At 58.4% G+C, this 230686-nt stretch carries 232 protein-coding genes, 2 tRNA genes, 1 pseudogene and 1 riboswitch (2 of these 236 only partly in view); of the genes and pseudogenes, 113 read left to right on the top strand and 122 right to left on the bottom strand.

What is annotated here, in order from left to right:
• The 5 genes in view from gap to AC061P_RS06990 are tightly spaced (at most 46 nt apart) and all read left to right on the top strand, a layout consistent with a single transcriptional unit that may run on beyond the window.
• On the top strand, positions 1-299 hold the 3' end of the coding sequence (gene gap / locus AC061P_RS07010; RefSeq protein ID WP_449646687.1) for a type I glyceraldehyde-3-phosphate dehydrogenase. The gene continues 709 nt to the left of window position 1, outside the view; only the last 299 of its 1008 coding nucleotides appear in the window; its start codon lies beyond the left edge, outside the window; it ends in the stop codon at positions 297-299.
• 12 nt (positions 300-311) lie between these two features.
• Complete coding sequence (locus tag AC061P_RS07005) at positions 312-1529, top strand: phosphoglycerate kinase (protein ID WP_480390774.1); 1218 nt, start codon at positions 312-314, stop codon at positions 1527-1529.
• Positions 1517-2314 carry a triose-phosphate isomerase gene (gene tpiA, locus AC061P_RS07000; protein WP_480390773.1) on the top strand — a complete coding sequence of 266 codons (798 nt, stop codon included), beginning with the start codon at positions 1517-1519 and terminating at the stop codon, positions 2312-2314. The genes AC061P_RS07005 and tpiA overlap by 13 nt, the downstream gene beginning before the upstream one ends.
• A gap of 46 nt (positions 2315-2360) precedes the next feature.
• Positions 2361-2609 carry a preprotein translocase subunit SecG gene (gene secG / locus AC061P_RS06995; protein WP_010202547.1) on the top strand — a complete coding sequence of 83 codons (249 nt, stop codon included), beginning with the start codon at positions 2361-2363 and terminating at the stop codon, positions 2607-2609.
• A 33-nt stretch (positions 2610-2642) separates the two neighbouring features.
• Entirely contained in the window at positions 2643-3005 is a 363-nt protein-coding gene (locus tag AC061P_RS06990) for an RNA polymerase-binding protein RbpA (protein ID WP_449646684.1), read from the top strand.
• A 117-nt stretch (positions 3006-3122) separates the two neighbouring features.
• Here the strand turns inward: AC061P_RS06990 and pgl are convergent, their stop codons facing one another.
• The 6 genes from pgl to tkt are packed head-to-tail and all read right to left on the bottom strand — an operon-like array spanning position 3123 to position 11295.
• Positions 3123-3926, bottom strand: coding sequence for a 6-phosphogluconolactonase (gene pgl / locus AC061P_RS06985; RefSeq protein ID WP_449646683.1), 804 nt, complete (start codon positions 3924-3926; stop codon positions 3123-3125).
• The gene (locus AC061P_RS06980; protein ID WP_449646682.1) at positions 3926-4897 is read right to left on the bottom strand and encodes a glucose-6-phosphate dehydrogenase assembly protein OpcA; all 972 of its coding nucleotides are present in this window, start codon (positions 4895-4897) and stop codon (positions 3926-3928) included. Before AC061P_RS06980 ends, pgl begins: the two co-directional genes overlap by 1 nt.
• Positions 4894-6435 (bottom strand): glucose-6-phosphate dehydrogenase, encoded by a 1542-nt coding sequence (gene zwf, locus AC061P_RS06975; protein WP_480390772.1) that lies wholly within the window; start codon positions 6433-6435, stop codon positions 4894-4896. Before zwf ends, AC061P_RS06980 begins: the two co-directional genes overlap by 4 nt.
• 35 nt (positions 6436-6470) lie before the next feature.
• Positions 6471-8069, bottom strand: coding sequence for a glucose-6-phosphate isomerase (locus tag AC061P_RS06970; RefSeq protein ID WP_480390771.1), 1599 nt, complete (start codon positions 8067-8069; stop codon positions 6471-6473).
• Positions 8066-9178: a transaldolase gene (gene tal, locus AC061P_RS06965; RefSeq protein ID WP_449646679.1), complete on the bottom strand. Its 1113-nt coding sequence runs from the start codon at positions 9176-9178 to the stop codon at positions 8066-8068. Before tal ends, AC061P_RS06970 begins: the two co-directional genes overlap by 4 nt.
• A 23-nt stretch (positions 9179-9201) precedes the next feature.
• A complete protein-coding gene (tkt, locus tag AC061P_RS06960; RefSeq protein ID WP_449646678.1) occupies positions 9202-11295 on the bottom strand; it encodes a transketolase in 2094 nt (697 codons plus the stop codon).
• Between the two features lie 236 nt (positions 11296-11531).
• Between tkt and AC061P_RS06955 the strand changes: the two genes are divergently transcribed.
• Positions 11532-12452, top strand: coding sequence for a heme o synthase (locus AC061P_RS06955; RefSeq protein WP_449646677.1), 921 nt, complete (start codon positions 11532-11534; stop codon positions 12450-12452).
• A 35-nt stretch (positions 12453-12487) separates the two neighbouring features.
• Here the strand turns inward: AC061P_RS06955 and AC061P_RS06950 are convergent, their stop codons facing one another.
• Positions 12488-13429, bottom strand: coding sequence for a COX15/CtaA family protein (locus AC061P_RS06950; RefSeq protein WP_480392149.1), 942 nt, complete (start codon positions 13427-13429; stop codon positions 12488-12490).
• A gap of 246 nt (positions 13430-13675) precedes the next feature.
• On the opposite strand from AC061P_RS06950, the gene sufB reads away from it, so the two are divergent.
• Genes sufB through AC061P_RS06925 form a run of 5 tightly spaced genes read left to right on the top strand, consistent with a single transcriptional unit; the run spans position 13676 to position 17749 of the window.
• A complete protein-coding gene (sufB, locus tag AC061P_RS06945; RefSeq protein WP_449646675.1) occupies positions 13676-15094 on the top strand; it encodes a Fe-S cluster assembly protein SufB in 1419 nt (472 codons plus the stop codon).
• Entirely contained in the window at positions 15095-16282 is a 1188-nt protein-coding gene (gene sufD, locus AC061P_RS06940; protein WP_449646674.1) for a Fe-S cluster assembly protein SufD, read from the top strand.
• Positions 16279-16614 carry a non-heme iron oxygenase ferredoxin subunit gene (locus AC061P_RS06935; RefSeq protein ID WP_449646673.1) on the top strand — a complete coding sequence of 112 codons (336 nt, stop codon included), beginning with the start codon at positions 16279-16281 and terminating at the stop codon, positions 16612-16614. Before sufD ends, AC061P_RS06935 begins: the two co-directional genes overlap by 4 nt.
• A gap of 36 nt (positions 16615-16650) precedes the next feature.
• The gene (gene sufC, locus AC061P_RS06930; RefSeq protein ID WP_449646672.1) at positions 16651-17415 is read left to right on the top strand and encodes a Fe-S cluster assembly ATPase SufC; all 765 of its coding nucleotides are present in this window, start codon (positions 16651-16653) and stop codon (positions 17413-17415) included.
• A 4-nt stretch (positions 17416-17419) separates the two neighbouring features.
• Positions 17420-17749, top strand: coding sequence for a metal-sulfur cluster assembly factor (locus AC061P_RS06925; protein ID WP_100388990.1), 330 nt, complete (start codon positions 17420-17422; stop codon positions 17747-17749).
• A 12-nt stretch (positions 17750-17761) separates the two neighbouring features.
• On the opposite strand, the gene AC061P_RS06920 is transcribed toward AC061P_RS06925, so the two are convergent.
• Entirely contained in the window at positions 17762-18382 is a 621-nt protein-coding gene (locus AC061P_RS06920; protein WP_480392148.1) for a biotin transporter BioY, read from the bottom strand.
• Positions 18383-18502: 120 nt separating this feature from the next.
• Here AC061P_RS06920 and AC061P_RS06915 point away from each other — a divergent pair, with 120 nt between their 5' ends.
• Positions 18503-20101 carry an ABC-F family ATP-binding cassette domain-containing protein gene (locus AC061P_RS06915; protein WP_449646670.1) on the top strand — a complete coding sequence of 533 codons (1599 nt, stop codon included), beginning with the start codon at positions 18503-18505 and terminating at the stop codon, positions 20099-20101.
• Between the two features lie 58 nt (positions 20102-20159).
• On the opposite strand, the gene AC061P_RS06910 is transcribed toward AC061P_RS06915, so the two are convergent.
• Entirely contained in the window at positions 20160-20996 is an 837-nt protein-coding gene (locus AC061P_RS06910) for an SURF1 family cytochrome oxidase biogenesis protein (protein WP_480392147.1), read from the bottom strand.
• A gap of 235 nt (positions 20997-21231) precedes the next feature.
• On the bottom strand, positions 21232-21534 hold the full coding sequence (locus AC061P_RS06905) for a DUF3099 domain-containing protein (protein WP_449646667.1): 303 nt from the start codon (positions 21532-21534) through the stop codon (positions 21232-21234).
• Between the two features lie 70 nt (positions 21535-21604).
• On the opposite strand from AC061P_RS06905, the gene AC061P_RS06900 reads away from it, so the two are divergent.
• Entirely contained in the window at positions 21605-22327 is a 723-nt protein-coding gene (locus AC061P_RS06900; protein WP_480392146.1) for a beta-ketoacyl-ACP reductase, read from the top strand.
• Between the two features lie 32 nt (positions 22328-22359).
• On the opposite strand, the gene serB is transcribed toward AC061P_RS06900, so the two are convergent.
• Positions 22360-22998, bottom strand: coding sequence for a phosphoserine phosphatase SerB (gene serB / locus AC061P_RS06895; protein WP_449646665.1), 639 nt, complete (start codon positions 22996-22998; stop codon positions 22360-22362).
• Positions 22999-23126: 128 nt separating this feature from the next.
• On the opposite strand from serB, the gene AC061P_RS06890 reads away from it, so the two are divergent.
• The gene (locus tag AC061P_RS06890; RefSeq protein WP_480392145.1) at positions 23127-23909 is read left to right on the top strand and encodes an ABC transporter ATP-binding protein; all 783 of its coding nucleotides are present in this window, start codon (positions 23127-23129) and stop codon (positions 23907-23909) included.
• 94 nt (positions 23910-24003) lie between these two features.
• The gene (locus tag AC061P_RS06885; RefSeq protein ID WP_010202510.1) at positions 24004-24255 is read left to right on the top strand and encodes a type B 50S ribosomal protein L31; all 252 of its coding nucleotides are present in this window, start codon (positions 24004-24006) and stop codon (positions 24253-24255) included.
• Between the two features lie 156 nt (positions 24256-24411).
• On the opposite strand, the gene AC061P_RS06880 is transcribed toward AC061P_RS06885, so the two are convergent.
• Positions 24412-25110 carry a 3'-5' exonuclease gene (locus AC061P_RS06880; protein ID WP_449646663.1) on the bottom strand — a complete coding sequence of 233 codons (699 nt, stop codon included), beginning with the start codon at positions 25108-25110 and terminating at the stop codon, positions 24412-24414.
• A 129-nt stretch (positions 25111-25239) separates the two neighbouring features.
• Here AC061P_RS06880 and AC061P_RS06875 point away from each other — a divergent pair, with 129 nt between their 5' ends.
• On the top strand, positions 25240-26151 hold the full coding sequence (locus tag AC061P_RS06875) for an alpha/beta fold hydrolase (protein WP_480392144.1): 912 nt from the start codon (positions 25240-25242) through the stop codon (positions 26149-26151).
• On the top strand, positions 26148-27230 hold the full coding sequence (locus tag AC061P_RS06870; protein WP_480392143.1) for a glycosyltransferase family 4 protein: 1083 nt from the start codon (positions 26148-26150) through the stop codon (positions 27228-27230). Before AC061P_RS06875 ends, AC061P_RS06870 begins: the two co-directional genes overlap by 4 nt.
• A 28-nt stretch (positions 27231-27258) precedes the next feature.
• On the opposite strand, the gene AC061P_RS06865 is transcribed toward AC061P_RS06870, so the two are convergent.
• Positions 27259-27915 carry a histidine phosphatase family protein gene (locus AC061P_RS06865; RefSeq protein ID WP_480392142.1) on the bottom strand — a complete coding sequence of 219 codons (657 nt, stop codon included), beginning with the start codon at positions 27913-27915 and terminating at the stop codon, positions 27259-27261.
• Positions 27916-27944: 29 nt separating this feature from the next.
• Positions 27945-28775, bottom strand: a complete 831-nt coding sequence (locus tag AC061P_RS06860; protein WP_449646659.1) for a Sir2 family NAD-dependent protein deacetylase — start codon at positions 28773-28775, stop codon at positions 27945-27947.
• Positions 28776-28857: 82 nt separating this feature from the next.
• On the opposite strand from AC061P_RS06860, the gene AC061P_RS06855 reads away from it, so the two are divergent.
• The 3 genes from AC061P_RS06855 to AC061P_RS06845 all read left to right on the top strand — a co-directional run bounded on the left by AC061P_RS06855 (position 28858) and on the right by AC061P_RS06845 (position 32138).
• Positions 28858-29661, top strand: a complete 804-nt coding sequence (locus AC061P_RS06855) for a TrmH family RNA methyltransferase (RefSeq protein WP_449646658.1) — start codon at positions 28858-28860, stop codon at positions 29659-29661.
• 34 nt (positions 29662-29695) lie between these two features.
• Complete coding sequence (locus tag AC061P_RS06850; protein ID WP_449646657.1) at positions 29696-30922, top strand: D-alanyl-D-alanine carboxypeptidase family protein; 1227 nt, start codon at positions 29696-29698, stop codon at positions 30920-30922.
• A gap of 109 nt (positions 30923-31031) precedes the next feature.
• Positions 31032-32138 carry a fatty acid desaturase family protein gene (locus tag AC061P_RS06845; RefSeq protein WP_449646656.1) on the top strand — a complete coding sequence of 369 codons (1107 nt, stop codon included), beginning with the start codon at positions 31032-31034 and terminating at the stop codon, positions 32136-32138.
• A 70-nt stretch (positions 32139-32208) separates the two neighbouring features.
• Here AC061P_RS06845 and AC061P_RS06840 read toward each other — a convergent pair whose 3' ends face one another.
• Positions 32209-32970, bottom strand: a complete 762-nt coding sequence (locus AC061P_RS06840) for an SGNH/GDSL hydrolase family protein (RefSeq protein ID WP_449646655.1) — start codon at positions 32968-32970, stop codon at positions 32209-32211.
• A 148-nt stretch (positions 32971-33118) separates the two neighbouring features.
• On the opposite strand from AC061P_RS06840, the gene AC061P_RS06835 reads away from it, so the two are divergent.
• From AC061P_RS06835 to AC061P_RS06825, 3 genes are all read left to right on the top strand, one after another.
• On the top strand, positions 33119-33382 hold the full coding sequence (locus AC061P_RS06835) for a GlsB/YeaQ/YmgE family stress response membrane protein (RefSeq protein WP_449646654.1): 264 nt from the start codon (positions 33119-33121) through the stop codon (positions 33380-33382).
• A gap of 185 nt (positions 33383-33567) precedes the next feature.
• On the top strand, positions 33568-34815 hold the full coding sequence (gene dinB / locus AC061P_RS06830) for a DNA polymerase IV (RefSeq protein ID WP_480392141.1): 1248 nt from the start codon (positions 33568-33570) through the stop codon (positions 34813-34815).
• Positions 34816-34884: 69 nt separating this feature from the next.
• A complete protein-coding gene (locus AC061P_RS06825; protein WP_449646652.1) occupies positions 34885-36654 on the top strand; it encodes a DEAD/DEAH box helicase in 1770 nt (589 codons plus the stop codon).
• 186 nt (positions 36655-36840) lie between these two features.
• Here AC061P_RS06825 and AC061P_RS06820 read toward each other — a convergent pair whose 3' ends face one another.
• The 4 genes from AC061P_RS06820 to AC061P_RS06805 all read right to left on the bottom strand — a co-directional run bounded on the left by AC061P_RS06820 (position 36841) and on the right by AC061P_RS06805 (position 43130).
• Positions 36841-37044 (bottom strand): cold-shock protein, encoded by a 204-nt coding sequence (locus AC061P_RS06820; protein ID WP_009772173.1) that lies wholly within the window; start codon positions 37042-37044, stop codon positions 36841-36843.
• 156 nt (positions 37045-37200) lie between these two features.
• A complete protein-coding gene (locus tag AC061P_RS06815; protein WP_449646651.1) occupies positions 37201-40662 on the bottom strand; it encodes an error-prone DNA polymerase in 3462 nt (1153 codons plus the stop codon).
• Between the two features lie 42 nt (positions 40663-40704).
• On the bottom strand, positions 40705-42312 hold the full coding sequence (locus AC061P_RS06810; protein WP_449646650.1) for a DNA polymerase Y family protein: 1608 nt from the start codon (positions 42310-42312) through the stop codon (positions 40705-40707).
• Positions 42309-43130, bottom strand: a complete 822-nt coding sequence (locus AC061P_RS06805) for a hypothetical protein (RefSeq protein ID WP_449646649.1) — start codon at positions 43128-43130, stop codon at positions 42309-42311. The genes AC061P_RS06810 and AC061P_RS06805 overlap by 4 nt, the downstream gene beginning before the upstream one ends.
• Before the next feature lie 78 nt (positions 43131-43208).
• Here AC061P_RS06805 and AC061P_RS06800 point away from each other — a divergent pair, with 78 nt between their 5' ends.
• The 3 genes from AC061P_RS06800 (at position 43209) to AC061P_RS06790 (ending at position 45950) form a co-directional block, all read left to right on the top strand.
• The gene (locus tag AC061P_RS06800) at positions 43209-44240 is read left to right on the top strand and encodes an ATP-binding cassette domain-containing protein (RefSeq protein ID WP_449646648.1); all 1032 of its coding nucleotides are present in this window, start codon (positions 43209-43211) and stop codon (positions 44238-44240) included.
• Positions 44237-45082, top strand: coding sequence for an ABC transporter permease (locus tag AC061P_RS06795; RefSeq protein WP_449646647.1), 846 nt, complete (start codon positions 44237-44239; stop codon positions 45080-45082). The genes AC061P_RS06800 and AC061P_RS06795 overlap by 4 nt, the downstream gene beginning before the upstream one ends.
• A gap of 181 nt (positions 45083-45263) precedes the next feature.
• Positions 45264-45950: a GDSL-type esterase/lipase family protein gene (locus AC061P_RS06790; RefSeq protein WP_480392168.1), complete on the top strand. Its 687-nt coding sequence runs from the start codon at positions 45264-45266 to the stop codon at positions 45948-45950.
• A 51-nt stretch (positions 45951-46001) separates the two neighbouring features.
• Here AC061P_RS06790 and AC061P_RS06785 read toward each other — a convergent pair whose 3' ends face one another.
• A complete protein-coding gene (locus AC061P_RS06785; RefSeq protein ID WP_449646646.1) occupies positions 46002-46715 on the bottom strand; it encodes a LysR substrate-binding domain-containing protein in 714 nt (237 codons plus the stop codon).
• 37 nt (positions 46716-46752) lie between these two features.
• On the opposite strand from AC061P_RS06785, the gene AC061P_RS06780 reads away from it, so the two are divergent.
• The 5 genes from AC061P_RS06780 to AC061P_RS06760 all read left to right on the top strand — a co-directional run bounded on the left by AC061P_RS06780 (position 46753) and on the right by AC061P_RS06760 (position 51898).
• Positions 46753-47115: a DUF5997 family protein gene (locus AC061P_RS06780; protein ID WP_449648173.1), complete on the top strand. Its 363-nt coding sequence runs from the start codon at positions 46753-46755 to the stop codon at positions 47113-47115.
• 184 nt (positions 47116-47299) lie between these two features.
• The gene (locus tag AC061P_RS06775; protein WP_480392140.1) at positions 47300-48397 is read left to right on the top strand and encodes a GAF domain-containing protein; all 1098 of its coding nucleotides are present in this window, start codon (positions 47300-47302) and stop codon (positions 48395-48397) included.
• A gap of 51 nt (positions 48398-48448) precedes the next feature.
• Positions 48449-49198 carry a DarT ssDNA thymidine ADP-ribosyltransferase family protein gene (locus AC061P_RS06770; RefSeq protein ID WP_449646644.1) on the top strand — a complete coding sequence of 250 codons (750 nt, stop codon included), beginning with the start codon at positions 48449-48451 and terminating at the stop codon, positions 49196-49198.
• Between the two features lie 21 nt (positions 49199-49219).
• Positions 49220-50539: a GNAT family N-acetyltransferase gene (locus AC061P_RS06765; protein WP_449646643.1), complete on the top strand. Its 1320-nt coding sequence runs from the start codon at positions 49220-49222 to the stop codon at positions 50537-50539.
• 60 nt (positions 50540-50599) lie between these two features.
• The gene (locus AC061P_RS06760; RefSeq protein ID WP_449646642.1) at positions 50600-51898 is read left to right on the top strand and encodes a M18 family aminopeptidase; all 1299 of its coding nucleotides are present in this window, start codon (positions 50600-50602) and stop codon (positions 51896-51898) included.
• Positions 51899-51910: 12 nt separating this feature from the next.
• On the opposite strand, the gene AC061P_RS06755 is transcribed toward AC061P_RS06760, so the two are convergent.
• Positions 51911-52663 (bottom strand): ZIP family metal transporter, encoded by a 753-nt coding sequence (locus AC061P_RS06755; RefSeq protein ID WP_480392139.1) that lies wholly within the window; start codon positions 52661-52663, stop codon positions 51911-51913.
• 92 nt (positions 52664-52755) lie between these two features.
• Positions 52756-53220 (bottom strand): annotated as a pseudogene (locus AC061P_RS06750) (RNase H family protein); the annotation flags it as partial.
• A 126-nt stretch (positions 53221-53346) separates the two neighbouring features.
• Between AC061P_RS06750 and AC061P_RS06745 the strand changes: the two are divergent.
• From AC061P_RS06745 to AC061P_RS06735, 3 genes are read left to right on the top strand one after another with little or no spacing between them, the layout of a single operon-like run.
• On the top strand, positions 53347-54120 hold the full coding sequence (locus tag AC061P_RS06745) for an ABC transporter ATP-binding protein (RefSeq protein WP_480392138.1): 774 nt from the start codon (positions 53347-53349) through the stop codon (positions 54118-54120).
• On the top strand, positions 54102-55673 hold the full coding sequence (locus AC061P_RS06740) for a transporter (RefSeq protein ID WP_480392137.1): 1572 nt from the start codon (positions 54102-54104) through the stop codon (positions 55671-55673). The genes AC061P_RS06745 and AC061P_RS06740 overlap by 19 nt, the downstream gene beginning before the upstream one ends.
• A 48-nt stretch (positions 55674-55721) precedes the next feature.
• On the top strand, positions 55722-56042 hold the full coding sequence (locus AC061P_RS06735) for a hypothetical protein (protein WP_480392136.1): 321 nt from the start codon (positions 55722-55724) through the stop codon (positions 56040-56042).
• A gap of 40 nt (positions 56043-56082) precedes the next feature.
• Here the strand turns inward: AC061P_RS06735 and AC061P_RS06730 are convergent, their stop codons facing one another.
• Both AC061P_RS06730 and AC061P_RS06725 read right to left on the bottom strand, forming a co-directional pair.
• Positions 56083-56367, bottom strand: coding sequence for a GNAT family N-acetyltransferase (locus tag AC061P_RS06730; protein WP_480392135.1), 285 nt, complete (start codon positions 56365-56367; stop codon positions 56083-56085).
• A gap of 9 nt (positions 56368-56376) precedes the next feature.
• Positions 56377-56862: a glutathione peroxidase gene (locus tag AC061P_RS06725; RefSeq protein WP_480392134.1), complete on the bottom strand. Its 486-nt coding sequence runs from the start codon at positions 56860-56862 to the stop codon at positions 56377-56379.
• Between the two features lie 122 nt (positions 56863-56984).
• Here AC061P_RS06725 and AC061P_RS06720 point away from each other — a divergent pair, with 122 nt between their 5' ends.
• The 3 genes from AC061P_RS06720 to AC061P_RS06710 all read left to right on the top strand — a co-directional run bounded on the left by AC061P_RS06720 (position 56985) and on the right by AC061P_RS06710 (position 60046).
• A complete protein-coding gene (locus AC061P_RS06720; RefSeq protein ID WP_480392133.1) occupies positions 56985-57923 on the top strand; it encodes a J domain-containing protein in 939 nt (312 codons plus the stop codon).
• Positions 57924-58022: 99 nt separating this feature from the next.
• On the top strand, positions 58023-59291 hold the full coding sequence (locus AC061P_RS06715; RefSeq protein ID WP_480392132.1) for an APC family permease: 1269 nt from the start codon (positions 58023-58025) through the stop codon (positions 59289-59291).
• A 38-nt stretch (positions 59292-59329) separates the two neighbouring features.
• Positions 59330-60046 carry an endonuclease/exonuclease/phosphatase family protein gene (locus tag AC061P_RS06710; protein ID WP_480392167.1) on the top strand — a complete coding sequence of 239 codons (717 nt, stop codon included), beginning with the start codon at positions 59330-59332 and terminating at the stop codon, positions 60044-60046.
• 1 nt (position 60047) lies between these two features.
• Here the strand turns inward: AC061P_RS06710 and AC061P_RS06705 are convergent, their stop codons facing one another.
• The 4 genes from AC061P_RS06705 to AC061P_RS06690 form a co-directional block, all read right to left on the bottom strand.
• A complete protein-coding gene (locus AC061P_RS06705; protein ID WP_480392131.1) occupies positions 60048-61511 on the bottom strand; it encodes a SulP family inorganic anion transporter in 1464 nt (487 codons plus the stop codon).
• A 278-nt stretch (positions 61512-61789) separates the two neighbouring features.
• The gene (locus AC061P_RS06700; RefSeq protein ID WP_480392130.1) at positions 61790-63490 is read right to left on the bottom strand and encodes an ABC1 kinase family protein; all 1701 of its coding nucleotides are present in this window, start codon (positions 63488-63490) and stop codon (positions 61790-61792) included.
• A 37-nt stretch (positions 63491-63527) separates the two neighbouring features.
• Positions 63528-64094 carry a PadR family transcriptional regulator gene (locus AC061P_RS06695; protein WP_449646631.1) on the bottom strand — a complete coding sequence of 189 codons (567 nt, stop codon included), beginning with the start codon at positions 64092-64094 and terminating at the stop codon, positions 63528-63530.
• Positions 64095-64322: 228 nt separating this feature from the next.
• Positions 64323-64406 (bottom strand) — tRNA-Leu (locus AC061P_RS06690).
• A 152-nt stretch (positions 64407-64558) separates the two neighbouring features.
• Here AC061P_RS06690 and AC061P_RS06685 point away from each other — a divergent pair.
• Both AC061P_RS06685 and AC061P_RS06680 read left to right on the top strand, forming a co-directional pair.
• Positions 64559-65890: a M20/M25/M40 family metallo-hydrolase gene (locus tag AC061P_RS06685; protein WP_449646630.1), complete on the top strand. Its 1332-nt coding sequence runs from the start codon at positions 64559-64561 to the stop codon at positions 65888-65890.
• Positions 65891-65914: 24 nt separating this feature from the next.
• Positions 65915-66766, top strand: coding sequence for an undecaprenyl-diphosphate phosphatase (locus AC061P_RS06680; RefSeq protein ID WP_480392129.1), 852 nt, complete (start codon positions 65915-65917; stop codon positions 66764-66766).
• Between the two features lie 18 nt (positions 66767-66784).
• Here the strand turns inward: AC061P_RS06680 and AC061P_RS06675 are convergent, their stop codons facing one another.
• On the bottom strand, positions 66785-67720 hold the full coding sequence (locus tag AC061P_RS06675; protein ID WP_480392128.1) for a proteasome assembly chaperone family protein: 936 nt from the start codon (positions 67718-67720) through the stop codon (positions 66785-66787).
• 65 nt (positions 67721-67785) lie between these two features.
• Here AC061P_RS06675 and AC061P_RS06670 point away from each other — a divergent pair, with 65 nt between their 5' ends.
• The 12 genes from AC061P_RS06670 (at position 67786) to AC061P_RS06615 (ending at position 79085) form a co-directional block, all read left to right on the top strand.
• The gene (locus AC061P_RS06670; RefSeq protein ID WP_449646627.1) at positions 67786-68457 is read left to right on the top strand and encodes an HAD family hydrolase; all 672 of its coding nucleotides are present in this window, start codon (positions 67786-67788) and stop codon (positions 68455-68457) included.
• Positions 68454-69440, top strand: a complete 987-nt coding sequence (locus AC061P_RS06665) for a tRNA (adenine-N1)-methyltransferase (RefSeq protein WP_449646626.1) — start codon at positions 68454-68456, stop codon at positions 69438-69440. The genes AC061P_RS06670 and AC061P_RS06665 overlap by 4 nt, the downstream gene beginning before the upstream one ends.
• A gap of 10 nt (positions 69441-69450) precedes the next feature.
• Positions 69451-70452: an FKBP-type peptidyl-prolyl cis-trans isomerase gene (locus tag AC061P_RS06660; RefSeq protein ID WP_480392127.1), complete on the top strand. Its 1002-nt coding sequence runs from the start codon at positions 69451-69453 to the stop codon at positions 70450-70452.
• Between the two features lie 47 nt (positions 70453-70499).
• A complete protein-coding gene (locus tag AC061P_RS06655) occupies positions 70500-71483 on the top strand; it encodes a helix-turn-helix transcriptional regulator (protein ID WP_480392126.1) in 984 nt (327 codons plus the stop codon).
• Complete coding sequence (locus tag AC061P_RS06650) at positions 71476-72459, top strand: helix-turn-helix transcriptional regulator (RefSeq protein WP_480392125.1); 984 nt, start codon at positions 71476-71478, stop codon at positions 72457-72459. Before AC061P_RS06655 ends, AC061P_RS06650 begins: the two co-directional genes overlap by 8 nt.
• 8 nt (positions 72460-72467) lie before the next feature.
• Entirely contained in the window at positions 72468-72815 is a 348-nt protein-coding gene (locus tag AC061P_RS06645) for a hypothetical protein (protein ID WP_480392124.1), read from the top strand.
• Complete coding sequence (locus AC061P_RS06640) at positions 72794-73195, top strand: hypothetical protein (RefSeq protein ID WP_480392123.1); 402 nt, start codon at positions 72794-72796, stop codon at positions 73193-73195. The genes AC061P_RS06645 and AC061P_RS06640 overlap by 22 nt, the downstream gene beginning before the upstream one ends.
• Positions 73196-73276: 81 nt before the next feature.
• Entirely contained in the window at positions 73277-73495 is a 219-nt protein-coding gene (tatA, locus tag AC061P_RS06635) for a Sec-independent protein translocase subunit TatA (RefSeq protein ID WP_449646620.1), read from the top strand.
• Positions 73496-73542: 47 nt separating this feature from the next.
• The gene (gene tatC / locus AC061P_RS06630) at positions 73543-74301 is read left to right on the top strand and encodes a twin-arginine translocase subunit TatC (protein WP_480392166.1); all 759 of its coding nucleotides are present in this window, start codon (positions 73543-73545) and stop codon (positions 74299-74301) included.
• A gap of 55 nt (positions 74302-74356) precedes the next feature.
• Positions 74357-76789 carry a DEAD/DEAH box helicase gene (locus tag AC061P_RS06625; RefSeq protein ID WP_449646619.1) on the top strand — a complete coding sequence of 811 codons (2433 nt, stop codon included), beginning with the start codon at positions 74357-74359 and terminating at the stop codon, positions 76787-76789.
• Positions 76790-76801: 12 nt separating this feature from the next.
• Complete coding sequence (gene lnt, locus AC061P_RS06620) at positions 76802-78367, top strand: apolipoprotein N-acyltransferase (RefSeq protein ID WP_480392165.1); 1566 nt, start codon at positions 76802-76804, stop codon at positions 78365-78367.
• Positions 78360-79085, top strand: a complete 726-nt coding sequence (locus tag AC061P_RS06615) for a polyprenol monophosphomannose synthase (RefSeq protein WP_480392122.1) — start codon at positions 78360-78362, stop codon at positions 79083-79085. Before lnt ends, AC061P_RS06615 begins: the two co-directional genes overlap by 8 nt.
• Here the strand turns inward: AC061P_RS06615 and AC061P_RS06610 are convergent.
• The 4 genes from AC061P_RS06610 to AC061P_RS06595 all read right to left on the bottom strand — a co-directional run bounded on the left by AC061P_RS06610 (position 79082) and on the right by AC061P_RS06595 (position 81855).
• Complete coding sequence (locus tag AC061P_RS06610) at positions 79082-79447, bottom strand: RNA polymerase-binding protein RbpA (protein WP_010202408.1); 366 nt, start codon at positions 79445-79447, stop codon at positions 79082-79084. The genes AC061P_RS06615 and AC061P_RS06610 overlap by 4 nt on opposite strands.
• 143 nt (positions 79448-79590) lie before the next feature.
• The gene (locus AC061P_RS06605) at positions 79591-80373 is read right to left on the bottom strand and encodes a glycerophosphodiester phosphodiesterase family protein (protein ID WP_480392121.1); all 783 of its coding nucleotides are present in this window, start codon (positions 80371-80373) and stop codon (positions 79591-79593) included.
• On the bottom strand, positions 80348-81262 hold the full coding sequence (locus tag AC061P_RS06600; protein WP_449646616.1) for an SPFH domain-containing protein: 915 nt from the start codon (positions 81260-81262) through the stop codon (positions 80348-80350). The genes AC061P_RS06605 and AC061P_RS06600 overlap by 26 nt, the downstream gene beginning before the upstream one ends.
• Complete coding sequence (locus AC061P_RS06595; RefSeq protein WP_449646615.1) at positions 81259-81855, bottom strand: NfeD family protein; 597 nt, start codon at positions 81853-81855, stop codon at positions 81259-81261. The genes AC061P_RS06600 and AC061P_RS06595 overlap by 4 nt, the downstream gene beginning before the upstream one ends.
• 101 nt (positions 81856-81956) lie before the next feature.
• On the opposite strand from AC061P_RS06595, the gene AC061P_RS06590 reads away from it, so the two are divergent.
• The 4 genes from AC061P_RS06590 (at position 81957) to AC061P_RS06575 (ending at position 84323) form a co-directional block, all read left to right on the top strand.
• The gene (locus tag AC061P_RS06590; RefSeq protein WP_480392120.1) at positions 81957-82733 is read left to right on the top strand and encodes an SDR family oxidoreductase; all 777 of its coding nucleotides are present in this window, start codon (positions 81957-81959) and stop codon (positions 82731-82733) included.
• Between the two features lie 10 nt (positions 82734-82743).
• A complete protein-coding gene (locus AC061P_RS06585) occupies positions 82744-83199 on the top strand; it encodes an NUDIX hydrolase (RefSeq protein ID WP_480392119.1) in 456 nt (151 codons plus the stop codon).
• Positions 83196-83681: a heme-binding protein gene (locus AC061P_RS06580; protein ID WP_480392118.1), complete on the top strand. Its 486-nt coding sequence runs from the start codon at positions 83196-83198 to the stop codon at positions 83679-83681. Before AC061P_RS06585 ends, AC061P_RS06580 begins: the two co-directional genes overlap by 4 nt.
• Before the next feature lie 159 nt (positions 83682-83840).
• On the top strand, positions 83841-84323 hold the full coding sequence (locus AC061P_RS06575) for a hypothetical protein (protein ID WP_480392117.1): 483 nt from the start codon (positions 83841-83843) through the stop codon (positions 84321-84323).
• A 540-nt stretch (positions 84324-84863) separates the two neighbouring features.
• Here the strand turns inward: AC061P_RS06575 and AC061P_RS06570 are convergent.
• From AC061P_RS06570 to AC061P_RS06560, 3 genes are all read right to left on the bottom strand, one after another.
• Positions 84864-86624, bottom strand: coding sequence for an ABC transporter permease family protein (locus AC061P_RS06570; protein ID WP_480392116.1), 1761 nt, complete (start codon positions 86622-86624; stop codon positions 84864-84866).
• On the bottom strand, positions 86621-87529 hold the full coding sequence (locus AC061P_RS06565) for an ATP-binding cassette domain-containing protein (protein ID WP_449646609.1): 909 nt from the start codon (positions 87527-87529) through the stop codon (positions 86621-86623). The genes AC061P_RS06570 and AC061P_RS06565 overlap by 4 nt, the downstream gene beginning before the upstream one ends.
• A 73-nt stretch (positions 87530-87602) precedes the next feature.
• Complete coding sequence (locus AC061P_RS06560) at positions 87603-87914, bottom strand: hypothetical protein (RefSeq protein WP_449646608.1); 312 nt, start codon at positions 87912-87914, stop codon at positions 87603-87605.
• A gap of 162 nt (positions 87915-88076) precedes the next feature.
• Between AC061P_RS06560 and AC061P_RS06555 the strand changes: the two genes are divergently transcribed.
• The gene (locus AC061P_RS06555) at positions 88077-90467 is read left to right on the top strand and encodes an ATP-binding cassette domain-containing protein (RefSeq protein WP_449646607.1); all 2391 of its coding nucleotides are present in this window, start codon (positions 88077-88079) and stop codon (positions 90465-90467) included.
• A gap of 26 nt (positions 90468-90493) precedes the next feature.
• On the opposite strand, the gene AC061P_RS06550 is transcribed toward AC061P_RS06555, so the two are convergent.
• Entirely contained in the window at positions 90494-90898 is a 405-nt protein-coding gene (locus AC061P_RS06550; protein WP_449646606.1) for a VOC family protein, read from the bottom strand.
• Between the two features lie 229 nt (positions 90899-91127).
• Here AC061P_RS06550 and AC061P_RS06545 point away from each other — a divergent pair, with 229 nt between their 5' ends.
• From AC061P_RS06545 to glpK, 10 genes are all read left to right on the top strand, one after another.
• The gene (locus AC061P_RS06545) at positions 91128-91490 is read left to right on the top strand and encodes a DUF805 domain-containing protein (RefSeq protein WP_449646605.1); all 363 of its coding nucleotides are present in this window, start codon (positions 91128-91130) and stop codon (positions 91488-91490) included.
• A gap of 227 nt (positions 91491-91717) precedes the next feature.
• The gene (locus AC061P_RS06540; RefSeq protein ID WP_449646604.1) at positions 91718-92482 is read left to right on the top strand and encodes a GAF and ANTAR domain-containing protein; all 765 of its coding nucleotides are present in this window, start codon (positions 91718-91720) and stop codon (positions 92480-92482) included.
• Between the two features lie 81 nt (positions 92483-92563).
• Complete coding sequence (locus AC061P_RS06535) at positions 92564-93760, top strand: Rossmann-fold NAD(P)-binding domain-containing protein (RefSeq protein WP_480392115.1); 1197 nt, start codon at positions 92564-92566, stop codon at positions 93758-93760.
• The gene (locus tag AC061P_RS06530) at positions 93760-94086 is read left to right on the top strand and encodes an NAD(P) transhydrogenase subunit alpha part 2 (RefSeq protein WP_449646602.1); all 327 of its coding nucleotides are present in this window, start codon (positions 93760-93762) and stop codon (positions 94084-94086) included. The genes AC061P_RS06535 and AC061P_RS06530 overlap by 1 nt, the downstream gene beginning before the upstream one ends.
• Positions 94083-95504, top strand: a complete 1422-nt coding sequence (locus AC061P_RS06525; protein ID WP_480392114.1) for an NAD(P)(+) transhydrogenase (Re/Si-specific) subunit beta — start codon at positions 94083-94085, stop codon at positions 95502-95504. The genes AC061P_RS06530 and AC061P_RS06525 overlap by 4 nt, the downstream gene beginning before the upstream one ends.
• A gap of 60 nt (positions 95505-95564) precedes the next feature.
• Positions 95565-96146, top strand: coding sequence for a DoxX family protein (locus AC061P_RS06520; RefSeq protein ID WP_480392113.1), 582 nt, complete (start codon positions 95565-95567; stop codon positions 96144-96146).
• 67 nt (positions 96147-96213) lie between these two features.
• Entirely contained in the window at positions 96214-97287 is a 1074-nt protein-coding gene (locus AC061P_RS06515) for a 2,3-butanediol dehydrogenase (RefSeq protein ID WP_480392112.1), read from the top strand.
• A 1-nt stretch (position 97288) separates the two neighbouring features.
• The gene (locus AC061P_RS06510; protein ID WP_449646598.1) at positions 97289-97723 is read left to right on the top strand and encodes a pyridoxamine 5'-phosphate oxidase family protein; all 435 of its coding nucleotides are present in this window, start codon (positions 97289-97291) and stop codon (positions 97721-97723) included.
• 126 nt (positions 97724-97849) lie between these two features.
• Positions 97850-98221: a YchJ family protein gene (locus AC061P_RS06505; protein WP_480392111.1), complete on the top strand. Its 372-nt coding sequence runs from the start codon at positions 97850-97852 to the stop codon at positions 98219-98221.
• A 35-nt stretch (positions 98222-98256) separates the two neighbouring features.
• Positions 98257-99765: a glycerol kinase GlpK gene (gene glpK, locus AC061P_RS06500; RefSeq protein WP_480392110.1), complete on the top strand. Its 1509-nt coding sequence runs from the start codon at positions 98257-98259 to the stop codon at positions 99763-99765.
• Between the two features lie 6 nt (positions 99766-99771).
• Here glpK and trpD read toward each other — a convergent pair whose 3' ends face one another.
• On the bottom strand, positions 99772-100827 hold the full coding sequence (trpD, locus tag AC061P_RS06495) for an anthranilate phosphoribosyltransferase (RefSeq protein WP_449646595.1): 1056 nt from the start codon (positions 100825-100827) through the stop codon (positions 99772-99774).
• A gap of 77 nt (positions 100828-100904) precedes the next feature.
• Here trpD and ctaE point away from each other — a divergent pair, with 77 nt between their 5' ends.
• The 4 genes from ctaE to qcrB are packed head-to-tail and all read left to right on the top strand — an operon-like array spanning position 100905 to position 105099.
• Complete coding sequence (gene ctaE / locus AC061P_RS06490) at positions 100905-101540, top strand: aa3-type cytochrome oxidase subunit III (RefSeq protein WP_480392109.1); 636 nt, start codon at positions 100905-100907, stop codon at positions 101538-101540.
• A 17-nt stretch (positions 101541-101557) separates the two neighbouring features.
• Positions 101558-102370 (top strand): cytochrome bc1 complex diheme cytochrome c subunit, encoded by an 813-nt coding sequence (gene qcrC / locus AC061P_RS06485; RefSeq protein ID WP_449646593.1) that lies wholly within the window; start codon positions 101558-101560, stop codon positions 102368-102370.
• Positions 102371-102409: 39 nt separating this feature from the next.
• Positions 102410-103486 carry a cytochrome bc1 complex Rieske iron-sulfur subunit gene (gene qcrA / locus AC061P_RS06480; protein WP_449646592.1) on the top strand — a complete coding sequence of 359 codons (1077 nt, stop codon included), beginning with the start codon at positions 102410-102412 and terminating at the stop codon, positions 103484-103486.
• A complete protein-coding gene (qcrB, locus tag AC061P_RS06475; RefSeq protein ID WP_449646591.1) occupies positions 103483-105099 on the top strand; it encodes a cytochrome bc1 complex cytochrome b subunit in 1617 nt (538 codons plus the stop codon). Before qcrA ends, qcrB begins: the two co-directional genes overlap by 4 nt.
• Before the next feature lie 419 nt (positions 105100-105518).
• On the opposite strand, the gene AC061P_RS06470 is transcribed toward qcrB, so the two are convergent.
• From AC061P_RS06470 to AC061P_RS06445, 6 genes are all read right to left on the bottom strand, one after another.
• On the bottom strand, positions 105519-105980 hold the full coding sequence (locus AC061P_RS06470; protein ID WP_449646590.1) for a GNAT family N-acetyltransferase: 462 nt from the start codon (positions 105978-105980) through the stop codon (positions 105519-105521).
• The gene (locus tag AC061P_RS06465; RefSeq protein WP_480392108.1) at positions 105949-106371 is read right to left on the bottom strand and encodes a cytochrome c oxidase subunit 4; all 423 of its coding nucleotides are present in this window, start codon (positions 106369-106371) and stop codon (positions 105949-105951) included. The genes AC061P_RS06470 and AC061P_RS06465 overlap by 32 nt, the downstream gene beginning before the upstream one ends.
• 3 nt (positions 106372-106374) lie before the next feature.
• Entirely contained in the window at positions 106375-108054 is a 1680-nt protein-coding gene (gene ctaD, locus AC061P_RS06460) for an aa3-type cytochrome oxidase subunit I (protein ID WP_449646588.1), read from the bottom strand.
• Positions 108055-108059: 5 nt separating this feature from the next.
• Entirely contained in the window at positions 108060-108917 is an 858-nt protein-coding gene (gene ctaC, locus AC061P_RS06455; RefSeq protein ID WP_480392107.1) for an aa3-type cytochrome oxidase subunit II, read from the bottom strand.
• Positions 108918-109054: 137 nt separating this feature from the next.
• Entirely contained in the window at positions 109055-109411 is a 357-nt protein-coding gene (locus tag AC061P_RS06450; protein ID WP_009772096.1) for a HesB/IscA family protein, read from the bottom strand.
• A gap of 9 nt (positions 109412-109420) precedes the next feature.
• Entirely contained in the window at positions 109421-110839 is a 1419-nt protein-coding gene (locus AC061P_RS06445; protein WP_449646586.1) for a dipeptidase, read from the bottom strand.
• 38 nt (positions 110840-110877) lie between these two features.
• On the opposite strand from AC061P_RS06445, the gene AC061P_RS06440 reads away from it, so the two are divergent.
• Positions 110878-111456 carry a DUF3043 domain-containing protein gene (locus AC061P_RS06440; protein ID WP_449646585.1) on the top strand — a complete coding sequence of 193 codons (579 nt, stop codon included), beginning with the start codon at positions 110878-110880 and terminating at the stop codon, positions 111454-111456.
• 45 nt (positions 111457-111501) lie between these two features.
• On the opposite strand, the gene AC061P_RS06435 is transcribed toward AC061P_RS06440, so the two are convergent.
• From AC061P_RS06435 to hisD, 3 genes are read right to left on the bottom strand one after another with little or no spacing between them, the layout of a single operon-like run.
• Positions 111502-112536, bottom strand: a complete 1035-nt coding sequence (locus AC061P_RS06435; RefSeq protein ID WP_480392106.1) for a quinone-dependent dihydroorotate dehydrogenase — start codon at positions 112534-112536, stop codon at positions 111502-111504.
• Between the two features lie 51 nt (positions 112537-112587).
• On the bottom strand, positions 112588-113046 hold the full coding sequence (gene nrdR, locus AC061P_RS06430; RefSeq protein WP_449646583.1) for a transcriptional regulator NrdR: 459 nt from the start codon (positions 113044-113046) through the stop codon (positions 112588-112590).
• Positions 113047-113066: 20 nt separating this feature from the next.
• Positions 113067-114380 carry a histidinol dehydrogenase gene (gene hisD, locus AC061P_RS06425; RefSeq protein WP_449646582.1) on the bottom strand — a complete coding sequence of 438 codons (1314 nt, stop codon included), beginning with the start codon at positions 114378-114380 and terminating at the stop codon, positions 113067-113069.
• A gap of 67 nt (positions 114381-114447) precedes the next feature.
• Between hisD and AC061P_RS06420 the strand changes: the two genes are divergently transcribed.
• Positions 114448-114951 carry a flavin reductase family protein gene (locus AC061P_RS06420; protein ID WP_449646581.1) on the top strand — a complete coding sequence of 168 codons (504 nt, stop codon included), beginning with the start codon at positions 114448-114450 and terminating at the stop codon, positions 114949-114951.
• A gap of 44 nt (positions 114952-114995) precedes the next feature.
• Here AC061P_RS06420 and dnaE read toward each other — a convergent pair whose 3' ends face one another.
• The 19 genes from dnaE to AC061P_RS06325 form a co-directional block, all read right to left on the bottom strand.
• Positions 114996-118514, bottom strand: coding sequence for a DNA polymerase III subunit alpha (gene dnaE / locus AC061P_RS06415; protein ID WP_480392105.1), 3519 nt, complete (start codon positions 118512-118514; stop codon positions 114996-114998).
• 67 nt (positions 118515-118581) lie between these two features.
• The gene (locus AC061P_RS06410) at positions 118582-119502 is read right to left on the bottom strand and encodes an RluA family pseudouridine synthase (RefSeq protein WP_480392104.1); all 921 of its coding nucleotides are present in this window, start codon (positions 119500-119502) and stop codon (positions 118582-118584) included.
• A gap of 142 nt (positions 119503-119644) precedes the next feature.
• Complete coding sequence (locus AC061P_RS06405) at positions 119645-120436, bottom strand: DivIVA domain-containing protein (RefSeq protein WP_480392103.1); 792 nt, start codon at positions 120434-120436, stop codon at positions 119645-119647.
• Between the two features lie 126 nt (positions 120437-120562).
• On the bottom strand, positions 120563-120856 hold the full coding sequence (locus AC061P_RS06400) for a YggT family protein (protein WP_449646577.1): 294 nt from the start codon (positions 120854-120856) through the stop codon (positions 120563-120565).
• Positions 120857-120900: 44 nt separating this feature from the next.
• Positions 120901-121362, bottom strand: a complete 462-nt coding sequence (locus AC061P_RS06395) for a cell division protein SepF (RefSeq protein ID WP_449646576.1) — start codon at positions 121360-121362, stop codon at positions 120901-120903.
• 36 nt (positions 121363-121398) lie between these two features.
• A complete protein-coding gene (locus tag AC061P_RS06390; protein ID WP_449646575.1) occupies positions 121399-122085 on the bottom strand; it encodes a YggS family pyridoxal phosphate-dependent enzyme in 687 nt (228 codons plus the stop codon).
• Positions 122086-122090: 5 nt separating this feature from the next.
• Positions 122091-123248, bottom strand: a complete 1158-nt coding sequence (gene ftsZ / locus AC061P_RS06385) for a cell division protein FtsZ (protein ID WP_449646574.1) — start codon at positions 123246-123248, stop codon at positions 122091-122093.
• A gap of 254 nt (positions 123249-123502) precedes the next feature.
• Positions 123503-124585: an FtsQ-type POTRA domain-containing protein gene (locus AC061P_RS06380; protein ID WP_449646573.1), complete on the bottom strand. Its 1083-nt coding sequence runs from the start codon at positions 124583-124585 to the stop codon at positions 123503-123505.
• Positions 124572-126020: a UDP-N-acetylmuramate--L-alanine ligase gene (gene murC / locus AC061P_RS06375; RefSeq protein ID WP_449646572.1), complete on the bottom strand. Its 1449-nt coding sequence runs from the start codon at positions 126018-126020 to the stop codon at positions 124572-124574. Before murC ends, AC061P_RS06380 begins: the two co-directional genes overlap by 14 nt.
• Positions 126017-127111, bottom strand: a complete 1095-nt coding sequence (locus AC061P_RS06370; protein WP_449646571.1) for a UDP-N-acetylglucosamine--N-acetylmuramyl-(pentapeptide) pyrophosphoryl-undecaprenol N-acetylglucosamine transferase — start codon at positions 127109-127111, stop codon at positions 126017-126019. Before AC061P_RS06370 ends, murC begins: the two co-directional genes overlap by 4 nt.
• Positions 127108-128553: a putative lipid II flippase FtsW gene (gene ftsW, locus AC061P_RS06365; RefSeq protein WP_449646570.1), complete on the bottom strand. Its 1446-nt coding sequence runs from the start codon at positions 128551-128553 to the stop codon at positions 127108-127110. Before ftsW ends, AC061P_RS06370 begins: the two co-directional genes overlap by 4 nt.
• On the bottom strand, positions 128510-130036 hold the full coding sequence (murD, locus tag AC061P_RS06360) for a UDP-N-acetylmuramoyl-L-alanine--D-glutamate ligase (protein WP_449646569.1): 1527 nt from the start codon (positions 130034-130036) through the stop codon (positions 128510-128512). The genes ftsW and murD overlap by 44 nt, the downstream gene beginning before the upstream one ends.
• Positions 130037-130038: 2 nt before the next feature.
• Positions 130039-131136: a phospho-N-acetylmuramoyl-pentapeptide-transferase gene (mraY, locus tag AC061P_RS06355; protein ID WP_449646568.1), complete on the bottom strand. Its 1098-nt coding sequence runs from the start codon at positions 131134-131136 to the stop codon at positions 130039-130041.
• A complete protein-coding gene (locus tag AC061P_RS06350) occupies positions 131133-132536 on the bottom strand; it encodes a UDP-N-acetylmuramoyl-tripeptide--D-alanyl-D-alanine ligase (protein WP_480392102.1) in 1404 nt (467 codons plus the stop codon). The genes mraY and AC061P_RS06350 overlap by 4 nt, the downstream gene beginning before the upstream one ends.
• Before the next feature lie 36 nt (positions 132537-132572).
• Positions 132573-134234 carry a peptidoglycan D,D-transpeptidase FtsI family protein gene (locus AC061P_RS06345; protein ID WP_449646566.1) on the bottom strand — a complete coding sequence of 554 codons (1662 nt, stop codon included), beginning with the start codon at positions 134232-134234 and terminating at the stop codon, positions 132573-132575.
• A gap of 100 nt (positions 134235-134334) precedes the next feature.
• On the bottom strand, positions 134335-134955 hold the full coding sequence (gene ftsL / locus AC061P_RS06340; RefSeq protein ID WP_449646565.1) for a cell division protein FtsL: 621 nt from the start codon (positions 134953-134955) through the stop codon (positions 134335-134337).
• Positions 134952-135905 carry a 16S rRNA (cytosine(1402)-N(4))-methyltransferase RsmH gene (rsmH, locus tag AC061P_RS06335; protein WP_449646564.1) on the bottom strand — a complete coding sequence of 318 codons (954 nt, stop codon included), beginning with the start codon at positions 135903-135905 and terminating at the stop codon, positions 134952-134954. Before rsmH ends, ftsL begins: the two co-directional genes overlap by 4 nt.
• A gap of 98 nt (positions 135906-136003) precedes the next feature.
• A complete protein-coding gene (mraZ, locus tag AC061P_RS06330) occupies positions 136004-136435 on the bottom strand; it encodes a division/cell wall cluster transcriptional repressor MraZ (RefSeq protein WP_449646563.1) in 432 nt (143 codons plus the stop codon).
• A 243-nt stretch (positions 136436-136678) separates the two neighbouring features.
• Positions 136679-137062 (bottom strand): DUF3040 domain-containing protein, encoded by a 384-nt coding sequence (locus AC061P_RS06325; protein WP_449646562.1) that lies wholly within the window; start codon positions 137060-137062, stop codon positions 136679-136681.
• A gap of 73 nt (positions 137063-137135) precedes the next feature.
• Between AC061P_RS06325 and AC061P_RS06320 the strand changes: the two genes are divergently transcribed.
• On the top strand, positions 137136-138254 hold the full coding sequence (locus tag AC061P_RS06320; RefSeq protein ID WP_480392101.1) for a polyprenyl synthetase family protein: 1119 nt from the start codon (positions 137136-137138) through the stop codon (positions 138252-138254).
• A gap of 55 nt (positions 138255-138309) precedes the next feature.
• Here AC061P_RS06320 and AC061P_RS06315 read toward each other — a convergent pair whose 3' ends face one another.
• Entirely contained in the window at positions 138310-138651 is a 342-nt protein-coding gene (locus AC061P_RS06315) for an Rv2175c family DNA-binding protein (protein ID WP_449646560.1), read from the bottom strand.
• A gap of 203 nt (positions 138652-138854) precedes the next feature.
• Between AC061P_RS06315 and AC061P_RS06310 the strand changes: the two genes are divergently transcribed.
• Together AC061P_RS06310 and pknB are read left to right on the top strand one after the other, a co-directional pair.
• Positions 138855-140351 (top strand): muramidase family protein, encoded by a 1497-nt coding sequence (locus tag AC061P_RS06310; RefSeq protein WP_480392100.1) that lies wholly within the window; start codon positions 138855-138857, stop codon positions 140349-140351.
• Positions 140352-140409: 58 nt separating this feature from the next.
• Positions 140410-142374 (top strand): Stk1 family PASTA domain-containing Ser/Thr kinase, encoded by a 1965-nt coding sequence (gene pknB, locus AC061P_RS06305; RefSeq protein ID WP_480392099.1) that lies wholly within the window; start codon positions 140410-140412, stop codon positions 142372-142374.
• 140 nt (positions 142375-142514) lie between these two features.
• Here pknB and AC061P_RS06300 read toward each other — a convergent pair whose 3' ends face one another.
• Together AC061P_RS06300 and AC061P_RS06295 are read right to left on the bottom strand one after the other, a co-directional pair.
• The gene (locus AC061P_RS06300) at positions 142515-143885 is read right to left on the bottom strand and encodes a class II 3-deoxy-7-phosphoheptulonate synthase (RefSeq protein WP_480392098.1); all 1371 of its coding nucleotides are present in this window, start codon (positions 143883-143885) and stop codon (positions 142515-142517) included.
• 91 nt (positions 143886-143976) lie between these two features.
• The gene (locus AC061P_RS06295) at positions 143977-144666 is read right to left on the bottom strand and encodes a lysophospholipid acyltransferase family protein (protein WP_480392097.1); all 690 of its coding nucleotides are present in this window, start codon (positions 144664-144666) and stop codon (positions 143977-143979) included.
• A 163-nt stretch (positions 144667-144829) separates the two neighbouring features.
• Here AC061P_RS06295 and AC061P_RS06290 point away from each other — a divergent pair, with 163 nt between their 5' ends.
• On the top strand, positions 144830-146653 hold the full coding sequence (locus tag AC061P_RS06290) for an AMP-dependent synthetase/ligase (protein ID WP_480392096.1): 1824 nt from the start codon (positions 144830-144832) through the stop codon (positions 146651-146653).
• A gap of 134 nt (positions 146654-146787) precedes the next feature.
• Here AC061P_RS06290 and def read toward each other — a convergent pair whose 3' ends face one another.
• From def to AC061P_RS06275, 3 genes are all read right to left on the bottom strand, one after another.
• Positions 146788-147279 carry a peptide deformylase gene (def, locus tag AC061P_RS06285; protein ID WP_480392095.1) on the bottom strand — a complete coding sequence of 164 codons (492 nt, stop codon included), beginning with the start codon at positions 147277-147279 and terminating at the stop codon, positions 146788-146790.
• Between the two features lie 4 nt (positions 147280-147283).
• On the bottom strand, positions 147284-148606 hold the full coding sequence (locus tag AC061P_RS06280; protein WP_449646554.1) for a MinD/ParA family ATP-binding protein: 1323 nt from the start codon (positions 148604-148606) through the stop codon (positions 147284-147286).
• Between the two features lie 104 nt (positions 148607-148710).
• Complete coding sequence (locus tag AC061P_RS06275) at positions 148711-152115, bottom strand: pyruvate carboxylase (protein ID WP_449646553.1); 3405 nt, start codon at positions 152113-152115, stop codon at positions 148711-148713.
• 121 nt (positions 152116-152236) lie between these two features.
• On the opposite strand from AC061P_RS06275, the gene AC061P_RS06270 reads away from it, so the two are divergent.
• Entirely contained in the window at positions 152237-153037 is an 801-nt protein-coding gene (locus AC061P_RS06270) for a ParA family protein (protein WP_449648168.1), read from the top strand.
• Between the two features lie 60 nt (positions 153038-153097).
• Here the strand turns inward: AC061P_RS06270 and AC061P_RS06265 are convergent, their stop codons facing one another.
• From AC061P_RS06265 to AC061P_RS06250, 4 genes are all read right to left on the bottom strand, one after another.
• The gene (locus AC061P_RS06265) at positions 153098-153646 is read right to left on the bottom strand and encodes a MerR family transcriptional regulator (protein ID WP_480392094.1); all 549 of its coding nucleotides are present in this window, start codon (positions 153644-153646) and stop codon (positions 153098-153100) included.
• 227 nt (positions 153647-153873) lie between these two features.
• Positions 153874-154572, bottom strand: a complete 699-nt coding sequence (ftsR, locus tag AC061P_RS06260) for a transcriptional regulator FtsR (RefSeq protein WP_480392093.1) — start codon at positions 154570-154572, stop codon at positions 153874-153876.
• Positions 154572-155081, bottom strand: coding sequence for an FHA domain-containing protein (locus AC061P_RS06255; RefSeq protein ID WP_449646550.1), 510 nt, complete (start codon positions 155079-155081; stop codon positions 154572-154574). Before AC061P_RS06255 ends, ftsR begins: the two co-directional genes overlap by 1 nt.
• A gap of 44 nt (positions 155082-155125) precedes the next feature.
• Positions 155126-155710 (bottom strand): CDP-alcohol phosphatidyltransferase family protein, encoded by a 585-nt coding sequence (locus AC061P_RS06250; RefSeq protein ID WP_480392092.1) that lies wholly within the window; start codon positions 155708-155710, stop codon positions 155126-155128.
• An 83-nt stretch (positions 155711-155793) separates the two neighbouring features.
• Between AC061P_RS06250 and AC061P_RS06245 the strand changes: the two genes are divergently transcribed.
• Together AC061P_RS06245 and AC061P_RS06240 are read left to right on the top strand one after the other, a co-directional pair.
• Positions 155794-156237, top strand: coding sequence for a hypothetical protein (locus tag AC061P_RS06245; protein ID WP_480392091.1), 444 nt, complete (start codon positions 155794-155796; stop codon positions 156235-156237).
• Positions 156237-156635: an RNA-binding S4 domain-containing protein gene (locus tag AC061P_RS06240; RefSeq protein ID WP_449646547.1), complete on the top strand. Its 399-nt coding sequence runs from the start codon at positions 156237-156239 to the stop codon at positions 156633-156635. The genes AC061P_RS06245 and AC061P_RS06240 overlap by 1 nt, the downstream gene beginning before the upstream one ends.
• Here AC061P_RS06240 and AC061P_RS06235 read toward each other — a convergent pair.
• From AC061P_RS06235 to AC061P_RS06210, 6 genes are all read right to left on the bottom strand, one after another.
• Entirely contained in the window at positions 156632-156922 is a 291-nt protein-coding gene (locus AC061P_RS06235; protein WP_480392090.1) for a DUF4287 domain-containing protein, read from the bottom strand. The two genes, AC061P_RS06240 and AC061P_RS06235, sit on opposite strands and share 4 nt — an antisense overlap.
• Before the next feature lie 12 nt (positions 156923-156934).
• Positions 156935-157420 carry an SRPBCC family protein gene (locus AC061P_RS06230; RefSeq protein WP_449646545.1) on the bottom strand — a complete coding sequence of 162 codons (486 nt, stop codon included), beginning with the start codon at positions 157418-157420 and terminating at the stop codon, positions 156935-156937.
• A 4-nt stretch (positions 157421-157424) separates the two neighbouring features.
• Positions 157425-157790 (bottom strand): ArsR/SmtB family transcription factor, encoded by a 366-nt coding sequence (locus AC061P_RS06225; RefSeq protein ID WP_449646544.1) that lies wholly within the window; start codon positions 157788-157790, stop codon positions 157425-157427.
• Positions 157791-157860: 70 nt separating this feature from the next.
• Positions 157861-158646 (bottom strand): thioesterase family protein, encoded by a 786-nt coding sequence (locus AC061P_RS06220; RefSeq protein WP_449646543.1) that lies wholly within the window; start codon positions 158644-158646, stop codon positions 157861-157863.
• A gap of 103 nt (positions 158647-158749) precedes the next feature.
• The gene (locus AC061P_RS06215; RefSeq protein WP_480392089.1) at positions 158750-159016 is read right to left on the bottom strand and encodes a Rho termination factor N-terminal domain-containing protein; all 267 of its coding nucleotides are present in this window, start codon (positions 159014-159016) and stop codon (positions 158750-158752) included.
• A 197-nt stretch (positions 159017-159213) separates the two neighbouring features.
• Positions 159214-160305, bottom strand: a complete 1092-nt coding sequence (locus AC061P_RS06210; RefSeq protein WP_480392088.1) for an Rv2578c family radical SAM protein — start codon at positions 160303-160305, stop codon at positions 159214-159216.
• A 138-nt stretch (positions 160306-160443) separates the two neighbouring features.
• Between AC061P_RS06210 and AC061P_RS06205 the strand changes: the two genes are divergently transcribed.
• Both AC061P_RS06205 and AC061P_RS06200 read left to right on the top strand, forming a co-directional pair.
• Entirely contained in the window at positions 160444-160908 is a 465-nt protein-coding gene (locus AC061P_RS06205; protein ID WP_449646540.1) for a GNAT family N-acetyltransferase, read from the top strand.
• Positions 160905-161402, top strand: coding sequence for a GNAT family N-acetyltransferase (locus AC061P_RS06200; RefSeq protein ID WP_480392087.1), 498 nt, complete (start codon positions 160905-160907; stop codon positions 161400-161402). Before AC061P_RS06205 ends, AC061P_RS06200 begins: the two co-directional genes overlap by 4 nt.
• On the opposite strand, the gene AC061P_RS06195 is transcribed toward AC061P_RS06200, so the two are convergent.
• Positions 161399-162769 (bottom strand): LLM class flavin-dependent oxidoreductase, encoded by a 1371-nt coding sequence (locus tag AC061P_RS06195; protein WP_480392086.1) that lies wholly within the window; start codon positions 162767-162769, stop codon positions 161399-161401. The genes AC061P_RS06200 and AC061P_RS06195 overlap by 4 nt on opposite strands.
• 145 nt (positions 162770-162914) lie before the next feature.
• Between AC061P_RS06195 and AC061P_RS06190 the strand changes: the two genes are divergently transcribed.
• On the top strand, positions 162915-163493 hold the full coding sequence (locus AC061P_RS06190) for a flavin reductase family protein (protein WP_480392085.1): 579 nt from the start codon (positions 162915-162917) through the stop codon (positions 163491-163493).
• Positions 163494-163503: 10 nt separating this feature from the next.
• On the opposite strand, the gene AC061P_RS06185 is transcribed toward AC061P_RS06190, so the two are convergent.
• Positions 163504-164028 (bottom strand): hypothetical protein, encoded by a 525-nt coding sequence (locus AC061P_RS06185; RefSeq protein ID WP_480392084.1) that lies wholly within the window; start codon positions 164026-164028, stop codon positions 163504-163506.
• A gap of 150 nt (positions 164029-164178) precedes the next feature.
• On the opposite strand from AC061P_RS06185, the gene AC061P_RS06180 reads away from it, so the two are divergent.
• Positions 164179-165135, top strand: coding sequence for an NYN domain-containing protein (locus tag AC061P_RS06180; protein ID WP_480392083.1), 957 nt, complete (start codon positions 164179-164181; stop codon positions 165133-165135).
• A gap of 64 nt (positions 165136-165199) precedes the next feature.
• Here AC061P_RS06180 and AC061P_RS06175 read toward each other — a convergent pair whose 3' ends face one another.
• A complete protein-coding gene (locus AC061P_RS06175; RefSeq protein ID WP_480392082.1) occupies positions 165200-166249 on the bottom strand; it encodes an LLM class flavin-dependent oxidoreductase in 1050 nt (349 codons plus the stop codon).
• A 102-nt stretch (positions 166250-166351) separates the two neighbouring features.
• On the opposite strand from AC061P_RS06175, the gene AC061P_RS06170 reads away from it, so the two are divergent.
• The 3 genes from AC061P_RS06170 (at position 166352) to AC061P_RS06160 (ending at position 168960) form a co-directional block, all read left to right on the top strand.
• Positions 166352-166975 (top strand): MerR family transcriptional regulator, encoded by a 624-nt coding sequence (locus AC061P_RS06170; protein ID WP_449646533.1) that lies wholly within the window; start codon positions 166352-166354, stop codon positions 166973-166975.
• Between the two features lie 80 nt (positions 166976-167055).
• On the top strand, positions 167056-168102 hold the full coding sequence (locus AC061P_RS06165; protein ID WP_449646532.1) for a hypothetical protein: 1047 nt from the start codon (positions 167056-167058) through the stop codon (positions 168100-168102).
• A gap of 45 nt (positions 168103-168147) precedes the next feature.
• Positions 168148-168960, top strand: a complete 813-nt coding sequence (locus AC061P_RS06160; protein WP_480392081.1) for an alpha/beta hydrolase — start codon at positions 168148-168150, stop codon at positions 168958-168960.
• On the opposite strand, the gene AC061P_RS06155 is transcribed toward AC061P_RS06160, so the two are convergent.
• Both AC061P_RS06155 and AC061P_RS06150 read right to left on the bottom strand, forming a co-directional pair.
• On the bottom strand, positions 168957-169400 hold the full coding sequence (locus AC061P_RS06155; RefSeq protein WP_449646530.1) for a hypothetical protein: 444 nt from the start codon (positions 169398-169400) through the stop codon (positions 168957-168959). The two genes, AC061P_RS06160 and AC061P_RS06155, sit on opposite strands and share 4 nt — an antisense overlap.
• Positions 169401-169557: 157 nt before the next feature.
• Positions 169558-171927, bottom strand: a complete 2370-nt coding sequence (locus AC061P_RS06150; RefSeq protein ID WP_449648167.1) for a phosphoketolase family protein — start codon at positions 171925-171927, stop codon at positions 169558-169560.
• Positions 171928-172161: 234 nt separating this feature from the next.
• On the opposite strand from AC061P_RS06150, the gene AC061P_RS06145 reads away from it, so the two are divergent.
• Positions 172162-172809, top strand: a complete 648-nt coding sequence (locus AC061P_RS06145) for a DUF1294 domain-containing protein (RefSeq protein WP_480392080.1) — start codon at positions 172162-172164, stop codon at positions 172807-172809.
• Positions 172810-172873: 64 nt separating this feature from the next.
• On the opposite strand, the gene AC061P_RS06140 is transcribed toward AC061P_RS06145, so the two are convergent.
• Entirely contained in the window at positions 172874-173164 is a 291-nt protein-coding gene (locus AC061P_RS06140; protein ID WP_449648166.1) for a metal-sensitive transcriptional regulator, read from the bottom strand.
• 483 nt (positions 173165-173647) lie between these two features.
• On the opposite strand from AC061P_RS06140, the gene AC061P_RS06135 reads away from it, so the two are divergent.
• From AC061P_RS06135 to AC061P_RS06110, 6 genes are all read left to right on the top strand, one after another.
• Entirely contained in the window at positions 173648-174010 is a 363-nt protein-coding gene (locus AC061P_RS06135) for a rhodanese-like domain-containing protein (RefSeq protein WP_480392079.1), read from the top strand.
• 104 nt (positions 174011-174114) lie between these two features.
• Positions 174115-175041, top strand: coding sequence for an alpha/beta fold hydrolase (locus tag AC061P_RS06130; RefSeq protein WP_480392078.1), 927 nt, complete (start codon positions 174115-174117; stop codon positions 175039-175041).
• Positions 175042-175118: 77 nt separating this feature from the next.
• Positions 175119-176414 (top strand): sensor histidine kinase, encoded by a 1296-nt coding sequence (locus AC061P_RS06125; RefSeq protein WP_480392077.1) that lies wholly within the window; start codon positions 175119-175121, stop codon positions 176412-176414.
• On the top strand, positions 176411-177112 hold the full coding sequence (locus tag AC061P_RS06120; RefSeq protein WP_480392076.1) for a response regulator: 702 nt from the start codon (positions 176411-176413) through the stop codon (positions 177110-177112). The genes AC061P_RS06125 and AC061P_RS06120 overlap by 4 nt, the downstream gene beginning before the upstream one ends.
• A gap of 135 nt (positions 177113-177247) precedes the next feature.
• Entirely contained in the window at positions 177248-178129 is an 882-nt protein-coding gene (locus AC061P_RS06115) for an ABC transporter ATP-binding protein (RefSeq protein WP_480392075.1), read from the top strand.
• The gene (locus tag AC061P_RS06110; RefSeq protein WP_480392074.1) at positions 178129-179235 is read left to right on the top strand and encodes an ABC transporter permease; all 1107 of its coding nucleotides are present in this window, start codon (positions 178129-178131) and stop codon (positions 179233-179235) included. The genes AC061P_RS06115 and AC061P_RS06110 overlap by 1 nt, the downstream gene beginning before the upstream one ends.
• A 76-nt stretch (positions 179236-179311) precedes the next feature.
• Here the strand turns inward: AC061P_RS06110 and rimK are convergent, their stop codons facing one another.
• Positions 179312-180502 carry a 30S ribosomal protein S6--L-glutamate ligase gene (rimK, locus tag AC061P_RS06105; protein ID WP_480392073.1) on the bottom strand — a complete coding sequence of 397 codons (1191 nt, stop codon included), beginning with the start codon at positions 180500-180502 and terminating at the stop codon, positions 179312-179314.
• Between the two features lie 3 nt (positions 180503-180505).
• Here rimK and AC061P_RS06100 point away from each other — a divergent pair, with 3 nt between their 5' ends.
• Positions 180506-181009 carry an ATP-dependent zinc protease family protein gene (locus AC061P_RS06100; RefSeq protein WP_449646520.1) on the top strand — a complete coding sequence of 168 codons (504 nt, stop codon included), beginning with the start codon at positions 180506-180508 and terminating at the stop codon, positions 181007-181009.
• Between the two features lie 40 nt (positions 181010-181049).
• On the opposite strand, the gene AC061P_RS06095 is transcribed toward AC061P_RS06100, so the two are convergent.
• From AC061P_RS06095 to AC061P_RS06085, 3 genes are all read right to left on the bottom strand, one after another.
• Positions 181050-181577, bottom strand: a complete 528-nt coding sequence (locus AC061P_RS06095; protein ID WP_480392072.1) for a DUF427 domain-containing protein — start codon at positions 181575-181577, stop codon at positions 181050-181052.
• A 79-nt stretch (positions 181578-181656) separates the two neighbouring features.
• Positions 181657-182400 carry a phosphatase PAP2 family protein gene (locus AC061P_RS06090; protein WP_480392071.1) on the bottom strand — a complete coding sequence of 248 codons (744 nt, stop codon included), beginning with the start codon at positions 182398-182400 and terminating at the stop codon, positions 181657-181659.
• The gene (locus tag AC061P_RS06085; protein WP_449646517.1) at positions 182397-183248 is read right to left on the bottom strand and encodes a PPK2 family polyphosphate kinase; all 852 of its coding nucleotides are present in this window, start codon (positions 183246-183248) and stop codon (positions 182397-182399) included. Before AC061P_RS06085 ends, AC061P_RS06090 begins: the two co-directional genes overlap by 4 nt.
• A 43-nt stretch (positions 183249-183291) precedes the next feature.
• On the opposite strand from AC061P_RS06085, the gene AC061P_RS06080 reads away from it, so the two are divergent.
• On the top strand, positions 183292-184101 hold the full coding sequence (locus AC061P_RS06080) for a DUF1206 domain-containing protein (protein ID WP_449646516.1): 810 nt from the start codon (positions 183292-183294) through the stop codon (positions 184099-184101).
• On the opposite strand, the gene AC061P_RS06075 is transcribed toward AC061P_RS06080, so the two are convergent.
• A complete protein-coding gene (locus AC061P_RS06075) occupies positions 184063-184794 on the bottom strand; it encodes a phosphatase PAP2 family protein (protein ID WP_480392070.1) in 732 nt (243 codons plus the stop codon). The two genes, AC061P_RS06080 and AC061P_RS06075, sit on opposite strands and share 39 nt — an antisense overlap.
• Positions 184795-184954: 160 nt before the next feature.
• On the opposite strand from AC061P_RS06075, the gene AC061P_RS06070 reads away from it, so the two are divergent.
• Positions 184955-185941 carry a diacylglycerol/lipid kinase family protein gene (locus AC061P_RS06070; RefSeq protein ID WP_449646514.1) on the top strand — a complete coding sequence of 329 codons (987 nt, stop codon included), beginning with the start codon at positions 184955-184957 and terminating at the stop codon, positions 185939-185941.
• 52 nt (positions 185942-185993) lie between these two features.
• Here the strand turns inward: AC061P_RS06070 and AC061P_RS06065 are convergent, their stop codons facing one another.
• Both AC061P_RS06065 and AC061P_RS06060 read right to left on the bottom strand, forming a co-directional pair.
• Complete coding sequence (locus tag AC061P_RS06065) at positions 185994-187172, bottom strand: FUSC family protein (protein WP_449646513.1); 1179 nt, start codon at positions 187170-187172, stop codon at positions 185994-185996.
• On the bottom strand, positions 187169-187849 hold the full coding sequence (locus AC061P_RS06060) for a response regulator transcription factor (RefSeq protein WP_449646512.1): 681 nt from the start codon (positions 187847-187849) through the stop codon (positions 187169-187171). Before AC061P_RS06060 ends, AC061P_RS06065 begins: the two co-directional genes overlap by 4 nt.
• Before the next feature lie 164 nt (positions 187850-188013).
• Here AC061P_RS06060 and AC061P_RS06055 point away from each other — a divergent pair, with 164 nt between their 5' ends.
• The 3 genes from AC061P_RS06055 to AC061P_RS06045 all read left to right on the top strand — a co-directional run bounded on the left by AC061P_RS06055 (position 188014) and on the right by AC061P_RS06045 (position 188736).
• Entirely contained in the window at positions 188014-188187 is a 174-nt protein-coding gene (locus AC061P_RS06055; RefSeq protein WP_449646511.1) for a CsbD family protein, read from the top strand.
• 59 nt (positions 188188-188246) lie between these two features.
• Positions 188247-188408, top strand: a complete 162-nt coding sequence (locus tag AC061P_RS06050; RefSeq protein WP_449646510.1) for a hypothetical protein — start codon at positions 188247-188249, stop codon at positions 188406-188408.
• A 139-nt stretch (positions 188409-188547) separates the two neighbouring features.
• A complete protein-coding gene (locus AC061P_RS06045) occupies positions 188548-188736 on the top strand; it encodes a hypothetical protein (protein ID WP_480392069.1) in 189 nt (62 codons plus the stop codon).
• Between the two features lie 12 nt (positions 188737-188748).
• Here AC061P_RS06045 and AC061P_RS06040 read toward each other — a convergent pair whose 3' ends face one another.
• From AC061P_RS06040 to AC061P_RS06030, 3 genes are all read right to left on the bottom strand, one after another.
• Positions 188749-189450: a polyamine aminopropyltransferase gene (locus AC061P_RS06040; protein ID WP_480392068.1), complete on the bottom strand. Its 702-nt coding sequence runs from the start codon at positions 189448-189450 to the stop codon at positions 188749-188751.
• Between the two features lie 91 nt (positions 189451-189541).
• Positions 189542-190528 carry an FHA domain-containing protein gene (locus tag AC061P_RS06035; protein WP_480392067.1) on the bottom strand — a complete coding sequence of 329 codons (987 nt, stop codon included), beginning with the start codon at positions 190526-190528 and terminating at the stop codon, positions 189542-189544.
• A gap of 2 nt (positions 190529-190530) precedes the next feature.
• Positions 190531-190794, bottom strand: a complete 264-nt coding sequence (locus AC061P_RS06030) for a hypothetical protein (RefSeq protein WP_449646506.1) — start codon at positions 190792-190794, stop codon at positions 190531-190533.
• A gap of 212 nt (positions 190795-191006) precedes the next feature.
• Between AC061P_RS06030 and AC061P_RS06025 the strand changes: the two genes are divergently transcribed.
• Positions 191007-191405, top strand: coding sequence for a hypothetical protein (locus AC061P_RS06025; protein WP_449646505.1), 399 nt, complete (start codon positions 191007-191009; stop codon positions 191403-191405).
• A gap of 47 nt (positions 191406-191452) precedes the next feature.
• Here the strand turns inward: AC061P_RS06025 and AC061P_RS06020 are convergent, their stop codons facing one another.
• Entirely contained in the window at positions 191453-192019 is a 567-nt protein-coding gene (locus tag AC061P_RS06020; protein ID WP_480392066.1) for a DUF4395 domain-containing protein, read from the bottom strand.
• Between the two features lie 68 nt (positions 192020-192087).
• A complete protein-coding gene (locus tag AC061P_RS06015) occupies positions 192088-192543 on the bottom strand; it encodes a TlpA family protein disulfide reductase (protein WP_480392065.1) in 456 nt (151 codons plus the stop codon).
• Between the two features lie 201 nt (positions 192544-192744).
• Here AC061P_RS06015 and AC061P_RS06010 point away from each other — a divergent pair, with 201 nt between their 5' ends.
• The 3 genes from AC061P_RS06010 (at position 192745) to AC061P_RS06000 (ending at position 196819) form a co-directional block, all read left to right on the top strand.
• The gene (locus AC061P_RS06010) at positions 192745-195657 is read left to right on the top strand and encodes an aminotransferase (protein WP_480392064.1); all 2913 of its coding nucleotides are present in this window, start codon (positions 192745-192747) and stop codon (positions 195655-195657) included.
• 64 nt (positions 195658-195721) lie between these two features.
• The gene (locus AC061P_RS06005; RefSeq protein WP_449646501.1) at positions 195722-195937 is read left to right on the top strand and encodes a hypothetical protein; all 216 of its coding nucleotides are present in this window, start codon (positions 195722-195724) and stop codon (positions 195935-195937) included.
• A gap of 27 nt (positions 195938-195964) precedes the next feature.
• Positions 195965-196819: a carbohydrate kinase family protein gene (locus AC061P_RS06000; RefSeq protein WP_449646500.1), complete on the top strand. Its 855-nt coding sequence runs from the start codon at positions 195965-195967 to the stop codon at positions 196817-196819.
• Here the strand turns inward: AC061P_RS06000 and AC061P_RS05995 are convergent.
• From AC061P_RS05995 to AC061P_RS05980, 4 genes are all read right to left on the bottom strand, one after another.
• Positions 196812-198080 carry an MFS transporter gene (locus tag AC061P_RS05995; protein ID WP_449646499.1) on the bottom strand — a complete coding sequence of 423 codons (1269 nt, stop codon included), beginning with the start codon at positions 198078-198080 and terminating at the stop codon, positions 196812-196814. The two genes, AC061P_RS06000 and AC061P_RS05995, sit on opposite strands and share 8 nt — an antisense overlap.
• The gene (locus AC061P_RS05990) at positions 198080-198616 is read right to left on the bottom strand and encodes an ArsR/SmtB family transcription factor (protein ID WP_449646498.1); all 537 of its coding nucleotides are present in this window, start codon (positions 198614-198616) and stop codon (positions 198080-198082) included. The genes AC061P_RS05995 and AC061P_RS05990 overlap by 1 nt, the downstream gene beginning before the upstream one ends.
• A gap of 443 nt (positions 198617-199059) precedes the next feature.
• Positions 199060-199359 (bottom strand): hypothetical protein, encoded by a 300-nt coding sequence (locus AC061P_RS05985; protein ID WP_480392063.1) that lies wholly within the window; start codon positions 199357-199359, stop codon positions 199060-199062.
• Between the two features lie 592 nt (positions 199360-199951).
• Positions 199952-201397 (bottom strand): threonine/serine exporter family protein, encoded by a 1446-nt coding sequence (locus tag AC061P_RS05980; protein ID WP_480392062.1) that lies wholly within the window; start codon positions 201395-201397, stop codon positions 199952-199954.
• Between the two features lie 202 nt (positions 201398-201599).
• On the opposite strand from AC061P_RS05980, the gene AC061P_RS05975 reads away from it, so the two are divergent.
• Positions 201600-202556: a DUF368 domain-containing protein gene (locus AC061P_RS05975; RefSeq protein WP_480392061.1), complete on the top strand. Its 957-nt coding sequence runs from the start codon at positions 201600-201602 to the stop codon at positions 202554-202556.
• Positions 202557-202601: 45 nt separating this feature from the next.
• Here AC061P_RS05975 and AC061P_RS05970 read toward each other — a convergent pair whose 3' ends face one another.
• A complete protein-coding gene (locus AC061P_RS05970) occupies positions 202602-203204 on the bottom strand; it encodes an HNH endonuclease signature motif containing protein (RefSeq protein ID WP_449646494.1) in 603 nt (200 codons plus the stop codon).
• A gap of 227 nt (positions 203205-203431) precedes the next feature.
• Between AC061P_RS05970 and AC061P_RS05965 the strand changes: the two genes are divergently transcribed.
• The gene (locus AC061P_RS05965; protein ID WP_449646493.1) at positions 203432-203614 is read left to right on the top strand and encodes a hypothetical protein; all 183 of its coding nucleotides are present in this window, start codon (positions 203432-203434) and stop codon (positions 203612-203614) included.
• 22 nt (positions 203615-203636) lie between these two features.
• On the opposite strand, the gene AC061P_RS05960 is transcribed toward AC061P_RS05965, so the two are convergent.
• Complete coding sequence (locus tag AC061P_RS05960; RefSeq protein ID WP_449646492.1) at positions 203637-203939, bottom strand: response regulator transcription factor; 303 nt, start codon at positions 203937-203939, stop codon at positions 203637-203639.
• A gap of 448 nt (positions 203940-204387) precedes the next feature.
• On the opposite strand from AC061P_RS05960, the gene AC061P_RS05955 reads away from it, so the two are divergent.
• The 5 genes from AC061P_RS05955 to AC061P_RS05935 all read left to right on the top strand — a co-directional run bounded on the left by AC061P_RS05955 (position 204388) and on the right by AC061P_RS05935 (position 210900).
• Positions 204388-204927, top strand: coding sequence for a GNAT family N-acetyltransferase (locus tag AC061P_RS05955; RefSeq protein ID WP_449646491.1), 540 nt, complete (start codon positions 204388-204390; stop codon positions 204925-204927).
• A gap of 177 nt (positions 204928-205104) precedes the next feature.
• Positions 205105-206127 (top strand): 3-oxoacyl-ACP synthase III, encoded by a 1023-nt coding sequence (locus AC061P_RS05950; protein WP_480392060.1) that lies wholly within the window; start codon positions 205105-205107, stop codon positions 206125-206127.
• Positions 206121-208907: an alpha/beta fold hydrolase gene (locus tag AC061P_RS05945; RefSeq protein ID WP_480392059.1), complete on the top strand. Its 2787-nt coding sequence runs from the start codon at positions 206121-206123 to the stop codon at positions 208905-208907. The genes AC061P_RS05950 and AC061P_RS05945 overlap by 7 nt, the downstream gene beginning before the upstream one ends.
• Positions 208904-209869: an NAD-dependent epimerase/dehydratase family protein gene (locus AC061P_RS05940; RefSeq protein WP_480392058.1), complete on the top strand. Its 966-nt coding sequence runs from the start codon at positions 208904-208906 to the stop codon at positions 209867-209869. Before AC061P_RS05945 ends, AC061P_RS05940 begins: the two co-directional genes overlap by 4 nt.
• A gap of 320 nt (positions 209870-210189) precedes the next feature.
• The gene (locus AC061P_RS05935; RefSeq protein ID WP_480392057.1) at positions 210190-210900 is read left to right on the top strand and encodes a DUF6994 family protein; all 711 of its coding nucleotides are present in this window, start codon (positions 210190-210192) and stop codon (positions 210898-210900) included.
• A 384-nt stretch (positions 210901-211284) separates the two neighbouring features.
• On the opposite strand, the gene AC061P_RS05930 is transcribed toward AC061P_RS05935, so the two are convergent.
• From AC061P_RS05930 to thiM, 4 genes are all read right to left on the bottom strand, one after another.
• Positions 211285-211358: transfer RNA gene (locus AC061P_RS05930), tRNA-Pro, on the bottom strand.
• 76 nt (positions 211359-211434) lie between these two features.
• Positions 211435-213012: a bifunctional hydroxymethylpyrimidine kinase/phosphomethylpyrimidine kinase gene (locus AC061P_RS05925; RefSeq protein ID WP_480392056.1), complete on the bottom strand. Its 1578-nt coding sequence runs from the start codon at positions 213010-213012 to the stop codon at positions 211435-211437.
• The gene (gene thiE / locus AC061P_RS05920) at positions 213009-213755 is read right to left on the bottom strand and encodes a thiamine phosphate synthase (RefSeq protein WP_480392055.1); all 747 of its coding nucleotides are present in this window, start codon (positions 213753-213755) and stop codon (positions 213009-213011) included. The genes AC061P_RS05925 and thiE overlap by 4 nt, the downstream gene beginning before the upstream one ends.
• Positions 213752-214561 (bottom strand): hydroxyethylthiazole kinase, encoded by an 810-nt coding sequence (thiM, locus tag AC061P_RS05915; protein WP_480392054.1) that lies wholly within the window; start codon positions 214559-214561, stop codon positions 213752-213754. Before thiM ends, thiE begins: the two co-directional genes overlap by 4 nt.
• A riboswitch (TPP riboswitch) is annotated at positions 214553-214644 on the bottom strand. Its footprint overlaps the gene before it by 9 nt.
• Positions 214645-214903: 259 nt before the next feature.
• Here thiM and AC061P_RS05910 point away from each other — a divergent pair.
• Positions 214904-216427 (top strand): MDR family MFS transporter, encoded by a 1524-nt coding sequence (locus AC061P_RS05910; protein ID WP_480392053.1) that lies wholly within the window; start codon positions 214904-214906, stop codon positions 216425-216427.
• 127 nt (positions 216428-216554) lie between these two features.
• Here the strand turns inward: AC061P_RS05910 and der are convergent, their stop codons facing one another.
• The 12 genes from der to AC061P_RS05850 all read right to left on the bottom strand — a co-directional run bounded on the left by der (position 216555) and on the right by AC061P_RS05850 (position 229048).
• Positions 216555-218075, bottom strand: coding sequence for a ribosome biogenesis GTPase Der (der, locus tag AC061P_RS05905; RefSeq protein WP_449646474.1), 1521 nt, complete (start codon positions 218073-218075; stop codon positions 216555-216557).
• A 14-nt stretch (positions 218076-218089) separates the two neighbouring features.
• Positions 218090-218764: a (d)CMP kinase gene (cmk, locus tag AC061P_RS05900; RefSeq protein ID WP_480392052.1), complete on the bottom strand. Its 675-nt coding sequence runs from the start codon at positions 218762-218764 to the stop codon at positions 218090-218092.
• The gene (locus tag AC061P_RS05895; protein WP_480392051.1) at positions 218761-219843 is read right to left on the bottom strand and encodes a prephenate dehydrogenase; all 1083 of its coding nucleotides are present in this window, start codon (positions 219841-219843) and stop codon (positions 218761-218763) included. Before AC061P_RS05895 ends, cmk begins: the two co-directional genes overlap by 4 nt.
• Positions 219840-220613: a pseudouridine synthase gene (locus AC061P_RS05890; RefSeq protein ID WP_449646471.1), complete on the bottom strand. Its 774-nt coding sequence runs from the start codon at positions 220611-220613 to the stop codon at positions 219840-219842. Before AC061P_RS05890 ends, AC061P_RS05895 begins: the two co-directional genes overlap by 4 nt.
• A complete protein-coding gene (gene scpB / locus AC061P_RS05885; RefSeq protein ID WP_480392050.1) occupies positions 220600-221193 on the bottom strand; it encodes an SMC-Scp complex subunit ScpB in 594 nt (197 codons plus the stop codon). Before scpB ends, AC061P_RS05890 begins: the two co-directional genes overlap by 14 nt.
• Positions 221183-222031: a segregation and condensation protein A gene (locus tag AC061P_RS05880; RefSeq protein ID WP_449646469.1), complete on the bottom strand. Its 849-nt coding sequence runs from the start codon at positions 222029-222031 to the stop codon at positions 221183-221185. The genes scpB and AC061P_RS05880 overlap by 11 nt, the downstream gene beginning before the upstream one ends.
• Positions 222015-222902 (bottom strand): ParA family protein, encoded by an 888-nt coding sequence (locus tag AC061P_RS05875; protein ID WP_480392049.1) that lies wholly within the window; start codon positions 222900-222902, stop codon positions 222015-222017. The genes AC061P_RS05880 and AC061P_RS05875 overlap by 17 nt, the downstream gene beginning before the upstream one ends.
• Before the next feature lie 118 nt (positions 222903-223020).
• Positions 223021-223956: a site-specific tyrosine recombinase XerD gene (locus AC061P_RS05870; protein ID WP_449646467.1), complete on the bottom strand. Its 936-nt coding sequence runs from the start codon at positions 223954-223956 to the stop codon at positions 223021-223023.
• Between the two features lie 22 nt (positions 223957-223978).
• The gene (locus AC061P_RS05865; protein ID WP_480392048.1) at positions 223979-224611 is read right to left on the bottom strand and encodes an NUDIX domain-containing protein; all 633 of its coding nucleotides are present in this window, start codon (positions 224609-224611) and stop codon (positions 223979-223981) included.
• Positions 224601-226304, bottom strand: coding sequence for a CTP synthase (locus AC061P_RS05860; protein WP_449646465.1), 1704 nt, complete (start codon positions 226302-226304; stop codon positions 224601-224603). Before AC061P_RS05860 ends, AC061P_RS05865 begins: the two co-directional genes overlap by 11 nt.
• 96 nt (positions 226305-226400) lie before the next feature.
• On the bottom strand, positions 226401-228107 hold the full coding sequence (gene recN, locus AC061P_RS05855) for a DNA repair protein RecN (RefSeq protein ID WP_480392047.1): 1707 nt from the start codon (positions 228105-228107) through the stop codon (positions 226401-226403).
• Entirely contained in the window at positions 228104-229048 is a 945-nt protein-coding gene (locus AC061P_RS05850; protein WP_480392046.1) for an NAD kinase, read from the bottom strand. The genes recN and AC061P_RS05850 overlap by 4 nt, the downstream gene beginning before the upstream one ends.
• A gap of 261 nt (positions 229049-229309) precedes the next feature.
• Between AC061P_RS05850 and AC061P_RS05845 the strand changes: the two genes are divergently transcribed.
• Both AC061P_RS05845 and AC061P_RS05840 read left to right on the top strand, forming a co-directional pair.
• Entirely contained in the window at positions 229310-229561 is a 252-nt protein-coding gene (locus AC061P_RS05845; RefSeq protein WP_480392045.1) for an SHOCT domain-containing protein, read from the top strand.
• On the top strand, positions 229561-230686 hold the 5' portion of the coding sequence (locus AC061P_RS05840; RefSeq protein WP_480392044.1) for a multicopper oxidase family protein. The gene runs 338 nt beyond the window's last position; only the first 1126 of its 1464 coding nucleotides appear in the window; the start codon lies at positions 229561-229563; its stop codon lies beyond the right edge, outside the window. The genes AC061P_RS05845 and AC061P_RS05840 overlap by 1 nt, the downstream gene beginning before the upstream one ends.

Genomic DNA, 230686 nt, shown 5'->3' with positions numbered 1-230686 from the left:
CTGTTATTACTGGATCGATCACTGACCTCACCATTACGACGTCAGCTGATGTCACGGTTGAGAAGATCAACGCCGCATACAAAGCAGCGGCGGAAGGTCCCCTTAAGGGAATCCTTAAGTACACAGAGGACGAAATCGTCTCGAGCGATATCGTCGGCGATCCGCATTCCTCGATCTTCGACGCCGGACTCACTAAAGTCATCGGCAACCAGGTCAAGGTCGCGTCATGGTACGACAACGAGTGGGGATACTCTAACCGTCTCGTGGATGTTGCAGAGTACGTCGGCGAACGCCTCTAACCCCCGCCGAATATGAGCCTCAGAACTCTTTCAACGTTTTCGGACCTCCGGGGAAAGCGTGTAATCGTCCGTTGCGATCTCAACGTTCCCCTCAAGGACGGTCAGATCACCGACGACGGTCGCATTCGTGCTTCTCTGCCGACGCTCAACGCTCTCATCAACAAGGGTGCACGGGTAGTTATCGTCTCGCACCTTGGTCGCCCTAACGGCGAGCCTGATTCGCAATACAGTCTTGAGCCTGTGGCCCAACGACTTTCGGAACTTCTCGGCAAGGCTGTCGTCTTTGCCAAGGACACCGTGGGTCACGCCGCAGAACAGGCAGTTTCGGAGCTGGGAGAGTGTGGCGTCGCGCTGCTAGAGAATCTGAGATTCAATTCCGGTGAAACCTCAAAGTCAGAGACTGAACGTGGAGAGTTTGCTAGCAAGCTCGCTCGCTTCGGTGACGCGTTCGTCTCTGACGGTTTCGGTGTTGTTCACCGCAAACAAGCGAGTGTTTTCGAGCTTGCACAGATCCTCCCGAGCGCGGCTGGGCTTCTGATCGAAACTGAACTCGATGTGCTCGAACGGTTGACTGTCACCCCTGAGCGGCCCTACACCGTCGTCTTGGGAGGTTCGAAGGTTTCGGACAAGCTCGACGTCATTGGCTCGCTTCTTCCGCGCGTAGATTCACTGCTCGTCGGGGGAGGAATGCTCTTCACTTTCCTTGCCGCCCAAGGGCACAAAGTCGGAGCAAGCTTGCTGGAGGCTGATCAACTTGAGACAGTCAAAAACTATCTCGCCCAAGCTCACGATCTTGGCGTGCAAATTATTTTGCCAACCGATGTTGTCGTCGCGGAATCTTTCGGTCCTGATGCGGCTCATGCGGTAACCGCTGCAGATCAGATCGAGAATACCGAGTTCGGCGCGAGCGGGATCGGGCTCGACATTGGACCAGACACTGCCGCACGATTTGCGGATGTCGTCCGCTCGTCTCGGACAGTGTTCTGGAATGGGCCGATGGGCGTATTCGAGTTTCCGGCCTTTGCCGCAGGCACGAAGGCAATCGCTCAGGCACTCACTGAAACCGAGGGTTTTGGAGTCGTCGGTGGCGGCGACTCTGCGGCGGCGGTTCGTGCACTAGGTTTTGACGATGACCAATTTGGTCACATTTCTACGGGTGGCGGAGCGAGCCTTGAGTTCCTCGAAGGTAAACCACTTCCCGGACTGGAGGTACTTGGATGGCAAAGCTAAAGCGTGTCCCGCTTATTGCGGGCAACTGGAAGATGAATCTTGACCATCTTCAATCAATCGCATTTGTGCAAAAACTTGCATGGACGCTGAAAGACGCAAATCACGACTTCGGCGTCGACGGCGCAGAAGTTGCGGTGTTCCCACCCTTCACTGACCTTCGGTCCGTGCAGACTCTTATCGCAGCAGACAAGCTCGACGTCCGTTTCGGCGGTCAGGACCTTTCCGAGCACGAGTCTGGCGCCTACACGGGTGAGATCTCTGGCGCGTTCCTTTCATCGTTGGATTGCCGCTACGTCTTGGTTGGGCACTCTGAGCGTCGCACTATGCACGGTGAGACTGACGAGCAGCTCTCTCGCAAGGTTGCAGCAGCGCTGAAGCACGGTCTCGTTCCCGTGTTGTGCGTCGGTGAGACCGCCGACGATCTTGAAAAACACGGCCCAAGTGCCGTTCCGGTCTCGCAGCTTAAGGCTGGACTTGCGGGAATCTCGGGCTCACCCGAAATCGTTGTCGCTTACGAGCCCGTCTGGGCCATCGGATCCGGCAAGGCTGCGACTCCGGAGCAAGCAGAGCAAGTTGCCGCTCGACTTCGTGAGACGCTCGCAGAAGTCCTGGGCGAAGACGTTGCCGCAGCGACTCGAATTCTTTACGGCGGCTCGGTGAAGTCTGCCAACATTGCTAGTTTGATGCGGGAGCCCAATATCGATGGTGCTCTTGTTGGCGGAGCGAGCCTCGATGTCGCCGAATTTGCGAGCATTTCGCGCTTCTCCAAGCACGTCGGCACCTAGCCGTTATACTGTTCGAGGCCTGAACGGCCTGTTCGAAAGGTTCTTTGTGGAAATTCTCCAAGTTGTGTTGCAGGTCCTGCTCGGTATTACGAGCTTGCTGCTCACGCTTCTTATCCTGCTTCACCGTGGTCGCGGTGGAGGCCTCTCCGATATGTTCGGTGGGGGAGTAACATCCAACCTCGGCGCATCGGGTGTTGCCGAGCGCAACTTGAACAGAATCACGGTGATCCTCGGAGTCGTGTGGATCAGCTGCATCGTTGTTCTTGGGCTCATTACCAAGTTTGACGGCGCGTAAAGAACCTCCAGCCTCTCGAGACAAGGAAACACAGTGGCATCAGGCGGTAGTGCAATTCGCGGATCGCGCGTTGGCGCAGGTCCCATGGGTGAACAAGATCGTGGTTTTCACGCTGAGCGCGTCCACGTTTCATACTGGGATGCCCTGGGCAACGAGACCGTACGGTCTTTTGCGGCCACTGTTCCCGACGAGGACATCCCGGAGACAATAGATTGCCCGTCTTCTGGCCTCCCTGCGGGCCGTGACAAAGAGAATCCTCCATCGGTAGCAAAGCTTGAGCCATATAAGACTCACCTTGCCTACGTAAAGGAGCGCCGTAGCGACGACGAAGCCGCCGAGTTGCTAGAGGAAGCGCTACTACAATTACGCACGCGACGAGGAACTGTAAGTTCCTAGAACGTCCCGTGCGGGCTGCAATATCTAAAAGTAGGGGTCCAACCGTGTATCGGTTGGACCCCTACTTAGTTTGCGCTGAACCGTCAGTTAGCGCAGAGCTCTTGGCAGTCGCGGATTCTAGTGTTCGTCGGTCGCGTCCGCGCTAGTCCAGAACTCTCCTGGATCGATAAGGGAATCGGGAACCTGCGCTGCAGCATCCGAGTCGACAAAGAAGAGTGTCTTGCGGCGTCCCTCTAGGCCTGCTGCAGGGACCTCGTTGTAGCTAGCGCCGGCGAGCGTCAGTCCGAGTGCAGACGCCTTGTCGCTTCCTGCAACCACAGCCCAGATCCGCACAGACGAATTGAGCACTGGAAGAGTCAGACTGAGCCGTTCATCAGGTGGCTTAGGCGAATTGCGGACCGCGATAACAGTGCGCTCCGTCTCGCGGATGCCTTCACGTTCCGGAAACAGCGATGCGATGTGGCCGTCGGGGCCAACCCCCAGGAAAACGACATCGAAATTGGGGTACTTGCCAGACCGCGCTGCGTGACTTGCTAGTTCAGTCGAATAGGCTTCAGCGGCTTCGTCCAAGCTCAGCCCAGCGTCGGAGGCGGCGAATGGATGAACTCGCGCTTGGTCGACAGGAATGTGGTCCAGTAGTGCCGCTCGAGCTTGCACGTCATTGCGTTCGGAATCTCCTGCAGGCAACCAACGTTCATCGCCCCACCAGAAGTTGACGCGTGACCAGTCAACCGCACGGCGTTTCGCCGATCTATTGATGGCTTCAAGTACCGCTTGTCCCATAGTTCCGCCGGTGAGTACGACAGTCGCTTCATCAAACTCAGCAATGATATGAGGGACTTTCGTGAGAAAGCGATCAGCTACGGCTTCGGCGAGTTCTGGTTTCGTCGCATGGACAATTGCACGCCGTTCGTTGCTCACTAGTTACTCGCCTTCATAGAGTTGTTGACCTGCACGCTCGTAATTTCGCTCACTCCGCGACGAACCACTTCGCCGAAAAGGCTGTCGGGGTCGAGACGGCGTAGCTCCTCAGCCAGGCAGTCACGGAGGCTGCGACGCGGGAGAGAAATGTCGTGAACCGGTTGATCTGGCTGAGTCAATGTAGCGATGCTCGCAACATTGCGTTCAAGCGAAATCGTGCCCGATTTGCGTTCCATGATCACAGCGTGAATGCCGGTGGGCACGGGGGAGCCATCCGCCACCTCAAGAGAGACTTCCACTTTGAGTTGCATTTGAAGCCAGGCCGCGAGGAGCATCGTCGAGGGTGAATCAGCGGCGCCGCTTACGGTAACCGCAGTGATGGCCTCAAAGGGCGGCTGGTCGAGCACGGCCGCAAGCTGCGCACGCCACAGGGTGAGCCGCGTCCACGCAAAATCGGTGTCACCGGGAACGTAGGTCTTGCACATGCGGTGCATTGCATCGAGGGGGTTCTCGTTTGCAGCGGCATCCGTAATCCTGCGCTGCGCTATGCGACCCAGTGGGGACTCTGATGCGCTCTCTGGGGCCTCTCCCGGCCACCAAGCCACAACAGGCGCGTCAGGGAGCAAGAGGCCTGTGACGAGGCTCTCCTGGTCGATAGCGGCGTCACCGTAGGCCGTAACGACAATAACTTCGCTCGCGCCTGCGTCGCCACCAACGCGAATTTGAGCGTCTACTCGCGGCTCTTGCTCGCGGTCGGATGCCGCGCTGCTCGTCGACACAACAAGAACGCGCATAGGGTGCTCTCGAGATGCATCATTAGCGGCCGCAATAGCTTCTTCTTCGTTACCAAGTTCTGTAGCGATAATCAGCGTCAAGACTCGACCGAGAGCCACGGCTCCGCCGTCCTCACGAATTCTCACAAGTGCTTTTGAGATCTTTGCCGTCGTGGTGTTTGGCAGATCAACGATCATGGTCTTCTCCAAACTCGTCCATCGCGCGCCATGAGGTCGTCAGCAGATTGTGGTCCCCAGGTGCCTGGGCGGTACTGCTCGGGGGCTCCCTGCGTTTCCCAGAATTCTTCAATTGGGTCGAGGATCTTCCAACTCAGTTCGACTTCTTCATGGCGGGGGAACAGGGGAGGATCTCCGAGCAATACATCCAAAATGAGACGCTCATAGGCTTCGGGGCTTGCCTCAGTGAACGCATGGCCGTATCCGAAGTCCATCGTGACATCCCGGACATGCATTTCTGCGCCGGGCACCTTCGATCCGAACCGGATTGTGACACCTTCATCCGGCTGAACTCGAATCACGAGTGCGTTCTGTCCAAGAGCGGAGGTGCGGCTTTCTTCAAACAAGTATTGCGGAGCGCGCTTGAACACAACGGCGATCTCAGTAACGCGGCGTCCAAGTCGTTTTCCCGCACGGAGATAGAACGGAACGCCAGCCCACCGTCGAGTTCCGATGTCCAGACGGATGGCTGCGTAGGTTTCCGTCGTCGACTCCGGATTCATTCCCTCTTCGTCGAGGAATCCAGCGACCTTTTCGCCGCCCTGCCAGCCGCCTGCGTATTGCCCGCGAGCGGTGTGCTCACCGAGATTAGCGGGAAGGCGAACTGCGGAAAGCACCTTCTCCTTTTCTGCCCGCAAGTCTGCAGCATCAAACGAAACCGGTTCCTCCATAGCCGTCAGTGCCAGCAATTGAAGTAGGTGATTCTGGATAACATCACGGGCAGCACCGATGCCGTCGTAGTAGCCGGCTCGGCCGCCTACCCCGATATCTTCAGCCATGGTGATCTGAACATGATCGACGTGATTGGAATTCCACAGGGGCTCATACAGCTGATTGGCAAAACGCAGCGCCAAGATGTTTTGGACTGTTTCCTTGCCGAGGTAGTGGTCGATCCGAAATACGCTGTCTGGAGGGAAGACTGATTCCACGACATCGTTGAGCTCGCGAGCAGTCTTGAGATCGCTACCAAATGGTTTCTCGATAACCACCCGACTCCACTGACCATCGCGCTGTTCGGCGAGGCCAGAATTACGGAGCTGTTCAGTGACCTGCGGGAAAGACTTCGGAGGGATCGACAAGTAAAACGCGTGGTTCCCCATCGTTCCGCGTTCGCGATCGAGCTCGCCTAGCGTCGTCTTGAGGCGCTCAAATGCTGCAGCGTCATCGAATTCGCCCTGCACAAAACGGATTCCCTGTGCGAGTTGCTTCCACACATCTTCATCAAAGGGAGTTCGCGCGTATTGCTTGACGGCGTCGTGAACGACTTTTTCGAAGTCCTGGTCTTCCCACTCACGCCGAGCAAAGCCGACGAGAGCGAAACCTGGGGGAAGCAGCCCCCGATTCGCGAGGTCATAGACCGCAGGCATGAGCTTTTTGCGCGACAGGTCGCCGGTGACGCCGAATATAACTAAGGCGCTAGGTCCTGCAATGCGATTAAGCCTGCGGTCAGAACTCAACCGCAATGGGTTAAAATCGGCGCTGATGTCAACGGGGGACATGCTTCTCCTCTGTGTGCTGCGCAAGGATGCGGCAGCTATCCGATCGCGTCGAGAACGAGCGGCAACGAAACCTTCGGGTTCGAAACCGTGAGGCTCAATACGGGACGACCGTGATCGCCTAGCACGCTAGCATCGCCCGCCGCCTGTGCACGGATGAGCTGTCCGAAAGTAAACGGGCGGTCCGGGATCTGAAGATCAGTATCTTCAACCACGATGATCTGCAAAAATACTCCGACAGCGGGCCCACCCTTGTGGAACTGTCCAGTCGAGTGCAAAAAGCGAGGTCCCCAGCCAAATGTGACAGGCCGTTTGGCGCGGGCTGCTGCGCGTTCCCGGATGCGAGCGAGCTCTGGATACGCAGTGCGGTCGGCGTAGGCCTGAATCGCAACGTAACCGTCGTCATCCAAATAGGAGAGCAGCGAAGAAACAACTCCGGAAAGATCGCTGCTGTCAGCAATGACACCGTCGGTTCCACGAATCTCTATATCCCCGACAGTAAACGCCGGTGCTACCGGTGGCGTGGGATTGTCAATCAGTTCGCGCGCGGCATTCTTCGCGGCCTCGACATCGGGCTGGTCAAACGGGTTGATCCCGAGCAATCGCCCGGCAACTACTGTCGCGTACTCCCAGAGCAGCAATTGACCGCCGAGTGAGCCTGCAATCTCTATTTCCCCATCGATGACCTCTTTGGTGTCGTCCCATTCGCCAACGAGCCGAACGATTTGAAGATCATCAAGACCTTCAGTGATTTCGGGGGAGTCAGTGCTGAGGACAACGGGAAGAAGACCCTTGCCGAGCTTTCCCGTAGATTCTGCGATGAGCTGTTCAGCCCAGTCGCCAAATCCGAGGATGTGCGTGCCGTCAGGAACGATGCCCAGCTTGTCCTTGAGCGGGTCTGCACCAGCAATCGCAGCACCAAGAATGAGGCCAGGGTTGCTCTCGTTGTCTACGGCGAGTTCAACCATGACGGCTTCTGCTTCATCGAGAAGTTCCACCAAATCAACACCCGCTAGGCCCGAGGGGACGAGACCGAAGGCGGTAAGCGCTGAGTATCGGCCACCAACGTTGGGGTCGGCATTGAATACGCGGTATCCCGCCGTACGAGCGGCAGCATCCATCGGAGAACCAGGATCAGTCACAATCACGATTCGTTCACGGGGGTCGATTCCGGCGTCAGTAAAGGACTTCTCGTAGATGCGCTTTTGAGAATCAGTTTCGAGGGTCGAACCTGACTTCGACGAAATGATGACCGCTGTTGAGTCCAGTCGGTCCGCTAGCGCCGCTGAAACCTGAGCAGGGTCAGTCGAATCGAGAACAGTGAGTTCAACGCCATAGGTACGCGTAATCACCTCGGGGGCGAGGGAGGAGCCACCCATACCGCCGAGGACAAAGTGGTTGACGCCCTCAGCCCGCAGTTTGTCGCGAAGCGCATAGATGTCCTCAACCATCGGACGTCCGACCGAGACTGCCTCAACCCATCCGAGTCTTTTAGCTGATTCTTCTTCCGCCTCAGGACCCCAGAGAGTGGAGTCTCCTCCGGTGATACGGCTCGCGACTAGATCGTTGACGAGCTGAGGAACAATACGGTCGACGGCTTCTGCTGCCGCTCCCGATACAGCAATTTTCACACTCATTTTGCGGCCTCGAGCGCAGCAGAAACGGTGTCGAGCAGCTCATTCCACGAGACAATGAACTTTTCAACACCCTCTTTTTCGAGAAGGGCAGTTACTTCGTCGTACGAGATACCGAGTGCGGTTAGCGCGTCCAGAGTTATATTGGCCGCCGCGTAATTTGCGGTTACCTGTTCGCCTTCGATAACTCCATGGTCGAACGTAGCCTCGAGAGTCTTTTCCGGCATGGTGTTTACTGTTTCGCCTACAGCAAGCTCTGTGACGTACAGGGTGTCGGGGAGACTGGGGTCTTTCACACCAGTGGATGCCCAGAGAGGGCGCTGCTTATTCGCGCCGGCGGAGAGCAATGCCTCAGCACGCTCAGTCGAGAAGGCTGCCTCATAGAGTTCGTAAGCGAGACGAGCGTTTGCTACGCCAGCCTTGCTCTTGAGTGCCTTGGCCTCATCGGTACCGATTGCGTCCAGTCGCTTGTCAATCTCTGTGTCGACCCGCGAAACGAAGAATGATGCGACCGAATGGATCTTGGAAAGGTCATGGCCAGCGGCCTGTGCCTTCTCAAGTCCGGTCAAGTAGGCCTCAATGACGTCGCGGTGGCGAGCCAGGCTGAAGATGAGCGTGACATTGACGCTAATTCCGGCGGCAATGGTCTCGGTGATCGCTTCAAGTCCCTCAACGGTTGCGGGAATCTTGATCATCGCATTTTCGCGGGCTACTTTCGCCCACAACTGCTGCGCCTGCGCGATAGTACCTGCGGCATCGTGAGCAAGCCCAGGCTCTACCTCTATCGACACCCGGCCGTCGCGGCCACCAGTTGCATCGTAGACGGGACGGAAGATGTCGCTAGCTGCAGCGACGTCGTCCGTAGTGATCTCGAATACAGCTTCCGTAACGGTCTTGCCCTTGGCGGCAAGCGCAGCGACCTGCTCGTCGTATGCTTCGCCCTTAGCCAAGGCCGTTGCGAAGATCGTCGGGTTGGTCGTCACACCAACAACGTTGCGCGACTCAATGAGCGACTCGAGGCCGCCTGAATTGATTCGTTCACGTGAGAGGTCATCGAGCCAAATGCTCACTCCGAGGTTGGACAGTGCGGTGGTGGGGGTTTCGTTAGTCATTCTTGTCTCCTTTATCGGAATGCCTAGACGGCATCCAAAGAATCGCGTGCTGCGGCCACAACGGCCTCGGTGGTGATGCCAAACTCACGGAAGAGAGTCTTGTAGTCAGCCGATGCACCGAAGTGATCAATGGAGATGCTTCGGCCGGCGTCGCCGACGTACTCGCGCCATCCAGTGGCGACTCCTGCTTCGACCGATACGCGTGCACGCACAGTTGAAGGCAAAACGGACTCGCGGTATTCGGCTGACTGCTCAGAGAACCACTCAAGGCTCGGGGCAGAAATCACACGGGCGTTGATTCCGTCAGCCTTGAGTGCCTCGCGCGCCTCAACGGCAAGCTGAACCTCAGACCCGGTAGCGATCAGGATGACGTCAGGCGTTCCGTTTGGAGCCTCTGCGAGCACATACGCACCGCGCGCGACGTTGGAGGCGGAAGCGAACGTCTCGCCGCTTGCATCGCCTTCTCCGCGGGCAAACGTCGGAACGTTTTGACGGGTGAGTGCGATTCCGGCTGGGCCGTTGCGACGCTCTAGAATCGTCTTCCAGGCCCACGCAGTTTCGTTAGCATCAGCGGGACGAACGACATCGAGGCCCGGGATCATGCGCAGGCTTGCAAGCTGTTCGATGGGCTGGTGCGTCGGACCATCTTCGCCGAGAGCGATCGAGTCGTGAGTCCACACGAAGATCGACGGGACGGCCATAAGGGCAGCCAATCGCACTGCGGGGCGCATGTAGTCGCTGAAGATGAGGAACGTGCCGCCGAACACACGGGTGTTTCCGTGCAGGACGATTCCGTTGATGATCGCGCCCATTGCGTGCTCGCGAATACCGAAGTGAAGCACCCGCCCGTATTCGTTTCCGCTCCACTCTCCTGTGGAGTGTTCGCTCGGGATGAACGACTGTCCGCCGGCGATGGTAGTTAGGTTCGATTCTGCAAGGTCGGATGAGCCGCCCCACAACTCGGGCATTACCGCTCCGAGTGCTCCAAGTACCTTGCCGCTGGCGGCGCGTGTTGAGACATCCTTCCCAGCTTCGAACTGGGGGAGTGCTTCACTGAATCCCTCGGGAAGTTCGCCAGCCTGAATACGGTCAAGTAATTGCTTGCGCTCGGGGTTGGCGGCAGCCCATTTGTCAAAGGTCTCGGTCCACGAAGCTCGAGCGTGCTTGCCACGCTCAACTGCGAGACGTGTGTGCGCAATCACATCGTCGTCGACGACAAAACTTTGTTCTGGGTCGAAACCGAGCGCCTTTTTTGTGCCTGCCAGTTCTTCTGCACCGAGGGCAGATCCGTGGATCTTCCCGGTGTTCTGCTTGCTCGGTGCTGGCCAACCAATAATGGTGCGCAGGATGATCAACGACGGCTGATCTGTGACGGCCTTAGCTGCCTCAATCGCGTCATTGAGAGCTTCGACGTCTTCGACGTACTCGCCGGTCTTCTTCCAATCAACTACCTGAACATGCCAGTTGTACGCCTCGTAGCGCATGTGAACGTCTTCGGTGAAGGCGATGTTGGTGTCGTCTTCAATGGAAATCTGATTGCTGTCGTAGATAGCAATCAGGTTGCCAAGCTTTTGGTGGCCGGCAAGAGAGGAAGCCTCTGACGATACGCCTTCTTGAAGATCTCCATCGCCGGCAATGACGTAGACGAAGTGATCGAACGGGCTCTCACCTGCTGCTGCTTCTGGGTCAAATAGACCGCGCTCGAAACGCGAAGCATAGGCAAAACCGACGGACGAGGCGATGCCTTGACCTAGGGGCCCCGTAGTGATTTCGACACCCTTGGTGTGGCCGTACTCGGGGTGACCAGGTGTGAGCGAACCCCAGGTGCGAAGTGCCTTGAGGTCGTCGAGTTCGAGGCCGTAGCCGCCGAGGTACAGCTGGACATACTGGGTTAGTGAACTGTGGCCCACTGAAAGGATGAAACGGTCGCGCCCCAGCCATTGATCGTCGCTTGGATCGCGACGCATCACTTTCTGAAATAGCAGATACGCTGCAGGCGCCAAACTCATCGCGGTACCGGGATGCCCGTTACCTACCTTCTCAACAGCATCAGCCGCCAGAATTCGAGCAGTATCTACTGCTTTGTTGTCGATGTGATCCCATTGAAAAGCTGCCATGAGAATAATGACCCTTCTGCAAGCGAAGTGCCTGACCGTGAACGATCAGGGCACGTGAACGGCCCGCCACGCGACATCTTTGGCTCGCTCAGTGGGTTGTCGCAACTACGCGAACGCAGAACACGGACCTCGTCACCGAGAGGCGGGCATCCCAAGTATAGGGAACAGAGCAGGTGAACGGCGCCTTGCTACGGTGACGGTCAGCGCAATCGCTTCAGCGGTTTAGAATCGTGGGTATGGATGTCACTTTAGAAGCCCGTACGCAGCACGAACGCATCGGCATCCTCCGTAAGACACGCGCGTATGTCGCACTAACAAAACCGCGAGTTATCGAACTCCTGCTTGTAACGACGGTTCCAGTGATGGTGCTTGCTGCTAACGGCATTCCCAACCTGTGGCTCGTGTTGGCGACGCTAGTTGGCGGAATTCTCAGTGCGTCATCAGCAAACGCCTTCAACTGTTACATCGATCGCGATATCGACCGTGTGATGGCTCGTACGAAGAACCGTCCGTTGGTTACCGGCGAGTTAAGCGACCGCGAGGCTCTTGTGTTTGCGTGGGTAACGGGAGCTGGGTCGGTTCTCTGGCTTGGTGTCTTGACTAACTGGCTTGCGGCGGGACTGTCGCTCTTTGCCATTCTCTTCTACGTCTTCGTGTATACCCTGCTGCTGAAGCGTCGCACCCCTCAGAATATTATTTGGGGCGGAATTGCAGGGTGCATGCCCGTGCTCATCGGATGGGCAGCAGTCACCGGTGATCTCTCGTGGGCGTCGATTGTGCTTTTCGCCGTTGTATTTCTCTGGACACCTCCGCACTACTGGCCGCTGTCGATGAAATACCGGGCAGAGTACCAATCTGTCGGCGTACCAATGCTCGCGGTAGTTCGTGGCCGCGCAGCAGTCGGGCTCCAAGTCATCTTGTACGCCTGGGCAACCGTCGTTTGTTCGCTACTGCTGGTACCCGTCGCTGACATGGGGATTGTCTACACCGTGGTTGCCGCAGGCAGCGGCGCGTGGTTCATCATCGAGTCTCACCGTTTGTATTCAACGGCAATCCGCCACGGCGAAGTTAAAGCGATGCGGGTCTTCCATAGCTCAATCAGCTACCTGACGCTGGTGTTCCTCGCGGTCGGTATCGACCCACTTCTTCCGTTCTAAGAGCGACTAACCTCGCAACGTCACTGGTCGCTAGCTCACCTAGCCGCTAGCTCCTCGTGAGCAGGTACGGACTGTGTGGCTTGCGGGTTCGAACTTCGCAACGAGAGCTCTACTACGGTCATTGCCGCAGCTATCGTGCACGCGATGATCATATGGCTGCCGACAAGTACGATCGGCAATCCGGTGCGGGACTGAACGATACCGATGACGGCCTGCACAGCTTCGAGGGCGAGCAGGATGATCGCAAAGTTCATGATTCGACGATGACCGCCGATGGCAAGCATGATCACGAGCGCGAGCGTGGTTGCCAGCAGCGCGTAGCCTGGCCAGCTATGCACGTGCTGCAGGATGCTCGCATCCAGGCCGTTGCGAGCGGAGCCGTCATCACCAGCGTGAGGTCCTGCCCCTGTAGTAAGGATGCCCGCGATGATTGTCAAAGCAACAAAGAGGCTCGTTACGTGGGTCAGGAGAGCGATCGGACGCGAGACAAGGAGTCGGTCACCTCGGGGGCCCATCCATACTCGGTAGACCAAGGCAGCACTGACTGCGACCAGAATTGCCGATATCGCAAAGTGAACGCCAACGACGCTCGGATCCAGTTGAACGCGAACGGATAGCCCACCAATCAGTCCTTGAAGAACCGTTCCACCGAGGATGACTAGACCAAGGGTCATCAGGTCGCGACGCTCGCGACGAAGCCGGATGAGCATCAGGACCATAAGGATGGCGACAAAGCCGACAATGATCGACAACAGGCGGTTTCCGAACTCGATTGCACCGTGCACTCCCATCTCTGGCGTCGCGATGAGGGACGCATCGGTGCAGAGTGGCCAGGTCGGGCATCCGAGTCCTGAACCTGTGAGGCGAACAGCCCCTCCCGTTGCGACAATCAGAATCTGAATGACGAGAGATGTCACTGCGAAAAAGCGAACTCGCGTGCTGACGAACTGGGGTAATCGTGCGATGACGGCGTTCACGGCCGTACCTCCTGTTATTTCGAGCTTCTGCCTGTAGAATGGATTGCGTTCAGGAACACAGCCCATGCCGGGAAGTCAATGATGACAGCGAGGTAATGCCTTGCTTGTCCTGTTTCAGTCTAAGTTCGCCCGCACTGTGTTGTGACACAGTGCACGCGCAACTCACGAAATATTCCCGGCAATCTGCTGTGCGAAGGAATGCCAACACAGCCACCTTGGTTGATAGGGGCAGGAAAAGAGGTACCAATGTCCGACGTGCTTATTGATCGTCCGGAACTCAGTGGCATGGGCCAGTATGAGTTCGGCTGGGCTGACTCCGACGTTGCAGGAGCCTCTGCACGACGAGGCATCAACGAAGAGGTCGTCCGCGACATCTCAACGCTGAAAAACGAACCAGAATCGATGCTCAAGAAACGCCTAAAAGGCCTTGAGCTCTTCGGTCGCAAACCGATGCCGAAGTGGGGCGCAGACCTCTCGGGCATCGACTTTGACAACATTAAATACTTTGTTCGTTCCACGGAAAAGCAAGCCCAGACGTGGGAAGACCTTCCTGCCGATATTCGTGACACGTATGAGAAGTTGGGTATTCCCGAGGCGGAGCGTAATCGTCTTGTCTCTGGCGTAGCCGCACAGTACGAGTCTGAAGTTGTCTTCCACTCAATCAACGCTGAACTTGAAGCTAAGGGTGTCATCTTCATGGACACTGATACGGCGCTGCGCGAGCACCCCGAGTTCTTTGACGAGTATTTCGGATCAGTGATTCCCGCTGGCGACAACAAATTTGCCGCGCTGAACACCGCTGTGTGGTCTGGTGGCTCGTTCGTTTACGTTCCCAAGGGCGTCCACGTAGAGATTCCGTTGCAGGCCTACTTCCGGATCAATACGGAGAACATGGGCCAGTTTGAGCGCACGCTAATCATTGCGGATGAGGGCTCATACGTTCACTACATCGAGGGTTGCACCGCGCCGATCTATAAGTCGGATTCGCTGCACTCGGCCGTGGTGGAAATTATCGTGAAGAAGAACGCTCGCGTTCGCTACACAACGATCCAAAACTGGTCCAACAACGTCTACAACCTGGTGACCAAGCGTGCGATCGCGCACGAAGGCGCAACTATGGAGTGGATTGATGGAAACATCGGTTCAAAGGTCACGATGAAGTACCCGTCGATCTACCTCGTCGGCGAGCACGCCAAGGGCGAAACCCTCTCGGTCGCGTTCGCGGGCCCCGGTCAGCATCAGGACGCCGGCGCCAAAATGATTCACATGGCCCCATACACGACCTCGTCAATTGTTTCGAAGTCAGTGGCTCGAGGCGGAGGTCGCGCCGGCTACCGCGGAGAGGTCCGAGTAGACGAGAAAGCTCATCACTCGGCAAATACTGTGCGCTGCGACGCTCTCTTGGTTGACACAATTTCTCGATCGGACACCTACCCGGCAATCGACATCCGTGTGGATGACGTGCAGCTCGGGCACGAGGCTACGGTTTCCAAGGTGAGCGCTGAACAACTCTTCTACCTGCAGTCTCGGGGAATGGAAGAGGACGAAGCGATGGCGATGATTGTTCGAGGATTCATCGAGCCCATCGCACGCGAACTGCCCATGGAGTACGCCTTCGAACTCAATAAGCTCATTGAACTGAGCATGGAAGGATCCGTCGGCTAAATGACCGTCGTTACACCAGAACAACACGGACTCAAAGCTCATAGCGATGGTGGATGGGATGCCGAAGATAAGAACTTCGTTCCCGTTCAAACGCGTTCCGCACGACCTAAGTCGTTCGAACACGCCGATTTCGCCCCCGTAACAGGGATCGAAGCGGACTGGAAGCTCTCACCGGTGAAACTCATTAAGCCTTTGCTTGATGACACCCTCAACGGTGGGAACTATCCGTTTGACGCGGAGGTGCCCGATGGCGTTGTCGTCGAATGGGTCGCCAGAGACGACAAACGCATCGCATCAGCGGGTGCTCCAGAAGAGCGCGCATCTGCCAATGCTTGGACAAGTTTCGAGCAAGCGCTAGCAATCACGGTTACTAGCGAAGAACACGTGACGCTTCGCCTGACTCGCACTGAACTCGGCACTGATGCCCGCGCTGGGCACATTGTTATCACTGCTCGCCCTCACAGCAACAGCACGATCATCGTTGAGTCGTCCGGAGCTGCGCTTCTGAGCGAGAACGTCGAAATTGTTGTCGAGGAGGGCGCCAAGCTCAATGTGGTTAGCGTTCAAGACTGGAACGACGAAGCGATTCACTTGGCAAGTCACTTTGCGCAAGTCGGCCGTGATGCCTACCTCAAACACACAATCGTGTCGCTTGGCGGCAAGGTCGTTCGAGTCAACCCCTCGGTTCATCTCTCAGGAGAAGGGTCGGATGGCGAACTCAACGGTCTGTACTTTGCCGACAAGGGTCAGCACCTCGAACAGCGCGTTTACCTGCATCACCAAGCAGCGCACACGCGCGGCCGCGTGAACTATAAGGGTGCGCTTCAGGGAGAGGGAGCACGCACCGTGTGGGTCGGCGACGTTCTTATCGGCAGTGAGGGTGCTGGCACCGACAGTTACGAGCAGAACCGCAACCTCGTTCTCACTGAAGGAACACGCGCTGACTCGATTCCCAACTTGGAAATCGAAACTGGCGACATCCAGGGTGCCGGGCACGCCAGTGCAACCGGACGGTTCGACGACGAGCAGCTCTTCTATCTCCAAGCTCGAGGTATCTCCGAAGCCGAGGCGCGACGTCTGGTCGTCATCGGATTCCTCACGGAAATCGTCCAGAAGGTCGGCGACGGCGCGCTTGAAGCGCGTCTGCATTCGGCGATTGAAGCTGAGCTGGAAGGCACTCTCTCATGACCGCTCAGCGAGTGTGCGGAATCGACGAACTTGAGCCGAACAAGGCCTACCGTGTTGATCTAGATGGCACTGCCATCGCGATTGTTAAAGATTCGGCCGGCGTAGTTCACGCCATTGGCGATACCTGTACGCATGGAGATATTTCTCTAGCCGAAGGCTTTGTCGAAGACGGGGCGATCGAGTGCTGGGCTCACGGTTCACTGTTTTCGCTCGATACTGGTAAGCCGCTGAGCTTGCCAGCCTATGAACCTGTACCGGTCTTTGTAGTGAAGATCGACGACGATGGCGGGGTTCACATCGACCCAGAAGACACCGTCGCCATCGAGGGCTAAACGCCCTCCTCACGAGACCATTAAGGAAAGAAATAAATGTCAGTATTGTCAGTCAAAGACTTGCACGTCAGCGTTGAAACTGAGCAGGGCACCAAGAACATCCTGAAGGGTGTCAACCTCACGATCAAGCAGGGAGAAATCCACGCGATCATGGGGCCCAACGGTTCGGGAAAGTCCACTCTGGCTTATACGATTGCGGGCCACCCCAAGTACCACGTCGAGAGCGGATCTGTCACTCTCGATGGAGAAGAAGTGCTCGATATGAGCATCGATGCTCGTGCTCGCGCTGGGCTTTTCTTGGCTATGCAGTACCCAGTAGAGATTCCCGGAGTCAAGGTCGCCGACTTCCTTCGCACCGCCAAGACCGCTCTCAGCGGTGAGGCTCCTGCACTTCGGCCGTGGATCAAAGAGGTCAACGCCTCGATGAAGGCACTCCGGATGGACAAGGCGTTCTCTGACCGTAACGTGAACGAGGGATTCTCCGGCGGAGAGAAGAAGCGCAACGAGATTCTGCAGTTGGAGCTTCTCAAGCCACAATTCGCGATTCTCGACGAGACTGATTCGGGACTCGACGTAGACGCACTCAAGATTGTCTCTGAGGGCGTCAATCGCGCACACGAGTCAACAGGTCTCGGCTTGCTGCTGATCACTCATTACACTCGTATCTTGCGATACATCAAGCCTGATTTCGTGCACGTGTTCGTTGATGGTCGAGTGGCCGAGCAGGGTGGTCCTGAGCTTGCAGATCGCCTTGAAAACGAAGGCTATGATCGATTTTTGACCGACACGAGCGTAGCCTAAAGCCATGTCTACTGTTTTGGCTCCCGCACTCTTCGACGAGGTCGAAGAGGCGCTAAAGGACGTCGTCGATCCCGAGCTTGGCGTCAATATTGTTGATCTTGGCCTGATCTACGATTTGAGTTGGGATCCCGAGAACAATGCGCTCATCATCAGCATGACGTTGACTTCCGCTGGTTGTCCCTTGACCGACGTAATTGAAGAGCAGATTGCACAATCTCTGGACAACGTTGTTGAAGCGTTCCGTATCAATTGGGTCTGGATGCCGCCGTGGGGCCCAGAAAAGATCACCGATGACGGGCGTGACATGATGCGCGCGCTGGGATTCTCGATCTAGTTCGCTGCTTCGCTAGCGGGAAACCGGTTCGACCGCACTGTGCCGCAGCACTGCACTCCAGGTTACGGAGAGTATGGCTGCGGCCAAGATGATCTTGGTAGCGGCACCCAGTAAGAACGGGGTGAGTCCGACTTCGATAAGGCTAGAGATCGATGTCGACTGCCCTCTAGCGTGGAACGCGACAGACAGACCTATCAGCCCGCAAATGAATGTGACGGCAATTGCGAGACTCGCTCCGACTAGCGCGCGAATAAAGGTTCGGTCCCATTGCCGCTCGGCGAAGAGTCCAGCGATTGCCGCGCAAAATACATAGCCAATGAGGTACCCACCTGTTGGTCCTGTGAGTACCGTGATTCCTGCCTCGCCGCCGCTGAAGATGGGCAAGCCTATTGCTCCTAGACCCACATACACAACCATGGCAAGAGCACCGCGGAGAGCTCCCAGAGCCATTCCGACCAGTAGTACAGCGAGTGTTTGAGCCGTGAGGGGCACCGGATCTAGCGGCACGACGAACTGTGCCAAGATTGCGGTAAGCGCCGCACCCGCGACAATGAAGGTCACGCTGGACACGAAATTCTGACCGAAAACTTGATCGATTATGGTTGCGGGTAACCTGACGGGTTTCTTGCTCATAGCGGAGCGCTCCGGATCAGTAAAATTCTGACTGCACTGTGCAGCCAACGCTAGGAAGTAGACTAGTTGGTTGGTGCTGTCGCCCACTAACCCCAACCCCCAAGATTTGGATGTTTTGCCGTGCTTGCTGTGCATGATCTCGAGTTGCGCGTTGGCGCACGCATGCTGATGCAGGGCGTCAATTTCAGAGTCGATCGCGGCGACAAAATCGGGCTGGTCGGGCGAAACGGTGCCGGCAAGACAACCCTCACGAAAACGCTTGCCGGAGAACTTGAGTCCACCGACGGATCAATCGAACGTACCGGGGAGATCGGCTACTTGCCGCAGGACCCCCGCTCCGGAAACCCTGAAGATCTCGCGCGTACTCGCATTCTTGACGCCAGAGGGCTCGGCAGCATCGTGCTGAAGATGCGCCAAGCTCAAGACGAGATGGGAAGCAGCGATCCAGAAATCAGCGCTGCCGCCATGGATCGATACGGCAAGTTGGATGACCGCTTCTTATCCCTAGGGGGGTATGCGGCTGAAGCCGAAGCGGCATCGATCGCGAGCAACTTGAGCCTGCCGGATCACATTCTCGATCAACAGCTGTCTACGCTTTCCGGCGGACAGCGTCGCCGCATCGAGCTCGCGCGGATTCTATTCTCGGGCGCAGACACGATGCTTCTTGACGAACCAACAAACCACCTCGACGCCGATTCGGTTGTGTGGCTTCGAGAATTCTTGAAGAACTTCGGTGGCGGTTTGATCGTGATTAGCCACGATGTTGAGCTCGTCGAAGACACCGTGAACAAGGTCTTTTACTTGGATGCCAACCGGCAGCAAATCGATCAATACAACATGGGCTGGAAGCATTACCTTCGCCAGCGCCAGTCTGACGAAGAGCGTCGCCGAAAGGAACGCGCCAACGCAGAGAAGAAGGCGAGCACGCTGCAAGCTCAGGCCGCTAAATTCGGTGCAAAAGCGTCAAAGGCTGCTTCTGCCCACCAGATGGTTGCTCGAGCAGAAAAATTGCTTGCCGGTCTCGATGACGTGCGCGCCAACGATCGGGTTGCCGCACTCCGTTTCCCCGACCCAGCGCCCTGCGGTCGTACGCCGCTCATGGGCTACAACCTCAGCAAGAGCTACGGCTCGCTTGAAATCTTCGCATCCGTCGATCTCGCGATCGACCGCGGCTCGAAAGTAGTAATCCTGGGCTTCAACGGTGCAGGAAAGACCACGTTGTTGCGGATGCTCGCCGGCGTCGACAAACCAGACACCGGGCATATTGAGCCTGGCCACGGCCTTCGCATCGGTTACTACGCCCAGGAGCACGAGACAATCGACGTTAAGCGTTCGGTTCTCGAAAACATGGTGTCGTCGTCTCCTCACATTACGGAGATGGAAGCCCGCCGGGTTCTCGGTTCATTCCTGTTCACCGGTGATGACTCAGCAAAGCTTGCTGGCGTTCTCTCTGGTGGAGAGAAAACCAGACTCGCACTGGCCATGATCGTTGTCAGTGGCGCAAACGTACTTCTTCTCGATGAGCCCACCAACAACCTTGACCCCGCGAGCCGCGAGGAAATCTTGGGCGCGCTGTCGAACTACAAGGGCGCCGTTGTGCTTGTGAGCCACGATGAGGGTGCCGTCCAGGCCCTTAACCCCGAACGCGTTCTGATTCTGCCTGACGGAATCGAAGACCACTGGAATAAGGACTACGCGGACCTCATCTCGCTGGCGTAGCATTGCTCGGCCGAGCTTCGTCATCCAGACTTCAGGTACGACACGCCTGCGAGGCTAGCTAGGCGTCGAGAATCGCGTCTTCGATCTCGGCATCCGTTGGGCCGCGGTCTTCCGCTTTTCGTTTGCGTTTGTCAGCACGCTCGCGTTCCGCAGGATCCGCTTCATTGATGAGACGGTACTCCTGCCGGACTGCCCAGCCGAGCCCGATAAAGGCCAGAACTCCAAAAGCTACCCACTGAAACGCATACGACAGGTGAGCGCCTTCATCCAGAAGCGGTTTCGGATAGGCAATCGGCATTTCAGCGACGCTGGGGGACTCAGAGGCAAGAAGGCCGTACCCGCCGATATACGTTTCTTCGTCAAGAAGGTTCGCGATCGTTGGTAAGTGAATCGTTGCGACTTGGCCAGCAGGTGCTGACCGACCCTGAACGGTGGGCTCACCGGGTTTGAGGCGGACCACAATATCGATTGCGCCCGATGGGGGAGTCGGCACGGCATCCGGTGAATCTTGGCTATTACCCGCAGGAACCCAACCACGATCGACGATGATGACACGGCCGCTCTCAAGCTTGAACGGCACAAGGATCTCGAAACCGGGCTGACCGGAATACGGGCGCCCGCGAACCAACAGTTGTTCGTTCTCCAAGTACTGACCGCTGACCGCCACAGACATCCACTTATTGTGGATATCAAAATCAGCGAGTTCCGGCATCAGACTGTCGAGTTGTTGAGGCGCCGCATCCCAGTTCTCGCTGACTCGAGCGACTTCAGCCGCGGCTTCTTCGCGGCGGTCAAACTGCCAATGCGAGAGAAACACGCAACCAATCGCAAATGCGACAACTAAAGCCAGGTAGCCAAACCATCTCTGCGAGAACGCGAAGCGCCACTTTTTCACTGTGATGCACCATCCGGTACAACGGTTGCGGGATGTGCTAACTCGCTAACCACAACCGGAAAGCCTCGAGTGCTGAGGTAATCATTGAGGTAGTCGACATGTTCGTCACACGCCAACCAAATCTTGACCCTCTCAAGACCGTGGATGCGGGGGTTGCGCCAATTGACGTTCCAGCGAGCATCCAACAAACATCCTGCTCGTGAGCACTGCGAGGTTACTGGGCCGTTCTCTCCGATCAACGAGCTGCCTCGTCTGACGAGTTCGAATCGCTCGAGGAGTTGATCGAGCCAATGGCGAATTGACCTGGCGTATTAATCGAGCCGGATCGACTCGAATTAACGTTCGCCAGGACAACGGCGATGTAGGGCAAGACGACCGCACCGAGAATCGGAAGTACGAGCCACCAGCCCCGAACGAAGACGCACAAGAGAACACAGACAACTCGGATCGCCATAGCGATCGAGTAATTGACCATGCGTCGATGGCGCTCGTCATCGGGTCGTTCAGGGAGCGAGGTAATCGACTCAGGACTGGTCATGGGCTTTCTTAGGTATCGAGGAAGGTAGACCTAAGCCTACGCCGCTGTTCGCGACTATATGCTGGGAACCATGAGCACCACAGCATCTCCATCACGGATCGTTCTTGTTACCGGCGGCAATCGCGGTATTGGCCGGGCTATTGCCGAAGAGTTTGTTGCTCAGGGGCACAGAGTCGCCGTGACTGCGCGTACTGGGTCCGGACCGGAAGGCACGCTCACTGTGATCGCCGACGTTACCGATCCGGCGAGCATTGATGCTGCCTTCACTGAAGTCGAAGCACAACTTGGTCCGGTTGAAGTCGTAGTAGCGAATGCGGGGATTACGCGTGACATGCTCTTGATGCGTATGAGCGATGACGACTTTACTCAAGTGATCGACACCAACCTCTCCGGTGCGTTCCGGGTGGTCAAGCGCGCATCCAAGGGCATGATGAAAGCACGGTTTGGGCGCATCATTCTTGTTTCGAGTGTCGTAGGTCTTCTCGGTTCTGCTGGTCAGGTCAATTACTCAGCGTCGAAGAGTGGACTCATTGGTCTTGCTCGCTCAGTGACGCGCGAATTAGGCAGTCGGGGTATCACTGCCAACGTCGTTGCTCCCGGATTCATAGAGACCGATATGACGGCTGCGCTGCCGGCTGAACAGCAGGATGCGTACCTCAAACAGATCCCGGCAAGTCGCTTCGCCCAGCCTCAAGAGGTCGCCCGAGCAATTACGTGGCTCGCTAGCGACGATGCCGCTTACATTTCTGGAGCCATCATTCCGGTCGATGGCGGTCTCGGAATGGGCCACTAAAAGAGCGCAGCCGCACACGCGGTCCGCGCTGACTATCCGCGGAGGCCTAAGAGCGGCAAAATTACGCTCAGATCCCGCGTATCGATGTGAACATCAGCATTGGCGCGCACGATCGGTTTAGCGGTGATCCCCAGCGAGAGTGCTGCCGCGCTCATCATGAGCAAGTCATTAGCTCCATCGCCGACAGCGATGGTTGCCGAGAGGGGAGTGCCTGTCGCTGCTGCCCATTCATGAAGCGCATCCGCTTTTGCCTGGGCATCGATAACGGGGCCAAGAACGTTGCCCGTGAGCTTGCCGCCAACTACTTCAAGTCGGTTGGCGCGTGCGTAGGCCAAGCCAAGCTTTTTCGCGATTGGATCGAGCAGCTCATGAAATCCACCGGATACGGCGGCGACATTTCCTCCGGCCGCAATGACCGCAGCGATCATTTCCTCAGCACCGTGAGTGATTCGGATGTCGCGACCGCAGTCTGCCACCACTGATTCATCAAGCCCAGCCAACGTTGCCACTCGCGCACGCAAGCTCTGCTCAAAGTCGAGTTCACCATTCATGGCACGAGTTGTAATGTCGGTAACCTCGGTTTCGGAGCCCGCATGGGCGGCGAGCAACTCGATAACCTCGTTCTCGATCAGAGTGGAATCTACATCGAGAACAACGAGAAATTTAGCCACAAGTTGAGCCTTTCGTGCCACAGCTTCGGTCGTAATGTGTCGGAACCTTGCAGCACCGCGTTCCAGACTATCGGGATCACTCGAGAGCCTGCCCCGCGAGAGGGCCAGAGCGAATAGGATAGGGGATCATGGCTAGTGTCCTCTCTTTTTCTGATGTATCCGTTACTCGCAACGGCACCACAATTCTCGACTCGATTTCGTGGAGCGCAGAGGCATCCGATCGGTGGGTGATTCTGGGGCCAAATGGTGCAGGCAAGACCACCCTGTTGCAGTTGGCTGCCGCCCAGATTCATCCCAGTTCGGGTGAAGTCGTCGTGCTTGAGAGCACGCTCGGGTCGGCCGATGTGTTCGATGTACGTCCCCGAATCGGGTTCGCATCGACGGCACTGGCTCGTCGCGTGCCCAACAGCGAGCGGGTAATCGACGTCGTTCTCACTGCTGCGTATTCGGTTACCGGCCGCTGGAACGAGCAGTACGAGAAGGTTGACATTCGCCGTGCCCGGAGAGTTCTCGCCGAGTGGAGCCTTTCGCACCTCGAAGACCGCCGCTTTGGAGATCTGAGCGATGGCGAACAGAAGCGTGTACAAATCGCGCGCTCAGTCATGACTGACCCAGAGCTGCTTCTGCTGGATGAACCTGCCGCAAGCCTCGACCTCGGTGCTCGCGAAGAACTCGTGCAACTATTGAGTGGCTATGCGAAGGCAGAAAGCGCACCCGCAATCGTCATGGTTACGCACCACGTCGAAGAGATTCCTCAGGGATTTACGCACGCGCTGATTATCACCGACGGAACAGTGCATAGCGCCGGTAAGATTGACGATGTTGTTACGTCAGAGAACTTGAGCGCAGCCTTTGGGCTTGAGCTGATCATCACAAAAGACTCGGGCCGCTACACGGCGCGGGCCGCCTAAACCTCTGATAGGCTTGTGTGTCGGTCCGCGTGACCGCCTACGTCTTTTATGTAGTCCAGAACTCAGCACTTAATCCAGAACCCAGGGAAATCCAATGAAGTCCGAGACCCACCCCACATACATGCCCATCGTTTTTCGCGACCTCGCGTCGGGCTCAACGTTCCTCACCCGTTCAACAGTGACGAGCGAGAAGACGATCGAGTGGGAAGACGGCACCACCTACCCGGTGATCGACGTTGAAATCTCCTCTGAGTCGCACCCGTTCTACACGGGCAAGCAGCGCATCATGGACTCCGCCGGGCGCGTTGAGAAGTTCAAGAACCGTTACAAGGGCTTCGGCAACTAGTAACACTCCAGTTTCACTGAAGGCGACCGGTATTCCGGTCGCCTTCAGTCGTTAACAGCGACTTCCGCTGCCAATTGCGCCAGCGTCACCACTGGCGACCGCGTCGAGAAACTGGCGAGGCACCTCTGTTGCAGCCGACCTACGAAGAAGTAGCTGCTACTGCGGGAACGAGCGGACGGGCCATTCGCCGTTGGCGACGAAATCATGGTCGCCCTTGGACGAGCGCATGTAGTCCTGAAAACTGGCTGCCTGGTCGGAGTACCACTGGCGTTGACGAGCGTGAAGTTCGGCGAACGGAATGCTCAGCTCCTCGGTGAATTTCACCAGCAGGGCTTGGGCCACGCGTGCGGCAGCAATTGCATCCGAGCCAGCATCATGGGCATCGTCGAGCACTACGCCGTACAACCCCGATGTTACCTCAAGGGTGCGCTTTCCACGACGGTAGCGATCCACTGCCTTGTCAATCACTAAAGGATCAATGACGACATAGGGTTCGGGCAGCGGGTCGATCGAATAACGACGGCACTCCCGATCAAGTAGTGAAAGGTCATACGGCGCGTTGTAGACCACGAGCGGGATGCCGAGACCACAGGTCACTTTCAGAGTTTGTACGATCTCGGCAACAACGATGGAGGCATCGCGACCCTCGGCCCGTGCTCGCTCAGTTGAGATACCGTGAATTGCGGCAGCACCTTCGGGAATTTCAATTCCGGGGTCGGCAAGCCAATCCCAGCGTGACAGTACGCGACCTGAAGAATCGACGATGGCAATACAGGCTGAAACGATGCGGCTGGTTTCAACATCAACGCCAGTCGTCTCAAGATCGAAAGTGGCTAGGGTTCCCGAGTTGCTCATGATCTCAGCGTATGCCGGAGCACTGACAGCAGGAACGCGGCTCGCGGTGATCCATCGCTTGGGCAGCGTTCTCGACGCGCGACACGTCAGATGCGAGCAACCACTCGGCGACTGCCTAGAATTGTGTGAATGAGACCCGCATCGCCGTACGGAGAACTACTCGCCGCTAACCCTTCGAGACACTCCACTATCGACGTGCTCGGCGCAACAACCCACTACTGGGAGTACGGGCCAGCAGATGCGGAGACTGTACTCGTTCTTGTTCACGGTTTTCGGGGGGACCACCACGGACTCGAGGCGGTGTGTGCACACCTTCGCGGCATCCGCATCGTCAGCCCCGACCTTCCCGGGTTTGGTGACTCTGCGCCGCTCAACGGGCACGCCCACGACATCACGGGTTATGCAATGTGGCTCGACGCGTTCATCGGATCTTTGGGACTCAGTGGTCGCGCAGTGCTGCTCGGCCACTCATTTGGTTCTATTGTCGTCGCGGCGGCAATAGCTCGCGGACTTACAACACCGCAACTGATTCTCGTGAACCCAATCGCGGCGCCGGCCCTCGCCGGCCCTAATGCCGTGCTCAGCAAAATCACTCTCGGCCTCTACCGCTTGGCACGATCACTTCCCCTCGCCCTGGGTGCACCGCTGCTCAGCAATTGGCTTGTCGTGAGGGTGATGAGTCTTGCGATGGTAAAGACGCATGACGCCGAACTTCGCCGCTGGGTACATCAACAGCATCACGCGTACTTTAGTAGTTACGCGAATCGTGACAGCCTGCTTGAGGGGTTCGAAGCATCGATCGGCTCAGACGTCAGCATGTTTGCAGAGCAGATTTTGATGCCAACCTTGCTGATTGGTGCACGCAACGATCCGATTAGTCCTGTTCCAGCGCAAGAGCGGCTGGTGGATGTGATTCCGGATGCCCGACTCGAACTTTTCGACAATGTCGGCCATCTCATCCACTACGAACGGCCACGCGAAGCCGCCGAATTAATTGTTTCGTTCCTCAATACAGGAACAGTTGCGGAGTCAGCCAAGTGAAAATTGTTTTTGATTGCCGCTACACGCGCATCGGGAGACATGACGGCATCAGTCGCTATGGTTCACGGCTGGTTGAGGAATTGAACAAGCTGCACCCCGTGACGATGCTGATCTCTGACAAGCGCCAGCTCGAACTTTTGCCCGACCTTCCCTGGGAGCTGGTGAGCTCACCGACAAGCGCTCGGGAACCATTAGTCGCGCTTCAGGTCAATAAGCTCAGGCCGGATGTTGTATTCACACCGATGCAAACCATGGGACCGTTCGGGCGCAAGTACGCTCTCGTCACGACGGTGCACGATTTGATCTACTACAAGCATCCAACGCCGCCCCGCAATCTGCCGTGGCCGGTTCGAGCAATGTGGCGTATCTATCACCTCACTTGGGCGTTCCAGCGTGCACTACTGAACCGTGCGGATGCGCACGTCACAGACTCCGAGACGACTCGCGATCAGATGCTTGAGCACCGACTCACCACACGACCGATCTCTGTGGTGACTTTAGGAACTGACAGCGCTCAGCAGTCTGCCGTGCGCACCGCCCCCACCTCGCGAGAGCTCGTTTATATGGGCTCCTATATGCCATATAAAAACGTGGAACTCATCGCGCGTGCGCTTCACGACTTGCCCGGGTACACCCTGCATCTCATGAGTCGCGCTGATGACGACGTGAAGGCCCGGTTAGCTGCGCTTGCTCCCGAATCCTCGCTCATTTTTCACAATGGGGCGAGCGACGAAGTGTACGCCGAGACCCTGTCACGGGCCACTGCGCTTGTTTCTGCATCGCGGGACGAGGGCTTCGGACTCCCACAGGTCGAGGCGATGGTTCTCGGCACTCCAGTGTTGCTGAGCGACATTCCGATCTTTCGTGAGATCTCCGGGGCCGCGGGCGGCTTCTTTGACCCGGATGACCCAGCAGAACTTGTTCGTGAGGTGCGCGCTCTTGAAGACCCTGCAGTCTGGCAGTCGCGCTCAACACTGGCGCGTACTCGTTCCGCCGAATTCACGTGGGCTAAGGGCGCAGCTGCACTCTCGCGGGTATTGCGCGACGCAGTGGAAGCTCGCACGCAGTCACGCAAGTGATTGGATGAGTGAGCTGGTAGCTCACGCTCTAGTGTGTTGACGACTCCCGACGCGCCAGTACATTCTGCGTGTCAAATGGTTCTCCGCCTGTGGTCTCTGATTCGGCTTCGATAGGGTCATCAAAGTTCACCAGATAGAGAGATCCATCGTCGTGGCGAAAGCTGTGTACCGATCCGTTGACGATGGGTGACCGCGGTCGGTCAGGTGCCACCGCAGCCAGAATGGACGCAATCACTCCACCATGTACGACGACGATCACTGACTTTCCGTGATTGGCTTCAGCAAGTTGCACGAGGGCGGGAAGTGCGCGGTCAATTACCGCTTGCCGCGGTTCACGGCCGGGTACTTCAGTATTTCCCGGATAAAGAGCATCAACTTCGCTATCCGTGCGACCTTCGGCGTCACCATAATTACGTTCGACAACCGCTGGAAGCGGGATCGGCTCAGCCAAACTCGTTTCCGCGGCAATGATTTGAGCGGTCTCCATCGCGCGGGAGAGTGGGCTGGCAAAGATGCCATCCCAGGTACGTCTCGCCAGAAGCTCACCCGTTGCCTTCGCCTGAGCTTTCCCCGTGTCATTCAGGGGTATGTCGCTACTGCCCTGAATGCGCCGCTGGCGATTCCAATCCGTTTCGCCGTGACGTACTAGGTAGATGAACACAGGACTCCCATCGATGGCACTCACTAACTCATGCTCGTGCAGCGCTCAATTACTTATGTACCCAGACGATCGAGCAAACTGCTCAAAATGACGGATGCTCCGCCGTCCAGCTTAACGTCGGCCCGTCGATCTGCCTTTGTTATGCCGCGATTGATGATGATGAGCGGGATCTGCTTGCGAAGCGCACGCTCCACCAAGCGAATTCCAGAATTCACAACCAGCGACGAACCCGCGACGATGAGCGCCTCCGACTGGTCCACGAGCGACGAAGCAAGCTGAAACTTTCGTGGCGGAACGAATTCGCCGAAGAAGACAACGTCAGGTTTCAGCATTCCGCCGCAGACAGTGCAGTCAGGAACCACGAAAGCCTCGACCTCCTGCACCTCCGCATCGCCGTCAGGATTCAGCCGGTTGACTTCAGACTGTTCCAGCCAAGGATTGAGCTGCTCAATGCGCTGAGCGAGAGGAACGCGAGCGAAATATTGCCCACAGCGAAGGCACCGCGCTCTGTCAACGCTGCCATGAACATCCACAACTCGTCCTGAACCGGCTTGCAGGTGCAACCCGTCAACATTTTGGGTAATAACGCCGTTGCTCAGCCCACGCCGTTCAAACTCAGCCAGAGCCAAGTGTCCATCGTTGGGAGCGGATGCTGCAAAGCGTTTCCAGCCCAGGTGACTTCCGGCCCAGTACCGTTTGCGAAAGTCTTCGGCGCTCTGGAATTGCTGGAAGGTCATCGGATTACGCACCGCGGCGCCCTCGCCGCGATAATCGGGTATACCGGAATCGGTACTGATGCCGGCGCCGGTGAGAACGCTGATCAGTTTTCCATCCAGAAGCTCCGCAGCACGATCAATTTCGTTGCTGGCGTTTTGTGTCTGCACACCTCCAGCGTAGACACTGCTAACAGCACAAAAGCCGAGTCGAGACATCCTTGCCTCAAATTCGCGTAGTTGGGAACACACAGTGAATGTCATCCGGGTTACCGAACTCTCTGATCCGCGACTGAGTGATTTCGCTAACCTCACCGATGTTGCGCTCCGGCGCCGCACCGAACCCGAGGGCGGCTTGTACATTGCCGAGTCGTCGAAGGTCATCTCCCGAGCTTTGCGGGCAGGACACATTCCTCGCGCGGTGCTCGTGCTCGAACAGTGGCTCGACGATGTAGCTGAACTGCTCGGTGACTCAGAAACCCCGGTTTATGTGGGGGAGTCCGCATTGTTGGAACAATTGACTGGCTTCAATCTGCACCGCGGCGCGCTGGCATCGATGCACCGACCGCGATTGCGATCCGTTTCAGAACTGATCGAGGGTGCCCGCCGCATCGTCATTCTTGAAGACATCGTCGATCACACCAATGTTGGTGCGGTGTTCCGCTCGGCTGCCGCTCTGGGCGCCGATGCCGTTCTCATCACCCCCCGCTGTGCAGATCCCTTCTATCGCCGTAGCGTGCGGGTCAGCATGGGAACTGTTCTCCAGGTGCCATGGACCCGGCTGGACAACTGGCCAGCGGATGCCGCGATACTCCAAACAGCGGGCTTTCACCTCGCAGCGCTTGCGCTGAGCGACGATTCCATCGATCTTGATACATTCGCCGCGAACGCGCCAGAGCGAGTCGCCCTCATTCTCGGAACCGAAGGTGATGGTCTATCGCGACAAACCATCGAAGCTGCGGACAGCGTTGTTAAGATTCCCATGATGCATGGCGTGGATTCGCTCAATGTCGCTGCCGCCAGCGCAGTGGGAATGTACACGCTTCGCGTGCGCTAGCGCTCAATCGCACCTGAACTGTTAGCGTTATGCGGTGCCGCTGACTCAACGCCAAATCTTTCGTCGCCGACGTATTGTCGTGTTTTCCGTCGTCGGAATTGTTCTCACGACAGCGTTCTACCTCCCTCTCACGCTGCTCGCGCCTCTCGAACAAGTCTCTGCGTCAGCGATCGCTCACCCAGCGCCAGAGCTCGCGGAGCCCGAATTCACGTTCCCGACTTATGGGGCTTCAGCGATCGCTGCCACTGATCGTCCGGGCGTACTGGCACAAGCTGGAAGTAAAGAGGCGCTTCCTATCGCCTCGATTACGAAAATCATCACGGCGCTTGTCGTGCTCGACGTCAAGCCGCTAACAGCTGACGAGTTAGGGCCAACGATCACCTTCGGGGCTGCAGATCTCGACTACTACTACACCCAACAAGCGCAATACGGACTGGTATGGCCCGTTTCCGATGGGCAGCAGTTGTCGCAACGAGACGTCATGAACGTCACGCTTCTTGCATCGGCGAACAATTATGCTCAGTCACTTGCCCTCTGGGCTTACGGCTCTGAAGACGCATTCGTTTCAGCCGCTGCTACTTGGCTCACCGACCACGGGCTAGCAAATACCACGATCAGCGAGGCGTCGGGCATCAAGACTTCGAACACCAGCACCGCTCAAGACCTCACTGAAATCGCGCGCCTCGCGATTTCAACGCCTGTCATTGCGGCGATCGTGGGAACTCCTTCAGTGGAAGTTCCGGGCTTGGGAATCGTGAGCAATCGCAATCAGCTTCTCGGAATCGACGGCGTTGACGGCATCAAGACGGGAACGCTCCTCGACAACTATGCGTGCCTACTGTTCTCTACCGACGTTCCCATCGGTGATGAGATCAAGACATTCGTTGGCGTTGTGCTCGGCGGACCGGACCACCCGACGATCGCTGCGGCAATCCGCACGCTCATTGCGGAGGCAACTGAGGGCTATACAGAAGTGACTCTCGCCAGCGATGGCGAAAAATTTGCCGAATACGACACGCCGTGGGGCGATGACACCACCGCTGTCACTTCAGCCACCATCACTCGTGTTGTCTGGGGAGAAGATGACATCACGATGACGGTGGATGCCGACCCAGTTCGCGTCGCTACCGCAGGCTCAAGCGCCGGTGTTGTCTATGTTCAGATCGGTTCTGAGTCGATTGAAATTCCGCTTCACTTCAGTGACGAAATCGACGGCCCGGGAGCGTGGTGGAGGCTCACGCATCCGCAGAGTTTGTTTTAGTTATCAAATAAACACGGGGCTCACAGGCACTAGCGGTAAGGTTGTTTGATCTGGAGCACCCGCTCGTATGTCACATGGCTGGGAAGTCATACGAAACTTCTGAGGTCACGTGAGTAGTTCTCTCTCAGCCGATCCCACACGTGTAATTAAAACTGGTCCACGCGGTGTCGGTAATCCCATCAGCGAATTCGCTGCCTTGCTTCGCACCGTGCGCGAAGCTGGTCTTCTGCGTCGCAGTCGAGCCTTTTACATCATCACTTTTGCCGTCATCACGTTGGCAATGGTCGCAGCCTGGTTTGGCTTCGCAATGCTGGCCGGCACTTGGTATGTGCTGCTCATCGCGGCTGCCATGGGCATCATCTTCACGCAGTACGCATTCTTGACGCATGAGCTAGCTCACCGTCAGGTCTTCGACTCGAGCAAGCTCAATGACACGCTTGGGCGCCTTATGTCCGACCTCGTTGTCGGCATCAGCTACGCCTGGTGGATGAACAAGCACTCGCGTCACCACGCGAACCCCAACACGGTAGATAAAGACCCTGACATCGAAACTGACTTCATCATTTTCCAGAAGGAAAAAGCAGTCGGCCTCAAGGGAATTACCAAGTTCATGGCTAACCGCCAAGGTTACCTCTTCTTCCCCGCTCTCTTGCTCGAGGGCTTCAACCTTCACTCACACGCTTTCCAAGAGGTGTTCAACCTCAAGAAGAAGGTCGACAAGCGGGCTCTCGAAATCGTCCTGCTCCTCGTGCGCAACATCGGTTATCTCGCGGTCGTTTTCACGTTCCTACCGGTAGGAATGGCGTTCGCTTTCCTCGCGGTCCAGATGGGCATCTTCGGCTTGTACATGGGCGCATCGTTTGCTCCCAATCACAAGGGAATGCCAATTCTGCCCAAGGGATCGAAGGTTGACTACCTGCGACGTCAGGTACTTACTAGCCGCAACATTCGCAGTGGTGTCTTCATGAACCACTTCATGGGTGGTTTGAACTACCAAATCGAACATCACTTGTTCCCCACGATGCCTCGACCGCACCTGCCTCGTGCCGCAGAAATGGTCAAGGAATACTGCAAGACCAAGGGAATCAAGTACACCGAGGTAGGGCTAGTAACTTCCTACGGAATTGTTATTCGTCACCTCAATGAAGTTGGCCTTGGCGCTGACGGTGACCCATTCGATTGCCCCGCAGCGGGCCGAACCGGCTACACAGGCTAAAGAACGCCGCACTACAACGCTGAAGGGCCCCTACCGAGTCGGTAGGGGCCCTTTGACGTTGTATCGAAGCTTAGAACTCCGGACGCTTCGCTGTGATGTTGTCTCCAGACGACTCGTGACGTATTCGACGGAGCACCCAAGGCATAAGGTGTTCGCGCGCCCAACCGATGTCTTCCACTCTCGCTGTGCGCCAACGCCGCGGCGGAAGAGGTTCTGGTTTAAACGGTTCGAGTTCATTGGCAACGTTGAGAGCCTCAAGAACCATGCGAGCTACGGTGTGATGTCCGATAGCGGAGAAGTGCAGTCGATCCGGTGCCCACATGCGCGGATCACCGAGTTCACGCAGTGACCACATGTCGGCGACGACGGCATCGTGCCGATGAGCGATCGTGCGAATGTTCTCGTTATAGATGGCGACTTTTCCTCGCATGCGATTCAGTACTGGCGTCATCCCGATGTCTGGTCCCGTGAATAGCACGACTGTGGCACCGTCGCTTCGTAGCCCGGCAACGAGCGCATCGACTCGGCCAGCTACCTCGTCGGGATCTGAACCGGGGCGGATGATGTCGTTTCCTCCAGCCGAGACGCTAATCAAGTCGGGCTTGAGCAGCAGTGCCGGCTCGAGTTGCTCGGCGTGAATCTGGTTAAGCAGTCGCCCACGGATCGCGAGATTTGCATAGGCAAAGCCTTCTTTGTCTTGCCCAAGAACTTCAGCGACACGGTCGGCCCACCCGCGATTGCCGCCGGGGGAGTTGGGTTCTGGGTCGCCAATTCCTTCAGTGAAGGAGTCGCCAATGGCGACATATCGAGTCCACGGATGTTGTTCTTGCATTCATCCAGCTTGCCTCACATTTTGTCTGTGCGAAACCCGAGTGATTCCTGTGAGCAGCCTGTATCACTTGACCCCCGGATGGGGGCATATTAGGTTTATTCACGATCTTCACATCGAAGACAACATACAACCGTTTGGAGAACACACAATGGGAATCATTGGTTGGATCGTACTGGGACTTATCGCCGGAGCCATCGCTAAGGCAATTCTGCCCGGACGCCAGAGCGGCGGTTGGATTGCGACACTGATCCTTGGTGTCGTTGGTGCACTCGTTGGTGGATTCGTTGGAGGCGCGATCTTCGGAATCGGGCTCGAAGAATTCTTCTCCATCCAGACGTGGCTTGTAGCCATCGCTGGTTCAGTGCTCGTGCTGTTCATCTACGGACTAGTCACGCGCGGCTCACGTCGCTAACTCTTTACTAAGAAAGCAGGCGGCACACCGAGGTGTGCCGCCTGCTTTGTTTAACCGGTTGCGGGAGATTTATCAGCCGCCACCGTGGCCCGCCACCCCGGCCTGCTTAGCGGTTCGAATACTCGGCTTGCGGAGGGGCAGTGAAGCGTCACCGCAGCGTCAGAGGCTCCTGAGAGAATAGGAGCATGGGCAAGCAAGACGGACTGACACGGCACGTGTCGGCACTCGACGTCGACGACAGCACCGCAACCATCCTGCACGTCGACATGGATGCCTTCTTCGCTTCCGTTGAGCTCCTCGATCACCCCGAACTCATTGGCAAGCCAGTAATTGTCGGCCACAACTCGACCCGCTCAGTTGTCACGGCCGCCACCTACGAAGCTCGTAGATACGGCGTGAACTCGGCGATGCCGATGGCTCTGGCGCTTCGACGCTGCCCTAAAGCCATCGTGCTTGAGCCACATTTTGAGCGGTACCAGCACTACTCAGCCAAAGTCTTTGAGATTTGCGATGAACTCACACCAAAGGTCGAGCGATTGGGCATCGACGAAGCCTTCCTCGACGTGGCTGGCGCACGCGCGATCTATGGCTCGCCCAAAGAAATCGCTGCATTGCTTCGCGCGCGAGTCCTCGCCGAGACAGGTTTAGTCTGCTCAGTGGGTGCTGCGGCATCCAAGTATGTAGCTAAAGTAGCGTCGGGTTTGTCAAAGCCAGACGGTCTGCTCGTGATTCCGGCCGACAAGACCATCGAGTTTCTTCATCCGTTGCCCATCTCTGCACTCTGGGGCGTCGGCGGCAAGACCGAGGAGACGCTTCAGCAGCGTGGCTTCTCCACCATTGCCCACATCGCCCACGCCGATCGCGAGTCGCTAACGCGAGCAGTGGGGGAGGCCGGTGCCGTGAAACTGCATAACCTCGCCTGGGGCAATGACCACCGAGAGGTCGAAGAGCGCCCGGCAGAAAAGAGCATCGGCCACGAGACGACTTTCGAATACGACGTGCTCGACGCCGACGGGATCCGCAGAGAGCTTCTGCGCCTGTCCGGAAAAGTTGCCATTCGTCTGAGAGCTGCCGGCGTGGTGGCGCGAACTGTCGTTCTCAAATTACGATTCGAGGATTTCAGCACGGTGACGCGCTCCCGCAAGCTGCCTGAGCCCACCGATCTCGGTCGCACCCTTTACGAGACCGTCCGAGGCATTTACGACGAGTTTGTGGCCGAAGGACGTCCCGTCCGCCTCGTCGGTGTGCGCGGAGAACAACTCGTCGACCCCGGAGGAACGCTCATCAGCTTGTGGGACACCACAGACGGCTGGCGTGATGCTGAAGAGGCAATGGAAGCGGCCTCAGCACGATTCGGCAGCGGAGCTATTGGTCCTGCACGGTTGCTAGGTGCTGAACGCTCCGCGCGTCCACGACTCGGCCAGCGCGATTAGCCCGCGCCTGCAGCGAAACTCCGCTGCCGCGACCATCGATGTCAGTCAGAAACGGTAAAGTCTTATCAAGTGAGCACTCCATTGCCTGGCCCAACCGTGGGCACGTTTGCGGCGGAACACCTCTCACCGTCGTACCCGGAGCGCGCCGCCAGAGGCACCGCGTCCAAATTGCGGGCGTGGCAAGCCGAAGCACTCGATCTATATTTCGAACGAGAGCCGAAAGACTTTCTTGCTGCAGCGACACCGGGAGCCGGAAAGACAACTTTCGCACTGCGATTAGCGGTTGAACTGATCGCACGACGTGAAATCGACCGCGTCACCGTTGTCGCCCCAACAGACCATCTCAAGCGGCAATGGGCCGACGCCGCTGACCGAGTTGGGTTGCGTCTCAACCCTGGATTCTCCAACGGCGATGCGTGGGGTGGTCGACGGTTCAACGGAATCGCCGTCACCTATGCGCAAGTCGCAATGAAGGCATCCTTGCATCAAGAAATCACCGATTCGGCGCGGACCCTCGTCATTCTTGACGAGGTGCATCACGGCGGTGATGCGCTGAGTTGGGGCGATGCCATCCACACCGCGTTTGGCCGCGCGACCCGGCGACTCTCCCTCACGGGGACTCCATTTCGCAGTGACACTGCCCCTATCCCGTTTGTCACCTACGCGCCCGACGGCAAAGGCATTCGCACTTCAGTCACGGATTACAGCTACGGCTACGGCCGTGCCCTCAGCGACGGCGTCGTTCGGCCCGTCATGTTTATGGCCTATGCAGGCAAGATGCGTTGGCGCACCCGCATGGGTGATGAGATGGAGGCCCGGCTGGGCGAGGGCGACACTAAAGATGTGACTTCCCAAGCTTGGCGCACTGCCCTTGATCCCCAAGGCGAATGGATGCCGGCAGTGCTTCGAGCCGCTGACCGTCGTCTTAGCGAAGTGCGGCATTCGATTCCGGATGCTGGCGGACTCGTCATTGCTACTGACCAGCTCGCTGCGCGCGCCTATGCGGGACTCATCAAAGAAATTACGGGGGAGTCAGCGACGATTGTCCTCTCTGACGAAAAAGAGTCCTCTGCACGTATCGAGAAGTTCGCGGCAAGCGACAGCCGGTGGATGGTTGCCGTGCGGATGGTGTCAGAGGGCGTAGACGTTCCTCGGCTAGCCGTCGGAGTGTATGCAACGTCAGCGTCGACACCGCTCTACTTTGCTCAAGCCGTTGGGCGGTTCGTTCGCGTGCGCCGACGTGGCGAGACCGCATCCATTTTCTTACCGAGCGTTCCATCGCTGATGCTTCTGGCAGAAAAGCTTGAGCAGGAACGAGATCACGCACTCGATCGTGAGAGCGCACAAGACGAGTTGCTTGACGATAGCCTTCTCGACAGCGAAAACCAGGAAGAGAAAACGAGTGATGAGCTTTCAGATGAGTTCGTTTGGGAAGCAATCGAGTCAGATGCAAATTTCGACCGGGTGCTTTTTGACGGCAATGAGTTTGGATTTGCGGCAGAAACAGGCAGTGATGAAGAGCTCGACTTCATTGGGCTCCCCGGAATTTTGGAACCTGAACAGGTTCGCGAACTACTGCTGCAACGCCAGAAACGCCAGTCTCGGCGCGCCGAAGGCAAGCCAAAAGCAGACAAGCCCCAACCGTTGTATCGAACGCTCAAAGAGCAACGCACCCTGCTGAATAATCTGGTGGGGCGACGCGCGAAACTATCCAACGAACCCCACGGACTCATTCATGCTGAGCTGCGCCGAGTCTGCGGAGGGCCTGCTGTCGCGCAGGCAACGGTGACGCAGTTGCAAACGCGCATCGACTATCTGAGTAAAAGCATGCACTCCTAGGGGGAGTGCCTCTCACATTTCGCAACACGCTGGGCGCCGGACGCGTGGCACCGCAACCCCCATCGCTGTGGTCTTGTGGGTCCATCCGACTGATCGAGCAGCTGCTGCAGCTAAAACAATCGTGGGTTAACAAGAAAACGCCCCCGGTATAGGACCGAGGGCGTCTTCGTTACTGAACTATCAAGATCAGATGGGGCGGATGTTCTCCGCCTGGGGTCCCTTGGGACCCTGTGTGATGTCAAACTCAACCTTTTGGTTCTCGTCGAGCGACTTGTAGCCATTTGTTGCGATGGCCGAGTAGTGGGCGAACACATCAGGACTTCCGTCCTCGGGGGCGATGAAGCCAAAGCCCTTTTCTGCGTTGAACCACTTGACGGTACCTAGTGCCATTTAAAACTCCTCCAGGAGCGTTTCTTTCAGGCCCCGACAGTCGAGGCCGCATCCATGCCTTGTATAGAACATGAACGATTCCATAAGGCTATATCAGTATTGCGCTGCATGGGTCATGTATTTCGTAAAGTTCACACAACGGTAATGAAGTTTCTTTTAATGGAAATCACGCGATTGCGTGCGGGGAAGCCCAGAAAGTGGCTCAAAACGATCTGCGAGCACATTAATAACGCCATCATCTGATCGCTCAACAATGCCACGAACAATCAAGGCTGCACTGTCGCGCGCGATGCGGCGATACCGCCCCCAGACACCGACACTGCAAATCACGTTGATGAGTCCCGTCTCATCTTCGATATTCATAAAGGTGATGCCGCTGGCTGTTGCCGGACGCTGCCGATGGGTAACCACTCCACCGATCTCGATGCGGCGACCCGACTCGGTGACAGCAAGGTCAGTGGCAGAAAGAACCCCCCGACGCGTCAAAGCCTCTCGCAGATGCACCACAGGATGACTTGCTGGAGAGATTCCCGTTGCCCAAAGATCAGCCATCAGGTCATCAAAATTTGAGGCCAACGAAAACAGCGGAGGCTGCACAGTGACCATGCTGTTCGGCAAATACTCTTCCCGATCGTGTGCAGCATTACCCGCATTCCACAGCGCCTCCCGACGGGTCAGCCCGAACCCATCGAAGGCACCAGCCGCCGCCAACGCTTCTAACTGCTTTGTGGTGAGCCCTACGCGGCGAACTAGATCATTCATTGAAACGAACTCGCCCGAATCACGCTCAGCCACAATTTTTTCTGCAACAGCTGTACCGATGCCCTTAACCTCATCCAAACCAAGACGCACCGCGAATGCACCATCACGACGATGATCATCAGTATCAAAGTGGGCCGAGCGATCAAAGGGGCCGACCGGTGGCTGTTCGTGATCGGTGCACTGCCCACTTCCGGTAGGCGCTGTGCTCCCAGAGTGCTGCTCAAGCCCCGCAAAAACCCCAGAACGATGGATGTCAGGGCCACGCACCTGCACCCCGTGGCGCCGAGCATCCGCCACCAAAGACTGTGGAGAATAGAAACCCATCGGTTGCGCGCGCAGCAGCGCAGCAAGGAATGCCGCGGGGTAGTGCAGTCGAATCCACGCGCTGGCATAAACAAGAAGGCCAAAGCTGAGGGCATGGCTTTCAGCAAAACCAAAACCGGCAAAGGCTTGAATGCTCTCGTAAATGCGGTCGGCATCCGCCCCGACGATTCCGTTGCTCGCCATCCCGGAATAGAGCTTCGACCGCAACTTGTCGATGCGTTCGATGCCGCGCTTCGACCCCATCGCGCGCCTCAACAGGTCAGCATCATCCGCCGAACATCCGCCAACCGCCACCGCGATCTGCATCAACTGCTCCTGAAAAATGGGTACCCCCAAGGTGCGCTCAAGTGGCTCAACCAGATTGGGATGCAGGTAAGTGATCGGTTCGGCACCCATCTTGCGGCGCACATACGGATGCACAGCTCCACCCTGAATCGGACCGGGGCGAACGAGCGCAATCTCTACCACCAGATGATAAAACTCTCGCGGCTGCAGACGCGGCAGCAGCCCCATCTGAGCGCGACTTTCCACTTGAAAGACCCCGATGGCATCAGCTCGACACAACTGGTCGTAGACGCCCTGCTCTTCGGCGGGAATCGTAGCGAGATCCCAACGCTCACCAAGTGCCTCATCAACGAGATCGAAACTGTATTGCATGGCCGAAAGAATGCCGAGGCCGAGAAGATCAAACTTGACCAGCCCCATCCACGCGCAGTCATCTTTATCCCACTGCACCACTGTGCGCTTTTCTTTGCGGGCATGCTCAATGGGCACAACTTCGCCAACGGGTCGTTGCGTCAGCACCATTCCGCCCGAATGGATACCTAAGTGCCGCGGAAACTTCATCACCTGCTGAGCAAGTTCCAACACCGAGTCGGGAATGTCATGGTCGATTCCGGAAACTTCAGAACCCCACCGCTCCATTTGCTGTGACCAGGCATCTTGCTGACCCGCGCTGTAGCCGAGTGCTTTCGCCATATCGCGCACAGCAAACCGGGGACGATACTGAATCACGTTCGCCACCTGGGCCGCATTTTCGCGCCCGTAGCGGTCAAAGACGTATTGGATGACCTCTTCACGACGTTCGGAATCGAAATCGACATCAATGTCGGGTTCCTCTTCGCGCATTGCCGAAATAAACCTCTCAAACGGAAGCTTGTAGCGAATCGGATCGACCGCCGTGATCTTCAGCAAATAACACACCACTGAACTGGCCGCTGAGCCTCGTCCCTGACACAAGATTCCTCGGCCGCGAGCAAACGCCACAATGTCGTGCACAATCAAGAAGTAGCCGGCGAAATTCTTCTCTTCGATCACATCAAGTTCACGCTGGATACGTGCCCGGTTAGCTGCAGAAAGTGTGATCGCTCGATCGGCGACTCCCGCCCAGGTGAGTTCACGTAGCCAGCTCGACGGCGTATGCCCCTCTGGCACCGCCTGATCAGGAAGGGCTGGCTTCGCCTGTCTCAGTTCAAACGCCGCCTCATTGGCCACCTCAACCGTCGTAGCCACCGCACCGGGGTAGCGGGAAAAGCGTGCCGTCATCTCGACGCCCGACTTCAGATGAGCTGTTCCGGCAGCAGGGAGCCAGCCATCCATCTCATCAAGACTGCGTCGAGCACGCACGGCGGAAATCGCCGAATGAAGATGATGTTGGCGTGGCGTCGCATAGTGAGCGTTCGAGGTGGCAACAACACGGAGACCACGCGCATGAGCTAAAGAGTAGAGAGCATCGTTGTAAGCAGAGTCGAGGGGATACCCCTGATCGAAAAGTTCCACAATGACAGCTTCGCTGCCGAAGAGCTCACACAGTCGGTCGATCTCGTGGCCAGCAGCCGTTATTGATTCATTGCTTGGTGCTGAATTGGGGTTCGGGCCACAGAGCGCTCGACGCACAGCACCCTTTCGGCATCCGGTCAGCACAAACCAGTGTCCCCCTGCCAACTCCGCCAATTCGTTCAGGTCATACTGCGGGCGCCCCTTTTCTCCTCCCGCCAGTTGCGCGCGAGTAATAGCCAGCGCCAATCGGTGATACCCCTCCTCTTTGCGAGCAAGCACCAGCAAGTGTTCGCCTTCCGGATCAGCGTTGCCGGCTTGCGGTTCTGTGAGATTCAAAGAAAGTTCTGCACCAAACAGTGTGGAAAGCCCCAACTCGGCTGCGGCCTCAGCCATTCGGACAATTCCGTAGAGCCCGTCATGATCGGTAAGAGCAAGAGCAGTCAGTCCCAGCCGAGCAGCTTCTTCTGCCAGCTTCTCCGGCATGCTCGCGCCATCAAGAAAACTGAAGCTCGAATGCGCGTGAAGCTCGGCATAGGGCACAACCTCACTAAGGGATGCCGTATCGGCGTCGCCCGTCGACGCACCATGCTCTACATCGAGATGCTCATTCGGAGGGACATAGGGCACACGTTTGCTCGACACCAACGACATGGCACGCCCGTCACCGGCTTCGCCAATCGGTGTAACCGAGCCAAACCCCGACAGCGTTCGCTCAAGCTGGTGCCACGGAATCGGAGGATTAGACCACGCCATGAGACACCTCACCCCGCGGAACGTTCATCAACCACACGTGCATTAGTCGTACCTCGCTTCGGCCCACCAGCCGCCATCGTCGAGCACAAGCAACCACGCACATCCGGTGTCATCGACGGCTTGAAAACGCCAAGCATTTCCTGAGGCCCCCGCCTCCCACCAGCGTTCAGCGAGAGGCCACGGCCCTGCCCACGCCGTTAGCGTGCGCGAGCGCGAATCGCTGGTCGCAAAACGTGCGGGGGCCGCAGCAACCTGACCTCGCTCATCCACGGAAACTGGACTGCCATCGTGAGCAAAAACATGCACAGCATGACGCGATGAAAAAACTGTTCCCGGTAGGGGAGCAGGCAGCGCCCCTGGCCACGGCCGATGCGCAGATCTTTCATCAATGCTGCGATCGCCCCAAGCGGTAAATTGCTGCCGCGACTGAAGCGTTCGCCCACCCTGCAGAGTTGGCATGAGCACAGCCCCATGCCCGAGCATGCTCTGCACTCGAGAGAGTCCGTGATGGATGCGCGGCTCAAGCCCAGAACCCCACAATCCTGTTTCGTGGTTGCCAATCGCATCCACCGTTTCGGGCACAATGCGCACACGACTGATACCCGAACTCAAACCTGCATCAATAAGACCGGAGCCTTGCACCTGCCAACGGACACGATCAACAACATCGCTTGCAGTGAATGACCGCGGATGCAGCCACACACGTTCGGCAATTTCGCCAGATTCGGAATCAAGCTCGACACGAATCGCGGTGGCAACTAATTGGGCATTCACCAGTGCCGCAATGAAATCATCAGCCAGACTGCGAATGCCGAAGGCCACTTGGTCGACCCTGTCGAGTGCTGGCTCAAAATCGATAACAACATCAAGATCGAGAGGAGGCGTGCGGGCAATAAATGCCTGGGGGTCACGACCACCAGCAAGGGAATGCAATCGAGCGCCGAGTTCTCCAAAACGAATACGAACATCGCTGTGCTCAAGCTGGGCAAAGCCGCCAAGAGTAGAGATACCCAATTTCAGGAGAAGAGTGGCGATCGGGGGCTCTTCAAGCACCGCGATGGGTAGTGGTGCCAGAAAGTTTGCAGACTCTCCGAGAGGAATGAGTCGCGCCTGACCGGAGCGAGAATGCGGATCTGCCCCCACAGTGCTGCGTGCAGCATGCACCGCAGTGAAGAGGGCATCAGCAATACCCACTCGTGCATCGGACGCAACAATCTCATTAACTCGATCAATGACGGTGAGTGCTGCAGCCTTTTCGCCACCGTAATACTGGGCGGCACCACGCACCCTCACAGCACACATGCCCGGTCGAAGTAGTTGTACGCCAGGAATTAGCTCTTCAACGCCAGCAATCACAGGTTCGAATGCACGACTATCGAGCGCAGGATCGTAGGCGCGATCGATAAGCCCAGGAAACTTCGACTGCGCTTCTCGCAACCTCAACCCCCGGCTGATCCCCTCAGCCCGCGCAGAAGCAGAAGCGGCAAAAACGAGACCCTTCTCAGTGAGCACGAGCGGAGCATCCGTCGGCAACTTTTCGTGTTGTCTGGCAGCAACCACTGGCCAATCAGGACACCACAGCACAAGAACGCGGGGGAGAGAAAGAGGATTAGCGGAGCGCTGAGCCAAAGGAAGCGGTGTGGCGGTCATGCTGACACCCGATGCGGCAGCGCCGAAATTTGCGGCAGGACTGTCAGTTCAGGCAGGACTGTCAGTTCAGGTTTGGCCAACTCGTGGTCGTTATAGGACCGAATAGTTTCTGCCGAATCGGGTAACCACAATCGCGCACTGCGGGGACGTGCAGCACTCTTGCTTGTGACAGTGACGGTTACCTCGCGAGCAGCCAAGTGCCCATAACCCGCACCAATGCCATGCCATCGACTTTCGCCCAACGACACCATTGCTTCGCTTTGCGGCCACGACCCCATCATGAGCAGCGTAGATTTGCGCTGCCGAAGCCGTGAAGCCAACCGTGCGACAGCAGAATCAGAAGCTCGAGCAGGGGGTCGAGCCACAACAACATCAACGACATCTGCGATCGCCGCAGTAACGGCCAACCATTGGTCACCCGGATGCGGAACCAACACCAACCGTTCAAGATCGACCCCGAAGCGTGCGGCTGCTTCGATGCCAAACTCAGGAACCCCAATGACTGCACACCAAGACCCTGCCGCAGACGGTGGCGCGAGCAATGCCATCAGCAACATGGTTGATTTATCTATCGAATAAACGCTGCCCTGTTGCAAACCACCACCGGGTAAAAGTTTGCCGATAGCAGGGTGGGTGGGGATCAGTTGGGTATTTAGTGTGCGCGACTGCATCTGGGCGATGCGGGATTGCAGTTCGGCTACCCGTTCTGAAGCCGAGCTGGCTGCGATAGACCTCCCGCTTTGCACACTCGATCGCGCTTCAGCGGTTGCTGAAAAAGCTTGAGCGGAGACAGGGGACACCTGTTCATATTCGAACATATGTTCGAGTGTGTCAATTGCGTACGACATCTACCGGCGTGTCTTTACGATGTCGCACGCATCATCTACCTTTGCTTCGTGACTTTCATCGAAGCAGTTGACCTCAGAAAGACCTACACGCCCAAAGGGGCCGCGCCGGTTCATGCGCTCGACGGTCTCGATCTTGTCGTTCCTCAGGGAACAGTTACCGCCCTTCTCGGCCCGAATGGTGCAGGAAAAACGACAACAGTAAAAGTGCTCACAACGCTTATCCGCCCCGATTCGGGCACCGCGACAATCAATGGAATTGATGCGATCGCTTCACCAGAACGTATTCGCCCAATGATTGGGGTGTCCGGGCAGTACGCGGCCGTCGACGAAAATCTCACGGGCTTTGAAAACCTCGATATGGTTGGCCGCCTTTACCATTTGGGCGCACAACAGTCTCGCGAACGGGCTCGTGAACTCATTGACCTCTTTGACCTCACAGAAGCGCAAAATCGTCCGGTTAAGGGATTCTCTGGCGGCATGCGGCGACGCATCGACCTCGCTGGCGCCCTCGTCATGCGACCGCCGGTGCTCTTCCTCGACGAACCGACGACCGGCCTTGACCCGCGCAGCCGTATCGGCATGTGGGAGATCATCACGTCGCTAGTGGGGGAGGGCACAACCGTTCTCCTCACCACCCAGTATCTCGAAGAGGCTGACCAGCTCGCTGACAGTATCTCGGTGATCGACGATGGCAAGGTCATTGCGAAGGGAACCTCAGACGAACTCAAAGCTTCAATCGGTGGCCAACGCGTTGAAGTGAGTCTTGTTTCGACGGATGATTCAGCTGCCGCCATCGAAATCCTCACCCGATTTGGCACAACCGAACCTGTTGTGAACCTCGATGGTCGTGGACTCACGGTTAACGCAGAAGACGCCCCTGCCGCACTGCAACGTATTCTCAGTGAGTTCGCCAGCCAGGGCATCCAACTTTATGACGCAGGAATGCGCAGGCCGACTCTCGACGATGTGTTCTTGAAACTCACCGGCCACACGGCGAGCACGGATGATGCTGAGCCAACAGACTCGACTTCCTCATCCGCAACGCAGAAAGCAACTTCAGCAAAGAAGGCACAGCAATGACCGCTACGGTTCGCGAAAAAACACCGTACCCCACCACATCTTCGCCGGTCGCCGCATGGCTCAACGATGGATGGATCACCACTCGCCGCAACCTCATCAAGATCAAACGTGTCCCTGACATCTTGGTCTTTACGACCCTGCAGCCGATCATGTTCGTACTGCTATTTACCTATGTCTACGCCGGCGTGATCGATATTCCCGGCAGCACGTACGCCGAGTTCATCATGGCGGGTATTTTCGCCCAGACAGTGGTTTTTGGTTCCACCTACTCTGGTTCGGCTATGGCCCAAGACCTGAAAGACGGGATTATTGACCGTTTTCGCACATTACCCATGAGCTCATCGGCTGTGCTGGTTGGTCGCACAAATGGCGATCTCCTCATTAACTCAATTTCGATGGTCGTGATGATGGCCACAGGACTCATTGTGGGTTGGCGAATCAACTCAAGCCCATTTGAGGCTCTCGCTGCGATCGCGCTGCTCTTGCTCTTTGCCTATGCGTTGTCGTGGGTAATGGCGTTCATCGGAATGAGCGTTCGCAGCCCCGAGGTGATCAACAATGTTTCTTTCTTGGTGCTCTTTCCGCTCACCTTCATCTCAAATGCGTTTGTTCCCGCAGAAACTCTGCCAGGGCCGTTGCGCGCATTTGCGGAACTCAACCCCGTATCGGCCTTAGTGCAAGCAGCTCGTGAGTTGTTCGGCAATACCCCTGTGGGCTCTGCGCAGTCCGAGGTGTGGTCGCAACAACATCCAGTGATCACAGTCCTCATCGGAATTGTACTGATGTTGGCGATTTTCATTCCGCTTGCGGTGCGAAAATTCGCAAGCATCAGCACACGTTAGGAGCGGGGAGCGCGGTCCTTTGAGCCGCGGAGGTATGGTTAGCGGCTCATAACGATGTTATATCCGCATAATTAGACTGCCCCTCCCGCTGGGACATTTACATCGCAACCACCTGAGCGATGCGCTCCGATATACCCGAAACGGAGAACAAGAGATGTTCGCCACGCTAGGACATATCGTGATGAAGTCATTCATGCTTGTGTGGTTATATACCTCACCACATTCGTGGCGAGGTCTTCCTGTGCCTGAAGCTGGTCCGCCCGTGGTAGTTGACGGACCCAATTCTCGGAATATTCTCCTGTGCGGTTCGGGCGTCGTTGTCGGCTACGGGGTTGCATCTCATGAGCTCGCCCTCGGGGGTTCGCTCGCTCGCTCGCTCGCCGCCATCACGGGTCGCGGCACTCAAGTGGCGACAATCGCCGGCGCCAGGCTGTCCCCTAAAGCAGCACAGTCACTCCTCACGCCTCAAACACTCAGCGAAACGGATGCCGTAGTACTGTCGTTCGGAACTTTCGACCTTCTCTCTTTTCGCCCCGCACGAACGTGGGGTCGACGCATCGGCGAGCTGGTCGACTCGGTCCTTGCCAACACCACATCGCGTACGCAAGTCTTTGTTTTGGATTGCACTGCGCCAAAGATGTCGACCTTTACCGCCGCTTACCAGCGCCGTCTCTTGACGCTGACATCTGAATACAATGAACAAATTCGTCTACTCGTTGAACAACGACAACGTGTCTACCGGATCGATTTCGCGCCAGAGCCTGAAGATGCGGAAGCTATAGAGGGCCGGCAAAATTATCGAACTTGGGCTGACGCGATCGCTCCCGAAATTGCCGGGGCGCTCGACGGTCCAGGAGTGAAAGAGTAGCTAAACGATCACGCGCACGAGCTGGCGGCTCCGTATGTCGCGGTCGGCCCGCTAGCGTTTCTTGTTCTGACGCTTGCCCGGACGAGCCGGACGTCGTACGTTCGCTCGCGGGTATTTGACGCGAGGGCTCGCCTGACTAGGACGTTGCTGTTTCTTTGTTGCCGTTTTGTCCTGGCTAGCTTCCGCCGTTGCGTCAGCAGACTCTGAAGCCTTCGCTGTTCCCCGTGAACTCCGTGCAGTGCGTCCGCGAACGATGCCGATGAATTCTTCAACGTGCGGATCAACCGAACCGTCGCGCCACGCAACGGCGACCTGCCACTCTGGCCCGTCGTCGAGTAGCTTTGCCACGACATCCCGGCGCATCAGTGCTCGTGCTACCGACTGCGGCATAATGGCCACTCCCACATTGGCAGCAACAAGTTCTGTTGCCTCTGACCAGCCACCAGATAACTCATTCTCAGCGCTAAGTTCGGAACGATTGACCGACTCCGACTTAGCCAGTGCGTGTTCCTTAGGGACAACCACGACGGCACGTTCTGTGTAGAGCGGGATTGCGGCTAGCGGACGATCGCCATCGAAATCTAAATCGATAGGTAGACGCAGGAGGGCGACGTCGGCGGCGCCGCTGTGCAGCATGGCCAATGCCTCTTCTTGCTCGCTTGCTACAAGATTCAGAGCGACATCGACGAGACGCTCATTCCAGACGCGTGCCCATTTGCCCGGGGTCGCACCGAGAACGAAGGCAACAGTGAATGACGAAGGCATGGGTTCAGGTTAGTCTTGGGGCGTGCCAGTTCAGACCATGAAGCCCGCGACAGCCGCCAAAAAGCTCGGTATTTATCTGCCAGCAACCCCAGAAGAGTTCCGTGACTCCGAAATTAGTCGCGAAGAACTTGCAGCGCTGCTCGAATCACCTCCGGAATGGTTAGCACAATTGCGCCGCGAAGGGCCCCATCCTCGACAGGTTGTTGCTCAAAAACTCGGGGTTTCGACATCGGGACTCGCCCGCGCAGGAGCGCCCGACGTGATGACAACTTCAGAGATCAAATCGCTTCTCGTCGAAATGCCGCAATGGCTCGTTGAGGAGCGATCGGTTCACGCCGCGGTCAACGAAGAGAATGCACGGATCAAGGCCGAACGCTCTGCGAAGGCCGCTCGTAAATAATCATCAGTTTTCCTCATTCTGCTAGTTCTGAAAAGTATTCAGGTCTATACTTTGTAGCTTGAGTGCGTCCGTGTCTGGACGTTCGGGTGGGGATCGATTGTTTCGTAGCTATGCTGCGCTATTGGCGTGGCCTTTAGTCAAGCTTTGTCTTGCGCTAATTCCGCAGAGTTGGCGGACCCTTGTGGTGCCCACAGATGACCCGCGCGCTGAAGCAGTTGGCCCGGATCCCGACCGCGTGCTGCTGCTTGGTCCGGGAAAGTCAGCTGGATTCGGAGTTGCTACGCACGAGCTGGGCCTCGGCGGTCACCTCGCCCGTGAACTTTCCGCACTCACCAAACGCGGGTGCAGCGTCGACATCGTCTCCGACCCTTCCATGTCCGCTGCAGACATCCGTGTCATCATTGGCTGGGCGCGTCTAGAGAAATTTGATGCACTTGTGCTGACCTTGGGAGGAGCAGACACCATACGGATGCGCTCGCTCTTTGTGTGGCGGCGAGACGTGTCAGCGCTGCTCGACGCTATCAAAGACAGCGGGGGAGGTGCACTTCACAGTTTCATCGTGGGGATTGCACCCGCCGACGAGTTGCTTACGCTGCCCGCCATGCTGCTCCGCATTGTCAATATGAATATCGCCAAGCTCAACGCCATAATTGAACAGCTCTGTGCGGCGCGAGCGGGCATCACATTTGTTCCCGCAACTCCACCGTCGGATTCCGCTAGCATTCCGTTTGCAAGCCACACCTACGCGCACTGGGCGCACGAGCTGGCTCCAGTAATTGCTGCTCGACTCGCAGATGGCGCCGTTCAGCCCTCAAATTGGTCGTCGAATACCGATCGTCCAGCATTCGACGATTCCGCACTCTCAATTGGGTCGGTGTCGAACTCGCTTGAGACGATCACTCAGTCCGCTCGAGTCATGTTTAACACTACGGGCGCTGCGGTTACGTTTCACGATCAAGAAACGTTCTGGTTCACCTCCACCTCAGGTGTTGGCGACATGCGGCGTGACGAAGCAGGGGACTTCTGCAGCGCGGCATTTGTCGCCCAAGGTCTCGTCGTATTGCAAGACACTCTCAAGGATCCTCGGTTCTCCGATCACCCCTGGGTTCTGAGGGGGCCGCGTATCCGGTTCTATGCCAGCTACCCGATTTCGGCACCTAACGGCGATGTTGTAGGCGCTGTCTGCATCTTCGATACTGGACCCCGCACGTTCGATTCGAGCCACGAATCACTACTCCGGGAGTTGGCCATGCGAGCAGCGTCGGCAATACAGCGACGATAATTGCCGTACCTTGGGAACGGAGGTCATTTCTGAACTCCGAGAAAGGACCCAATGAGTGGCACCGAGTGCATCCACGGCTTCGAGAATCAATTGTGCGATTCCTGCTTCCCCAAGGCTGCCCCTGCCAAGCCAGTGACGCGGGCAACAACGTCATCGCGTACCAAACGCGTACCTGGTGCGCCACGAGCGTCAAGCAATAAGCTCCCGGTCCTGGCCGATCAGCGGGCCTATCACGTCACGCACATCAGCAATCTCGAAAATATTCTTCGTACGGGACAACTGGTTGCTGCAGCTCAAATCGAAACTCCGATCTTAGACATCAGTTCGCCTCTTACTCGTGAACTTCGCAGCACAGCCTCGCTTAGCACGGGGGAGTCGGTCGACCGTTACGTGCCATTCAGCCTCGTACCTGAGTCAAGTGCATGGCGTGAGCTGCGGGATGGCGCAATGGAGCCACGGTGGTCGGATGCCGCACGTGCAGCATCATCGACAGATTTCGTTTTTTTGGTAACAACCATTCGTGCTCTCGGTGATGACGCGGTGCTTGCCGATGGTGACGCTTCTGCATCGCTCACTCGGTTTGCCGCTGATGAAGAAACCAAGACGCGAATGCTGGGGAATTTGCGCGCCGACGAACTCACGGAGGATGCTGAAGTTCTGATTCATGGTTCATTTGCCTTCGACGAAGTGCAGCTTGTTGGTGTAGCTAGTGACCGCGCTCGAGATCGTGTGAAGCAACTGCTCGATTCTGCATCCTTCGCGACCAAAGTGGCGGTCTACCCGCCATGGTTCATTCAGTAGGGTACGCGGTAGCGTTGGTGCATGACGAATGACTTTTCTACGCACCCCGTTGATGAGACTTCAGCAGCTTCGCTCGCCAGTCGCGGCCTGCGTTACGGTCTAGTTGACTCCTCCAATCGGGAGGCTTTTGCTGCCTGGTTTCAGGCGGACTCTCGAGGTTTTCATGGTCCGGTCATGTCTCAAGAACAGGTCGACTCCAACTTTGAGGGAGTGACCTACCGGCGCACTGTTGGTGTGTGGGATGACAGCCTGATTTCGCCAGAGGTCCCGGTGGCAACTACCAGCTCATGGACTGAACAACTGACAGTTCCTGGCGGTCGCAGCATTGATGCGTGGGCAATCAGTTCGGTTACGGTGTCCCCAACTCACCGGCGCCGAGGCGTCGCCAGATCGCTGCTCGAAGGCGAGTTGCGTTCCGCAGCGAGCATGGGGCTGCCGATGGCTATGCTCACCGTCTCGGAGTCCACTATCTACGGGAGATTCGGCTTCGGACCTGCAGTGTTTGCCGCAGATCTCACTATTGACTCCACCCGCGCAACGTTCAGATCCTCGGAGCGTCGTGGCAAGTTGCAGCCGGTCTCGCCGTCTGAATTCAGCAACGATGCACCCAACATTTTTGATCGCATTCGTCTTGCGACTCCCGGCCAAATAGGGGTGTGGCCTTTGCGATGGGAGCAAATCGCTGGTCTAGCTCCTGGCGACGAGGAGTACACCAAGAAAACTCGTGTCGTGAGGTTCGACGATGACGGCGGAACTCCTCGCGGCTTTGTTGTTTATCGAGTGAGTGGTGGTGGGCTTGATATCACCAATCATTCGCTCACAGTCGATTATCTTCTCTCGGAGACTGCCGAAGCCTACGAGGCCCTGTGGCGCTACGTTCTCGAGGTCGACTTGGTGCGCGAAGTTAAATCCGAACTCCGTTCCGTCGCTGAACCGCTCCTCTGGCACCTCTCCGACATGCGGGCTGTCACAGCGACTCCCATCGACCACTTGTGGTTGCGCATCCTCGATGTTCCTGCCTCGCTCACTGCGCGGCAATATACCAGCTCCTCGCGCATCGCCTTTGATGTCTCGGATACGCTCGGTTTCGCTAACGGGCGCTTCCTCCTTGAAACGGATGACGAGGGAACCCCACAGGTGTCCCATTTGGACGAACTTCCTGCAAATACCGCTGCCGTCGAGCTCTCAGTGAACGAACTCAGTTCGCTGTATCTCGGGGGAGTGACGGCCGAATCCCTCGTTGCCAGTGGCCGGATGCGCGAGCTCACTTCAGGCGCCGGTGCGACTATTGAACGTACTTTCCATTCACCGACTACACCGTGGTTGAGTATCTGGTTCTAATGCACCTTGATTCGTAGCGCTGCGAGACGGACGCTCATCTAACAGTGCGAGAATTGAGCCATGACTGCCGCTCTCGATCACGTAAACGATCTCGCACGCTTTGTATCCGCATCCCCATCGTCTTTTCACGCCGTGGCGGAAGCCGCTCGACGACTACGCGCTGCTGGCTTTAGCGAACTTCACGAGGCGGACGACTGGAATGGCGCCCGAACTCGCAAAGCGGCAAAGTACTTCGTGATTCGCGATGGCGCGATTGCAGCGTGGATTCAGCCGACGAAGGCCACCGCGACGACTCCTTTCCGCATCCTCGGAGCGCACACGGATTCCCCAAGCTTCAAGCTCAAGCCGAAGCCCACCACAGGCAATGAGGGAATGCTCCAGGCCGGGGTGGAGATTTATGGCGGCCCGTTGCTCAATTCTTGGCTTGACCGTGAGCTCGAGTTGGCCGGACGAATCATTTTCAGTGATGGAACCTCCGAGCTGGTACGCACGGGTCCGTTGCTGCGTTTTCCGCAGCTCGCCGTACATCTGGACCGCAAGGTCAACGACGGCTTAACTCTGAAGCGTCAGATGCACATGAACCCCGTACTTGGCTTGGGGGAGTTGGGTGACGCCGACCTGCTTGAGCACCTCGCATCGCTTCTCTCAACCGAGTCAACAAAGCGCTCCGCCGCTGATATCGACGGCTACGACATTGTCGTTGCCGATACAGCAACTCCCGCAGTTTTCGGCCTTGATGAAAAGCTGTTTGCTTCTGGGCGACTCGACAATTTGTCGTCGGTTCACGCCGGTCTCGTTGCACTCGTTGCGCTGTCAACCAAGCTTGATCACATTCCCGTATTTGTCGCGTTTGATCACGAAGAGGTTGGGTCAGCAACACGTTCAGGTGCCGGTGGGCCTTTCCTCGCCGATCTTCTTGCTCGAATCGGTGGCGGACTTGGTGGTTCCGATACTGATCGGATGCGAGCCGTCGCCGAATCATGGTGCCTTTCGTCTGACGCGGGTCACGCCGCACACCCCAACTATCCCGAGCGGCACGATCCTGCTAATCGGCCACGACTTGGCGGGGGACCGCTGTTGAAGATCAACGCGAACCAGCGCTACGCGACTGATGGTGTTGGCGCAGCGGAGTGGGCGCGCGCTTGCCGTCAGGCTGGTGTCGAGTACCAAGAATTTGTCTCAAATAATGACATGCCCTGCGGATCGACCATCGGGCCCATTACCGCGACCCGTCTAGGAATCCGCACGATCGACGTCGGACTTCCGCTGCTGTCGATGCATTCGGCTCGCGAGATGTGCGGGGTCGCAGATCCACTGGCATTGAGTAAGGCAATTTCGGCGTTCTTCTCGCCAGAGTAAAACGAGTCTGGGCTACCCGAGTTCGTGAAGCGCGAACGAAGTCAAAAAACCTACCGTGACAATCAGGCCAGTGATTGCTCTGTCGCGCGCAAAAGCTTCAGGGATCATGGTGTTCGAGAGCATTGCGAGGATGGCCCCGGCGGCGATAGTCGTCACAAACGCTATTGTGGACGGGCTCGCGGTTGCGAGAGCGAAAGTGCCAATCATCGCCGCAATTCCGCTCGCGACGGCGATACCGCCCCACACGCCGAAGACATAGCGAGCTGAGCGCCCCGACTGTTTCATTCCAGCGGAAGCAGAGAGCCCTTCTGGAACATTCGAGAGCCCGAAGGCCACGAGGAGTGACATGCTCACGCCTCCCGTTGCAACAACACTCAGCCCAAGAACGAGAGATTCGGGGATGCCGTCAAATAGTGCGCCGATGGCTATGGCTGTGCCACTTCCCTGTTTTTCGCTCTCCGACGATTGAAGGGTCGAGGAGCGTTTTCGGTGTTGCGCACCGAATCGTGCGAGCACACTGTCAGCAATTACGTAGAGAATCGCGCCAGCGAGACAGCCCGTGACTGTTGCACTGACGCCGCCGCCATCATTGGCTTCTTGAACTATTTCGTAGGCGAGCGTGGAGAGAAGCACCCCTGCTCCAAAAGCCATGATGCCCGCTGTGACGGATGCGGGTACCTTGATGAACCACGATACGAGGGCGCCGACAACGAGCATGGAACCCGAGACGAGGGCGGCACCACCGGCAATCAGAAAATCGGGCATGAGCTGGTCCTCCAGTGTTGTTTAGCGTGCGCCTAGAACAGTGGGGAGATCTCGTCTGAAAGAGAACTGCCGAGCGAAGCATCGCTAGCAGCAGCACCAGGGTATCCCGGGCCTACTGGGCACTCGCTGCGGCGTTGGAATGCTTCAGCTGCACCGCGCGCCCGAACGTCAGCAGCTTCATTGAGCGGATGCCCCACATGACCGCGAACCCATTCGAACCGGTACCGTCGCCCGACGATGGCGTCATCGATCTGCTTAAGAAGGTCGACATTCATGACGGGTTTGCCATCGCTCTTGCGCCAGCCCTTTTTCTTCCAACCAGGCATCCATTTAGTGACCGAGTTGATCACGTATTGGCTGTCGCACAAGATCAGAAGGTCATCATCGACATGCGTGGTTGCGCGAAATAGCTGAAGCACGGCCATGAGCTCGCCTTGATTGTTCGTTGCATGATCCCAGCCACCGGCCGCCCACGTGCTCTCGTCGACGTACCAGGCCCACCCTGCTGGTCCGGGATTGCCCAGTGCTGAGCCATCGGCAGCGGCAGTAATCGTCATAACAACCTTTCATCGGTGCGTGCACGGTGTCGTTGGCACCGAACTATTCGACTCTAGTAGCTGCGCATCACCGCAGATTCTGGTGTCAGACGCACAATGAGCACCATTCGGTTTTAGGCTAGTGCCGTGCCCGATGCCAAAACTCTTTTGCCTGCCCTCGAAATCACCGGTCTGACCAAGCGCTTCGGCGAGAAGCTCGCTGTTGGCGCTGTTGATCTGGTTGTTCCCAGCGGCTCTTTTTTTGGACTTGTCGGCCCAAACGGTGCCGGTAAGACAACAACCCTTTCGATGGCAACTGGGCTCCTCCGGCCTGACTCTGGCACAGTGTCGGTTAATGGCCTTGACGTCTGGACCAACCTGGTGGAGTCAAAGAGGCGCCTTGGCGTTCTGAGCGATGGAGTACGACTTTTCGACAGACTCACCGGGCTGCAACTCGTCACCTACTCAGGGCTTCTCAGCGGCATGGAGCGGGCAGTCGTTGCGGAGCGTGCCGCCGATCTTCTTGAGCTCTTCGATCTCGAGGCTGCCGGCGGAACTCTTGTCGTCGATTACTCCGCTGGAATGACTAAGAAGATTGCCCTAGCCTGTGCGCTCATTCATGCGCCGCAAGTGCTCGTTCTTGACGAACCATTTGAGTCCGTCGATCCAGTGTCCGGGGCCAACATCCGCGATATTTTGCACGGATTCGTTGAGTCTGGCGGAACTGTCATCGTGTCGAGTCATGCCATGGACCTCGTGCAACGCATGTGCGATCACGTCGCGGTAATCGCTGATGGCCGTGTTCTCGCTTCGGGAACTACCGACGAAGTCCGGGGAGATTCGACGCTGGAAGACCGGTTCGTGGAACTCGTCGGTGGAAGACGCCACGGAAAGGGCCCCGAGTGGTTGCGCATCTCGTAAGGCTTCGGTTTCGGCTGTTAATCAACAGCCTCAGTCGAAGCCCGTGGCAGGCCGTTGCCGTCATCCTCGGCACCCTCTACGCCCTGTTTCTACTTGCGCTTGCCATCGTTGGCCTTTTCACCCTGAGTTTTGCCCCGGTCGAGGTCGGTCGCACGGTCAGTGTGCTTGGTGGCGCTGTGCTTCTACTCGGGTGGACCGTGCTTCCGCTGTTGAGTTCTGGCATCGATGAGACTGTTGAGCCCTCGAAGCTCGCTGTATTTCCCATCCAAACAAATACCCTCGTGCTTGCTCTCGCGATCAGTGGTTTGTTGGGAGTTCCCGGAGTGATCACGACTCTCGTGACTTTCTCGACGGGACTCATTTGGTGGCAAACTCCGCTGATCGGCGTTGTCGCTGTTATCTGCGGCGCGGTCGGGGCTTCCACCTGCATCATTGGGTCACGGATGCTCGCAGCTCTGACAGTGCGCATCTCCAGTGGGCGTCGTGCTCGCGAAGCGAAGACAATCTTGGTTTTGATCCCATTGATCTTGCTTGGCCCGGCGATACTGGGTATTTCTTCGCTATTGCGCGATTTCTCCGGGATCTTTCCCGCCATCGCTGGAGTCGTAGCGTGGACACCCCTTGGTGCCATCTGGGCGGTACCTGGCGATCTCGCGCTCGGCAGCTATGGCTATGCCGTTCTCCATGCCCTCATGGGAATGGCCACTCTCGCAGTTTCCGTGTTCGTCTGGCGCTGGGCACTCGACCGTGCTCTTGAACGCCCTGGCCACTCGACGACCAGTACAGCAACTCGGCGAGGTCTCGGGTGGTTCAGAGTATTTCCTGGTACGGCAAGCGGTGCTGTCGCTGCACGGGCGTTGACGTACTGGATTCGCGATCCGCGCTACACCCAGTCCCTGATAAGCGTTCCGCTTGTGCCAGCGCTCGTGTTTTTCTATAGCGGAGCGAGCGGCGATCTCACGGGATTGCTCTTTGTTGGGCCCATTGTCGCGGTGCTGCTCGGGATGTCCATTTATACGGATGTCTCATACGACAACACTGCTTTCAGCCTCCACCTCCAAACTGGCGTCAGCGGTCGCGCTGATCGTTGGGGAAGGGTGTTGGCGGTATCAACGTTTGCCATACCGGTCACCATTTTTCTGACCGTAGCAAGCGTCTGGGTCAGCAACAGCTGGGAGAGACTTCCTGGCCTTCTCGGCATCGCGCTCGGGCTGCTTCTGACCGGACTTGCGCTGTCATCGCTCGTATCAGGTCGCTTCGCATTCTCCGTTCCGGCCCCCGGTGATAATCCATTCAAGTCACGCCCAGGTGGCGGATTCACGTTAATGCTGTCCATGTTGGCCTCATGGACCGCTTTGACGGTTTTGACGCTTCCTGAAATGATTCTGGCTCTGCTCGGCATCGCAACAGATCAACCGCTACTCGGATGGCTTGCCCTCGGTATCGGAGTAGGGCTCGGCACGGGGTTGCTCATCATTGGTGTTCGATGGGGCGGCAAACTAGTGGATGACCACGGTCCCGAGCTTCTTGTTCAGTTGCAGCGCCAAAAGTAGCTCCACAATTGTGACGCAGCGCCCAGCTAAGGGGCGTATTTTTTGCCCATGAGCGACGATCCATCTCGAATGAGAAACCAGCCGGCCCTGACCACTAATTCGGGAACGAGCTGGCTCATCGTCGGTGCCCTCTTTGCGGCGATCACTATCGCGATGCTTTCGGCACTGGCAACGCTGCCGCCATCTGGATTAGCGTTCGCGACGATTGCGGTGATTTCCGCGCTCTATGCGGGGATGCTCATTGCACGATTCCTCGTGCGCACCCGAAAACTCCGCCTCAGATTAATCGCCGCGTGTTTTCTCGCGATCGCCCTAGTCGGGCTCGTATCTGTGATTGTTATTGCTGCCGTGAACTGGGCACCACTGTAACGTCGAGACAGAAGAATCGTCGCGGCAGAAGTAGCGGGAACTAGCGAGAGAGAAGTTCTGCACGAGTCGGATTGGCATCGAACCACTCGGCGATATACCAGCACATCGGCAGAACTCGTTTCGATGAATTCGATTCAACGTCGTCCATGGCGAATTTGACCAATTGTGCCGCATACCCTTTGCCGCGATGGGCGGGCTGAGTGTAGGTATGGTTGAACGAAATCGAGCTCCCCTGTGACCGATAGTCTGCGACAGCGACGAGCGCGCCATCGACGTTCATCACGTAGCGGTTCGAGTCAGCTTCATGCACAAATTGGGTAGTCATCGATCTACCCTATGCGGGGAGTGCTGCTTCAATTGCACCGACGATAGCGGGGTCATCCGGAACCACCGTCGGACGAAAGCGCTGCACTTCATTGTCGGGAGTGACCAAGAACTTCTCGAAGTTCCACGCGACGCGACCGGCCTTGCCTGCACTATCAGGAGTCTTCTTGAGCTCCGCGTAGAGCGGGTGAGCAGACTTGCCGTTGAGCTTCACTTTCTCGAACATGGGAAAAGTCACACCCCACGTCATGGAGCAATATTCTTTAATCGCGTCTTCACTCCCGAGTTCTTGCAAAAACTGGTTGCTCGGAAAACCCAAGACTGCGAATCCACGCTCGCCATAGGTCTTTTGTAGTTGTTCGAGCTGCTCGTATTGCGGTGCGAGGCCGCAACGCGAAGCTACGTTGACGATGAGAACCACCTTGTCGCGAAAATCAGCGAGCGAGGTTGTGGAGCCATCAATAGTGGTCAGAGGGATGTCGCGAAGATCAGTCACACTGATAACGCTACGCCCGCAGGCTGGGCACTCGCCTACGACATCCCGTGTGTTACCAGCGAGGTTCGGTAATGTGGGGGATTCACCCGAAACTGCGTCAGCCACCCAGCGAAAGCGAGTCCATGCCCGATAGCCCCTTGTCAGCGAGTGCCTACGAGGTGCTTGGTGTTGAGGCCTCGGCTAGTGACGCTGAGCTTAAGAAGGCTTTTCGTCGTGCGCTTCGGCAGACTCACCCCGATACTGGGGGAAATCCTGAGAAGTTTGCCGCCGTTCAGCGTGCGTGGGAACGCGTGGGAACTCCGGAGAAACGGCGCGGCTACGATGCCGTCTTCTCTTCCCGCTCGACTTCACCCCAATCTTCTCGTCCGTCGTACGCCGCCGGCACGAGCACAAACTCGCGCGAAAGCTCTCGCCCGAAGGCTCGGGCCTACGGGCATCCAGGCGGATGGCGACGGGAGCGTTTTCTTGACGGCATGCGCGAGTGGGTTGGCCGGGGAGTCAGCCTCGATGATCCTTACGATCCGGCTCTCGTCAGAGGAGCACCGCGCGAACTACGTCGAACACTCGCGGATGCCCTCGCCGAAGAGGCAACTGCTCGTACGATTAGCACTCTCGGAATCGGATTCACCGTGTGGCATGACGTCGCGACGGGAGCCCCCGACCGCAAGATTGATCACGTCGTTCTCGGGCCCACCGGACTATTCGCGATGCTCTCCGAAGACTTTGGCGGACCGGTAAAGGTTCGCCGCGGCGAGCTAATCGGACCCGCTGTCCAGCCAGAGAAACCCATGCACGAGTTGTCCTCTCGAGCGAAGGCGCTGAGTCGTCAGCTGAACGTCGCATTCACCTGTTTCGTGATAGTCGTTCCCGATCAAGCCCTCGCTCAACCGCAGGCGTCTCTTGGAATCGTTCGAGGACAACCAGCAATCGTGGTGCGTCAGAGCGTTCTCGCACACTTACTGCGCACCGGTCCTGAAATTTCCGGTACCCGACATCTTGGCGGCAATGAGCTTTTCGACGTACGCACCAGGCTCAGTAATGGAATTTCCTTCGTCGACTAGAACGTAGTCCCCAACGTTTCTCAGTTCGTTGCACACTGTTCACCCGACGATCGATGTCGCGCGCCTCTGGCCCAACTCCGCCACGAGTATGGTGATCTTGTGAATACACACGCCACGCTTGCTCGGCGGTTGACCACATTTGACGCCACGATGATTGGTCTTGGCTCAATGATAGGTGCCGGGGTATTCGCCGCATTCGTGCCAGCCGCACACGCCGCCGGTGGTGGGCTAGTGATCGGCCTGCTAATTGCGGCAGCGGTGGCGTGGAGCAACGCCGCGGCCTCCGCGCAACTTGCCGCCGTGCATCCAGTAGCCGGAGGTACATATGCCTACGGCCGGGCACAGCTCGGTCCGTGGTGGGGGTTCTTCGCCGGCTGGTCATTTGTGATCGGCAAGACAGCAAGTTGTGCCGCTATGGCACTGGTGTTTGCGGCCTACATCGCACCGGCTGGTTGGGAAAAGCCCACTGCCATCGCTGCGGTCGTGTCCCTCACCGCGGTGAATTTACTCGGGGTGACACGCACTGCACTCGCGACAAAAGTCATGGCCACCGCCGTCATTATGGTGCTAATCGGCGTTCTCATTGCGACGATCAGCTCGTCCTCCTTCACCCCTCAGCTCTTTTCACTTGTCGACGACACCAGCGTCTACGGGATACTCCAGTCGGCCGGGATACTATTCTTTGCCTTCGCTGGCTACGCCCGTATCGCGACCCTTGGCGAAGAAGTTCTGGCGCCCCAACGCTCAATTCCTCGCGCGATCATGATCGCACTCGCTATCACCGTAGCTCTCTACCTTGCTCTCGGAGTAGTCATGCTCTCTGTGCTTGGAGTGGATGGGCTAGCTCACTCGAAAGCACCGGTCGCCGATGTAGCCAACGCGGTTGGATGGGGATGGGCATCCGGCCTCATCTCGCTAACAGCGGGCGTTGCTTCACTCGGCGCACTACTGGCTCTGATGGCCGGCATCAGCCGGACGACGTTTGCCATGGCGCGAAACAGCGATGTGCCACCGTGGCTGGGCGCGGTTCACCCTCGATTCGCCGTGCCTCACCGTGCGGAGATTTTCCTTGCGATCATCGTCATCGTGGTGATTCTCCTAGCTGACCTTCGAGGGGCGATTGCCTTCTCGTCGTTTGGAGTTCTGCTTTACTACTGTGTAGCGAACGTCGCAGCTTTTACTCAGCCCACAGCACAACGCCGTGTACCGCGACTCATCAATGTTCTTGGGGCGGCGGGATGCGTCCTGCTGGTGGCGACGTTACCTGTCATGGGCATTGCTGTTGGGGCTGTCATCCTGATCCTAGGGATTCCTGTGCGTTTCTTGTCGAATCGACAATCTCCCGCACTTTCAGATCATGGCGCATAGGCTAGTTCTCTCTTAAGAAAGAGGTATTTGGATTCGTGATTCGCGTAATTAGCTACAACCTCCGCAAAAATAAAGCAGCCGCCGAATTGGCGAAGCTCGCAGAAACACCCGACCTCGATGCCCTGTGCCTCCAAGAGGTCATTTCATCTGAGCTTCCCACTGAGATTGGTGACCTGCACCTTGCCGACTCAACCAAAAACAACCGGCTGGGACTTGCCGTCTACTATCGGCGAGGACGATACGAGCAAACTGCGAGCCAAGCGTTTGAACTCAAGAAGTCGCTTCATGACCGAATCTTCACGCCGACCCCTGAGCGCCTCGTAGGTTCGCGACTCATCGATCGCGACTCCGGACACGAGCTTGTGCTTGCTTCGTTCCACGCCGCTCCGCTCACCGCCCTCAACTCGTTGCGGCGCAACCAAATAAAGGCCGCTCACGAACTACTGCAGACGCTCGGTTCAGGCGCGCCGATCCTCATGGTGGGTGATTACAATTACCCTCTGTTCAAAGATGGCCTCACCCAGAAGGTGAAAAAGACTGGTTACGACCTGTCTCTCAGCGACCGTATGACCTACACGAATTATAAATTCTTCCGCGGGCACTTCGACTTTGTCACGTCTCAGGGCTTCACGATCGAAGGTGTAGAAACTCTGACCCGAGGTTCTTCAGATCATCTACCCATCTTGGTCACGGCGGCGTACGGAACAGCCAACACCCACCACTCCACTATTTCTGTGGAGCCTCTCGCAAACTGAGTTAGCCTTCGCCCCCGAGGTTTCCCGCAAGACGCTCGTGCATATACTGACTGGCTTCATTGAGGCCAATCAGTACAACGCGCTTTCCGAGGCGCTCGTACTTCGTAGTGATTGCATCAAGGGCGGCAACTGTGGAGGCGTCCCAAATATGGGAGTTTGACATATCGATGATGACCCGGTCAGGGTCATCCGAATACTCGAACTGCGTCGTCAGATCGTTGCTGGAGGCGAAGAAGAGTTCGCCATTCACACGGTAATACGCGGTAGGAACCGTCTCATCTTCGGGCAAAGTGCGTTCGACTGTCGCAAAGTGAGCAACGCGACGAGCAAAGGCCACCATCGCTACGATGACTCCAACGAGAACGCCAACCGCAAGGTTGTGAGTTGCGACAACCACGACGACCGTCGCAACCATAACGACAGTCTCGCTCAGGGGCATGCGCTTGAGAGTCGAGATCTGCACGCTGTGCCAGTTGAACGTCGACACCGCGACGATGATCATCACAGCGACGAGTGCAGCCATCGGGATGATGGCAACGACGTCGCCAAGTACGACAACCAGAATGAGCAAGAAGATACCAGCCAAGAACGTCGAGATGCGGGTTCGAGCCCCGGATGCCTTGACGTTGATCATGGTTTGACCGATCATCGCGCATCCGCCCATTCCGCCGAACAGGCCAGAGAGCACATTCGCGACGCCTTGACCCCAAGCTTCACGAGTTTTGCGAGAGTGAGTGTCTGTGATGTCGTCGACAAGTTTTGCCGTCAACAGCGACTCAAGGAGCCCAACAAGCGCCACCGCGAGGGCAAACGGGCCGATTATTTGCAGCGTCTCCCACGTGAGAGGGACATTCGGGATGAACAGCTCAGGAAGACTGCGAGGGAGCTCGCCCTGATCCCCGACGTTGGGCACGGCGATCGCCATAGTGACAGTGGCGATGGTGATCAGGACGATGGCTACCAGCGGAGCAGGAATGACCCTAGTGAAGCGCGGCATCAGCACCATGATGATCAGGCCGACACCGACGAGGGGGTAAACCATCCACGGCACATTAATGAGGTGGGGCAACTGCGCCATGAAGATCAAAATTGCGAGGGAGTTCACGAAGCCGAGCATCACGCTCCGGGGGATAAACCGCATGAGCTTCGCGACGCCCAGTACGCCCATGATGACTTGAAGTAGCCCACCAAGAATTACCGTCGCAATGAAGTAGTCCATACCGTATTCGCGGGCGACGGGCGCGATCACCAAAGCGATCGCTCCCGTAGCGGCGGTGATCATTGCTGGCCGACCGCCGAGGAATGCGATCGACACGGCCATAACGAAAGAAGAGAAGAGCCCGACTCGAGGGTCGACGCCCGCGATGATCGAGAACGAAATGGCTTCAGGAATCAAAGCTAATGCGACAACCAACCCCGCCAGTACCTCGCGGGTAAGGATTCGCGGTGTGCGCAAAGCCGTCATGACTGAGGGTTCGGCGCGGTAGCGATTAGGACGAGGCGATTGTGCGATGGCGATAATATTCTCCTGCGAAAGGCGCCACACGCGGGCGCAGTGTACTGAATGCTTAAGGAGCCTAGGTGCGAGATATGCACGGCTGAATACCAGCGACATTGCCGACTAGAGACCAGAGGTAGCCTGGCTAGACAAGAGCGGACAACAGCAGATTCGACTGGGTCCTTCTAACACGATAGCCGATCGCACAGATTCGCGGGTGACTCCCAGCAATCCCTTCGCGGGGATTAGAAGCGACGTCTAGTCGATAATATCCCGCCGAGTACGGCGTGCAGGAGGGGCAGGATCGACACAATCATGAGTACGACGCCGAAATTCGGCTCCGTTGGCTTCAGCAGGATGCCCCCAATGAGTAGTCCGGCGAACAAGACAGCGGACAACACTCGTCGCACGAGCTGCTCCACCACCCGCAACCGTTTGTCGACGCTTGGCGTCTCTACCGCTAGTTGACCACGTTGCATAAGCGTCGCAACGCTCTCCAGCTGCTGAGGCAGTCGCAGAAGGAGGCCAGCTGAGGAGAGCGCTTGCTTCGCAAACTCCTTGATTGTTCCGCTACCTTCATCGACAGCGAGGCGCTGGGCGAACGGCTCAATCGCCGTCCAGACGTTGTACTTCGAGTTCAGGTTGCTAGCCACGCCAGAAGTCACCGAGACTGAGCGGATGATCAGCAAGAAGTTCTCGGGAAGCTGGAACGGCATTGTCCGCACCACATCACTGAACTCGTTTCCAAAGGCCCGGAATTCTTGCGGGTCGACTTTTTGGAGCTCGCTAAATCCCATTCCCCCGAAACGGTCGAATAGTTCACCCATCGCGCGTTCGAGAGGCGCAGTCTCTGCGGTACGAAGCAGGATGCCCATATCTCGGACGCTGGCAACAAGGCCTGGGGCGTCTCTCGCGGCCGCGGCAATGATGAGTCGTTGTAGTCCGCGGCTGAGGTTTTCGGGCACTTCTCCCATCATGCCAAAGTCAATGAACGTGAGCGTCCAATCAGGGGTAGATTGGTCAACTCGTTCTGGGTCAGCTGGAGTGACGAATATGTTGCCAGGGTGCGGGTCGGCGTGGAAGAAGCGGTGCATAAAAAGTTGCTCAAACATCGCACGCGATAATTCGTCGGCGACTTCGGCTGGGTCGATACCAGCCTCTTCGAGTCGCTGCACGTCGTTGATTTTGATCGCCGTCGCGTCAGAGAGCGTCAGGATACGTCGCGTGGAACGCTCCCACACCACCACGGGTGCCTCTACTCGCGGGTCATCAGCAAAGTTGTCTGCGAATCTTTCGGCATTGCTTCCCTCATTGAGGTAGTCAATCTCGCGCAGACTAATGATTGCGAATTCTTCGAGAAGCGCTGGCAAATCCACGCGTCGCGAGATAAAGCGCACACGACTCAGCCACCGCGCAACACGCCGAAGGGCCGAGAGGTCGACCTCAATTATTTCGCCGATTCCTGGGCGCTGCACCTTGACGACTACATCGCTAAACCCGACATCCGTCGCCTCCGACGGTGTCAGGCGCGCGCGATGAACTTGACCAAAGGAGGCAGCAGCAATGGGGGTTGAGTCGAAGAACGCGTAAGCACGCTCAAGGGGGAGCCCGAGTTCGCGCTCAGCGCAGTCTACGATCAAAGCAAAGTCGACCGCTGGCACTTCATCCTGAAGTCCCTCTAGCTCTCGAGTGATTTCAGCCGGCAACACATCAAGGCGGGAGGACATAAATTGTCCGACCTTGATCATGAGTCCGCCTAAATCGACGGCGAGGGTGTGGAAGTTTCGGGCGATGTGAGCTGCGCGTGCAAGTCGGCGGCGGGCGGCGATCCGTTCGAGACCGAACCGGGGGAGTACGAGTTCAAACCACCATTCGAGAACCATGTACCGAGCAGCGAAACGCAGTATCCGACGATAGCGGGCGCGCAGGTGTCTGGTCTCGGTCATGGATTCTCCCTAGTGCCGACTACTCGGCGCCATTTGGTCAGTCTTGGGCGAGGATTGCGTAAAGCTTACGACGCGCATCGTCCACAACGGCGATTGCTTCTTCGACCTGTTCGGGGCTACCACTTCGCATGATCGGGATCACGGCTTCTGCCAGTTTGGCGGCAGCATGAGGCAGTGCTGTGGGCCGCGAAGAGTCGTGCGACTCCGAATCGTGCCATGGTGCTGGACGGCTCGACTTCACTTCGTCGTGCCCCTTCTCCGTCAACGTGTAGGTCTTCTTACCGTCGGCTTCGTGCGCCTCGATAAGCCCCTCATCGGCGAGTAGCTGGAGTGTCGGGTAAACAGAGCCAGGGCTGGGCTTCCACGCACCTTTACTGCGGCTTTCGATTTCGTGAATGATCTGGTAGCCGTGCATCGACTCTTCAGCAAGAAGAGAAAGGATGGCGACACGCACATCTCCGCGTCCCATCCGCGGCGATACGCGGCGCTCAAATTCTGAGCGCACGTTGTCGAGCGCATCCCAGAGACCCTGGCCGGCATGGTCAAAAGCTTCTGCGAACGGACGGCGCGAGTTGCGGCCGCCGGTTCCAAATGAGTTGTTCATGGTGGTCCTCCATTCCGCGGGGCGGGGCACGAGAGGCCCTGCCGATACTCAACGATACATCGTTAACTATTTGCCGAAGGAAAACCACAGGAAACTTGCAGAAGCCGTCAGCGCATACCGGCCGAGTGGGATACGGCTCCGAGGAACGAAAAAAGGCCGGCAGCCGTATAAAACGACCTACCGACCTAATCTCTCAACTACTGATTCGTTAGTCCGAATCATTCGCTGTGCGCGAAGGGGGACTTGAACCCCCACGCCCTTACGGGCACTAGCACCTCAAGCTAGCGCGTCTACCAATTCCGCCATCCGCGCGCATCAGCGGCGCTCTAAGAGCACCGCCGAGATAAGAGAATAGCATCATTTCTGAGCACACAATGACGCGTCCCGTGCACGGCTCCACGCGAGGCTGATCGACCAAACCGTGGCGTGCAGATTTTTCCCGGTCAGACGGCTAGCGTGGCCTTATGACTTCTGAGCCATCTCTTGAGCGCACCGCTCGCATCGCGCAAGATCTCATCCGCTTCGACACTTCTAACTACGGTGAGGGGCGATCCAACGGAGAGACTGTTGCCGCTGAGTACCTAGGCGCACTTCTTGAAGAGATGGGTTTGACGACCCAGTACTTTGATGCCGCCACTGGTCGCACCACCGTCGTGGCTCGTGTCGAAGGCAGCTACGACACCGAATCGTCGGCACCACATGCGAAAGAACGCCCCGCCTTGATCCTGCACGGGCACACCGACGTTGTGCCGGCAGATCCAAAAAACTGGTCTGTTGATCCGTTCGGTGGAGAGATCCGGGACGGCCTACTTTGGGGCCGCGGTGCCGTGGACATGAAAAACATGGATGCCATGATCGTCACCGCTCTCGGCGACATTTTGGGAGCTGGCAAACGACCAGCGCGCGACCTCATCATCGCTTTCTTCTCAGACGAGGAGAACGGTGGCGAATTCGGTTCGCACTTCATGGTTGATCACCACGCCGACGTCTTTGACGGCGCGACCGAAGCCATCAGCGAAGTTGGCGGATACTCCGTTGATCTCCAAGGCCAGCGCGCCTACTTGCTGCAAACCGGCGAGAAAGCGCTTGTGTGGATCAAACTCACCGCGCGAGGCATGGCCGCCCATGGTTCGCGAGTAATCAGCAACAATGCAGTCACAAAACTTGCCGAGGCAGTCGCAATCTTGGGTCGTCAAGAGTGGCCAGTGCGGCTCACCGACACAACAACGTTGCTGATCTCCGAATTGTCGCGCATCCTCAAAATCGACCCAGAAGTAGTTGGACCAGACGAGCTAATCCTGGCAACGGGTACTGCCTCGGGATTCCTGCAGGCGACACTGCGGACCACCAGCAACCCGACACTCTTGAACGCCGGCTACAAGCACAATGTGATTCCCGACTTTGCCGAAGCACTCATCGACATCCGCACACTTCCCGGCGAAGAGGATGAGGTTCTCGCTCAAGTGCGCGCACTACTGCCTGACGAAATTGAGATCGAAATCATGCACCGCGACATTGGGCTCGAAACCAGTTTCGATGGTCCGCTGGTCGATGCCATGATCGGCAGCCTCAATGTATTTGACCCGGGAGCTCCTGTATTGCCCTATCTCATGTCTGGCGGCACAGACAACAAGGCTCTCAAGCGGTTAGACATTACCGGCTACGGATTCGCGCCGCTCCAATTGCCCCCGGAGATCGACTTCCCCGGCATGTTCCATGGCGTTGATGAACGTGTGCCGTTGGACGCACTAGTCTTTGGCAGGCAGGTTCTCGGAGACTTGCTTCTCAAGTACTAGTTTTCACCTGATCGGAAGCGCTCCATGGGTTTTATCGAGGCCATTATTCTTGGGCTTGTTCAGGGACTCACCGAGTTTCTGCCGATATCGTCGAGCGCCCACTTGCGCATCATGGGCGAGTTTCTTCCCTCCGCGAGCGACCCAGGCGCAACATTCACGGCAATCACCCAGTTGGGCACAGAACTGGCCGTCATCCTCTACTTCCGCAAAGACATTGCCCGAATTCTGAGCCGCTGGTTTCAACAGTTTCGAAAGCCCAGCGGGTCTCACCGTGAGGTAGTCGACAAGAATCATCCGGATGTTCGGCTCGGCTGGCTGGTCATCATCGGTACGGTCCCGATCGTAATCGTCGGATACTTTGCCCAGGAGTACATCCGTTCCACGTTCCGCTCGCTCTGGTTGGTCGCGACCGTGCTCATTGTCTTCGGCATCATCTTGGGAATCGCTGACTACCTCGGGAAGCGCACTCGTGCACTCGATGAAATGACCTACGGCCACGGCATCACCATCGGCCTCGCGCAGGTGCTCGCACTCGTGCCCGGTGTTTCCCGCTCCGGCTCAACCATGACTGCCGGACTCGCCCTTGGCTATACTCGCCCCGCTGCAGCACGTTTCGGCTTTCTCCTAGCGATCCCCGCTGTCTTTGGCAGCGGACTCTATGAACTCGTCCACAGCTTTGGTGAGTCAAACCACGTGTTTACCTATGCCGAAACTGCGGTCGCAACAGTGATCGCGTTCATCGTGGGGTATGTCGTCATTGCCGCCCTCATGCGGTACATCGAAAAGCGCTCGTTCTTGCCGTTTGTCATTTATCGCGTAGCACTCGGCGTGACGTTATTTGTGCTGCTATCTCTCAACACCATTCAGCCGGTGTAGTGCGTCGCCAGCCAGAATCTAGTCTTTACCGCGCCACGGCTCATCGCCGGCGGAACCCTGATCGGGCTTATCGTCTCCGCGACGAAGATACTTCTCAAATTCTTGAGCGATCGCCTCACCACTAGCTTCGGGGGAGTCAACAGTGTCGCGCGCCTGCTCCAACTGCTCGATGTAGGACGACATGTCGTCATCTTCGCCGGCAAGAGCGTCAATGCCTGTTTCCCAGTCGGTGGCCTCCGTTACGAGGTCGCCTCGAGGAATCACGACATCCACAATTTCTTCAAGCTTGTCGATGATCGCCAGAGTTGCCTTAGGCGATGGCGCATTGTGCACATAGTGCGGAACGGATGCCCAGATCGACATAGTGGTGATGCCTGCCGCTTCAGCAGCCTGACCCAACACCGAAAGAATCCCCACTGGCCCCTCGTAGTTGCTTCGCTCAATTTCTAAAGCAGAACGCACCGAAGGGTTTTCACTAGAGGTAAAGACCGAAATTGGTCGCGTGTGCGGAACGTCAGCCAGCATTGCGCCAAGGAAAACGATCGACGTAATGCCGTTGTCAACAACGGTTTCGAGAATGTCTGTCGTGAACGCCTTCCATGATCGCGAAGGCTCAGTTCCCAGCAGCAAGTAAATGTTCGACTGGTTGTTCGCACTGAGTTGCAATTCCGCATCAGCGGCGATGCTATCCGGACGAACGGTATTGGGGCGGGACGGTCCATAAATGGTTACCGAGGGCCAAGTAAGCGACCGATTGCCGTCATCATCATGCGCGACCATGGGCCGATTAAATTGATAGTCGAAGTAGTCTTCAGGATCGACTTCGGCGATGGGGTAGACGTCTAATTGCTCTTTGAGGGATTTGACGGCACCGCTGGCCGCTTCTCCGGCGTCATTCCACCCCTCGAAGGCGACGACCAAGAGTCGTCCGTTCGCGAATGGGGTGTTAGTCACTTGGCTCCTTTAGGTCGAGTGCCACGAATGTCACTAGGTCAAGGATAGAACTACGATGGTGCGTTGTGACTCATTCCACTCCGGCTGCCGTTTTATGGGACATGGACGGCACCCTCATAAATTCCGAACCATACTGGATTTCCGCCGAGGTCCAGCTCGTCGAAGCGTTCGGAGGTGAGTGGACGCATGACGACGCTATGGCTGTCGTTGGCAGCGGCCTATTCAACTCAGCACGAGCTATGCAAGCCAAGGGTGTTGAACTCGATGAGCAAACTATTGTTGATCGGCTCACCGATCAGGTGATGACACAGCTGCGAGAATCCGGAATCCCCTGGCGTCCAGGCGCCCGTGAGTTGCTGCTTGAGCTTCGAGAAGCCAACATACCGACCGCCCTTGTCACCATGTCGATAGGGCGCATGGCGCACCATGTCGTCGACAATCTTGGTTTCCACGGTTTCGACGCGGTGATTTCGGGAGATGACGTCGAGAATCCGAAGCCTCATCCGCAGCCGTACCATGTCGGCGCTGACGCCCTCGGGGTTGACATTGATGATTGCGTTGCCATCGAAGACTCCCCACCGGGCGCCACTTCAGCCTTCAGCGCTGGAGCAACGGTAGTGGGAGTTCCTTTTATGGTCGACATTCCCGAAGATCAGACTCATGCGCTCTGGCCGACACTTGCCGGGCGCACGCTCGAACATCTCTCAGAACTTCACGCAAAGGTAGCAACTCGATGACTGACGTATTCCGACGACAGAGCGGCGAATTCCGCGTAGGTGACCGTGTTCAGCTCACAGGACCAAAGGGCCGCCTCAACACGGTTACCCTCGAGCCTGGGGGAGCATTCCACACTCACCGGGGTGTGCTGAGCCATGACGTCATCATCGGCCTTCCGGATGCCAGTGTGGTCACGTGTTCCAACGGCATCGAATATTTGGCGATGCGACCGCTGCTCACCGATTTCGTCATGTCGATGCCCCGCGGTGCCGCAATTATTTATCCGAAGGATGCCGCACAGATCATTGGCCAAGCCGATGTATTTCCGGGAGCCCACGTTGTGGAGGCTGGTGTTGGCTCCGGCGCACTCTCCCTGTGGCTTTTGCGCGCCATCGGACCGAGTGGCCAGTTGAGTTCATTCGAACGACGTGAAGAGTTCTCAGAGATTGCTCAGTCGAACGTTGAAGCATTCCTCGGCGCGAAGCCCGAAAACTGGTCGGTAACTGTTGGTGATCTTCAGGAACAACTGCCAGCATCCGTTGAACCTGGGTCTGTCGACCGTGTGGTTCTCGACATGCTCGCTCCGTGGGAATGCATCGAAGAGTGCGCCACCGCGCTGACGCCAGGCGGAGTGCTGCTGTGCTACATCGCCACCGTCACACAGCTGTCACGTGTTGCTGAAGCGATTCGCGCAACCGGACTCTTCACTGAACCTGATTCCAATGAAACTATCGTGCGCGGCTGGCACGTCGAGGGCCTTGCCGTTCGTCCAGATCACCGCATGGTTGCCCACACAGGGTTCCTGATGACGGCGCGCCGTCTGGCGCCCGGCTCCGTATTGCCGGAACTCAAGCGCCGCGCATCCAAAACTGACTTCAGCGATGAGGATGTCGAGATCTGGACTCCCGGTGCACTGGGGGAGCGCAGCGCGAGCGCTAAGCGCCTGCGCAAGACTGCGCGTGAAGCGAAGGCGGCGGCTGAAGCCGCGTCTTCAGACCGGTAGAGTGATGGCGATGTCTGTGTCGATGAAAAGAGTATTTGTGCGCAAGCTTGCAGTGGTGGCCCTGAGCGCCGGAATCGTTGTTTCGTTGAGCGGTTGCGCCAACGGCCCCTTCAATCTGGCTGCGTGTACTCCGCTGTTTTCTTCGGGCAGCAACGCGGCTCTCGTCACAACCGGCGGAGACCTCAGCGCCGACCCCGAAGCGGAATTTCCGACTCCACTCATTGCCGATGGCATCTCAAGTGAGGTGACGACGGTTGGTGATGGCGAACAGCTCAACGATGGAGACGTTGCCACACTGCAAATCACGATTTACAACGGCGAAACTGGCGAACAGCTAATCTCCACGGGTCACGACAGCGCCGGTCTCCGTGTTCCCGTTACCGAGCGCGCACCGCACTTTGGCGAGATCGCACAATGCTCGACGGTTGGATCGCGCATTGTCACTGTGGGAACCGCTGGCGAGATCTTGGGCGCCGAAAATATCACTCAGAACCAGCTTCCGCTAACCGATAGTGACACCATCGTGATGGTTAGCGACGTTGAAACCCGCTATCCGGGCAAGGCTGACGGCACAAACCAGGTTCCCCCGTCCGGTCTTCCTGCCGTGGTCCTGGCACCGAATGGTCAGCCTGGCTTTACGTTCCCCGGAACAGAAGCACCGAGTGAACTTAAGGTGGCAACGCTCAAGGCTGGAGACGGTCAAACGGTAGCCAAGGGCGACCTTGCCGTGATGCACGTGAGTGGCATCGAGTGGGATGCCGACGACACCTTTACCAACAGTTGGGAAGAAGCTGGCGTTCCCGGAACCTATCTCATCGAGAGCAGCGAAACTTCGGACCGTGGACTTCCTCCGGGGCTTGCTAAGGCACTCATCGGAAAAAAGGTCGGCTCGCAGGTTCTCGTTGTTCTCCCGCCAGACGTTGGATTTGCCGAGGGCACAGCTCCAGACGGGGTGACTAGCGGATCCACATTGGTATTCGTTTTCGACATTCTGGGAATCCAAGAGCAGTAATCGTTCAACTAGACACGGCCGGGTGTCAGAGACATAGGATTTGACTCGTGCCAGTACCCAAAGTTCCCAACGAGGAGCGACTTTTTAGCTTGGTGTTAGCCTTGCTGTCGTCCGAGGCCGGACTGACGAAGAGCGAAATCTTGTCGACCGTCCAGGGCTACCGTCAACGGTTCGTGCACTCGGGCGATAACTCCAACCTTGAGCGCCAATTTGAGCGCGATAAGGATGATGTTCGCGAACTCGGGGTACCGCTCGAGACGATGGAATCTCCCGAGCAGGCTGGCAACAACCACAACCTTCGCTACCGTATTCCACGGGTCGATTACGAGCTTCCGGACGACATCAGTTTCTCGGCTGAAGAGTCGACGCTTCTCGGGCTCGCCGCAATGGTGTGGCGTGAAGGTTCGCTGTCTGAAGAATCGCGCCGAGCAATGGTCAAGCTTCGTTCGCTCGGCATTGCTACTGCCGAGCCGGTGCTGAGTTACGCCCCGCAATTGCGAGTGCGCGAACAATCTTTCGAGCCGTTGCGGTCAGCGCTCGATAAGCGGGTTTTGGTTTCGTTTGACTATCTGAAACCGGGGGAGCAGTCATCAACGCAGCGCACGGTCGCGCCGCTTGCGCTCGTTCAGCATCAGGGCCGCTGGCATTTGTATGCCAAAGATCCAGCGACAGATCGTTTTAAGACGTTCCTCCTTCGCCGCATCGTGAGCCCCGTGCGTGCAAGCAAGAAGCCATCCGATGAATCAACGGTGGATGCCGCTGCTCGCGCACTTGCCGAGCTGGAAGCTGTCTGGCAATCCAATGTCGCAGTTGTGCGAGTCGAGCCAGGAACAGATGCAGCTACCCGATTGAGCAAGCGCCGGGGCGCTACAAAACGCGCAACCGCAGACCTCGAGCTCCACTTCACCGACATTAATATTTTTGCTGATGAGCTGGCAAGTTTTGGGCCTGAAGTACTCGTGATTTCTCCTCACGCTGTACGTGCTGCCGTCATCGAACGCTTGACGAGAACGGCGGCTGACCATGGCTAAGAAAGTTCAACCACTTCGCGCGCAAGACAAGCTGGTCTATTTGCTCGCTCTTGTTCCCTATTTGATGGATCGCGATCGCGTGAGCGTATCGGAAGCCGCCGCGCACTTTGGGGTTCCTGAACAACAGATTCGGGACGCCGTGCGGTTGATTGCGGTGTCGGGAATTCCTGGCGAGACGTCGACCTATCAAGACAGCGACCTGTTCGATATCGCGTGGGATGATTTCGAAGAGAACGACCAGATCGTGCTCACCCACATGGTCGCCATCGACGACTCACCGCGGTTCTCTGCGCGCGAGGCATCCGCGCTTATCGCTGGTCTTCAATACCTCTCTGGTCTGCCAGAGCATGCTGACCGAGCTGCGATCGCGACCCTCATGTCGAAACTTTCGCGTGGAGCCTCCGCTCAGCCGACCGCAATGGGCGTTGAAGCAAGCGATCTTGATGAGACTCTTGCCCTGATTCGTGAGTCAGTTGCCGCGGGCACGCAGATCGAGTTCGACTACCTCAATTCGCGGGGAGAGTCAGAGCGTCGCCGCATCGATCCGCTGCGGGTTGAATCTGTGGACACTGATTGGTATGTCCGGGGTTGGTGTCACTCTCGGGAAGACGTGCGAACGTTCCGTCTTGACCGCATCTCATGCCCGACAATGACTTCGGCACCGATCACCCACACCGCGGCCGATGTGAGCCTTCCAGAGACTCTCTTTGACGCGTCGCCAGAAGACTGTGAGGTCACCATCGAGGTCGTGGAGAGTGCGATCCCTCTCTTGGGAGATTATGTAGCAGACAATGCGCGATTGACTCCTGCAGGGGAGCGCGTACGCACCACGGTTCGTGTTCCCCATTTTCACGGGCTGAAGCGCCTCATTGCTGGGCTCCCGGGCGTTGTGACTGTTGTTGGCCCCGCTGAAGCTCGTGAAGCCGTGGCGTTGTGGGCTCGCTCTGGTGTCGACCGCTATGCGGAATTGCCGTAGGAATTTACATGATTCAGTGGTGGGGATGGCTTCTGATCTGGGCGGGCCTCGTGCTCGCGCTGTTGCTCGTGCTCGGGTTTCTTGCCTACAGATTGTTTCGTAAAGCAATCGATCTGATGCACGAGTTATCTGCCGTTGTCGATAAGACTGCGGCGCTGGATGTTGAAGTCCCGGAACTATCTCAGCCACAGATTGCCATACTCACTCAGATGAGCGAGATTCGAGCACAACGCGATACCCGGCAGCGGCGTCGCTCAGAACTGAAGATCGAACGCCACGAGCGTCGCCTCGCTAGGGCTAAGCGAATCACTAAGCGCGATGCGAACTCGGCTCAATGGCCAGCAGGGTGGTCGTAGTGGGCTGGTTGATCGCTACGGCAATTGTGTTTCTCGCGCTGCTTTGGACTGCGACGAGGCTGCGCCGACGTTCCATCCGCACCATCTTGCTTACCACGGGTGCGCAAACCTCAGCCATCAGCAGCATTTATCGCCGCGGCCGACGGACTCCTCGAATTGCAGTGCGCTACACGGATAACTCCGGTACCGAACGAACAGCGGTGAAAGCACTCCTGAGCGCCGGCGACTCCGAACTGCTCAAGCAGCCTGCCGTCGTTCTTTATCATCCGAAACGTGCCGACCGTTCTGATTACGTTCTCGTCGGTTTTGGAAATCAGCCGCGCACTTGGTTCCCGGTCGATTTCGTATCGAACACCGGCGGGAACACGACTCAAGAGTAGACAAGCCAGCCTTAAGCGCCTCGGCGAGGTGCTAGGTATGATGGCTACACGTAATCTTCGACAGTTAAAGGATGTACCCACATGCTCGGCAATCTCACCGGGGCACACCTGATCATCATTCTGGTGATCGTCCTGCTGTTGTTCGGCGCCCCCAAACTTCCTGGGCTCGCCCGCAGTATTGGTCAATCAATGCGAATTTTCCGCAGCGAGGTCAAGACCATGAAGGACGAAAACGACGGCGATGACACGACCTCGTCGACTTCGGCAGACTCCAACGATTCCACGCCTCCGAAGCCTTAGCTTTTATGCCCCGAACCAGTAGGTGGCGCAACAAGAGCGACGAACGGATGTCGCTGGGAGCGCATCTGATAGAACTGCGTAAGCGGTTGACGATTTCGGCAGTCGCGATCATCGTCACCGCTATTGGCTCCATCTTCATTGTGGAGTACGTCATCGACGCTCTGCGCGCTCCGATTACGAATATCGCGGATGCGACGGGGCGCGGCGCTGCGCTCAACTATGACGCGGTCACCCAAGCGTTCGACATTCACTTCCAGATCATCATTACGGTCGGAATTGTGGCCGCAAGCCCCGTATGGCTTTACCAAGTGTGGGCGTTCTTAGTTCCCGGTTTGGTCCGAAAAGAAAAGCAGTATGCGATCGGGTTCCTTTCAGCCGCTATTCCATTGTTTTTAGCCGGGTGCGCTGCGGGGTGGTTCATCATGCCAAACATCGTGACGCTGCTGCTCAGTTTCGCCGGTGACCAGGATCTCTCGAATTTGAACGCCAAGTACTACTACGACTTCATCGTCAAGCTCATGTTGGCGATCGGAATCGCGTTCGTTCTTCCCGTTTTTATTGTGCTTCTGAACTTTGTTGGCGTGCTCTCGGCCAGCGCGATTCTCAAAGGCTGGAGGGTGGCGATACTGGCGATCTGTCTCTTCACTGCAATGGCAACCCCTGCAGCGGATGTCATCTCAATGTTCCTCCTCGCCATCCCCATGGTGATCCTCTACTTCTCAGCCGCCCTTATCGCGTGGCTCCATGATCGTCGAGCGGCGAAACGGGCGGCACGATTCGATGCCGAGCTCGGCGCCGACCTCTAGTCGCCAACCGTGCGGGATACGTCCGGCTTCGCCGTCACCGCTTAGGCTGTAGTCAATGAGTGATCTGTCTCCCGCCGAACGTTTCGCTGCGGCGAAGAAGCGTCGCGGTTACCCCGTGCTTGAAGCTTTTCGTGCCAGCCAGCGTTTTGATCTTGACGAGTTCCAGGTTTTGGCGTGTCAAGTCGTGGAGGATGACAAGAGCGTCTTGGTGGCAGCACCAACGGGTGCAGGTAAGACAATCATCGCCGAGTTTGCCATCTACCGCGCGATGCAACTCGATGGGCCGAAGGTTTTTTACACCGCCCCAATGAAGGCGCTCAGTAACCAAAAGTTCCAGGAACTGGTCACCGAGTACGGTGCGGAAAATGTTGGACTCCTCACCGGGGATACCAACGTAAACGCAAGCGCGCGCATTGTTGTGATGACGACAGAAGTGTTGCGAAACATGCTGTACGCGAAGTCTGATTTGCTTCGCAGTTTGAGCACCGTCGTCATGGATGAGGTGCATTTTTTGGGCGACCGCTTCCGCGGTGCGGTGTGGGAAGAAGTAATCATCCACCTGCCAGACGACGTTCGCATGGTGTCGCTCAGCGCCACCGTGTCGAACGCTGAGGAGTTCGGCGACTGGTTGCAGGCCGTTCGCGGCGACACCGAAGTTATCGTCTCAGAGCAGCGCCCTGTGCCCCTAGAGCAGCACGTTCTGGTGAGCAGCAAGCTTGTCGACCTATTCGATTCGTCTGGACTGGCCGCAACGAACAGAGTCAACCCCGAACTCGTACAGATGGCGCGGTTTGGCGGGCGAAGTCAGAGCGTGCGCAATCGCAAAAATAGCAGTCGTTACGAATCCCGTGGCGGTCGCCCGGCACGCACCAAGATGGACCGCGCGGATGTTGTCGCGATGCTGTCATCCAAAAATCTCGTTCCGGCAATTTTCTTCATTTTCAGTCGCATGGGTTGCGATCAGGCGGTGAACCAGGTTCTCCGTGCGGGTGTTCGCCTCACGACGGTGCAGGAGCGTGATGAGATTCGCGAGATCGTGGAGGCACGTTGCCGCACTCTTCTCGATGAAGATCTCGCGGTTCTCGGCTATTGGGAGTGGCTCAATGGGCTCGAGCGCGGTGTCGCCGCCCATCATGCCGGCATGCTGCCTGCCTTCAAGGAGGTCGTTGAGGAGCTCTTTCAGAAGAAGCTTGTCAAAGCAGTCTTTGCGACCGAGACTCTTGCTCTCGGCATTAACATGCCGGCGCGCACCGTCGTTCTTGAGAAGCTCGAAAAGTTCAATGGTGAGGCTCGGGTACCGATAACTCCAGGGGAGTACACCCAACTCACGGGGCGCGCTGGCCGTCGCGGTATCGATATCGAAGGCCACTCCGTCATTCAGTGGGTTGACGGTCTCGATCCTCAAGCCGTCGCTTCTTTGGCATCCCGCCGCACTTACCCTCTCAATTCGAGCTTTAAGCCGACCTACAATATGGCGGTTAACTTAATTGAACTCTTTGGTCGCGAACACACGCGCGAAATCTTGGAGTCGAGCTTCGCGCAGTTCCAGGCCGACCGCGCGGTCGTCGATCTTGCGCGCAAGGTGCGTTCACAGAAAAATTCGCTCGAGGGCTACGAGAAATCGATGCAGTGTCATTTGGGTGATTTTGCTGAGTATTCGCGCATTCGTCGGGAATTGAACGATCTTGAGCGCAAAACGACCCCGAAGAATGATCCGAGCCAGCGAGCCGATCGGGATCGGCGCCAGCGCAAACTTGCAAGCCTTCGCAACCAAATGCGCAAACATGATTGTCATGCGTGCCCCGAACGTGAGTCTCATGCTCGCTGGGCTGAACGATGGTGGCGCCTCAAGCGCGAGACCGATCAGCTGAGTCGGCAGATTCAGAATCGCACCGGCGCAGTCGCGAAAATCTTTGATCGAGTTACTGATGTATTGACGCAACTTAATTACATTGAGCCTGGCGCAAACGGCGAGATGACGATCAATGCTCACGGCAGAATCCTTCGGCGCATTTATGGTGAACGCGACCTACTGGTTGCTGAATGTCTTCGCCACGGTTTTTGGAAAGATTTGGATGCCGCGTCGATGGCGGCCATGGCGACCACGCTCGTCTACGAACCTCGCCGCGACGAAGGAGACCTCAGCGATCGTTACCTTCCTCGCGGCCCGTTCCGCGAAGCGTTCGATAAGACCTCAACGTTATGGGCGCAGCTTGATGACCTCGAGCGCGACAACCGTCTGCCAGGAAGCCAACCACTGTCAACGGGCCTTTCGCTCGCGATGTACCGCTGGGCCAACGGAGCCAATCTCGACTCGGTTCTTGATTTGGCGGATATGGCGGCAGGCGACTTTGTTCGATCGACTAAGCAGGCGATCGATCTTCTCGATCAGCTCTCAGTGGTTGCTGACGGTGACGTCGGTCGCACAGCGCGCCAAGCACTCGATGGCATCCGCCGTGGAATAGTCGCCTACAGTTCTGTCGCTTAGGCTCAACGAGTGATGCTCCACAAACCCGTTGCTGTGCTGCCCCTGTGGGCAGCAGTAGTTACCGCACTCGCTTCGGGCCCCGTGCTGGATGCAGGATTCCCTGACAAAGATGTGTGGCCAATGACTTTCGTCGGCATCGCCCTGGTGTTGATCGCCGCACGTGGTCGAAGTGTCGGTGGTTCTTTGCTGATCGGGTTCTTGGCTGGCTCAGCATTCTATTTCACGCATATTCAGTGGGCGTCGTTGTTTTTGGGTCCGGTACCGATGTCTGCCCTCTCGATTCTTGAAGCAATGTTCTTCGCTGTCGGGACGTTGGCGATTGCCTTGGCCTATCGGTGGTTACCACGCGTGTTTGGTGTTGGTTGGGCAGCCACGATCGGACTGTCGATTGTCATTGCTGGTTTGTGGACAGCTCGAGAAGCGTGGGCAAGTGTGTGGCCCTATGGCGGATTCGCTTGGGGACGGGTGGCGCTTTCGCAATCGGATAGTCCCCTTTCAGAATTATTCGCGTGGCTGGGTATTTCGGGCGTCAGCTTTGTCATGGTGTTGGTCGTCTCCCTGACGCTGGCAGCAATCGAATATTCGTGGACGCGATATCGCGAGACTCCGCTCGATGAGCGATCTCAGCATGTCTCCCGTGCGTTGCGCACCGCCTTTGTCCCCGTGGCAATTTTTGCGATTCTCGTCAATATTCCCGCGTTTGCAGTGACCACCGAAGGATCGCTGCGGGTAGGCGCAGTGCAGGGGAGCGGTAAAGCCGCCTACTTTGATGAGCGTGAACGCGGTGATCTCCTGAATGCTCAGCTTCAAGCGACCGAACCCTTGTATGGCGAGAAGCTTGATCTCGTGGTGTGGCCAGAAGGGGGAACTGATATCTCGCCGCTGAGCAACAGCTATGCCGCTGCCGCGTTCGACTTTGTTACCGAGCGCGCTGGGGCGCCGCTCATCTCTGGTGATATTACCGAGCGCAACGACAACGTTTACAACAGTCAATTGCTGTGGATGCCGGGAGAGGGTGTTGTCGACATTTATGACAAACGTCACCCTATTCCGTTCGGCGAATATGTTCCCAACCGTGATTTCTGGTCTCAGTTTGCGCCCGACCTCATCGGACTCATCGCCCGCGATTACACAATTGGGGCAACAGACATGGTCTTCGACGTCAACGGGGTGACCGTCGGCGTAAACATCTGCTTCGATATCGTGGATGACCAAATTTTGACCGAGTCAGTCGAGCAGGGGGCGCAAATCATCATTGCGTCGTCCAATAATGCAGACTTTGGGCGAACCGATGAGAGCGCCCAACAGCTCGCGACCGCGCGAATTCGGGCTCTCGAGCTCGGCCGAAGCGTCGTGAACATTTCGACAGTAGGACTGAGCGCGATTATTGCGCCAGACGGAAAAACGATTGCTGAGCTTCCTTGGTATACACCGGCAGTCATGCTCGAAAATGTCCCGTTGAGCAACACGATCACCCCTGCAGTTGTCTGGGGTCGTGAACTTGAGTGGCTTGTCTCAGGAATTGGGCTCGGCGCACTCGTCGTCGCAGTACTTGTGGGTCGGAGAATGAATGCCTAATGTCATCGTAATAGTGCCCACCTACAACGAAATCGAAAATATTTCGGCCATCGTCGGGCGACTGCGGCAAGCAGTGCCACGAGCAGACGTCCTCGTCGTTGACGACTCAAGCCCTGACGGAACGGGGGAGCGGGCTGATCAGCTGGCGTCTGCTGACCCCGGTGTGTCTGTGCTACATCGCCCCAAGAAAGAGGGCCTCGGCAGGGCGTATCTTGCTGGGTTCACGTATGCGCTCAACCACGGCTATGAGTACGTCGTCGAAATCGATGCGGACGGCTCACACGACCCCACAGACTTGCCCGCCATGATCAAGCTCGCGAAGGCAGGAAACGACCTAGTCATTGGATCTCGCTGGGTCAGCGGCGGCTCGGTAAAGAACTGGCCGTGGTTTCGACACAGCGTCTCGCGCGCCGGTAACGCCTACGCACGGGTGGTGCTCGGTTCACACATCCACGATCTCACTGCGGGATACCGAGTGTTCCGCGCTAGCGCACTCAGAGACCTAGGCCTAGAAGGGGTCTCGTCGCAGGGATACTGCTTCCAAGTGGAACTGGCCTGGAATCTCGAACGTGCGGGCTACCGAGTGGTTGAGCATCCGATCACATTCGTTGAGCGTTCAACGGGCCGGTCAAAAATGCATGCAGGAATTGTTGCAGAGGCACTGCTCAGGGTCACCGGCTGGGGGCTATCGGCGACCCTGAGAACAGTACGTCGTTAAGCGCCGATCTTCTGCTGACCGCGACGAGCGCGGAGGAAGTCAAGGCGCTCCTGAAGAAGCTCTTCCAGTTCGGGACGCGTGCGACGCTCAAGGAGCATGTCCCAGTGGCTACGGGGAGTTTTAACGTCAACGAGATCGAGTTCGACGAGTTCGCCATCGCTATCGAGGAGCGTTCCCTCCTGACCAGTCTTGGCATCGTGCCACTGCTGGGGCACCTCAGCGTCGGACGAAAACATCACTTCAAAAGTGTTGCCGTCTGCTGCTCTGTATGTGCTCTTTTTCCGCGGGGAAAACTCGACACCCTCTTCGCTCTGTAGGCTTTGGGTTCCAAGTCTCATGCCGCGCAAGCTGCGATCTGCCATCGTGTGGCCTCCTTCAATTCGCGGTTTCTACAAGTAATAGACCCTCTTGCTGAACGAATGCTTCCAAGCGCGCAGTGTTCACAGCGAGTTGTCAGTCTTTAACAACGTTTTCGCTGCTGAGACGTGGAATATGCACTGCCTGGTTAGGCTCGCGATTCCACGACTTCGAGGGCACAATCTGCTCGATCGGTGACGATTCCATCGACTCCAAGATCGAGCAAGTGACGCATTCGCTGCGGTTCATTGATTGTCCAGACGTGCATCTCAAGTCCGAGAGCGTGCACACGTTGAATCATCCGCTGAGTGGTCACCCGCAACCCTAGCGCCTTCTCGGGTACTTGGATGGCGACAAGCCCGCCCAAGGCACGACGCGTTGCCGGCGAAATACCCGTCTTGGCGCTCAATAGCGCCACCATAAAACGACGAGCGGATGCCGAACTCGCCACTCCGGGCAGTTGTTCAACGGTCGCGGCTCGCCGTTTCTCATCAAACGACGTCACCAGTACGCGATCTAGCGCCGAAAGATCGCGGATAGCGCGAACGGTCGGCAATACGGCCCCGCGAGATTTGACGTCAATATTGAAACGCGTCTCGGGGAAAGCATCTAGAGCCTCGGATAAAGAACAGAAGCCCTGACCGTCGCCCAGATCGATGCGACGCAACTCCGCCATCGTCAGTTGCTCAACCTTGAGATCTCGGCCGGCAACGCGCGCAAGGCTGGGATCATGCGAGACGACTGCAACACCATCGAGACTGGCGTGAACATCCGTCTCAATGTATTGAGCTCCGACGGCTACTGCCTTGGCGAAGGCAAGCATCGTATTTTCGGGTACATCCACCGCAAGCCCTCGGTGCGCGAGCACGCGAGGACTTGCGGGGGAGAGGTACGACGATTTGCCGCTAGCGCGCGACTGGTCCTTTGCCACTAAAGAATCCTTCACCAATGCCTTTAAGTGCTTCCGTCAGTTCAGACGGAATGATCCACATTTTGTTGGATTCACCGTTTGCAATCTTAGGCAGCGTTTGAAGGTATTCGTACGCAAGGAGCTTCGGATCGGGGTCACCTTCGTGGATGGCCGCGAATACAGTTTTGATCGCGGCCGCTTCGCCATCGGCGCGCAATACTGCCGCCTTTGCTTCACCTTCGGCTTCGAGAATCGCTGCTTGACGGGAACCTTCGGCCTCCAAGATGGCGGCCTGCTTGGTGCCTTCAGCGGTAAGGATCTGCGCCCGACGGTCACGCTCGGCACGCATCTGCTTTTCCATCGAGTCCTGGATCGACAGGGGCGGGTCAATTGCCTTGAGCTCGACTCGTCCGACGCGGATGCCCCACTTGCCTGTTGCTTCATCGAGGACGACCCGCAGTTGCGAGTTGATGTTGTCGCGGCTCGTGAGGGCTTGTTCGAGGTTGAGGCCACCGACGACGTTACGAAGAGTCGTGGTGGTCAGCTGCTCCACTGCCCCAAGGTAGTTGCCGATCTCGTAGGTAGCGGCGCGAGCATCCGTGACCTGAAAGAAGACAACAGTGTCAATGGATACGACGAGGTTGTCTTCGGTAATAACCGGCTGTGGCGGGAACGAAACAACTTGCTCACGCAGGTCGATGAGCGGCAGCATCCGGTCGATGAATGGCACCAGGATGTTGAGGCCCGGCAGGAGCGTTTTGCGGTACTTGCCGAGACGTTCAACGACACCGGCCCGAGCTTGCGGAACAATGCGAATCGCACGAAACAGAGTGGCGAGAACAAAAATGGCGAGTACTACAAGGAGTATCACCACAAAGATCTGGCCTATGAAACCAGCGGGATCAATCACTTTTCTTCCTTTCTCGGCGGCTGTGGGGTCGCTCGAGGCTTGGTGCTGCGGGATTTGGATGCGCGGGGCTTGGAGGTTGGCGGGTCAACGGCTTCGTCCGGCACAGACTGTGCGCTCGTTGTGCCTGCCAATGATTCAGGCACTACCACCGCGATCGCGCCCTCAATAGCGGCTACGGCAACACGCGAGCCAACGGAGATAGCAGAGGCAGCGGAGCGGTCATCGATGCGTGCGGTCCACGTTTCACCGTTGTCGAGCTTGACTTCACCAATACCGTTGGCGAACGCGCCCGTCACGCGCCCGCCGAGCTCGTACAGTGCGTCGACGTTGCTCTTGGCCGGATCGGCCCCTTTCTCAAGATTCATCAGCAGCACCGGCCGGATGGTGAAAATCAGCAGGCCCGAGATGGCGGCGGCGAGAGCAATTTGCAGCCACCATGGCCAGCCAAGCAGGTTAGAGCCGAGGCCGCCGATGAGGGTTCCCGCGGCAATCATGAGGAAGGTGAATTCGAGAGTGAGTACTTCGATCACGATGAAGAGCACGACAAGGGCCAGCCACAGGATCCACAAGTAGTTGGTCAGATCAATGAGCATTGTGCGGCGCCCTTCATCGTTGCGCTGTTCGACAAATCTTCACTCTCGACGCTAGCACTTAGATCACTGCATGGCGCGGCTTCGACCGCTAAAGTCGTAGGGTGAATAGCGAAAACTCGAATCCTCTGGCAGCCCACTCGCTCGATGGCGCACGCGCGCTGATTACCGGTTCATCGCGGGGGATTGGCGCCGATACGGCTGCCTACTTCGCTCAGGCTGGTGCGCGCGTTGCGATTAATTACCGCAACAAGGAGGCCCGCGCTCTCAAGTTGGTCGCACAGCTCAATGAGACTGACGGGTCCGCTATCGCGATTGGGGCTGACCTCACTGACCCTGAAACGGTTGCCGCGCTGTTTGAGACGGTGAAGTCCGAATTCGGTGGCCTAGAGATTCTGGTACTCAACGCATCCGGTGGCATGGAGGGTGGCATGGCTGAGGACTACGCCATGCAGCTCAACCGTGATGCTCAGGTCAATTTCTTGAAGACCATGATGCCACTGCTTCATGAGGGTTCACGCGTCGTTTTCGTGACGAGCCACCAAGCTCACTTCATTCGCACAGTCGAGACGATGCCGGAATATGTTCCTGTTGCTCTCAGCAAGCGCGCTGGTGAGGACGCTCTGCGCGAGTTGATTCCTGAGCTTGAGTCTCACGGCATCGGCTTCGTTGTTGTCTCTGGCGACATGATCGAGGGAACAATCACAGCGACTCTGCTGCAGCGCGCCAACCCTGGTGCAATCGAGGCTCGCAAAGAAGCCGCTGGTCGCCTGTACAACGTGAGCGAATTCGCCGCCGAGGTTGCCTCAGCTGCCGTTGAGCCTGTGCCCGAGAACAACACTCGCTACGTCGGCGACGTCTCAGACTTCCTCAACCAGTAGCGACCCGCAGATGCCGGTGAACCGAACTACCAGCCGTGTGCTGTTGTTCGACCGCGAGCAGCGCTTCTTGCTTTTTCTGACGAAAGCGCCGGATACAAGCGGTGTCGCGCGCTGGCTCACGCCGGGTGGCGGCGTGGACCCGGGGGAGTCACACCACCAAGCGGCACTACGCGAGCTTGAAGAAGAAACCGGACTTGTTATCGAGGATCTCGGTGCGCCCGTGTGGTCGCACGACTTCGTAGTGGAGTGGGATGACGCTGATCATGACACCGGTCACGCCGAGTTCTACCTCGCTCACACGGATGCCTTCGAGCCGTCGCAACAACAATGGACAGCCGACGAACGCGTCGACGTGTTAGCGCACCGGTGGTGGACCATCGATGAGTTGGCCGCCACATCAGATCGTTATGAACCCGCCGAGCTTGTCGGCGTCATTCGAACGCACCTTCAGGAGATGAACCGATGAGCCGTCCACTACCGCACTACTCGGTGCCTGATGTTGAGTACTTGAATGAGATTGAGTTCGACACCATCACCAATGATGATGCTGTGGCGCTGGGGCTGATTGCCGTACAGGTCATTCAGGAATGGGATCTCAATCTCGCAGTTGAAATCGTTCTCAACGGTGACGTTGTCTTCAAGGCGAAGCTGAAGTCGACAAACGCAGACAACGACCTTTGGCTGGCGGGAAAAGCTGCAGTTGTGAACCATTTCGGCGAAGCTTCGCTCGTGGTCAAGCTGCGCCACCTCGCTGCCGGTACGCCGTTTGAGGAACGAACGGATGTCGACCACGACACGTATAAGGCTCACGGTGGATCGATTCCGCTGTGGGTCGACGGCGCCATCATCGGCACAATGACCATGTCGGGGGAGCCGGACGCTATCGATCACGAAGCCGCGGCTGAGGCGCTGGCGAGGTTCGTCAGCAGCCGTAATCCAAGTTTTTAGTGTGGTGCTGCCGCGAGCACGGGTCGAGCCTCGCATCTCCAAAACTGATAATTAGTTGACAGACGCTCAGGTTTTCGTTTAGCCTATCCATGTAGCTCAGGCCTGAGCCTTCGACGCCACCGCAAGGTGCATTCACTAGTGACTAAGTGGGGGAGCGCCATGAGCGCGGTACGCAGCGGCCTGTACATGGTTTCCGCTGCGGCCGCCGTCGTGGCGATACTGACCGGATGCACCGGCATCTCAGAGGCAGACGTCGAAGTCAGAGTTCACACGCCGAACCCCACAAACACGGCTAGAGATTCCGTTATGTCAGAAACTCCAGAATTGATGGCGTTCGACACCAGGGGCGAAGTTGTCCTAGCGACGAGCACCAATGCCGGCGGCTCTATCGATGTGTCGCCATTCGCCCCCACAACAGGACGAATCGCAGTGTATTCAGATTGTGTTGGCCCCGGCCGCATGACAGTGTCGATCGGTGACGTCGCACAGTCTTCTCACGACTGTCGCGAAAGCTCAGATGACGCAGTCCACCTAGACCAGCTGGATATCGATCCCAGCGGCAGCTATTCAATCGCAGTGACGACCGACAACCAGCAGCCCTGGACCGTCACGGTCGTCGCGTTGCCGCCGTTGCAGCCCTGACCTCTGCCGCCCCTCTCAGGGACGTATTTAGTATCCGATAATGCACATTATGTCAGCTCAAGGAGGAAAGCACCCCTGCGCGTGTTGCCCGACGACCAATCGCGACGAACCTGGCCACTCAGTGCACGCCCACGCCACGATTGCCTCATTGGGCTCCTGGCGACTAATGGCCTAGATTTCACGGCAGCACAATCCTAGAACCGAGAAATGGACTTTAGCTCACCAGTTCTTGCCGTCTCGTGGCTGACCGGGAACGCGAGTCTGCAGAGAAATTCGTGGCGGACCAACAACCCCACCCGACCACAAGACGAGAAAGGGCGGTCGGCAGGACCGCCACTCCCCCGTGTCGTGCCGCGAACTCGCTGCGAGTGCGCGGCCAGCCCTCAGGGACGCACGCTCATTCGGCTCTAGGAATGAGATCGACTTCGCTACTTGAAGGCGTTGCTTGAGTCCGACGACGCTTCTCTCAGCAAAACAATCAGCCATCTGGAGCATGCCTCCCAGCCGAATACCAAAGCCTCTGGCGCTCGTTGTTTGCGCTCACACCCCTCGGCGCCGAAAGGAGATCCAACCGAGCAATAGGCTCCCGAACGCCCACAGAGCCAACACTGCCATCGATTCGTGAGGTCGAAGCTGCAGTACGTCGCCGAACTGGAAGAGTGGCATCGTCTCGTTCAGGCCGATCATGCTCGCCGCGTCTGGCCCCGACGGAAGTAGCGAAATAGCGTTGAGGGGCCACAAGAAAACAGTTCCCCGCGCTTGAATCTGAAGCGGCCCAAACACACTGGGAACGATTATGAAGATCAAGGCTAGCGCCACAATCGCGGCTGCCGACGAGCGAGCGATCAATCCGATTCCGCAACCCAGCGCTGACACCAGCCCGAAGATTAGTGTTCCTTTTGCTAGTGAGATTGCCACAACCGGGGCGTCAAGGTCAGCGGGGAAGCCGAACCGCTGCTGTAGCTCTGTCACCACTACGGCTGTCACTGTCAGCGAAACAATGCCCACCCCCATCGACATAGCCACGACGACACCCGTCTTCGCCAGCACCAGCCATCCGCGCTTGGGTACGGCGACAACCGTAGGCCGAATGTTTCCTGTCGAGAAGTCTGACGTCATCACGAGAGCACCGAGGGCCGCGAGGAAATACTGCGCGAGCGCGAGCCCCCCGGTAATCGCAGAGGACTGTTCGTGGAACGTGACGCGAGCCAGGTCGCCGGGAAGGATCGGAGGAACTAGAACTTCATCGGGAATTCGGCCCGACGCATACTGGTACCCCAACACGACAATCGAGATACCGCTCAGCGCCAGTAACCAACGAGCTGAAGGCATCGACAACGCCTTAACAGACTCAGCGTGCACTACGCCCCAGAACGTCAGCCCCGGCCGGAGCGGCCTCGCGCCATCCTTTGTCTGAAAGCGGCGAGTTCGTCTTGCGCTCAGAGCCCTGGGGTAAAGAGATCGTTTCGAAAAGATAGACGTGCCGGCCCCAAGTGCCAGAAAAACAAAAACGAATAGGCAAAGGAATCCGATTGATTGATCGAGGGTTGAAACGACCGTACCGCCCAACACGAAGGGTTCCGCCGGAGGGAGCGTCGTAAACGCCTGAAGCGCTGATGCTGGCAGCACCGCTATAACGCCCTCAGCGGTATTCCCGCCAAACAAGAAGAGGATGCTCGGTAGCAGAAACACAATCGCCACAAGCATCACGGTGGCAGAACCACCGCTTCGCATCAGTGCACCACAGGCCACTCCAAGCACAGCGAATAGACCACAGCCCACAGCAATACTTATCAGCAGTCCGAGGGCGCTTTCCACACCAGCTTCTGAGTAGCCTCGCGATGTCAGCGTCACCGAAGAAATCCAAGCGCCGGCGAGTACACCCGGAAGAGCAGCCATCGCGGACAGGGCGAAGACTGGCACAGCTTTGGCAACAACCAACAGTGAACGGCGCGGCACTGCGGAAAGAGACGCAGCCACAACGTCACCCGTGTACTCCGAAGTCATCGCAATAATGCCCAAAATCGCGGAAAGAAAAGCGAGGGGAAGCGCCGCGACCGCGATCGATTCGAAAAACACCGGTGACGCGCCCTGACCGGGAACGCCGTCTGTGTGCGACGGCACCGGGAATACACGTGCGCCAGCAAGCACGACCGGGACGATGAACATCAGTACGACAACGGCGTGCGGTGGCCGCAGCGACCAGAGCTTAACAAACTCCGAACGCATCGCACCGGCGGTAATAACAGCCCATCGGGATGTTTCACTCCTCGGGCGGCTGAAGGAAACGTGAGCACTCACGCTGATGACCCTTGCCTGTATTCGACGCTAGCGTCTGTGAGATGACGGTAGGTATCTTCCAGCGATTCAGTCTGTGTCTGGAGTTCGGAGAGCGGTATCCCCAGCGCGGTTGCACAAAGGCCGACAGCTGCGGCTGATGCGCCCTCAACGAGAAGGGTGTCATCGGTTACATCAACGATCGCACCCTGCGCAGCCATTGCGCGAGCCAGCTCTCCAGCACGAGGGCTGCGCGCTCTAATATGCTCGACGCCCTGTGCTCGAGCAAGATCAGCGAGTTTGGTGTCGGCCAGCACCTTGCCCCGCCCCACGATTACCACGTGGTCTGCGGTGAGCGCGACCTCGCTAATAAGGTGCGAGGAGAGTAGCACTGTTCGCCCCTCCGCCGCGAAAGACCGAACGAGCTCCCGAAACCAGATCACACCGTCGGGGTCCAACCCGTTCACAGGCTCGTCGAAAACATACACTTCTGGATCGCCCAGCATTGAGGCCGCAATGCCGAGCCGCTGACGCATGCCCAGCGAGTAGCCGCGAACACGACGCGACGCGACACCACTGAGTCCGACCTCTTCGAGCACAAACTCCACTCGCTCATTCGAGATTCCATGCGTGAGAGCAAGCGCGCGAAGGTGATCGAATCCCGAGCGACCCGGATGCGCGTTGCGAGCATCCAACAGCGCACCGACACGAAACAGTGGGTTTCTGATTTGCCCATAGCGTTCGCCGCCCACGAGCGCTTCCCCTGAGCTCGCCACCTCGAGCCCGAGTAAGATCCGCATTGTCGTGGTCTTGCCGGAGCCATTTGGCCCGAGGAAACCTGTTACTTGTCCCGACTCGGCTGTGAAGCTCAGGGAATCGAGCGCGAGCTTATTCCCGAAACGCTTGGTCAACTTGCGAAACTCGATCAATCAATTCCCCTTGGGCCGTGCGAAACACACGCACATGACAGAACAGCGAAACTAGCGCGATGAGCCGCCACTGCTATTTGTAGCTCGGCCACACCTGGGTATAGCCGCCGCAGGAAGCGTGCGCATTCACGATATTGGCACCTCCGTTGACGTAATACCAGCCACCAAGATCAGTCCACGAAGCAAAGGGCCATGCTGCATGGCAAGTTACGTTGACACGTGCATATCCGACACCGGAACATGACGCCGTTGCGATGTTGTTAAGGGATCCGGCGCCCCAACAGTTCGCAGCGGCGTTCGCAGGCGCTGCGATAAGCAGTGGGCTGAGCAAGGCAAGCCCAATTGCGGCGATTAGTCCTCGCGAGCGGAGCTGTGAAATTTTCATAACTATTCCTCTCATTTAGATTTATAGAAGAATACTCACACTATGAGAACGAATTGTCTACCCCTGTGCCGAGAAACCTCAGAGCGCTTTCGCGATAATGGACACAAAGCATCCGCGACCCCATCGAGCCGCGACATCCGCACCGCCAGGAAGGCACCCACGATGGCCAACACGAGCAACCACGACTCCCCCAGCGCTCACGCGGCTGACGGCCACGATCTGATTCGCGTGCGGGGCGCCCGCGAAAACAACCTCGCCGATGTGAGCATCGACATTCCGAAACGTCGCCTGACGGTCTTCACGGGCGTCTCGGGGTCGGGCAAAAGTTCGTTGGTTTTCGGCACAATCGCGGCCGAGTCACAACGCATGATCAACGAGACCTACAGCTCCTTTCTACAGGGCTTCATGCCCTCGCTCGCACGCCCCGATGTCGATGTGCTTGAGGGCCTTACGACGGCGATCATCGTCGACCAGGAGCGCATGGGATCCAACGCCCGCTCGACGGTGGGCACCGCGACCGACGCCAACGCCATGCTCCGTATTGTTTTCAGCCGCCTCGGCGATCCCCATGTCGGCTCGCCGCAAGCGTTCTCGTTCAACGTGGCATCCATCTCGGGCGCAGGTGCGGTCACGTTTGAGAAGGCCGGCGTCACGACCAAGGAACGGCGCGAGTTCAGTATCACGGGCGGTATGTGCCCGACGTGCGAAGGTCGTGGCACCGTCAACGACATCGATCTGACACAGCTCTACGACGACAGCAAGTCACTCGCCGAAGGTGCCCTCACCATCCCGAACTACACCGCCGATGGCTGGATGGTGCGCATCTTCACCGAGTCAGGCTTCCTCGACCCCGACAAGCCCATCAAGAACTACACGAAGGCTGAGCTGCACGACTTTCTTTACAAAGAGCCGGTCAAGGTCAAGATGCAGTCGATCAACATGACCTACGAGGGATTGATCCCCAAGATTCAGAAGTCGATGCTGACGAAAGACCGTGAGGCGATGCAGCCCCACATCCGTGCGTTCGTCGATCGGGCCGTCACATTCACGGCCTGCGCCGATTGCGGGGGCACTCGACTCAACGAGGGTGCCCGAGCATCCAGAATCGCGGGAATCAGCATCGCGGATGCCTGTGCCATGCAAATCAGCGACCTCGCCGCGTGGGTGCGCGGCCTGAATGAACCATCCGTCGCCCCGCTGCTCGAAGCGCTGCAGCAGACCCTCGATTCGTTCGTGGAAATTGGCCTCGGCTACCTCTCTCTCGATCGTCCAGCAGGCAGCCTCTCGGGTGGTGAAGCCCAGCGCACCAAGATGATCCGCCACCTCAGTTCTTCGCTGACCGACATCACTTACGTTTTTGATGAGCCGACCATCGGCCTCCACCCGCACGATATTCAACGGATGAACGAGCTCCTGTTTCGCCTGCGCGACAAGGGCAACACGGTACTCGTCGTCGAGCACAAGCCCGAGACGATTTCGATTGCCGACCACATTGTCGACCTCGGTCCTGGGGCAGGCACCGACGGTGGCAAGATTTGTTTCGAGGGCAGCTTCGATGAACTTCGTCAGAGCGACACCGTCACTGGCCACCACATCGACGATAGGGTCTCGGTCAAAGACACGGTGCGCTCCCCTACCGGCGTCATGGAAATTCGCGGCGCGGACACCCACAACCTCAAGAACGTGGATGTCGACATCCCGCTCGGCACCCTCGTCGTGATTACAGGAGTCGCCGGTTCGGGCAAGAGCTCGCTCATCCTTGGTTCAGTCGTTCCCCGCGACGGCGTCGTGTCGGTCGATCAAGCTGCCATAAAAGGATCGCGGCGCAGCAATCCGGCAACGTACACCGGACTCCTCGAGCCGATTCGCAAAGCGTTCGCCAAAGCGAATGGGGTCAAGCCAGCCCTTTTCAGCGCTAACTCTGAAGGCGCCTGTCCCAACTGCAACGGGGCAGGCGTCATTTATACCGACCTCGGCGTGATGGCGACCGTCGCCACTACCTGCGAGGTTTGTGAGGGCAAACGCTTCCTCGCCTCCGTGCTTGAATACACGCTCGGTGGGCGCAACATCAGTGAGGTGCTCGGGATGTCCGTGTCCGAAGCCGAGGCCTTCTTCGGTGAAGGTGACGCACGCATGCCCGCAGCTCACGCCATCCTCGATCGGCTCGTCGATGTGGGCCTCGGCTACTTGCGTCTTGGCCAGCCGCTACCCACACTTTCGGGCGGTGAGCGGCAACGGCTCAAGCTCGCCACCCAAATGGCAGACAAGGGCGACGTTTATGTTCTGGATGAACCAACCACGGGCCTGCACTTGGCCGATGTCGAGAGACTCCTCGCCCTACTCGACCGTCTCGTCGATTCGGGAAAATCCGTGATCGTCGTTGAGCACCATCAGGCGGTGATGGCCCATGCGGACTGGATAATTGACCTCGGCCCAGGCGCTGGGCACGAGGGCGGTTCGATTGTCTTTGAGGGAACTCCGGCCGATCTCGTCGCGGCACGCTCGACCCTCACCTCGCAGCACTTAGCCGCTTACGTAGCTCAGCGCACCTAACGCCAACCACTCACAGCCGCTACCAGCTACCAGCTATAGATTCGGGGAATGATCGCGTGTCGCGCGGATTGATCCGGCCCGGGAAACACAACCATCACTGCTAAGTGATCGGGGTCACGCCCTTCAACAACCTCGAAATCGTCGAGACGCTCTCGGCGCACATGGCGAGACTGGCGCCTCAGGGCGTTTTCGGACCGTTGCAGTTCCTCAAGGCTGTCTGCGCTCCAGATCAGGTACTGCAGACCGACAGAACCCGACACTCGACTGGGCTGTGCATGCTTACCGCGGAGGTAAAGCTCGTAGCCTTCGCCGCCTACGAGCAGCGCGGCAGATTCATCCCGAACAGAGCACTTAAGCCCGAGAAGGTCGGAATAAAAGGCGATCGATCTATCAAGATCGGATACGAACATGACTGGGGATGAGAGACGCACAACAACTCCTCGCTAAGAGAATGTCAGCCCGCACCAGCGAGCGAGCTAACCCTGACGCCTACTTTGCACGTCAGTTCCCTGTTGGACGTCAACGCTACGCTTACCCGCAGCCCGTTCGGCAAATCTTCACTGTTTATTCAGGAAGGCCCCGGGCTTTTATCTGGTTCCATTACCCGCACGATGCAAGAAGCGCCTAGCCTGAAACAAAGCCGACCCAGTGGGAGCCATTGTGACTTTCTTCGAATCCATCGCCACAGTCTTCCGCAAGTATGCGGATTTCACCGGCGTCGCCAGTCGCTCTGAGTACTGGTGGTTCGCCCTCTTCTCCTTCATCACTACAGCGATCGCTGCAGCACTTGACCCCACCACGGGAGACAATGTAGCCGCGATTGGACTCTCAGTCGGGCTCAGCAGCGCCTGGTCTCTTGCCCTCCTCCTCCCGCAACTGGCGGTTACCGTGCGAAGACTGCGTGACACCGGTCGCAACTGGACCAACATCTTCTGGGTACTCGTGCCCATCGCAGGCCTCATCGTGCTGATCGTTTTCTTGACCCAGCCGAGCGCTCCCGGGACGTCTCGGGAACACGTATAGGCGCTTCATAGCATTCGTCGCCACGACGACTCTCATCACGACTGGAGATCATCTGCTAACAGCCTCCTACATCTCTAAGCCGGTTGTCGCGGTTTCAGCGGTAGCCTCAAATGGAATGGGTTACTTTGCACGCACCGTTCACGATGACGCTCGTGACATAGTTGCGCGAGTACTCGAGTTCAATCTACTGAACCAAAATCCACCTCCCCGGTAAGAAAGAGCGCCAGATGGACGGCACAACCCGCGAGGCCCAAATCAGTGCCGCGTTCGTCACCGTTGCGGAAACACTCTCCGCCGACCACGACATGGTGGATGTACTGCACACCTTTGTTGAACGGTGCGCCGAGATCGTGTGTATGGATGCCGGCGGACTCGTACTGGTCGATGACACTGGTGAGCTCCAACTCATGACATCGACGAACGAAGCCGCAATGATGCTGGAAAGTATTCAACTCGAGGATGGGGCAGGGCCATGCATCGACTGTTTCCAGAGCGGAAATGCAGTAGCGATTGATGACATTTCGGCGTCAGTTGCTTGGCCAGTGTTCTCTTCTACCGCCGTTGGGCTGGGGTTCAACTCGCTCCTATCGATCCCGATGAAGGTCCAGGGCAGGGTGCTCGGTACGATGAACCTCTTTAGGGCCGCGAGCGAAGCCGTTAGCTCACGGGATGCCGCGGTGGCTCAAGCCCTCGCTGATGTCGCGACGATCGGGATCACCCACGAGCGCGCGCTCCACGAGGCGCACGTTGTCGAAGAACAATTACACAATGCCCTGACGAGCAGGATCGCCATAGAACAGGCGAAGGGCATCGTTGCGAACGGCTTATCGCTCAGTATGGACGATGCGTTCGGAATACTGCGCCAGTACGCCCGTGATCGCAACCTCACAATTCGGGCAACATCAGAATTGGTGAGTCGACGGGAGGTCACGGTGCAGCACATTGTTGCAGCTGGGACCAAGCAAAAATCGTCAAAACTTATCCACAATTAGGCGGCAAACGCTGGTGTACTCTTGAGGTAGTTGCTCCAGACCTTGGCAACGGAATTTGTTCCGTTTCGATCAAGGATGGCAATGCCCAAGTCAGGTACAGGCTTCACCGTCGGGGTTCTTTCCGAAAACAGTTCGCGCGAGCATCGCGTCAGTCTCGACCCGAGCGCTACTAAACACCTTGTCCAGACTGGATTTGCTGTTGTCGTCGAAGAGGGATGCGGATTAGGTGCGAGCTTCACTGATGCGAGCTATTTAGCCGCCGGAGCCAGAATCGCGACGTCCGTCGAGGTCATCGCCAGTTGCGATGCACTCGCCTCCCTCTCCCTCCCTCCTACTAGAGTCACCGACGGTCTTACCGCGGGCAGCGCGGTGATTGGTCTGCTCGACCCGCTAAATAACCTCAGCAGAGTCAAAGCATTGGCTGCCCAAGGGCTCACCCTCGTGGCACTCGAATTGCTCCCCCGAACCCTCAGCCGTGTCCAATCAATGGATGCTCTCAGCTCCCAATCGAGCGCGGCAGGCTACCGCGCGGCAATAGTGGCCGCGGAAAAATTTGGCCGCTACCTCCCCATGATGATTACGGCATCCGGAACCGCAACGCCCGCGAAGGCAATCGTTATTGGCACGGGTGTCGCGGGGCTGCAAGCAATAGCTACAACGAAGCGACTTGGTGCTGTTGTAACGGGGTACGACGTAAGAGAAGCATCCCGCACCGAAGTTGAGTCGCTTGGCGCCAAGTTCTTGACGTCGTCCGTTGCGGCTGGTGCTGGTGAAGGCGGCTATGCCCGGGCAATGACTACTGACGAGCAGGCGACCCAGCAACAAGAACTCGCAGACGCCCTTGTCGGTTTCGACATCATCATCACGACCGCGAAGGTGCCAGGACGCACTCCCCCGCTGCTCGTCTCGGAAGATACTCTCGCGGAACTGAAACCCGGAACCGTCTGCGTCGATCTCGGGGCGAGCGACAAAGGCGGAAACGTCTTTGGCTCGATCGATGGTGAAACGCTCACGACCGCGAACGGTGTCGTAATAGTCGGCGGGGGCAACCTTCCCGCCGATCTCCCCTCCTCATCCTCCCTAATGTTTGGCCGAAATGTCGCGGCGGTCATCGAGACAATCGCCCCTGCGGGTGTAATCACGATCGATCCAGCCGACGAGGTCCACAAAGCGATCGTCGTTTGTCATGCAGGAGATGTCACGAATACCGCGGTGCGCACCGTCCTCGATAGCGACCCCCTCACTCCAGCCGACCCTTCGAAAGCACAGGCCAAGTAATGGAAACCCTGTACAGCAACCTCGCTATTTTCGTTCTCGCGCTTCTCGTGGGTGTCGAAGTGATCGGCAAGATCCCTTCGACGCTGCACACCCCCATGATGTCGGGATCCAATGCCATCCACGGAGTCGTCATTGCTGGCGCCGTTGTCACGGCGTCACTCGCCAATTCTCCAACCGGCTACATTCTGACCTTCATTGCGGGTGCCTTCGCTGCCGCAAATGTGTTCGGAGGGTATGCCGTGACCGACCGCATCCTGAAGATGTTTACCCGCCCGACACCGCACAAGATGGCCGACACCACGAGCGGCAAGGAGGACGCCTCATGACCGGCTTCGAGTTCCTCGTGGGCATTCTCTACCTCCTCTCGGCATCGCTCTTTGTAGTCGGGCTCCACATGATGCGTGCACCAGCAACTGCCCGAAACGGGAATCGCATCTCCGCTATCGGGATGGTCATCGCGGTCTTGGCAACGATTATGCTTTCACTCGTCTCCGACGGTGGTCAATGGATTGCGTGGGTGGCGCTCGCTGCCGGCGTGCTCGTCGGCGCGGTCTTCGGGGTATATCGAGCGCTCACGGTCAAGATGACCGATGTCCCTCAGCTCGTGAGCGTATTCAACGCCGTAGGAGGTAGCGCCGCTGCCGCGATTGCCTTCGCCGCTTTCATCATGGCAACCAGCAACGATCCACTCGACTTAACCGTCTCTATCCCCGTCGTTCTCGACGTACTCATTGGATCGATCACTTTCTCAGGATCGCTTATCGCGGCAGGAAAGCTGCAGGGCATCATCCCCGGCAACCCCGTAACGTTCCCTGGATTCCGTGTTCTTAATGCCACGATGGCTCTTATCGCCCTCGGCGCGAGCGTTGCGGCAGTCATCCTGCCCGATAACACCCTGCTCCTCGTGGTGGTTCTCGTGACCGCGCTCATCCTCGGCATTCTTATGGTGCTGGCTATTGGCGGCGCTGATGCGCCGGTCGTCGTGTCGCTCCTGAATGCACTCACTGGTCTAGCTGTGGCGATGGCTGGCTTCGCAATCAACAATCAGGCGCTCATCATCGCAGGTGCTTTGGTCGGCGCCGCTGGCACCATTCTGACGCTGCAAATGGCTCAAGCGATGAACCGCTCAGTGCTCTCGATCATCGTCGGTGGATTCGGCACCGGCGAGATTACGGCAACGGCAGGACCAGCGGATGAGGAACTCACCAATGTGCGGAGCCTCACTTCGGATGATGTCGCGATTCAACTCGCCTATGCGCAGAGCGTCCTAATCGTTCCCGGCTACGGACTCGCCGCAGCGCAGGCCCAGCACGAAGTCGCCGAGCTCGCTGCGCTGCTGATGGCCCACAACATCGACGTCAAGTACGCCATCCACCCCGTTGCTGGACGAATGCCGGGCCACATGAACGTACTCCTCGCCGAAGCCAATGTGCCTTATGAGCAGATGCTCCAACTCGACGAGGCGAATGCGGCGTTCGATAACTGCGATGTAGCTCTGGTAATCGGAGCCAACGATGTCTGTAATCCGGACGCTCGAACGCCGGGCAATGCTGTCTCAGGGATGCCCATTCTCGACGCCGATCATGCCAAAGCCGTTGTCGTCATCAAGCGATCGATGCGCCCTGGCTACGCGGGCATCACCAACCCGCTGTTCACCGATCCCAAGACGGGAATGCTCTTCGCCGATGCGAAGAAAGCACTTACTGACATCACCGTGGCTGTCAAACAGTACGTCTCCGCCTGAATCCCCTTGAAGCCACTCGGTTTCATTTTCTCAATCATCCACCACTGAAGGAATACAACGATGACCACACGTACAGCCGCAGCCCCACCACTCTCCCGGAACGAGACGGGCACGGTGGTAGAGGCTGGCAATCGAGTCGTTTCGGCTACTGGGCGCCGCGTTCTGGCAGTGTTACGTCTCGCTACCGGGTTCCTTTTCCTGTGGGCGTTCTTCGACAAGACCTTCGGTCTGGGATTCTCGACCCCAGCGGAACGAGCGTGGATCAACGGCGGAGCTCCCAGTCAAGGTTTCTTGACCGGCGATGCCGTTGTCGGCCCCTTAAAACCGGCTTTTGCTGCGATCGCCAGCCCCACCTCCGACATTCTTTTTATGCTCGGAATGCTCGGAATCGGCGTTGCTGTGATGTTGGGAATCGGCCTACGTGTCAGTGCCGTAGCGGGAACCGTCATGATGCTCCTGATGTACCTCGCCGAGTGGCCGTTCGCAGCGAACGCGGGTTCCACTAACCCGCTCGTGGACTACCACATCATTTATGCACTCGCACTAATCACCATCGCTGCGCTGTCGGCAGGAGACACCTGGGGTGTTGGCCTGGCGTGGAAGCGACTCAGCATTGTGCAGAAGATGCCATGGCTGGTCTAGCGATTCTCCCCTAGTTCCCTAGTTCCCTAGTGCCAACCGTTGACCACTGAGTAGATAGAAGAAGACTATGAAGGCAGCACGTTTCTACGGACGCAAAGACATCCGTATCGAAGATATTCCTGCACCAGAACTTCGCCAAGGGACTGTCGCTATCGACGTCGCGTGGTGCGGCATTTGCGGAACAGACCTTCACGAATACCTCGAAGGGCCCATTTTCATTCCCGCGGCAGGACACCAACACCCGCTCACTCACGAGGACGTCCCGGTGACCATGGGCCATGAGTTCTCGGGAACGATCACCGCTCTCGGTGAAGGAGTTACTGACCTCACCGTCGGCGAAAACGTTGTCGTCGAACCGTACTTTGTGTGCGGTGAGTGCGCACCTTGCCGTGCAGGCAACTACAACCTCTGCACAAAAATGGGTTTCATCGGCCTCGCTGGCGGAGGCGGAGGACTCAGCGAAAAAGTCGTCATTGAGCGTCGCTGGGTTCACCCGATCGGCGACATCCCGCTCGATCAGGCCCCCCTCATTGAACCCCTCGCCGTTGGCCATCACGCGTTCGTGCGCAGTGGTGCGAAAGCCGGCGATGTTGCATTCATCGGTGGCGGCGGCCCCATCGGTCTTCTGCTCGCCGCCGTGCTCTCAGCAGAGGGAATCACGGTAATTTTGTCCGAGCCCGGAACAGCACGGCGCGAAATGGCGTTGTCCACCGGAGTGGCCAAGCACGTGATCGACCCCAGCGTCGAGGATGCTGTGGCTAAAGTCATGGAGCTGACTAACGGAGTCGGTGCCGATGTCGCCTTCGAGTGCTCAAGTATCAATGCAGTGCTCGATCAACTCTTTGACGCGGTGAAGCCCACTGGTGTTATCGTCAACGTCTCCATTTGGGGTCATCCTGCACAACTCGATATGCAAAAGCTCGTCCTCAAGGAAATTGATCTGCGCGGGACGATTGCCTACGCGCACGATCACCCCGCAACAATCAAACTTGTTCAGGACGGCAAGGTCGACCTCGCACCGTTCATCACGGGTCGGATACCTCTCGACAAACTCATCGATGAGGGATTCATGACGCTCATTGATCACAAGGAGACTGCCGTCAAGATCATCGTTCGGCCGGAGGTCGGCAATGTCTCATGACATGAGTGAAGCAGGCTGGTCGCCGCAAGGACCTGTAGTCGAGCTTTCCGATCAGGCAAGCCTCGGTCTGCTCGCCAGTAAAAGCTTCGGGCATCTTGCCCTCAGCAATGAGGGGCGCCCAGATATCTTCCCGGTCAACTATTACTGCGACAAAAAAACAATCCTGTTCCGCACCGCATCGGGTTCGAAGCTTCACGAGCTCACCGAGAACATTCACGTTGCCTTCGAAGTCGACCAAACGACTCCGAATGACGTGTGGAGTGTTGTTGTTCGAGGATTAGCAACAGTGCTCGATGACGCGTCGCAGGTGACAGCTCAGGCTCTCAAGACGCTGCCGGATTGGGTTCCAGTGGAGTCCTTCGTCTATATCCTGATCGAGCCAGAATCTATCCGCGGTCGCCTCTTTGAAGGCCGCCTGCCCATTGGACACAGTTAGTGTCAATAGAGTTGTTTTGTGGGTCGGCGGGAATCTGTTCCGGCCGACCCGCCAACTGTTCATTTTGGTCCGAGTGGCACTGCCACACGAGACGCGCACCGAACCGCGACTCGTTAGGCTTGACCAATGAACGCGTGCCCCTGCCAGTCGGCAGAAACCTACGAGGACTGCTGCGCTCGGTTCCACCGCGGCGACGCACTGGCTCCGACCGCTGAACGGCTTATGCGTTCGCGCTACAGTGCCTATGTCCTTGGCGAGACCGAATACTTGTTGAAGTCGTGGCATCCGTCTACTCGGCCGACGAGTCTTGAGGTCGATCCAGATGTGCGCTGGTACCGTCTGGATATTGTTGCCCGCACAGGTGGCAGCATGTTTGATGCTCGTGGCACTGTGGAATTTCGCGCGCACTACCGCAGCGACGGTGTTGCCGATCAACAACATGAGAACAGTATGTTCGTGCGGGAGAACGGCGCCTGGCTCTACGTCAACGCGGTCTAAGCATGCAACGCTCAACGAAAGGCTGAGGAGAACCGGTGAACTACATACTCTCAATTGACCAGGGAACCACGAGCACCCGGGCGATCATCTTCGATCACGATGGCACGCCGGTCACCTCTGGTCAGCTCGAACACAAACAGATCTTTCCGAAAGCTGGATGGGTCGAGCACGACCCCATCGAGATTTGGAACAATACTCGCGAAGTCATCGGCCAAGCACTTTCCAAAGCAAATGTGACCCGCCACAGCATCGCAGCCGTAGGCATCACCAATCAGCGGGAAACCGCCATCATCTGGGACCGTGCAACCGGCAAGCCCGTCTACAACGCAATCGTCTGGCAAGATACCCGCACGCAAACCATCATCGACCGCATCGCTGCTGGCGATACCGACAGGTTCAAGAAACTCACCGGGCTGCCTCTCGCAACCTACTTTTCGGCATCCAAAATTGTGTGGATGCTCGACAACGTCGATGGAGTACGCGAGCGTGCCGAGGCCGGCGAGCTCGCTTTCGGAACCCCAGACACGTGGGTGCTGTGGAATCTCACCGGAGGCCCAGACGGTGGGGTTCACGCCACGGATGTTACGAACGCCAGCCGAACGTTACTCATGGACCTCGAAACTCTCTCGTGGAGCGCCGAAATACTTGCAGAACTCAACATTCCCGCATCACTGATGCCCGATATTCGTAGTTCTTCCGAGGTTTACGGCACCGTTTCAACTTCTAGCCTGCTGCGCGAAGTGCCCGTCGCGGGAATACTCGGCGACCAGCAAGCTGCCACGTTCGGACAGGCCGCTTTTGACGCTGGCGAGTCCAAAAACACCTACGGCACCGGAAACTTTCTCCTCACCAACACCGGAACTGACATCGTGCACTCCGCGAACGGACTCATCACGACCCTGGCCTATCAACTCGGGGATGAGTCCCCTCGCTACGCCATTGAGGGCTCGATAGCAGTGACAGGGTCACTCGTTCAATGGTTGCGTGACAATCTCGGAATCATCGCTCGTTCAGAAGACGTCGAAGCGCTCGCGGCATCCGTCGACGACAACGGTGGTGTCTACTTTGTTCCCGCGTTTTCGGGCCTCTTTGCCCCACATTGGCGACCGGATGCTCGCGGTGCGATCCTCGGGCTCACGCGCTTCGCCAACAAGGGCCATATTGCGCGTGCAGCACTGGAGGCCACCGCGTTCCAGACCAGTGACGTCGTCGATGCGGCAAACTCGGATGCCGAAGTCGCAATGACTGAGCTTCGGGTTGACGGCGGGATGGTCGCAAATTCTGCTCTCATGCAGTTTCAGGCGGACATCCTCAACATGCCCGTCATACGGCCAGTGGTGGCAGAAACTACGGCACTGGGTGCGGCCTATGCTGCCGGACTAGCGGTCGAATATTGGAGCGGGCTCGACGAGTTACGTGACAAGTGGAGCGAGGGTGAACGTTGGGAACCGCAGATGGCGGATGACGAGCGCCAGCGTCTCTTGCGCAATTGGAAGAAAGCAATCTCCAAGACCCTCGATTGGGTCGACGAAGACACCGACTAGCTCCCCTTAGCGGTTGGTCGCCGCGACCCATTCGTCGAGTTTCGCACTCGCTCGCCCAGAGTCCACGAGATCTTCTGCGCGGTCGAATTGCTCTTTCAACCGTGCAAGAAGGGGCCGCTGGCTCTGTTCTGGTTCTTGAGCGAGCGTGAATGACGCAAGCCCTGCGGCCGCGTTGAGCAGTACGACATCACGAGCTGGCGACTTCTCCCCCGCCAAGACTGAGCGAATAACGTTCGCATTGTGCTCGGGGCTTTCGCCAAGAAGAGCCTCGATGGGTGCGCGCGGGATGCCGAGCTCAAGCGGATCAAGATCATGTTCGGTCACGAAGCCTCGCGACACTTCCCAGACGTGGCTGTGGCCAGTCGTTGTGAGTTTGTCTATGCCGTCATCCCCGCGGTAGACGAGCGCGGTAGCGCCGCGAGTTTGGAAGACACCGACGAGGAGACTGACGCGTTCGCGGCTTCCGACGCCGACGGCAGACGCTTGCGGGCGGGCGGGATTGCACAGTGGGCCCAAAATGTTAAACAGAGTGGGGATGGCAAGTTCGCGACGTGTCGGTCCGGCGTGGGCAAACCCGGGGTGAAACAGCGCCGCATAAACAAACGTGATCCCCACTTCGCGCAAAACTTCGGCAACCCGTTCTGGGGTGAGGTCAAGGTTCAGGCCCAAAGCACTCAGAACATCGGATGCTCCGCTCTTGCTGCTCGCCGCGCGGTTCCCGTGCTTAATGACGGGGACATCTCCGGCTGCCGCAATGATCGATGCCACCGACGAGATGTTGAGAACCGCTCCATAGGGATCTCCGCCGGTGCCGACAATATCGAGGGCCATGGGGTCGACAGGGAGTGGAAGAGCGCTAGCGAGGGCGGCATCCCGGAATCCTACGATCTCATCGACAGTCTCGCCTTTGATCCGGAGGGCAATCAGCATCGCGGCCAACTGTGCCGAAGTAGCTTCGCCGTTCATCACAGACTTCATTGCCCACTCGGCTTGGCTGATCGATAAATCGTTTCCCGAGACGAGAGAACTAAGGATTTCGGGCCAAGTTGGGGTAGATGCCATAAAGGAAATCCTACCGATGCTGTGCGACTGGCCGCGGATTGAAAAACGAACCCTGAGATATCAGCCATAATAGGTAGGTGACCACAGCTGCCCTCAATCGCTCGCTCGGAGCCCAGTCTGTCCAACGACCGAACACTGTTGCGGTCGGTACCATCGTCTGGCTCGGAAGCGAGGTGATGTTCTTCGCTGGCCTCTTCGCCATTTACTTCACTTTGAAGTCCACTTCGCCTGGATTGTGGGCGGAACAGGCTGAGAAGCTCAACGTACCGTTTGCCACCACGATCACGATCGTTCTTGTGCTTTCGTCGGTGACCTGCCAGTTTGGCGTGTTTGCTGCGGAGCGCATGCAACTGCACCGCACCGGCAAGCTCTTCGATGTGCGCAAGTGGGGCATGACTGAGTGGTTCTTCCTCACGTACGCCATGGGCGCTGTGTTCGTCACCGGTCAGGTCTTCGAATACGCAACGCTCGTCTCTGAGCACGTCAGCTTGTCAAGCGACTCCTACGGCTCGGCCTTCTACATCACCACCGGATTCCACGGGCTCCACGTAACTGGCGGCCTCATCGCCTTCCTGCTCGTTCTTGGGCGCGGATTCGCAGTAAAGACCTTCGGCCACAAAGAAGCAACGACCGCGATCGTTGTTTCGTACTACTGGCACTTCGTCGACGTAGTCTGGATCGGCCTCTTCCTCATCATCTACGTGCTCAAATGAGAAACGGAAATAAAGTAATGGCCACATCGGCAGTCCGAGCGTCTCGCAGGTCACGACCTGCTGGTCGACGTCACCCTCTTGCGACCGTAGCGCTGCTCCTCGTCGCTCTCGTCGGAACTGGTGGCGCTTACGCGCTCTTCACTTCGAGCGCGACTGCAGAGACCAGTGCCTCGGCTGAATCGCTGGTCGAAGAAGGCGGAAAGCTATTCGCAGCAAACTGCGCAACGTGCCACGGGCTTGACCTTGAAGGCACTACTCAGGGGCCCACCCTGATTGGGGTTGGCGCTGCAGCCACTGACTTCCAGGTGGGAACCGGCCGTATGCCGCTCGCCGTTACCGGTCCTCAGGCGGAGAAGAAGCCTGTCCAGTTCACCGAAGAGCAAATTCTCGCGTTGTCAGTGTTCGTAGCATCGCAGGGCCCCGGCCCCGCCATCCCCGCCGACATGTACCTCACAGGCGAAGGCTACGACGTTTCCAACGGTGCCGAACTGTTCCGCATCAACTGCGCGATGTGCCACAACGTTGCTGGTGCCGGTGGAGCACTCACCGAGGGCAAGTTTGCCCCGTCCCTAGCTGGTGTAACACCGAAGCACGCCTACGAAGCAATGCTCACCGGCCCGCAAAACATGCCCGTGTTCAACGACACCAACCTCTCCCCTGAGGAAAAAGCAGACATCATCACGTACCTGAAGTACCTCGATGAGACTCCTTCGGTTGGCGGCTTCACGCTCGGTTCACTCGGCCCTGTTTCCGAGGGTCTGTTCATTTGGATCTTTGGCCTTGGCGCGATCGTGGCAATCACGGTCTGGCTCACGGCTAAGTCAAACTAGTTAGCGACCGCTTCACAGCGGACGGTTGAAGGGATAAGAATGGCAGACGACCACGGCGATACCGCCGGCAGCATGGCTGCGGGTAAGGACGTCGCGCAGCACAGCGCTACTGCACACGATGCAGGCACCGCTGTCGTCGCAACCGACGAAGTACCCAACCCGGGGTTCCCTCCGTACCGCCCGCGGGTGACGGATCTTGACCCCAAGGTTGACAAGCAGCAAGAGCGTCGAGTCTCAGCGCTATTTTTCCTTTCCATCATTGGTAGCGTTCTCGCTGTAGCGGCGTACATTGCGTTCCCTATCGAGCCCGGCAATATGGACTCGGTTCGCAACAACACGATGTTCCTCGGACTCGGAATAACTCTCGGACTCCTTGGCATCGGCGTCGGTGCCGTTCACTGGGCCAAAGCGCTCATGGAGGGGCACGACCTCGTTGAGCAGCGTCACAGCACTCGAGGTAGCGAAGAAACTCGCGCCAAGGCCGTCGAAGTCTTCACCCTGGGCAACAAGGAATCAGGCTTCGGCCGTCGCACCTTGCTGCGCAACACCCTCATCGGCGCTCTTGTCGTTACGCCGCTGCCTGCAATCGCGCTGTTCCGTGACCTGGCACCCGCGGATGATCCGGTGAAGCTCCTCAAGCACACCTTCTGGGAAGAGGGAATGCGGCTAACGCGCGACCCCAGTGGCACCCCGATCAAGGCTTCCGACCTCACGATTGGTTCAGCGTTTCAGGTCATCCCTGAGGGAATTAACGACTCTGAACACCGCATTGAGGAAAAAGCAAAAGCCGCCGTACTACTGGTGCGCCTCAAGCCAGAAGATCTCGAAGTCTCCGAGGGTCGCGAAGACTGGAACTACGACGGAATCGTCGCTTACTCCAAGATTTGCACCCATGTCGGATGCCCGGTCGCGCTCTATGAGCAGCAGACCCACCATTTGCTATGCCCCTGCCACCAGTCGCAGTTCGACATCAAGCGCGAAGCAGCAGTTATCTTCGGGCCAGCAAAACGTCCACTTCCGCAATTGCCGATCACGGTCGACTCCGAGGGCTACCTCATCGCACAGAGCGACTTCCGTGAACCCATCGGACCAAGCTTCTGGGAGCGCAAGCTATGACAACCACACCCACCCAGGACGCACAGTCAAAGTCGCGCGGACAGCGCTTCACTTCAGCTGCCGCGAACTACATTGATGAACGCACGAGCATCTCGGGCCTCGTCAAAGAGGTCGGTCGCAAGATCTTCCCCGACCACTGGTCGTTCATGCTCGGCGAGGTCGCTCTCTACAGCTTCATCGTCATTCTGCTCTCAGGCACATTCCTGACGTTCTTCTTCGAAGCGTCCATGGTTGAAGTTCACTACGAGGGTTCCTACGCACCGCTCAAGGGAATCCAGATGTCTGCCGCGATGGCATCGACTCTCGATATTTCATTCGATATCCGCGGTGGACTGCTCATGCGCCAGGTGCACCACTGGGCAGCGCTGCTGTTCGTGGCTGCTATCGGACTGCACATGCTCCGGGTGTACTTCACCGGCGCGTTCCGCAAGCCGCGTGAGATTAACTGGTTCATTGGCTTCGTGCTCTTCATCCTCGCGATGGCTGAGGGCTTCACCGGCTACTCGCTCCCCGACGATCTACTCTCCGGCAACGGACTTCGCATCATTGATGGAATGGTGAAGGGAATCCCGGTTATTGGTACCTGGATTTCGTATCTGCTCTTCGGTGGGGAATTCCCCGGTGTAGATATCGTGAGCCGCCTGTACATCCTGCACATCATGCTGCTGCCGGCGATCATTATTGCTGCCCTCGGCGTCCACATGCTGTTGCTCGTGATCAACAAGCACACGCAGTTTGCTGGTCCGGGCCGCACCAACGACAACGTCGTCGGTTCGCCCGTAATGCCCGGTTTCGCGGCGAAAGCCGGTGGATTCTTCTTCATCGTCTTCGGTGTCATCACCTTGATCGCGTCGACGTTCTCGATCAACCCGGTGTGGGTCTATGGACCCTACGACCCCTCCCCCGTCTCTGCCGGTACTCAACCCGACTGGTACATCGGATTCGCCGACGGCGCCCTCCGGCTTATTCCACCAGGGTGGGAGACTGAGTGGTTCGGATTCACGTGGTCGTTCAACATCATTGTGCCGCTCGTCGCCCTCGGACTGTTCATCGCTGTCGTGGCCTTCTACCCCTTCATCGAGGCTTGGGTTACCGGCGACAAGCGCGAGCACCACATCGCTGACCGTCCGCGCAACGCTCCTACCCGCACTGCGATTGGTGCAGCAGGAGTCACGTTCTACGCCGTCCTGTGGGCTGCGGCCAGCTCGGACTTGATAGCAACGCACTTCAAGCTCTCGATCGAGGGCGTTATCCACTCATGTCAGGCTCTGCTCATCTTCGGACCGATCATCGCTTACTTCCTCACGAAGCGAGTTTGCCTTGGTCTGCAGAAGAAGGACCGCGAAATCGCGCTCCACGGCTACGAGTCAGGTCGAATCGTGCGCCTTCCGCACGGTGAATACATTGAGGTCCACGAGCAACTCGACGAGTACGAACGTTGGAAGCTTGTTAACTTCACCGACTACAAGCCGCTGACGATCCGCCCCAATGCTGACGGCAAAATCACTGGTGGCCAGCGCCTCCGTGCCTCAGTTTCGCGGTGGTTCTTCGAAGACCGAATCGCTCCCGTATCTCAGGGTGAGATCGAACAGTCGAAGGACGCGCACCACTAAGCGTTCCTCACACGAACGGTTGTGGGCCTTGTCGGATACTCTCCGTCAAGGCCCACAGTCGTTTAACGCGGCGGTGTAAAACAAGACGGCAAGTGCGGTATTCCACGGTGCCGTTATGAGTCATAGTCAAAGCCACCGTGCTCTGCTGCGCTCTGTGATGCAGCGTGGCGCGTGGTACCGGGGTTCGGTTACTCGGTCGGTCCAGCCCATTCACGAGGTTCGCTCCCCCGACGTTGTGCAGCGCCAGAGCAAATTTGGCCGTGGAGGCTAGCTAGGTCACAGCCGCTACTCGGTCTCTCATTGCGTCCTCGGAGCTGCCTAAACGCCAGTGAAGAGGCGGAGCGCTGCACGGGACGCTTACTTAGAACCACCAAAATAACTACGGGTGGCGAAGCTTTCCCTAGAGGGCAAAAAGCGTTCTAGTCGAAGACTCGCTTGAGGAAGTCAGCGGTCGAGCGGTAGCCGATGCGTTCAAAGAAGTCTGCGGATCCACGGCTCGGAACTGTGAGCTGACGTACTCCGCGTTCCAGGCACACTGCCTCTACAGCTTCAACGAGACGCGTGCCGATGCCGGAACTTTGGACGGTCCCATCGACAACAAGTTCTTGCAGCTGCGCTGAGCTGCCGTTGGTGTGGAGAAGGTGCGCGATAGTTGCGAAGGCATACCCCACGACGCCGACCTCGGGGTGTTCAGCGACAAGCATGAGTGTCGTTGCACCATCGTCGACCGCGTGCGAGAAGCTCGCATCAAATGCGGCACGGTCCGGAGCGTACTCAGTACCTAGCTGCTTCAGTAACTCAAATACTGAGCCCGCATCGGCAGCGGTTGCAGAACGTATCTGCACTGTCTTAGCGTGCGAAGTATCCGCGGTAGTACTCATACGTCCACCCTACGAGGCTTACGATGAGAATTCCGCCACCAATGAACGAGATCCACGCTCCGATTGCGACGCCCAAGAAGACGAGCGAGACGGATGCCGCGAGAACGATTGGCCACCAGCTCCAGGGGCTGAAGTGCCCTTGCTCGGCATCGCCGTCTTCGATGTTGGCATCGAGGCGGTCTTCTGCGAGCTCCCCACCCTGTGCATCATGCACCTTACCTAGGTAGAAGGCTATTAGCGCCCACAGCAGGCCACTGAGGAGCAGTGAGATGGTTCCCACCCATTCAACGCGCTGATGAGCCTGGTCGATGAGCGACCAACCGGTGTACAGCGCGGCCAGGACGAAGAAGAATACGGTGAGAATCCAATAAAGCTTGACGTTAGCCCTCATGAGCTATTTCACCTTCTCATCTGCAAGATCATAAACCGGCGCTTCGGGGGCATCTTTGCCTGGGCCAATGCCCACGGGGATACCAGCTTCAGGGTGGTTCAAGTCGAATGCCGGGGATTCGGAACGAATTCGTGGGATCGACGTGAAGTTGTGCCGTGGTGGCGGGCAGCTTGTCGCCCACTCGAGCGAACGTCCGTAGCCCCACGGGTCATCGACGGTCACGCGCGGCGCCTTGCGAGCGGTGATGTAGACGTTATAGAGGAACGGGATCATCGACACGGCAAGAATGAACGCGCCGATAGTGGAGACCTGGTTCATCCATGTCACGCCATCCTCTTCGAGGTAGGTGCGGTAACGACGCGGCAGGGCGACAACGCCGGCCCAGTGCTGAATGAGGAAGGTCGTGTGGAAGCCGATGAAAAGCAACCAGAAGTGAATCTTTCCGAGACGCTCGTTGAGCATTTTGCCGGTCCACTTGGGCCACCAGAAGTAGAATCCGCTAAACATCGCGAAGACCACAGTTCCGAACACAACGTAGTGGAAGTGTGCAACCACGAAGTAGGTGTCAGAAACGTGGAAGTCGAGCGGGGGGCTAGCAAGAATGACGCCCGTAAGCCCACCGAATGTGAAGGTAACGAGGAACCCGATCGCCCACAACATGGGCGTCTCAAACGTAATTGAGCCTCGCCACATTGTGCCGATCCAGTTGAATATCTTCACGCCAGTCGGCACCGCAATGAGCATGGTCATGAGCGAGAAGAACGGAAGCAATACCGAGCCAGTCACGTACATGTGGTGCGCCCAGACAGTAACCGAGAGCGCAGCAATCGAGATTGTCGCGTAGATCAGGGTCGAATAGCCGAAGATCGGCTTACGGCTGAAGACAGGGAACACCTCGGAGACGATTCCGAAGAACGGAAGCGCGATGATGTAGACCTCAGGGTGGCCGAAGAACCAGAACAGGTGCTGCCACAGAATGACGCCACCGTTCGCGGGGTCATAAATATGTGCGCCGACAACTCGATCCGCTCCGAGACCGAAGAGAGCCGCTGCCAACACAGGGAACGCCATGAGGATGAGCAACGACGTCACAAGGGTGTTCCAGGTGAAAATCGGCATACGGAACATCGTCATGCCAGGAGCACGCATCGTAATGATGGTGGTGATGAAGTTGACCGCACCAAGAATGGTTCCGAAACCGCTCATCGCAAGTCCGAAGACCCACAGGTTGCCACCAATACCAGGAGAGAAGGTCGTGCTTGAGAGCGGAGCGTAAGCGAACCAGCCGAATGATGCCGCACCTTGAGGGGTGAGGAAACCTGCGACGGCGATTAGCGAACCAAAGCTATAGAGCCAGTATGCGAATGCGTTCAGGCGAGGGAATGCTACGTCAGGAGCACCGATCTGAAGCGGCATGATCACGTTTGCGAAGCCGGCGAAAAGCGGCGTCGCGAACATCAAGAGCATGATCGTGCCGTGCATCGTGAAGAGTTGGTTGTACTGCTCACCAGTAGCAACGACTGACAATCCTGGCTCGAAGAGCTGAGCTCGGATGACAAGCGCCATCACGCCGCCAAGAAGGAAGTAGAAGAAAGAGGTGATCAGGTACATGTACCCAATGGTTTTGTGGTCAGTCGAGGTGACCCAGTTCACCAAGACATTGCCCTTATGTTCGACGCTCATGAGCCCTATTCCTCGTCGCTGCTGCCGTTGCCGGGCAAGTTTTGGTTCACGTTGTAATCAAGACCGAGCTGACCTTCATAGCCCGCTTCGCGCTGGCCTTCGATGTAGTCCTTGTACTCGGCGTCAGAGACGACCTTGACGGTGAAGAGCATGAGCGAGTGATATTCGCCACAGAGCTCAGCACATTTGCCCTGATACGTACCTTCCTTAGTCGGAATGAAGTACATGTAGTTGCTCTTGCCGGGGATCATGTCCTTCTTGTACAAGAAGTCGACGACCCAGAATGAGTGAATCACGTCGCGCGATTCAATCTTAATTTCAACCTTTTTATCGACAGGCAAGACCAACTGTGGCAATGAATCCACGTTGATTGTTCCATCGGGATTGAAGTCTGCTTGTACACCGGGGCTGTACACGTTGTCGTCGGTGTAGTTGAAGTCCCAAGCCCAACGCTTGCCGATTACCTCAATCGAAACATCGGGGTTTACCTCGACCTTTTCGATCTCAGCTTGATCGCGAGCGGTGAAGGCAAAGAAGCCGATAACCAGGATCAGGGGCACGATCGTGTAGAAGATCTCGATCGGCATGTTGTAGCGCAGCTGGACAGGAAGTCCGGTCTGTCCGCGACGACGGCGGTAAACCACGGCTGCCCAAATAATGAGCCCCCAGGTAATTACACCGACAACGAGAAGAACAATCCACGAAGTTACCCACAGGCCGATAATGCTGCTCGTGTGGTTGGTGACATCTGGGCCTCCGGGCAAATAACCCTGAAGTTGATCTGGGGTACAACCGGCCAAGACCAGCATCGTAACCAGAGCGATGGGAATCGCTGCCCATCGAATTCGGCGGTTAGAGCGCACCTGTGACCTCTCGAAGAACACGGACTAATACCTTTCCAGTGTATACGGAGCCAGACCCAGTAATGATTACCGGCTCGCCCCGCGCAAGCGAAAAGGTGCACCAAATCGGCGCACCTTCTCAAAAAAATACTGCGAAATTAGTGGAAACTGTCTCCGCAAGCGCAGCTGCCCTCTGCGTTGGGGTTGTCAATAGTGAAACCCTGCTTCTGAATTGTGTCTTCAAAGTCGATGCTGGCACCGTCGAGGTAGGGGACGCTCATCTTGTCAACGACAACCTCTACGCCGTCTCCGAAGTCAACGCTCACGTCGCCGTCGAGAATGCGCTCGTCAAAGTAGAGCTGATAGATGAGTCCAGAGCATCCGCCTGGCTGAACGGCCAAACGCAAACGCAGGTCGTCGCGACCTTCTTGCGACATCAGGCTACGAACCTTGTCGGTGGCGGCCTCGGTCAGCGCGACCCCATGGGCAGCAGTTTCAACAGCGGTTTCAGTCATGACGTAATTCTACGCCCGGCGTTCCAACTTTGCGAGCAGAAGCGCCTCGGTGAGGATCGCGCGTGTGAAAACACCCAAGTGCAGCGACTCATTCGGACTGTGCGCCCTCGATTCCGGATCTTCTACGCCAGTCACCAAGATTTGAGCCTCGGGAAACACCTCTACGAGGTCGGAAATAAAGGGAATTGACCCGCCTATGCCTGTCTGGAGGGGCTCATTGCCCCACGCCTCATGCATCGCGGCCGTTACGACGTCGACGGCCCAACCACTGGTGTCGACCAAAAATGGGCTTCCGCGATCGACATCAGAAATTTCCACGTGTGCGCCGAAAGGAGCGTGTGACTCGAGGTGGCTGCGTAGTGCGACGAACGCGTCATCCGGATCTTGCCCCGGCGCGATTCGCGCGCTCAGCTTGACGGTGACACTCGGAGTCAACGTGTTGGATGCATTCATGACCGTCGGAGCATCGATGCCAGTGATGGTGATCGACGGCTTGTTCCAGAGCCGACCGAGCACGCTTCCAGACCCCAATGATGAAACACCGTCGAGCAACCCTGCTTCATGTCGCAGTTTCTCTTCGCTATATTCCGGCGTCTCTCCGTCGCGAGTGATCAAGCCTTCCACGGCGACCGAACCATCTTCATCGTGCAGGGTCGCAAGCAGTTTGATCGTTGCGAGCATCGCATCCGGTGCCGCTCCCCCAAACATTCCAGAGTGCGACGCATGAGCAAGCGTTGACACCGTCAATTTGAACGTGACGTTTCCGCGCAAGCCAACGGTGAGAGACGGGGTGTTGATATCCCAGTTGTCGGAGTCAGCCACCACGATGACATCGGCGGCAAGCTTGTCGCGGTTCTGGGTGATGAAATTCGCAAAAGAGCGTGAGCCGAATTCTTCTTCGCCCTCAAAGAACACAACCAAGCCGAGCTCGAAGTCAGTTCCTACCGTCTCGACAAAAGCGCGTATTGCCGCAACGTGGGCCATAATTCCGGCTTTGTCATCGGCGGCGCCGCGGCCGTATAAACGATCCCCGCGCACAGTCGGCTCGAATGGGGGCGAATCCCAATCCGCATCCTGGCCGGGGGGCTGCACGTCGTGGTGCGCATATAAAAGAATTGTGGGCTTTCCATTTTTGGCCTTGCGGGTGGCGAGAAGCGCCGGGTGACCGAGAGTGTTTTCATCGATCGGCGCGCGCGCGAGTTCAACGCTGTCGAAGACACCGATACCGTCAATCAAGGCTTGTGCGGCCTCGGCACTGCGCTGAACTTGCGCAGAATCGAAACCGTCCCAGGACACGGAAGGAATTCGCACCAACGATGACAGCTCAGCGATCGTTGCTGGCATAGCGGCGTTAACAGCCTCAGACAGTGAATCGAATTGCGGGTCAGGAGTCATCGACGGAGTCGTCGGCTGCGGCGTGTGAGTCATACGAGTAATCTTAGATCGACACCAACGCAAGGAACCCAGTGGTAAAAGCATCTTCTTCCGAAAGCAACCCAACTCCCGAGACTCCGGCTGACCACGAAAGTGTCGCCGGAAAGGGACGCCCGACCCCCACGCGCAAAGAGCGAGAAGCGGCCAATCTGCGCCCGCTCGTCTCCGATGACCGCAAGGAAGCACGCCGCCAGGCGCGCTCGCAATTGCAGGCAGAGCGCGAACGTGCGCGTGTCGGCATGGCAAATGGTGAAGAAAAGTACCTGCCAATTCGAGACCGCGGACCTCAGAAGCGGTTCGTACGCGACTATGTTGACGCACGCTTTAGCGTTGGTGAGTTGCTGGTTCCCGCGATGTTCGTGGTCATCATCTTGACCCTCTTGCCTCAGCCGGAAGTTCAAGTTTTCGGACTATTCGCGCTGTGGGGATTCTTCATCGTGGCTGCGCTCGACGCGATCCTTCTCGGACTCCGCCTGCGCCGTAAAATCGCCGAGAAGTTCGGCGAATCGCGCGCGGAAAAAGTTCGCTGGTACGCCGCGATGCGCTCACTTCAATTGCGGATCATGCGACTGCCCAAGCCGCAGGTCAAGCGCGGACAGTTCCCGAGCTAACTGTCGAGACCATCGAGCAGGACGTCCGACACTTGTGGTCTGGCGTCACTTGGCGCGATCAGCGCGCAAGAGCGTTGTGAGCCGTCGATTGATTGTTCGCGCCCAGAACGGGCCGCGATAGATAAATCCGGTATAACCCTGAACAAGAGTTGCGCCCTCTCGCAGCCGCTCAGCGACATCCTCAGCGGTCTCAACGCCACCGACGGAGATCACACAGAACTCGGCAGGAACCACGGCGCGAATGATCCGCAACAGTTCAAGTGACCGTGCAGCGACAGGTTTACCTGACACTCCCCCAGCGCCAGCGGCCTCAACGATGTCTGGCGCTGTAGTCAGCCCCTCGCGGGAGAGCGTCGTGTTCGTCGCGATAATGCCGTCAAGCTCCTCAACCGCTAATCGCGCAATTGCTGCAGCTTCGTCATCCGTTACGTCTGGAGCAATCTTGACCAGCACCGGGGTGCGGCCGGCGGCAGACTTTACAGCGGTCAGCAACGGCTTCAGTTTGTCGATTTCTTGCAGGCCGCGGAGCCCTGGAGTGTTTGGCGAACTCACGTTGACGACCAAATAGTCGGCAAGTGGTGCCAATGAGCGCGCACTCGTGAGGTAGTCAGATACAGCGTCCTCGACGGCGACTACTCGCGATTTTCCAATGTTTATGCCGATCACCGGTCGGCCTTCTCGCTGGCGTGCGCGATCAATAACACGAGCTGCCTTAGCGGCCCCAGCATTGTTGAACCCCATGCGGTTAATCACACCGCGGTCCGCGACCAGACGAAAGAGTCGGGGTTTAGGGTTTCCTGGTTGAGGCAGAGCCGTGATCGTGCCGACCTCGACATGACTAAAGCCGAGCTGGCCCAAACCAGAGATGCCAACGCCCGACTTATCGAAGCCCGCAGCGACACCGAAGGGTGAATCAAATGTGAGCCCGAGTGTCTCTACTCGGAGAATTGGATCTGGGATGCGATGAAACAGGCGTCCGATCCCCGTAGCGGAAAGCAGCCGAATCACCGTAAAGGCGAGAGCATGGGCGAACTCAGGGTCGAGCCGTTTGAGAACGGTCCGGAAAAAGAACTCATACATAGACAGTGGTGCTCTCAGCGATAGAAGACAGTGGTCAACAACGGGGCCAAGCTAGGGTGTGGTGCCGTGGTCCAGACGCAGTTGGTTGATGGCATCATCAAAGTCGTCAAGCGAATCGAAAGCTTGGTAGACACTGGCGAAACGTAAATAGGCAACCTCATCGAGGTCTCGCAGCGGCGAAAGAATGGCTAGGCCGATTTCGTTGGCATCGATTTGGGCGGCACCGGTTGCACGAATGGACTCTTCGACCTTCTGCGCAAGAACAGCAAGGTCACCGTCAGTAACCGGTCTACCTTGGCAAGCTTTACGCACACCACTGACGATCTTTTCGCGGCTGAACGACTCGACTACACCGTTTCGCTTGATGACGTTGAGCGATGCGGTTTCGGTTGTCGAAAATCGTCGCCCGCACTCGGGGCACTGTCGACGTCGGCGAATCGAGAGGCCGTCATCGCTGGTGCGAGAATCGACAACCCTGCTATCGGGATGCCTACAAAAAGGGCAATACATAGTGTGTCAAGCGTACCTGTTTAGTGATCCGAGAAACGTGCACTCACAGCGGCACCGTGCGCCGGAAGGTCCTCTGCCGTGCTCAAAGCAACAATGTGCGGCTCGAGAGCACGCAGCGCATCATGGCTATAGCGAATAACCTGTTGCGGGCGCAGGAACGTGTAGGCGCCGAGACCCGACGAGAACCGCGACTGTCCACCGGTAGGGAGCACGTGATTCGATCCCGCCAGATAGTCTCCCAGGCTCACCGGAGACTGTGCACCCAAGAAAATGGCACCGGCGTTATCGATCATGTCGAGAACGGCGCCAGACTCTTCAGTCTGAATTTCTAAATGCTCGGGGCCATAGGCATTGCTGAGCGCAGCGGCAGAGGCCATGTCATTCACCAGAACAATCGCGGACTGCTGGCCATCGAGGGCGATACCGGCGCGCACCGAATGCGACGTTGCGGCTAGCTGCTTCGAGAGCTCGATACGTACAGCATCCGCAAGTTCTTCTGAATCGGTCACCAGAACCGCAGCGGCGAGTTCATCGTGCTCCGCTTGGCTCAATAAGTCAGCCGCGACAAGACGCGGGTTTGCTTCCGAATCAGCAATGATCAAAATTTCGGTCGGACCGGCCTCAGAGTCGATGCCGACGATGCCCCGAACCGCACGCTTTGCTGCAGCTACATAGACATTTCCTGGCCCGGTAATAATGTCTACGGGATCGAGCCCCAAATCCGGGATTCCGTAAGCGAAAGCGCCAATGGCTCCCGCGCCGCCCATTGCGTAAACTTCGTCGACGCCGAGCAAGCCTGCGGCGCCCAGGATGGTTGGATGAACCGCTCCTCCGAAAAGCCGCTGTGGAGGCGACGCCAAGGCAACGGAAGAAACACCGGCCACCTGTGCTGGCACAACATTCATGATGACGCTCGATGGGTAGACCGCTTTACCGCCAGGCACATAAAGCCCGACGCGATTTACGGGTTGCCAGCGCTGAACGATTTCAGCGCCATCCCCCAGCTCGGTCATGATTGCAGGCGGAATTTGAGCCTTGCTTGCAGTGCGAACTCGGTCAATGGCAAGTTCAAGAGCTTCACGCACGGCGGGCTCAAGCGCGCGCATCGCTCGCGTAATCTCATCCGCGTGAATTCGAATACGGTCGGGCCGCACACGATCGAGGCGTTCGGCTTGGTCAAGTAGAGCTTGCTCGCCCCGCTCCCGAACATCGTCAATGAGTTGGACAGCTGCTGCGGAGGCAACAGAAACATCCATCTGAGCACGAGGGATGACACGGGCAAGTTCGGCGCGGCTCAGAGTGGCGGCGCGAAGATCGATTGTATTCAGCGACATGGCCTCCCCATGTTAGTTCGTTCTGTGCTCGGAATTCTTTGAGGCAGATTAGGCTTGGTAAGAAGACATGGATAATTCAGCAGCAGCAGACGGAATCGACGCTTTCAAGAGCGCGTTTAGGCGCCACGCCGCAGGCGTAGCGGTGGTCACCTCAGTCGCCCCCGATGGTCACCCGGTGGGATTCACGGCGACTTCTCTCGCGTCGCTGGCGGCTGTTCCCCCGCTTGCGACATTCAATATGGCGCAGGTATCAAGTTCGTGGCCGGCCATAACGGTGGGAAACCTGGTGGCTATTCATATGCTTGGCCCACGAAGTCGCCATCTTGCCGAGCGTATGGCTGCCGACCATGACCTCCGATTTGAGGGAGATCATTGGCACGCAGATCCCAACGGATTGCCTCTTCTCGATGGTGCAACAGCGATTGCCATTGGTCGCATCGTTGATGTGCATCCAGTGCACAACAACGCAATCGTCGTTGTCGAAATCGATCACGGCATTTTGGGCGACGAAGACGAAGCCTTGTTGTACCACGAGCGCACCTACATGCGCCCCCACGCCCTCGACGACTAGAGCGGTAACTGCCGCCTAACTGCGAGAGGCCATCCGTCGCTCCCCTAGCCCAAGCAGCCAGGGCCGAGGAGCGTCTTGAGCTCACCGTAAAGATCGGCAGAGACCTTCACCCGGTAGGGCACTTCAAAGATTCGCCCAACATCGCCGCGAACCAGTCGCAATCGCACTTCGACATCGCCGGCGTGACGAATGAGTACATCGCCGAGTCCGGCGACCACATCGGTGGTTGCACGCTGTTCATTGATCGACACGACGATGGGTCCAGATCCCAAGCTGGGTCCGAGCTCCGGCGAGAACATACTCACCGCGTGCAAATTCATTCCATCGTCTCGGGCACTGGCGCGCCCCCGGACGACAACAATGGAGTCGTTGACGAGACCTGGTGCAAACTCCTGATAGGTCTTGCCCAAGAACATAACGCTGATTTCGCCACCAAAGTCTTCGACAGTGACAATCCCGTACTGGTTTCCGCTATTGCGCGCTACACGGTGCTGCACGCTAGTGACCAGTCCTGCGATCGAGACGTGCTCGCCGTCGGCAACCACGTCACCCGAGAGGACCTCTGTGATGGTGGCATCTTGGTGCTTCGCAAGCTGCAGCTCAAGGCCAGAGAGCGGATGATCGGAAACGTAGAGACCCAACATCTCGCGCTCGAAAGCCAACTTGTCTCGCTTCGACCACTCTGGTCGCTCGGGCACACCATCGTCTTCCTCATTGAAGTCAAAGATTCCGCCGAAAAGATCGACTTGACCGTTGGCTTCGTTCCGCTTGAGGCTCACGGCTGAATCGCACGCGTCTTCATGAATTTCGAGGAGTCCACGACGGGTTGCTCCGAGAGAGTCAAATGCACCCGATTTGATCAGAGATTCGACGGTGCGCTTGTTAGCGACCTGAATGGAAACCTTGCGCAAATAGTCATGGAATGACTCGAAACGGCCCTTTTCGGTGCGTGCGCGAACAATCTGTTCCACTACTGCGGCACCGACGTTTCGCACAGCACCGAGACCGAAACGGATGTCTCCGGCAACGGCAGTGAAGTTCACCGTCGACTCATTCACATCCGGAGCGAGAACCTTAATTCCCATGCGACGACATTCACTCAGATACATCCCGAGTTTGTCTTTCGAGTCGCCAACGCTCGTGAGCAACGCCGCCATGTACTCCGCAGGATAATTTGCTTTGAGATAGGCGGTCCAATAGCTGAGCACGCCATAGCCGGCACTGTGCGCCTTGTTGAAGGCGTAGTCGGCGAACGGCATGAGCGTTTCCCAGAGCACCTTGACGGCCTCTTTGCTGAAACCGTTCTCGAGCATGCCAGATTCGAACCCGATGAACTGTTTGTCGAGTTCCTCTTTCTTCTTCTTGCCCATCGCGCGACGCAAAACGTCGGCTTGGCCAAGCGTGAAGCCAGCAACCTTTTGAGCAACCGACATCACTTGCTCTTGGTAAACGATCAACCCGAAAGTGGTGCCAAGGATTTCTTTTAGCGGCTCTTCGAGTTCGGGGTGGATCGCATCAATCTCTTCCAAGCCGTTCTTGCGCAACGCGTACTTGGTGTGAGAGTTCATGCCCATGGGGCCCGGCCGATACAAAGCGATAACAGCCGAAATATCTTCGAAGTTCGTAGGTTTGAGCTGCTTGAGGAGCGCACGCATTGGTCCGCCATCCAACTGGAACACGCCCAGTGTGTCGCCGCGCGCAAGCAAGTCGTAGGTCTTCTGGTCGGCATCCAGATCAAGATCTTCGATAACGAGCGGCGAACCGGTATTTGCCCGGATCATCGTGAGCGCGTCTTCGATAACCGTGAGGTTTCGCAGTCCGAGGAAGTCCATCTTGATGAGCCCGAGGCTCTCCAAGGGCGGCTGATCGAACTGGGTGATGATTGCGCCATCGTCTTCACGGCGCATGATGGGAAGCACATCGAGCAAGGGCTCGGCCGAGAGCACGACTCCGGCAGCGTGCACGCCCCACTGGCGTTTCAGTCCCTCGAGTCCGACGGCGGTTTCGAACACTTTTGCTGCTTCGGCGTCAGTATCGACGATTCCGCGGATATCTGCGGCCTCTTTGTACCTTGCCGCATCTTTATTGCGCACGTCATGAAGCGAGATGTCCTTGCCCATGATCGCTGGCGGCATCGCCTTGGTGAGCTTTTCGCCGACCGAATACGGCATGCCGAGCACGCGCGCAGAGTCCTTCAGCGCTTGCTTAGCCTTAATCGTGCCGTAGGTGACGATTTGGGCGACTCGATCGTCACCATATTTGTCGGTGACATAGCGGATAACTTCACCACGTCGCCGATCATCGAAGTCGACGTCCACGTCGGGCATCGATACACGTTCTGGGTTCAAGAACCGCTCGAAGATGAGCCCGTGTGCGAGTGGATCTAACTCGGTAATTCCGACGGCATACGATGCCATAGACCCAGCAGCCGATCCACGACCGGGGCCTACTCGAATGCCCTGAGCTTTCGCCCATTCGATGAAGTCGGCGACCACGAGAAAGTAACCGGGGAAGCCCATCTGCTGAATAACATCAACTTCGTACTTAGCCTGAGCCAGGTGCGCATCAGATGGCGCATTATTGAAGCGCTTATTCATTCCCTTGGCGACTTCTTTTTCGAACCAGGTCGCTTCGGTCTCCCCCTCGGGAACCGGGAACCGTGGCATGAGATCGCGACCCTCAAAGCTGACTTCGCAACGCTCGGCGATCAGAAGAGTGTTGTCGCACGCCTCGGGATGCTCACGAAAGAGTGAACGCATTTCCGCTGCCGATTTGAGATAGAACTCGTTGGAATCAAACTTGAATCGGTTGGGGTCATCGAGAGTGGATGCTGACTGCACGCACAGCAGCGCCGCGTGCGCGGTGGCATCGTGCGCGTGCGTGTAGTGCAGGTCGTTGGTGGCGAGAAGCGGCATGTCGAGCTCTTTGGCGAGCTTGATGAGATCGAGTATCGTTCGACGCTCGATATCGATTCCGTGATCCATGATTTCGGCGAAGAAGTTTTCTTTGCCGAAGATGTCTTGGAATTCCGCAGCAGCTTGCCGTGCCTCGTCATAGAGACCAAGGCGGAGCTTGGTCTGCACTTCTCCACCGACGCAACCGGTGGTCGCGATGATGCCCTTGGAGTACTGACTGAGTAGCTCACGATCCATGCGGGGTTTGAAGTAAAAACCCTCGATCGACGCCTTCGAGGACATGCGGAAGAGGTTGTGCATCCCCTCGTTGTTTTGAGAAAGCAACGTCATGTGGGTATACGCACCGCTACCACCGACGTCATCCCGAGTCTGGTGGCTACCGCCCCAACGCACTCGAGTTTTGTCGCCGCGAGCCGTTCCTGGCGTTATGTAGGCCTCGGTACCGATGATCGGCTTGATGCCGCGGGCAGTCGCCGACTGCCAGAAATCGTAGGCACCAAACATGTTGCCATGATCGGTGATCGCAATCGCCGGCATGCCCTGTTCAACAGCAGCATCAAGGAGGGGGCCCACGCGCGCAGCACCATCGAGCATCGAATACTCGCTGTGAACGTGCAAGTGCACAAACGAGTCGTTATTAGCAGCCACAGACACTCCGAATTCTTTCGAAATCCAGCCTAAGCCAGCACCCCAAACAGACTCTAACTGACGCGCCCTAGTCGGCCCGAAGCACCTCAAGTGCAGCCTGAAGGTCGGCCGGATATGGCGACTCAAACAAGACTTGTTCACCGGTTGCCGGATGCGCGAAACCTAGTTTGTGGGCATGTAACCATTGGCGGTTAAGGCCGAGTCTCGCCGAGATAGTCGGGTCTGCTCCATACATGCTGTCACCAACACATGGGTGACGCTGAGCCGCCATGTGTACCCGGATCTGATGGGTGCGCCCGGTTTCCAAGTGCACCTCGACTAGCGCCGCCGAGGGAAAAGCTTCAAGAGTTTCATAGTGGGTTATGGAGTCTTTTCCTCCAGCCACAACGGCAAACTTCCAGCTTGACCCCGGATGACGGCCAATCGGAGCATCGATTGTGCCCGATAGAGGGTCAGGATGTCCTTGAACGATGGAGTGATACACCTTGGTCACTTCGCGATCGTGGAACGCGCGCTTCAGTTCGGTGTACGCAAGCTCTGATTTTGCCACAACCATGAGTCCGCTTGTTCCCGCGTCGAGGCGGTGCACGACGCCGGCGCGTTCTGCTGCACCAGAGGTTGAAATCCGGTAGCCAGCGCCGGCAAGCGCTCCGAGTACCGTCACACCGGCCCACCCGACTGACGGGTGGGCCGCGATGCCTGCAGGTTTATCGACGACCACGATGTGATCATCGTCATAGACGATGCTCATCGTGTCGAGAACGACGGGCACGATCTGCGGCTCGGTCTTAGAGACCCACGAGATTTCGATCCAGGCGCCAGCGGAGAGTCGATCCGACTTTCCCACTTCAACACCATCGATCGTTACTCCGCCCGATGCGGCAACTTCTGCAGCAAAGGTACGTGAGAAACCAAGGAGCTTGGCTAGGGCTGCGTCGACGCGCTGCCCCGCAAGACCTTCAGGAACCGGCATACTACGGGTTTCCACTACTGCTCCTTGATTTCTTACTGATCTTTATTTCGGATGCTGCACCGCAGTCAGTTTTTCGACACGAGCGCAAACATAGCAAAAGCCGCCAACAGCGGCGGAGCCGAAGCTCTCACCGACTGTTGACGGCTTGTGCGAAATACTAGCTGCCGGAGAATCCGGTGAAGCTTGCCGGAGGCTGCTGTGCCGACTGGGGCGCATCGAAGTCTTCGGGTGACAGGTGACCTGCTGGCTGGGCAACTGGAGCGGCGTCCTGTTGAGTAGAGTCCTGAGCCGGGGCTCCTGCGGAGACGAGACTTGCAGAATCGAGTTCGTGGAGCTGGTCCTCGATGTAGCTCTTCAACTTCTCGCGGTATTCGCGCTCGAAGTTTTGGAGCGACTCGATACGGCTCTCAATTGCTTGACGCTCCTGATCGAGCGAACCAACGATAGCTTCACGCTCCTTTTCGAGGGAGCCGATCTGCTCACGCTGTTTGGCTTCTGCGTCGGCAACGATTTCCGCAGCGGATGCTTTACCTTCGGCGATGAGAGCATCGCGCTTGGCGATACCGTCACGAACGTGCTCTTCGTGCAAACGACGTGCAAGTTGAAGCAAGTTGTTTGTGCTGCTGGCGTCGTCGAGAGCCGATGTGGCTGGCTCTGGGGCCAACGCAGCAGGTTCTGCAACCGATGGAGCGCTTTCTATCGCTGCGGGTGCAGCGGCAGCAACAGGTGCTGGCACAGCAGGAGCACTGCCCGCCGCCTGCTGAAGCTCACTTGAACGGGACTCGGCAGCGGTCAAACGCTGGCGGAGTTCGTCGTTCTCTTGATTAAGTCGGCGCAACTCAACGACAACTTCGTCGAGAAAATCATCGACGTCGTCTTGGTCGTATCCCTCTCGGAATTTTGTTGATTCAAACCGCTTGTTGACTACGTCTTCTGGAGTCAAAGCCATTGCCGCCACCTCTAAAACTTTCTTTCAACGTATACAGAACGTTCAACGTTCGCGTCACATCGTAATGACGAAACCTGATTAGTTGCCGCATGCTCTCCGATAAGAGTACATCGGCACTTGCTAGATCTAAAAGCCCCGCAAAATGGAGGTCAGAATTATGCACGCCAGCATCACGAGCATCCATGACAGATCGAGCGCTCCATTGCCGATGCGAATCATCGGTACGACTTTGCGAACAGCCTTGATCGGAGGATCAGTAATGGTGAACACAAACTCGGAAAGAACGAGGCCGACTCCGCTTGGACGCCACCCTCGCGCAAACACCACGACGAGATCGAGAATGAACCGAGCCCACATCGCAAGCATAAAAAGATTAATGGCGTAGATAGCCACCGTGGCAACAATAGAAACCGGATTCACCCTTCTAGGTTACCGGTCGAAATTGTTGCTGCTGCGCAGAGTGTCTACTGAGCGAAGAATGAGGCGTCGACGTCTGACTCGACCTCGGCCTGCTCGCCGCTGACTGCAACGTGTGCTGGCGAGAGGAGGAAGACTTTGCTCGTTACTCGCTCGATCTTGCCGTAGAGACCCTGTGAGAGTCCGCTAGCGAAGTCAACCAGGCGGCGGGCATCCGGCTCACTCATTTGCGACAGGTTGATGATGACCGGGATGCCTTCGCGGAAGTTCTCAGCGATGAGCTGTGCATCCTTGTACTGGCGCGGGTGCACCGTCAAAATCTCATTCATCTCTGCCTCCGCAGTGCTGGGCGCAGCGCGACGCAACGGGGTAACCGGCGCGCGGTTAGAGCTCGTTGGGGCTGGTGCTGCTGCAACAGGGGCAACCGGCGCGGCTGGTCCCTGCTCGTACTCGTAGTCTTCATCGGCGAGGCCGAGGTAGACCATTGTCTTGCGCAGTGGGTTGGCCATGATAATCCTCCGAATGGTGAAGCTTCTGCTTCGAGATTAACCATGGTCGGGTCGTTTTCCCGTGATTGCCGTGCCAATACGTAGGTGTGTCGCGCCCTCGGAGATTGCTTCTTCAAAATCGCCTGACATTCCCATCGAGAGCGCTCGAGCGGTTGGGTGCTGAGCCCCCAGGCGCTCCGAGAGTGCCCTCAGGGCGGCGAATGCTGGCCTCGGGTCTGCGTCAAGCGGGGCAACCCCCATGAGGCCTCTCAGCTCGATTCCCGCGGCATTTGCCACGCGATCGACGAAACCATCGAGTTCACTGGGAATCACTCCACCGCGGCCCGGATCGTCAGTGAGATTCACTTGCACGAAGACGTCGAGGGGGACGACCGCATCTTCGCTGGCGAGTGCCGTGATGAGGGAATCGCGATCGACAGAATGAATCGCCTGACAGTAGGCGCGAACTTGACGCGCCTTCTTGCTCTGCAACTGGCCGACGAAGCTCCAGCGTGCGTCAAGGTCAGCGAGCTCGGCCACCTTGGGCTGCGCCTCCTGGTGCCGGCTCTCTCCGAAATCGCGAACCCCAAGTGCATGCAACTCTCGCACCATACTCGCGGGATGAAACTTGGTGATGACGATTCGCGTAATCGACGAGAGATCGCGTGATGCAGCGTGTGCGGCATCCGCGATCCGCTCGTCGATTTCTGCGAGTCGAGTGGCTAACGGTGTTTGGTCAGCCATCGTTCCTACTTCAAGAAGTCAGGAACGTCGAGATCGTTGTCGTTCTCAGCGTCGTCGTCAAAACTACGGTCGATCGTGGCCGCGGGGACGACACTCGGCTGCGACTTCCAGTCGGTGTCTTTCTCGGCCGACTTTTCTGCGGCAGAGATGTGCTCCGCTGGCGCTTCAGGAACGACGTAGTTCGTGCGGCGCCCCTCGACAGGCTTAGCCGATGGCTCTCCCCCGTCAAAACCCGCAGCGATAACGGTGACGCGCACTTCATCGCCGAGAGTGTCGTCGATTACGGCACCGAAAATGATGTTCGCTTCTGGATGCACAGCCTCTTGCACGAGGCGTGCCGCATCGTTGATCTCGAAAATTCCGAGGTTCGATCCGCCCTGAATCGACAAAAGCACACCGTGTGCTCCATCGATGCTGGCTTCAAGCAGCGGGGATGCCACTGCAAGCTCAGCCGCTTTTATGGCCCGGTCGGCCCCGCGTGAAGAACCGATTCCCATCAGCGCAGAACCCGCGCCCTGCATCACTGACTTGACGTCAGCGAAGTCCAGGTTAATGAGACCCGGTGTCGTGATGAGGTCGGTGATGCCTTGAACACCGGCAAGGAGTACCTGGTCGGCGGTCGTAAAGGCTTCAAGCATGCTGATGCCACGATCGCTGATCTCGAGGAGACGATCGTTGGGCACGACGATGAGGGTGTCGACCTCGTTTTTGAGGGTTTCAACGCCAATTTCTGCCTGCGACGAACGGCGCTTGCCCTCAAAGCCGAATGGCTTCGTGACGACACCGATAGTGAGTGCGCCGATCGACTTGGCGATTCTTGCAACTACGGGTGCGCCACCGGTTCCGGTTCCGCCACCCTCACCTGCTGTAACGAACACCATGTCGGCGCCAGCAAGCGCTTCTTCGATTTCTTCTGCGTGGTCCTCTGCAGCACGTCGGCCAACCTCTGGATCGGCTCCTGCACCGAGTCCACGAGTCAGTTCGCGACCGACGTCTAGCTTGACGTCGGCGTCGCTCATAAGCAGTGCTTGGGCGTCGGTATTGATCGCAATGAACTCGACGCCTCGCAGGCCGAGCTCGATCATTCGGTTGACGGCGTTAACTCCGCCGCCACCGATGCCGACTACCTTGATGACTGCGAGGTAGTTCTGGTTTGATGTCACGTTCGGCCTCCACTGGAAACTATCAACCTCGACTTGAGGTTTAAAGTTATGCTCAGTATGTATTTCTTTTGTTGAGAATATGCGGACACAGAGCAACAAAGATGCACCGCTTACCGCGTGTCGGAAAGTGTTCGAACAATTAGCAGAAATTGCCGCAAAAGGCCCCGAGAAACCAAGCGAATCTGCGGCCCAGCTGGTGCACGACTCCTAATGAATCCGCGCTGATGGTGACCTCACGCCCACCTCTCGAACGGCTAGCTCGGTCGGAAGATTCCGTTGCTCGGAGCAGAGACGTCGAACTCGCCCGCCCGTCCAGCATCCGTGATCGAAATCAGAGATGCCAAGAGCACGGCCTTCTTAGCTGAATCACCGGCACTCCCCCAGACAACTCGTTGCCCAACACCAGCAAGCACAAAGGACACATCATCTTTCGTCGTTGCCGATGCACTAGTGACTTGCGCCCTCAGATCAGGCGGGAGCGAGAGCAGAACTTCAGTGACGGCAGCAAAGGCCGGACTTGAGGTGTCCGCTCCCCCGGTATCGATGAGGGGAACCCCCTCGATGCGCTCAGCAGATTCCTGAATAGTGATGCCCGCAGGATCAACCATGCGAAAAACGCCGTCAACGCTGATCGAACCGATCGGTTCGCGCTCGACAATATGAACGAGAAGCGTGTCGGGAGGAACAATCTCGGTGACGTAGCTACGAATCAGCGGAAACACTGAAAGCTCTTTAGTGATGGCATCAAAGTCGAGTAGCGCTAGAGGGGTACCCTCTTGCGTCTCGACTGCAGTCTGGATTTCCGCCGGGTCAATACGGTTGGTGCCATCAACCACGACAGTGCGGAGCGCCAGAATCGGCGAGAACACTGCCACCGCGATGAGACCAAGAAGGGTGGCGACTATTCCAGCGACCGAAAGAAGCACAAATTTGCGAGTGCGTGCTCGCCGAGTGAAACGGCGCAGCTCGGCTCGCTCGGCCCTCTTTCGCGCTCGCGCAGCCTGGCGAAGTTGCTTCTTTGCCAGAGCATCCGGACTTGGCTCACGGCCGTGCAGCTTAGGGCGCGGCGCTCGTTCGATTCGAGGAGAGGAAGGCCCTTCTCGGCTGGACGCCTGTGACGCCTGTGACGCCCGTGACGCCCGTGTCGCCTGTGATGGCTTCGTCGCGCCGGCCGCGCCGGTGGGATTGCGAACTTGCGGAGTAGCGCTAGGGGATTTTTTGGGCGTGGCCGCGTTTTCCTTCGACTGTTGCGCCGGAGTTCCCCGTTTGCGCCGCGGTTTTGCGCTCGACGTCGTCGACTCCGGAGAAGGCTTATCGAAACCCTCAGGCCTCTTCACTCGGCACCTGATCTGCCACAGACGGCGTCCGGTCGTCTGACGATCGATGATCGCCTATTGCCGCGACAAGCTGCGGAATAATCCGATAAACGTCACCACAACTGAGAGTCATCACGATGTCTCCCTCAGCGGCCAATTCAGCTACGCGCTCTGCTGCCAATTGCCAATCCGGGACAAAATCAACACGACTCGAATCCGCGAATTTTGACGAAACTAACTCGCCAGTGACACCTGGGATCGGATCTTCGCGAGCCCCGAAAACGTCAAGCACGACGGTATGGTCAGCAAGTCGCTCATAAACTTCGGCAAACTCATTCGCCATGTCGCGCGTGCGGCTGAACAAATGGGGTTGATGAACGGCAATGAGCTTGCCGCTACCCAGCACGCTCCGCGCTCCGCTGAGCGCTGCTTCGACCTCCGTGGGGTGATGGGCGTAGTCGTCGTAGACACTGACGCCATCCACAACAGCATGCAGTTCGAAACGTCGTTGAGTTCCCGCAAACGTAGACACCGCATCAATCGCGGCCCCGAGTTCGAAACCGAGCCCGACAAGCACAGCGATGGCGCCTGTCGCATTCACCGCATTGTGACGACCAGGAACAGACAACTGCACGCGCTCTTCGCGACCGTCGACGACGATAGTGAACGCGATGGGCCCCTCATCGGTCAACGAGTGCATGCGAATGGTGGCGTCGGCCGCTTCACCAAACGTGACGATGTTCTTGTGGGCCAACCGTTGTGTGACCCTGATCGCGCCCACATCATCACTCGACACCACAACAGCCTCGGTCGCACGAGACGCAAATGTCACAAACGCATCATCAAAAGCTTCGTGTGAGCCATAGTGATCCAAGTGATCAGCATCAACGTTAGTAATCAACGCAATCGCCGTTGAGTACAGCAAAAATGAGCCGTCAGATTCGTCGGCTTCCACGACAAAGAGATTGTCTGTTCCCAGACCAGAACTCGCGTCAAGGCCCTGAATAACACCGCCGTTGACAAAGCTGGGGGAAGCGCCAAGTTCGCGAAGACCAGTAATGATCATTCCCGTTGATGTTGTTTTGCCGTGCGCCCCAGCAACAGCAACAAGCCGAGTATCACCAATCAGCCACGCCAAAGCTTGAGAGCGGTGCAATACCGGAATCCCGCGCTCGATAGCCGAAAGGTACTCCGGATTATCTGGCCACAACGCACCCGTGTAGACCAAGGCATCCGCATCGCCCAGATGACGGGCATCGTGGCCAATATGGATCGTCGCGCCCTCCGACCTCAACGCGTCGATATTCGCGTTTGTCGCACGGTCAGATCCGGTAACAGTGATTCCCGCATCCAAAAACAATTGAGCAATACCGCTCATGCCCGCGCCACCAATACCCACAAAGTGGGCAGAGGTCAGTGCACCGGGCAACGGCATGGTCAAATCGGGAAAGATCATGATGTCAATGGTAGATCGCGACCGAGCGCCCGATCGACGAGTTCGAGCATCCGATCAGTTCCATCGAGTGAACCAATGGTCGATGCTCGCGCCGCCATGTCTGCGATGAGAGCCCGCTTGCGCAGCATGGGCACCAATTCACTCGTCACCCAACGATTCGTGAATTGGGAGTCCGCGACCACAACAGCAGCCCCCGCATCTACAGCTGTGCGGGCGTTGGACTTTTGCTCGCCGTTTCCGACCGGGTACGGAACATAGATGGCGGGGATTCCCAGGCCGGTCAATTCCGCGACAGTCGATGTCCCCGCGCGAGCAATTGCCAAGTCGGCCGCGGCCAAAGCCAACTCCATCCGATCGCAATACTTCACGACGACATAGCCAGGAAGTCGCGGATCCTCAACAACGTCCCGGTACTCGCCGGTGATATGGAGAACCTGCCATCCCGCACCCAGTATTCGAGTCACCGAAGCAGCAACAGTGTCGTTGAGACGCTTAGCACCGGACGAACCGCCAGTAACGAGCAGCGTGGCTTTGTGCGGGTCGAGTCCGAAAAAATCATCAGCTTCGGCGCGAGCTGCAAAACGGTTTAGCGACTCAATCTCAGCGCGAAGCGGCATCCCGACCACGACACCGCCCCGGATAGGGGTTCGGTCGAACGCCGTACCCACAAAGGGCGTGAAAAACGAACCGAGGCGGTTGGCCATGCCCGGCCTGCTGTTGGCCTCGTGAATGACAAGCGGAATCTTTGCCTTACGGGCCCCTAAATATGCCGGGGCCGCAACATAACCGCCGAAGCCAACAACGACGTCCACACCGCGCTCGGTTATGAGCTCAGCGACATGATCGATAGTTTCGCGCAGCCGACGGGGAAAATCCAGAGCAGCCCTATTCGGCCGACGCGGGAATGGAAGCTTGTCGATTGTCAGGAGTTCGAAACCGCGCTCAGGGACTAGCCGAGCCTCAAGACCTTCCTCAGTGCCGAGCACGAGAACTTCAGCCTTCGGTTCGCGAACACGAATTCGTTCCGCTACCGCAAGGAGCGGATTCACATGGCCCGCTGTGCCGCCGCCAGCAAGTAAATAGGTGGTCATCGGCGTCCTCGTGCTCGATCGGCTGCGAGCATGCGTGAGCGATCAGCAGCAGTCTGGGTTGGCGGCGTTGGGGCCGGGGTGGTGCGCGGCTCAGGCTTGTTACCTGCTCGAGCAAATGACAGCACGATTCCGATCGCCAGAAGCGTCGCGATCAAGGCTGAGCCACCGGTTGAGATCAGGGGCAACGGGACGCCGAGAACGGGAAGCACTCCCAGCACCACAGCAAAGTTGACGAAGGCCTGACCGACCGTCCACACCATTACTCCGGCGGTAGCAATCCGCACAAAGCTGTCGTTTGTCGAACGAATGATCCTGATGAAAGCAATCGCCAGCACCACAAAAAGAAGGAGAACTACGGTCGCACCGATGAGTCCAAGTTCTTCACCAATAATGGCGAAGATATAGTCATTGTCCGCGTGCGGAAGCCAACCACGTTTAGCAACCGAATTGCCAAGACCGGTGCCAAAAATTCCACCGCCAGCAAGAGCCCAATACGCGTGGTCAATTTGCCAGCATGCATCCTGATAGTCGAGATCAGTGCATCCGTTGAGCCAAACTCCAATGCGCGAGCTTCGGGAACTGCTCGTACCGGCGAAGAGCAGCGCACCCACAGCCACTCCCAAAACGCCAACGGCGAGGAATCGCAGGCGGACCCCGGCAAAGAAGAAGCAGCCGAACACGATGAGCAGCATGATCGATGCTGTTCCCAAGTCGTTGCCGATCAGAACGAAACCGATTGCCGCACCCGCAACCGGCCCCACCGGTAGGAGCACATGACGCCAATCGGTGAGCAGATCCTGCTTCGTTGACAAGACCCAGGCAACCCAAATGATCACAGCAACTTTAACGAATTCCGAGGGTTGCGCCGTAAACGAGCCCAATCGGATCCAGTTCTGGTTTCCGCCATAGCCATAGCCGATACCAGGAACGAAGACGAGGAGCTGAAGTACCCCACCAAACACAAGACCGGGCCACGCCCAGCGTTTCCAAAAGCCAACAGGCGCCCGGGAAGAAATCAGCATGAGTGGCACACCGATGAGGGCAAACATTCCTTGACGCAGGAAGCGACCAAAGAACCCTTCGTCTGCGGTGAAAGACTCCACCGAAGACGAGGACAGAACCATGACTAGCCCGAAAATCACCAGAAAGAGTGTTGTGCCGAGCAGGAGGAAAAAGTTGCTCGACTGCGCGGAAAAAATGCGTTTCACGGGTACGCGAGCGGAGACTGGCGCATCAGAGTCTTTACTGGCGGATGCAGTGATGCCTTCGGATCCCACCGCTGCGCTTGGACGCGCGTAGGCTGCGGCAGCAGCAAGAGTGCGAGCGGCACGCGATGGTGATCCTGCTGCGGGAGTTTTTCGTTGTTGCGACTTCTGCTGGGGCGGAATCGGCGCAGCGCTACTCGGACGCTGGGGGCGCTGCGGGGGCGTCGGTGGTGTCATCGTCGCTCCCTCCTACTCGGTCACGCACAGCAGCGATAAATTGTTCGCCGCGATCGGTATAGCTGATGAATTGATCCATGGATGCCGCTGCCGGCGCCAGGAGGACGGTGTCACCATCGGTCGCGATTCCGTGCGCCATCTCAACGACGCGCGGCATCACGTGTTCAGTGTCAGTCGAGTCAACCTCGAAGACGGGAATCTGGGGCGCGTGTCGCGCGAATGCCGCGAGGATTGCCAGCCTGTCGGTGCCGATGATGATGGCCGCCTTGAGTCGTTTGGCGTGCTGGTTCACAAGCGGGGCGATATCCACGCCCTTGAGTAGTCCCCCGACAATCCACACCACGGACTCAACGGCGGAAAGCGACGCACTTGCCGCGTGCATGTTCGTTGCTTTGGAGTCGTTGATCCACGAGACTCCTCCGCTGATGAGAACAACCTCGTTGCGGTGAGCGTCGACCTGGAAACTAGCAACTCCTGCGCGAAGCGCTTCGATGCTGATACCCGCAGCCCTAGTAAGCGCGCTGGCTGCCAAAATGTTGGCGAGCATGTGAGGTGCCGCTAGGTTCCGTTGACGAAGTTCGTCAAGAGTGAAGAGCTCGACCGCAACATTGTGGCGGTCCTCATGGAACGCGCGTTCTGCGAGAAGATCGCTAACGATGCCGAAGTCGCTTGGCCCTGGGCTATCGAGGCCGAAGCCGATCGCTCGACATCCCTCAATGACGTCAGCTTCCTCCACCATCTCTTGAGTGGCAAGTACGGCACGGTTATAGACCGCGGCGATCTTGGTATTCGAATACACGGTTGCTTTCGCCTGAGCGTAGGCATCCCGTGAGCCGTGCCAATCAAGATGGTCATCGGCGAGGTTGAGACACACGCTTGCCAGTGGTGAGATCGCTCCAACACCGTGTCGTGGCATCCCGTGAAGTTGAAAACTCGAGAGTTCTACAACGAGGAAATCGAATCCGTCGGGATAGCGGATCGCGTCAAGTACCGGAATGCCGATATTTCCGACCGCGCCAGCCCTGAACCCGGCGGTCGACAGGATGTGAGCTGTTAATTGAGCCGTGGTTGTTTTGCCGTTCGTTCCCGTTATGGCGATCCACTCGGCGGGCGTTCCTGTCTTGTCTCGCAGCCGCCACGCAAGTTCGATCTCTGTCCACATGGGCACATCGGCAGTGCGACACCACTCGAGCAGTGGGTGATCAAGCGGATAGCCAGGCGACACGATAACCACGTCTGGCCGGTGCGAGGAGAGAGCTGAGACCTGAGTATGAGGCGATCCTCCGAGCGTGAGTGCTGCGCCAACTACCTTCGCCATTTCGACACGGTTTTCGGATGCCGTGTCTGCGATAACGAGCACGTCGGCTTTCAGTTCGGTGAGGGTATCCGCCGCGGAGAAACCGGTGGCTCCCAGACCGAGTACTGCGACCTTGAGGCCGCTCCATTCTGAGTTCCAGCTGGTGAGAGTTTCGAGATCGCGCACAGCTACTGGTTAATCCATTCGAGGTAGAAGAGGCCGACGCCGGCGGCAACGAAGAGGGCGGCGATTAGCCAGAAGCGCACGACGACCGTGACTTCTGCCCAGCCTTTGAGTTCAAAGTGATGGTGCAGCGGACTCATCAAGAAGATTCGTTTACCACCGGTGATCTTGAAGTACACCCGTTGAAGGATCACTGAACCGGTGACGATAAGGAAGAGGCCTCCGATGAGAACGAGCAGCAACTCGGTGCGACTCATGATGGCGAGCGCGGCAAGCGCACCGCCGAGTCCCAGCGAGCCGGTGTCGCCCATGAATACCTGAGCCGGGGAGGTGTTCCACCAAAGGAATCCGATGAGCGCTCCAGCGATTGCCGCAGCGATGATGGCGAGATCTAGTGGGTCACGAACGTCGTAGCACTTGTAGAGCACTTCGCGGTCGATTCCAATGTTGCTACATGACTGATTATTCTGCCAGAAGCCGATGACAATGTAGGAGGAGATCGCGAAGATTGCTGATCCAGTGGCGAGTCCATCGAGACCATCCGCTACGTTTACTCCGTTAGAAGCGCTCACGATGATGAGAGTCACCCAAATCGCGAACAATATCCCACCGGCGACGACGCCGAACGTCGCGAGATCCAGCCAAGTGATATCCCGAACTGCGGAAATCATTGTGGATGCCGGTGTGAGTCCTCCCGGATCAGGGAAGTTGAGCGCGAGAGCGGCAAAACCGGCTGCAACTATTACCTGTCCGGCCACTTTCGACCAACCGCCGAGTCCGAGACTGCGCTGCTTGCGGGTCTTCAAAAAGTCGTCGAGAAAACCGATCAGACCCAATCCGACCATGAGGTAGATCACGAGAAGACCCGAAAGCGTGACAGTTTCCTGGGCTACCCAGTGACCGACAAAGTAGCCGGCGGTCGAGCCAATGATGAAGACGATTCCGCCCATCGTGGGCGTTCCACGTTTGGTGTGGTGGCTCTCAGGACCATCGTCCCGAATGAATTGACCCCATTTGAGTCGCACAAATAGGCGAATGAACAGTGGCGTCAGCAGGAGGGTGAACATGAGCGAGAAACCCGCTGCTATGAGGAGGGCAATCATGCCGTTACACCCGCGATCCGGTCACCCAGGTGCCGAAGGCCAGCAGAGTTCGACGATTTCACCAGCACAACATCGCCCTCTCGCAGTTCTTCACGCAGCACAGCGTATGCCTCTTCGACGCTATCCACGAGTACCGACTCTCCATCCCACGAACCTTCGAGACCGGCAGCGTTGTGGATGTGGCGGGCGGCGTGGCCAACAACAATCAGCTTCTGCACGTTCAAGCGCACGATGAGTCGCCCGATGCGATCGTGTTCTTCGTTGGCATAGTCGCCTAACTCGGCAATCTCCCCAAGCACTGCGACGGATCTGTTTTTCGGGCCAACGACCTGCACGAGTGTCTTCAAAGCCGCCGCCATGGAATCGGGGCTCGCGTTGTAGGCGTCGTTGATCACGGTGATGCCACCGGGACCAGCGAGCAGTTCCATGCGCCAACGCTCGGCTCGTTCGATCGACTCAAGTGCGGTCGCTGAACTCTGAGGGTCAATGCCAAGGGCTCGCGCTGCTGTAATCGAAGCAAGGGCATTCGTGACGTGGTGTTCACCAAGGATCCGCAACTGCACCGGGATGGTGTCGTCACCGATATGAAGATCAAATGCGGTGCCGCGAGCGGTCGCCTCGATTTCGTCAGCCCAGACATCCGCGCTTGCGTCGAGCCCAAAGGAACTAACGGCAGCCTCGGTTAGCGCGCCCATCGCTTTAACTCGACCGTCGTCGTAGTTGAGAACGGCTGTTGCCTCCGGCGGCAGCCCGGTCACCATTTCGGACTTTGCGATGGCAGTCGTCGCCGCATCGCCAAACTTTCCGATGTGAGCAAGCCCAACTATGAGCACGATTCCGACGTCGGGCATCACGATCGATTGCAGTCGGGTGATGTCGCCGACACCGTCTGCACCCATTTCTACAACGAGGTACTTGGTTTCGTGCGTCACGCCAAGCATGGTGATCGGTGCACCAACGTCGTTGTTGAATGAGCCCTGAGGTGCAACAGTCTCACCCTGACGTTCGAGGATGCTCCGCAGCATGTTCTTCGTTGTGGTCTTGCCATTTGACCCTGTGACGGCAACAACCTTCAAATCTCCTTTAGCGCGAACGCGAGCGACGACAGTGCGGGCGAGTGCCTGGAGTGCGTGCACTCCGTTAGCGACAATGATCTGCGCGACATCCAGGTCAAGGGGGTATTCGGCAACGACCAGTTCAGCGCCGTTGGCAACCGCGCTGGCGGCAAAGAGGTGCCCGTCTGTTGTCTCTCCCCGAAGCGCAAAAAACACCGATCCCGCTGTGCTCAACCGCGAGTCCGTTTGCACGGCTACAGCCGGCAACTGACGGTCTCCGGTTGCCGAGTCAACAAGGGTTCCACCTACGGCGGTGGCAATCTCGGCGATAGTCAGTTCGATCACGTGGTGTGCTCCAGGTTGGGTGAACGCGCGGAAAACTTACCAGCGCAATGGCAGATCCGGTCCCGCAGTTCCCGACGGAGTAACACGGTAGGTGGTAAGCGTCTGGGCCATAATGTCTCGGAATGTCGATGCAATAGCGCCCGAATAGATGGTATCCGGGATACCGGCGGTCGCGATCACAACGTACTCAGGATTGTCTGCTGGAGCGATCCCAGCGTAGGAGATAACGACTTTGTCGCCATAGCCGCCGTTCTCGGCGACCTGCGCTGTTCCGCTCTTGACTGCTACTCGATATCCGGGAATCTGCAGGTTCGGAGCTGATCCGCTCGAGCTATAAACCATTTCCATCATCTGAAGAGTCTGCTCAGATGCTTCTTTCGAGATAACTCGAACTCCGTCGGCCGAAGGCGTATCCGTGACACTGCCGTCTGGCCAGTAGCAGCCTTCGACGATCGATGGTGGAATCCGAACGCCGTCGTTGCCGAGTGCCTGGTAAGCACTAGCCATCTGGATAGATGTCACGCTCAGACCCTGGCCGAATTGCACGGTGTAGTTGGTACGCGCATCCCAGTTATTCGCTTCGTACAGGGTGCCACTCGACTCACCGTTGAAATCGATACCCGTCTCTTCTCCGAGGCCGAATGCCTGCAAGTAGTCGTGGCGAGCCGAAGCCTTGAGCAAATCGGTGTACTGAGCGATTGCGGTGTTCGAGGACTCAACGAGTGCACCGGCGAGAGTCAGTCGCTGGTCGGCGTGATAAAACGAGTCACTAATGACGCCGCCACCATTGGCAAGCTCAAGTGCGTATGGCGAAACCACTTGCGTGCGTTGATTTGCCGCTCCGGAATCGATGAGCGATGCAGCGGTAAGGGCTTTCACCGTGGAACCTGGCTCGTAGGGGGTACTGAATGCACGGGAGCCGAGATCTCCCACATCAGAAAGGTTGACGTTGTTGGGGTCTACGGTCGGCCAATCACTTACCGCCATGAGGTGTCCGTCACTGACGCGCATGACCACTCCGGTTGCCCAAGTAGCACCAAGCGCTTCTGCTGTCTGCGCCATCCGCTGCTGCACATAGAACTGCAGATCTCGATCAATGGTCAGTTTGAGAGTGCCGCCGTCTTTTTGTTCGAGAATGTCTACCGAGCTACCTGGCAGCGCAACCCCATCTTCTCCACGGGCATAGCTCGCTTCGCCATCCTGGCTCGCTAGGCACTCATCCTCGGTCAGTTCGAGCCCCGCTTGCGCACCATCGGTACCGATGAACCCGACGAGATTGCCGGCAACTTCGCCGTTGGGGTAGCTACGGTCTGGGCGCAGTTCGTAGTACAGCCAAGCGATATCGAGTTTGGCTACCGCTTGGTACTGCTCGAGCGTGATTCCTTTTGCCAAATACTCGAAGTCGGAGTCCGGGTTCTCAAGGATCATCGTCAGCAACGCCGCGGGGTCTCCCCCAATCAGCTCGGTGATTTTGGTGAGATCTTCTAGAACGACGACAGACGCGTTCTCCCTTAAGAGAGTCACCCGCGGTGAGATCACAATGTCGAAGCGTTCGACGCTGTCGGCAAGAACGGCTCCGCGCGTGTCAACGATGTCTCCACGCGTTCCGTAGGTCACTCGGGTCAGCGTGCGTTTCGTATCTGCTTCTGCAGACAACGTCTCAGCTTGAACAACCTGAAGGTCTATGAGCCGGATCATGAAAACTGCGCTCAACGCGAGAATCGTAAAAACAACAAACGTGATTCTGGCACGTGTCGAGCGCGGCTTCATCGGTTCTCCCCCGGTGTGATTGGTTCAATCATCGCGTGACAGGCGCGGGAATCGCGTTATTAGCGACCTCTGGCGCGGCGGTGGATGCAGAAGCAGTCGATGAACTCGAAACCGTTGCTGCCGTGGTTGCCGCAGCCGCAGCTGCCGTTGCATCGGCTGCCTTCGCCGCGGCAGCGACCTCTGCACTTACGAGAGGCATTCCGGTGAGCAGGGTGTTGCCAACGAGGCCGCACTTTCCGCCGCAACCGGTGGGGTCCGCACTGCCGGGAAGCTGGAAAACAGAGCCAGTAGCGACGTTGAGCGAATACGGAGTGGAGTTGGGAACCATTCCGAAGCCAGCTGCTTGTGCTGCAAGATTCTGCGAAGACGATTGCAGCGCGAGCGATTCGAGGAGATTCTGCTCGGTGCGGTTCAGAAGCTTCTGCTGGTCTTGCAGCGAATCAATCTGGTAAGCACCCTGAGTAACAACAATGCTCAGCAGCAGTTGGGCTGCGAGGATCACAAACATGCTGGCCACGGTAGCGACAGCATAAAGAGCCCGCGGACGGGCCTTTCGCTGGGCCCGAGTCGTGACGATCTCGATGTGAGACGGTCGCTGACGAGGGGTTGGTTCGTGCTGTGGCTGCGCATAAGCGAGGTTAGTGCTCATGAGATGACTCGCATTCGTTCGATAGCTCGCAGTCGTACGGGCTTGGCGCGGGGGTTGGTTTGTTGTTCTGCGTCACTTGCTTGTTCAGAGCCTCGAACGAGCAGTTTCAATTCGGGCTTGTGTTCGGGAAGCTCGACAGGAAGGCCTGCAGGCGCCGTCGACCGCGACCGTCGTTGAAGTTCACGCTTGACGATGCGGTCTTCGAGCGACTGATATGCCAGCACGACCATTCGGCCGCCGATGTCTAGCGAGTTGATCGCTGCGGGGATTGCGCGTTCGAGAACGGAAAGTTCTTGGTTTACTTCAATGCGGAGGGCTTGGAACACACGTTTTGCGGGGTGCCCAGCCCGCTGAGCGGCTGCGGGAGTAGCCGCGATTACCAGTTCGACTAGTTGCGCCGATGTGGTCAACGGCTGCTGTTCGCGAAATTGCACGATCCGACTCGCAAATCGAGGTGCTAATTTCTCGTCACCGTAGGCGTAGAAGATGCGGCGAAGTTCTAGTTCGCTATAGGTAGCGAGGATGTGCTCGGCCGTTATCGGTGTCGAGACATCCATTCGCATGTCTAGCGGAGCATTTTGAGAATAGGAGAACCCGCGCTCAACTCTGTCGAGTTGGAGCGACGAGACACCGAGGTCGAAGAAGATTCCTTGAGCGCTCGGGAATCCCAGCGAAGCGAGTGCCTGCGGAATCTCGTCGTAGACAGCATGAACAAAGTGCGTGCGGCTAGAGAAAGGCTCAAGCCGACGTCGAGCGATAGCAAGAGCGTCCTCGTCTCTATCAATGCCCACGAGCGTGAGCTCAGGGAACCGCTGGAGGAAAGCCTCAGCGTGTCCGGCCATGCCTAAGGTGCCGTCAACGAGCACGGCGCCTGGTGATTCCAGTGCCGGTGCAAGCAATTCGATCGAACGCTCAAGGAGCACTGGGGTGTGGATGGTGTTATCAGCCATGGTGTACGGGCTAGTTCTCGGAGGCTGATCCCCATCCGATGCGACCTGATATCGGGGAAGAAAATCAGGGCGTTCGGCTGGGAGTCAGCGTCGAAGAGCTAGAAGAGTCCCGGAATCACCTCCTCGGTGGTGTTGACGTAGTCGGCCTCGCTGGCCGCGTAGTAGGTGTTCCAGGCTTCGGTGTCCCAGATTTCAGCGCGGTTGCCTGCACCGATGACGGTGAGGTCACGCCCCAAGCCTGCGTATTCGCGCAGCCCGGCTGGGATGGTGACCCGGTGTTGTTTGTCTGGTGTCTCTTGGTTTGCACCGGAGAGAAAGAGACGAAGAAAGTCTCGCCCTTGCTTGCTTGTTACAGGCGCCTTGCGAATTGCTTCGTGCATTACTTCGAATTCGCGCTGGCTGAAGACGTAGAGGCAGCGCTCTTGTCCACGGGTAACGACCACGCCTGACGCGAGCTCTTCACGAAATTTGGCCGGGAGGATGATGCGGCCCTTGTCATCGAGCTTGGGGGCATAGGTGCCAAGAAACATGGCTACTCCCCCTCATTCTCCGGCCCAGATTTAGGTGTTCTCCACTTTACTCCACTTTCAACCACTTATCTAAGGTTTTTCCCCATAAATATCAAAATACCTTGAAAGAAGTCAGTAAACATAAGGGAGAAGCAGGTGGAGGAAAATGGAGCAAATTTGGCAGAACGCAGCAAACTGACCCCGTTTAGGGCACAAAAAAAGGACCAGCCCGAAGGCTGGTCCTAAAAGTGGAGAGGGTTGGAGTTAGCTGCGCCCGTCCTGGCGGCGATCCCAACGACTGTTGATGGTGTCCATGAATGACGCACCACGCTTCGTTGCTCGACGCGATGAAGTGGAGGGCGATGCATCCGCTGCATCTGCGGCGCTCAAACGCGGTGGTGAGACAAACAGAAGCACACCAACGAACATCACAATAAAGCCGAGCACGCCGACAAGGGGCTGCTGGATGATGACTCCCGTGAGGAGGGCAATAATTCCGGCGACACCGACAAGAACGCCGATCACCATCATTCGGTAGTTGGGCTTGCCACGACGAGGGCTGACTGTACTGACGAAATCAGCATCGTTTTGATAGAGGCTGCGCTCCATCTCATCGAGGGCCCGCTGCTCTTGCTCTGAAAGCGGCATTCCGTTCCCCTCTCTATGGGATCCACGGCTAGGCCTCCATAGTACGCCCCGATTCAGTCGCTAGGCTAGACAAGTGCCTGAGAGTAACCAGTTAGTTGACCTTGTCCAGCTGAACGTTGACGAGTTCCTCGCCGAAAAGCGTGCGGAGCTGGACGCGATCGCGCCCGAACTCACTGCCCTGATCGACGTCGGGGGTGATCTACTCTCTGGCGGAAAGCGCTTTCGCGCACTCTTTTGCTACTGGGGCTGGCAATCAGTCGCGGGAATACCTTCGGCAGAAAGCCCTCTAGACGATGACGCTGTTGCAGGCGCATTGCCTGGCGTTCTTATGTCGGCATCGGCGCTAGAGCTCTTTCACGCCGCAGCGCTCGTTCACGACGACATCATGGACCGTTCTGACACTCGACGCGGCGCGCCAGCTGCACACCGTCGCTTTGAGCAAATGCATCGGGATGGCGGCTGGGCCGGCAGCGCAGAAGCGTACGGCCAGTCCTCGGCATTACTCCTCGGCGACCTTCTTCTCGGCTGGAGCGACGAACTTCTTGGACGCGGAATCGCCATGCTTCCTCGACCAGCAGCGCTGGCCGCTCGTCGAGAATTTATGACGATGCGAACTGAGGTAATGGCTGGCCAGTTTCTCGACATCCACGACGAAAGCGCGTGGGCAAGTTATCCCGAGTCTGAAGCGCTAGAGCGGGCACAGCGCGTATTGATCTACAAGTCGGCAAAATACAGCGTCGAAGCTCCGCTTGCCGTCGGCGCAAGTCTGGGCGCGGGAAGCGAAGAACAGATCGACGCGTTGCGAGCATTCGGGCTCCCCCTCGGTGTCGCATTCCAACTTCGGGACGACGTGTTGGGGATATTTGGCGACCCTGAGTTGACCGGTAAACCTGCTGGCGATGATCTTCGTGAAGGAAAACGAACCGCGATCATCGCCATTGCTCGCCAGAAACTCCCGGCAAGCGCCAATTCAATCTTGGATGAACTTCTCGGCGACCCCGATCTCTCGACAGAGCAGGTCAATATGATTCGCTCGACACTTCAGGATTCGGGTGCCGTCGATCAGATTGAAAAAGTAATCGCACGGAATCTCGAGCGCGCCTGCGAATCGATTGAGAACGCGAACCTGGCGCCGACAGCTCGAGCGCGACTTCTTGAGCTAGCGACGGCAGCTACTACTCGCACATCGTAAAAAGATTGTTGCGGCCTCGGAGGAGAACGCCAAGGAGAGCCGTGGTGCCGAACGCCTAGAAGCCGAGAGCTTGGGCGACTCGACGCACTTCGGCTTTTCTGCCGGCTCTCAATGCTTCGACGGGTGAAACACCCAAGCTCGGTTCGGCGTTGAGCAACCAGTTCATCGACTCGTCTGAAGTGAAGCCAGCGTCGCTCAGAACGATGACGGTGCCTTTGAGCTCGCGCAGCGGTGCCCCATCGACGATGAAGACGTCGGGAACTTGCCACACTCCGTCGATCTTGCTCGCAAGTAGAGCGCCTTCTTCAATAAGGCGGCGAACTTGGCTGACCTTCAAGCCGAGCTGCTCGGTGAGGTCAGGAACGGTGAGCCAGTTAATGGTGGGTGATTCAGTCACGCCTTAAGAGTGCCACGGCCGTTGTGGAAAACCTGACAGTTAGCACGGCATATACAGAATATTCACGAGTCGACTTAGATAACTTCAGTCACATTAGCCACACCAGCCACGATGGTTGACACTAGGCACCTTCTGTGACAGCGTTGGCGCCGTGATCTAGGTGATCACGCACACCTTCTCGGGGCCGGGAGCAGGAAGACAAAATGACACATTTCACAATGGACGACACCGACAGTGTTGCTCACACAGTTTTCGCCGGACTAGTTCCCGCGACAACCGACAACGGAGAGCGCGCACGACGACTAGCTCAACAGCGAGCCCGAGCCGGCCGCAATCTCATGAACACGGTTCCCGTAATTCTCGTCGGATCACTCGCTGCAGCTACCTTCAACCTGACCGGTCCAGTCGAGCCCGTCAATGCAAAAACTCCGAACGATCCTGGCCTGTCGACCGAGACGGCAAAGAAGCCGACCCCACGCGCCGCTGCAATCGCAACCGAGGCCGCCGCGACAGTGATTTCACCAGCCCCGGCGAGCTACACCGTCGCTGAAGGAGACACCGTTAGCGACATCGCGTCTCGCTATGGGCTGTCCACAGCATCCGTTCTGGCGCTCAATGGCCTCAGCTGGTCATCAATGATCTTTCCCGGGCAGCAGCTAACGCTCACCAAGGGCGCAGCAGCACCGTTGCCGAGCGTTAGCCACACCAAGACAACCAATGGTCAATACACAATCGTTGCTGGCGACACCATCAGCGGAATCGCCAACAAGTTTGGTGTCTCGACAATTTCGGTGATGTCAGCAAACGGCCTCGGCTGGTCGAGCATCATTTACCCTGGCCAAACCATTCTGATTCCTGGCAACCTCAGTTCACCAAGCGAAGGCGCGCAGGAAGACACTCAGGAATACGACTTCACGACGGATGATGACAGCAACGATGCGTCGGATGCCGCCAGCAGCGCGGTTGACGACTCTGCCGAGAGCACTACCGAAGCTGGTGATCAGACCGAAGACGTTGCCGTCGTTGACGAAGAACCAGCACCAGCACCGGCACCCGCTCCCGTCGCGGAAGCGCCAGCACCAGCACCAGCACCAGCACCCGTCGTATCCGGCAGTAGTTATCTGGTTGTATCGGGCGACACAGTTTCAGCAATCGCCAAACGTTTCGGGCTTTCTACCCAAGCGGTACTCGACGCGAACGGGCTGAGCTCCGCACGCATTATCCACATCGGCGACAAGCTCACGATTCCGTCGTCGAGCGCGGCTCCTGCAAGCAGCGGCGGCAATGTGACCTATCTGACCGCCGAGATGCGTGCAAACGCGCAGGTAGTCATTCAGGTTGGCCGTGATCTGGGAGTTTCCGACTACGGAATCACGATTGCTCTCGCTACGGCGATGCAGGAATCGAGTCTGCGCAATCTCAACTGGGGCGACCGAGACTCAGTCGGGCTGTTCCAGCAGCGGCCCAGCGCCGGGTGGGGCACCGTTACTCAACTCACCACTCCGTCGTACGCCGCACGACTCTTCTATGGCGGACCGAGCAACCCCAACAAGGGCGTGACCCGCGGTCTCCTCGAGATCTCAGGCTGGAAAGACATGAGCCTGACGCGTGCTGCACAGGCAGTTCAGATCTCGGCTTACCCAGATGCATACGCAAAATGGGAGACCTCGGCCCGTTCGTGGCTGCAAGAACTCGGCTAACCTGCCGAACAGCCGTGTCTAGCGGTACTCTCACGGCTCAGAACTTTAGACTCGCAGAGTGAATGCGAACACTACAGATCCGATGATCGGCCGTCTCCTCGACGGCCGGTATCAGATCCGTTCGCGAATTGCCCGTGGCGGCATGGCCACCGTCTACCTCGCAACCGATCTTCGACTTGAGCGCAAGGTCGCGATCAAGATAATGCACGGCCATCTTGCCGACGACAGCAAGTTCAAAGAACGTTTCGTTCAAGAGGCGCGATCGTCTGCACGCCTAGCGCACCCCAACGTGGTCAACGTTTTTGACCAGGGTCAAGACAGCGACATGGCTTATCTCGTCATGGAGTATCTTCCGGGAATTACGCTCCGCGACCTTCTGCTCGAGCATCGCATCCTGACTACCGAGCAAACGCTCGACATCATGGAGGCTGTGCTCGCAGGACTTGCCGCCGCCCACAAAGCGGGCATCGTTCATCGCGACCTGAAACCAGAAAACGTGTTGCTCGCCGACGACGGGCGAATCAAAATTGGCGACTTCGGTTTAGCCCGTGCTGCCAGCGCAAACACGGCAACCGGTGCAGCGCTGCTGGGTACGATCGCGTACCTCTCCCCCGAACTCGTTACTCGAGGTGTAGCTGACACCCGCAGCGATATCTACGCTGTCGGAATCATGATGTACGAAATGCTCGTTGGCGAACAACCCTTCAAGGGTGAGCAGCCCATGCAGATTGCGTACCAGCATGCCAACGATGCGGTGCCCAGCCCCAGCGCAGCAAATCACTTAGTGCCAGCAGAACTCGACGACCTTGTCCTATGGTCAACCGCCCGCGAACCGGATGATCGTCCGCGTGACGCGCGGGTGCTACTCGATCAGCTCTACCAAACGCACAGTTCTTTGATGACAGCGTTGCCGCCGACAGCCTCAACAGCGGTGCAGCGCACGATGGTGTTGCCAAGCGCTCCTGCTGCGGAGTCACTCGGGTCGACGGCCGAAACACAGATCTTCGGCGCTGAACTTCAACAGGTTGCCCCACCCGCGCCGACTCAAGTGTCAGAAAACACCACAACGCTTTCGACGCGCGCGACCAAACGGAAGTCACGTGGATGGTGGCTGCTCGTACTCATTGTGTTGCTCGTCGGCGGTGCCGCTGGCGCGGGGTGGTACTTCGGCTCTGGTCCTGGTTCGCAAGTGACGATCCCTGAAAGCATCACGAGCAGTACGCCAGATGAGGCGCGGGCAATTCTGGAAGATCTCGGGCTCACGGTGAGCGACGAACTTGGCGAAACGTTTGACCCCGTGGTCGCCATTGATCTGGTAGCCAACTCAACGCCAGCCGTTGGTTCAGCGGTACCCAATGGCTCGGCCGTCACGTTGCTCATCTCGAAGGGCCCCGAGCCCATCGCAGTGCCGGCGTTCGCGGGAATGACAGAACAAGAAGCACGAGATGCCATCGAAGCCGCTCCGTTCACTCTCGTCGAGCCCGTAATCAAGCAGTTCAACGGCGATATCGGTGCTGGACTCGTAATCGACGTCCTCGGCGTTGATGGGGCCTCGATCCTTGCTTCAGAGACCTACGGCGAACTGCAAGAAGTCACTCTCATCGTTTCAGTGGGGCCGCTACCAAACGTCTCCTGCGCGACCTTCGAGGAAGCGTCGCAAATTCTCGCTGGTGTCGGACTCGATGCAGTAAAGGGCATCGAAGTCTTCAACGATTGCGCCGAAGGAACGGTCGTCGCAATTGACTCCGAGAAGAACGCGGATGGCGTTGCCCGCACGTTCCGCGAGGGCGACACCGCAACGCTCATTATCTCTCGCGGACCCGATCTCGTTCAGGTTCCTGATGTCATCGGTGACAATATTGCCGCCGCTAAGCGCGAGCTCGAAGAAGCCGGATTCGTCGTCACCGTTGACACTGCCATCCAGCAAATCTTCTGGAGCTTCCCTCCTGCGGTTGTGACTGATCAAGACCCCGCTGGCGGAGAAATGATCAAGCGTGGCGCCGACGTCACGATCTACGGCTAGCCTGCCCGTTTCAGCCGTGCATTGACGCCTGTCGGTGCCCGGCCGAATACTGGCTCACCAAAACAAACGCTCGCTAGCGGTCCGTTCCTTGCCGGGACGACTGCTAGCGAGCGTCGTTGTTCAACGTCAAGCGTTTGAGGCTAGAAGGCGCGAAGCTCTTCGGCAACCAAGAAAGCAAGTTCAAGCGACTGCATGTGGTTGAGTCGAGGATCGCACAGCGACTCGTAGCGGGTTGCCAGAGTGGCCTCGTCGATCTGCTCTGAGCCACCCAAGCACTCGGTGACATCATCACCAGTGAGCTCGATGTGGATTCCACCAGGGTATGTTCCCGCAGCGCGATGGGCCTCGAAGAACCCCTTGACCTCGTCAACGACATCGTCAAAGCGACGAGTCTTGTAGCCAGTGGGCGTCGTGAGACCGTTGCCGTGCATCGGGTCGGTGACCCATAGCGGCGTAGCTTCCATGTCTTTGATTGCCTCGAGCAACGGCGGCAACGCGTCGCGAACCTTGCCAGCTCCCATACGAGTGATGAAGGTAAGTCGACCCGGCTCACGCTCGGGGTCGAGCTTGTCGATCAACTGCTTCATCGTCTCAGGAGTCGTCGTTGGACCGAGCTTCACACCGATCGGGTTGCGCAGCCGCGAGAAGTAGTCAATGTGCGCACCGTCGAGGTCGCGAGTGCGCTCCCCGATCCACAGGAAATGGGCGCTGGTGTTGTACGGAGTACCCGTGCGCGAATCGATGCGAGTCATAGGGCGCTCGTAGTCCATCAACAAGCCCTCATGGCTTGAATAGAACTCCGTGCGCTTGAGCTCGTCGAAGTCGGCACCTGCCGCCTCCATGAAGCGCACTGCCTTATCAATCTCTTTCGCGAGACTCTCGTACTGGCGGTTCGCCGGGTTAGCCGCGAAGCCCTTGTTCCAGGAGTGCACCTGGCGCAGATCGGCAAAGCCGCCCTGTGTGAACGCGCGAATGAGGTTCAGAGTGGATGCCGCCGTGTGGTAGCCCTCAACCAGACGTGCTGGATCAGCGGTCCGCGACTCTGGAGTGAAATCAAAACCATTGACGATGTCGCCACGGTAGGCCGGAAGGGTTACTTCTCCGCGTGTCTCAAAGTCACTTGAGCGTGGCTTGGCGAACTGGCCAGCCATGCGGCCCATCTTGACGATCGGCTTTGAGGCACCATACGTGAGGACAACGGCCATCTGAAGAATCGTTTTGACGCGATCACTAATTTGCCGGGCCGTAGCGCCAGCAAAAGTTTCTGCACAATCACCACCCTGCAAGAGGAAAGCTTCTCCCTGTGCAGCACGCGCCAGCCGTGAACGCAGGCGATCAACTTCGCCAGCGAATACCAGCGGAGGAAGGGAAGCGATCTTGCTCGAGGCTTCGCCAACCGCAACGGCATCCGGCCACTGTGGCTGCTGCTTGATGGGGAGGGTGCGCCAGTTGTCTAGACCGGCAATCACGGTTGGATCAGCGAGCACGACTGGTTCTGACGGGTCGACCACAGGGAGATTCCTTCATACATTTACTGCGAAAATGGCTGGGCTTGTGACCCACTACGAGCCTACCGGCTCACTGGGGTACGGAATGTCACGGTCAGCGACGAGGAGCAGCCGCGCGTTCCTTGACCGACGTAGCGTACACATCCGCATACTCCTGACCGCTGATGCGGTTGAGCTCGTACATAATCTCGTCGGTAATGGACCGCAAAATGAAGCGGTCGCCTTCCATACCTTCGAAACGGCTGAAGTCGAGCGGCTCACCGAAGACGATTCCGATGCGACCCATGCGCGGGATTTTGGTGCCGATCGGCATGACCTTCTCAGTGTCGATCATCGCAACCGGAACCACAGGAACATGGCCCTCAAGAATCATGCGAGCTACACCGGTGCGACCGCGATACATCTTGCCATCTGGGCTACGTGTCCCCTCCGGATAAATGCCAAGAACTTCACCGCGAGCGAGAACCGCAAGTCCCGTATTGAGCGAGGCCTCGGAAGCCTTTCCGCCTGAGCGGTCAATCGGAAGCATTCCTGTGCCGTTGAAGAAAGCGCGAGAGAAGAAGCCCTTGATGCCGCGGCCGGTGAAATAGTCGCTCTTGGCAAGGAAGAAGATTCGCCGATCCATCACCAACGGCAAGAAGACCGAGTCAATGAACGACAGGTGGTTGCTTGCGAGGATCACGCCGCCCTTGCGTGGCAGGTTCTCGAGCCCAGAAACCCACGGCCGAAACACCGTTTTCAGAATGGGGCCGGCCACCAGATTCTTCATAAACCAATAGAACATGGTGCCTCTTTCTCCTGCTCGAGCGAATCTCTACTCTACAGCGCGCCCGAACGTACCCCACAAACGGGTGCAAATATTCTCCCGCGCTAATGCGCGCATGGTCTGACCCGCAAGACCTAGCTAGAGTGGAGTAGACCACCTTACCGGTGCCAAAGGAGTTGCCGTGAAACAGTTTGATGTACCAGCCCTAGTTGAGGCTGACCCGGAAGCGAACGCAACCGATCTTCTGATAGATCGCGTCGCGGCTACGCCAAATAACGCCCTATTCTCACTCCCCACAGCCAATGGCGGCTGGAGTGACGTGACGTCATCAGAGTTCCTAGCTCAGGTGAAGGCCGTCGCTAAGGGGCTCGTTGCCGCAGGCATACAGCCCGGCGACAAGATCGGGCTCATGTGCAAGACGCGCTATGAGTGGACGCTCATCGACTTCGCGACCTGGTTCGCCGGTGCCGTGCTTGTTCCGATCTATGAAACCAGCTCGCCAACTCAAATCCATTGGAATCTCACTGACTCTGGTGCGATTGCCATCATCACCGAGACTCCCGATCACTTCGCGCGCTTCGATGAGATTCGTGCTGACGTGCCCGCCATCGCTAACGTGTGGCAGATCGACCTCGGTGATATTGACAAGCTAGCCGCATCAGGCACTGCAGTGACCGATGAGGAAATTGAGCGCCGTCGCAACCTTGCCAAAGGTGCGGATCTCGCCACGCTCATCTACACCTCAGGCACGACGGGCAAGCCCAAGGGTTGCATAATTACCCACTCCAACTTCGTTGAACTGTGCCGTAACTCACAAAAGGCCATTCCTGAGGTTGTCAATCCCGACTCGAGCACGCTGCTGTTCATCACAACAGCGCACATCTTCGCTCGATTCATCTCCATTCTGTGCATCCACGGCGGAGTGAAGGTTGGGCACCAGCCCGACACCAAGCTGCTTTTGCCCTCGATGGCGTCATTCAAACCGACGTTCCTTTTGGCGGTGCCTCGCGTCTTTGAGAAGGTCTACAACTCCTCAGAACAGAAGGCAGAAGCTGGCGGGAAGGGAAAGATTTTCCGCAAGGCAGCAGATGTCGCGATCGCACACTCGAAAGCAATAGATTCCGGTCACGTTCCGCTGGGTCTCAAGATTCAGTTCGCCATCTTCGACCGACTAGTTCTCTCCAAGATTCGGGCTGCCCTCGGCGGACGAGTCAAGTACGCTGTCTCCGGTTCAGCGCCTCTTGGGCTTCGCCTCGGACACTTCTACCGCAGCTTGGGCCTCACAATTCTCGAAGGCTACGGCCTCACCGAGACAACGGCACCGATCTCCGTGAACAAGCCATCCAACTTCAAGATTGGCAAAGTCGGGCCACCGCTGCCCGGTGTTTCGGTGCGCATTGCCGAGGATGGTGAAATCCAAGCCAAAGGCGTGTGTGTCTTTGACGGTTACTGGAACAACCAAGAAGCCACCGGTGAAGTGTTCGACGGCGAATGGTTCAAGACCGGCGACATCGGCAAGTTCGACGAAGACGGATACCTCGAGATCACCGGACGCAAGAAGGAGATCATCGTAACCGCCGGCGGAAAGAACGTCGCCCCTGCGGCACTCGAAGATCCCATTCGCGCCAACCCGATCATCGGTCAAGTTGTCGTCGTTGGTGAACAGCGCCCGTTCATCTCGGCGCTCATCACCCTCGATGAAGAGATGCTCCCCGTCTGGCTCAACAACAACGGCCTAGATGCAACCTGGACCCTTGATCAAGCAGCAAAGCACCCTGCGGTACTCGCCGAAGTGCAGCGCGCTATTGATGTCGGAAACGCGCGGGTCTCCCGAGCAGAGTCGATCCGCAAGTTCCACATCCTCGATGCGGATCTAACGGAAGCCAGCGGACACCTCACGCCCAAATTGAGCATCAAGCGCAACGTGATTCTTGCCGACTTCGCGGATGTAATCGAGTCACTGTACTCGAACTCACCGGCTACTGAAGGAATCTCGCTCAAGTAGTAGTTGCCGAGCCGGAATGCTCGAGCACGAGAAAACCCCCGTCGTGGGCAAACACGACGGGGGTTTTCTGTGCCTACAAGCCACTGCGCCTACAAGCGACTGCGCCTACGAGCGACGAGCGACGAATGACGGCGCTAGTACCAGGATGCTTGGCGAATAGCGCGCATCGCTTCGCGCTTCGACTCGGGTTCAAGGCCCTCTATGTACAGATGTCCATCAAGGTGATCAGTTTCATGCTGGAGCGCTTGAGCCATAAGCCCGTTTCCGCTGAGTTCAATCGGCTCGCCATCAAGGTCGACGCCGGTCACGCGCGCGAACGGGTGCCGGCGACGAAGAAAGTAGAACCCGGGCACCGATAGGCAACCCTCTTCGACGAGCTCTGGTTCGCCAGACACCTCAACGAGAACCGGATTGATGATGTATCCGATTTCGCCGTCAATGTTGTAGCTGAAGGCTCGTAATCCAACACCGATCTGGTTGGCGGCCAATCCGGCACGGCCGGGAACCTGAACAGATTCAATCAGATCATCGATAAGCGCTGCAGCATGCGGGTCTCCGATAACAATCGGGTCGCACGGGGAACGAAGCACGGGATCGCCAAAGAGGCGAATCTCACGAACAGCCATAGTTTCAGTCGGTCCGTACCTCTGGGAGGCCGTCCATTACAACTGCCGCAAGCTCACGTGCAGCGTTCTTAGTCAGCTTGTTGAGGTCGCGGTAGTGCACAACCGAACCCGTGGCGAGGCTGGGGTCATAAGGAACGCGAACGATCTCCCGTACTCGCGACTTAAAGTGCGCCTCGATCTCCTCAAGCTTGACCAAGTTAGTTCCCTGCGTCGCCGTGTTCAGTGCGACTACAGCGTTCTTTACGAGATCGGCGTGGCCGTTGGATTCAAGCCACGTGAGAGTTTCGGATGCGAGGCGGGCCTCATCAACGCTGCCACCCGAAACGATGACAATGGAGTCAGCTCGCTGGAGGGTTGCACGCATGACGGAGTGCACAATTCCGGTTCCACAGTCGGTGATCGCTACTGAATAGAATCGCTCTGCCATATCCGCAACGACGTTGTAGTCATCTTCGTCGAAGGCTTCAGAGACGTGGGGGTCGGTGTCTGAGGCCAGAACATCGAGTCGTGTTTCGTCTCGCGACACGACCGTCTGAAACTCGCTAAAAGTGTGAAGCCCATCAGAACGCATGACGACGTCGCGCACGGTGGCCCGCGTCTGCTTGTCAATGCGTTCCGCGAGGGTTCCGCGGTCAGGGTTGGCATCGATCGCGATGATGCGATCTTCACGAGTATCTGCCAATGCCATTCCGAGCAAAGCTGTGATCGTCGTCTTTCCGACACCACCCTTGCGAGTGAGCACAGGAACGAAGCGAGTACCACCGATAAAGGTCTTGGTAATGCGCGCCTCGAGCGCTTTGCGCTCCCGTACGTAGTACGAGTCACCCAGATTCACCAAGTGGAAGGTGAGCGCATAGACAAGCTCCTGCAGGAAGCCCTCAGGTGCCGGACGACGGTTCTTCTTACCCTGATTGATGAGACGTTCGGCGGTGAGCATCGTCGCCGTTTCGGGAGCAGCGCGAACCTCGGTGCGCTGTCGACCGCGACGTGTCGTTGGGTGATCTACCGGAGGCAATTCCGGGATAACCGCCGCTTCTTGGGCAGTCTCTGCAGGCATCGTGACCACGGCAGATGGAACAAAGGACACCGAAGTCGTTGCCATAGCTGCGGGGTCAACGTGGTGGGCGTTCACCGGCACGTCGTCGATAGCGACAGCCGCCTCGTGCTCTGGAGTCTCCCGAACCTGAGTCGGCAACGCCAACGTGAACGTGAGACTTTCAGTGCTCGGTGCCTCTTTTACCGTCGAATCTTTCGAGTCGTGATCGGTCGACGAACTTTCGTCGTCGGAGGACGACTGCACATCGGGTTCATTGCGCTTAGTAGCCACTTATCGATCCCTTTCAGAAAGCAAACACACAACTTTACCGCGTATACGCACCGAACGTGACCCTTGCCTCAAAAGAGCCTCGTTCGGAGCCCACTTCGGCGTGACTAACTTGGCTCAATTTCTACAAGCAGGTCTCCGGCATCCACTTGCTGCGTCTGAGGAATGGCGAGCCGTTTGACCCTGCCAGCAACCGACGTAGTGATCGCCGCTTCCATCTTCATTGCCTCAATTGACGCAACCGCCTGGCCTGCCTCAACCTGTGTGCCCTCTTCGACCTGAAGCGTCACAACCCCCGAGAATGGCGCTGCCACATGACCCGGCTTCGACGCATCGGCCTTTTCAGCTGACGTCGAGTCGACCTTAATGCTCAGGTCTCGGACGAAGACCGGACGCAACTGGCCGTTGAGTGTGGCCATAACCGTGCGCATCCCCTTCTCATCTGCTTCACCGATCGCCTCAAGCCCGACGAAGAGCTGAACTCCCTTGTCAATTTCGACGACATGTTCGTTGCCCTGCTGGAGACCATAAAGGTAGTCGGTGCTTGCGAGAGCGGAGAGATCTCCATAGGCCTCACGAGCTTTTTCGAAAATCTGGGTCGGTCCAGCAAAGAGAAGCCTATTGAGGGCGGAACGACGTTCGTTTGGCTCACCGTCGAGAGCAGCCTGGTCTTCAGCGCTGACCTCTTCGACACCAATCTTGACGTTTCGGCCCTTGAGGACTTTCGACCGGAATGGCTCTGGCCAACCGCCAGGAAGCTCACCCAACTCCCCCGCCATAAACCCAATGACCGAGTCGGGGATGTCGTACTTGTCCGGATTTTCCTCGAAGTCCGCTGGATCTGCCTTCGCTGCAGCAAGCGCCAGGGCGAGATCTCCAACAACCTTCGAGGACGGAGTGACCTTTGGCGGACGGCCGAGCATCTTGTTGGCAGCAGCATAGAGGTTCTCGATGGTCTCGAACTGGTCGGCAAGGCCAAGCGCAATCGCCTGCTGACGCAAGTTCGACAACTGACCACCAGGAATCTCGTGGTGGTAAACGCGGCCCGTTGGTCCAGGAAGTCCTGACTCGAATGGGGCGTAAGTGTGGCGAACGGCTTCCCAATACGGTTCAAGATCCGAGACCGCATCGAGCGAGATTCCCGTGTCACGCTCGGTGTGCGCGAGCGAAGCGATGAGAGCCGACATGGATGGCTGACTTGTCGTACCCGCCATCGGAGCGCTAGCGACATCCACGGCATCCGCACCCGCACGCGACGCCGCAAGCAAGGTGGCCAGCTGGCCGCCTGCCGTGTCGTGAGTGTGCACGTGCACCGGAGCATCGAAACGTTCACGCAACGCGGCCACGAGGGTCTCTGCGGCCTCTGCACGCAGCAGCCCAGCCATGTCCTTGATTGCGAGCACGTGAGCGCCGCTCTCCATGATCTGGTCGGCAAGCTTGAGGTAGTAGTCGAGGGTGTACAGGTCCTCATTCGGATCGAGCAAGTCACCCGTGTAGCAGAGGGCGACCTCAGCGACGGCGGTGCCCGTGTTGAGCACTGCGTCAATTGCCGGGCGCATTTGAGATACATCGTTGAGCGCATCAAAAATGCGGAAGATGTCGACGCCGGTGCTCGCAGCCTCACGGACAAACGCATCCGTAACCTCGGTGGGGTACGGGGTGTAGCCGACAGTGTTGCGACCGCGAAGAAGCATCTGGATGGCCACGTTAGGTAGAGCCTCCCGCATTGACGCGAGGCGCTCCCACGGATCTTCAGCCAAGAAACGCAGGGCGACGTCATACGTTGCCCCGCCCCAGGCCTCGACCGAAAGCAATTGCGGAGTCAACCGCGCAACATGCGGCATTACAGCAACTAAGTCTCGAGTTCGCACGCGAGTAGCCAAGAGCGACTGATGGGCGTCGCGGAATGTCGTTTCTGTTACCGCGAGAGCTTTCTGCTCACGAAGAGCTGAAGCGAAGCCGGCAGGGCCCAGTTCCAACAGTCTTTGGCGTGAACCGGCAGGAGCCTCAAGGGAAAGATCAACCTGAGGCAACTTGAGCTGCGGGTTGATGATTCCTGCACCGTCGCCGTTGGGCTGATTGACGGTCACTTCAGCCAACCAGGTCAAGATCTTTGTTCCACGGTCCTTAGACCGGTGTGAGTTCACGAGCCACGGGCGCTCATCGATGAACGCCGTGCTCAAATCTCCCGCAATGAACTCCGGGTCATCGAGCACTCCCTGAAGGAACGGGATGTTTGTCGTCACACCGCGAAGACGGAACTCAGCCAGTCCACGACGTGCGCGTCGCACAGCGGACGCAAAATCACGACCGCGGCACGTCATCTTCACGAGCATGGAGTCGAAGTGCGGAGAAATTTGCGCCCCTGCAGAAACCGTTCCACCATCCAGACGGATGCCCGCGCCACCAGGCGAGCGGTACGTCGTGATCTTTCCGGTGTCAGGCCGGAACCCACTCGCCGGGTCTTCGGTCGTGATGCGGCACTGGAGGGCTGCTCCGCGGAGCTTGAGCTCATCTTGACGGAGCCCCAATTCTTCGAGGGACTCGCCAAAAGCAATTCGCATCTGAGACTGAACGAGGTCGACGTCGGTGACCTCTTCAGTGACAGTGTGCTCCACCTGAATGCGCGGGTTCATCTCGATAAAGACGTGCTCACCCTTGCGCTCCCCCGCCGTGTCGAGCAAGAACTCGACAGTGCCGGCATTGACGTAGTCAATAGACTTCGCAAAGGCGACGGCGTCACGGTACATCGCTTGTCGAGTGTTCTCGTCAAGGTTGGGGGCTGGAGCGATTTCGACAACCTTCTGGTGCCGACGCTGAACGGAGCAATCGCGCTCAAACAAGTGAATGATGTTGCCGTGCGAATCCGCAAGGATCTGAACTTCGATGTGGCGTGGTCGCACAACCGCTTGCTCGAGAAACATTGTCGGGTCGCCGAAAGCGCTTTCCGCTTCACGCATAGCCTCGACAAGCGCATCGCGGAGATCTTCTTTCTTCTCCACTCGACGCATTCCGCGCCCGCCACCACCAGCAACTGCCTTAGCGAAAATGGGGAAACCGATGTCATCGGCGCCCGCGAGAAGTTCATCAAGATCAGTACTTGCCGGAGTCGACTTGAGCACGGGAACTCCCGCAGCAATAGCGTGCTCCTTGGCTGTGACCTTGTTGCCAGCCATCTCAAGAACCTTCGTCGGCGGACCGATGAAGGCGATTCCGGCATCCGCTGCTGCGTGAGCAAGCTCCGGGTTCTCCGAAAGGAAGCCGTAACCGGGGTAGATCGCGTCAGCACCCGACTCTTTAGCTACGCGGATAATCTCCGAAACGTCGAGATAGGCACGTACAGGATGCCCCTCTTCACCAATGAGGTAGGCCTCATCCGCTTTGAGCCGATGAACCGAGTTTCGATCCTCGTAGGGAAAAACAGCAACAGTTCGTGCACCGAGTTCGACAGCCGCGCGCATTGCACGGATCGCGATTTCACCTCGGTTAGCAACGAGAATCTTCTTAAACATTCGATCCTTCCTGACAAAAACCAAGCCTAGAGTGATTGAACTCTGGCAGTTTCCTCAAGGGTGCGCAAAAGTTGGCGGAGTTTTAGGTTTCTTAACTGTAGTGAAGGTATCGTCGTTACTCGTGCACGTACTTAGCGTTAGTTCCCTCAAGGGGGGCGTTGGAAAGACGACCGTGACGCTTGGGCTCGCTTCGGCAGCTTTTGCTCGCGGTCTTCGAACCCTCGTCGTCGACCTTGACCCACAGTCGGATGTGTCGACCGGAATGGACATCGATGTCACCGGTCACCTCAACATTGCCGACGTGCTCGCTTCTCCTAAAGAGAAGATCGTGCGCGCGGCAATCGCCCCCAGCGGGTGGACTAAGGGCCGCCCCGGCAAGGTAGATGTACTCATCGGATCGCCATCCGCGATCAACTTTGATGGCCCGCACCCGAGCATCCGCGAGATCTGGAAGCTTGAAGAAGCTCTCGCCAACGTCGAGGCTGACTACGATCTGGTGCTCATTGACTGTGCACCGTCTCTCAACGCTCTTACGCGAACCGCGTGGGCGGCCAGCGACCGCGTCTCCATCGTCACTGAACCTGGCCTGTTTTCGGTTGCTGCCGCTGACCGCGCCCTTCGAGCGATTGAAGAAATTCGTCGAGGACTATCCCCACGACTTCAACCACTCGGCATCATCGTGAACCGCTTGCGCTCACAATCGCTTGAACACCAGTTCCGCATCAAGGAACTGCGAGACATGTTTGGGCCGCTCGTCCTCTCCCCCCAGCTGCCAGAACGCACATCGCTGCAGCAGGCTCAGGGAGCGGCCAAGCCACTCCACGTCTGGCCCGGCGAGAGCGCCCAAGAGATGGCGCGTTACTTCGACCAGCTTCTCGATCGCGTCATGCGCGCTGCGAGAATGGGTGAATACAACAACTAGCGTTTCCGCACGGTACTGACCCGCAGGGCGTGCCTGCGAAGGTGTAGCTACAGAGTGCGTCTAGGAAGCGCGGGATGCGCGGCGCTTCGCCAGCTCATCCATGGGGTCTTCGCCCTTGACAGTGTCGATGTCGATGAGACTTGTCTCAACTTCACGAAGCACCTTGCCAACGGCGATACCGAAAACGCCTTGGCCGCGGCTGACGAGGTCAATGACTTCGTCATTCGAGGTGCACAGGTAGACGCTGGCACCGTCACTCATGAGTGTGGTCTGGGCGAGATCGTGGATGCCTGATTCACGCAATTGGTTGACGGCGACACGAATCTGCTGAAGAGAGATGCCGGTGTCGAGAAGGCGCTTCACGAGCTTGAGCACCAGAATGTCGCGGAACCCATAAAGTCGCTGTGATCCTGATCCTGCTGCGCCACGAACGGTTGGCTCAACAAGCTCTGTGCGGGCCCAATAGTCGAGCTGGCGGTAGCTGATTCCTGCTGCCCGAGCGGCGACCGCACCGCGGTAGCCTGCTGAGTCATCGAGGTCGGGCATTCCGTCAGTGAAGAGAAGGCCAAGATCGTAGCGTGATGTCTCGCTACGGCTCAATTCACTCATGGCATTGCCCCTCTAGATTCTGATTCGACCAGCACGAGAAACGATCAACCTTCATGTTGAAGTTGACGCTTAATCTTTCGTGTTACCCCACGGTAGTCACGCCCGCCGCATCGATCAACGACATTCGCAAAAACTCCGCGGCGTGTCGGAATTAGTCAGGGTAACTGTGCCAACGTCAGCTAATCGCGCCCGGCCACAACCAGAAAACGATCAACGAATCGACCGTACTACGAATCGAGTCGACTGAGGGCAGATCGGATAAGACTGCTGCGAACAATCTCTAGCTGGCCCGCAATTTCACGAGCCATCTCTGCAGCGCGAGCCCGGCTCGATGCATCCTTGCGACGAGCTACGGGCATCAGTGCGCTCTCAATGAGCCCCAACTCGCGCTCAGCGGACGCGCGGAAGCCACGCAAGTGCCTCGGCTCAATTCCGCTGCGCTGAAGCTCGACAAGCGACTTCAGTACCGCAAGCGAATCTTCGCCAAAAACATCGGACGCCACGATAAGCGACGACGAAATCGCATCGCTCAAAAGCATGGGGGTTGCGCCAGCTTCGCGAATTAACTCTTCCCGCGTGAGCTTGCGCTCCGCCGACAGCATCGATGCTGCCGCAACGGCACCACCAGGAAGTTCAGGAGTTCTCCCGGCATCCATTTCTTCGAGATAGCCACGGATTACCTTGAGCGGCAAATAATGGTCTCGCTGCATGGAAAGCACAAAACGAAGTCGCTCCATATCGGACGACGAAAACTTGCGATACCCCGACGCCGTTCGTGCTGGCGCCACGAGTTTGCGCTCCTCAAGAAACCGAAGCTTCGACGGAGTGAGATCGGGAAACTCAGGACTGAGTTTTGCGAGAACTTGCCCAATACTCAACAGTACTGGCGCTGGAGCTTGACGCGCTTGACGCGCAACCCCAGCCACTAATTACCAGCCGCCGACGGAAGGTCACGGCGAGACGCGTAAAACGTCAGCCTGTACTTGCCAACCTGAACCTCAGCGCGGTCACGAAGAACCGCGGTCGACTCGATGCGGTCACCCCCGAGATACGTTCCGTTGAGCGAGCCCAAATCCTTAACATCGAATGTTGTACCGCGACGCAAAAACTCGACATGACGACGCGAAACAGTCACGTCATCGAGAAAAATATCCGCCTCAGGATGACGACCAACAGTAGTGATGTCGGCATCCAGCAGAAAACGTGCACCAATATTTGGTCCGCGGCGCACAATCAGCAGCGCAGAACCTGAAGGCAGCGCAGAAATTGCTGACTGCTCATCGACCGAAACATCGGCGCCCATTGCCGCGACCTGAGCCGCAAACTCGTGACTATAGGTAGCAGTGGTGTCGATTCGCTCGACAATAGGCTGCGCGGACGTCTCGTCAGCCGACTGCATGTCGGCGCCGTGACCACTATTCATTGACTCAACCATCGCAAACCTCCCTGACTGACCAGCGTATCGGATCGGAGCACTCCTCAACCCCTCGGAATGCGAGAAATTCGGACCGATTGTGCGACATAGATGAACCCAGCCCACCAATACAAGAACGCACCCCACAAAGCGAAAGCCCAACCGATGGGATCAGTGGCCCACGCGACGTCAGGAAACGCCTGCCCGAGCATCAGGATTGGAAGAGCATAGAACAGTGCCGCTGTCGCAACTTTGCCGAGGTGATGAACCGGGAGCGGGCCAAATCCATAGTTCGCCGAAATGAGTCCCAAAATTACGAGCATGATTTCGCGCGCGACGATGATGATGAAAAGCCACCACGGAATGACATTCCGTGCCGCCAAACCAATAAGTGCCGCAAAAATGAAAAGCCGATCGGCAGCGGGATCTAGCAACTGCCCCAATCGGGTGATCTGGTTGAATCGTCGCGCAATAACGCCATCGAGAAAGTCAGTCACGCTCGACACTACAAGAACGACAAGCGCAAGAACATCCTGTGCCGAGATGATGAAAAAAAGGAACACCAGCACGAGTGCGAGTCGGATGAGACTCAGCACATTGGGCACAGTCCAGACACGGTTGCTGATCTCGGGTGAACTGCTGACTGCCACACTTCGAGTGTAGCGAGCATCCGACCACGAAATGCCGCGATCGAAACAAGAACTTGCTAGCCATCAGGCGTAGCCTTAGCCCCATGTCATGCATCCGCTTTAATACTCCGGCGCAGCGGGCCCAAATGCGGGCAATGGCCCCATCGATGCTCACTGCTGAAGAGGCCGCTGATCTTCACCCAGCACCAGAAGTTACCCCAAGCAAGATTGCTCGACTGCGCATCTTGGCTGGCGACCCCAACCCGAAAATTCGTGAAAGTGCGGCGAGCAGCCACAACACGCCCGTCGACGTGTTCGAGGTGCTGGCTCGCGATACTGACGAGGACGTTCGCGCCTGCGTGGCACGCAACGAATATGCGCCGTGCGACGTGCTGCGGATGCTCGTGGATGACCCCTCGGAGAAGGTGCGGGGATTCCTCGCCATCAACTACTTCGTTCCCGAGGACACCATGAGCACGCTCGCCGCCGATGACAACGCCACAGTGCAGCGCCTTGTTCGCTGGAAAACTGAACTCGCCAGCGCCTAGTGGCTGCAGGCACAGTACGCGTCGATAGCTGGTTGTGGGCAGTGCGCGTCTTCAAGACCCGCTCACAAGCCACCGCAGCCTGCCGGGCCGGACACGTCAAAATCGGCGGTACGAGCGCAAAAGCCGCGCATCCGGTGCGAATTGGAGATGAGGTCCGCATTCGCATTGCCGGATTCGACCGCATCCTCGTTGTCAAACAGACCATCGTGAAGCGAGTCTCAGCAGTCACTGCCGCCGAGAGCTTCATCGATGAGACTCCTCCGCCACCCTCCCGCGAGGAAGTGGCGCTGGCACCCCGCCGTGATCGTGGAGCGGGTCGACCTACCAAGCGTGAGCGTCGCGAGCTGGAGAAGCTACGGGGTCGCGACGAATCGGATTCGCGACCACGCGACGACTAGTTCGGCTTCGTTGCGATTCCATCGAGCCAGAGCACGTCAGCTTCGTCACGATGAGCACCAGCGGTGCCCACATGCTTTGCGTCAATGTTCGGGCCTTTTGTGATGACGTGCACCATCGCCATGCCGTGCCCACGCCCCAGACCGTAATCGTTCTTGAGCCACTCCAGAATTTCAGCGGCCTTGACCGATCGGCCCGCAAGCCCCTTCTGCTCTGCGATCGCGATGAGTTGGCGAGGCGTGACACCGGTCTTCTGTTCTACCGCGTCCAGGTAAGCCTGAAATGACATCCCGCTTCCAGCCTAGCCTTCGTCAAGGATGGCGCGGATTTGGCCAAGAGCTTCGCGCATTCCCTCTTCCATGCCCATCTTGATCATTTCCTCGAGCTGAGCGGCTGACTCGAATCCTGAATGAATCGTGAGCCGGGTTCCGTTGTCTACAGGCTCAAAGACGAGGCGAGCGATCGTAACACCGAGGTCGCCACTCGGCTCACCAGCATCATCCGCAAATCCATCTTCTATCGATAGCTCGCGCGGTTCGACAATAGAGGTGAACTTCCACCAGCCATGCATCTTCTCGCCCTCAGGACCCGTCATGTAGTAGTGGGCGCGACCGCCAGGCTCGAACTCGAATTTCACAAACGTCGCCGGCCACTCGGGTGGCCCCCACCAGCGCTCAAGTTGCCGAGGGTCACTGACCAGTTGCCAAGAGCGCTCAAGCGTGGCGGGAAACTCGGCGGTCGTCGTGAGAGTCAGTGCCTCAACATCGGTGTGGCTCGTGACGTTCATTGCTTCACCTGTTCTTTCGTTCGTTGTCTATGTCATTGGGGTCGTCGTTGAGCACAGCGGCCATGCGCAGCGCTCGCTTCTCCCACACCTCTTCAAAGTGCGAGAGAAGTTCTTGGATTCGATGAATGGATGTCAGATCGCCGCGAACTATTTGCTCACGGCCGCTGCGCTGCTTCGACACAAGCCCAGCCGCCTGCAGCACGGCAACGTGCTTTTGAACCGCGGCAAAACTCATCTCATAGCTGCTGGCGAGACGCGAGACAGAGATTCCTTCCCGCATTACGCGCGTGACTATGTCACGACGTGTGGAATCAGCGAGAGCGCGAAACATCGCGTCCACTTCGGCGTCTGTTACTTCATCTACAACCATTTGGTTGTAGATTACGCTCGCAGGACGGGCAACACAAGACCCACATGAGAATTAATTAGCAGGTGGATGCTTACAGTTTGCGGAGCGTCAGGATCTGCTCAGCTCGACCGAATGGTCCGCTCAGATCGTGGAGGACAGTCGATGTCAGGCCGACCCCATCAGCCCCAAAATTTACGGCATTCTGCAATCCAAGCCACTCCCCAGTTGGCGCACGATAGAGATGGATCTGCAAGTCAACATTCGGGAAGGCGTACCCGCCCTCCCCCGGCTTGACGCGCGTGGCGATGCCATTGCTCGTGTCAACAAGCCCCATCAGCCGCACAAAATCGCTTACCGGCTCATCTGTCAACAGAGGATACGGTGTGCGCAACCACACGCGTCCGTGTCCAGGACCATGATCCGGAAGAGCCCGTGCGTCAATCGATTGAATGTAGCCTCCTGGCCACTTCGAGAGATTCACTGCGCCAGTTGCGTGCTCGGGAGCCAACATCCGTTCGTCGACAACTCCTTCTACTGCTGAGGTGTCGGAGGTGTGAAGACGCCACGCAGTCGCTCGAACTGCGACACGACCCGCAGCAACGAGCTCAGCTTGGACAAGTTCGATTGTGCGCCCCGGCCTCAGCAGCGTTGTCTTCACTTCGAAAGCACCATCAGGAATGAGCCCGAGGATCTCGTAGCTGATGCGTGCAATGCGGAGTTCTGTCCGCGCTTCGAATGACTCAAGCGCGTGCGCCAGAATTCCGGCAACCGGAGCCATGTGCTGCTCGTGCGGATTCCACGCTCCTTGTGCGTGAATCGTGGACTCAAAATGAGTGTCGTCGTGGCGAACGTAGTAGGCAGAAGCTTGAGAGGTCACCGCACCAGCCTAATGAGACGGTCTCACTGCCGCAGCGTGTGCACCACATTTGCTCACTCACGCTCAGGCACGTGGAGCCATATCGAACCGCGTCTAGGCACTCCTAGTGTGAGCGCAGCTTCGCGATCAGGTCGTCCTTGTTGAGCGAAGAGTATCCGTGCAGGTCCAGTTCGCGTGCCCGATTCTGCAATTCTTTGACTGTCCAGTCTTCGTAGGATCCTGACTCTCCCCCTCGTCGCCCAACTTCGGATCGTCCATCCCGTGCCGCCGCGTTCGCAATGCGCGCTGCTTTCTCCGCTGACGCACCGTCGTTGCGGAGTTCCTCATAGAGCTCCGGGTCCTTCACCCGTGAATTCTTGTTGGCAGGCATCTTCGTTTCACTCCTCAGGTTCGATTCGTCTCCATTAGGGGCGTCATCAGCTTCGGCCCCTTTTGCTGCACGAGGCAGTAGATTCACGATAAACACGGGCGGACTGAGCCCCCACAAATTTCTGAGAACGTCGAGCGAACGTGCAGCCTGCTCCCAGATCGCGGTGAGCAGGAATGGGTGCGACTATGCGCGAACCGCTAAAACAACATGGGTTGCGGCATCGCCCTAGCGGCCAAGGCTGGCGGCATTTCTTCCGCGATTAGCGATCGCTCCCCATTGACGTCTCGCGTGCTTACAGCGGCACGCGAACCAACGATTCCTGTCGCTGGGTCAAGTGCGGTTCGCTCGAGACCGTGCCGACGGATAATCGGACGCAATTTGGCTGCCAGCCAGTGACGATACTCCTTGGGAGCGTAGGTGCCGCGTGAATACATTGAGTGATAGCGCTCGAGCAATTCCGGATGCGCCGCTTCTAGCCATTGGAAGTACCACTCCTTGGTTCCGGGCTTGAGATGAAGGGCAGAATAGGCAATTGATGTTCCGCCGGCATCCTTCACCGCGGCAATTGCACGCTCCAAGTGGTCACGCGTATCGGTAAGAAACGGCAGGATCGGCATGAGAAAGACTGCGCAATCGAGGCCAGCATCTCTCACTGCAGTCACTGTGGCGAGGCGTGACTTCGCAGTCGGCGTACCAGGCTCGACCGACTGTTGCAGCTCATCGTCATAGATAGCGATCGACATCCCGATATCGACGGGTACGTGATCGCTTGCCTCTTTCAGCAGTGGCAAATCTCGCCGAAGCAGGGTGCCCTTGGTGAGAATCGAGAGCGGCGTTCCCGAACCGGCCAATGCAGCAATGATGCCCGGCATCAGCCGGTATCGACCCTCTGCGCGCTGGTAAGGGTCAGTGTTGGTTCCTAAAGCAACAGCGTGCCTTCCCCAGCTGGGCTTGCTGAGTTCTTTGGCCAGCACCTCAGCAACATTGACCTTCACCACGATTTGAGTGTCAAAGTCTTTCCCTGAATCGAGGTCGAGATATTCGTGCGTCGGTCGCGCGAAGCAGTAGGTGCACTGGTGAAGGCATCCGCGCATCGGGTTGATGGTCCACCCGAACGGCATATCGCTTGCGGTGGGGACTTTGTTGAGGGCGCTCTTGGCTACTACCTCGTAGAAGGTGACGCCCTGAAAGTCTGGCGTGCGAACCGTACGCACAAGATTGTTGAGCTTCGCAAGGCCGGGCAGCGCGTTGGGGGCCTCACTGCTGACCTGTTGACCACTCCATCGCATGCTTCTATTCGAACATATGTTCTAATCAATGGCAACTTCCACTGATGCGGCACTAAGGCCCCCGCCCACGCTGATAACGTCATAAGAGTGTTTTCCAAAGTGACGGTCCCGACAACTCTCCACACGCGAGATGGTGAAATGACGCTTCGGTATTCCGAATTGGGCGACATCGACACCATCCTTCAACTTCTGGCGGATGACCCAGTCAGCGCCTTGCGGGGAGATACCGCGCGCCCCGAAGATCGCCCGGCCTACGAAAAAGCGTTCCACGCGATCGCAACTACTCCCGCGAACGCATTGCTCGTTGTCGTTGCACCCAGTGGTGATGTCGTAGCCACCATGCAATTGACCGCGATTCCCGGGATGGCGCGGCGAGGTTCACACCGCCTCCAAGTCGAAGCCGTTCGGGTTGCGGCAAGTCAGCGCTCATCGGGCATCGGCGGCGCGATGATGCGGTGGGTCATCGACATCGCAGCGCCAACACTCGGCGCTTCGCTCATCCAACTCACATCGGATGAGGCGCGCACCGACGCGCATCGCTTCTACAAGAAGCTGGGCTTCGAGGCATCGCACATCGGGTTTAAGTATTCGATCAAGCTATGACCTCAGTCGCCGACGCTAAAAACGACGGCGTCACCCTTCGTGACCTGCGTCTCAGCGACGGTGATGCAGTCTTTGAGTGGATGCGGGATCCAGAGTCAGTCGCAATGGCCGCATTCACGGCACCAGACCCCGACGACCGGGCCGAATTCGATTCCTGGTTTGCTCGCATTCTCGCGAACCCCGACGTTGTAGCTTGCGCGATCTACCGCAGCGGAACTCTCGCCGGAATGATAGCCACCTTCACGATGGACGACCAGCGAGAGCTCACCTACTGGATCAGTCGTGATTTCTGGGGTCAAGGAATCGCCAGCGCTGCACTAGCGCTAATGCTGGAACTCGACACTCACCGCCCGCTTCAGGCACGCACAGCCACACACAACATTCGTTCCGCCGCCGTAGTGCTGCGCAATGGATTCGTCGAGATTGGCCGCAACGTCGACTTCGCCGCCGGCGTGAAACGGGACACCGAAGAGATCATCTTCGAGCTTCGCTAGGGACGTCGGCGATAACTCGCCCCTGCATGCTCGGCTGGCAGCCGGTTTCCTCGTCCGTGAAGCTTGTTGCGCAGCGTGCCCTCCACGTATTCCTCAGGATATAGACCCCGCTCGCGCAACACAGGGATGACGTACTCCACGACATCTTCGAAGGTACCTGGCGTAATGGCATACGCAAGATTGAAGCCATCAACGTCGGTCTCTTCTACCCACTGTTGCAGCTCATCCGCGATTTCCGTGCCCGAGCCAATGATGAACGGACCCAGACCCCCGATAGCGCCGAGTCGGGCAATATCGCGAACTTTCCACTCGCTTCCGTCATTGTTTGCCTGCTGAAAGTTGGCGACTGTTGACTGGATTGCATTGCTTTTGACGTTGCCAATGGGCTCATCGAGGTCATATTCCGAAAGGTCGATCCCCATCCATCCGGACATGAAGACGAGCGCTCCCTCTTCGCTTGCGTAGCTGAGATAGTCGGCATACTTCGCGTGAGCTTTCTCCGTGGTGTCATCCGTGATGATCGTGAGCAGTGTGTAGATTCGCGCAGAATAGCGATCACGGCCAGCCTCTTCAAGAGCATCCCGGATGCGGCCAACCGTTGCCTTGAGTCCCGCTTTAGTCGAGGCAGCAACAAAGATCGCTTCGGCGTTGCCTGCCGCGAACTGGATGCCCCTCGGTGATGCGCCTGCCTGGTAGATCACCGGGGTTCGCTGCACCGACGGCTCTGACAAATGGATCCCCGGGACCGTGAAATGTTTGCCCTTGTGCTCAATGTCGTGAACTTTGCTTGGGTCGGTGAACACAACGGTTTCGCGATCACGAATAACGGCATCGTCTTCCCACGAGCCCTCCCACAGCTTGTAGAGAACTTCGAGGTATTCGTCGGCGTGGTCATAGCGATCATCATGCTCGAGCTGATCATCATTGCCCATATTGCGGGCTGCTGAAGGAAGATAGCCGGTGACGACGTTCCAACCGATGCGCCCCTTGGTGAGGTGATCAAGCGTCGACATGCGACGCGCGAAAGGGTACGGATGTTCGTAGGCCGTGCCGGCGGTGATGCCGAATCCCAAGTGTTCCGTGACATGCGCCATGGCCGAAACGAGCAACAGTGGGTCATTCACCGGAACTTGCGCGCCGTGGCGAATCGCAGCCTCATTGGAACCCGCGTACACATCGTAGGTACCGAGGACATCCGCAATGAAGATGCCATCAAAGGTGCCACGTTCGAGCAGCTGGGCAAGTTCCGTCCAATAGTCGAGGTCTTTGTAGCGCCACGATTGGTCATCGGGGTGGCGCCACATTCCTGACGACTGATGGGCGACGCAGTTCATGTCGAAGGCGTTGAAGCGAATTTGTTTAGGCATGCCACCATGGTGCGCCGAGCAGCCATTCACTGCACCTGGCAGTGAAACAACGGACGAAACACAGAGAAATAAAGCGACACATTCTCGCTTCGCTGGCGGATGCGGCGCATTCTTGTTCGCATCCCCACAACCTTCGGATGGACGAATGCAGACGACAGCGAAACATCAGAGTCTCTCGCACGATGAGGCGTACAGCCCCGATGAGCGCACCTCGCCCGAAACTGAGATCAGTGGCGACGATTTTGCTCGCGCCTTTCGTCACTATCCTGGCGGTGTTGCGGTCATCACCGCCGACTCCCCCGACGGTCCCGTTGCCCTCACAGCGACATCGGTTGTTTCTGTGAGCGCGGTACCGCCGCTCCTCGCGTTCTCGATCAGCCATCGCGCATCCACCGCCGCGAGCATCCGGAGCGCGAACTCCTATGTGGTCCACTTCTTGGGAAAAGACCAACTTGAAATCGCGCAACTGTGCGCAACTAGCGGTGTTGATCGATTTTCTGACACCAGTTTGTGGAGACGACTGCCGACCGGTGAGCCGTACTTTCCGAGCGCACCAGCTTGGGTCGCAGGAACGCGGGTCGATCAACTCGACGCGGGAGCCGCATCCATAATTTTGCTTCGTGCGACACAGTCCGCAGTCGATTCTGGGGCAGAAGGCACTCCACCGCTCGTCTATTTCAATCGCGGTTGGCACCAGCTCGGCGAACACTCACAAGTGAGCTAGCCCAGCGGAACTAAACCGGTGCAACCTCTGACGCCGACTCGTCATCGCCCCACGACTCAACTAGTGAGATCCGGCCACGGGAATCCTTTATCGCAAGAGTGAGCGCGATTATCGCGGTAGCAATGCCAATGACGCCGAGCGGATTTGCGATGCCAATGGCTATTCCTAGTGCCGGCTCGGAGGGACCGCTAATTATGGTCTGAAGCCCCTGAGGTGTTGAATCCGGAATCGTAAGTCCCAGGAGAAATCCGCATATCCCGGAGGCGATGAGCAATGCTTGGGTTAAAACCCGCGTCTCGAACCCGCGACGTGCCGTGCGCCGAACTGCCAGCCCGGTCAGCACCAACAAGACCGCAAAAATGAGTCCGAGCGTTGCGGCGTAGACAATCGTGAGGTCACCCCCGATGCCAAAGAGGTGCCGACCGAACGAAATCCAGCCAGCCACGCCGATGCCTGCCACGATTACGGCAACGCCGGTGTGGCCTTCCCGCGGGATCCCGGGGGTGGCTCGAACCCGAATTGCACTGTAGCTCATGACTTGCTCTCCATCACTCTGATCGCCCAATGGTAGCGACGATGAGGTTCCCCCAGTCGCTGACTCGCGCGGCGTGTACTGCTAGCGTGAGCCGAAGAAGCCTCAGTAACGTTGTGCGCGAGGTGGACCGCTCTAGCCGGAGGAGACCCCATGCCCGCTTCCACAGAAGGACGCGTTGCCGTCTACATCGATTTCGACAACATCGTGATCTCGCGCTACAACCAAAAACACGGCAATGGTGCGTTTCAGACGGACAAGGTTCGGTGGCACGTCTCAAACCGTGCAAGCACGACGCCGGTCGGGACCAAGCTCGCGGACGCCGAAGTCGACGTTGAGGCCCTGCTCGACTACGCCTCCTCGTTCGGCACAGTTGCGCTCAGCCGCGCCTACGCCGACTGGTCTTTACCGGTCAACTCGAGCTACCAGAAACAGCTCATCAACCGCGCTGTCGAACTCGTGCAACTCTTTCCGCTCACAGCTCAAATGAAGAATGGGGCGGACATCCGGCTGTCTGTTGACGTCATGGAAGACCTTTTTCGTCTGCCCGACCTCACTCATGTGGTGATCGTTGCTGGCGACTCAGACTATGTGGCGCTAGCGCAACGCGCCAAGACCCTTGGTCGCTTTGTCGTCGGTGTCGGAGTCGCTGGTGGCACAAGTCAAGCGCTTACCTCCTCGTGCGACAAATTCGCCGACTATGACTCGCTGCCGGGTGTTGAGTACGGCGCCAGTGCGAATGAATCGCCGGTCTCCGCCTTCACCGCTGCACCACCCGCCACAGACGACGGGGCAACAAAGACACCTACTCCCGAATCTAAGTCCAGCGCAAAGGCCGCCAACACCGATCCGCCGGCAACTAAGGTATCTCCATTCAAGGTGCTAGTGCGCGCTATGCGGCTAGTGCAACAGAAAGAGGATTCAGAGTGGCTCCACAGCTCCGCGGTCAAGAATCAGATGCTCAGAATTGATCCGTCGTTCGATGAATCTTCGTTGGGCTTCACAACTTTCAGCGAGTTTGTGAAGTCTCGCCTATCGCACGTTGAGATGCGCGAGCATGACGGCGTCCGGCAGCTTAGACTCCGCACCAACGTGACACTGCCTGAATAGCGAGCCTTGGTTCTGTGCAATAAATCAACCGGAGATCGCGTGCCAAAAGATGCGTCTTGGCGCGTTAGGCGAGCAGCTGCTCCGCAAGCAGTTCAAGAGCCCGCACGCGTACAGGCGACGTGTTCGGCGCATCCGCATCATGTGCCGAGAGCCCTGGGCTGACCATAACTTCGTCAACACCGAACCGGGTCGCCAGCGAGCGGATGCGGGCTGCCGCAGCCACGGGTTCGTCGATGACCCAACGTTCGGCCATATCATCGACCATCTGTTGCTGCGGAGCGGCAAGTTCCGTCGCCGCAGCCTGCTCAATTGTCGAGAGCGGACCAAGAGGCATCCCACTGAGGAGCCGAGCCATCTGCTGCAACTGGGGAAGCGCAGCAGCTCGCGCTTCTGCCGCGGTATCGGCGACCGCAACATTGAGCGTCAAGAAGGTTCGTGGCTCCTTCAGCTGATCCGAGGGGACAAAGTTGTCGCGGTACAAACCCAAGATGCGTTCTGTTCCCTCACCAGAGAAATGATGCGCGAACACGTACGGCATGCCCTGGGCTGCGGCGAGTCGCGCAGAATAGTCACTCGATCCCAGCAACCAAAGCTCAGCAACTGACGACGCATTCGGTGTCGCGGTGAGCTCATACACCTGGCCAGACGGCAACTGAAGAGCCGCCCCCTCGGGGTGCATGAGGCTGCGGATGTCGGAAACGTTTCGCGGGAACGCGTCGACGTCGCTTGTTGTTCCCGTCATCCGCAAGTAGGACGTGATCACGGGATCACTTCCGGGAGCGCGGCCAATGCCCAGGTCAATGCGCCCCGGGAATGCCGCCTCCAGAATTGCAAACTGTTCAGCCACGACGAGCGGGGCGTGATTCGGGAGCATCACTCCCCCAGAACCGACGCGGATGCGTTGGGTCTGAGCAGCCAAAATCCCGATCAACACGGCAGGGTTTGTGGATGCCACGGCCTTCATGTTGTGGTGTTCAGCCACCCAATAGCGCGAAAATCCGAGTTCATCGGCACGCTGCGCTAGCGCGGTGGTCGCCGAAATCGCATCAGCGGAAGTCTGGTTGCTGCGCACAGGAATCAGGTCAAGAACAGAAAGACGAAGTGGTGTAGTCATCACTACTATTCAACCGTCGAACGGTCGGGATATTCCTTAGCGTCGCGCATCCGACCGGTATGCCACGCCCTAAAACCCGGGCAGATAGCTATGGTGTCCATTATGAAGATTTCGGAGTTGAGCCACGAGACTGGCGCATCGGTCGCCACGATCAAGTACTACCTGCGGGAGGGCCTTGTGCCCGCGGGGGAACGCTCGGCACCGAACCAGGCGACCTATGGCGAAACCCATGTGCGCCGCATCCATATGATTCGTGCGCTGACCGACATTGGTGGCCTCTCTGTTGCCGACACCAAGCGCGTTATTGAGGCCATTGAGTCCGACCTGCCACTGACGCGCGCTTTTGAGATTGCGCAGAGCACAGTTTCCGAGCGCGTTGACCCTGAATCCTTGGATGCCGAAGCGCTCGAGACGGTTGACTCTGCCCTTTCGGGCTGGGGTTGCGACCCGAACGACCCGGGCCGACTCGCGGCCGCCCGTGTGGTGATGAACTTTCGGCAGGCCGGCCAGGGCACCGATACGGGGTGGCTCGCTCGCTATGCCGAGGCTGCGCAACTCGTCGCAGAAGCAGATCTTGATCTCGTCGAGAGTCGCGATGGACTTGCGGCACAAGCGGAAACCGTTGTCGTGGGAACGGTGTTGGGTGATGCGCTCTTTGCTGCGCTGCGGCGGAGCGCTCAAGCAGCCTCGACGATCCGTCGTCACGGAGATCCGTCTCGGAGCTAACTCGCACACCTCATTTCGCCTTCACCCTTTACAGATAGTGATGCTATCCGATAGTGTCACTATCGACTCAAGGAGAAGCCATGATTGTTCAGCGCGAAGCGAAGGTTCGTCAGTCGTCCCGGCACGATGCCGCCAGCAATTCCTCGAGTTCGTCACGACCTGACAGCGGCACGCTTAACCTTGAGCGTGCGCTACTCCACCGCCCGCTGGTGTGGTTGACCATGGCAATGATCGGGCTTGCGATCATCGCCACGCTCGGCTTGCTCGTCGACCAACGCGAAATTGTGAGCGCGCCGCTGTGGGCAAAACCACTCAAATTCGCTCTGTCGATTGCACTGTATTCGCTAACGCTCGCCTGGCTGATCGGAATGCTCACTCGGCATGCACGTCTGGCGTGGTGGCTCGGAACTGTCAGTGCGGCATTCCTCGCCGTCGAAATGGTCGTGATCGTCGGCGCCGCAGCCCTCGGCACAACAAGCCACTTCAATGTGGCTAGCCCGGTGCCAGCAGCACTCTGGTCAGTAATGGCAGTGTCGATCGTGATCGTGTGGTCGGCGGTAGTCCTTGTCGCCGGCCTTCTCTGGCGCTATCGAATCTCCGATCCGGCGCGGTCACTCGCCATCAAATCTGGTCTCATCGTCGGAATAATCGGTATGGGATTGGCATTTCTCATGACCTCGCCAACGGCCCAGCAATTGAGCGACTTTCAGGGCATCGCGGGAGCTCACACGGTCGGGCTGCCCGACGGAGGGGATGGCTTACCTCTCTTGGGCTGGAGTACGGTCGCCGGAGACCTCCGCATCCCCCACTTCATCGGGATGCACGCCCTACAATTGCTGCCGCTAGCCGCGCTTGCGCTCGAATTCCTGGGGCGTCGAGTGACAGGGCTCGCGCTCCCGCAGACGCGACAGCGCGTGATCGGTGTGCTCGTCAGCCTCTACGTTGCCGTGACTGCCCTGCTGACGGCGCAAGCATTGATGGGCCAATCGATCGTGAAACCGGATGCCGCAATCGCCACGATCGCCAGTCTTCTTTTCGCTTCGGCAGCAGCAGCTATCGCGGTGATCATCGCCCGCGCCGCACGATTACGTCAGGTTGCCAACGCTCAGCCCTCATCACCCCAATAGTGGGCGCCGCCTCACTTGCCTTCGCTAGTTCAATAGACTGATCGGATGCACGCCGCTGAGCCATCGTCACCCGTCTCGAGTGAATCGACTGCGCCAGCTTCTCTCGCCCAGCGACCATCCCGTCGTCGACGCATCCTTTTCGTCTCACTCATCTCATTTGCGTCGCTCATTGTGCTCGCAGCGATGGGCATTCTCGTTTGGGCAAATGTTGGTGTGATGCAGGCCGAGGCTGACCCTCTGGAGAATGTGCGCACGAATCCAGCAGTCTCCCTTCATGAGACGCCCAACTCGTTCATTCTCTCTCCCGCTGATGGGGCATCAGGAACCGGGTTGGTGTTCATTCCCGGCGCGAAAGTCACTGCTGAGGCCTACCTCTATAAGCTTTCTGGCGCTGTGGTGGAGTCGGGGTTAACTGTGATCGTCACCAAGCCGATTCTCAACTTGGCATTCTTTGATCAGCGTTCTCTCTCAACATTCACCGACGCTGTCCCGGATGTTGACACCTGGTTCGTCGGTGGGCATTCGCTTGGTGGGGTGCGAGCGTGCCAGTACGCGGCTCAACCTGAGGTGAGCGGACTCATTCTCTTTGCCAGCTATTGCGCCAATGATCTGGCGGATGTTGACACTCGCGTATTGAGTTTGAGTGGCAGCGTCGACATGCTCAGCACTCCAGACAAGATTGTGGCCGCTGCACACTTGCTGCCAACGAACACAACGTTCTTTCCCATCGAAGGTGCCAATCATGCGCGCTTCGGCGACTATGGCGTGCAGCCCGGCGACGGGGTCGCAAGTCTCGACAGCTCGATCGTGCGCGACGTGATCACGGCAGAGGTCGACAGCTTTATCCGCAAGGGTTAGGGAACACGCGCTGCTACGGCGGGCGCCTCGTGGTGCTCGTAGTGCCCCATCGTGATGATCGGGATCGAATCTGTCAGTGCAATGAGACCGTCACTGATCGTAGCGATCGGATCAGCATCCGTGCTGGAGAAGATGGGGAACGAGCGACCCTCGTCAGGTAGCCTGCGCCCGCGCCGAATGATGACGATGGTCGCAGCCGCGAGCGGGATAGCAATCGCGCTTGGTGCCGCAACCCACATTGAGGCACTGAGCAGTCCGTAGGCGCCCCACACCGCATACCCAAGAACAAGCAGCCACTGGGTGGTCTCAGAAATGCCGGCGAGACGCACTGCATCGTTGCGGCTCTGCCAGGTGATTCTTGCCTGCGGAACCCACATCAAGAACGAGAATGCAGTGCCCACGAATCCGAGTGCGTTAATAGCGAAATCGGTGATGTCCATACCGAGTGCTCGATCTTTCTGACGGCCCGAGGAAGAACTCCTAATTGGGCGCAAATTGCTGGGCATCCATCCGATGTCTCGGCAATTCTAAGCACAAATTACACTGCGCGCCAGATCATTTTTTACCCCCATTTAGCGCGGCGGGTTGCCGCCTAATTTAGCGGGCCGATTTCCATTTCCAGTCTGCGACTTCTGGCATGTCTTCGCCGTGCTCGCGGGTGTATTGCTGCGCGTGGAGTCGGGTGTCATGCATCTCTTGCCAGAAGGCGGCGTGACGCGCAGTGAGGCCGGGAACTCGCTCGAGTACGTCGATGACCAAGTGGTAACGGTCGAGGTCATTCATCATCACCATGTCGAACGGAGTGGTTGTCGTGCCCTCATCTTTGTAGCCCCGCACATGCAAATTCGCGTGCCCGGCACGCTTGTAGGTGAGGCGATGAATCAGCCACGGGTAGCCGTGATGAGCGAAAATTACGGGCTTGTCTGTCGTGAAGATAGCGTCGTACTCAGCATCGCTCAAACCATGCGGATGCTCAGATTCGCTGTGCAGTCGCATCAGGTCAATGATGTTGACGACTCGCACTCGCAACTCAGGGATCCGTTCACGCAAGATTTGCGCGGCGGCCAAGACCTCAAGGGTAGGTACGTCACCAGCACACGCGAGTACGACATCCGGTTCTTGACCGACAACTTCGGTGCCTGCCCAATCGAATAGTCCGATTCCCCGCGTGCAATGTTCGATTGCGGCTGGCATATCGAGCCAATTATTTTCGGGGTGCTTTCCGGCGATGACGACGTTGATCTTGTCGACGGAGCGAAGGCAGTGATCGTAGGTGGCGATGAGGGTGTTGGCATCGCACGGCAAATAGGCCCTCACAACATCGGGCTTCTTGTTCATGACGAGATCAAGAAAGCCGGGGTCTTGGTGCGATGCGCCGTTGTGGTCTTGACGCCACACGTGCGAGCTCAGCAGGTAGTTGAGCGAAGAGACCGGGCGGCGCCACGGGATATCGTTCGCTCCTTCGAGCCATTTCGCGTGCTGATTGAACATCGAATCGACGATGTGGATGAACGCTTCATAGGAGTTGAACATGCCGTGTCTGCCGGTGAGCAGGTAGCCCTCCAACCAGCCTTGGCACTGGTGCTCGCTGAGCATTTCCACGACACGACCTGCACGGGCAAGGTGATTGTCGGCGTCGATGGGGAGGAATCCGGCATCCCACTGTTTATCGGTTGTCTCGAAAACAGCGCTTAGTCGGTTGGATGCTGTGACGTCGGCACCAAAAATTCTGAAGTTGTCTGGATTGTCGCGAACAACATCGCGTAGCCACTCCCCGAGGGCGCCGGTCGCGGAACTTGTCGTTTCACCGGGGTTTGGAACGTCGACGGCGTAATCCCTAAAGTCGGGCAGCCTAAGTGGGGCGCGCAACACTCCACCGTTGGTGACAGGATTGGCGCTCATTCGACGGTCGCCCTCTGGCGCGAGTGCCGTTGCAATTGCGAGCGGTGCACCACTCTCATCAAACAACTCTTCTGGACGGTACGAGGCCATCCACTCCTCAAGTTGTTTCAGGTGTTCGTCTGTGTCCCGAACACTCGCAAGCGGGACCTGGTGCGAACGCCAATTGTTTTCGACAGGGTGCCCGTCGACTACCTGCGGTCCCGTCCACCCCTTGGGGGTGCGCAAGATCAGCATCGGCCACGCCGGGCGACCGTCGAGAGTTCCGGCAGCCGCGTCGGCTTTTATCTGCGCAATGTGATCGACGATGTCATCAAGAGTTGCCGCCATGCGTTCGTGCACGGCGCGAGGATCTTCATCGTCGAATCCACCCGAGACAACGTACGGCGTATGCCCGTAACCTCGCATCAGATCGCAGAGTTCGTCTTCGGGGATACGCGACAGCACTGTGGGGTTCGCAATCTTGTAACCGTTGAGGTGCAAGATTGGTAAAACCACGCCATCACGTTCAGGGTCAATAAATTTGTTCGAGTGCCAGCTCGTCGCTAGCGGACCAGTTTCGGCTTCGCCATCGCCGACAACAGCAGCGACGAGCAGATTCGGGTTGTCGAACGCCGCACCATACGCATGCGAAAGCGCATACCCCAGTTCGCCACCCTCATGGATGGAGCCGGGCGTTTCAGGAGCGGCGTGGCTGGGAATGCCACCGGGGAAAGAAAACTGCCTAAATAGCTTGCGGATGCCATCAGCGCTCTTATCGATGTCGCCATACGTTTCGCTGTACGTGCCATCGAGGTATGCGCTCGCGACGACCGCGGGTCCACCGTGCCCAGGACCAGCAACAAAAATCGTGTCGGTGTCGCGTTCCTGAATAATGCGATTGAGGTGAGCCCACACAAAGTTCAGGCCGGGCGTTGTGCCCCAGTGTCCAAGAAGTCGCGGCTTAGTGTGCTCGCGGCGGAGGGGTTCACGCAGCAGAGGGTTGTCGAGCAAATAGATCTGGCCAACAGCAAGGTAATTGGCGGCCCGCCACCACGCATCCAGCTGGTCAAACGTCTCAGACTGCACTTCGGATGTTCGGGGACGGCACCATGGTGCACGCGGGGAAGTATGGGCAACAGTCACGAGATTTCCTGTCTCTGATCGCGATGAATTGTGCTAGGTAAACCGTGCAATGAAGTCGCGCTCGTCGAGGAGCTTGTGGGACCAGTGTATGAGTATTTTTCCCCGCGCGACTGGATGGACAGAATCGGCGGGCACGCCGTAACCGCACTACCCCCACGCGCGGGATACCCTCAGAGTATGGGTTCGCGAAACACACGAAGTGACGGCGTTTTAGCCTCGTGGAACGACGAACGCGGCTTCGGATTTGTGACCCTCGACGGCGGTGAGCGAATTTTTGCCCACATCTCCGCGTTCCCACCGCGCGATACTCGGCCCACACTCGGTGAGCGAGTCAGTTGCACGGTGGAACGCACAACCGACGACAAAATTCGGGCAAGCAACATCCGCTATCTTTCGGCGTCTGGACGCCCGATCCGCACACGCAAACGCAAAGCCGGCACGATGAGCTGGGTTGTGCTGGTGACTTTCGCGCTAGCAATCGGCATCGTGACAGCGATTGGCGCTCTCCCGTGGTTATTTGCGGCTCTCTACTTACTGATGAGCATCATCACCTATATCGTCTATGCGACCGATAAGAGTGCGGCTCAAACAAAGCAGTGGCGAGTGAGCGAGAGTACGCTCCTCGGTTTAGGATTATTCGGCGGCTGGCCCGGCGCACTCGTCGCTCAGCAACGCCTACGCCACAAGAACCAAAAACCGAGCTACCGCCAAGCATTCTGGGGCAGCGTCGTGCTGAACGTTTTGGTGTTGGCAATCTTGAGTACGGCGCTCAGCGAGCGGATGTTGGAGCTCGCCCGGCTGCTGCTATCTGCGGCTACTTCCTAAATCAGCGCGTGCATTGAGCGCCTGATCTGCCGGCAGTGCATTGTTATCGCGGGTTAATCAGCGATTAGGCGAGCGAAAGAAATAGTTTCTCGATCTCGTCAGGCTGGGGTGATCCCTCGGCACCCGGGTTTGCCAAGCACTCTTTCATCGCTCCGGAAATAACGAGGAAACCAGCTCGGTCGAGCGCTTTGGAGACCGCGGAAAGCTGATAGATCACGTCCGCACAACCTGCGCCGGTTTCCACTGTCGTGATGAGTGCGCCCAGCTGACCCTGCGCGCGCCGCAACCGGTTCAGGATCTTCTTTTGAGCTTCGGCGTCAGTGACGGGCAAGGATGCGGAGACCTCAGAGGCCATCATTTTCTCATTTCTCGGACATGATTTGACAGTTGCAATACCCCATGGGGTATAGTTCTCAGCATACCCCCTAGGGTATAAGTTCGTATAGTCAGTCAAACGAAAGCAGAGTTATGTGCAGAGCAGTCACGTGCCGGGTATGCGGCAAAACAACGTGGGCCGGATGCGGAGAACACATCCCGTCAGTGAAGCGCAGCGTGCCTGCGTCCAACTGGTGCAATGGCAAACACTCGGCCTCGGAAATTGACGCCGCCAAAGCCAACAAGGGCAGCTTCTTCGCTCGCCTCTTCGGCCGTTAGGAGTTCATATGTGCGCACAAGTTACTTGCCAGAACTGCAGCAAACCCACGTGGGCTGGTTGCGGAGAACACATCGAGGATGCCCTCGCCGATGTCGCCGAGCGCGACCGCTGTCACTGCTAGCCGGTTCGCAACAGCCTTTCGCGAATACGCAACCCCACAACTAATTGTTCACTAGGAGAAAAATGATCCGCCCTCTCGCAGCCCTCGCCGGCTCGCTCATCGTGTTGGCCTCGCTGGCTGCATGTTCGGCACCCGTCGAAACGATCGAACTCAGTTCCGACACCATCATCATTGACGTGCGCACGCCGGGAGAATTCGCGGGAGGTCACCTTGACGGGGCAAATCTTCTCGACCTGAGCGGTGGCCAGTTCGCCGACACGCTCCCCAGCCTCGATCCCGACGCCGACTATGCGGTCTACTGCAAATCAGGCAACCGCTCAGGACAAGCCGTAGCGATGATGACCAACGCAGGCTTTACCAACGTTCTCGATCTGGGATCGATAGACAACGCTACGAAAGTCACCCAGATCGAAATAGTTCAGTAGCGCAACTCGCTCGCGCTGCTCTGCACTAAGACCCCGCGCTCGCACTGCCGAGCAATCTCGAATTGCGGCGGCTACGAACAACCAGTGTGAATACGAGACAATCCTTGAGCACGCGCTTTAACACAAGCGATTCCTGTGACCCCGCCACCGAAAACTTCTCTCGCGTTGTCGTTCCCACCGATTTGGGCGACGTTGTCGTGCACGCCAGCCCCAGCATGATTGCGCACCCCAAGACTGCGACGTTGCTCATTCACGGTGCAGCAGGCTCGTGGACAACCTGGCTGCCACTCATCCGTGCCGCGCATGAAACCGGCGAGCCACTGCAGAACGTTGTGGCAATTGACCTCCCCGGCTGGGGCGAAAGCGGAACACTACCTGCCGGTGCAACAGTCGACGACATGGCCGACGCACTAGCGCAAGTCGCGCAAACGCTCGGCTTCGCCACGTGGGACGCCATCGGCCACTCGCTTGGTGGACACCTCGCCCTTACCCTTGCAGCGAGTTACCCCAACCGCACGCACAGCGTAACCGCCATTTCAGCGACCGGACCCGGCGCGCTTGCCGTGCTCCGGCATCCGATTCGAGATTTTCGGAGATTACCGTTTTTGGCGGGCATGCTCGGCGCCATGAGCTTCCTTTCGGCACTGGGACTAGCGGGCAACAGCCTCATTCGCGGTCTTCATCGTATGCATCTTCTCGGGCCGTTGAGCGCTCCGCTGTTTGCACAGTGGCAGACGCTCGATGTCTCCGTTATTGACTCGCTGGCCTCAGAGATCCGGCCCACGGCGTTCGTACGTGCCGCCGAGGCAGCGTCCCGCTATGACGAGCGACAGTGGTTGAGCATCCGGTGCCCCATCACTCTAGTTCGGGGTGAACGAGATGTGTTCGTGAGCGCTAGTGACGATGCCTGGTTTGCTGAAGCGCTCCCCCACGCCACGCAACAAGTGACGGCACGTGCAGGTCACTTCGCGCACATCGAGGGTGTTGGCGAGCACACTCGAGTTCACGGTGATACGGCGGTCGCCGCCTAGTTGGCGGCTTCACCCCAGCGCACGCCGAAAAATCACAGCAACGCGAGCAACCTCCCCGCGCCGAGTAACCTAAGTGCATGGTTGATACCCGCAGTGATGTGCGCCACCGCGCAACGCCCGGGGTGAACCGGTGGGATGTTGTGCTCGCGGTAGGGATGCTCGCTGGCACCCTGCTCAGCACGGTTCTCACCCGCATCGCCGGCATCTTCTCCGAACCTGCCGATTCGGTGGTCACGCTGGTGTGGGCTGCAGCGATCACGCTGCCCCTGCTGTTTCGGCGCCACCATGCGTTGCCCGTCGTCATCGTTGTTGCCGCCGTCTTCATGGTGGGGGCGACCCTTCAGGTGCCCGAAGTTACCTTCTGCAATATTTCGCTCTTTATCGCGCTCTACTCTGTTGGCGTTTGGGAAGACCGACGTCGCGTCGCCACCATCACCCGCATCGCCATCATTGCGGCCATGTTCATTTGGCTATCGATTTCCATTTTTCAGACCACGACCGACCCCGATGCACTGAGCGGATTCTCGCGTGCCGGGGCATTCTCTCCGTTGCTGGCGTACCTCGTGATCCAATTTCTGACCAACGTGCTCTACTTCGGCGCCGCCTACTACTTCGGCGAACGCGCCTACCGCTCCCGACTGGAACGGCATGCGCTGCATCAACGTTCTGTCGAGCTGGTGAGAGAGCGCGAACTGATTGCCGCCCAAGCCGTAACCATTGAGCGCCTGCGTATTGCGCGTGAGCTGCATGACGTTGTTGCCCACCACGTCTCGATCATGGGGGTGCAGGCCGCCGCCGCGCGCACCGTGCTCACTCAAGATCCTGCTGCCGCATCCGAATCGTTGCGTGCTGTTGAGACCGGGTCTCGCCAAGCAATAGATGAGATGCATCGACTATTGGGAACACTGCGGGAGGCTGACAGTCGCGAAACTGACACCGCCGCTGCCTCAACGCTCGGAGTGCACAGCATCGTCGAGCTGATCGAAGCCACACGCAGCGCCGGTCTGCCAACACGGTTCGAAGAATTTGGCGACGCTCAACCCCTGAGCCCATCAACATCCGTCACGCTCTACCGAGTGGCTCAAGAAGCACTCACCAACGCCCGCAAACATGCTGGCCCCAATGGAGACGCCGATGTTCGACTGCGCTGGAGCGATACCGCCGTCGAGATTGAGGTCGGCAATTCTGGGCGCACACCAAGCCGCCGACCGTCCACGGGTCTCGGATTGATTGGCATGGCCGAACGCGTGAACGCTGTGGGCGGCTCACTCGAATTGCGTCCCCGATCCCGTGGTGGCTTCCTCGTGCGCGCTGAGTTGCCGGTGCAGGCTGACATCGGTGCGGGCGCACCAGCAGCCGAGGCTCACGCATGACCGCTCAACCGATCCGCATCCTGCTTGCCGATGACCATGAACTGGTGCGCACAGGTTTCCGCATCATTCTTGGTGCCCAACCCGACTTCGAGGTTGTTGGCGAAGCCCGCAATGGACGTGAAGCCGTCGAACTCGCCGAAACACTCCAGCCAGATGTGATCTGCATGGACATCCAAATGCCTGAAGTCGACGGCATCGATGCGACCCGGATGATCGTAGCGAAGCCCAACAGCACTGTCGCGGTTCTCATCCTCACCACCTTCGATAACGAGTCACAGCTCTTCGACGCTTTGGACGCCGGAGCGAGCGGGTTCTTGCTCAAAAACTCGTCTCCCGATGATCTTGCGGATGCCGTGCGCACGCTGGCGAGCGGCGACGCGCTGCTGGCTCCCGCCGTGACCCGGCGCGTGCTGGAACGACTGAGTCTCACCGATCAGCGGCTCCCCCGCCAGACGGAGCCAACTGTTCCTGCCGAGCTAACCGCGCGCGAACATGAAGTGCTCGTGCTCGTGGCGGAGGGCCTCTCCAACTCTGAGATCGCGACGGCACTCTTTCTTGGCGAGGCGACCGTAAAGACCCACGTTTCGAAGGTTCTTCAGAAGCTCCACCTTCGCGACCGTATCCAGGCCATCGTGTACTCCTATGAAAACGGCGTCGTTGTGCCGAACACAGCGCCCGAGCGACCGAACTCGACGTAACGCTGCCCGCTCGCAACTCATGGCCGTCTCCCCCACGCGATGGAGGCAAGAACCCACCCGCAGGCTGATCCCGTCGATCGCGTCAGCCCATACCGTTGTTCCCAGAGAGATTCTTTGCGAACAAAGGCGGTATTCGTGCTCCAGCTCGACAACATCACCAAAAGCTTTGGGGCGCGCCCAGCGCTCGACGGCGTGACCTTTTCTGTGCGCGACGGGCGCATGACGGGCTTCGTCGGCGGCAACGGTGCCGGCAAGACAACGACAATGCGCATCCTGCTGGGTGTTCTTGATTCGGATGCCGGTGAGATCCACCTCGACGGCAAACCACTGGGTGCAGAACAACGGCGTCGATTTGGGTACATGCCTGAGGAGCGGGGACTCTACCCGAAGATGAAAGTTCGGGAGCAACTCGTCTACCTCGCTCGACTGCATGGACTCTCGTCGACCCTAGCGGGCCGAAATGCTGACAGCCTGCTCGAAGAGCTTGGCCTCGGCGAGCGTCGCGATTCCACCCTCGAGAGCCTGTCGCTCGGAAACCAGCAGCGCGCCCAGATCGCCGCATCACTCGTGCATGATCCCGAGGTACTCGTGCTCGACGAACCCTTCTCGGGGCTTGATCCTCTCGCCGTCGATACTGTGGTGGAGGCGCTCAAGCAGCGTGCGGCATCCGGAGCATCAGTACTGTTCTCCTCCCATCAGCTCGAGATCGTTGAGCGGCTGTGCGACGACCTCGTGATTATTGCCGATGGCACTATTCGCGCATCTGGTGAGCGAGACACTCTCCGTGCCCAGCACTCGGCGCCACGCTACGAGATTGTGACGACCGGCGATCTGGGATGGTTGCGAAACGAACCCGGAGTCACGGTCGTTGAATTCGATAGCGGCTACGCCACGTTCGATGCCGAAGAGACCACGACCGCCCAGCGAGTTCTCCGTCACGCCCTCGCCGATGGCGACGTCACCTCGTTCGCCCCTCAGCGCGCATCCCTCGCCCAAATCTTCCGAGAGGTTATCTAATGAACTCCGCTACCGCAGCACGCCAGTCCCCTCGCTACCTTCAATCGGTTGTTCTCGTCGCCGAGCGTGAAATCACTACCCGCCTTCGTTCAAAGAGTTTCCTCATCACTACCGGCATCCTGCTGCTCCTCGTTCTTGGCGGTGTGATTGCGGGAGGAATCTTCTCGCAGACCGCGGGGACGACGAGCGTTGCCACGATCGGTTCGCTGTCCTCAGAGTTGTCTGCGCTGCCAGGTGTTGAGGTCACCACTGTCGACGATCGCGCGGAGGCAGAAGCTCTCGTGAGCGATGGAACTGTGGATGCGGCGGTACTGCCCTCCAAGGAAGGCTCGGGCGCTCCTGCAACCATCATCGCCAACACAGAAGCGCCATCTCTGCTGGTTCAGATGTTGAGTGTCTCCCCCGAGGTTGTTCTTCTTGACCCCGACGGTGAAACGAGCCCGCTCAGCTACATTGCGGCTCTAGGTTTCGGAATCATCTTCTTCATCTCCGGCATGACCTTTGGCCCGATGATTGCGCAGAGCGTTGTTGAGGAGAAGCAAACTCGAATCGTTGAAATCTTGATGTCGGCGGTGCCCGTCTCGGCGTTGATGGCCGGCAAAGTGATCGGCAACTCGCTGTTGGCGTTCGCCCAAATTATTGCGATTGCGGTGCTCGCGATCGTCGGCCTGTCGGTGACCGGTCAGGGTGAACTCTTGTCGCTCCTCGGCGCACCGCTGCTGTGGTTCGTGGGATTCTTCATCATCGGTTTCATACTCCTCGCCGCGCTGTTTGCTGCGGTGGGCGCGATGGTGTCCCGTCAAGAGGATCTTGGTTCAGCCATGACACCGGTCACGATGCTGATCATGCTCCCCTACTTTGCGATCATCTTCTTCAACGATGACCCAAAGATCCTAGCGATCATGTCGTATATTCCATTCTCGGCACCTGTCGGAATGCCCATGCGAATGTTCCTCGGAACGGCCGAATGGTGGGAGCCACTGATCTCCCTCGTTCTGCTGCTCATCACCACGGGCCTCGCAGTGCTCCTCGGCGCCCGCATCTACAACAACTCGCTACTGAAGGTCGGCAGCCGGGTGAGCTGGGCCGAAGCCATCAAGGGCTAAGGCGCTCCAGCGAACGGATGGCGGCGCTGGCACTGCACACTAAAGTGTCAGCGCCGCTCCTCGGTGTTAGCGGGGTCTAGTCCTCGGTGATCGGCTGCGGCGGAAGCTTGCGCACCTTCGCGCGACGGCGACGACGTGCTGGGATCATGGCACGCATCTCCTCGAGCTTGCCGAAGCAGAGCAGGCGGTCGTTCGCCTCGAGCACAGTGCTGCGGCGGGGGTTCGGCACAACGTTGGAGCCACGGTGCAGAGTCAGCACGGTGATGTCTTTCTCACCGAGACCAGATTCGCCGAGCTGCTTGCCGACAAAATCCGCGTCGCTGCCGACAACGATTTCAGCAACGCCATAGCCCGTAGAAACGCTGAGACGTTGGCGAACATCGATCTCAGGGAACGCAACCTGGTTGGCGATGTAGTCAATGATCGCGCCCGCGACATCCAACCCGGTCGCACGCTCAATGCCCTCAAGCCCTGGCGACGAATTGACCTCCATCACCAGGGGCCCATCTTTACCTTCGAGCATGTCGACGCCGGCAACCCGCAATCCCATGATCTGGGCGGCCTTGACTGCGGCACGGTGGTACTCAGGCGAGAGCTCGACAGCTTCAACGTTGCCACCGCGATGCACATTCGACCGGAACTCGTCGCCAACAGCCACCCGGCGCATCGCAGCAACAACACGGTCACCAACAACGAGGGCACGGATGTCGCGGCCCTTACTCTCAGAGATGAAACTTTGAATCAGCACGTTCTGTTTCGTTGAGTGCAATGTCTCGATAATCGCCTTGGCGACCTGCGTATCGGGAGCCAGAATCACACCGATGCCCTGCGTGCCCTCGAGCAGCTTGATGACAACGGGCGCGCCGCCGACGCGCTCGATAGCCATCTCGACATCTGCACGGTTGTGCACAAAGGTCGTCGCTGGCATCGCGATGTCGTGACGCGAAAGAATCTGGGTGGCACGCAGCTTGTCGCGCGAGTTCGTGATGCCGCTCGAAGTGTTCGGCGTGTAGACATCCATTTGTTCAAACTGGCGAACAACAGCCGTGCCGAAGTAGGTGATGGAGTTGCCGATGCGGGGCAGGATGGCGTCATAGTCCGAAAGCAATTTGCCGCGATATTGCAGGTCGGGTTCGTCCCCCGTGAGATCGATTGCGAACCGAAGGGTGTTGAGCACTTTGATCTGATGCCCGCGTTGCTCGGCGGCCGCACGAAGACGCTGAGTGGAATAAGCGTGCGGCGCACGCGAGAGAATAGCGAGTTTCATCAGATGACCTGCCAAGATAAGGGGGTGATAGAACCTACCCATTCAAGCACGGTCGCCGGTTGGCGCGAGTGGGTTGCCCTCCCAGAAATCGGCGTTTCGTGGATTAAAGCCAAACTCGACACTGGGGCGCATAGCTCGGCCATTCATGCGTCTGACATCGAAGAATACGTTGGCAAGGACGGCGCCAACTGGGTGCGGTTCCGCGTAATGCCGTGGCAAAAATCTGATGATGATGCTGTTGTCGTGGAGCGTGAAGTCCACGATCGCCGTTCCGTGCGCAGCTCATCCGGTCACAGCGAAGACCGCATCGTGGTGTTGCTTCACGTTGAGCTCTTTGGACATACAGTCACCGCCGAAACGACACTGACTGACCGCAGCGATATGGGCTTTCGGATGCTGATTGGCCGCGAGGCTCTCAGCCAAGGCTTTCTTATCGACTCGAGCGCGTCATTCCTTAGCGGTCGTGCGCCGCGCGCGATCCGCCGCCGCAATCAGGGTCGCAGCTAGCCTCTACGCACGTCGATGGCCGGGCCTTACCAGCCGGCTGTTACCAGCCTGACGTACCCGGGCCACCTTTAAACGGTCCGACAATACGAGAGGTGATCCACCCGCCGTAGAAGTCGCCGGCTTGAGTGCTCACTCGTTCGCCGTCGATTTCGCAGGAGTCCATTTGGCTCGGGTAGAGCGCTACTCGTGTCGCCAAGTCCTCGAATCCTCGGGTCGGATCCGGGTAGGTCCATCCCGCTCGATCAGCAACCACTCCCCCGGAAACAATATCGAAGTAATGGGCTTCACCTTTGAACTCGCAGAAGCTTGTGCCCGCTACTGGTACCAGAACGCCGTCGGGAAACGCAGCGATTGGCACGTAGTAGACGGGTGGATGACTCGTCTCAAGCACCCGCACCGAATCCGTAGTGTCGACGATCACTTGGCCGCCCAACCGCACAACAATGCGTTCGTGTCGTCGTTCCACTCGTGGAGGCCGCGGATAGTCCCACACCGACTCTTGACCTGCGCGAGGCTTGATGGGCTTGGGTCGGGGATGTGATCGGGGAAAACCGGCGGCTGGCGTCATCCATCAATTGTGGATCTGGCTGCTGGGATGCCGCTGCGAATGTCCACAGGCGGGAGCCAAGTCGCGACCGGAAACGTAGCTACCTCGAGACGACCGGCTGCGCACCTGAATCGACTCGCGCCGTTCGATAGGTATCTACAGCAATGACTGTGCCGAGAATAACCAGCGACAGTGCCATTGACGCAAGAACATCGCTGCTCCAGTGGTAGCCCAAATAGAGGCGACTGAGGGCGGTGGCAATCACCAGTATCACCGCCACAACATACGAGACTGCCGCGAGCTTGGGGTTGCTGCGCCGGGAAAATATCAGGAAGGTCAGGATGAGAAAGAAGTCTGCGACACCGAGCACGTGGCCAGACGGAAACGAGAATGTCATGTCTGGGCCGTACAGCATGAGGTCTTCAGGTGGCCGGCTTCGACCGACAACACGCGTGATGATCTGCACGATTATGACGCCGGTGAGGGTGCCAGCGGCCAAGAGGAACGGTCTCCACCAGCGCTCGGCTTTCACACCCCATGTGACGGTCACTGCGAGCACAATGATGGGTAGGGCAATGGGCCCAAACATCTCCGTGAAGACGATCATCAGCACCGTCGCTGTCGCTGACTGCCGGTCTTCCAACCACTCCTGTACTCCAGTGTCCATGGCGGTGAGCGCATCCGGTTGAAGCACCGACCACCACAGAGTCAGGAGACTGATAAGCCCGATAGAGATCAGTGCCGTCGCGACGATATACAGTCGCTTTTTCGTCGCGGCAGTTACGGCGCGTTCGTCGACGAAAAGCTTAGTCTTAAACCGGGAGCCCTTCGTGATTGTATTCATGCTCCGGCGACCCTTCCGCGTTCCTTTTTCAGGTCGTAATCGGGGCGCGGCCACTTCATTTCCAACTCCCTCAGTTTGCTCATCACGATTTCTTGCACGGCCAGTCGGGCGTACCACTTGTGGTTGGCGGGAATCACATACCAGGGTGCTTCATCCGTGGATGTCCGTTCCAACGCGATTTGGTAGGCATCCTGAAGTCCGGTCCATCGTTCGCGGTCATCGACGTCACTGGGGTTATATTTCCAGAGCTTCGACTTGCGGTGAAGTCGGGCAACTAGGCGCTTCTTCTGCTGTTTTTCACTGATCTGGAGCATCACTTTGATAATCACTGTGCCGTTATCGATGGCCTCCTGCTCGAAGGCGATGATCTTGTCGTAGCGGGCTTCGATGGTGTCTGGGTCCGCAAGGTTCTGCACTCGAGCGGCAAGAACATCCTCGTAGTGTGATCTGTCGAAGACACTGACCATTCCTGGTTCGGGAAGGTGTTTGCGAATTCGCCAGAGGAAGTCGTGCTTGAGTTCCTCGTCAGTTGGTGCCTTAAAGCCGTGCACAACGACGCCAGACGAGTTCATTGCCGAAAGCGCATGTTTAACGATGCCGCCTTTGCCAGAGGAGTCCATTCCTTGCAGCACGATCAGTAATGATCGTTTGCCACCCACAGTGCTGTCGGCGAAGAGTTTGCCCTGCAGTTTTCCGAGCTCACGTCGATTTTTCCGGAGCAGTGCGGTGCCGGACTTCTTAGAGGCGTTGATTCCGGGAGTTGCTTGTGGGTCTACTTCTGCGAGCCGAAACCCGGTATCGACGCGAAGCAGGTCACTGGGTGCGTTAGACCACTCTGAATTTTGCATAGGAGATAGTATCCCGCCGGAGCGCTCATCTACACTATCCGTCATGAACGAAGTTTCCGTGTCGGGCGCAGCCCGCAGCGCAAAGAATAGTACTGCTCTTCAGGTTTTGGCCCGACTGGGTTTCGCGGTCAATGGTCTCGTGCATATTCTCATCGGTGCACTCGCAATCGGGATAGCGACGGATGGCGGAAGCACTGATGCTGATCAGTCGGGAGCCTTCCAACAACTTGCATCGACACCGGGTGGGGTCTTTCTGCTCTGGTCGATTGTCATCGGCATGTTCGCTCTCGGACTCTGGTTGCTCATTTCGGCGTTCTTGATGACCGGTGGGGATTCCAAGCGTCAGTGGGCACGCCGGGTCGCTGAAGCCGCCAAGGGACTCACGTACATCGCGCTGGGAGCAACCGCAGTACCGTTCGCCCTCGGTGGCTCAACGAGTTCATCGAACAGCACGAGCAGCCTCAGCGCCATGCTGATGTCGTCTCCGGCTGGCGTCGTCGCGTTGGCTATTATCGGAGCTGCAGTCGTGGGCGTTGGTGCCTACTTCGTTCGCAAAGGAGTCACCCAGAAGTTCGTTGAGGACATATCTTTGCCTCGCGAGCCGATGCGGAAGGCTGTGCTCGGCCTAGGAATTTCGGGCTACGTTGCCAAAGGAATCGCTATCGCGATCGCCGGAATATTGGTCATTGTTGCTGCGATCACTCATGACCCAAGCAAGTCCACCGGACTTGATGGTGCGCTGACAAGTCTGGTGGCCCTTCCCTTTGGAGTTGCCCTTCTGGTTGTCATTGCGATCGGCCTGATCGGCTACGGCCTATATTGCTTCGTCCGGGCGCGTTTCGCTCGACTGTAGTTTGCGATCGTCACGAGAGCCACTGCCACCTCGGATGCGTCGCTCGCCGTCAATTTTGGCGGCAAGCGGCGCTGCGACAACAATCGCAATCCCCACTCCTAGGAGCAACGCGCCCACAGTGTCGGTGAGCCAGTGCGCCCCTAGGTAGGTGCGGCTGAGCATCATGACAACCGTGTAAAGACTCGCCGCGACCCATACCCACACTCGGGGAAAGAGGATGGAAAGCACGAGGGCCATCACTGCGGCATTTGCGACGTGTCCGGAGGGGAATGACCCGAAGTCGACGGTGACGAGAATCGTGTCGGGTCGCGTTCGGGCAAAGAAATGCTTGAGAAGCTGCACCGATCCGCCGGTGATGACCGTGGCAATAGTGAAGTACAAAGCGGCCCAGGGGCGCTTGATGAGAAGCAACGCGATGATGATTGCCCCGGGCACGATGAAACTGGCAACTACGCCTGCTCCCAGATAGTTCATGACTAATGACACCGATTGCCACAGCGGATTGCGGTTATCGGAGAGCACGGTCATCCAGAAAGTATCAACGGCGAGGGGCATCCCGTGGTCACGAACGACGATCAGCGCGCCCAAAGCCACGACCAAACCCAGGGCCACTAATCCACTCAGTAGCGGCCAGAAGCGACGGACACGTTGGGCACGGTCCGTGGCCGCATCTTCCGGATATTTCTTCTCCATGACGCAATGCTAAAACTTTCTTTCGCCAAAACGGAAACACACAGAACACCGGCGGACTTCACCGGCTAGAGTCATTTCACTGTCGACTCGGCCCATCCGAATCCCTTCGGATCCGCATCGATAACCAACGGATGATGCCCAGAAAGAGTGAGGTCGACTAATGCCTGCAACGCCGAGCAAGAACGCGTCGCGTTCGCTGACTGCCGCCGTAATTTACAACCCCATCAAGGTTGACCTTGACGCGATCAAGTCGGCCGTTGCTGTGCAGGAAGAAGCGTCAGGCTGGAATGCTACCCAGTACTTTTCTACGAGCAAGGAAGACCCTGGGCAGGGTGCAACCCACGAGGCACTGGATGCCGGGGCCGACGTAATTATTGTCGCTGGCGGCGACGGAACAGTACGTGCCGTCGCCGAAGTCGTGCATGACAGCGATGCCGCTTTGGCGTTGATGCCGTCGGGCACGGGGAACCTCTTTGCCCGCAACCTCAAGCTCCCTCTCGATGACATTGAAGGGTCGGTGCGCGCAGCGTTCACTGGCGAGGAGCGTCTCGTTGATATCGGGCTGATTGATATTCGGGACGAGAACGAGAAGCTATCTAAGCATGCATTTGTGGTTATGGCGGGTCTTGGGCTTGATGCAAAAATGTTGGTCAACACTGATGAGGAGCTGAAGAAGAAGATTGGGTGGCTGGCCTATGTTGGCGCCATTGTGAGGGCTCTCACCGATGAGAGCGAGCTTCAGCTCAAGTTTCGGCTCGACGGTGGTCGACCTCGCCGCGCTCGGGCCCACACCATCATCATTGGAAACTGTGGCTCGCTCACAGCGAATGTTCTTCTCCTCCCTGATGCAGCGCCGGATGACGGGTTCTTTGATGTCGCGGTGATGCGCCCCAAAGGGGTTGTCGGCTGGGTGCAAATCATGGGCAAAGTTTTCTGGGAAAACGGTGTTCTTCGGCGCATTAAGGGTGGCGAAGCCCTCACCACTAAGGATGTGCGCGCGTTGAACTACGTGAAGGCGAAACAGATGACGGTGCGTCTGACCAAGGCCGAAGAAATTGAACTCGACGGCGACAGCTTCGGGAAGGCGATTGCTTTCAAGACGCGCATCAAGCCGGCAGGGCTGCGGATGCGCGTTCCACAGGAGTAGTGTTCCTACGCCGACGGCAGCGCGAGTGCCACGTCACCGTCGCAAGTGCACACTAGTCAGGCTCAATAGTCGTTTGTTGCTGCTCGGCCTGCTCCGCGCGCTCGGCTTGTTCTACTCGCGCGCCCAAAGCGGCGAGGATACGCGCAATATCCATCGCGATTGCTGCTGATGCCCCCATCGTCGTGGCGGTCGCTGTGTCTTTTCTGGCATCCAGTTCCGCGGTCAATGCCGCAAGGGCATCAGTGGCAGCCGCATGGGAGGCCGCGCGTTTCTCAGGTGTTCCCCAATCGCTCAGAACCGTCGATACTGCGGCTAGCGCTGAACTCAGCACTGGACGCAGTTCGGGGCGAAGCTCGATTTTGATAGGGGTGCCCCACACTGCCCCAGTGAGCACATCGGTGATGTCGCGAACGTGAAAAGTCACGTTCTCTAGAGCAGCAAGGTCCTCGTAGTCTGCACGTAAATCGCGTCGATACCGCCGGGCCCGTGGGTTAGCTTTGCGGCTTTCGTCGGCGAGCAGTACTGCTTCACGAACCTCGCGTGAGACGTTCACGAGCATGTCTTTTGCGGATGCCCATCCGTCACGTTCTGGGGGCCAGCTTTCGGCTAGGGCGTCGGAAATCTCGGAAAGATGGGTGGATAGAACTCGCCGAAAATTGGAGAGTTGTTGGTCTACGGCGTTCTGGCTGAGCGCCGGGAAAATAAGAACGTTCACGAGAAGTCCAACAACAATGCCGAGGCTGACCTGCTCGAGGTATCCAATCGAATAGTCGTCAGCATCAGGCCCACCGATGATGAGAACGAACAGCACGGTGACGGGAATGTATTCACGGTTGGCGCCGAACCAGCCAGTGGCGGCGATGAGGGCGCCGGCACCGACGGCGAGTGACATGGTGAGAACACTCGGTGAGCTGAAAATGATTACCGCGCCAGCGAGCACTATGGCGACGGCGAGGCTTCCGAGGGTTTGCATGGCGTTCTTCATTGAGCCCATGAGCGTGGGGTACATGCTCACGATTGCACCCAACGGTGCGTAGTAGGGGTAGTTGTCTGCCACCCCGGGAAGGTAGGGCGCGATGGTCCACGCGATGCCGACAGCGAGGGCGGTTTTTGCTGCCTGCAAGATGCGCGATCGGGTGATTTCGGATCTCATCCGCCATGCCGTCTTCTTCACCGGCTCGAGCGTGTTTCCGGCCAGTTCTTGCCGCTTCCCACGCGTGGGCCACCTCATGGGCGAGCCGCTATCTCAATACCGCCGGGTGCAGGTTCCGGATGCTCGATTCTGATTCGATCGGGGCGAAAGCCGTGCTCAATCCCCCACAGCACTGCGTTCGTTCTGCTGTTGACACCGATGCTTCGGTAGCAGCTTCGGATGTAGGTCTTGATTGAGTTAATTGAGAGGTGGGTTCGTTCCGCGATCTCTACGTTCGAGAGGCCCTGGGTGATGAGGGCCAATACTTCTGCTTCGCGCTCGGTGAGGCCTTCTTCGCGTCCCGGCCAGTCACCTCCGATGACGATCGGGGTGCCGGTCTCGCCCAGATGAACGCGCTCGCCCCCGTTGCGAATTGCTTCGAGCGCGGCAACGAGGAGGGCCGCTGGCAGGCCTTTCGAAATGTATCCCCCCGCGCCATGGGTAATCGCAGTGTTCACGAGCGCCGGATCAAGGTTCCACGAATAGACGACTACCGCGGCGACGTTGGGGTTGGATGCCAGCTGCCGCACCGCTGCACGGTCGCCTTGGGTGGATGCGAAAGTGTCGTAAAGGGCAATATCTACGTGTTCGCTGACTTGCTTGTTGAGGTCGAGTTCGACGACGCGAATCCGATTCTGGTAGGAGCGCAACATGCCGACAACTCCGCGTGCAACGACCTCGTAGTCGTTGACTAGGGCAACTCGAACTTCGTTCATGCGTCAACGATAGGGCGTGCTTTTCGGAACTCAGCGATTCTTCACCCTTTAGGGTGAAGCCGCCCCGGTATCCCCCAGAATACTCTCAGCTTTTGGGTGTTTATTTATGCCCCAATAATCGCGGACGGTGTCCGCTTATCCCCCAGAAGAGTAGGAGCTCAATCATGAGTGCATCAGACAAGATCGAAAACTCAGCTGAAGACCTCAAGGGCAAAACCAAAGAGGCTGCTGGTAAAGCTACCGACAATGAGGAGCTTGTTGCTGAGGGAAAGACTGATCAGGCTAAGGCAGATCTGAAGAAGGCTGGCGAGAACATCAAAGACGCGGTTACGGACTAACGTTCCGCGTCATCCCTAGCAATACCCACCCGCATTTCCTTTCGAAAGGTTCGATTCCCATGAACACGCTTCTTATTATCGTGGCGGTTGTTGCCGTCATCCTGCTCCTGACCGGTGGGCTAGTTCAGTCGCTGAACTTCCTCCTCTGGGTTGGCGTTGTGTTGGCCGTTCTCGCCATCATCGTTTTCCTCGCTCGCAAGCTCACTGGCGGTCGGGTTTAACACTCGCCGCTCGGTGAACTAGCACAAGCAGTTCATCCCGACCTCCCCCAGTGTCGCTTGAACTGATCGAGGGGTGCAGGGCCAGTACGGCCCTGCACCCCTCCCCTTTTTTCACCACGATGAACCACGAGGCCCCGCAATGCGCAGAAGATTAACCGCTCAAGCGGATGGTGGCCAATGTGAGCCCTCTCCCGTTCCTGAAGCCCAGGTCGGTGCCGATACGGATGAGACGGTGGCACCATTCCCGCCGCTACCGGCAACCGCGCATGCGGCACGAGCGTCGAATGACAAGCCCATCGTTGAATGGTCAGACGAACGAAGCTTCTAGGGCGAGGCGGAGCTACGCTCCCCGAGTCGCGACGTACACCGTATTGGATGACACCCCACCGGTGAGCGCATTGTCGAAGTCGACGGCGTGGGCGAGCGGGTTCGCAAAGACTTGGCCAAGGCGATCCATGAATTCGGCGTCGGACGGGTCATCCGACCAGAGTGCGAAAACTCCGCCGATGGTGAGATGAGCGCGCACGCGCCGCAAACCCTCAACGGTATAGAGGTCGGCGTGACTGGGGTCTAGTTGGTGGCGGGGCGAGTGGTCGACATCCAGAAGGATCACGTCATACGGCTCGGTCGGTTCTGCACGCATTACTGCGAAGAAGTCCGCGTGGGTGAGGGTGGTGCGGCTATCGCCGGTAAGTTCTGCGGAGACCGGGAGGAGGCCCCGATTGTGCCAATCAATTACAGCGGGCAAGGCGTCGATGACCTCAAGTGAGGCTACGCGGGGATCGGCGAGGGCGGCAACTGCTGTGTAGCCGAGACCCAAGCCGCCGTTAACTACACGCAGCTTGTCGCCGCTAGCTGCAGCCAACCCGAGGTCAGAGAGCGCAATCTCGGCAACAGTGAACAAGCTTGACATGAGGTACTCCTCGCCAAGTTTCACCTCATAGACGTCAACGTCGAGTGTTGGTTCGCGTCGACGCCGCAGGGTGAGCTCGCCCATCGGGGTCTCTTGAAAGTCGAGCTCTTCAAAGCGGGAGATTGCCATGACTTGAGCCTACGTGTGTGAAGGGCCGAAACGGCCCGGTATAGATAAGGTCGCTCAGCGGCATATATGGAGCGAAGCGTTCGAAGTGTTGCTAGCGCGTCTCCGGAACTTCTGGTCCCTCCGGCAGCACCACGGGTTCCGACTCTGCGCGATGGCGCCCAGGTTGCGGTTTCTGATGACCCATCTCGCCGCCGATTCGACCGCCAAAGGGGCGACCGTGGTCGGCATACTCTTCGCGGAAGAATCCAATGCGCCACTCGCCCATTTCCATGAGCGCGCCGGTGCGCAGAGTGCGGGAGCCTGCTTCTTGACCGGTGAGTGGTCGAGAGCCGCCGCCGACGGCTCCGAACGAGCGAAGCACGTACTCGTCCTCGTTGTCGTGGCGAATTTCGGCGTGGATGGGATCGAGACCGGGCAGCTGCAGGTCTGCCGACGTTGATGACCCGATGGTGGTGACATCCGACCGCAATTCGAACTCCCGCGGCATCTGGCCGTTCCAATTTTCGGAGCCGACGACAAAGAACAACCTCGGCCGTCCGGCTCCGGGCGCATAGTGCGTCGTCGTAACCCTGCGGCGAATGGTGCGGTCGAAGGTGGGAACGAGCGGAAACAGTGTTCCGGGCGGAAACTGCATCCGCGAGTCGCCCGCGGAGGCGGCATCCCGCCGACGCAGCATTGGTGCGAGCGCCGCTCGGCTGCCCAATGCGATGTGCGGCGACCCTGTCAACACTCGCTGAGCCACCGAGGGCTTGATCGCGCCAATGCGGGCGATCAAGCCGAGCGGCCCAGACAGTGAGACGGTGAGCCCTCTTTCAGCGAACGCCTTTGCCACAATGCGCGCCTCTTTGAGCTTCACGGATCGTGCTTGCAGAAACAGCTCCGGGTTACTCGAGAACACGTCGATGTCGGTGCCGTGCGCTCTGACCGTTCCCGTCATCGTCTCTGTCTCAAGCCGTGATGCTCCGGTCTCGCCATTGCCCGAAGTCGCGGCATCCGTGTCATCGAGAATTGGTTCGATGAGTGAGAACGCCAGATCGATGTCGAGCCTCGTGGCGGCACTCGTCGTTGAGGTACTCATCGTTACGGGGCGAGCGGTTCAGAGCCGGATCCTTCACTGGTGGTCACCCTGAGGGTGCCGTTGAGTTTCCACGTCGCGCGAGGCGCATCCTGACCAACATCGCGGGGAACTTCGACAGTCATATCAATGAAGCTGTAGTCGATGACGGCGCTTCGACCGGTGAGATACGACCACATTTCCTTTCCAAGATCGGTCCAGTCTTGGATGTTGTGGGCGTCTGGGCCTGAGCCGTTTTCGGCGGCTGAGGGGCTGTTGATATCAGACATGGTTTCGTCCTTTTCGCTCGCGTTGAGGAATCGGGCAACCATCGTGATCGTTAGCCGCCCACTGTGATGCCACAGTAATCGAGCGCCAACGGAGTAGGAAGAGTTGCCGTCGAGGTCACGGCATTCTCACTGGGAAGGGCATCGTGCACAGACGATGCCGCCAACACCCGATGTCGCTGTACTTTGCCAGTTGCCGACCGCAGAATGTTGACATGACTCGGTTTGCGATCGACGCCCCCACTGCGATTCGCCTCGCTCGCGAGCAGGTCACAATCAGCGAGGAGCATCAACTTGTCGGGCCGAATGTCTTGCGCTCCCACGCGCTCTCGATTCTTTACAGGGAGGTGCGCGCAGGAACGGCGAACCGGGCTGAAGCTCTCGAAACATTGCGCTACATAACAACAATGCGCATCCGTCTCCTAGGCGATCGTGTCTCACGCGCGACGGCGTGGAAGATTGCCGAGAGCCTCGATTGGGCTGACACGAACGACGCCGAGTACATCGCCGTCGCGCAACTTCAGGCTGATGCCTTTGTCACTGTGGATGCCGACTTCCGTCGGCGCATCAACGGCGTTGTCACGGTGGCGTCGTGGGAGTCGCTCCTCAGTTAGTGGGCGCGCTTCCCGCTGACGCAGTGCGACACGATCGAACCAACAAGTTAGGCGGCGGAGCGAGTCCGACCAACAAGTCCAGCGCGCACGAGCAGTACGTAGAGCTGGCATCCGAGGCAGTAGTCGAAGACTGAATTGAGGAACGCGGCGATGAATGCCAGACCCGCGAAGATCACGAGAGCGTAGGGCACGGCTGCGAGGTGCAGCACAATGCCGATGGCGGTGATGACGAAGCCGATACCCTGCGAGAACGTGGGTGGGCGCGGGTCTTCGAGGTGGCTTGGTGCACTCAGGCGCGGACGAATCACTGCTTTGAAGAAGAGTCCGTAGGGGTGACGTTGGATGCCGGCGAAGGCTCCCCACGCAAAGAGTGCAGCGATGAGGCTGAAGAGAATGAAGGCAGGCTGGCTGGCGCGCTCGGCGATCGTGGCCGGGAGCGCTGCTGCGGCATCCAGTCCGAGGCCGATCACTGTGAGCAGCAGCACGGCGGTGATACCTGCGCCGAAGCGAGGGCCGCGCGGGTCAATTCCGGGTTGCCCAGGCTTGGCGGCAAGCGCCGCCTTGGAGCCTGCAAGCGGAGTCGTGCCCGGCGTGCTGGTGTCATTCGTGGTCATTGTTTTCGCAATCTGTGCTGTCCCGGGCGGGAGCGTTGTCTCGGAGTGGCGGGTGCGCTGACGGGCTGTTAGACCAACACGGGGCTGAGCATCCGGTCGAGTTCGGCACGGAGGTCGTTGATCTTGGGGGCGCCACCGATGCGAGCCTGCAGCACACCGTTGCCATCGAGGATGAACGTGGTTGGTGACTGCAACAGGTTGAACTGGTTGGCGATCTCGGGGCGTGATGTGACATCCACTTCGACATGAACGACTGAACCGGTTCCGTCATCGAATTCGTCAGCGAGGCCGCTGAGAAGAGTTCGGGTGACCTTGCACGGTGTGCAGACTTCGGTAGAGAACTGCAGAAGGGTGACACGGTTTCCGAACGGGGCGGTGCCGGGAATCGTGATGCGATTCTCGCCGGCGGCTGCTGCTGCAACGGGGGTTGTTGTTCGTTGGATACGGCCGGTTCTGGCACGCCAGACTAGGCCCAGCGCGGTGGCGAGTGCCACGAGGCCAAGAAGCACAGTCAGGGTTTCCACGGCGTCCACCTTTCAAGAGTATGGGGGCTTCTGTTGCGTCATCGTTGTGTGACGAGAAGTTACTCAGGACAAGTCGAATGCGACTTCAGATATTCCGAGAAGGTTAGCGCTGCCAAACAGGGCTGTGGCCTAGATTGGATGCGCGGCTGCCGCACGGATATCCGCGACACTTGCGTGTGGAGACTCACGAGCGGAATTACTGTGAAAGATACGTCGACCTCGAGCGAGTTCTCCCTTGTGCAAGACCCACCTCCGGAGATTTCTGAGCAGGATGCCGCGGCTTTCGCCGACACCGTCTTTGGCATCGCTGCCACTGCCCGTTCGCTCGGCAGCCATCAGGACCGCAATTTCCTTCTGGAGGGCGCGGAAGAACGCACTCTCCTCAAGATTTCTAACCCCGCAAGTTCCCGGGCTGAGCTCGAGGCACAATCTCTCGCCGCCGCCCATCTTGCCGCACGCGAGCCGAGCATCCGGGTGCCCCTCACTCGCACCGGGCGTGATGGTGCACGCGTTCAGGAGCTCTCGGTCGACGGCCGGATATTACACGCCCGCGTTCTCGACTTCATTAGCGGCACTCCCCTCTCTGGCGGGCGCTACCTTTCCCCGCACGCTGTGCGCGCGATCGGAACACTCGCGGCTCGTGTTGCCGTCGCGTTCGCGGACTTCGATGCCCCCGGCGTCGAGCGCTCGAACCAGTGGGATCTTCGTCGCGCTTCGACGGTGCTCGACGCCCTCCTCCCCTATGTTGACGACGATGCGCTCCGTGCGCGCCTTCGCGAGACGAGCGATGCCGCTTGGGCGACGGTGTCCACTTTGGCCGCTGAGCTTCCGGTTCAGACAATCCACGGTGACCTCACCGACGACAATGTCGTCTCAAACGACACGCTCACGGGCATTCCCGACGGGATCATCGACTTCGGCGATGTCAACCGGAGTTGGGCTGTCGGCGAGATTGCGATCACGGTCTCCTCGCTTTTGCACCACGACGGGGCAACGCTGCCATCTGTGCTGCGCGCGGTCTCCGCGTACCACTCGATCCGCCCGCTCTCGTTTGCCGAAACAGAAGTGCTCTGGCCGCTTGTGGTGATCCGCGGCACCATCCTCGTCGCCAGCGGGCATCATGTGCAGGCGACCGATCCCGACAATGAGTATGCGAGCGAGAATTTGTTGCACGAGGTGCGCATCTTCGAGCAGGCTACCTCGGTTCCGCTAACCGTCGCGAACGAACTAGTTCGCAGTGCGCTCGGACATGATGGCCGCCAAGCGAGCCTGCCAGCGAACAGAATGCTAATTCCCGCGCTCAATCCGAGCGCAATCGAAGTGCTGGATTTCTCGGCAACGAGCGCGGCACTCAACAATGGGCGCTGGCTCAACGACGACGCCGAAGCGGAGATCGCCGCCGAGGCCATCACCGCTGGTGCTTCCGGCGCGCTTACACGCTTTGCCGAGCCCCGGCTCACACGAGCGCGTATCCCGGTCGATCCAGAGCCCGTGAACACTCCGCTCGGCATCGAGCTCACACTGTCCGAGCCGCAGGAGCTGGCCGCGCCGTGGCCGGGCACTGTCACGCACAGCGCCGACGGCGTCGAGTTCCGAGGCGACGGCATCCTCCTCACTCTTGAGGGTGTCAAAGCGCTTGTTCCCACTGGCACCGAGGTGGATGCTGGCGCGCCAATCGGCCACGTCCAGAATCGACTCCGCGTGCGGGCATCCCTCGGCGATGTCGCGGTGCCCTGGCTTGTCAGCCCGGACCTGGCTACCGCCTGGCGCTCTCTCGCGTGCGATCCAACACCGCTCGTGTTTGGCGAGACGCTTCCCAGCGCCGACCGAGATTCGGCCGCCCTGATCGCTCGCCGGCGCGACACTTTCGCTGATGCGCAAGAGTTCTATTATGACGAACCTCCGATGATGGTGCGCGGCTGGAAGGAGTATCTCGTTGACGCTGATTCCCGCGTCTACGTTGATGTTCTTAACAACGTCACTTCGATCGGACATGCACACCCACGCCTCGTCGTCGCCGTCACTCGGCAGTGGAGCCTGCTCAACACCAACTCCCGTTTCAACTATCCGGAAGTCGTGGAGTTTTCCGAGCGTTTGAGCGCGCTGCTCCCCGATCCCCTCAATTCCGTCTTCCTTGTGAATAGTGGCTCGGAGGCGGTTGACCTCGCGCTGCGCATTGCCCGGGCGTGGAAAGCACGCAGCGATGTACTCGCCGTTCGTGAGGCCTACCACGGCTGGACTTACCTTTCGGATGCCGTATCCACATCGATCGCGGACAACCCTGGCGCCCTCAGCACGCGGCCAGACTGGGTGCACACTGTCGATGCGCCGAACAGTTACCGCGGCAAGTATCGCGGCACGGAGTCCAGCCGCTATGCGGACGAGGCTGTTGCCGAGATCGAACGTCTGGCCGCCGCCGGAACCCCTGTTGGCGCCTTCATCGCAGAAACTTTCTATGGCAATGCGGGTGGAATCGCCCTGCCTGACGGCTACCTCGACGCTGTCTACGGCGCAGTGCGCAAACATGGCGGCCTTGCCATCGCCGACGAAGTGCAGGTCGGCTATGGCCGCCTCGGCAAGTGGTTCTGGGGTTTCGAGCAGCAGGATGTTGTGCCGGATATCGTTGCGGTCGCCAAGGCTATGGGCAACGGGCATCCGCTCGGCGCAGTCATCACGACGCCAGAGATTGCCGCCCACTACCGCTCGCAGGGCTACTTTTTCTCGTCAGCAGGCGGCAGCCCGGTGTCGAGCGTTGTCGGCCTCACGGTGCTCGATGTGATCCGAGATGAGAAGTTGCAGGAGAACGCCGTCGCGACCGGCGGTTACCTCAAGAAACGCCTCGCCTCGCTAGGCGAGCGCCACCCGCTGGTCGGAACCGTGCACGGCAGCGGCTTCTATCTCGGTCTTGAATTTGTGCGAGACAGGGCAACGCTAGAACCAGCCACCGAGGAAACCGAAGCTATTTGTGAGCGCCTGCGTGAAGTGGGCGTCATCGTTCAGCCCACGTCGGACCACCAGTGCGTGCTGAAGATCAAACCGCCGATGTGTCTCACGCGCGCAAGTGCCGACGCCTTCGTCGATGCCCTTGACCGCGTACTGACGAACGGGTGGTGATGTTGACAGGGTAGGTCGCTATTCTTTAGCCCACACGATGACGTGCAACGGAAAAGAGGAGCTCATGCCTTACTTCACCGTCAACAAGAATGCCCAGCCGAACACCGGCGACCACGAGGTTCATGACTTGGCGTCGACACGGGGCTGTCTGCCCAGCGTCGAGAATCGCACCGATCTCGGCGAATTCGCCTCGTGCAGCGAAGCTGTGAATGCCGCAAAGAATCAGTACTCGAAGGTTAACGGTTGTTTCTGGTGTGCCATCGCCTGCCACACGACCTGACTCCGCTTGCGCCGGTAATGTTTGAGCATGCCGAACCACATTCTCATTTCTGGCCCAGTGTCGTGGAACAGCATCGTTTATCTCGATCATCTGCCCGAACCCCGCCCTCACATGCAGTTCGCTCTGGAAGATTTTGAGACGGTTGGCGGCACCTCCGCCGGTAAGGCCCTGCACCTTGCCGGGCTTGGCCGAGAGGTCACCTGCCACACAGTGATGGGCAACGATGCGGCTTCTACCCGCCTGCGCTCGGTTCTTGAATCGTCCGGCATTGAGCTGCACTGCGTCGCCGTTCCCGGCGCTAGTGAACGCCATCTGAATCTGATGACGAGGTCCGGCGAGCGGGTGTCGCTCTACCTGTCGGCTCCCGCGTTTGCCGAGCCAGATGTTGTGCAGTTTCGCACCCTGGCCGAAGGCGCGGAGGCACTTGTCATGGACCTATCGGAGCCCTCTCGAGCACTTCTTTCGGAGGCGGCGGCATCGAGCATCCCGATCTGGACCGATCTCCACGATCACGACGGCCAGTCTGATTTTCATGAGCCGTTCGTTCAGGCGGCGTCGTACCTATTCATGAACGCCGATGGGATGCCGGACCCGCTGCCATTCATGCGCGCTCGGGTAGACGCGGGCGCCATTGTGGTGGTGTGCACGCTAGGTGCCGAAGGAGCTATGGCGCTCGACGCTGATGGAATCCATAAGGTGGATGCGGTGCCTGCCGAGATCCGCGACACTAACGGTGCCGGTGATGCATTTTTTGCTGGCTTTCTGCACGCGACACTGTCGGGTGCCGGCACCGATGGGGCACTCGCCGCGGCCGCCTCGCAGGCGGTAGTTGCTCTCGAGTCGAAGCACCTTCATCCCTGCGTTGAGGGTGCGCTCAACTAGCCGTAACCTTCCGCGCCGAAGCCTGCCCACGTGGCCATGATTCGCCAAACGCCGTCCACAGCATCGGTATTAGCACAGCAGAAGCGACCAACAAGACACCGCCGAACACCATGAACACAGTCCGAGCATCGGTAGCCGACGCCAACAGCCCCGCGAGCCCAGCGCCCACAGGAAGCGCAGTTCGCGCCAATACGAGGTAGGTGCTGCTGACACGACCAAGCAAGCGCGGTTCGACAGCGGTCTGCCGAATGGTGATAGTCATCACGTTCCACAGCGTGACGGCTGCACCGTTGAACGCGAGCAGCAGGGAGGCGAGCCAGAGGTCTCGTGTCCACGTGAGGGCGATGATCGACACTCCGCTCAGGAGAACGGAAACTACCGCAGCCGCTGGCGCACCCAGTCTCTGGATGACCCGAATCGCGATCCACGCACCGACAAAAGATCCGACCGCTGCCAGGGCCAGCATGATGCCGAAACCGATCTCTCCTGATTGCAGATCGCGCAGCGCGTAGATCGCGGCAACTCCCCAAAACCCTCCGGAAACTCCAGCCCACACCGCCAACAGCAACGACATTATGCCGAGTAATCGCGAGTGAGTCACCACCCGGATTCCCTCGACCAAATCTCCGAGGAAGTTCTGGATTTGCCCTCCCGCACGGTCCGGCGCAGGAGTTTCGGGCGCACCCTCCACTTCGCCCAGCGAGACCATCGCAAGTGCCGCGGCGACGAGCAGCAGCACATTAGCAAGAATCGGCAACGGCTGAGCCACCGCAAACAGAATCCCGCCGAGCGCACGCCCCACAAACATCTCACCAACGATTTGCCCCGACTGCAGGTCAGAGTTCGCCCGCCCCAAATTGTTCGCAGCTACCAGACGCGGAAGGATCGCGTGCGATGCCGGATCCGATACCGCCTCCCCCGCGCCATAAAGGAACGCAACCACACACAGCATCGCGATGTCGAGCACCCCGAGCGCGATCGCGACCGCCACGAACGCCAACACGACCGCACGCACTAACTGTGACAGCGCGATAAGTCGTCGCTTCCTGACCCGGTCAACGAAGACTCCGGAAAATTGCCCGAAGAGCAGCGCCGGCACGTATGTGAACACGGTCACCAGCGCGATCAGCGCGGGGTTTTCCGTTGCCTGAGTCGCCAGTAAGGGCAGTGCGACCAGACGGATGCCGTCGCCCATATTCGTCGCAGTGACGGCACCCCAGAAAACCCAGAATGGTCGCCCGAGCTTCTGCCCGCCGGACACTATTCGCTTCTCGTTGGGCTGCCTACCGAATACGTGAATGCTCCGAGCGAGACCATGTCTCCGCCGTCGGTATCGAGCTGACGAATGAATGCCAACGCGCTCTCCAGCAGCACGACCGCAGCTTCCTTGCCTGCAGCATCCAATCGCACCTGCGACACAAACAGTCGCTGGGATTCACTCGCTTCCATCTGCGAAGCCAGCGCGCGGAGCACTGCGGGCCGCGCACCCGCCTCGGTGCTCTCAGGGTCGCCTGCGATCGATGGAGCCGCGAGCCCCCAGAGCTGCTGTCGCCCGCCGCGAACACTGCGCTCACCAACCTGGCACACGATGTGGGCTCGCTCCAGTACGCGCAAGTGGTAACTGATACTGCCCTTGCGAAGCCCCAACTCGGTCGCGAGCTCGACCATGGTCCACTCGCGATCCCTCAGCAGTCGAAGCATATCGAGCCGTACCGCATTGGAGAGGGCTCGGAGGTCGCCGGTGGCCGCTGAATCTTCGACCGGAGCAAGGGCCGTACTCTCAATCGAGTTCGTCATCTCATTAGTGTCAACGACTGTCGACACTAATGTCAAGCACAGAAAGTATTGAGCCTCCTCCCGCAAGCATCAAGCATTTCAAGCGCTTCCTGGAGACCAAAGCCCTAATAGCACGAAGGGGCCGAAAAGAGAATCGCCGTCTGTAGAGCAATAGTCGTAGCCTCTCGATGCGTCCGCCTGAGCTAGTGGCATAAGCACTCATCGCCCCTGGAGGGCAGCCGCCGCAACACGATACCCACTGGTTTAGGCAAATCGGCAGCCGGCGGAGATCCAGACGGCCCGAAGTATAAGTTCCGTGTCACTTGTCAACTTCGTGGAGCCGCAAGCGTGACCGAAATAGGACAACGTTTTATCCGACTTATGGCTTCTTTTCGCCACTCAGGAGTAAAGCCGAACAGGTCGTGGCGGTTCTACCCTCGCCGATTGAGAGCTTAAACCACTCCTCACTCGCTGCCCTGTCCTATTGCGCGAAGGACGTCAGCTATCCAGACAAGGTCATAGTCGATCGGCTCATGTTCGCCGGAAACGATCGCCTCAAGTGATCTAATTGAGTCGGAGAGCTGTCCAATCGTAAACTCTGCCGGTGACTGGGTGACATCGTACATAGCGTCAACAGGTATCGACCAAAAATACTCGTGCGGAATAGCGAGCACCGGCCCCCGTCTCTCCACTACTCTGGCAAGTGCCATCCGCAAAGCGGACTCAAGCGCCGAAGCGTCTACTTTCTGGTTCCGCTCGTTCATCTTCCCCCCAAAATATCTGTGATGCCCTTCTGGAACGCCGAGATTTCTTTTTCGAGATGTGCGATTCGGCCCGCAATGATGCTCTCTCTTACAACATTTGAACTCGCCGCAGCAAGAATTCCGAGGTTGTCAGATGCATCCGGATTTGCACGGTATTGGTTCAGCTTAATGACATGCTCGGTGAGGCGCTTCTCTAGCGAAGCGATCGCCTTCAAACTGGCTGCGTTTAGGCTCGCGAGGAACAAATCTCTCTAGGTGTGAAGTTGTGCTCGCAATTCACGCCTTGCCCAAATAGCCGCGCCGACGCATACGTGACGGAGGTCACAAGAGCGATACGAGTGGGGTTTTCAGCGACCTGAGCCGCCAGCGAGGGCAGTGCCCCAAACGTATGTCGTCACCCAAATAGGTCGCGAAGGCAGCGCTCCAGACTACCTAGGACGGCCAGCCAAGCTCCTTCCAGATACACACAATTCGTATCTCATCGGGCTATCCAACGAATACATGAAGGGCCAGCGAGCCGACTTCTCCGCATCGATCTCGAGCTGACGAATGGATGCCAGCTTGCTCTCGAGCTGCACGAGAGCGTGCAGCGCTACCGCGGCGTCCGCGACCGCTTCAACGCCAGCATGGCCGAGCGGTCGAACCCGAAGGTGCGTCGGGCAACGAATCCGCCGATGGTTGTTCCCGCAGCGAGCCCTAGGCCAGTGGCTAGTGCCATGACCATTGACGGCAGCCCTTCGGTCACCCCGAATTCGGAATCCATGAGCGAATAGATGCCTCGATACAGGGCAAGCCCGGGCAACAGGGCGATGATGCCGACCATGTTGGTGGCGCCTTCTGGCACTTTCAGCCAGCGGTAAAGAAGGTAGCTGATGACGCCGGCCGCGGTCCCGGCAATCGCAGGAGCCAGTCCTGGCGACGAGGCCAGCGGCAGCACGAAGTAGTAGACGGCAAATACGAGGCTCGCGCCGATGGCCATAATCGGCAGCAACCGCATCCGCACATAGGAGGCGAGGGCGAAGCCTACAGCGATGATGGCCGAGCCGATCATCCCGGAGACTACGCTGCGGTTGTCCCCAAGAGAGTCGCCCACCGCCACCGGAATGCCGAGGCGCAGAGAGAGACTCAGCACGATGGAGATACCGACCGCGAGGCCAAGGGTCATCATGATGACCTCCATTCCGCGGGCAGTTGCGGTGACGTAGTAGCCGCCGATCGCGTCGCTGGCTGCGGCGGTGAGTCCGACGCCGGAAAGGAGCATGATGATGCCGGCGATGACAATGACTGTCGGGCTGTTCGATCCGGGGATCTCGATCCCCACCGAACGCAGCCAGAACATGAACACCGCGATGACGGTGGTTACCGCTGCGGCAGCCATCTGAGCAAAGAATGCGGGAACTGAGAAGCGTTCCAGACGACGAGTCATGACATCCGATATTGCTGCGGATGCTGCCGCCACGAGCACGAGAACGAAGCTCACGTCGAACATCACGACGACACCTGCCGCGAGTATCGCTTTACCAGCGGTCACCATCCAGCGGCGGTACGGGTGGGGTGTCGTCAGGATCGCGCTCAGTTTTTCGCGCGTCTCATCCACGTCTCCTGGACCGTCCGGTCCGGTGATTTCGTCGATCAGCCAGTACACGTTCTGCAGCCGCGTGTAGTCAATGGTGCGCACCTTCACGATGCGCATGATCGACATGGGGTCTTCGTTCATCCCGCGGTGAATCGAAACGGTGAGCGACGTGAAGGTGATGTCGACGTGCATCCCGGTAACGCCATAGGCGGTGCTGATGCGCAGCACAGTTGCAACGACGTCAGCCGCGGATGCCCCGGTCGCCAGCATCGCTTCGCCAGCACGCAAACACAGGTCGATGACTGAACGCGCGTGACGCTGAGACAGCTGATGTTCGCTCCCCGGCAACGACAAGAGCTGAGTGGGCGCATTGTTGGAGCGCAGGGCTCCCCCGGCCATAGTGATGAGGGATCGACTGATCCGTTGCTGGAATGCGCGTAGTCGATTGTTGCCCGTAGTCACCCCTGTAGGCTACGGGCACGAGCGTGGGAATGTGTCCGCGACGGGGCCGATAGCCACCGCCACCTCAACTAAATCGACTACTCTGCACGATGGTGAAAAAATGCACCGCTCCGGATGCCACACCCTGTGTTTCAGCTCAGGGCGGGCTCCCACCACAACTACGGCCAGCACCACCAGCCGCTGAGAAGAAAACGAGTAGGCGATGACCCGAGTTCACCCCGTCATACGCACCGTCGGCGACGCGTTCCGCGGCATGCTGATCGGCTTCGCTGAGATCGTTCCCGGAGTCAGTGGCGGAACCATCGGCCTCATCGTCGGCGTCTACGACACCCTCATCGATGGCGCCGGAAATCTCGCCCGTGGTGTCGCGCTCACAGTCGCAGACGGCATCCGTGGTCGCGGGCTTTCTCGCGCTGCCGCCCACTTCCGTTCGGTGCGTTGGAATGTCGTGTTGCCCATCGGCGTCGGGATGCTCGCAGCCATCGTTATCGGCGCTGCGCTGCTCGCTCCCCTGCTCGAGCAATATCCCACCGGCACCCGTGCGGTCTCTGCCGGACTTATCACCGCATCACTCATCGTGCCCGCCCGCATGGTGGGCGGACGCTGGACGTTCCCCGAGGTCCTGATCGGCCTACTGGCCGCCGGTGTCGCTGTTGCGCTCACCAGCTTGCCGCGCGCCGGGGATGCGGATCCCACCCTCATCATCGTGTCGCTCGCTGCGGCCCTCGCAGTGTGTGCCCTCGTTCTTCCCGGAGTTTCTGGCTCATACCTGCTGCTGATCCTCGGCATGTATGCGCCCACTCTCGCTGCCGTGAATGACCGCAACTTTGGCTACCTCGGCGCGTTTGTGATCGGTGCCATCGTCGGTCTTGGCCTCTTCGTGTCAGGGCTGCAGTGGCTCCTGAAGAACCGCCGCCGCGTCACTCTCGTCATCATGACAGGCCTCATGCTCGGCTCGCTCCGTGCCCTCTGGCCGTGGCAAACCGAGACCGGCGAAGTACTCGCGCCCGAATCTGACTTCGGATTCGTGCTGTTGCTCTTTGCGATCGGTGCCGCGGTCGTGCTCGGCATCATCGCTGCAGAAGTTGCCCTGACGAAGCGGCGGATGCTCTCGCCCGAGATCGTCGCCGATCCTGAGCCTGATGCGCGCGACGCTTAGTAAGCAGAGACCTCCGCGGCGATCCTCGGACCTACGAATTTCATTTCAAAGCATTGGAAACACGGCTGGCAACCCAGCGTCTGTTCGCGAATCTGCAATCTTTATTCGGATTAGTCCAGCAGTAAGCTCAGCGTGTCTCATTGCCGTGAGTATCTTCGCGTGGTTTTCCCAATGCTCCTCCCAAAGGTCCTCGCCCGCGAGCGATGCAAAGTCGATGAAGGTCGGATCGCCTGATGATTCATAGTCCATTAGGCGACTCGCCCTTTCCTCAAGCCCCGGCACACGACGCGTCGCAGGTGAGAGACGAGCCGGACTAAACATCCACGAGTGCCAAGGCTTGTTGCCCTTGCTCTGGTTGCACTTGCCGCATGCAGGCACGAGGTTTTGAATCTCTGAAATATAGCCGGTGGGTTTCTTATCGACAACGAGCGGTCTCAGGTGGTCCCATTCGCTCGCGGGGTCTCCGCAATAGGCGCACGTGACCGAGTCCTCCATATCGAGAACTTTCAGGGCCCCATCGATCTGAGAAGAGTTCGGCGGGACAACTGGAATGATGCCGTTGACGAAGGAGTTAGTGATGCTCGAGGAACGACTTGTAATCCGCACCGCCCGTGGCATCGCGAACCGAAACTCTACAAATTTAGCCATACGGCCGAGCATAGGTTGCGGTGGATGAGTCACCGGATATTCGGGGCTCACGTGAGTTGGAAGCATGCGCATAAAGCGCTAAGTCGCCAGCGCTCGCACCATTACTAGTAAGCGACCTGAAACTGGAGGCACTGCTTACGCGCGCTGTTGCCGAGCGAAATAGCCTAGCCCATCAATTTTTCGGAAAATGGTCTGAAAGCTGGGACGGTCCGGAGACCGACATCCACATGATTCAGGATGTGGACCGAACCCGCGAACTATTCGAGGAGGCTATCGGCAAGCTCGTCTCCGTTATAGGCACACGCCTCGACACGATCGGCGAGAATCCAGATGAGTACATTCCCGGTTTAAAAGTGCGCATTGCGAACGTCCACAGCGCGTCCACGGAGCAACTCGACACGACCTCATAGGACGCGCCGGAATCGCCCAACGTCAGCGCCCCGCCTCGCGTGAAGTCTCCGAACCACGCCATGTCAACTCGCGCAACTGAAGCACCGCCGCAGCGCGACCAGTAACCTGCAGCAGGCGAAATACCCCTTCGAGGTGCTTTTTCACAGTCGACTCTGAGATGCCTAGTTCGCGCGCGAGCTCGTTGTTCGAACCTCCCGTGTGCGCGAGGGCGAATAGCACATCGGCTTGGCGACGGGTGAGGCCAGCGTCCAGGAGCGCATCCGTATCCGCTGAGACATCCTGCTCCCGGCGCAAGAGCAGCACCGCCCACGAGTAGCGATCCATCTCCGCATCCACGAGGCGGGGGCGCTCGGCGCTGACCTGTGGCGCATCGCGAGATGGCCACTCAGTGCGTTCATGACGGCAACGTCGCGATCGCTGAACTCCCCCATCCGCTCGCTGCGGTTCAAGGCGTAGCCCACCACGACATCCGGCGACGAAGGCAGCTGCACCACGAGCTGAAAACGCACATTGAATAGACCATAGAAATGGCGGTAGAGGTCGGTAGAGGTGCTTGTCGCGTCGGAGCTTGAAACCGCATCCGACCCGTAGCTCATCTGCGAGCTTAAGAGCACCTTCTGGTCTGAGCCCTTGCGGAGGTTGCACCCGCCATGACTCCGCTTAACTCTTCCGGATCTTCCACTTTTCCAGGATGCACGCGCCCGCGACTCCAGCATGATCCGCTATCGCGATATTGCTTTGCGCCCAATGACTTCACAGCCATACTTTCTCTATGGACCGAAGCGAGGCATCTCCACCACCGATCGTCTTCGAGACCGAGCGACTCCTCTTGCGGCCGTGGCAGGTCACCGACGCAGAGTTCCATCGCCAGCTGTGGGAGGAACGCGATCCACGCGTCCCGGCGCATCGTCGGATTACGCGGGATGGTCGTCCTACCGTTGCAGAGTTGGCGAACTGGGCCCGCAGCTACGAACTAAAGCCAGCGCCCGGCCTTCTCGTTGTGCAGCAGAAGGGTGTGTCAGCAGCGATCGGATATTGCGGGCTCATCCCCAATAGCGTCAGCCGTCCGGAAGAACCAGAACTGGCATTCGAATTCCTTCGAGCATTCTGGAATCAAGGATTTGCCACCGAGGCGTCACGAGAGATCATCGAACGAGCACGGCGCATAGGGTACCGGCACCTCACATCCACTGTTCGAGATTGGAACACCGCGTCACTCCGAGTGCTGGACAAGCTGGGCTTCGTAAACAAAGGCGAGAAGGAGAACGACGATCAGCATGGCGATTCGCTCCTGCTGAGAATGGCTCTCTGAGCGCTTCCCGTCTACCAGCCGAAAACCTGACGGACGACGTTTCGTAAACCGTTCACATCACCTGTAGCCGCCAGAGCTTCATGCATGCCCTCAGCACGAGAAGGCAAGGCACAGCCGACTGACGTAAACTAGGCCTCTTGATTATTGAGCCTGTGGGGCTCGCTCGACGGAGGTTTCGTGGCCGGAAATGCCAACACTCGCTTCAACAACGTTTCACTGTTGTCGGTCGCGAGCACATTACCCAGCCGGGTAACCACATCAGCTGACCTCGAGACGCGCCTCGCCCCGGCGTTCTCGCGCCTCGCGCTCCCCAGCAGACTTCTGCAACGGGTGGCCGGTGTACTTGAGCGTCGCAATTGGGCTGACGGCGAAACATCCGACGACGCCACCGTCTCTGCAGGCCAACGCGCGCTAGCCGAAGCTGGAGTGGATGCCTCGGAAGTGGGCCTCCTCATCAACACTTCTGTGAGTCGAAAGCACCTTGAGCCATCGGTAGCGGTGCGCCTTCACCACGGGCTCGGCCTGCCCAGCTCTGCCATCAACTTCGACGTCGCGAACGCCTGCCTCGGCTTTGTCAGCGGCATGAACCTTGCGGCGAACATGATCGAATCGGGCCAGATCCGGTACGCGATCATCGTCAATGGCGAAGACGCTGACGCAATCCAAACCAACACCATCGACCGTCTGCTCAAACAGGATTCCGATCGTGACGGCTTTATGAGTGAATTCGCATCGCTCACGCTCGGCTCTGGGGCCGCTGCTGCGGTGCTCGGGCGCACCGACGAACACCCGGCCGGTCATCCGATCCTCGGTGGAGTCACCCGCGCGGCAACACAGTTTCACGAACTCTGCGTCGGAAGCGTCGATGGCATGTTCACCGACGCGAAAGCACTACTGAAGGGTGGCCTCGACCTCGTCGTCTCGGCGTGGAAAGAGGCATCCACCGAATGGGATTGGTCGAAGATGGACCTCTACGTCACCCACCAGGTGTCGTCGGTGCACACCAACGCCATCGTCAAAGCCGCGAAACTCGACCGCGACCGCGTGCCCACCACCTTCCCGCAGTACGGCAATGTCGGCCCCGCGTCGATTCCCATCACCCTCTCTGAAGCACAGGGGTCGCTCAAGAAGGGCGACCGTGTTCTCCTCATGGGTGTGGGTTCCGGACTCAACACCGCAATGATGGAACTCGCATGGTGACCAAAAACGCTTCCCACCCGCCCGTCGACCTGCCCGGGCTCGACCCACGCTTCAGCCACATCACCGCCGTGCCCGGTAGCGGTGTGGATGCGGGGCTCACCCGCAACTGGCACTACCTCGACACCGGCGACGAGCTCGCTCGCCTCGGCGTTCCCGTTGCCGGCACCATTCTGGCCGTCCACGGCAATCCGACTTGGTCGTACTACTGGCGCGAACTGCTCACGCAAACGCTGCAGGCCGCCGAGGCTGGGGCTGGGGCGTGGCGAGTTATCGCCGTCGACCAGCTCGACATGGGCTTCTCGGAGCGCACCGGCATCCATCGTCCGCTCGCGCAGCGGGTCGCCGATCTGACGGCGTTCACCGATGCACTCTCGCTTACGGGGCCCGTAATCTCGCTCGGTCACGACTGGGGTGGCGTCGTCTCCCTCGGCTGGGCTGTCGATCACCCGGAGCAACTCACCGGCGTCATGCTGTTGAACACGGCCGTGCATCACGAGACCGGCAAGCCGATCCCGGCACCGCTGCGACTTGCTCGAGCACGCGGGATGCTGGCGGCATCCACCGTGCGCACCACCGCCTTCTTAGAGACCACGCTCGCGCTCACTTCTGAGCCGCTCGACCCGGCCGTGAAGGATGCCTATCGTGCGCCGTACCGCACGGCATCGCGACGCGGAGGCATTGGCGGCTTCGTTGCCGACATCCCCGCCGACGCGAACCACGAGAGCTTCAACGAACTCGACCGCATCGCCACGGGTGTCACCCAGCTCGGCGTTCCGGCGCTCATGCTGTGGGGTCCGCGCGATCCGATCTTCAGCGACTACTACCTCGACGACCTCATCGAGCGACTCCCCCACGCTAACGTGCACCGTTTCGAAGGCGCGGGCCACCTGCTCGCCGAAGACGCACCCTACGCTGAATCGGTGCTGACCTGGCTCAGCGACAACGCCGACGGGCTCTCGAACCCCGGCTCGATCTCAGTGCCGGTTGGCTCAGTGTCGGTTGACTCAGCGGCTTCCGGGTTGCCGGCTTCGACTTCAACATCGGTTGATTCCGACACGGATGACGCAACCTTCGTTCCGCTCTGGCGCAACCTCGACGCACGCGCCGACGACGCCGCCACCGCCGTCATTGATATGTCGACTCGAGGAGGCCGCGGCCCTCAACAGGTCAGTTGGCGACAACTCTCTGACCGAGTGAATCGCATAGCCGCCGGCCTCTCCGCGATCGGTGTGCGAAAGGGCCAGCGGGTTTCCCTGCTCGTGCCACCCGGTCCGACCCTCACCGCCGTGGTCTACGCCTGCCTCCGCATCGGCGCCGTCATCGTCGTCGCGGATGCCGGACTCGGCGTCAAAGGACTCACCCGTGCCGTGCGCGGATCCTGGCCCGACTTCGTCATCGGCGAAGCACCCGGCCTCACCGCCGCCCGCACCCTCGGCTGGCCGGGAGTGCGCATCTCCACCGCGCAACTGCCCAAGGTTTCCGCCATGGCGCTCGGAGTCTCGTACAGCCTTCGCGACCTCATCACGCTTGGCGAAAACACGCCTCTCCCCACCGAACCGCGGTCCGAGGATGACGCAGCGATCCTCTTCACGTCGGGATCAACCGGCCCCGCCAAGGGTGTGGTGTACCGCCACGGTCAGCTTTCTGCCCTCCGCGATGTGCTCGCCAGCCACTTCGAAGTCACCGTCGACACCGGACTCGTGACAGGGTTCGCACCGTTCGCCCTGCTCGGTCCTGCACTCGGCACGCGATCTGTGACGCCCGAGATGGATGTGTCGGCTCCCCGCACTCTCACGGCCCGGGCTGTCGCTGCTGCCGTCGAAGCATCCGGCGCCAGCATGGTGTTCCTCTCCCCCGCCGCAATTCTCAACGTGGTGGCAACTGCGGGAGATCTCACTTCGCACGACCGCACTGAACTCGAACGCGTTCGCTCGTTCCTCTCCACCGGCGCGCCCATCGGTGCCGAACTGCTCGCCTCCGTGGGCACGATCATGCCGAACGCGACCCCGCATTCGCCCTACGGCATGACCGAATGTCTCCTCGTGACTGACATCACCCTCGACGGCATCCGTGCCGCCGCCAGTGATGCAAACACCGGCGTCTGCGTAGGAACGCCGATCGGCGAGAACCAACTTCGCATCAGCGCGCTCGACGAGCACGGTGCAGCGACCGGCGCACCAAGTTCGGAGCCCGGCATGCTCGGCGAGATCGTCGTGTCGGCACCGCATCTCAAAGACCACTACGACCGACTATGGCTCACCGACCGCGAAGCTGCTCGTGAGACCACGGTCGACGCGGATGCGGTGGATTCCGCGGATGCCACAGATTCTTCAGGTGCGACGGATGCACCGGATGCGCCGCACGCGCGGTGGCACCGCACCGGCGACGTCGGCCACCTCGATGAACTCGGCCGCCTCTGGGTCGAAGGCCGACTGCCCCACGTGATCGTGACCTCGACAGGGCCGATCGCTCCCGTCGGCGCCGAACAAGACGTTGAAGGTGTCGCGGCCGTGCGCCGTGCTGCTGTCGTCGGCGTTGGGCCGCACCAGCTGCGACAAGCCGTCGCGGTGGTCGAGACTGTGCCGCCTGCTCGTCGGCCCGGGCTCGCCAGCCCAGAGTTGACCGCGGCCGTGCGCGAGAGCACATCGCTACCGCTAGTGGCCGTACTCGCCGTCCCCGAGCTGCCGACCGACATCCGCCACAACTCCAAGATCGACCGCTCACGGTTGTCGGTGTGGGCTGAGCGGCTGCTGGCTGGCGGAAAGCCGACCACACCATGATCGTGCTCGTTACCGGGGCATCCGGATTTCTCGGACGCGCGGTTGCCGCTGAGGCAGTCGCCGCGGGGCATGACGTGCGCACGCTGCAACGACGACCGTCTGGCGTCGAGGGCGTCACCGACTTTCTCGGCTCGATCACCGACCCGGATCACGTCGCGCATGCGATGGAGGGCGCTGAAGGCGTCATTCATCTCGCCGCGAAGGTATCACTCGCCGGTGATCCGCACGCGTTCCACACCGTCAACGTCGAGGGAACCCAGCTCGTGCTCGCCGCGGCCGAAGCGGCGGGAGTCTCTCGCTTCGTGCAAGTGTCATCGCCCTCGGTCGCGCACTCGGGCTCCGCGCTGGCAGGCGTCGGTGCCGAACCCGCGTCGCCCGAACATGCCCGCAGCGAATACGCGCGCACCAAGGCCACCGCAGAACTGCTTGCTCTCGCCAGCGACAGCGAACGGATGCGCGTGGTCGCCATTCGCCCGCACCTAGTCTGGGGCCCCGGTGACACCCAACTCGTTGGACGCATCGTTGATCGAGCTCGCCGTGGACGCCTGCCCCTGCTCAATGGCGGCACCGCCCTCATCGACACGACGTACATCGACAACGCGGCATCCGGAATCCTCGCCGCCCTGCATCGCGCCGACGTCGCGCACGGCAAGGCCTACGTTCTGACCAACGGGGAACCTCGCCCGGTTGCCGACATCTTGGCGGGCATCTGTCTCGCTTCGGGAGTTCAGCCTCCGCGCTGGAGTATCCCCGCCGCCCTTGGACGCACCGCAGGCTCTCTGGTTGAACGGGTCTGGGCCGTGCGCCCCGGAGTCGACGAGCCGCCCATGACACGCTTTCTCGCGGAACAGCTGTCGACAGCGCACTGGTTCGATCAGCGCGACATCCGCGAGGCGCTGGACTGGTCGCCAGCCGTGAGTATTGACGAGGGGCTACGCCGACTCTCCCGCCACGAGCAATAGCGGGTACGCTCAGGGCACGAGCCACTCGGCTCACAGGAGGACAACGTCATGGCCGATAAATCACCCAAGAAATCGAGCGGCAAGACTGTAGCGAGCAAGTCTCTCAAGGAGAAGCGCGCTGATAAGAAAGATAAGGCCGCAGGCAAGCGCAAGGACTAGAACTCGGCCGGTGGCGCGGGTGCTTCTGCTAACGGAAGCGCCCGAACCGCTAATGGGCAATCGGGCACCGATACCGAGATCATCCCCTGGTGTGATGACCGGGCCGATTGGCTCGTGCACCAGCACCAGCGCGTGACACGCCCTAGCTATATGGTGTGGCCATGAGCATCTTGCCGATTGACACATCATTTGATTTCAAGACGGAGCCCAACTGCAGCGTGGATCCCGACAGACGCAGCCCCACGTTGCAGCGTTACCAGAAGCTGCTGTTCAGCAAGAAGCTACCTTCAGGCGTTCTCTTCGATCTATCCGAAAAGACCGTGGGCGTAGACCATGTTCTCCGGCATGAGTCGGATTTGGGCGTCTTTGAACTCTCTAGCGATACGATCCTTAATTCCAACAAGGGGCCACTCAAACGCTTCTACGACCAGATGCCAGCGTCGGTCAGCGCCTCATGGCACCGGAGCTCGATCGGTGCACGACTACTCTTTCCCTGCAATCAAGTAAATGGTAAACAGACCATCAATCAAACTAGGGGGACGACTAAATCAATTAGCGATCGATTCGACCTCACCCTCGAAGCTATTCGTCGCCACTACTCCGGTGAAACATCACCTTTGTCTGATGTCTTGGCTCGCTACAGTGAATTCTTCGCTCTGTTCGAGAATTTCGGAGGATACGTCGATTTCTTCCTCCTCAACGACCTCGTGAATGAGGACGACTCCGTCCGGTTCTACCTTCCGTTCGATGGCTTCGACAAACCGGCTCTTCCAGCAACCTTCGAGGATTACGCCCTCTTCAAAAACGCACAACTCGAATTCCTCACAGGCCGAACCCAGCGCATCGAGACGTACCAGACGAGCAACCTGTGACGTAGTCAACAGCTCAGCTTCCGGCAGGACGACTCTGAGCGTTGACAACGTTGCCGGAGCGCGACTCTACAAGATTGATCCGCCGAGCAAACGAACGGTAGCGAAGCCTCGGCCGCAAGGCTCAGAACACGAAAAACAGATCGCCCCGGGGCGGTCCTTTTCTCGTATTGCCGGGCTGACAGGATTTGACTCCCCTACTGAGCCGCCAGAAAACCGCGCAGTAGAGCGTCGGTGCGACGCAGAAGGGTCGGCGCGATTCTCTGGACTGCTCAGCGGGGGCCCATGAGCAGCTTCGCATCCGAACCAGCCCGACAATCGGGAAGAAAGCCCGCAGGGTTAACGCGAAAAGGACCGCACATTCAGTGCGGTCCTTCTTCACGATCGTCGGGCTGACAGGATTTGAACCTGCGACCCCCTGACCCCCAGTCAGGTGCGCTACCAAGCTGCGCTACAGCCCGCGACAACTCGAATAGCTTACCGCGAATTCTGAGCGCCGATGTTCAGATTGGGGCCAGAAGGGCAACCAACGCCAAATCAGTTCGCCGCGATGCCGTACGCGGCGGCGAAGAACTCGCGTTCATGCTCCGTCGATGCCACGAAAGCCGTGAGCATGGCAGCCCGAACCGGCGGGGTCGCGTCTGCCGCGAGCGCCGTCACTATCGTGATGGCCTGCTCTGTGGCATCCGTGAATGCTTCATCGGCATAGGTGGTCAACCAGTCGGCGTAGGGATGCTCAGGGTGCGACAGCGGGTGCAGTCGCGAACCGACGTCGTGGTACACCCAGAAGCACGGCAACAGGGCCGCAGCGAGCACCGCATAGTCACCACGGGCCGCCGTCGCCAGCAGGTGGTTCAGGTATCCGGTGGTGGTCGCACTGGGTGATGCGGCAAACAGCTCACCGGCCACAGACCACGACTCGTGCAACTGCAGTTCCGTCACGATGCAACCCTCAGCACTCGACGCCCAGAAGGCTTGCTCTGCCGCGGTCGGCGCCAATCGGGCAGCTTCGGCGAGCGCCCGCGCATAATCGCGCAGATAGAGCGCATCCTGAGCCAGGTACCAGACGAAGTCACCCCGGTCGAGGGAGCCATCACCCAGCGCCCGCACAAAGTCGCCTCCATCGATCTGAGCCCGCACAGACGCGATCTCCGCCCACCAGTGCTTGCGCACCTCCGCCGCAGTCGGCGCTGTCTCGATACCTCCACGCTCCCATAACCCAGCAAAGTGACTAATGGGTCCACGCCCGCCACCTACCTGCAACGCCGCACCGGCACGGATGCTCTCACTCAACCAGCGCTTCGACTCCCCCACAGCGGCAGCCCACTCACCGCCGGCCGCAATCCGGGTCGCGAGCGCACTCGACAGCGAACACCCCGTTCCGTGGGTGTTGCTGGTCTCTATGCGGATGCCGGCAAACTCAGTCACGACAGCAGCGTTCCCGGAACGGGCATCCACCAGCGCATCCGGAGCCTCGGCCCCACTCAAGTGTCCACCCTTGGCTAGTACGCGCACCCCGTAGGAGGCAGAGACCCGCGCCGCCTGCTCCAGCACCTCGGGCCATGTCTCGGCGGCGGGTTCCGCGGCAATGATCGCGAGCTCCGGAATGTTCGGAGTCACTAGGTCACACACCCGCACCAGCTCCCGTAGCGCCTGCTCGGCTTCGGCATCCAGGAGTCGGTCACCACTCGTGGCCACCATCACCGGGTCAAGCACCACGAGCGGCGGCCGCTCAGCCTCAAGCCATGAGCGCACGACACCAACGACCTCGACGGTGCCGAGCATCCCAATCTTCACGGCATCAATCGCTATGTCGTCGCTGAGCGCATCCAACTGCTCCCGCAGAAACGGGGCAGGCGGCACATGCACTCCATGCACCCCTTGCGTGTTCTGAGCCGTCAACGCGGTAATCGCCGCCATGCCGTAGCCACCATTGGCAGCAATCGACTTCAGGTCAGCCTGAATGCCGGCACCTCCCGAGGGATCACTCCCGGCAATACTCAGCACGCGCGGCACATACCCCGCAGCCGGCACACCTGGCAGCTCGGGCACAACCTGCACACCCGACACGCCATGCACGCCCGACACCACGCTAACCCCGGCTCCCCCGCTCACGCGCCGCCTCCGACGCTCTCCCCTAGACGTTCGTCAGCCCAGGCGTCCGCGAGCGCCCGAGCCGCCGCCCGAGGATCAGCCGCACCACAAATAGCCGAAACAACCGCAGCACCATCAGCACCGGCCGCCCGCAACAGTGGCAGATCATCCGGTCCAACACCACCAATTGCCACGCCGGGCAGCGTACTCAACCCAATCAGCTCAGCCATACGCGAATGACCCAGCTGTTCTGGGGCATCCTTCTTACTCGTCGTCGGGTGAAGGGCACCAATACCGACATAGTCGACACCCGCCGAACGCACACTCGCTTCATAGAGTTGGTCTTCGGTCGCAGCGCTCAACCCGACAATCGCATCCGGACCGACAAGGGCCCGCACCGAGCCGGGAGGCAGATCATTCTGCCCCACGTGCACCCCGGCCACCCGGGCACCCATCTCACGTGCCGCCAGGTACACATCCACTCGGTCATTCACGAGCACCGGCACCTTGAGTGCCACCGCAGTCGACACCCGCAGCACGAGATCGAGAAATTCGCGCGCCGGCAGGTCTTTCTCCCGCAATTGCACGATCGTGACTCCTCCCGCTACCGCCTCGTAGACGAGATCAACCAAATCATGACCGGCCGCGCGTGCTTGCGCAGAATCTGTCACCAAATAGGTCGAGAGATCGAAGCTCTGCCGAAAGCCGCTCACGACGGCGGGGCTCTCGAGCCGGGCAGCCTTCGCCGCCACTCCGCGAATCACGCAAACACCGCCCGTGCCGCCAAGTCATCAACCGACATTTCACTCAGCGCGTCGAGCAGCGCGACCGCAAAGCTGCCGGGCAGCACCGAACGTTCTGCCGCGAGATCGGCGGCCACCGTATACACGCTCGTGGAAGCCACAGCCCCGGTCAGCGCATCCGGAGTCACCGCAGCAAACGCCGCCATGATCGCCCCAAGCGCACAACCACCACCGGTCACCTTAGTCAGCACCGGATGCCCGTTCGAGAGCCTCACAACACTCACGCCATCGGTCACAATGTCGGTCGCTCCCGAAACTGCGACGGCACCACCGGATACTCGAGCCAACAGTTTCGCAGCGGTAAGTGCATCATCGACGCTGCTGGTGCTGTCGACACCGCGGCCCCCGGAACCCAGTTCGGCGAGTGCCAAAATCTCTGAGGCATTACCCCGCACAATCGACGGGCCCAGGTCACGCAACTGGTGCGCGAGCGGAGTGCGCACTGGCAAAACACCGATCGCTACCGGGTCGAGCACCCATGGTGTTCCCGCAGCCTTGGCGGCTGGCGCCGCTTCGAGGGCCGCCGCACGCTGTTCAGCACTACAGGTGCCGAGGTTGATGAGCAATCCGGACGCCACCCCGGCAAAAATGCCAGCCTCCTCCGGAATATCCACCATCGCGGGAGCCGCCCCCACCGCCAGCAGCGCATTGGCGGTGAAGCCAACCACCACACTATTGGTGATGCACTGCACGAGCGGCGACGACGATCTCACCGCCTCGAGCGCTTCTTGAGTGGCGGTCAAAAGATTTGGTGGCGTACGCGACATGCACGACATCCCTTCGCTAGTTCTAACTAGATCAGGTTCGACGGGTGTGATCTCAGCCCCGCAGGGCACCCCGTGTCACAAGTTGTGCCTCCAACATACCGGGTCGCGGATGCCGGTGGGGAGTGGTTCACGTCGGTGTCTGCGCTGCCCGATCCGGGGCGCTGTATGCCGCACCTGTGCTGCGTGTTCGCCGCGTGTTCGCCTCAGGCGGAAGCCTTTCTGGACTAAAACACTGACGGATGTCGTTGCCCTGCATGACAATGAGAGTGACGACTGATTTGTGCGCCACTTTCTCTTCCGGCTGCTGCCTCGTCCCACCACTTTAAATACGACAGGACCCCCATGACCAGCACGTCGCCGATTACTGGCAACATTGCCCTTCCCCAGTGGGCGCCGCCCACTCATGACGCTCCCGTGGATAACAGCGGTCGCAACCGTCTCGTCATTGCGCTCATGCTTGCGGCAACGTTTGTGGTGTTCCTCAACGAGACATCCCTCGTGGTGGCCATCCCCCGCATCATGGCTGACCTCAACATCGAGCCGAGCACCGCTCAGTGGTTGTCGACATCGTTCATGCTCACCATGGCGGTGGTGATTCCGATTACCGGATTCCTCATCCAACGTTTTTCGACCCGCACGATCTTTATCGCGGCCATGTCCTTCTTCACTCTGGGCACTGTGCTTGGCGCTGTCGCCCCCACTTTCTTTGTACTGATCATTGGTCGCGTGATTCAGGCCTCCGGCACCGCGATGATGCTTCCCCTCCTGATGACAACCGTCATGACTTTGGTGCCACCGGCAACTCGCGGCAAAACGATGGGTAATGTCTCGATCGTCATGTCGATGGCGCCGGCTGTCGGCCCCACCGTTGCCGGTCTTGTATTGGCTGTCTTCGATTGGCGTTGGGTGTTCATCGTGATGATTCCCATCTCGCTCATCGCGCTCATCCTCGGCATCACCCGGGTCAAGAACGTCACTGAGCCAAGTAAGGTCTCGATCGATGTTCTCTCTGTAATTCTTTCGGCGATCGCATTCTCCGGGCTTATCTACGGGCTCTCCAGCCTCGGCGAATCTGCCAGCGGCACCACAGTGTTTGTCGCCCCCGTGATTCCCATCGTTGCCGGTGCCATCAGTCTCACGCTGTTCATCATTCGCCAAATCGCTCTGCAGAAAGAGGATCGTGCGCTGCTCGACCTCCGCACTTTCGCCGCTCCTGGCTTCGCCGTCTCGATCGGTCTCATGATGGTCATGATGGCTGCGCTCTTCGGCACCATCATCCTGTTGCCCATGTTCACTCAAGACGTTCTCGGCCTCGAGCCCATCCAGAGCGGACTGCTCGTGCTGCCCGGCAGCCTCATCATGGGGCTTCTCGGCCCCGTCGTCGGTCGCCTCTACGACAAAGTCGGCCCGCGCCCCCTCATGATCCCCGGCGCCATTCTCGTGAGCGCCGCGCTGTGGAGCTTCACGATGCTCTCCGAAACTAGCTCGCCGTTCATGGTCGTCGCCATCCACATCCCCATGAGCATCGGCCTCGCCTTCATGTTCACCCCGCTGTTCACTTCAGCCCTCGGTTCCCTCAAGCCCCACCTGTACTCGCACGGCAGCGCCACCATCGGCACCGTGCAGCAGCTTGCAGGAGCCGCCGGCACAGCACTGTTCATCGCACTACTCACCGTGCAGTCCGTGGCCCTTGCCTCCGATGGCGCAACAGACACCGTCGCTCTCGCTGGCGGAGTGCGACTCGCCTTTATGGCCGGCGGAATCATCTCGCTCTTCGCCGTCGTCGCCACCTTCTTTGTGAAACGCCCAGCCGAAGAGCTCCAGCCAGCCGACGCTGAATCCCCCGAGGCACCGACAGCACACTAAGCGGGTGTGAACGGGTACCCCACGGCGCCCGCTCACCCTCACCAACCTCATACACCGGTTAACGGCAAAACGGCGAGTCACTCTCTTTCGAGAAGTGACTCGCCGTTTGTCGTACAGGCTCTAGACGTTACTTGCGCTTCCGCTTTTCACGTACACGCATGTTGACCTGGATGGGCGTGCCATCGAAGCCGAAGATCTCACGCAGTCGACGCGTAATAAAGCGACGGTACTGCGGGTCCAAGAACCCGGTCGTGAAGAGAACGAACGTTGGTGGACGGCTCGATGCTTGCGTACCGAAGAGGATGCGCGGCTGCTTGCCACCACGAAGCGGGTGAGGGTGCTCTTGGGTCAGTTCGGCGAGAAGCGCGTTGAACTTACCGGTCGGAACGCGGGTATCCCACGACTCCAACGCCAACTCGAGAGCCGGAACCAGCTTCTCCATGTGGCGACCAGTCTTCGCTGAAATGTTCACGCGAGGAGCCCACGCAACGTGCGACAGGTCCTTATCGATTTCGCGCTCAAGAAGATCGCGACGTTCGTCGTCGAGGAGATCCCATTTGTTGAAGGCCAAAACGAGCGCGCGGCCCGATTCGAGCACGAGGTCAACAATTTTGAGGTCCTGCACGCTGAGCGGCTGGCTGACATCGAAAATGACAACGGCAACTTCAGCTTTCTCGAGCGCTGCACTCGTGCGAAGCGTTGCGTAGAAGTCTGCACCCTGAGCGAGCGCAACACGGCGGCGGATACCGGCAGTGTCAACGAAACGCCAGAACTTGCCGCCGAGCTCAATCTGCTCATCAACCGGGTCACGAGTGGTGCCCGCGAGATCGTTGACAACAACGCGCTCTTCACCGGCAGTCTTGTTCAACAGGCTCGACTTGCCGACATTCGGGCGACCAAGAATAGCGACGCGGCGAGGGCCACCGACTTCTTCCTTAGCAACGTTCGAAATCTCAGGCAGAACCGTCAAAACGTGGTCGAGCAAGTCGGCAACACCACGGCCGTGAACGGCAGAGGCTGGCCACGGCTGACCGAGTCCGAGGCTCCACAGTGAAGCAGCATCCGACTCTTGGTGAACGTCGTCAACCTTGTTAGCGACGAGAATCACTGGCTTCTTAGTGGCACGCAACATGCGCACAACGTGCTCGTCGGTCGAGGTGGGGCCAACAGTGGCATCCACGACAAAGAGCACAGCGTCGGCGAGGTCGATAGCGATCTCAGCCTGAGCGGCAACAGAGGCGTCGATGCCCTTAGCATCTGGCTCCCAGCCGCCAGTATCAACGATGGTGAAGTGACGGTTGTTCCACTCGGCCTTGTAGTTCACGCGGTCGCGAGTAACACCGGGGGTGTCCTCAACAACTGCTTCACGGCGACCGATGATTCGGTTAACCAGAGCAGACTTGCCGACGTTCGGGCGACCAACAATGGCCAGTACCGGAAGCGCAGGAAGGTAATAGATTGCATCAGGATCTTCGCTAGCGGCGTCGAGAACCTGAAGGTCCTCATCGTCGAGATCGTAGTCACTGAGGCCGGCACGCAAGGCGGAGGTGCGCTGGGCAGCCTCGTCTTCGTTCATGCCGGAAAGTCGTTCGACGAGAGCCGGGTTCAGTTCGGGAAAATCGTCTTCGGCGGGCGAATGATCGGCCATGGGTAGTCCTTTAGTTACATGCTGGAGCGAACGAAACTCGCGACGGCCGTCACGGTCTGATCGAAGTCAAGATTGGTGGAGTCAATGGTGATGACTCCTTCTGCGGCGTTCATGAAGTCCACGACTTTGGAGTCCTGCGCATCTCGATAACTGAGTTGTTGCGCCGTTGTCGCGCTCGATTCTCCGGAGAGTTCGGCCGCACGTCTTCCCATCCTAGCTTCTTCACTAGCAGTTAGCAGAATTCGCGCCTGAGCGTCGGGGGCAACGACCGTCGTGATGTCTCGCCCCTCGACCACAATGCCGGGTTTTTCACTGCTCGCGATAATGCTGCGGAACAGCTCAACCATGTATTCGCGCACTTCGGGAATGCGGGCAATATTCGACACAACACCAGTAATGCGAGGTTCGCGGATGTCGTTGGTCACGATCTCCGAGTCGACCTTCACAAAGTAGTTGTCTGGGTCAATCCCAATGGAGTACTCGAAGCGGGGAAGAGTATCGATGACATCGCTGGGCCCGAGGGTGTCAACACCACGGTCGAGGCAGTGCAGGGCAAATCCACGGTAGGCAGCCCCCGTGTCGAGGTAGTCGAAGCCGAGTTCGCGAGCGGTTGCTTTCGACACACTCGATTTGCCGCTGCCCGCAGGCCCATCGACGGCCACGACAACGAACGATGGGTCTGTGTTCACGCTAAAGTCTCTGCAATCTTCCAACCACGAGCTTCGAGCTCGCTAATAAGTAGGGCTTCTTTTTCGGGCAGCACCGAGATTTCGGCGAGACCGAATTGGGCGCCCGGTGAGTGCTCAAGACGCAAGTCTTCCATGTTCACCTGTGCTTCGCCGATTTCGGTGAGCAGTCGGGCCAGCTCTCCCGGCTTGTCATCAACCATCACGACAAGCTGGCTGAAGTGCTTGCTCGTTCCGTGCTTTCCGGGGATCCGGGCGACTCCCGTGTTTCCTCCGGCGAGCACTTCGGCGATGGCGCGGCGTGCGCCAGGTGCATCGGGGGTCTCAAGCGCATCAATCGCAACACCAAGTTCGGCCTGAAGTTCCCGCAAGATGTGTGCGACCGGTCCCGCGTTTGCGGCCAAAATCTGCACCCACAACTCGGGGGCGCTCGACGCGATGCGGGTGGTGTCGCGCAGTCCTTGACCGGCAAGCCCAACAGCGGCGTCGGATGCTCCGGCCAACCGGTGCGCGAGCAAACTCGCCACCACTTGGGGAACGTGCGAGATCAGAGCCACTGCGTCGTCATGCTCGGCAGCAGACATCGCAATCGGAACCGCCCCCAGCTCGATGACCACATCTTCCACCGCGCGACGACGGAAGGGCTCTCCCCTGCCAACAACCCACGGACGACCGATGAAGAGGTCAGCGCGAGCAGCACTCGCGCCGCCCCGTTCGCGTCCAGCAAGGGGATGCGAACCAACGTAGCGATCGAGATCGACGCCAAGAGCGATGAGCTCCTCGAGTACACCGACCTTCACACTCGCAACATCCGTCACGGATGCTCGCGGCCACGCCGCAAGTTCGCGCGCAACAACCTCGGCGGTGACATCGGGCGGAACCGCAACAATGACCAGCGTTGGTGCATCGTCAGGTTGCGGTGCACGACCTGCGCCATAATCGATCGCGAGCGACAGAGTGCTGCGGGACGCATCGTGAACGATCACGTCGACACCCTTGGCCCGCAATCCGAGCCCAATACTCGCACCGAGCAAACCCGCACCAACGATGCGAACTTGCCCTGTGATGCGGCCTAGATTCACGACTGTTCCTCGGCGTCACGGGCGATCGTCAGCACCGCGCCCAACTCCACTTTCGTCAGGTTGCGGGTGCGGCCGATTCCGAGGCTGCCCAGGTTGAGCGGGCCAAACTGGCGCCGCACAAGTTCAATCACGGGGTGACCGACGGCATCCAACATCCGACGAACAATGCGGTTTCGACCCGAGTGAAGAGTGAGTTCCACCATCGTCTGGTCGCCGGATGCTCGGCCAAGCGCCCGCGCCTTGTCTGCCGCAATGAAGCCATCCTCAAGTTCGATGCCCTTAGTGAGCTGTGCGATGGTCTGCGCGGTCACCGTGCCCTCCACCTTGGCGATGTAGGTCTTCATTACGCCAAAGGAAGGATGCGCGAGAACGTGCGCGAGTTCGCCATCATTGGTCAAGATGATGAGGCCAGACGTTTGAGCGTCAAGACGGCCAACGTTGAAGAGTCGCTCGTCATAGTTGCCCGTGAACTGGCGAAGGTCGGGGCGACCATTCTCATCCGCCATTGAGCTAACAACGCCAACAGGCTTGTTGAGCATCACGTAGCGCTTGGTGGTGTCGAGCTGGATGGCGGTGCCGTCAACAGTCACGCGGTCGGTCGGTCGCACCCGACGACCAGCCTCTTCGACGACCTTGCCGTTAACCGCGACACGACCCTGGTAGATCAAATCTTCTGAAACGCGACGCGATGCCACACCGGCAGCGGCCATTACTTTTTGAAGGCGTTCGCCTTCGGGATTGCTGGGGCTTGCGCCATTAGCGTTGTTCATCAAAACAGTCCGAACCATCAGATAAAAGCGGCGAGATCGGAGGTAACTCGGCAATGGAATTGATTCCCAATTGCACGAGCATTAGCTCCGTTGTTTCGTAATGGATGGCGCCCGTCTCGTTGTCGGTAAACGCCTCCGTAATAAGTCCCCGGCCGAGCAGCGTGCGCACAACAGAGTCGACATTAACGGCACGCACTGCTGCGACCGCTCCCCTGCTAATTGGTTGCTTGTAGGCAATGACAGCCAAGGTTTCGAGTGCAGCCTGGCTCAACCGTGAGGGGTTTTGCGTATAGACAAAGTCTCGCACTGCTGCGTCGTAGTCTGCGCGCACATAAATACGCCAGCCGCCACCGACTTCGCGCAGCTCAAAGCCACGGCGTGGGCCTTCGCCATCACCATCGAAATCGGCACACAGCGCCGTGATGGTCTTGCGGATTTCCGCAACGGGGGCATTGAGCGCTGTGGCAAGACTGACGAGACTCTGGGGTTCGTCAGCAACCATGAAGATCGCTTCGAGTCCTCGAGCAAGGTCGACAACGGGGCCGGCCTCGAGTTCTTCTGTCGCAGTATTAGTTTCCATAGTCAGCTCCCAGATTAGCGAGGCTATCGTCTGACCAGTGCTGCGCTGTCCAGCGCACGGTCAGCTCACCCAGCGGCTCGATCTGCTCAAACGACACATTTGCGCCGCGATACAGCTCCAATACGGCCAAGAATCGCGCAACAATCACGCCTTTTAGCTCTGCACCGGCGATGAGTTGCCGAAATGTCATCGACTCCCCCGACCTCAGCAGCGCAACGACGTGAGCTGCCTGTTCGCGGATGCTGATGAGCGGTGCATGCAAATGGTCGAGGCCGACGCTCGGGATCTCCCGCGGGGTGAATGCCAGCGTCGCCAAGGCAGCAAAGTCATCGAGGCTGAGCGTCCACACAAGCTCGGGAGTTTGCGTACGAAACTTCTCTTCGAGTCGAACTGACCGCACGGTGCGCGTTGACTCGGCATCGAAGTGGCCAGAGAACCAATCACTTGCCTGCTTAAACGCCCGGTACTGCAACAGACGGGCGAACAGCATGTCGCGGGCTTCGAGCAGCGCCACATCCTCGGCATCCACCAGTTCACCCTGCGGCAGGAGGCCAGCGACTTTCAGGTCGAGCAGGGTCGCCGCCACCACAAGAAACTCGCTCGCTTGATCGAGCTCATCGATTCCGTCACCCGTGCCATCGCCCTCGGATTCGAAGTGGCGCAGGTAGGCGATGAACTCGTCGGTGATTCGTGACAGCGAGACTTCGGTGATGTCGAGTTCGTGCTTCGAGATCAGCGAAAGTAGCAGGTCGAATGGCCCGTTGAAGTTGCTAAGCGAGACCGAGAAACCCGGGGCGGGCGACTGGGACTCTTCCACGTCGCTAGGCGACGGCGCCACGGGCGATCAACTCTCGCGCCACCTGGCGGTAGGAGTGCGCCGCAGAGTGTTCTGGTGCAAAGGTCGTGATGGGTGCGCCAGCCACGCTCGCATCCGGGAACTTCACGGTGCGACCGATCACGGTCTCCAAGACATCGTCACCGAAGTTTTCGACAACGCGCTCGAGCACTTCACGCGAGTGCAGCGTGCGGGCATCAAACATGGTTGCCAAGATTCCGTCGAGCTTGATCGCGGGGTTCAACCGGTCCTGAACCTTTTCGATTGTCTCCACGAGAAGGGCGACACCACGCAACGCGAAGAACTCGCACTCGAGCGGAATCAGAACACCATGAGCTGCGGTCAAGGCGTTGACGGTGAGCAGGCCAAGCGATGGCTGGCAGTCGATCAGGATCACGTCGTACTGATCGCTAACCTTGCGCAGTACGCGCGCCAAAATCGTCTCGCGCGCAACCTCATTGACGAGGTGCACTTCTGCGGTAGACAGGTCAATGTTTGCCGGGATGACGTCGAGACCGGGCACGTTCGTGTGCACGATCGCTTCTGCGGGGTTCTTGATCGTGCCGAGCAGCAGGTCATAGATGGTGGGAACGTCGTGCGTTGGCACACCGAGACCGGCTGAGAGGGCCCCCTGGGGGTCGAAATCGACCGCGAGCACCCGTCGGCCGTATTCGGCGAAAGATGCGCCCAGATTGATCGTGGTGGTGGTCTTGCCTACGCCACCCTTTTGGTTGCACAGCGAAATGATGCGCGCCGGGCCGTGGCCCGTGAGAGGAGGTGGCTCGGGAAAGTGAGTGATCGGCCGGCCGGTTGGGCCCATTGCCTGAACATCCAACCCTGCCAGCCCCGACTGGGTAACACGCGGTGCTGTCATGCCAAAAGTTTACGTCGCGCATCCGTCACAGCCTGCGCTCCCACGCGCGGACACAGCAGGGTCGCCTCTACCAAAGGTTGAAGGTTTGGACGCGCGACACGCAGGCCAAACGAGTCCTCTAGCGAGCTCGCGGATGCGCCGTCGTGTACATATCGCGCAGAGTGTCCGCCGTCACCATCGTGTAGATCTGCGTCGTCGCCACCGAAGAGTGCCCGAGCAGTTCTTGCACGACTCGCACATCGGCACCACCGGAAAGCAAATGAGTAGCGAAAGAGTGACGGAAAGTGTGCGGCGAAATATCGATACCGAGTTCGACCCGCTCGGCGGCAGCTTGGATGATCAACCACACGTTTTGGCGCGAAAGCCGGGCCCCGCGCGCGCCCATAAACAACGCCGGCGTCGACGGACCCTTCAGCGAGAGCGTCGGCCGCGCCCGCACCAGATATTGCTGAATCGCGTCGCGGGCAAAGCTGCCAACCGGAACAATCCGTTGCTTATTACCCTTGCCCAACAGTCGCACAATGTCACCATCGATCATGTCGTCAACATTGAGCGACACTACCTCGGAGACGCGCGCTCCCGTGGCATAGAGCAGCTCAAGCAGTGCCGTATTGCGCAGAGAAATCACGTCATCGCCCTCGAACGCCGCCAGCACACTCGCCATCTGCTCGATTGTGATTGCCTTCGGCAATCGCATCGACTGCTTCGGAATCGCCACCGCGTGGGCAACATCGACAGTCGCCAACGATTCATCGATGAAGAACGTGTGGATGCCGCGCACCGTCGACAGCATCCGGGCAACCGAGGATGCCGCGAGTGGGCGCTCGGGATCGGCACGCAGGCTGTGCGCAAACGCCGTCACGTCATCCGCGGTGATGGCGTCTGGCGAAACAATGTCGCGTTCGTCGAGGAAGGCAAGGTACGACTCGAGGTCGCGACGATAAGCGGCCAGAGTGTTGGCCGAGAGGCCACGCTCGATCGCCAGGTGTCGCAGATAGCGCTCTGAGGCGACCGCGATCCGGTTTCCCGCTCCAGCGCGCACCGACTCACTCATCTGATTCAACTACTCGCGTGAATTACTCGTCGTAGTTTCGCGGATGCCGCGGCCAGGGCTCATCGGCAGTACCGAGGGTGTTCCAGCCGCGGTCGCGTCCGATCTGGGCCGCAAGCAGTCCCATGCACAGAATCGAGTTCTGGATGCGACGGTCAAGCACCGCGTCAACCGCATCCTCGAGAGGAACCCAGCGCATTTCGATGCCCGCTTCTTCGGCAAAACGGTCAAAGGTTTCGCCCGTTGCGCTCACACCGCGCGCAAGGTAGATGCGCACCGCTTCATTGCTTCCGCCCGGCGAGGTCAGCATTTCACTGAGCACGTGCCACGATTCAGCCTGCAAATCGGTCTCTTCGGCGAACTCGCGCTGAGCGGCAACCAGTGGCGACTCGTTCTCAACGTCGAGCAATCCCGCTGGCAGTTCCCAATCGCGAACGCGCACCGGATGCCGGTATTGCTTGATCAGGAGGACCCGGTCACGCTCATCCAGAGCAAGCACCGCAACAGCACCCGTGTGATTGACAAACTCGCGGGTAATTTCTGATCCCTCTAACTCAAAACGTTCGCGGTCAACGTTCCACACGTGACCACTGAACACTGTTTCAGTGTTCAGCAGGTGTGGGGTGACGCGGTCGTCGCTGAGTTCGTTATGCATCATCCTGCTCAGTCACCTCAAAGAGGCGGTTTGCTTTTTGGCGCTCGATCGCTGCGGCAACCAGTCCGCGGAATAGCGGGTGGGCGCGGTTGGGGCGAGATAGGAGCTCGGGGTGTGCCTGAGTTCCCACGTAGTAGGGGTGAACTTCGCGCGGCAGCTCAACAAATTCGACGAGCGTGCGGTCTGGTGAGATTCCGGAGAACGTGAGTCCGGCATCCGCAATCTGCTGGCGGTATTCGTTGTTTACTTCATAGCGGTGACGGTGACGCTCGGCCGCGGTCGGTGCGCCGTAGATTTCTTCTACGATCGAGCCCGGCTCAAGGTTGGCGTTGTAGAGACCGAGGCGCATCGTGCCGCCCATGTCTCCCCCGGCAATGATGTCGACCTGTTCGGCCATGGTCGCGATAACCGGGTACTTGCTGTCGGCGTCAAACTCGGTCGAGGATGCACCTTCGAGGCCGGCCATGTCGCGGGCGTATTCAATGACCATGCACTGCAGCCCGAGGCAAATCCCGAGAGTGGGGATGCCGTTCTCGCGAACGAATTTGAGCGCTCCGAGCTTGCCTTCGATGCCGCGAACGCCGAATCCGCCTGGAACGACAATGCCATCAAGGTCGGAGAGGTTCTTGGCTGCGCCTTCTGGAGTTTCGCATTCGTCGGAAGGAACCCAACGAATGTTGACCTTCGCATTGTTCGCGAAGCCACCGGCACGCAGTGCTTCGGTGACCGAGAGGTAGGCGTCGGGCAGGTCGATATATTTGCCGACAAGACCGATGGTGGCTTCGTGCTTAGGGTTGTGAACGACTTCGAGAAGCTCGTTCCAGCCATCCCAGTTCACTGACTTTGCTTCGTCGAGGCCGAGCTGGTTGATGATGTAGGCGTCGAGTCCCTGGCTGTGCAACATTTCGGGGATGTCGTAGATGCTGGAGGCGTCGGTGGCGTTGACGACGGCGTCTTCTTCAACGTCACACATGAGCGCGATCTTGCGCTTGTTGGACTCGGAGACGGGGCGGTCACTGCGCAGAACGAGCGCGTCGGGCTGGATACCGATCGAGCGCAGCGCGGCGACGGAGTGCTGGGTCGGCTTGGTCTTCTGCTCGCCAGAGGCGGCCATGAACGGCACGAGTGAAACGTGCACGAAGAATACGTTCTTGCGCCCGAGTTCGTGGCGCACCTGCCGAGCAGATTCGATGAACGGGAGGCTTTCGATGTCGCCGACGGTTCCACCAATTTCGGTGATGATGACGTCAGGCTGGGGGTTTTCATCGTCGAACGGGCCGGCGGCCTGCAGGCGCATACGGCGCTTGATTTCGTCGGTGATGTGCGGAATCACCTGCACGGTGTCGCCCAGATATTCGCCGCGACGTTCTTTGGCGATCACTTCGGAGTAGATCTGTCCGGTAGTGACGTTCGCTGCTTGGTTGAGCTTGATGTCGAGGAAGCGCTCGTAGTGTCCGATGTCGAGGTCGGTTTCGGCGCCATCATCGGTGACGAAGACTTCACCGTGTTGGAAGGGGTTCATGGTGCCGGGATCCACGTTCAGATAGGGATCCAGCTTCTGCATGACGACGCGGAGCCCGCGTGCTGTCAGCAGGTTTCCGAGACTCGCCGCCGTGAGGCCTTTACCGAGAGAAGAGACGACTCCTCCGGTGACGAAGATGTGCTTTGTTACGACCGCATTTTTATTGTCCACCACGGGGTTCTATCGTATCTCACGACTGGCGTTTAAGTTGCGCTGTTGGGGCGTTTCGTTATCGGCTTAACAGGCTCGAGACACAACAGAGGCTCTGCGTTAGCGATTTGCCTTCTCCAGTTCGTGCGCGGTGTTGATGAGTTCGCGAGCGTGGGCGAGCCCCGATTCGGAGTCGGGAAGGCCGGAGAGCAGTCGCGCCATTTCGGCGATTCGCGCCTCTCCTTCGAGCTGGTGAACGCTGGATGCCGTGACTGAGCCGTCGTCGCCCTTGATGACGCTGAGGTGGTTGTCGGCAAACGCGGCAACCTGGGCAAGGTGGGTGACAACGATCACTTGAGCGGTGCGGCTCAGCTGGGCTAAACGTTTTCCGATTTCGATGGCGGCTGCACCGCCGACTCCGGCATCCACTTCGTCAAAGATGAAGGTGGGCACGGGGTCGTTGCCGGCAATGACAACTTCGATGGCAAGCATGACGCGGGAGAGCTCTCCCCCGGATGCGCCTTTTCCGAGCGGGCGCGGTGGCGCTCCGGGGTGTGGGCGAAGCAGTATCGACACTTCGTCTTTTCCGCTCAGCGAGTAGTCGCTGCGATCTTCAACGGTGACGACGATCTCGGCATTGGCCATGGCGAGTTGCGCAAGTTCGTTGGTGACTTCGGCGGAGAGTCGCTGTGCACTGCTTGTACGCACGTCGCTGACGTTCGCTGCGAGGGCAATGAGTTCGGCCTGATCGGCTTCCACTTGAGCACGGAGCGTATCAATGCGAGTGGAATCGTTGTCGAGTTCCAGTAGTCGCTGACTGCCAGTATCGAGCACGTCGACAACATCGTCGAGGTTGCTTCCGTGTTTGCGTACGAGGGCGGCAAGTTGGCTGCGTCGTTCTTCGACCTGTTCAAGTTCGCGGCTGCCATCTGAATCGAGGCTCGCAAGATAGCTGGCAAGATCGGTCGCGATTTCACCGAGAGTGATGGATGCCGCGGCAAGGGCTTCCGCGATCGACCCGAGTTGGGCGTCATGCTCAGCAACACGCTCAAGCCCTCGATAGGCCGCGGCAAGCTGGGCAACCACATCGGAGCTCTCGTCTGCGGCATCCGCCGACAACACCGCGTGGGCGCCTTCGGCTGCGAGACGGAGGCCTTCAAGGTTGGCGAGTCGATCGGCACGCTCGGTGAGTTCAACATCTTCACCGCGGCGAACGTCAGCAGCCTCGATCTCATCAATGGCCACGCGTAGTTCTTCGGCTTCCCGACTGCGCAGATCGCCTTCGGCTACGAGCACATCGAGTTCGCCCTGGGCAGACTGCCAGCGGCGGAAGACGGTTTGGTACTGCTCAAGCACGGTTGCCAATTCGGCTCCAGCGAAACGATCGAGCGCATTGCGCTGAGCCGTCGCTGACTTGAGACGAATCTGATCGGATTGCCCGTGCACAACAACAAGCTGGTCACCAAGCTCCGTCAGCACCCCGACAGGAGCACTGCGGCCGCCAACAACAGCACGACTGCGACCCTCACGTGACAGAGTGCGCACGAGCAGCAGTTCGCCATCATCAAGATCACCACCGGCATCGCGTACTCGCTCGGCAACGGCAGACTTCGGGTCAATGACCCAGCGCCCTTCAACGGATGCTTGGTCGCTGTCCGCACGGATCGCTGCCGCATCGGCGCGCTCCCCCAACAGAAGCCCAAGGGCTGTGACCACCATGGTTTTACCCGCACCCGTTTCACCCGTGAGCGCGGTAAATCCGGGGCCGAGTGGGAGACGTGCTGATGCGATCACTCCGAGATCGCGAATGGAGATCTCTTCGATCACGACTGGGGTCCCTCCTCCGAAGCTGGGCCACGCCATCCGTATACGGGCAGGTTGAATTTCTCTACGAGTCGATCGGTGAACGGCCCCTGTGCGAGGCGCGCGAGGCGCACGGGAACGGGTGACCGGCGAACGACTACTCGAGCGCCGCGCGGAAGATCGTGGGCACGGCGGCCATCACACCAGAGAACACCGATCCCCATGTTGCGGTCCATCACTTCGACGGCAAGCGCAGAATCGGGGCCAACAACAATCGGTCGGGCAAAAAGAGCGTGGGCGCTGAGGGGAACAAGCAGGATGGCGTCAAGACTTGGCCAGACGATGGGTCCGCCGGCCGAGAAGGAGTATGCGGTTGAGCCGGTGGGGGTCGACATGACGACGCCGTCGCAACCAAAGGATGAGAGGGGTCGGCCGTCGACCTCGATGACGACTTCGAGCATCCGCTCTCGGCTGGCTTTTTCTACCGTTGCTTCGTTGAGCGCCCACGTTTCGTAGACGACTTCGGAGTCAACCTTCACCCGCACCGAGAGCGTCATGCGCTCTTCAACGAGGTAGTCGCGCGCCAGAGCACGCTCCACAGTGGAAGTGAGCTCTTCGCGTTCGCTTTCTGCCAGGAATCCGACGTGACCGAGATTAACACCGAGTAGCGGCGCACTGCAGCCACGGGTCAGTTCGGCCGCACGCAGAATCGTGCCGTCACCACCGAGCACGATGACGAGCTCAAGTTCACCCGTTTCGACTTCGTTGCCGAGGCGAGATATCGGAGAGAGATCTGGTTCAGCTTGAAGAATAGTTTCGTAGCTATCGGGCGCTAATACGGGCACGATGCCTGCGGTGATGAGTTGATGGCACACAGAGATCGCGGCCGTCAATGACTCAGCTCGACCGGTGTGAGCAATAACTAGGATGTGGCGATCGGAAGCGTGAGAGTTCTCGGACTGCACCGTGCACCTCTCGTTGGTAGTGATTGACGACTCGTGTCGCGCTGACTCAAACCCCGACCAAAGCAATGGCGGAGATCTGCGTTAACCATTCTGTCCGATTCCCACCGACAAGTGCGCGTTGCACACGATTCTGGGGATATTGCTCGCGCCAGCGGGCAATTTTCGTCCGGGTGCCGAATCGGTTGGCACACAGCCTCCTGTATACCACCGGGGGTATCGTGGCCCGCACGGCACAATCCCAAGCGAAAGGAACCAAATCTGATGATGTGGGGCTACGGAAATATGGGATGGGCTTGGGGATACGGGCTGCTGGCACTTGCCGGCGTCGCCCTGCTCATCTATGTCATTGTTCGTTTAGCGTCGAGCAAGTCCAGCAGCGAGGGAACACCTGAGAATCCGAGGCACTCTGATACCTCTGGCGCCAAACGAATCCTCGAAGAACGTTTCGCTCGCGGGGAGCTCACCGCGGAACAATACCGAGAACACCTTCGAGTGCTCAACGAGTCCCCGTAATGTCCGAAATCAGCCGACGTAACGCGCTGATCCTCGGCGGAGTCGGGATCGCCAGTGTCGCGGTGGGCGCTACCGGTGTCTTTTTCAATCAGGGCCCCTCATCTAACTCATCGTCGGGAACAGAATCCGGCAACACCTTTACAGAGCCCGTCGAGTTGCGCAGCAGAGACGGCGCGCTCACTCTGGACCTCACGTCGTCGCCCCAACGAGTGAGCATTGCTGGCCGCGACGTGAACGCACTGAGCTACAACGGTGGCCTGCCAGGTCCCACCCTGCGCGTTCGCGCGGGAGACACCCTCGCTGTGAGCCTGAAAAATGGCTTAGCCGACCCCAGCAATCTGCACGTGCACGGGCTCCATATCTCCCCGAACGGCAACAGCGACAACGTGTTCGTCACGGTCGCAGCAGGCGAATCATTCGATTACCAGTACACGTTGCCAGCCGACCATCCTCCCGGCGTGTACTGGTATCACCCGCACCTTCACGGTTTCGTCGCGGAGCAAGTGTTCGGCGGGCTCTACGGCGCCATCATCGTCGAAGACCCCGAACCGATCCCCGCTGACCGAGAACGCCTCCTCGTCATCTCCGACATCACCATCAGCTCAACGGGAAATATTCCAGCGGCGTCTCCGAGGGAAGAGATGTCTGGGCGGGAGGGAGATCTCGTGCTTGTCAACGGACAACTCACTCCAGACATGACCGCCCGCCCCGGTGAACGCGAGCGGTGGCGCATCGTCAACGCCAGCGTCTCCCGCTACTTGCGACTTCGACTCGACGGACAGCAATTGACTCTGCTCGGCATCGACTCTGGGCGCTTTGAATCGCCTCGGGAAGTCGACGAAATCGTGCTGGCCCCGGGCAACCGAGCCGACCTCATCGTCACGGGCAGCGCTGGCATGTCCAAACTACGAACCCTGAGATACGATCGCGGATCAAACGGCGGAATGATGATGGGAGGCGGATCGCCTGCCGCTGAAGACATCACACTGGCCAGCTTCAGCGTGGCCGGGGATGCCATCGCCGGCCAGCCTGCTCTCCCCAGCCAACCTGCCCAGCGTGACCTCCGCATTGCTACCACAACCGCAAAACGCGAGCTGGTGTTTGCAATGGGAATGGGCGGCGGGA

This window comes from Rhodoglobus sp. G.S.4 (assembly GCF_056619605.1).
The sequence above is the reverse complement of the archived record's forward strand: the minus strand, read 5'-3'. Positions and strand labels throughout refer to the sequence as shown.

Bases quoted from the DNA above. Each gene is read 5' to 3' on its own strand.
- AC061P_RS07005 (WP_480390774.1), top strand. From the start codon at position 312: ATGAGCCTCAGAACTCTTTCAACGTTTTCGGACCTCCGGGGAAAGCGT.
- tpiA (WP_480390773.1), top strand. From the start codon at position 1,517: ATGGCAAAGCTAAAGCGTGTCCCGCTTATTGCGGGCAACTGGAAGATG.
- AC061P_RS06980 (WP_449646682.1), bottom strand. From the start codon at position 4,897: ATGATCGTTGATCTGCCAAACACCACGACGGCAAAGATCTCAAAAGCA.
- zwf (WP_480390772.1), bottom strand. From the start codon at position 6,435: ATGTCCCCCGTTGACATCAGCGCCGATTTTAACCCATTGCGGTTGAGT.
- AC061P_RS06970 (WP_480390771.1), bottom strand. From the start codon at position 8,069: ATGAGTGTGAAAATTGCTGTATCGGGAGCGGCAGCAGAAGCCGTCGAC.
- tal (WP_449646679.1), bottom strand. From the start codon at position 9,178: ATGACTAACGAAACCCCCACCACCGCACTGTCCAACCTCGGAGTGAGC.
- tkt (WP_449646678.1), bottom strand. From the start codon at position 11,295: ATGGCAGCTTTTCAATGGGATCACATCGACAACAAAGCAGTAGATACT.
- AC061P_RS06955 (WP_449646677.1), top strand. From the start codon at position 11,532: ATGGATGTCACTTTAGAAGCCCGTACGCAGCACGAACGCATCGGCATC.
- sufB (WP_449646675.1), top strand. From the start codon at position 13,676: ATGTCCGACGTGCTTATTGATCGTCCGGAACTCAGTGGCATGGGCCAG.
- sufD (WP_449646674.1), top strand. From the start codon at position 15,095: ATGACCGTCGTTACACCAGAACAACACGGACTCAAAGCTCATAGCGAT.
- AC061P_RS06935 (WP_449646673.1), top strand. From the start codon at position 16,279: ATGACCGCTCAGCGAGTGTGCGGAATCGACGAACTTGAGCCGAACAAG.
- sufC (WP_449646672.1), top strand. From the start codon at position 16,651: ATGTCAGTATTGTCAGTCAAAGACTTGCACGTCAGCGTTGAAACTGAG.
- AC061P_RS06925 (WP_100388990.1), top strand. From the start codon at position 17,420: ATGTCTACTGTTTTGGCTCCCGCACTCTTCGACGAGGTCGAAGAGGCG.
- AC061P_RS06920 (WP_480392148.1), bottom strand. From the start codon at position 18,382: ATGAGCAAGAAACCCGTCAGGTTACCCGCAACCATAATCGATCAAGTT.
- AC061P_RS06905 (WP_449646667.1), bottom strand. From the start codon at position 21,534: ATGACCAGTCCTGAGTCGATTACCTCGCTCCCTGAACGACCCGATGAC.
- AC061P_RS06900 (WP_480392146.1), top strand. From the start codon at position 21,605: ATGAGCACCACAGCATCTCCATCACGGATCGTTCTTGTTACCGGCGGC.
- AC061P_RS06890 (WP_480392145.1), top strand. From the start codon at position 23,127: ATGGCTAGTGTCCTCTCTTTTTCTGATGTATCCGTTACTCGCAACGGC.
- AC061P_RS06885 (WP_010202510.1), top strand. From the start codon at position 24,004: ATGAAGTCCGAGACCCACCCCACATACATGCCCATCGTTTTTCGCGAC.
- AC061P_RS06880 (WP_449646663.1), bottom strand. From the start codon at position 25,110: ATGAGCAACTCGGGAACCCTAGCCACTTTCGATCTTGAGACGACTGGC.
- AC061P_RS06875 (WP_480392144.1), top strand. From the start codon at position 25,240: ATGAGACCCGCATCGCCGTACGGAGAACTACTCGCCGCTAACCCTTCG.
- AC061P_RS06840 (WP_449646655.1), bottom strand. From the start codon at position 32,970: ATGCAAGAACAACATCCGTGGACTCGATATGTCGCCATTGGCGACTCC.
- AC061P_RS06835 (WP_449646654.1), top strand. From the start codon at position 33,119: ATGGGAATCATTGGTTGGATCGTACTGGGACTTATCGCCGGAGCCATC.
- dinB (WP_480392141.1), top strand. From the start codon at position 33,568: ATGGGCAAGCAAGACGGACTGACACGGCACGTGTCGGCACTCGACGTC.
- AC061P_RS06820 (WP_009772173.1), bottom strand. From the start codon at position 37,044: ATGGCACTAGGTACCGTCAAGTGGTTCAACGCAGAAAAGGGCTTTGGC.
- AC061P_RS06815 (WP_449646651.1), bottom strand. From the start codon at position 40,662: ATGGCGTGGTCTAATCCTCCGATTCCGTGGCACCAGCTTGAGCGAACG.
- AC061P_RS06810 (WP_449646650.1), bottom strand. From the start codon at position 42,312: ATGACCGCCACACCGCTTCCTTTGGCTCAGCGCTCCGCTAATCCTCTT.
- AC061P_RS06805 (WP_449646649.1), bottom strand. From the start codon at position 43,130: ATGTTCGAATATGAACAGGTGTCCCCTGTCTCCGCTCAAGCTTTTTCA.
- AC061P_RS06795 (WP_449646647.1), top strand. From the start codon at position 44,237: ATGACCGCTACGGTTCGCGAAAAAACACCGTACCCCACCACATCTTCG.
- AC061P_RS06790 (WP_480392168.1), top strand. From the start codon at position 45,264: ATGAAGTCATTCATGCTTGTGTGGTTATATACCTCACCACATTCGTGG.
- AC061P_RS06785 (WP_449646646.1), bottom strand. From the start codon at position 46,715: ATGCCTTCGTCATTCACTGTTGCCTTCGTTCTCGGTGCGACCCCGGGC.
- AC061P_RS06780 (WP_449648173.1), top strand. From the start codon at position 46,753: ATGAAGCCCGCGACAGCCGCCAAAAAGCTCGGTATTTATCTGCCAGCA.
- AC061P_RS06770 (WP_449646644.1), top strand. From the start codon at position 48,449: ATGAGTGGCACCGAGTGCATCCACGGCTTCGAGAATCAATTGTGCGAT.
- AC061P_RS06765 (WP_449646643.1), top strand. From the start codon at position 49,220: ATGACGAATGACTTTTCTACGCACCCCGTTGATGAGACTTCAGCAGCT.
- AC061P_RS06760 (WP_449646642.1), top strand. From the start codon at position 50,600: ATGACTGCCGCTCTCGATCACGTAAACGATCTCGCACGCTTTGTATCC.
- AC061P_RS06755 (WP_480392139.1), bottom strand. From the start codon at position 52,663: ATGCCCGATTTTCTGATTGCCGGTGGTGCCGCCCTCGTCTCGGGTTCC.
- AC061P_RS06735 (WP_480392136.1), top strand. From the start codon at position 55,722: ATGAGCGACGATCCATCTCGAATGAGAAACCAGCCGGCCCTGACCACT.
- AC061P_RS06730 (WP_480392135.1), bottom strand. From the start codon at position 56,367: ATGACTACCCAATTTGTGCATGAAGCTGACTCGAACCGCTACGTGATG.
- AC061P_RS06720 (WP_480392133.1), top strand. From the start codon at position 56,985: ATGCCCGATAGCCCCTTGTCAGCGAGTGCCTACGAGGTGCTTGGTGTT.
- AC061P_RS06705 (WP_480392131.1), bottom strand. From the start codon at position 61,511: ATGACGGCTTTGCGCACACCGCGAATCCTTACCCGCGAGGTACTGGCG.
- AC061P_RS06700 (WP_480392130.1), bottom strand. From the start codon at position 63,490: ATGACCGAGACCAGACACCTGCGCGCCCGCTATCGTCGGATACTGCGT.
- AC061P_RS06695 (WP_449646631.1), bottom strand. From the start codon at position 64,094: ATGAACAACTCATTTGGAACCGGCGGCCGCAACTCGCGCCGTCCGTTC.
- AC061P_RS06685 (WP_449646630.1), top strand. From the start codon at position 64,559: ATGACTTCTGAGCCATCTCTTGAGCGCACCGCTCGCATCGCGCAAGAT.
- AC061P_RS06680 (WP_480392129.1), top strand. From the start codon at position 65,915: ATGGGTTTTATCGAGGCCATTATTCTTGGGCTTGTTCAGGGACTCACC.
- AC061P_RS06665 (WP_449646626.1), top strand. From the start codon at position 68,454: ATGACTGACGTATTCCGACGACAGAGCGGCGAATTCCGCGTAGGTGAC.
- AC061P_RS06660 (WP_480392127.1), top strand. From the start codon at position 69,451: ATGTCTGTGTCGATGAAAAGAGTATTTGTGCGCAAGCTTGCAGTGGTG.
- AC061P_RS06650 (WP_480392125.1), top strand. From the start codon at position 71,476: ATGGCTAAGAAAGTTCAACCACTTCGCGCGCAAGACAAGCTGGTCTAT.
- AC061P_RS06645 (WP_480392124.1), top strand. From the start codon at position 72,468: ATGATTCAGTGGTGGGGATGGCTTCTGATCTGGGCGGGCCTCGTGCTC.
- AC061P_RS06640 (WP_480392123.1), top strand. From the start codon at position 72,794: ATGGCCAGCAGGGTGGTCGTAGTGGGCTGGTTGATCGCTACGGCAATT.
- tatA (WP_449646620.1), top strand. From the start codon at position 73,277: ATGCTCGGCAATCTCACCGGGGCACACCTGATCATCATTCTGGTGATC.
- tatC (WP_480392166.1), top strand. From the start codon at position 73,543: ATGTCGCTGGGAGCGCATCTGATAGAACTGCGTAAGCGGTTGACGATT.
- AC061P_RS06625 (WP_449646619.1), top strand. From the start codon at position 74,357: ATGAGTGATCTGTCTCCCGCCGAACGTTTCGCTGCGGCGAAGAAGCGT.
- lnt (WP_480392165.1), top strand. From the start codon at position 76,802: ATGCTCCACAAACCCGTTGCTGTGCTGCCCCTGTGGGCAGCAGTAGTT.
- AC061P_RS06615 (WP_480392122.1), top strand. From the start codon at position 78,360: ATGCCTAATGTCATCGTAATAGTGCCCACCTACAACGAAATCGAAAAT.
- AC061P_RS06610 (WP_010202408.1), bottom strand. From the start codon at position 79,447: ATGGCAGATCGCAGCTTGCGCGGCATGAGACTTGGAACCCAAAGCCTA.
- AC061P_RS06595 (WP_449646615.1), bottom strand. From the start codon at position 81,855: ATGCTCATTGATCTGACCAACTACTTGTGGATCCTGTGGCTGGCCCTT.
- AC061P_RS06585 (WP_480392119.1), top strand. From the start codon at position 82,744: ATGCCGGTGAACCGAACTACCAGCCGTGTGCTGTTGTTCGACCGCGAG.
- AC061P_RS06580 (WP_480392118.1), top strand. From the start codon at position 83,196: ATGAGCCGTCCACTACCGCACTACTCGGTGCCTGATGTTGAGTACTTG.
- AC061P_RS06575 (WP_480392117.1), top strand. From the start codon at position 83,841: ATGAGCGCGGTACGCAGCGGCCTGTACATGGTTTCCGCTGCGGCCGCC.
- AC061P_RS06560 (WP_449646608.1), bottom strand. From the start codon at position 87,914: ATGAAAATTTCACAGCTCCGCTCGCGAGGACTAATCGCCGCAATTGGG.
- AC061P_RS06555 (WP_449646607.1), top strand. From the start codon at position 88,077: ATGGCCAACACGAGCAACCACGACTCCCCCAGCGCTCACGCGGCTGAC.
- AC061P_RS06540 (WP_449646604.1), top strand. From the start codon at position 91,718: ATGGACGGCACAACCCGCGAGGCCCAAATCAGTGCCGCGTTCGTCACC.
- AC061P_RS06535 (WP_480392115.1), top strand. From the start codon at position 92,564: ATGCCCAAGTCAGGTACAGGCTTCACCGTCGGGGTTCTTTCCGAAAAC.
- AC061P_RS06530 (WP_449646602.1), top strand. From the start codon at position 93,760: ATGGAAACCCTGTACAGCAACCTCGCTATTTTCGTTCTCGCGCTTCTC.
- AC061P_RS06525 (WP_480392114.1), top strand. From the start codon at position 94,083: ATGACCGGCTTCGAGTTCCTCGTGGGCATTCTCTACCTCCTCTCGGCA.
- AC061P_RS06520 (WP_480392113.1), top strand. From the start codon at position 95,565: ATGACCACACGTACAGCCGCAGCCCCACCACTCTCCCGGAACGAGACG.
- AC061P_RS06515 (WP_480392112.1), top strand. From the start codon at position 96,214: ATGAAGGCAGCACGTTTCTACGGACGCAAAGACATCCGTATCGAAGAT.
- AC061P_RS06510 (WP_449646598.1), top strand. From the start codon at position 97,289: ATGAGTGAAGCAGGCTGGTCGCCGCAAGGACCTGTAGTCGAGCTTTCC.
- AC061P_RS06505 (WP_480392111.1), top strand. From the start codon at position 97,850: ATGAACGCGTGCCCCTGCCAGTCGGCAGAAACCTACGAGGACTGCTGC.
- trpD (WP_449646595.1), bottom strand. From the start codon at position 100,827: ATGGCATCTACCCCAACTTGGCCCGAAATCCTTAGTTCTCTCGTCTCG.
- qcrC (WP_449646593.1), top strand. From the start codon at position 101,558: ATGGCCACATCGGCAGTCCGAGCGTCTCGCAGGTCACGACCTGCTGGT.
- qcrA (WP_449646592.1), top strand. From the start codon at position 102,410: ATGGCAGACGACCACGGCGATACCGCCGGCAGCATGGCTGCGGGTAAG.
- qcrB (WP_449646591.1), top strand. From the start codon at position 103,483: ATGACAACCACACCCACCCAGGACGCACAGTCAAAGTCGCGCGGACAG.
- AC061P_RS06470 (WP_449646590.1), bottom strand. From the start codon at position 105,980: ATGAGTACTACCGCGGATACTTCGCACGCTAAGACAGTGCAGATACGT.
- AC061P_RS06465 (WP_480392108.1), bottom strand. From the start codon at position 106,371: ATGAGGGCTAACGTCAAGCTTTATTGGATTCTCACCGTATTCTTCTTC.
- ctaD (WP_449646588.1), bottom strand. From the start codon at position 108,054: ATGAGCGTCGAACATAAGGGCAATGTCTTGGTGAACTGGGTCACCTCG.
- AC061P_RS06450 (WP_009772096.1), bottom strand. From the start codon at position 109,411: ATGACTGAAACCGCTGTTGAAACTGCTGCCCATGGGGTCGCGCTGACC.
- AC061P_RS06445 (WP_449646586.1), bottom strand. From the start codon at position 110,839: ATGACTCACACGCCGCAGCCGACGACTCCGTCGATGACTCCTGACCCG.
- AC061P_RS06435 (WP_480392106.1), bottom strand. From the start codon at position 112,536: ATGTATGAGTTCTTTTTCCGGACCGTTCTCAAACGGCTCGACCCTGAG.
- nrdR (WP_449646583.1), bottom strand. From the start codon at position 113,046: ATGTATTGCCCTTTTTGTAGGCATCCCGATAGCAGGGTTGTCGATTCT.
- hisD (WP_449646582.1), bottom strand. From the start codon at position 114,380: ATGTCGCTGAATACAATCGATCTTCGCGCCGCCACTCTGAGCCGCGCC.
- AC061P_RS06420 (WP_449646581.1), top strand. From the start codon at position 114,448: ATGGATAATTCAGCAGCAGCAGACGGAATCGACGCTTTCAAGAGCGCG.
- AC061P_RS06405 (WP_480392103.1), bottom strand. From the start codon at position 120,436: ATGGCTTTGACTCCAGAAGACGTAGTCAACAAGCGGTTTGAATCAACA.
- AC061P_RS06395 (WP_449646576.1), bottom strand. From the start codon at position 121,362: ATGGCCAACCCACTGCGCAAGACAATGGTCTACCTCGGCCTCGCCGAT.
- AC061P_RS06390 (WP_449646575.1), bottom strand. From the start codon at position 122,085: ATGGCTGACCAAACACCGTTAGCCACTCGACTCGCAGAAATCGACGAG.
- murC (WP_449646572.1), bottom strand. From the start codon at position 126,020: ATGATCTTTCCCGATTTGACCATGCCGTTGCCCGGTGCACTGACCTCT.
- AC061P_RS06370 (WP_449646571.1), bottom strand. From the start codon at position 127,111: ATGACCACCTATTTACTTGCTGGCGGCGGCACAGCGGGCCATGTGAAT.
- ftsW (WP_449646570.1), bottom strand. From the start codon at position 128,553: ATGACACCACCGACGCCCCCGCAGCGCCCCCAGCGTCCGAGTAGCGCT.
- mraY (WP_449646568.1), bottom strand. From the start codon at position 131,136: ATGATTGCCCTCCTCATAGCAGCGGGTTTCTCGCTCATGTTCACCCTC.
- AC061P_RS06345 (WP_449646566.1), bottom strand. From the start codon at position 134,234: ATGATCCGGCTCATAGACCTTCAGGTTGTTCAAGCTGAGACGTTGTCT.
- ftsL (WP_449646565.1), bottom strand. From the start codon at position 134,955: ATGAGCACTAACCTCGCTTATGCGCAGCCACAGCACGAACCAACCCCT.
- rsmH (WP_449646564.1), bottom strand. From the start codon at position 135,905: ATGGCTGATAACACCATCCACACCCCAGTGCTCCTTGAGCGTTCGATC.
- mraZ (WP_449646563.1), bottom strand. From the start codon at position 136,435: ATGTTTCTTGGCACCTATGCCCCCAAGCTCGATGACAAGGGCCGCATC.
- AC061P_RS06325 (WP_449646562.1), bottom strand. From the start codon at position 137,062: ATGCCGCTTTCAGAGCAAGAGCAGCGGGCCCTCGATGAGATGGAGCGC.
- AC061P_RS06310 (WP_480392100.1), top strand. From the start codon at position 138,855: ATGACACATTTCACAATGGACGACACCGACAGTGTTGCTCACACAGTT.
- AC061P_RS06295 (WP_480392097.1), bottom strand. From the start codon at position 144,666: ATGTTCTATTGGTTTATGAAGAATCTGGTGGCCGGCCCCATTCTGAAA.
- def (WP_480392095.1), bottom strand. From the start codon at position 147,279: ATGGCTGTTCGTGAGATTCGCCTCTTTGGCGATCCCGTGCTTCGTTCC.
- AC061P_RS06275 (WP_449646553.1), bottom strand. From the start codon at position 152,115: ATGTTTAAGAAGATTCTCGTTGCTAACCGAGGTGAAATCGCGATCCGT.
- AC061P_RS06265 (WP_480392094.1), bottom strand. From the start codon at position 153,646: ATGAGTGAATTGAGCCGTAGCGAGACATCACGCTACGATCTTGGCCTT.
- AC061P_RS06255 (WP_449646550.1), bottom strand. From the start codon at position 155,081: ATGGTTGAGTCAATGAATAGTGGTCACGGCGCCGACATGCAGTCGGCT.
- AC061P_RS06245 (WP_480392091.1), top strand. From the start codon at position 155,794: ATGTCATGCATCCGCTTTAATACTCCGGCGCAGCGGGCCCAAATGCGG.
- AC061P_RS06235 (WP_480392090.1), bottom strand. From the start codon at position 156,922: ATGTCATTTCAGGCTTACCTGGACGCGGTAGAACAGAAGACCGGTGTC.
- AC061P_RS06230 (WP_449646545.1), bottom strand. From the start codon at position 157,420: ATGAACGTCACGAGCCACACCGATGTTGAGGCACTGACTCTCACGACG.
- AC061P_RS06225 (WP_449646544.1), bottom strand. From the start codon at position 157,790: ATGGTTGTAGATGAAGTAACAGACGCCGAAGTGGACGCGATGTTTCGC.
- AC061P_RS06215 (WP_480392089.1), bottom strand. From the start codon at position 159,016: ATGCCTGCCAACAAGAATTCACGGGTGAAGGACCCGGAGCTCTATGAG.
- AC061P_RS06210 (WP_480392088.1), bottom strand. From the start codon at position 160,305: ATGCGATGGAGTGGTCAACAGGTCAGCAGTGAGGCCCCCAACGCGCTG.
- AC061P_RS06205 (WP_449646540.1), top strand. From the start codon at position 160,444: ATGACGCTTCGGTATTCCGAATTGGGCGACATCGACACCATCCTTCAA.
- AC061P_RS06200 (WP_480392087.1), top strand. From the start codon at position 160,905: ATGACCTCAGTCGCCGACGCTAAAAACGACGGCGTCACCCTTCGTGAC.
- AC061P_RS06195 (WP_480392086.1), bottom strand. From the start codon at position 162,769: ATGCCTAAACAAATTCGCTTCAACGCCTTCGACATGAACTGCGTCGCC.
- AC061P_RS06190 (WP_480392085.1), top strand. From the start codon at position 162,915: ATGCAGACGACAGCGAAACATCAGAGTCTCTCGCACGATGAGGCGTAC.
- AC061P_RS06185 (WP_480392084.1), bottom strand. From the start codon at position 164,028: ATGAGCTACAGTGCAATTCGGGTTCGAGCCACCCCCGGGATCCCGCGG.
- AC061P_RS06180 (WP_480392083.1), top strand. From the start codon at position 164,179: ATGCCCGCTTCCACAGAAGGACGCGTTGCCGTCTACATCGATTTCGAC.
- AC061P_RS06175 (WP_480392082.1), bottom strand. From the start codon at position 166,249: ATGACTACACCACTTCGTCTTTCTGTTCTTGACCTGATTCCTGTGCGC.
- AC061P_RS06170 (WP_449646533.1), top strand. From the start codon at position 166,352: ATGAAGATTTCGGAGTTGAGCCACGAGACTGGCGCATCGGTCGCCACG.
- AC061P_RS06165 (WP_449646532.1), top strand. From the start codon at position 167,056: ATGATTGTTCAGCGCGAAGCGAAGGTTCGTCAGTCGTCCCGGCACGAT.
- AC061P_RS06160 (WP_480392081.1), top strand. From the start codon at position 168,148: ATGCACGCCGCTGAGCCATCGTCACCCGTCTCGAGTGAATCGACTGCG.
- AC061P_RS06155 (WP_449646530.1), bottom strand. From the start codon at position 169,400: ATGGACATCACCGATTTCGCTATTAACGCACTCGGATTCGTGGGCACT.
- AC061P_RS06145 (WP_480392080.1), top strand. From the start codon at position 172,162: ATGGGTTCGCGAAACACACGAAGTGACGGCGTTTTAGCCTCGTGGAAC.
- AC061P_RS06140 (WP_449648166.1), bottom strand. From the start codon at position 173,164: ATGGCCTCTGAGGTCTCCGCATCCTTGCCCGTCACTGACGCCGAAGCT.
- AC061P_RS06135 (WP_480392079.1), top strand. From the start codon at position 173,648: ATGATCCGCCCTCTCGCAGCCCTCGCCGGCTCGCTCATCGTGTTGGCC.
- AC061P_RS06125 (WP_480392077.1), top strand. From the start codon at position 175,119: ATGGTTGATACCCGCAGTGATGTGCGCCACCGCGCAACGCCCGGGGTG.
- AC061P_RS06120 (WP_480392076.1), top strand. From the start codon at position 176,411: ATGACCGCTCAACCGATCCGCATCCTGCTTGCCGATGACCATGAACTG.
- AC061P_RS06110 (WP_480392074.1), top strand. From the start codon at position 178,129: ATGAACTCCGCTACCGCAGCACGCCAGTCCCCTCGCTACCTTCAATCG.
- rimK (WP_480392073.1), bottom strand. From the start codon at position 180,502: ATGAAACTCGCTATTCTCTCGCGTGCGCCGCACGCTTATTCCACTCAG.
- AC061P_RS06100 (WP_449646520.1), top strand. From the start codon at position 180,506: ATGACCTGCCAAGATAAGGGGGTGATAGAACCTACCCATTCAAGCACG.
- AC061P_RS06095 (WP_480392072.1), bottom strand. From the start codon at position 181,577: ATGACGCCAGCCGCCGGTTTTCCCCGATCACATCCCCGACCCAAGCCC.
- AC061P_RS06090 (WP_480392071.1), bottom strand. From the start codon at position 182,400: ATGAATACAATCACGAAGGGCTCCCGGTTTAAGACTAAGCTTTTCGTC.
- AC061P_RS06085 (WP_449646517.1), bottom strand. From the start codon at position 183,248: ATGCAAAATTCAGAGTGGTCTAACGCACCCAGTGACCTGCTTCGCGTC.
- AC061P_RS06080 (WP_449646516.1), top strand. From the start codon at position 183,292: ATGAACGAAGTTTCCGTGTCGGGCGCAGCCCGCAGCGCAAAGAATAGT.
- AC061P_RS06075 (WP_480392070.1), bottom strand. From the start codon at position 184,794: ATGGAGAAGAAATATCCGGAAGATGCGGCCACGGACCGTGCCCAACGT.
- AC061P_RS06070 (WP_449646514.1), top strand. From the start codon at position 184,955: ATGCCTGCAACGCCGAGCAAGAACGCGTCGCGTTCGCTGACTGCCGCC.
- AC061P_RS06065 (WP_449646513.1), bottom strand. From the start codon at position 187,172: ATGAGGTGGCCCACGCGTGGGAAGCGGCAAGAACTGGCCGGAAACACG.
- AC061P_RS06060 (WP_449646512.1), bottom strand. From the start codon at position 187,849: ATGAACGAAGTTCGAGTTGCCCTAGTCAACGACTACGAGGTCGTTGCA.
- AC061P_RS06055 (WP_449646511.1), top strand. From the start codon at position 188,014: ATGAGTGCATCAGACAAGATCGAAAACTCAGCTGAAGACCTCAAGGGC.
- AC061P_RS06050 (WP_449646510.1), top strand. From the start codon at position 188,247: ATGAACACGCTTCTTATTATCGTGGCGGTTGTTGCCGTCATCCTGCTC.
- AC061P_RS06045 (WP_480392069.1), top strand. From the start codon at position 188,548: ATGCGCAGAAGATTAACCGCTCAAGCGGATGGTGGCCAATGTGAGCCC.
- AC061P_RS06040 (WP_480392068.1), bottom strand. From the start codon at position 189,450: ATGGCAATCTCCCGCTTTGAAGAGCTCGACTTTCAAGAGACCCCGATG.
- AC061P_RS06035 (WP_480392067.1), bottom strand. From the start codon at position 190,528: ATGAGTACCTCAACGACGAGTGCCGCCACGAGGCTCGACATCGATCTG.
- AC061P_RS06030 (WP_449646506.1), bottom strand. From the start codon at position 190,794: ATGTCTGATATCAACAGCCCCTCAGCCGCCGAAAACGGCTCAGGCCCA.
- AC061P_RS06025 (WP_449646505.1), top strand. From the start codon at position 191,007: ATGACTCGGTTTGCGATCGACGCCCCCACTGCGATTCGCCTCGCTCGC.
- AC061P_RS06020 (WP_480392066.1), bottom strand. From the start codon at position 192,019: ATGACCACGAATGACACCAGCACGCCGGGCACGACTCCGCTTGCAGGC.
- AC061P_RS06005 (WP_449646501.1), top strand. From the start codon at position 195,722: ATGCCTTACTTCACCGTCAACAAGAATGCCCAGCCGAACACCGGCGAC.
- AC061P_RS06000 (WP_449646500.1), top strand. From the start codon at position 195,965: ATGCCGAACCACATTCTCATTTCTGGCCCAGTGTCGTGGAACAGCATC.
- AC061P_RS05990 (WP_449646498.1), bottom strand. From the start codon at position 198,616: ATGACGAACTCGATTGAGAGTACGGCCCTTGCTCCGGTCGAAGATTCA.
- AC061P_RS05985 (WP_480392063.1), bottom strand. From the start codon at position 199,359: ATGAACGAGCGGAACCAGAAAGTAGACGCTTCGGCGCTTGAGTCCGCT.
- AC061P_RS05975 (WP_480392061.1), top strand. From the start codon at position 201,600: ATGACCCGAGTTCACCCCGTCATACGCACCGTCGGCGACGCGTTCCGC.
- AC061P_RS05970 (WP_449646494.1), bottom strand. From the start codon at position 203,204: ATGGCTAAATTTGTAGAGTTTCGGTTCGCGATGCCACGGGCGGTGCGG.
- AC061P_RS05965 (WP_449646493.1), top strand. From the start codon at position 203,432: ATGATTCAGGATGTGGACCGAACCCGCGAACTATTCGAGGAGGCTATC.
- AC061P_RS05960 (WP_449646492.1), bottom strand. From the start codon at position 203,939: ATGGATCGCTACTCGTGGGCGGTGCTGCTCTTGCGCCGGGAGCAGGAT.
- AC061P_RS05955 (WP_449646491.1), top strand. From the start codon at position 204,388: ATGGACCGAAGCGAGGCATCTCCACCACCGATCGTCTTCGAGACCGAG.
- AC061P_RS05945 (WP_480392059.1), top strand. From the start codon at position 206,121: ATGGTGACCAAAAACGCTTCCCACCCGCCCGTCGACCTGCCCGGGCTC.
- AC061P_RS05940 (WP_480392058.1), top strand. From the start codon at position 208,904: ATGATCGTGCTCGTTACCGGGGCATCCGGATTTCTCGGACGCGCGGTT.
- AC061P_RS05935 (WP_480392057.1), top strand. From the start codon at position 210,190: ATGAGCATCTTGCCGATTGACACATCATTTGATTTCAAGACGGAGCCC.
- thiM (WP_480392054.1), bottom strand. From the start codon at position 214,561: ATGTCGCGTACGCCACCAAATCTTTTGACCGCCACTCAAGAAGCGCTC.
- AC061P_RS05910 (WP_480392053.1), top strand. From the start codon at position 214,904: ATGACCAGCACGTCGCCGATTACTGGCAACATTGCCCTTCCCCAGTGG.
- der (WP_449646474.1), bottom strand. From the start codon at position 218,075: ATGGCCGATCATTCGCCCGCCGAAGACGATTTTCCCGAACTGAACCCG.
- AC061P_RS05890 (WP_449646471.1), bottom strand. From the start codon at position 220,613: ATGAACAACGCTAATGGCGCAAGCCCCAGCAATCCCGAAGGCGAACGC.
- scpB (WP_480392050.1), bottom strand. From the start codon at position 221,193: ATGGAAACTAATACTGCGACAGAAGAACTCGAGGCCGGCCCCGTTGTC.
- AC061P_RS05875 (WP_480392049.1), bottom strand. From the start codon at position 222,902: ATGACAGCACCGCGTGTTACCCAGTCGGGGCTGGCAGGGTTGGATGTT.
- AC061P_RS05870 (WP_449646467.1), bottom strand. From the start codon at position 223,956: ATGAGTGAGTCGGTGCGCGCTGGAGCGGGAAACCGGATCGCGGTCGCC.
- AC061P_RS05865 (WP_480392048.1), bottom strand. From the start codon at position 224,611: ATGATGCATAACGAACTCAGCGACGACCGCGTCACCCCACACCTGCTG.
- AC061P_RS05845 (WP_480392045.1), top strand. From the start codon at position 229,310: ATGATGTGGGGCTACGGAAATATGGGATGGGCTTGGGGATACGGGCTG.